Source organism: Listeria rocourtiae subsp. hofi, assembly GCF_963575615.1.
In the GTDB taxonomy this organism is placed as follows: domain Bacteria; phylum Bacillota; class Bacilli; order Lactobacillales; family Listeriaceae; genus Listeria_A; species Listeria_A hofi.
This window is the reverse complement of the sequence record NZ_CAUYTL010000002.1, coordinates 1-230,686: the sequence shown is the minus strand read 5'-3', so window position 1 is coordinate 230,686 and position 230,686 is coordinate 1. Positions and strand designations below refer to the sequence as shown.

The 230,686-nt window shown below is 40.8% G+C and carries 223 protein-coding genes, 1 other RNA gene, 3 pseudogenes, 1 riboswitch and 5 other annotated features (1 of these 233 cut by a window edge); of the genes and pseudogenes, 41 read left to right on the top strand and 186 right to left on the bottom strand.

Features of this window, described 5'->3' with window-relative positions; translation table 11 throughout:
• The 5 genes from R8925_RS02480 to thiT form a co-directional block, all read right to left on the bottom strand.
• A protein-coding gene (locus R8925_RS02480; protein ID WP_430539395.1) for an osmoprotectant ABC transporter substrate-binding protein crosses the window boundary here: on the bottom strand, positions 1-814 show its 5' portion. 104 nt of this gene lie to the left of the window's left edge; the window shows 814 of its 918 coding nt (coding positions 1-814); its start codon is at positions 812-814; its stop codon lies off the left edge, out of view.
• Between the two features lie 18 nt (positions 815-832).
• Complete coding sequence (locus R8925_RS02475; RefSeq protein WP_185342285.1) at positions 833-1,486, bottom strand: ABC transporter permease; 654 nt, start codon at positions 1,484-1,486, stop codon at positions 833-835.
• An 18-nt stretch (positions 1,487-1,504) separates the two neighbouring features.
• Entirely contained in the window at positions 1,505-2,689 is a 1,185-nt protein-coding gene (locus R8925_RS02470; RefSeq protein ID WP_430534333.1) for a betaine/proline/choline family ABC transporter ATP-binding protein, read from the bottom strand.
• 606 nt (positions 2,690-3,295) lie between these two features.
• On the bottom strand, positions 3,296-3,787 hold the full coding sequence (gene thiW / locus R8925_RS02465) for an energy coupling factor transporter S component ThiW (protein WP_430534332.1): 492 nt from the start codon (positions 3,785-3,787) through the stop codon (positions 3,296-3,298).
• Positions 3,788-3,789: 2 nt separating this feature from the next.
• Entirely contained in the window at positions 3,790-4,350 is a 561-nt protein-coding gene (gene thiT / locus R8925_RS02460) for an energy-coupled thiamine transporter ThiT (protein WP_430534331.1), read from the bottom strand.
• Between the two features lie 80 nt (positions 4,351-4,430).
• Positions 4,431-4,538: riboswitch (TPP riboswitch) on the bottom strand.
• 241 nt (positions 4,539-4,779) lie between these two features.
• On the opposite strand from thiT, the gene R8925_RS02455 reads away from it, so the two are divergent.
• On the top strand, positions 4,780-6,381 hold the full coding sequence (locus R8925_RS02455; protein ID WP_430534330.1) for an ABC-F family ATP-binding cassette domain-containing protein: 1,602 nt from the start codon (positions 4,780-4,782) through the stop codon (positions 6,379-6,381).
• Positions 6,382-6,640: 259 nt separating this feature from the next.
• On the opposite strand, the gene R8925_RS02450 is transcribed toward R8925_RS02455, so the two are convergent.
• The 4 genes from R8925_RS02450 to R8925_RS02435 form a co-directional block, all read right to left on the bottom strand.
• Positions 6,641-7,291, bottom strand: a complete 651-nt coding sequence (locus R8925_RS02450) for a DUF4352 domain-containing protein (RefSeq protein WP_430534329.1) — start codon at positions 7,289-7,291, stop codon at positions 6,641-6,643.
• A gap of 359 nt (positions 7,292-7,650) precedes the next feature.
• Positions 7,651-8,763, bottom strand: coding sequence for a Zn-dependent alcohol dehydrogenase (locus R8925_RS02445; protein ID WP_430534328.1), 1,113 nt, complete (start codon positions 8,761-8,763; stop codon positions 7,651-7,653).
• A gap of 59 nt (positions 8,764-8,822) precedes the next feature.
• The gene (locus tag R8925_RS02440) at positions 8,823-10,325 is read right to left on the bottom strand and encodes an aldehyde dehydrogenase family protein (RefSeq protein ID WP_430534327.1); all 1,503 of its coding nucleotides are present in this window, start codon (positions 10,323-10,325) and stop codon (positions 8,823-8,825) included.
• A complete protein-coding gene (locus R8925_RS02435) occupies positions 10,309-11,634 on the bottom strand; it encodes a lyase family protein (protein ID WP_430534326.1) in 1,326 nt (441 codons plus the stop codon). The genes R8925_RS02440 and R8925_RS02435 overlap by 17 nt, the downstream gene beginning before the upstream one ends.
• 323 nt (positions 11,635-11,957) lie before the next feature.
• Here R8925_RS02435 and R8925_RS02430 point away from each other — a divergent pair, with 323 nt between their 5' ends.
• The 3 genes from R8925_RS02430 to maeA all read left to right on the top strand — a co-directional run bounded on the left by R8925_RS02430 (position 11,958) and on the right by maeA (position 15,911).
• Positions 11,958-12,746, top strand: a complete 789-nt coding sequence (locus R8925_RS02430; protein WP_430534325.1) for an IclR family transcriptional regulator — start codon at positions 11,958-11,960, stop codon at positions 12,744-12,746.
• 269 nt (positions 12,747-13,015) lie between these two features.
• Positions 13,016-14,377, top strand: coding sequence for an MFS transporter (locus R8925_RS02425; protein ID WP_430534324.1), 1,362 nt, complete (start codon positions 13,016-13,018; stop codon positions 14,375-14,377).
• A gap of 1 nt (position 14,378) precedes the next feature.
• Positions 14,379-15,911, top strand: a complete 1,533-nt coding sequence (gene maeA / locus R8925_RS02420) for an oxaloacetate-decarboxylating malate dehydrogenase (RefSeq protein WP_430534323.1) — start codon at positions 14,379-14,381, stop codon at positions 15,909-15,911.
• 361 nt (positions 15,912-16,272) lie between these two features.
• Here the strand turns inward: maeA and R8925_RS02415 are convergent, their stop codons facing one another.
• Genes R8925_RS02415 through R8925_RS02400 form a run of 4 tightly spaced genes read right to left on the bottom strand, consistent with a single transcriptional unit; the run spans position 16,273 to position 21,140 of the window.
• Complete coding sequence (locus R8925_RS02415; RefSeq protein ID WP_430534322.1) at positions 16,273-17,943, bottom strand: ribonuclease J; 1,671 nt, start codon at positions 17,941-17,943, stop codon at positions 16,273-16,275.
• An 18-nt stretch (positions 17,944-17,961) separates the two neighbouring features.
• Positions 17,962-18,843, bottom strand: a complete 882-nt coding sequence (dapA, locus tag R8925_RS02410) for a 4-hydroxy-tetrahydrodipicolinate synthase (RefSeq protein WP_430534321.1) — start codon at positions 18,841-18,843, stop codon at positions 17,962-17,964.
• A 4-nt stretch (positions 18,844-18,847) separates the two neighbouring features.
• A complete protein-coding gene (dapG, locus tag R8925_RS02405) occupies positions 18,848-20,071 on the bottom strand; it encodes an aspartate kinase (RefSeq protein WP_430534320.1) in 1,224 nt (407 codons plus the stop codon).
• A 28-nt stretch (positions 20,072-20,099) separates the two neighbouring features.
• The gene (locus R8925_RS02400) at positions 20,100-21,140 is read right to left on the bottom strand and encodes an aspartate-semialdehyde dehydrogenase (protein WP_430534319.1); all 1,041 of its coding nucleotides are present in this window, start codon (positions 21,138-21,140) and stop codon (positions 20,100-20,102) included.
• A 261-nt stretch (positions 21,141-21,401) separates the two neighbouring features.
• On the opposite strand from R8925_RS02400, the gene R8925_RS02395 reads away from it, so the two are divergent.
• From R8925_RS02395 to R8925_RS02375, 5 genes are all read left to right on the top strand, one after another.
• Positions 21,402-23,624: a glycoside hydrolase domain-containing protein gene (locus tag R8925_RS02395; protein ID WP_430534318.1), complete on the top strand. Its 2,223-nt coding sequence runs from the start codon at positions 21,402-21,404 to the stop codon at positions 23,622-23,624.
• A 66-nt stretch (positions 23,625-23,690) separates the two neighbouring features.
• On the top strand, positions 23,691-24,179 hold the full coding sequence (locus R8925_RS02390) for a hypothetical protein (RefSeq protein WP_430534317.1): 489 nt from the start codon (positions 23,691-23,693) through the stop codon (positions 24,177-24,179).
• Positions 24,180-24,191: 12 nt separating this feature from the next.
• Positions 24,192-24,638 carry a hypothetical protein gene (locus R8925_RS02385; RefSeq protein WP_430534316.1) on the top strand — a complete coding sequence of 149 codons (447 nt, stop codon included), beginning with the start codon at positions 24,192-24,194 and terminating at the stop codon, positions 24,636-24,638.
• Between the two features lie 150 nt (positions 24,639-24,788).
• Complete coding sequence (locus R8925_RS02380; RefSeq protein WP_430534315.1) at positions 24,789-25,184, top strand: hypothetical protein; 396 nt, start codon at positions 24,789-24,791, stop codon at positions 25,182-25,184.
• A gap of 252 nt (positions 25,185-25,436) precedes the next feature.
• A complete protein-coding gene (locus tag R8925_RS02375) occupies positions 25,437-25,829 on the top strand; it encodes a hypothetical protein (protein ID WP_430534314.1) in 393 nt (130 codons plus the stop codon).
• A gap of 128 nt (positions 25,830-25,957) precedes the next feature.
• Here R8925_RS02375 and R8925_RS02370 read toward each other — a convergent pair whose 3' ends face one another.
• The 3 genes from R8925_RS02370 to R8925_RS02360 all read right to left on the bottom strand — a co-directional run bounded on the left by R8925_RS02370 (position 25,958) and on the right by R8925_RS02360 (position 29,496).
• Entirely contained in the window at positions 25,958-28,120 is a 2,163-nt protein-coding gene (locus R8925_RS02370) for a peptidoglycan D,D-transpeptidase FtsI family protein (protein WP_430534313.1), read from the bottom strand.
• A gap of 184 nt (positions 28,121-28,304) precedes the next feature.
• Positions 28,305-28,913 (bottom strand): superoxide dismutase, encoded by a 609-nt coding sequence (locus tag R8925_RS02365; RefSeq protein WP_430534312.1) that lies wholly within the window; start codon positions 28,911-28,913, stop codon positions 28,305-28,307.
• A gap of 166 nt (positions 28,914-29,079) precedes the next feature.
• On the bottom strand, positions 29,080-29,496 hold the full coding sequence (locus R8925_RS02360; protein ID WP_430534311.1) for an HTH domain-containing protein: 417 nt from the start codon (positions 29,494-29,496) through the stop codon (positions 29,080-29,082).
• Between the two features lie 91 nt (positions 29,497-29,587).
• On the opposite strand from R8925_RS02360, the gene R8925_RS02355 reads away from it, so the two are divergent.
• The 3 genes from R8925_RS02355 (at position 29,588) to ispG (ending at position 32,574) form a co-directional block, all read left to right on the top strand.
• Positions 29,588-30,091 (top strand): hypothetical protein, encoded by a 504-nt coding sequence (locus R8925_RS02355; protein ID WP_430534310.1) that lies wholly within the window; start codon positions 29,588-29,590, stop codon positions 30,089-30,091.
• 395 nt (positions 30,092-30,486) lie between these two features.
• Entirely contained in the window at positions 30,487-31,275 is a 789-nt protein-coding gene (locus R8925_RS02350; protein WP_430534309.1) for a DUF1189 domain-containing protein, read from the top strand.
• Between the two features lie 186 nt (positions 31,276-31,461).
• A complete protein-coding gene (gene ispG / locus R8925_RS02345) occupies positions 31,462-32,574 on the top strand; it encodes a flavodoxin-dependent (E)-4-hydroxy-3-methylbut-2-enyl-diphosphate synthase (RefSeq protein WP_430534308.1) in 1,113 nt (370 codons plus the stop codon).
• A 49-nt stretch (positions 32,575-32,623) separates the two neighbouring features.
• Here the strand turns inward: ispG and R8925_RS02340 are convergent, their stop codons facing one another.
• Positions 32,624-32,806 carry a hypothetical protein gene (locus R8925_RS02340; protein WP_430534307.1) on the bottom strand — a complete coding sequence of 61 codons (183 nt, stop codon included), beginning with the start codon at positions 32,804-32,806 and terminating at the stop codon, positions 32,624-32,626.
• A 204-nt stretch (positions 32,807-33,010) separates the two neighbouring features.
• On the opposite strand from R8925_RS02340, the gene R8925_RS02335 reads away from it, so the two are divergent.
• A complete protein-coding gene (locus tag R8925_RS02335; protein ID WP_430534306.1) occupies positions 33,011-34,552 on the top strand; it encodes a glycine betaine uptake BCCT transporter in 1,542 nt (513 codons plus the stop codon).
• A 31-nt stretch (positions 34,553-34,583) separates the two neighbouring features.
• On the top strand, positions 34,584-35,180 hold the full coding sequence (locus tag R8925_RS02330) for a 3'-5' exonuclease (protein ID WP_430534305.1): 597 nt from the start codon (positions 34,584-34,586) through the stop codon (positions 35,178-35,180).
• Between the two features lie 91 nt (positions 35,181-35,271).
• Here the strand turns inward: R8925_RS02330 and R8925_RS02325 are convergent, their stop codons facing one another.
• From R8925_RS02325 to R8925_RS02315, 3 genes are read right to left on the bottom strand one after another with little or no spacing between them, the layout of a single operon-like run.
• Complete coding sequence (locus tag R8925_RS02325) at positions 35,272-35,700, bottom strand: Fur family transcriptional regulator (protein WP_036069135.1); 429 nt, start codon at positions 35,698-35,700, stop codon at positions 35,272-35,274.
• Complete coding sequence (locus R8925_RS02320; protein ID WP_430534304.1) at positions 35,684-36,559, bottom strand: metal ABC transporter permease; 876 nt, start codon at positions 36,557-36,559, stop codon at positions 35,684-35,686. The genes R8925_RS02325 and R8925_RS02320 overlap by 17 nt, the downstream gene beginning before the upstream one ends.
• Positions 36,540-37,304, bottom strand: a complete 765-nt coding sequence (locus tag R8925_RS02315) for a metal ABC transporter ATP-binding protein (RefSeq protein ID WP_430534303.1) — start codon at positions 37,302-37,304, stop codon at positions 36,540-36,542. Before R8925_RS02315 ends, R8925_RS02320 begins: the two co-directional genes overlap by 20 nt.
• A gap of 155 nt (positions 37,305-37,459) precedes the next feature.
• Here R8925_RS02315 and R8925_RS02310 point away from each other — a divergent pair, with 155 nt between their 5' ends.
• Entirely contained in the window at positions 37,460-38,173 is a 714-nt protein-coding gene (locus R8925_RS02310) for a tryptophan-rich sensory protein (RefSeq protein ID WP_430534302.1), read from the top strand.
• Between the two features lie 119 nt (positions 38,174-38,292).
• Here the strand turns inward: R8925_RS02310 and R8925_RS02305 are convergent, their stop codons facing one another.
• The 5 genes from R8925_RS02305 to R8925_RS02285 form a co-directional block, all read right to left on the bottom strand.
• Positions 38,293-39,105: a GNAT family N-acetyltransferase gene (locus R8925_RS02305; RefSeq protein WP_430534301.1), complete on the bottom strand. Its 813-nt coding sequence runs from the start codon at positions 39,103-39,105 to the stop codon at positions 38,293-38,295.
• A gap of 63 nt (positions 39,106-39,168) precedes the next feature.
• The gene (locus R8925_RS02300) at positions 39,169-40,095 is read right to left on the bottom strand and encodes a manganese-dependent inorganic pyrophosphatase (protein ID WP_430534300.1); all 927 of its coding nucleotides are present in this window, start codon (positions 40,093-40,095) and stop codon (positions 39,169-39,171) included.
• Between the two features lie 24 nt (positions 40,096-40,119).
• Complete coding sequence (locus R8925_RS02295) at positions 40,120-41,016, bottom strand: deoxyribonuclease IV (protein ID WP_430534299.1); 897 nt, start codon at positions 41,014-41,016, stop codon at positions 40,120-40,122.
• Positions 41,017-41,020: 4 nt separating this feature from the next.
• A complete protein-coding gene (locus tag R8925_RS02290; RefSeq protein ID WP_430534298.1) occupies positions 41,021-42,340 on the bottom strand; it encodes a DEAD/DEAH box helicase in 1,320 nt (439 codons plus the stop codon).
• A gap of 72 nt (positions 42,341-42,412) precedes the next feature.
• Positions 42,413-42,676 (bottom strand): DUF3116 family protein, encoded by a 264-nt coding sequence (locus tag R8925_RS02285; protein WP_430539392.1) that lies wholly within the window; start codon positions 42,674-42,676, stop codon positions 42,413-42,415.
• A 227-nt stretch (positions 42,677-42,903) separates the two neighbouring features.
• On the opposite strand from R8925_RS02285, the gene R8925_RS02280 reads away from it, so the two are divergent.
• Positions 42,904-43,899: a 4-hydroxy-3-methylbut-2-enyl diphosphate reductase gene (locus tag R8925_RS02280; RefSeq protein WP_430534297.1), complete on the top strand. Its 996-nt coding sequence runs from the start codon at positions 42,904-42,906 to the stop codon at positions 43,897-43,899.
• A 41-nt stretch (positions 43,900-43,940) separates the two neighbouring features.
• Here the strand turns inward: R8925_RS02280 and R8925_RS02275 are convergent, their stop codons facing one another.
• From R8925_RS02275 to recO, 9 genes are all read right to left on the bottom strand, one after another.
• Positions 43,941-45,062, bottom strand: a complete 1,122-nt coding sequence (locus R8925_RS02275) for a Nif3-like dinuclear metal center hexameric protein (RefSeq protein ID WP_430534296.1) — start codon at positions 45,060-45,062, stop codon at positions 43,941-43,943.
• Positions 45,059-45,754: a tRNA (adenine(22)-N(1))-methyltransferase gene (locus R8925_RS02270; RefSeq protein ID WP_430534295.1), complete on the bottom strand. Its 696-nt coding sequence runs from the start codon at positions 45,752-45,754 to the stop codon at positions 45,059-45,061. Before R8925_RS02270 ends, R8925_RS02275 begins: the two co-directional genes overlap by 4 nt.
• Positions 45,755-45,815: 61 nt before the next feature.
• The gene (gene rpoD, locus R8925_RS02265) at positions 45,816-46,940 is read right to left on the bottom strand and encodes an RNA polymerase sigma factor RpoD (protein ID WP_430534294.1); all 1,125 of its coding nucleotides are present in this window, start codon (positions 46,938-46,940) and stop codon (positions 45,816-45,818) included.
• Positions 46,941-47,067: 127 nt separating this feature from the next.
• Positions 47,068-48,954, bottom strand: a complete 1,887-nt coding sequence (dnaG, locus tag R8925_RS02260; RefSeq protein WP_430534360.1) for a DNA primase — start codon at positions 48,952-48,954, stop codon at positions 47,068-47,070.
• 6 nt (positions 48,955-48,960) lie between these two features.
• Positions 48,961-49,404: a YaiI/YqxD family protein gene (locus R8925_RS02255; RefSeq protein WP_430534293.1), complete on the bottom strand. Its 444-nt coding sequence runs from the start codon at positions 49,402-49,404 to the stop codon at positions 48,961-48,963.
• Positions 49,405-49,542: 138 nt separating this feature from the next.
• Positions 49,543-50,367 (bottom strand): pyruvate, water dikinase regulatory protein, encoded by an 825-nt coding sequence (locus tag R8925_RS02250; protein WP_430534292.1) that lies wholly within the window; start codon positions 50,365-50,367, stop codon positions 49,543-49,545.
• A 14-nt stretch (positions 50,368-50,381) separates the two neighbouring features.
• On the bottom strand, positions 50,382-52,448 hold the full coding sequence (gene glyS / locus R8925_RS02245) for a glycine--tRNA ligase subunit beta (RefSeq protein ID WP_430534291.1): 2,067 nt from the start codon (positions 52,446-52,448) through the stop codon (positions 50,382-50,384).
• Complete coding sequence (glyQ, locus tag R8925_RS02240) at positions 52,441-53,331, bottom strand: glycine--tRNA ligase subunit alpha (protein ID WP_430534290.1); 891 nt, start codon at positions 53,329-53,331, stop codon at positions 52,441-52,443. Before glyQ ends, glyS begins: the two co-directional genes overlap by 8 nt.
• 340 nt (positions 53,332-53,671) lie before the next feature.
• A complete protein-coding gene (recO, locus tag R8925_RS02235) occupies positions 53,672-54,451 on the bottom strand; it encodes a DNA repair protein RecO (protein ID WP_430534289.1) in 780 nt (259 codons plus the stop codon).
• Positions 54,452-54,574: 123 nt separating this feature from the next.
• On the opposite strand from recO, the gene R8925_RS02230 reads away from it, so the two are divergent.
• Complete coding sequence (locus tag R8925_RS02230; RefSeq protein WP_430534288.1) at positions 54,575-55,276, top strand: DUF4352 domain-containing protein; 702 nt, start codon at positions 54,575-54,577, stop codon at positions 55,274-55,276.
• 52 nt (positions 55,277-55,328) lie between these two features.
• On the opposite strand, the gene era is transcribed toward R8925_RS02230, so the two are convergent.
• From era to lepA, 16 genes are all read right to left on the bottom strand, one after another.
• Positions 55,329-56,237: a GTPase Era gene (era, locus tag R8925_RS02225; RefSeq protein WP_430534287.1), complete on the bottom strand. Its 909-nt coding sequence runs from the start codon at positions 56,235-56,237 to the stop codon at positions 55,329-55,331.
• Complete coding sequence (locus R8925_RS02220; protein ID WP_430534286.1) at positions 56,234-56,632, bottom strand: cytidine deaminase; 399 nt, start codon at positions 56,630-56,632, stop codon at positions 56,234-56,236. Before R8925_RS02220 ends, era begins: the two co-directional genes overlap by 4 nt.
• 13 nt (positions 56,633-56,645) lie before the next feature.
• On the bottom strand, positions 56,646-57,026 hold the full coding sequence (locus R8925_RS02215) for a diacylglycerol kinase family protein (protein WP_430534285.1): 381 nt from the start codon (positions 57,024-57,026) through the stop codon (positions 56,646-56,648).
• Positions 57,010-57,489: an rRNA maturation RNase YbeY gene (gene ybeY / locus R8925_RS02210; protein WP_430534284.1), complete on the bottom strand. Its 480-nt coding sequence runs from the start codon at positions 57,487-57,489 to the stop codon at positions 57,010-57,012. The genes R8925_RS02215 and ybeY overlap by 17 nt, the downstream gene beginning before the upstream one ends.
• Before the next feature lie 13 nt (positions 57,490-57,502).
• Entirely contained in the window at positions 57,503-59,638 is a 2,136-nt protein-coding gene (locus R8925_RS02205; protein WP_430534283.1) for an HD family phosphohydrolase, read from the bottom strand.
• A gap of 32 nt (positions 59,639-59,670) precedes the next feature.
• Positions 59,671-60,606, bottom strand: a complete 936-nt coding sequence (locus R8925_RS02200) for a PhoH family protein (RefSeq protein WP_430539394.1) — start codon at positions 60,604-60,606, stop codon at positions 59,671-59,673.
• 261 nt (positions 60,607-60,867) lie between these two features.
• Positions 60,868-61,314, bottom strand: a complete 447-nt coding sequence (locus tag R8925_RS02195) for a GatB/YqeY domain-containing protein (RefSeq protein WP_430534281.1) — start codon at positions 61,312-61,314, stop codon at positions 60,868-60,870.
• A gap of 20 nt (positions 61,315-61,334) precedes the next feature.
• Entirely contained in the window at positions 61,335-61,508 is a 174-nt protein-coding gene (gene rpsU / locus R8925_RS02190; RefSeq protein WP_036061859.1) for a 30S ribosomal protein S21, read from the bottom strand.
• Positions 61,509-61,731: 223 nt separating this feature from the next.
• Positions 61,732-62,475 (bottom strand): 16S rRNA (uracil(1498)-N(3))-methyltransferase, encoded by a 744-nt coding sequence (locus tag R8925_RS02185; protein WP_430534280.1) that lies wholly within the window; start codon positions 62,473-62,475, stop codon positions 61,732-61,734.
• A 4-nt stretch (positions 62,476-62,479) separates the two neighbouring features.
• A complete protein-coding gene (gene prmA, locus R8925_RS02180; RefSeq protein WP_430534279.1) occupies positions 62,480-63,421 on the bottom strand; it encodes a 50S ribosomal protein L11 methyltransferase in 942 nt (313 codons plus the stop codon).
• Between the two features lie 73 nt (positions 63,422-63,494).
• On the bottom strand, positions 63,495-64,634 hold the full coding sequence (gene dnaJ / locus R8925_RS02175) for a molecular chaperone DnaJ (protein ID WP_430534278.1): 1,140 nt from the start codon (positions 64,632-64,634) through the stop codon (positions 63,495-63,497).
• Between the two features lie 145 nt (positions 64,635-64,779).
• Positions 64,780-66,621, bottom strand: a complete 1,842-nt coding sequence (gene dnaK, locus R8925_RS02170; RefSeq protein WP_430534277.1) for a molecular chaperone DnaK — start codon at positions 66,619-66,621, stop codon at positions 64,780-64,782.
• 53 nt (positions 66,622-66,674) lie between these two features.
• On the bottom strand, positions 66,675-67,256 hold the full coding sequence (gene grpE, locus R8925_RS02165) for a nucleotide exchange factor GrpE (protein ID WP_430534276.1): 582 nt from the start codon (positions 67,254-67,256) through the stop codon (positions 66,675-66,677).
• Between the two features lie 14 nt (positions 67,257-67,270).
• Complete coding sequence (gene hrcA, locus R8925_RS02160) at positions 67,271-68,308, bottom strand: heat-inducible transcriptional repressor HrcA (protein ID WP_430534275.1); 1,038 nt, start codon at positions 68,306-68,308, stop codon at positions 67,271-67,273.
• Between the two features lie 135 nt (positions 68,309-68,443).
• Positions 68,444-69,571, bottom strand: coding sequence for a radical SAM family heme chaperone HemW (hemW, locus tag R8925_RS02155; protein ID WP_430534274.1), 1,128 nt, complete (start codon positions 69,569-69,571; stop codon positions 68,444-68,446).
• A gap of 86 nt (positions 69,572-69,657) precedes the next feature.
• Positions 69,658-71,481 (bottom strand): translation elongation factor 4, encoded by a 1,824-nt coding sequence (gene lepA / locus R8925_RS02150; RefSeq protein ID WP_133620413.1) that lies wholly within the window; start codon positions 71,479-71,481, stop codon positions 69,658-69,660.
• A 243-nt stretch (positions 71,482-71,724) separates the two neighbouring features.
• On the opposite strand from lepA, the gene rpsT reads away from it, so the two are divergent.
• A complete protein-coding gene (rpsT, locus tag R8925_RS02145) occupies positions 71,725-71,979 on the top strand; it encodes a 30S ribosomal protein S20 (protein WP_133620411.1) in 255 nt (84 codons plus the stop codon).
• A 105-nt stretch (positions 71,980-72,084) separates the two neighbouring features.
• Here rpsT and holA read toward each other — a convergent pair whose 3' ends face one another.
• The 12 genes and pseudogenes from holA to R8925_RS02085 all read right to left on the bottom strand — a co-directional run bounded on the left by holA (position 72,085) and on the right by R8925_RS02085 (position 81,865).
• The gene (gene holA, locus R8925_RS02140; RefSeq protein WP_430534273.1) at positions 72,085-73,119 is read right to left on the bottom strand and encodes a DNA polymerase III subunit delta; all 1,035 of its coding nucleotides are present in this window, start codon (positions 73,117-73,119) and stop codon (positions 72,085-72,087) included.
• A 72-nt stretch (positions 73,120-73,191) separates the two neighbouring features.
• Entirely contained in the window at positions 73,192-75,396 is a 2,205-nt protein-coding gene (locus tag R8925_RS02135) for a DNA internalization-related competence protein ComEC/Rec2 (protein ID WP_430534359.1), read from the bottom strand.
• 188 nt (positions 75,397-75,584) lie between these two features.
• Positions 75,585-76,023, bottom strand: a pseudogene (locus R8925_RS02130) (ComE operon protein 2); the annotation flags it as partial.
• A gap of 69 nt (positions 76,024-76,092) precedes the next feature.
• Positions 76,093-76,707, bottom strand: a complete 615-nt coding sequence (locus R8925_RS02125) for a helix-hairpin-helix domain-containing protein (protein ID WP_430534271.1) — start codon at positions 76,705-76,707, stop codon at positions 76,093-76,095.
• 105 nt (positions 76,708-76,812) lie between these two features.
• Positions 76,813-77,544, bottom strand: coding sequence for a class I SAM-dependent DNA methyltransferase (locus tag R8925_RS02120; protein ID WP_430534270.1), 732 nt, complete (start codon positions 77,542-77,544; stop codon positions 76,813-76,815).
• Between the two features lie 58 nt (positions 77,545-77,602).
• Positions 77,603-77,959 carry a ribosome silencing factor gene (rsfS, locus tag R8925_RS02115; RefSeq protein ID WP_430534269.1) on the bottom strand — a complete coding sequence of 119 codons (357 nt, stop codon included), beginning with the start codon at positions 77,957-77,959 and terminating at the stop codon, positions 77,603-77,605.
• Positions 77,960-77,962: 3 nt separating this feature from the next.
• Positions 77,963-78,538 (bottom strand): bis(5'-nucleosyl)-tetraphosphatase (symmetrical) YqeK, encoded by a 576-nt coding sequence (yqeK, locus tag R8925_RS02110; RefSeq protein ID WP_430534268.1) that lies wholly within the window; start codon positions 78,536-78,538, stop codon positions 77,963-77,965.
• Positions 78,531-79,100, bottom strand: a complete 570-nt coding sequence (locus R8925_RS02105) for a nicotinate-nucleotide adenylyltransferase (RefSeq protein ID WP_430534267.1) — start codon at positions 79,098-79,100, stop codon at positions 78,531-78,533. Before R8925_RS02105 ends, yqeK begins: the two co-directional genes overlap by 8 nt.
• Positions 79,101-79,115: 15 nt before the next feature.
• Positions 79,116-79,406 carry a ribosome assembly RNA-binding protein YhbY gene (gene yhbY / locus R8925_RS02100; protein WP_430534266.1) on the bottom strand — a complete coding sequence of 97 codons (291 nt, stop codon included), beginning with the start codon at positions 79,404-79,406 and terminating at the stop codon, positions 79,116-79,118.
• Positions 79,406-80,227, bottom strand: a complete 822-nt coding sequence (gene aroE / locus R8925_RS02095; protein WP_430534265.1) for a shikimate dehydrogenase — start codon at positions 80,225-80,227, stop codon at positions 79,406-79,408. The genes yhbY and aroE overlap by 1 nt, the downstream gene beginning before the upstream one ends.
• Before the next feature lie 19 nt (positions 80,228-80,246).
• Entirely contained in the window at positions 80,247-81,347 is a 1,101-nt protein-coding gene (gene yqeH / locus R8925_RS02090; protein WP_430534264.1) for a ribosome biogenesis GTPase YqeH, read from the bottom strand.
• The gene (locus tag R8925_RS02085; RefSeq protein ID WP_430534263.1) at positions 81,344-81,865 is read right to left on the bottom strand and encodes a YqeG family HAD IIIA-type phosphatase; all 522 of its coding nucleotides are present in this window, start codon (positions 81,863-81,865) and stop codon (positions 81,344-81,346) included. Before R8925_RS02085 ends, yqeH begins: the two co-directional genes overlap by 4 nt.
• A 169-nt stretch (positions 81,866-82,034) precedes the next feature.
• Here R8925_RS02085 and R8925_RS02080 point away from each other — a divergent pair, with 169 nt between their 5' ends.
• Positions 82,035-83,840 carry a M3 family oligoendopeptidase gene (locus R8925_RS02080; RefSeq protein ID WP_430534262.1) on the top strand — a complete coding sequence of 602 codons (1,806 nt, stop codon included), beginning with the start codon at positions 82,035-82,037 and terminating at the stop codon, positions 83,838-83,840.
• 226 nt (positions 83,841-84,066) lie between these two features.
• Here the strand turns inward: R8925_RS02080 and mtnN are convergent, their stop codons facing one another.
• From mtnN to mltG, 6 genes are all read right to left on the bottom strand, one after another.
• On the bottom strand, positions 84,067-84,774 hold the full coding sequence (mtnN, locus tag R8925_RS02075; RefSeq protein ID WP_430539391.1) for a 5'-methylthioadenosine/S-adenosylhomocysteine nucleosidase: 708 nt from the start codon (positions 84,772-84,774) through the stop codon (positions 84,067-84,069).
• 67 nt (positions 84,775-84,841) lie between these two features.
• The gene (locus tag R8925_RS02070) at positions 84,842-85,477 is read right to left on the bottom strand and encodes a DUF1510 family protein (protein WP_430534261.1); all 636 of its coding nucleotides are present in this window, start codon (positions 85,475-85,477) and stop codon (positions 84,842-84,844) included.
• A gap of 469 nt (positions 85,478-85,946) precedes the next feature.
• On the bottom strand, positions 85,947-86,423 hold the full coding sequence (gene greA / locus R8925_RS02065; RefSeq protein ID WP_036069267.1) for a transcription elongation factor GreA: 477 nt from the start codon (positions 86,421-86,423) through the stop codon (positions 85,947-85,949).
• A 187-nt stretch (positions 86,424-86,610) separates the two neighbouring features.
• Complete coding sequence (udk, locus tag R8925_RS02060; RefSeq protein ID WP_430534357.1) at positions 86,611-87,240, bottom strand: uridine kinase; 630 nt, start codon at positions 87,238-87,240, stop codon at positions 86,611-86,613.
• Positions 87,240-87,890 (bottom strand): O-methyltransferase, encoded by a 651-nt coding sequence (locus tag R8925_RS02055; RefSeq protein WP_430534260.1) that lies wholly within the window; start codon positions 87,888-87,890, stop codon positions 87,240-87,242. The genes udk and R8925_RS02055 overlap by 1 nt, the downstream gene beginning before the upstream one ends.
• Positions 87,891-87,972: 82 nt before the next feature.
• Complete coding sequence (gene mltG / locus R8925_RS02050; protein ID WP_430534259.1) at positions 87,973-89,040, bottom strand: endolytic transglycosylase MltG; 1,068 nt, start codon at positions 89,038-89,040, stop codon at positions 87,973-87,975.
• 176 nt (positions 89,041-89,216) lie between these two features.
• Here mltG and R8925_RS02045 point away from each other — a divergent pair, with 176 nt between their 5' ends.
• Positions 89,217-89,840: a DedA family protein gene (locus R8925_RS02045; protein WP_430534258.1), complete on the top strand. Its 624-nt coding sequence runs from the start codon at positions 89,217-89,219 to the stop codon at positions 89,838-89,840.
• A gap of 366 nt (positions 89,841-90,206) precedes the next feature.
• Here the strand turns inward: R8925_RS02045 and R8925_RS02040 are convergent, their stop codons facing one another.
• The 4 genes from R8925_RS02040 to alaS all read right to left on the bottom strand — a co-directional run bounded on the left by R8925_RS02040 (position 90,207) and on the right by alaS (position 93,953).
• Positions 90,207-90,500 carry a DUF1292 domain-containing protein gene (locus R8925_RS02040; RefSeq protein WP_036069272.1) on the bottom strand — a complete coding sequence of 98 codons (294 nt, stop codon included), beginning with the start codon at positions 90,498-90,500 and terminating at the stop codon, positions 90,207-90,209.
• Between the two features lie 18 nt (positions 90,501-90,518).
• Positions 90,519-90,935 (bottom strand): Holliday junction resolvase RuvX, encoded by a 417-nt coding sequence (gene ruvX, locus R8925_RS02035; RefSeq protein ID WP_430534257.1) that lies wholly within the window; start codon positions 90,933-90,935, stop codon positions 90,519-90,521.
• Positions 90,932-91,201 carry an IreB family regulatory phosphoprotein gene (locus R8925_RS02030; protein ID WP_036069273.1) on the bottom strand — a complete coding sequence of 90 codons (270 nt, stop codon included), beginning with the start codon at positions 91,199-91,201 and terminating at the stop codon, positions 90,932-90,934. Before R8925_RS02030 ends, ruvX begins: the two co-directional genes overlap by 4 nt.
• A gap of 121 nt (positions 91,202-91,322) precedes the next feature.
• Positions 91,323-93,953: an alanine--tRNA ligase gene (gene alaS, locus R8925_RS02025; protein ID WP_430534256.1), complete on the bottom strand. Its 2,631-nt coding sequence runs from the start codon at positions 93,951-93,953 to the stop codon at positions 91,323-91,325.
• 392 nt (positions 93,954-94,345) lie between these two features.
• On the opposite strand from alaS, the gene R8925_RS02020 reads away from it, so the two are divergent.
• Entirely contained in the window at positions 94,346-94,780 is a 435-nt protein-coding gene (locus R8925_RS02020) for an EVE domain-containing protein (RefSeq protein WP_430534255.1), read from the top strand.
• Between the two features lie 14 nt (positions 94,781-94,794).
• A pseudogene (locus R8925_RS02015) lies at positions 94,795-95,288 on the top strand (cysteine hydrolase family protein).
• Positions 95,289-95,343: 55 nt separating this feature from the next.
• Here R8925_RS02015 and R8925_RS02010 read toward each other — a convergent pair.
• On the bottom strand, positions 95,344-96,030 hold the full coding sequence (locus R8925_RS02010; RefSeq protein WP_430534254.1) for an ABC transporter ATP-binding protein: 687 nt from the start codon (positions 96,028-96,030) through the stop codon (positions 95,344-95,346).
• A gap of 13 nt (positions 96,031-96,043) precedes the next feature.
• Positions 96,044-97,534 (bottom strand): ABC transporter permease, encoded by a 1,491-nt coding sequence (locus R8925_RS02005; protein ID WP_430534253.1) that lies wholly within the window; start codon positions 97,532-97,534, stop codon positions 96,044-96,046.
• Between the two features lie 177 nt (positions 97,535-97,711).
• On the opposite strand from R8925_RS02005, the gene pieR reads away from it, so the two are divergent.
• The gene (gene pieR / locus R8925_RS02000) at positions 97,712-98,407 is read left to right on the top strand and encodes a two component system response regulator PieR (RefSeq protein WP_430534252.1); all 696 of its coding nucleotides are present in this window, start codon (positions 97,712-97,714) and stop codon (positions 98,405-98,407) included.
• Positions 98,404-99,837 carry a two component system sensor histidine kinase PieS gene (pieS, locus tag R8925_RS01995; RefSeq protein ID WP_430534251.1) on the top strand — a complete coding sequence of 478 codons (1,434 nt, stop codon included), beginning with the start codon at positions 98,404-98,406 and terminating at the stop codon, positions 99,835-99,837. Before pieR ends, pieS begins: the two co-directional genes overlap by 4 nt.
• A 160-nt stretch (positions 99,838-99,997) precedes the next feature.
• Here the strand turns inward: pieS and R8925_RS01990 are convergent, their stop codons facing one another.
• From R8925_RS01990 to R8925_RS01955, 8 genes are all read right to left on the bottom strand, one after another.
• Positions 99,998-100,348, bottom strand: a complete 351-nt coding sequence (locus tag R8925_RS01990) for a DUF4180 domain-containing protein (RefSeq protein WP_430534250.1) — start codon at positions 100,346-100,348, stop codon at positions 99,998-100,000.
• A gap of 14 nt (positions 100,349-100,362) precedes the next feature.
• Positions 100,363-102,756, bottom strand: a complete 2,394-nt coding sequence (gene recD2, locus R8925_RS01985; protein ID WP_430534249.1) for an SF1B family DNA helicase RecD2 — start codon at positions 102,754-102,756, stop codon at positions 100,363-100,365.
• Between the two features lie 32 nt (positions 102,757-102,788).
• Complete coding sequence (locus R8925_RS01980) at positions 102,789-103,457, bottom strand: tetratricopeptide repeat protein (RefSeq protein ID WP_430534356.1); 669 nt, start codon at positions 103,455-103,457, stop codon at positions 102,789-102,791.
• 15 nt (positions 103,458-103,472) lie between these two features.
• Positions 103,473-104,198: an alpha/beta hydrolase gene (locus tag R8925_RS01975; protein ID WP_430534248.1), complete on the bottom strand. Its 726-nt coding sequence runs from the start codon at positions 104,196-104,198 to the stop codon at positions 103,473-103,475.
• A gap of 75 nt (positions 104,199-104,273) precedes the next feature.
• Entirely contained in the window at positions 104,274-105,383 is a 1,110-nt protein-coding gene (mnmA, locus tag R8925_RS01970; protein ID WP_430534247.1) for a tRNA 2-thiouridine(34) synthase MnmA, read from the bottom strand.
• Positions 105,384-105,398: 15 nt separating this feature from the next.
• Entirely contained in the window at positions 105,399-106,544 is a 1,146-nt protein-coding gene (locus R8925_RS01965; protein ID WP_430534246.1) for a cysteine desulfurase family protein, read from the bottom strand.
• A gap of 438 nt (positions 106,545-106,982) precedes the next feature.
• Positions 106,983-107,171: non-coding RNA, 6S RNA (gene ssrS / locus R8925_RS01960), on the bottom strand.
• A 126-nt stretch (positions 107,172-107,297) separates the two neighbouring features.
• Complete coding sequence (locus R8925_RS01955) at positions 107,298-108,572, bottom strand: replication-associated recombination protein A (RefSeq protein WP_430534245.1); 1,275 nt, start codon at positions 108,570-108,572, stop codon at positions 107,298-107,300.
• Positions 108,573-108,764: 192 nt separating this feature from the next.
• Here R8925_RS01955 and cymR point away from each other — a divergent pair, with 192 nt between their 5' ends.
• The 4 genes from cymR (at position 108,765) to R8925_RS01935 (ending at position 111,607) form a co-directional block, all read left to right on the top strand.
• Positions 108,765-109,184, top strand: a complete 420-nt coding sequence (gene cymR, locus R8925_RS01950; protein ID WP_036061761.1) for a cysteine metabolism transcriptional regulator CymR — start codon at positions 108,765-108,767, stop codon at positions 109,182-109,184.
• Between the two features lie 307 nt (positions 109,185-109,491).
• Complete coding sequence (locus tag R8925_RS01945) at positions 109,492-110,697, top strand: ammonium transporter (RefSeq protein ID WP_430534244.1); 1,206 nt, start codon at positions 109,492-109,494, stop codon at positions 110,695-110,697.
• Positions 110,698-110,709: 12 nt separating this feature from the next.
• The gene (locus R8925_RS01940; RefSeq protein ID WP_036069299.1) at positions 110,710-111,078 is read left to right on the top strand and encodes a P-II family nitrogen regulator; all 369 of its coding nucleotides are present in this window, start codon (positions 110,710-110,712) and stop codon (positions 111,076-111,078) included.
• 154 nt (positions 111,079-111,232) lie between these two features.
• Positions 111,233-111,607: a hypothetical protein gene (locus tag R8925_RS01935; RefSeq protein ID WP_430534243.1), complete on the top strand. Its 375-nt coding sequence runs from the start codon at positions 111,233-111,235 to the stop codon at positions 111,605-111,607.
• Positions 111,608-111,770: 163 nt separating this feature from the next.
• Here the strand turns inward: R8925_RS01935 and aspS are convergent, their stop codons facing one another.
• The gene (gene aspS / locus R8925_RS01930) at positions 111,771-113,540 is read right to left on the bottom strand and encodes an aspartate--tRNA ligase (protein WP_430534242.1); all 1,770 of its coding nucleotides are present in this window, start codon (positions 113,538-113,540) and stop codon (positions 111,771-111,773) included.
• Positions 113,537-114,826, bottom strand: coding sequence for a histidine--tRNA ligase (gene hisS, locus R8925_RS01925; RefSeq protein WP_430534241.1), 1,290 nt, complete (start codon positions 114,824-114,826; stop codon positions 113,537-113,539). Before hisS ends, aspS begins: the two co-directional genes overlap by 4 nt.
• Positions 114,827-115,058: 232 nt before the next feature.
• Positions 115,059-115,294: a binding site (T-box leader), on the bottom strand.
• Positions 115,295-115,450: 156 nt separating this feature from the next.
• On the opposite strand from hisS, the gene R8925_RS01920 reads away from it, so the two are divergent.
• Positions 115,451-116,737 (top strand): N-acetylmuramoyl-L-alanine amidase family protein, encoded by a 1,287-nt coding sequence (locus R8925_RS01920; RefSeq protein ID WP_430534240.1) that lies wholly within the window; start codon positions 115,451-115,453, stop codon positions 116,735-116,737.
• Positions 116,738-117,001: 264 nt separating this feature from the next.
• Here R8925_RS01920 and dtd read toward each other — a convergent pair whose 3' ends face one another.
• The 59 genes from dtd to R8925_RS01625 form a co-directional block, all read right to left on the bottom strand.
• The gene (gene dtd / locus R8925_RS01915) at positions 117,002-117,457 is read right to left on the bottom strand and encodes a D-aminoacyl-tRNA deacylase (protein WP_430534239.1); all 456 of its coding nucleotides are present in this window, start codon (positions 117,455-117,457) and stop codon (positions 117,002-117,004) included.
• 21 nt (positions 117,458-117,478) lie between these two features.
• A complete protein-coding gene (locus tag R8925_RS01910; RefSeq protein WP_185342469.1) occupies positions 117,479-119,698 on the bottom strand; it encodes a RelA/SpoT family protein in 2,220 nt (739 codons plus the stop codon).
• 162 nt (positions 119,699-119,860) lie between these two features.
• Positions 119,861-120,382 carry an adenine phosphoribosyltransferase gene (locus tag R8925_RS01905; RefSeq protein WP_430534238.1) on the bottom strand — a complete coding sequence of 174 codons (522 nt, stop codon included), beginning with the start codon at positions 120,380-120,382 and terminating at the stop codon, positions 119,861-119,863.
• Positions 120,379-122,742, bottom strand: a complete 2,364-nt coding sequence (gene recJ / locus R8925_RS01900; protein ID WP_430534237.1) for a single-stranded-DNA-specific exonuclease RecJ — start codon at positions 122,740-122,742, stop codon at positions 120,379-120,381. The genes R8925_RS01905 and recJ overlap by 4 nt, the downstream gene beginning before the upstream one ends.
• Before the next feature lie 272 nt (positions 122,743-123,014).
• On the bottom strand, positions 123,015-123,344 hold the full coding sequence (locus R8925_RS01895; RefSeq protein WP_430534236.1) for a LapA family protein: 330 nt from the start codon (positions 123,342-123,344) through the stop codon (positions 123,015-123,017).
• A gap of 49 nt (positions 123,345-123,393) precedes the next feature.
• Entirely contained in the window at positions 123,394-123,957 is a 564-nt protein-coding gene (locus R8925_RS01890) for a hypothetical protein (protein ID WP_430534235.1), read from the bottom strand.
• A gap of 87 nt (positions 123,958-124,044) precedes the next feature.
• Entirely contained in the window at positions 124,045-124,302 is a 258-nt protein-coding gene (locus R8925_RS01885; RefSeq protein WP_430534234.1) for a hypothetical protein, read from the bottom strand.
• 131 nt (positions 124,303-124,433) lie between these two features.
• Positions 124,434-126,695 (bottom strand): protein translocase subunit SecDF, encoded by a 2,262-nt coding sequence (gene secDF, locus R8925_RS01880; RefSeq protein WP_430534233.1) that lies wholly within the window; start codon positions 126,693-126,695, stop codon positions 124,434-124,436.
• 70 nt (positions 126,696-126,765) lie between these two features.
• On the bottom strand, positions 126,766-127,050 hold the full coding sequence (locus R8925_RS01875) for a post-transcriptional regulator (protein WP_430539393.1): 285 nt from the start codon (positions 127,048-127,050) through the stop codon (positions 126,766-126,768).
• A gap of 242 nt (positions 127,051-127,292) precedes the next feature.
• A complete protein-coding gene (gene yajC, locus R8925_RS01870) occupies positions 127,293-127,619 on the bottom strand; it encodes a preprotein translocase subunit YajC (RefSeq protein ID WP_430534231.1) in 327 nt (108 codons plus the stop codon).
• Positions 127,620-127,653: 34 nt separating this feature from the next.
• A complete protein-coding gene (gene tgt, locus R8925_RS01865; protein ID WP_430534230.1) occupies positions 127,654-128,793 on the bottom strand; it encodes a tRNA guanosine(34) transglycosylase Tgt in 1,140 nt (379 codons plus the stop codon).
• An 87-nt stretch (positions 128,794-128,880) separates the two neighbouring features.
• A complete protein-coding gene (queA, locus tag R8925_RS01860) occupies positions 128,881-129,912 on the bottom strand; it encodes a tRNA preQ1(34) S-adenosylmethionine ribosyltransferase-isomerase QueA (protein WP_430534229.1) in 1,032 nt (343 codons plus the stop codon).
• Between the two features lie 14 nt (positions 129,913-129,926).
• Positions 129,927-130,928: a Holliday junction branch migration DNA helicase RuvB gene (gene ruvB, locus R8925_RS01855; RefSeq protein WP_036069324.1), complete on the bottom strand. Its 1,002-nt coding sequence runs from the start codon at positions 130,926-130,928 to the stop codon at positions 129,927-129,929.
• Positions 130,929-130,944: 16 nt separating this feature from the next.
• Positions 130,945-131,547: a Holliday junction branch migration protein RuvA gene (gene ruvA, locus R8925_RS01850; RefSeq protein WP_036079740.1), complete on the bottom strand. Its 603-nt coding sequence runs from the start codon at positions 131,545-131,547 to the stop codon at positions 130,945-130,947.
• Positions 131,548-131,738: 191 nt separating this feature from the next.
• Complete coding sequence (locus tag R8925_RS01845) at positions 131,739-132,677, bottom strand: L-lactate dehydrogenase (RefSeq protein ID WP_430534355.1); 939 nt, start codon at positions 132,675-132,677, stop codon at positions 131,739-131,741.
• A gap of 77 nt (positions 132,678-132,754) precedes the next feature.
• On the bottom strand, positions 132,755-132,895 hold the full coding sequence (locus R8925_RS01840; protein ID WP_159101171.1) for a hypothetical protein: 141 nt from the start codon (positions 132,893-132,895) through the stop codon (positions 132,755-132,757).
• A 135-nt stretch (positions 132,896-133,030) separates the two neighbouring features.
• The gene (locus R8925_RS01835) at positions 133,031-133,399 is read right to left on the bottom strand and encodes a DUF4064 domain-containing protein (protein WP_430534228.1); all 369 of its coding nucleotides are present in this window, start codon (positions 133,397-133,399) and stop codon (positions 133,031-133,033) included.
• An 83-nt stretch (positions 133,400-133,482) separates the two neighbouring features.
• Positions 133,483-134,208 (bottom strand): YebC/PmpR family DNA-binding transcriptional regulator, encoded by a 726-nt coding sequence (locus tag R8925_RS01830; protein WP_430534227.1) that lies wholly within the window; start codon positions 134,206-134,208, stop codon positions 133,483-133,485.
• A gap of 126 nt (positions 134,209-134,334) precedes the next feature.
• Positions 134,335-135,192 carry a prephenate dehydratase gene (pheA, locus tag R8925_RS01825; RefSeq protein ID WP_430534226.1) on the bottom strand — a complete coding sequence of 286 codons (858 nt, stop codon included), beginning with the start codon at positions 135,190-135,192 and terminating at the stop codon, positions 134,335-134,337.
• 17 nt (positions 135,193-135,209) lie between these two features.
• Positions 135,210-136,499, bottom strand: a complete 1,290-nt coding sequence (gene obgE, locus R8925_RS01820; protein ID WP_430534225.1) for a GTPase ObgE — start codon at positions 136,497-136,499, stop codon at positions 135,210-135,212.
• A gap of 337 nt (positions 136,500-136,836) precedes the next feature.
• Positions 136,837-138,330, bottom strand: coding sequence for a glycerol kinase GlpK (gene glpK / locus R8925_RS01815; protein ID WP_036069328.1), 1,494 nt, complete (start codon positions 138,328-138,330; stop codon positions 136,837-136,839).
• A gap of 46 nt (positions 138,331-138,376) precedes the next feature.
• The gene (locus R8925_RS01810) at positions 138,377-139,189 is read right to left on the bottom strand and encodes an MIP/aquaporin family protein (RefSeq protein ID WP_430534224.1); all 813 of its coding nucleotides are present in this window, start codon (positions 139,187-139,189) and stop codon (positions 138,377-138,379) included.
• A gap of 409 nt (positions 139,190-139,598) precedes the next feature.
• Entirely contained in the window at positions 139,599-139,889 is a 291-nt protein-coding gene (gene rpmA, locus R8925_RS01805; protein WP_036066768.1) for a 50S ribosomal protein L27, read from the bottom strand.
• Between the two features lie 14 nt (positions 139,890-139,903).
• Positions 139,904-140,224 carry a ribosomal-processing cysteine protease Prp gene (locus tag R8925_RS01800; RefSeq protein ID WP_430534223.1) on the bottom strand — a complete coding sequence of 107 codons (321 nt, stop codon included), beginning with the start codon at positions 140,222-140,224 and terminating at the stop codon, positions 139,904-139,906.
• A gap of 21 nt (positions 140,225-140,245) precedes the next feature.
• Positions 140,246-140,554 (bottom strand): 50S ribosomal protein L21, encoded by a 309-nt coding sequence (rplU, locus tag R8925_RS01795; RefSeq protein WP_036069332.1) that lies wholly within the window; start codon positions 140,552-140,554, stop codon positions 140,246-140,248.
• 12 nt (positions 140,555-140,566) lie between these two features.
• Positions 140,567-140,644, bottom strand: a sequence feature (ribosomal protein L21 leader region).
• Between the two features lie 58 nt (positions 140,645-140,702).
• Entirely contained in the window at positions 140,703-142,058 is a 1,356-nt protein-coding gene (locus R8925_RS01790; RefSeq protein WP_430534222.1) for a ribonuclease E/G, read from the bottom strand.
• Complete coding sequence (locus tag R8925_RS01785) at positions 142,055-142,684, bottom strand: hypothetical protein (RefSeq protein ID WP_430534221.1); 630 nt, start codon at positions 142,682-142,684, stop codon at positions 142,055-142,057. Before R8925_RS01785 ends, R8925_RS01790 begins: the two co-directional genes overlap by 4 nt.
• Positions 142,685-142,773: 89 nt before the next feature.
• On the bottom strand, positions 142,774-143,574 hold the full coding sequence (minD, locus tag R8925_RS01780; protein ID WP_430534220.1) for a septum site-determining protein MinD: 801 nt from the start codon (positions 143,572-143,574) through the stop codon (positions 142,774-142,776).
• Positions 143,575-143,576: 2 nt separating this feature from the next.
• Positions 143,577-144,254, bottom strand: a complete 678-nt coding sequence (gene minC / locus R8925_RS01775) for a septum site-determining protein MinC (RefSeq protein ID WP_430534219.1) — start codon at positions 144,252-144,254, stop codon at positions 143,577-143,579.
• Between the two features lie 134 nt (positions 144,255-144,388).
• A complete protein-coding gene (mreD, locus tag R8925_RS01770) occupies positions 144,389-144,913 on the bottom strand; it encodes a rod shape-determining protein MreD (RefSeq protein ID WP_430534218.1) in 525 nt (174 codons plus the stop codon).
• Positions 144,913-145,776: a rod shape-determining protein MreC gene (gene mreC, locus R8925_RS01765; RefSeq protein ID WP_430534217.1), complete on the bottom strand. Its 864-nt coding sequence runs from the start codon at positions 145,774-145,776 to the stop codon at positions 144,913-144,915. The genes mreD and mreC overlap by 1 nt, the downstream gene beginning before the upstream one ends.
• Before the next feature lie 83 nt (positions 145,777-145,859).
• Complete coding sequence (locus R8925_RS01760; RefSeq protein WP_430534216.1) at positions 145,860-146,873, bottom strand: rod shape-determining protein; 1,014 nt, start codon at positions 146,871-146,873, stop codon at positions 145,860-145,862.
• Between the two features lie 240 nt (positions 146,874-147,113).
• Positions 147,114-147,788, bottom strand: coding sequence for a RadC family protein (gene radC / locus R8925_RS01755; RefSeq protein ID WP_430534215.1), 675 nt, complete (start codon positions 147,786-147,788; stop codon positions 147,114-147,116).
• Between the two features lie 15 nt (positions 147,789-147,803).
• Positions 147,804-148,547 carry a prepilin peptidase gene (locus R8925_RS01750; protein ID WP_430534214.1) on the bottom strand — a complete coding sequence of 248 codons (744 nt, stop codon included), beginning with the start codon at positions 148,545-148,547 and terminating at the stop codon, positions 147,804-147,806.
• A 236-nt stretch (positions 148,548-148,783) separates the two neighbouring features.
• A complete protein-coding gene (locus R8925_RS01745; protein ID WP_430534213.1) occupies positions 148,784-150,067 on the bottom strand; it encodes a bifunctional folylpolyglutamate synthase/dihydrofolate synthase in 1,284 nt (427 codons plus the stop codon).
• A gap of 73 nt (positions 150,068-150,140) precedes the next feature.
• Complete coding sequence (locus R8925_RS01740) at positions 150,141-152,783, bottom strand: valine--tRNA ligase (RefSeq protein ID WP_430534212.1); 2,643 nt, start codon at positions 152,781-152,783, stop codon at positions 150,141-150,143.
• Positions 152,784-152,840: 57 nt separating this feature from the next.
• Positions 152,841-153,061: a binding site (T-box leader), on the bottom strand.
• Positions 153,062-153,104: 43 nt separating this feature from the next.
• Positions 153,105-154,391 (bottom strand): glutamate-1-semialdehyde 2,1-aminomutase, encoded by a 1,287-nt coding sequence (hemL, locus tag R8925_RS01735; protein WP_430534211.1) that lies wholly within the window; start codon positions 154,389-154,391, stop codon positions 153,105-153,107.
• Entirely contained in the window at positions 154,392-155,372 is a 981-nt protein-coding gene (gene hemB / locus R8925_RS01730; RefSeq protein ID WP_430534210.1) for a porphobilinogen synthase, read from the bottom strand. It abuts the gene before it with no gap.
• 2 nt (positions 155,373-155,374) lie between these two features.
• Positions 155,375-156,082 (bottom strand): uroporphyrinogen-III synthase, encoded by a 708-nt coding sequence (locus R8925_RS01725; protein WP_430534209.1) that lies wholly within the window; start codon positions 156,080-156,082, stop codon positions 155,375-155,377.
• Positions 156,075-157,007, bottom strand: a complete 933-nt coding sequence (gene hemC / locus R8925_RS01720) for a hydroxymethylbilane synthase (protein WP_430534208.1) — start codon at positions 157,005-157,007, stop codon at positions 156,075-156,077. The genes R8925_RS01725 and hemC overlap by 8 nt, the downstream gene beginning before the upstream one ends.
• Positions 157,004-158,311, bottom strand: a complete 1,308-nt coding sequence (gene hemA, locus R8925_RS01715) for a glutamyl-tRNA reductase (RefSeq protein WP_430534207.1) — start codon at positions 158,309-158,311, stop codon at positions 157,004-157,006. The genes hemC and hemA overlap by 4 nt, the downstream gene beginning before the upstream one ends.
• A 93-nt stretch (positions 158,312-158,404) precedes the next feature.
• A complete protein-coding gene (gene yihA / locus R8925_RS01710) occupies positions 158,405-158,989 on the bottom strand; it encodes a ribosome biogenesis GTP-binding protein YihA/YsxC (RefSeq protein ID WP_430534206.1) in 585 nt (194 codons plus the stop codon).
• A 99-nt stretch (positions 158,990-159,088) separates the two neighbouring features.
• A complete protein-coding gene (gene thrS / locus R8925_RS01705; RefSeq protein WP_430534205.1) occupies positions 159,089-161,011 on the bottom strand; it encodes a threonine--tRNA ligase in 1,923 nt (640 codons plus the stop codon).
• Between the two features lie 98 nt (positions 161,012-161,109).
• Positions 161,110-161,344, bottom strand: a binding site (T-box leader).
• A gap of 141 nt (positions 161,345-161,485) precedes the next feature.
• Positions 161,486-162,412 (bottom strand): primosomal protein DnaI, encoded by a 927-nt coding sequence (gene dnaI, locus R8925_RS01700; RefSeq protein WP_430534204.1) that lies wholly within the window; start codon positions 162,410-162,412, stop codon positions 161,486-161,488.
• 9 nt (positions 162,413-162,421) lie between these two features.
• Positions 162,422-163,801, bottom strand: a complete 1,380-nt coding sequence (locus R8925_RS01695; protein ID WP_430534203.1) for a replication initiation and membrane attachment family protein — start codon at positions 163,799-163,801, stop codon at positions 162,422-162,424.
• Positions 163,802-163,816: 15 nt separating this feature from the next.
• Positions 163,817-164,281 carry a transcriptional regulator NrdR gene (nrdR, locus tag R8925_RS01690; protein WP_036072409.1) on the bottom strand — a complete coding sequence of 155 codons (465 nt, stop codon included), beginning with the start codon at positions 164,279-164,281 and terminating at the stop codon, positions 163,817-163,819.
• A 64-nt stretch (positions 164,282-164,345) separates the two neighbouring features.
• The gene (coaE, locus tag R8925_RS01685; protein ID WP_430534202.1) at positions 164,346-164,942 is read right to left on the bottom strand and encodes a dephospho-CoA kinase; all 597 of its coding nucleotides are present in this window, start codon (positions 164,940-164,942) and stop codon (positions 164,346-164,348) included.
• A gap of 9 nt (positions 164,943-164,951) precedes the next feature.
• Positions 164,952-165,773, bottom strand: coding sequence for a DNA-formamidopyrimidine glycosylase (gene mutM, locus R8925_RS01680; protein WP_430534201.1), 822 nt, complete (start codon positions 165,771-165,773; stop codon positions 164,952-164,954).
• A 21-nt stretch (positions 165,774-165,794) separates the two neighbouring features.
• Positions 165,795-168,422 (bottom strand): DNA polymerase I, encoded by a 2,628-nt coding sequence (polA, locus tag R8925_RS01675; RefSeq protein WP_430534200.1) that lies wholly within the window; start codon positions 168,420-168,422, stop codon positions 165,795-165,797.
• Between the two features lie 148 nt (positions 168,423-168,570).
• Complete coding sequence (gene icd, locus R8925_RS01670; RefSeq protein ID WP_430534199.1) at positions 168,571-169,839, bottom strand: NADP-dependent isocitrate dehydrogenase; 1,269 nt, start codon at positions 169,837-169,839, stop codon at positions 168,571-168,573.
• Between the two features lie 21 nt (positions 169,840-169,860).
• The gene (citZ, locus tag R8925_RS01665; RefSeq protein ID WP_430534198.1) at positions 169,861-170,982 is read right to left on the bottom strand and encodes a citrate synthase; all 1,122 of its coding nucleotides are present in this window, start codon (positions 170,980-170,982) and stop codon (positions 169,861-169,863) included.
• 64 nt (positions 170,983-171,046) lie between these two features.
• Positions 171,047-171,508: a DUF441 domain-containing protein gene (locus R8925_RS01660; RefSeq protein ID WP_430534197.1), complete on the bottom strand. Its 462-nt coding sequence runs from the start codon at positions 171,506-171,508 to the stop codon at positions 171,047-171,049.
• A gap of 123 nt (positions 171,509-171,631) precedes the next feature.
• The gene (locus R8925_RS01655) at positions 171,632-172,012 is read right to left on the bottom strand and encodes an FxsA family protein (RefSeq protein ID WP_430534196.1); all 381 of its coding nucleotides are present in this window, start codon (positions 172,010-172,012) and stop codon (positions 171,632-171,634) included.
• A 371-nt stretch (positions 172,013-172,383) separates the two neighbouring features.
• Positions 172,384-174,141, bottom strand: a complete 1,758-nt coding sequence (gene pyk, locus R8925_RS01650; RefSeq protein WP_430534195.1) for a pyruvate kinase — start codon at positions 174,139-174,141, stop codon at positions 172,384-172,386.
• A 245-nt stretch (positions 174,142-174,386) separates the two neighbouring features.
• Complete coding sequence (pfkA, locus tag R8925_RS01645) at positions 174,387-175,346, bottom strand: 6-phosphofructokinase (protein WP_430534194.1); 960 nt, start codon at positions 175,344-175,346, stop codon at positions 174,387-174,389.
• Between the two features lie 306 nt (positions 175,347-175,652).
• Positions 175,653-176,609: an acetyl-CoA carboxylase carboxyltransferase subunit alpha gene (locus R8925_RS01640; protein WP_430534193.1), complete on the bottom strand. Its 957-nt coding sequence runs from the start codon at positions 176,607-176,609 to the stop codon at positions 175,653-175,655.
• Entirely contained in the window at positions 176,599-177,540 is a 942-nt protein-coding gene (gene accD / locus R8925_RS01635) for an acetyl-CoA carboxylase, carboxyltransferase subunit beta (RefSeq protein ID WP_488192512.1), read from the bottom strand. The genes R8925_RS01640 and accD overlap by 11 nt, the downstream gene beginning before the upstream one ends.
• A 79-nt stretch (positions 177,541-177,619) precedes the next feature.
• Positions 177,620-180,943 carry a DNA polymerase III subunit alpha gene (gene dnaE / locus R8925_RS01630; protein WP_430534191.1) on the bottom strand — a complete coding sequence of 1,108 codons (3,324 nt, stop codon included), beginning with the start codon at positions 180,941-180,943 and terminating at the stop codon, positions 177,620-177,622.
• A 94-nt stretch (positions 180,944-181,037) separates the two neighbouring features.
• Positions 181,038-181,943 carry a helix-turn-helix transcriptional regulator gene (locus R8925_RS01625; RefSeq protein ID WP_430534190.1) on the bottom strand — a complete coding sequence of 302 codons (906 nt, stop codon included), beginning with the start codon at positions 181,941-181,943 and terminating at the stop codon, positions 181,038-181,040.
• Positions 181,944-182,037: 94 nt separating this feature from the next.
• Between R8925_RS01625 and R8925_RS01620 the strand changes: the two genes are divergently transcribed.
• Positions 182,038-182,418: a GyrI-like domain-containing protein gene (locus R8925_RS01620; RefSeq protein WP_430534189.1), complete on the top strand. Its 381-nt coding sequence runs from the start codon at positions 182,038-182,040 to the stop codon at positions 182,416-182,418.
• Between the two features lie 45 nt (positions 182,419-182,463).
• Here the strand turns inward: R8925_RS01620 and R8925_RS01615 are convergent, their stop codons facing one another.
• The 4 genes from R8925_RS01615 to R8925_RS01600 form a co-directional block, all read right to left on the bottom strand.
• Entirely contained in the window at positions 182,464-183,393 is a 930-nt protein-coding gene (locus R8925_RS01615; RefSeq protein WP_430534188.1) for a DHH family phosphoesterase, read from the bottom strand.
• Positions 183,394-183,410: 17 nt separating this feature from the next.
• Entirely contained in the window at positions 183,411-184,727 is a 1,317-nt protein-coding gene (gene ytoI, locus R8925_RS01610; RefSeq protein WP_430534354.1) for a CBS-HotDog domain-containing transcription factor YtoI, read from the bottom strand.
• An 18-nt stretch (positions 184,728-184,745) separates the two neighbouring features.
• Complete coding sequence (locus tag R8925_RS01605; protein WP_430534353.1) at positions 184,746-185,429, bottom strand: metal-dependent hydrolase; 684 nt, start codon at positions 185,427-185,429, stop codon at positions 184,746-184,748.
• Between the two features lie 149 nt (positions 185,430-185,578).
• On the bottom strand, positions 185,579-186,001 hold the full coding sequence (locus R8925_RS01600; protein ID WP_430534187.1) for a MarR family winged helix-turn-helix transcriptional regulator: 423 nt from the start codon (positions 185,999-186,001) through the stop codon (positions 185,579-185,581).
• 136 nt (positions 186,002-186,137) lie between these two features.
• Between R8925_RS01600 and R8925_RS01595 the strand changes: the two genes are divergently transcribed.
• The 3 genes and pseudogenes from R8925_RS01595 (at position 186,138) to R8925_RS01585 (ending at position 188,318) form a co-directional block, all read left to right on the top strand.
• A complete protein-coding gene (locus tag R8925_RS01595; RefSeq protein ID WP_430534186.1) occupies positions 186,138-186,449 on the top strand; it encodes a DUF2316 family protein in 312 nt (103 codons plus the stop codon).
• A gap of 12 nt (positions 186,450-186,461) precedes the next feature.
• A pseudogene (locus tag R8925_RS01590) lies at positions 186,462-187,154 on the top strand (SDR family NAD(P)-dependent oxidoreductase).
• A 66-nt stretch (positions 187,155-187,220) separates the two neighbouring features.
• A complete protein-coding gene (locus R8925_RS01585; protein WP_430534352.1) occupies positions 187,221-188,318 on the top strand; it encodes a M24 family metallopeptidase in 1,098 nt (365 codons plus the stop codon).
• A gap of 29 nt (positions 188,319-188,347) precedes the next feature.
• Here the strand turns inward: R8925_RS01585 and fosX are convergent, their stop codons facing one another.
• Positions 188,348-188,770 carry a FosX/FosE/FosI family fosfomycin resistance hydrolase gene (gene fosX / locus R8925_RS01580; protein WP_430539390.1) on the bottom strand — a complete coding sequence of 141 codons (423 nt, stop codon included), beginning with the start codon at positions 188,768-188,770 and terminating at the stop codon, positions 188,348-188,350.
• 85 nt (positions 188,771-188,855) lie between these two features.
• On the opposite strand from fosX, the gene R8925_RS01575 reads away from it, so the two are divergent.
• Complete coding sequence (locus tag R8925_RS01575) at positions 188,856-189,212, top strand: iron-sulfur cluster biosynthesis family protein (protein ID WP_430534184.1); 357 nt, start codon at positions 188,856-188,858, stop codon at positions 189,210-189,212.
• A 32-nt stretch (positions 189,213-189,244) separates the two neighbouring features.
• Here R8925_RS01575 and ald read toward each other — a convergent pair whose 3' ends face one another.
• Positions 189,245-190,360: an alanine dehydrogenase gene (gene ald, locus R8925_RS01570; protein WP_430534183.1), complete on the bottom strand. Its 1,116-nt coding sequence runs from the start codon at positions 190,358-190,360 to the stop codon at positions 189,245-189,247.
• A 350-nt stretch (positions 190,361-190,710) separates the two neighbouring features.
• Here ald and R8925_RS01565 point away from each other — a divergent pair, with 350 nt between their 5' ends.
• Positions 190,711-191,169: a universal stress protein gene (locus R8925_RS01565; protein ID WP_036066705.1), complete on the top strand. Its 459-nt coding sequence runs from the start codon at positions 190,711-190,713 to the stop codon at positions 191,167-191,169.
• A gap of 48 nt (positions 191,170-191,217) precedes the next feature.
• Here R8925_RS01565 and R8925_RS01560 read toward each other — a convergent pair whose 3' ends face one another.
• The 7 genes from R8925_RS01560 to sppA form a co-directional block, all read right to left on the bottom strand.
• Complete coding sequence (locus R8925_RS01560; protein ID WP_430534182.1) at positions 191,218-191,883, bottom strand: GTP pyrophosphokinase; 666 nt, start codon at positions 191,881-191,883, stop codon at positions 191,218-191,220.
• Between the two features lie 169 nt (positions 191,884-192,052).
• Complete coding sequence (locus R8925_RS01555) at positions 192,053-193,246, bottom strand: acetate kinase (protein ID WP_430534181.1); 1,194 nt, start codon at positions 193,244-193,246, stop codon at positions 192,053-192,055.
• A 24-nt stretch (positions 193,247-193,270) separates the two neighbouring features.
• Positions 193,271-194,263 (bottom strand): class I SAM-dependent methyltransferase, encoded by a 993-nt coding sequence (locus R8925_RS01550; protein WP_430534180.1) that lies wholly within the window; start codon positions 194,261-194,263, stop codon positions 193,271-193,273.
• 234 nt (positions 194,264-194,497) lie between these two features.
• Positions 194,498-194,998, bottom strand: coding sequence for a thiol peroxidase (gene tpx, locus R8925_RS01545; protein ID WP_430534179.1), 501 nt, complete (start codon positions 194,996-194,998; stop codon positions 194,498-194,500).
• Positions 194,999-195,033: 35 nt separating this feature from the next.
• A complete protein-coding gene (locus tag R8925_RS01540; protein ID WP_430534178.1) occupies positions 195,034-195,885 on the bottom strand; it encodes a phosphotransferase in 852 nt (283 codons plus the stop codon).
• Between the two features lie 59 nt (positions 195,886-195,944).
• Positions 195,945-196,463 carry an RDD family protein gene (locus R8925_RS01535; RefSeq protein WP_430534177.1) on the bottom strand — a complete coding sequence of 173 codons (519 nt, stop codon included), beginning with the start codon at positions 196,461-196,463 and terminating at the stop codon, positions 195,945-195,947.
• Positions 196,464-196,476: 13 nt separating this feature from the next.
• Positions 196,477-197,499 (bottom strand): signal peptide peptidase SppA, encoded by a 1,023-nt coding sequence (sppA, locus tag R8925_RS01530; protein ID WP_430534176.1) that lies wholly within the window; start codon positions 197,497-197,499, stop codon positions 196,477-196,479.
• A gap of 163 nt (positions 197,500-197,662) precedes the next feature.
• On the opposite strand from sppA, the gene R8925_RS01525 reads away from it, so the two are divergent.
• On the top strand, positions 197,663-198,463 hold the full coding sequence (locus R8925_RS01525; RefSeq protein ID WP_185342403.1) for an NAD kinase: 801 nt from the start codon (positions 197,663-197,665) through the stop codon (positions 198,461-198,463).
• A gap of 103 nt (positions 198,464-198,566) precedes the next feature.
• Here R8925_RS01525 and R8925_RS01520 read toward each other — a convergent pair whose 3' ends face one another.
• From R8925_RS01520 to R8925_RS01465, 12 genes are all read right to left on the bottom strand, one after another.
• A complete protein-coding gene (locus R8925_RS01520) occupies positions 198,567-198,908 on the bottom strand; it encodes a homing endonuclease associated repeat-containing protein (protein ID WP_430534175.1) in 342 nt (113 codons plus the stop codon).
• Positions 198,909-199,278: 370 nt separating this feature from the next.
• Positions 199,279-199,500, bottom strand: coding sequence for a hypothetical protein (locus tag R8925_RS01515; RefSeq protein WP_430534174.1), 222 nt, complete (start codon positions 199,498-199,500; stop codon positions 199,279-199,281).
• A 77-nt stretch (positions 199,501-199,577) separates the two neighbouring features.
• Complete coding sequence (locus tag R8925_RS01510; RefSeq protein WP_430534351.1) at positions 199,578-200,012, bottom strand: dUTP diphosphatase; 435 nt, start codon at positions 200,010-200,012, stop codon at positions 199,578-199,580.
• Between the two features lie 120 nt (positions 200,013-200,132).
• Positions 200,133-200,330 carry a hypothetical protein gene (locus R8925_RS01505; protein ID WP_430534173.1) on the bottom strand — a complete coding sequence of 66 codons (198 nt, stop codon included), beginning with the start codon at positions 200,328-200,330 and terminating at the stop codon, positions 200,133-200,135.
• 112 nt (positions 200,331-200,442) lie between these two features.
• Positions 200,443-201,384, bottom strand: a complete 942-nt coding sequence (gene argF / locus R8925_RS01500) for an ornithine carbamoyltransferase (RefSeq protein WP_430534350.1) — start codon at positions 201,382-201,384, stop codon at positions 200,443-200,445.
• Complete coding sequence (argD, locus tag R8925_RS01495) at positions 201,381-202,529, bottom strand: acetylornithine transaminase (protein WP_430534172.1); 1,149 nt, start codon at positions 202,527-202,529, stop codon at positions 201,381-201,383. Before argD ends, argF begins: the two co-directional genes overlap by 4 nt.
• Positions 202,526-203,278: an acetylglutamate kinase gene (gene argB, locus R8925_RS01490; protein WP_430534171.1), complete on the bottom strand. Its 753-nt coding sequence runs from the start codon at positions 203,276-203,278 to the stop codon at positions 202,526-202,528. The genes argD and argB overlap by 4 nt, the downstream gene beginning before the upstream one ends.
• A gap of 17 nt (positions 203,279-203,295) precedes the next feature.
• Positions 203,296-204,492 (bottom strand): bifunctional glutamate N-acetyltransferase/amino-acid acetyltransferase ArgJ, encoded by a 1,197-nt coding sequence (gene argJ, locus R8925_RS01485; RefSeq protein WP_430534349.1) that lies wholly within the window; start codon positions 204,490-204,492, stop codon positions 203,296-203,298.
• Between the two features lie 46 nt (positions 204,493-204,538).
• The gene (gene argC, locus R8925_RS01480; protein ID WP_430534170.1) at positions 204,539-205,567 is read right to left on the bottom strand and encodes an N-acetyl-gamma-glutamyl-phosphate reductase; all 1,029 of its coding nucleotides are present in this window, start codon (positions 205,565-205,567) and stop codon (positions 204,539-204,541) included.
• Between the two features lie 446 nt (positions 205,568-206,013).
• Positions 206,014-207,225, bottom strand: coding sequence for a tRNA uracil 4-sulfurtransferase ThiI (gene thiI / locus R8925_RS01475; protein WP_430534348.1), 1,212 nt, complete (start codon positions 207,223-207,225; stop codon positions 206,014-206,016).
• Complete coding sequence (locus R8925_RS01470; RefSeq protein ID WP_430534169.1) at positions 207,225-208,361, bottom strand: cysteine desulfurase family protein; 1,137 nt, start codon at positions 208,359-208,361, stop codon at positions 207,225-207,227. The genes thiI and R8925_RS01470 overlap by 1 nt, the downstream gene beginning before the upstream one ends.
• A gap of 103 nt (positions 208,362-208,464) precedes the next feature.
• Positions 208,465-210,192: a septation ring formation regulator EzrA gene (locus R8925_RS01465; protein ID WP_430534168.1), complete on the bottom strand. Its 1,728-nt coding sequence runs from the start codon at positions 210,190-210,192 to the stop codon at positions 208,465-208,467.
• Positions 210,193-210,359: 167 nt separating this feature from the next.
• Between R8925_RS01465 and R8925_RS01460 the strand changes: the two genes are divergently transcribed.
• Positions 210,360-210,848, top strand: a complete 489-nt coding sequence (locus tag R8925_RS01460) for a GAF domain-containing protein (RefSeq protein ID WP_430534167.1) — start codon at positions 210,360-210,362, stop codon at positions 210,846-210,848.
• A gap of 219 nt (positions 210,849-211,067) precedes the next feature.
• Positions 211,068-211,670, top strand: a complete 603-nt coding sequence (gene rpsD, locus R8925_RS01455) for a 30S ribosomal protein S4 (protein ID WP_036072475.1) — start codon at positions 211,068-211,070, stop codon at positions 211,668-211,670.
• 88 nt (positions 211,671-211,758) lie between these two features.
• On the opposite strand, the gene R8925_RS01450 is transcribed toward rpsD, so the two are convergent.
• The 6 genes from R8925_RS01450 to R8925_RS01425 form a co-directional block, all read right to left on the bottom strand.
• On the bottom strand, positions 211,759-212,220 hold the full coding sequence (locus tag R8925_RS01450; RefSeq protein ID WP_430534166.1) for a GNAT family N-acetyltransferase: 462 nt from the start codon (positions 212,218-212,220) through the stop codon (positions 211,759-211,761).
• A complete protein-coding gene (tyrS, locus tag R8925_RS01445; protein ID WP_430534165.1) occupies positions 212,213-213,472 on the bottom strand; it encodes a tyrosine--tRNA ligase in 1,260 nt (419 codons plus the stop codon). Before tyrS ends, R8925_RS01450 begins: the two co-directional genes overlap by 8 nt.
• 53 nt (positions 213,473-213,525) lie before the next feature.
• Positions 213,526-213,727: a binding site (T-box leader), on the bottom strand.
• A gap of 108 nt (positions 213,728-213,835) precedes the next feature.
• Entirely contained in the window at positions 213,836-214,834 is a 999-nt protein-coding gene (gene ccpA, locus R8925_RS01440) for a catabolite control protein A (RefSeq protein ID WP_036072480.1), read from the bottom strand.
• 431 nt (positions 214,835-215,265) lie between these two features.
• The gene (locus R8925_RS01435) at positions 215,266-216,351 is read right to left on the bottom strand and encodes a bifunctional 3-deoxy-7-phosphoheptulonate synthase/chorismate mutase (RefSeq protein WP_430534164.1); all 1,086 of its coding nucleotides are present in this window, start codon (positions 216,349-216,351) and stop codon (positions 215,266-215,268) included.
• Positions 216,352-216,598: 247 nt separating this feature from the next.
• A complete protein-coding gene (locus R8925_RS01430; protein WP_430534163.1) occupies positions 216,599-217,126 on the bottom strand; it encodes a YtxH domain-containing protein in 528 nt (175 codons plus the stop codon).
• 21 nt (positions 217,127-217,147) lie between these two features.
• Positions 217,148-217,606 (bottom strand): DUF948 domain-containing protein, encoded by a 459-nt coding sequence (locus R8925_RS01425; RefSeq protein WP_430534162.1) that lies wholly within the window; start codon positions 217,604-217,606, stop codon positions 217,148-217,150.
• A gap of 228 nt (positions 217,607-217,834) precedes the next feature.
• On the opposite strand from R8925_RS01425, the gene R8925_RS01420 reads away from it, so the two are divergent.
• On the top strand, positions 217,835-218,947 hold the full coding sequence (locus R8925_RS01420; RefSeq protein WP_430534161.1) for an aminopeptidase: 1,113 nt from the start codon (positions 217,835-217,837) through the stop codon (positions 218,945-218,947).
• Between the two features lie 53 nt (positions 218,948-219,000).
• Here R8925_RS01420 and murC read toward each other — a convergent pair whose 3' ends face one another.
• The 5 genes from murC to R8925_RS01395 form a co-directional block, all read right to left on the bottom strand.
• Positions 219,001-220,338 (bottom strand): UDP-N-acetylmuramate--L-alanine ligase, encoded by a 1,338-nt coding sequence (murC, locus tag R8925_RS01415; RefSeq protein ID WP_430534160.1) that lies wholly within the window; start codon positions 220,336-220,338, stop codon positions 219,001-219,003.
• Between the two features lie 294 nt (positions 220,339-220,632).
• Positions 220,633-222,894 carry a DNA translocase FtsK gene (locus tag R8925_RS01410; protein ID WP_430534159.1) on the bottom strand — a complete coding sequence of 754 codons (2,262 nt, stop codon included), beginning with the start codon at positions 222,892-222,894 and terminating at the stop codon, positions 220,633-220,635.
• A 326-nt stretch (positions 222,895-223,220) separates the two neighbouring features.
• Complete coding sequence (gene ytpR, locus R8925_RS01405; RefSeq protein WP_430534158.1) at positions 223,221-223,832, bottom strand: YtpR family tRNA-binding protein; 612 nt, start codon at positions 223,830-223,832, stop codon at positions 223,221-223,223.
• A gap of 5 nt (positions 223,833-223,837) precedes the next feature.
• A complete protein-coding gene (locus R8925_RS01400) occupies positions 223,838-224,638 on the bottom strand; it encodes a DUF1444 domain-containing protein (protein WP_430534157.1) in 801 nt (266 codons plus the stop codon).
• Positions 224,639-224,656: 18 nt separating this feature from the next.
• Positions 224,657-224,968, bottom strand: coding sequence for a thioredoxin family protein (locus tag R8925_RS01395; RefSeq protein WP_430534347.1), 312 nt, complete (start codon positions 224,966-224,968; stop codon positions 224,657-224,659).
• A 130-nt stretch (positions 224,969-225,098) separates the two neighbouring features.
• Here R8925_RS01395 and R8925_RS01390 point away from each other — a divergent pair, with 130 nt between their 5' ends.
• Positions 225,099-225,542, top strand: coding sequence for a YtoQ family protein (locus R8925_RS01390; protein ID WP_430534156.1), 444 nt, complete (start codon positions 225,099-225,101; stop codon positions 225,540-225,542).
• 20 nt (positions 225,543-225,562) lie between these two features.
• On the opposite strand, the gene R8925_RS01385 is transcribed toward R8925_RS01390, so the two are convergent.
• The gene (locus tag R8925_RS01385; RefSeq protein WP_430534155.1) at positions 225,563-225,733 is read right to left on the bottom strand and encodes a hypothetical protein; all 171 of its coding nucleotides are present in this window, start codon (positions 225,731-225,733) and stop codon (positions 225,563-225,565) included.
• Positions 225,734-225,779: 46 nt separating this feature from the next.
• Positions 225,780-226,853: a M42 family metallopeptidase gene (locus R8925_RS01380; protein WP_430534154.1), complete on the bottom strand. Its 1,074-nt coding sequence runs from the start codon at positions 226,851-226,853 to the stop codon at positions 225,780-225,782.
• A gap of 186 nt (positions 226,854-227,039) precedes the next feature.
• Between R8925_RS01380 and R8925_RS01375 the strand changes: the two genes are divergently transcribed.
• A complete protein-coding gene (locus R8925_RS01375) occupies positions 227,040-227,351 on the top strand; it encodes a hypothetical protein (protein WP_430534153.1) in 312 nt (103 codons plus the stop codon).
• 79 nt (positions 227,352-227,430) lie between these two features.
• Here the strand turns inward: R8925_RS01375 and R8925_RS01370 are convergent, their stop codons facing one another.
• The 5 genes from R8925_RS01370 to R8925_RS01350 all read right to left on the bottom strand — a co-directional run.
• Positions 227,431-227,664 carry a metal-sensing transcriptional repressor gene (locus R8925_RS01370; RefSeq protein ID WP_430534152.1) on the bottom strand — a complete coding sequence of 78 codons (234 nt, stop codon included), beginning with the start codon at positions 227,662-227,664 and terminating at the stop codon, positions 227,431-227,433.
• A 125-nt stretch (positions 227,665-227,789) separates the two neighbouring features.
• Complete coding sequence (locus R8925_RS01365; RefSeq protein WP_430534151.1) at positions 227,790-228,623, bottom strand: YtnP family quorum-quenching lactonase; 834 nt, start codon at positions 228,621-228,623, stop codon at positions 227,790-227,792.
• Positions 228,624-228,687: 64 nt separating this feature from the next.
• Positions 228,688-229,329 (bottom strand): tRNA (guanosine(46)-N7)-methyltransferase TrmB, encoded by a 642-nt coding sequence (gene trmB / locus R8925_RS01360; RefSeq protein ID WP_430534150.1) that lies wholly within the window; start codon positions 229,327-229,329, stop codon positions 228,688-228,690.
• A complete protein-coding gene (locus R8925_RS01355) occupies positions 229,320-230,132 on the bottom strand; it encodes a phosphotransferase (RefSeq protein ID WP_430534149.1) in 813 nt (270 codons plus the stop codon). The genes trmB and R8925_RS01355 overlap by 10 nt, the downstream gene beginning before the upstream one ends.
• Positions 230,133-230,347: 215 nt before the next feature.
• A partial coding sequence (locus R8925_RS01350) for a hypothetical protein (protein WP_430534148.1) occupies positions 230,348-230,686 on the bottom strand: 339 nt, incomplete at its 5' end.

Here is a 230,686-nt window from a genome sequence, read left to right as displayed (position 1 = left end):
CCGTTGAAATCGTGCCAACTAGTTTATTAATCGTTGTTTTTAGTTCTGGATGTTCTTTTAAAATAGCATTGGTAGCCATTGGGGATGCATCATATGGCGGGAAAAATTGCTTATCGTCTTTTAGGACAACAAGATCATACGTCGGAATCCGGCCATCTGTTGAGTAACCAAGCGCCACATCCATCTGATCGTTCTTAAGCGCCGTGTAAATTAAACCAATCTGCATCGGAAAAATTTTCTTGAATGTGATATCATATTCTTTGGAAAATGCCTTATATCCATCTCCAGCTCGCTCCATCCATGAATTATCAACCCCTGCAACAAGTTGATCTTCCACTGGACGCATATCGCTAATCGTCTTCAAATTGTATTTTTTAGCGGTATCTTGTCGTACCATAAAAGCATAGGTGTTCGCAAAACCATATGAGTCAAACCAATATTGATCAAAACGCTCCGAAAAGCCTTTTTGCACGGCTTCCATTGCTTTTTCAGGGTCTTTTATAGGTTCTTCACCAAGCGGTCCAACTAAATCGGTTCCTGTGTAACGCGTAGCTGAAATATCAATATCGCCATTCACCATCGCTTGGTGTTGCACAACAGACGAACCAAGATTATTCACCATTTCTACTTTTAAATCTGTATCATGTTCAATCATTTGCTTCACAATATTGCCTACAATCTGTGATTCCGTTGTTGACATCGTCCCAACTTTAATCGTGCCATCTGTGCTTCCGCCAAGTCCTGGAAGGGCACAAGCCGATAAGAGTGATACGCCAAGCAGGATGACAGCGGCAAGTTTGAGCGGTTTTTTCATCATTTTTACTGTCCCTCCTTACATATTCTCTTTTGCTGCACGAATCGCTTTTGGTGTAATTCGAACTTCTAATTTGCCTAGGAAAAATTCAACTAACAGCGCCAAAATTGTAACTGGAATCGCACCTCCGAGAATTAAATCTGGGCGATAAAGATTCAAGCCGTTAAAAATAAAATCACCGAGACCGCCCGCACCAATGTATGAGGCAAGCGTTGCCCATGCGATGATGTAAACGGCGGATAAACGAATACCTGCCATAATGACCGAAATTGAGTTAGGTAGTTCGACATTTTTGATTAGTTGCCAAGAAGTCATCCCCATGCCGCGCCCCGATTCAATGAGATTTTTATCCACACCACGAACGCCGATAAATGTGTTACGCATAATTGGTAGCACAGAGTAAATAAACAATGCTACAATCGCCGGTACTTTACCAACGCCAAGAATTGGAATAATAAAAGCTAAGATGGCAAGTGATGGTACTGTTTGTAACACACTAACTATACCGATTACAAAATTAGCGATTTTTGGCGAGCGTGTTAAAAGAATGCCCACCGGTACAGCCACGACAATCCCCAATATAACCGCAGAAAGCGAAATATAGAGATGTTCCCACGTTTTTACTAGCAGGTCATGGCCGTTGTCTTGAAAAAATTGTGTTATCGCGTCCATTAAAAATAACCTCCTACTTTACTCGTGTACTTCTTCTTTTTCAAGCTCTTGCGCAGATTCCGCATGTTCTGCCGCAGCTTCTTCTAAATCGCCCCAAATCGAATCATAAACAATATCAACAAGGCTTGCGCGCGTTACAATCCCTACCAAACGATTTTTCTCGTCGACAACTGGTACATACTTGAAGCCTCGTTTTAAAATCCGCTGCATTGTATCGCGTAGCAAGGCATCCTTCCGCACATAGAAAACATTTTTGTCCAAAATATCAACAACTGATGTCGCAATCCTGCGATTATGCTCGATTGCCTCCACATCAATAATTCCTTTCAACACATTTTGATCATCTGTCACCAGAAGCGTATCAACACGGCGCTCTTTCATTAATTGGATAGCCGCTTGCAGTGATTTATCCGCCGTAATCGAAACAGGTGCCTTATTCATGATTTGCTCTACATTCGTCACATTAGGTCGTGCCTCAATCAAGCGATCTTTCCCAATGAAATCTTCTACAAATTTATCAGCAGGATTACGCAAAATCTCATCCGGCGTGTCAAATTGTACAATCTCGCCACCTCGCATAATCACAATTCGATCCGCAAGTTTGATAGCCTCATCCATGTCATGCGTGACAAAAATAATCGTCTTTCCAAGCTCTCTCTGCAAATTCTTAAATTCCTCTTGCAGTGAATCACGCGTAATTGGATCAAGCGCACCAAAAGGCTCATCCATTAAAATCAAATTTTGTTCCGCAGCAAGCGCCCGAAGCACACCAATCCGCTGTTGCTGTCCACCACTTAGCTCATATGGATAACGATCTAAATATTCTTCCGGTAAATCGACCAATTTAATCAGCTCTGCCGCTCTCTCATTTTTCTTCTCTTCCGACCATTTCAAAAGTTTCGGAACGAGTACAATATTTTCGCGAATTGTCATATGTGGCATTAGCCCAATCTGCTGAATAACATACCCAATCGAACGACGCAATTTCACTGGATCTTCCTTCATGATATCCTTGTCGTTAATAAAAATTTGGCCATTCGTTGGCTCAATCAAGCGGTTAATCATTTTCATCGTTGTTGTCTTCCCGCAACCACTTGGCCCGATAAAACAAATAAATTCGCCACGTTCAATATCTAAGTTTAGATCATTGACGGCTGTTTTACCGCCCTTGTAAATTTTTGAAACATGCTCAAATCTTAGCAATCTAGACACCTCCGAGTTTAATTGACTAGCACAATGCTAGGTGAAAGCTGTGAATCAAATAACCCTTGACTCGCGATATATGTATTTCCATTCTGTTATAAAAAAGGAAAAACTTACCAATAAAAAGAAATAAAAGTTGGGAATAAACGCCTCTCAACTTTTAACTGGTTGTATAAATTAGAACACAGTTATAGCGAGTAAGAAATCAAAAAGTTGATTCTATTCCAAATAACACAGCCCTTTCTAATCCACATTATAACGTAACCAAAATTAAAAAGCGAATGAGCACGCCTCATATGTGCCTATTCCAATAGAAAAAAGCTCCATCAAATGCACTACTCATAGGCATTTAGGGAACTTTTGAAATTTCTTATAAAAAACAAGATTCACATGGAAAAATAGCGGTTTTTATTCAGATAAAGATATAGATTTGAATTGCCAAAATCGGAAAATAACACTTAAACCTCTATCAAGTAGGTGCAGAAATATTGTTATATATGGCCAATAAAGAAGCGCCTATCTCTAGCTAGGAGGCAGGCGCTTCGGTGTGCTATAAAAAATTTTTCTATCTACATTGTAGTACGTAAAGAAATCATCGTAAGCTATTTACAATAATCGATTTGTAAGTGTTAATCTGGTATCTATTTTTCTGAGAATAATATAGCCTATAAGCGCTCCAATGAGAGAACTCAAGAAGAACGAGGGAATAAACACCCACATTGTCATTTGTTGTGTTAAAAATAGGCGAGCAATAAGATAGCATATTAGAGCACCGAGAACCCCCGTTCCAACCATTTCGCCGACAGCTGCTAACCAGAGCTTTTTCGTATAGTTGTAGAGCAGCCCCGCGAACAACGCGCCAATCATACTCCCAGGAAATGCAAAAATCGTGCCTGTTCCAAAGAGATTCCGCAAAACAGAGGTTCCAAACGCTTGCGCTACAGCATATCCTGGCCCAAGCATCACAGCACTAATCAAGTTTACCAAATGTTGTACAGGAGCAATTTTTGCAAAACCGACTGGTACAGAGATAAAACTACTTCCTACAAAAGAAATTGCCATGAGCATTGCAGTATAAAGCCATTTTTTTAGCACCATAATTATTTAGGCAGAAAAAGCCTTGGTGAGATTTTCATCAAGATGGTAACAATGATTCCTGCCACGATAATCGTTGCGATACAACTCGCACCATTCATCACAATCGAAAACAATTGCGCGGACCAACCTTTAAAAGCATAAGCTCCCCAAAACAAGACGCCCGCAAGATAATGCCAGAAATACCGTGCCACGCCGCCAATAACCATCGTTCCCCAAGCCCAGCCAATCGCTTTGCCTAACTTCTCCTCTTTCAAATAACCACGAACTTGCACCGCAAACACGCCAGCAAAAGCAATAAATGCGAAGGCAACAATATACTCAATAAATCCTTGTAATGGGCTCAAAATATAAGCTTTCCCTGTCACAAAATGAAGCAATCCCCACAATAGTCCTGAAAAACCAGCAGCCCAAAAGCCACGTCTAATCGCAATAATGTACATCGGAATCATGCCTAAAGATACCGAAAATGACGATCCGAAATCAACGGGAATAAAGCTGAGAACCATTGCTAATGCAGCAAAAATAGCACATTCTAACATTGTTAACAATCGCGTATTACGCATAAAAATACCCCTTTCTTTTTTTGGTAAAAAACGTACCGCAGAAGAAAGGAGTCAAATCATCAAACTTATGTAATCAGATATAACTTCATTCGCCACAATCCCTACGCTCGTATTAACGAACAGGTTCAAAGGGTCAGATTCCTAAAAATCAGAAATCAATCTCAGCCAAGGCCCCCCCTGTGGTAACGTCTATTCATGAAGTGGATTCTATTTCAGTCCCAAATCATGGATGCCCAAACAATACACCAAGATTTGTAAGCTTTGGCGCCTTATTTGACTATCTGGTTCTCATTATAGCAGTATATTTTAGAAAGTCCAGTTCCCTGCTCTTTCATTGCATGAGTATTCGTGATAGAATAGGAGTAATTGCGTTTTTGGCATTCAATATGAAAATTTCAGTTGAGAACGCGCGAATTTGGGAGGACGAAAATGTTAACTGTAAATAATGTATCTTTACGTTTTGGCGATAAAAAATTGTTTGAAGATGTTTCCATTAAATTCACACCTGGAAATTGTTACGGCTTAATCGGTGCAAACGGTGCGGGGAAATCTACTTTCTTAAAGGTGCTTTCTGGTGAGCTTGATTCACAAAGTGGTAACGTGCATATTCCGGCTGGTGAACGTTTAACTGTTTTGAAACAAGATCATTTCCAATATGATGAAGAAGTTGTTTTGAAAACCGTTATTCGCGGACATGAGCAACTTTTCAAAATCATGGCAGAAAAAGACGCGATTTATTCAAAAGAAGATTTCAGCGATGAAGACGGTATTCGTGCTGCAGAGCTAGAAGGTGAATTTGCAGAACTGGATGGTTGGGATGCAGAACCTGACGCTGCTGTTTTGCTTAATGGACTGGGTATCACGACTGACTTGCACGATAAATTAATGAAAGACCTTACAGGTAGTGAAAAAGTCAAAGTTTTGCTAGCACAAGCACTATTCGGCAAGCCTGATATTTTACTTCTGGATGAGCCTACCAACCATTTGGACATTAAAGCGATTCATTGGTTAGAAGAATTTTTAATCAACTTTGAGAATACGGTTATCGTAGTTTCCCATGACCGTCATTTCCTTAATAAAGTATGTACGCATATTGCCGATCTTGATTTCAGCAAAATTAAGCTGTATGTCGGTAACTATGATTTCTGGTATGAATCTAGTCAATTGGCACAAACAATGATGGGCGATCGCAACAAGAAGAAAGAAGAAAAGATTAAAGAATTGGAAGCCTTTATCGCACGTTTCTCGGCTAACGCTTCGAAATCAAAACAAGCGACTAGCCGTAAGAAAATGCTTGATAAAATTACACTTGAGGATATTCAGCCTTCAAGTCGTCGCTACCCGTTCGTACAATTCAATCCTGACCGAGAAGTTGGGAATGATCTCCTTACTGTGACGAACCTTTCGAAAACAATTGATGGTGTGAAAGTACTTGATAACGTGAGCTTTATCATCAATCGTAATGACAAAGTTGCGCTTGTTGGTGACGATGAAGTTGCAAAAACAGTATTCTTCCAAATCCTTGCTGGTGAAATGGAACCTGATGAAGGTGAATATAAATGGGGTGTAACAACAACTCAAAGCTACTTCCCTAAAGACAACTCAGAGTTCTTCGAGGAGAACGACTTAAATCTTGTAGAATGGTTACGCCAATATTCGCCACAAGATGATAGCGAGGCTTTCCTTCGCGGTTTCCTGGGCCGCATGCTGTTTAGTGGCGACGAAGTATTGAAAAAAGTTCGCGTTCTTTCCGGTGGTGAAAAAGTTCGTTGTATGCTATCGAAAAACATGCTTTCTGGTGCCAATGTGCTGTTGATGGACGAACCTACCAACCATTTAGATTTGGAATCAATTACTGCGCTAAATAACGGGATGATTCAATTTAAAGGGGCGATGATTTTCGCATCACATGACCACCAGTTCTTGCAAAGTGTTGCGACACGTATCATCAACCTTTCAAAAGATCAGTTCTATAATAAAGAAATTTCATACGATGAGTATCTTGCTGAAGCATTGAATGTGACGGAGTAAGTTGAAAAAAGCAGTAGAGACGCCGTATTATGGCACGTCTACTGCTTTTTTATTTGTTGGGACTGTTCGAAATGCAATGAGTCACAGCCCCAATATACTTATGAGCATTGTGAATAGGCGTTCCTCTAAATTTTTTAGAATGCAGATACCATTCATCGCTATAATTCTGATAAAAAATCGGATTGTATACATAAAATGCTTATTTCCTAGTCAAAAATAGCACTTCCCACCGGGTTTCCCAGATAAGAAGCGCTATTTATCATTTTTTCAAATTAAGTCGTCCTGTATCGCTTTTGATCAGCTTGTCTTTATTATATGTCGACCATGAAAATTGGAACCACTGAATATCAGAAACCTTATCCAGTTTGTCAAGCGGAAAAACAATACGCCCCTTTATTGTAGCACCCGGCTTCATTTTGCCATCAATAATATCTGATAAAATAATATCAGCAGCTAATTGTTGTCCATTGATTGTTGTTAGCTCACCTTGTAACGGATAGGTAAGCAATTCATCTTTTGTGTTATTTTTAATTTCGATTGCAATCGTGAGTGTTCCTGGCATGTCTTTATCTTCCATTGTAGAATGTACAACCTTCTTCTCGACAGTAACGGTTGAAATTTTCTTATCCATTCCATCCGCATTATTATGCCAATTCACATTATATATTTCTATTCCTTCTGATTTCGTTTTACCAGTCTTGCTATCAGAGGAATAACTTGCAACTTGTTCTTGGAGCTTGCTGTAATTACCAAATGAAATAAATACGCCGATAATAGAAATGATGATAAGAATACTAGCCCCAGTTACGACGAAAATGCCGATTTTGCGTTGTGATTGGGCGAATAGCATGATAAGTCCGATGATGAACCCTAGAAATGAGACACCCATTAATGTTAACCAAATGGCCATGTTTTAACTCTCCTTGCCTGATTGTTATTATTGTACTATAACATATGTTGAAGCTCTTATAAAGCATCTTTTGCTGAATTAGAGCTTCAATATGCATGCGAGCTTCGCGAGCAGGTAATCCTTCAGCAGCTCTTATAAAGCATCTTTCACTGAATATTAGAGCTTCAATATGCATGCGAGCTTCGCGAGCAGGTAATCCTTCAGCAGCTCTTATAAAGCATCTTTCACTTAACATTAGAGCTTTCAATATGTACGCAAGTATTGCGAGCGTGTAGCCTTTTTCAGCAAATCTTATAAAATATCTCCCTCAAATAAGACAAAAAAAGACTAAAACATTACTGCTCTAGTCTACATTGTTTTTAAGCAAATTCAATAACCGTTCTTCCCACATTAACTGCACTAATATCGTAGAAGTCTGCAAAAGCTTCGTTGATTTGCTCTAGCTTAATTTTTCGCAAAACTAGGTGATCTAAATTAAGTTTTCCGTCTAAGTACAATTGCGCAAGTATTGGAAAATCACGAAATGGCTGAGAATCACCATAAAAACTACCGCGCAATGTTTTCGCAACTCGGTGGAAACCGCCTGCCGGTAACGCTACTTGTTTACTTGGATGAAACGCGCCGACTACAACTGTAGTTCCACCTTTTCGTGTAGCTTTCCATGCTGTTTCCGTCGCAATCGTATTCCCAGAACAATCAATAGCAAAATTAACACCAAGATTACCGCTAAGCGATTGGATCTGCTCAATCACATCTTTATCTAGCGAATTGACTGCATGCGTGGCGCCGAATTTCTTTGCAAGTTCTAAATTATCAGCTTTAATATCGCATGCAATGATTTTTTCTGCACCCGCAATTTTAGCACCTTGAATCGCATTTACGCCAACCCCACCAATACCGAAAATAGCAACAGTTGAACCTGGAGTAACGCCCGCAGCACGCACAGCAGCATTGTATCCCGTTGCTACACCACAACCAATAAGAGAAGCTTCTGCAAAAGGCATGTTTTTAGGGATTTTTACACATGATTTTTCAGGGACAACTGTATATTCCGCAAAAGTTGATAATAAGGAATAATGGTAAGCCTGCTCCCCATCAATAGAAAGCCTGGATGTCCCATCGAGTAAAGTCCCATCAAACATTGGTCCAAAAGCAGATTCACATAAATTCGGCGTACCTGCCGCACAGTAATCACACGTACCGCAAAATGGTACCCAGTTTAGCGCCACGTGATCACCAGGGTTCACACCAGTGACAGCGCTCCCAACTTTTTCAACAATACCCGCACCTTCATGCCCTAAAATGCTCGGTGTTGGCGTAGCTCCATCTTCAAAAGCATTTAAATCACTATGACACACACCTGTTGCTTTCATTTTTACAAGTACTTCTGTTTCTTTCGGATCGGCTAGGTCCACTGTTTTAATTTCTAACGGTTGCCCTAATTTAGTCATAACCGCTGCTTTCATTTTCATGATTTATCCCCCTAGAAAAGCGCCTTACTCCAATTCGGGTATCGACGCTCGTGTCAAATTTAATAAGCGAACCAGATTGCTTTTTGTTTCGTGTAAGCAGCAAGTGAATGTACCGCGAATTCCTTGCCCCAACCACTTTGTTTCCAGCCTCCGAACGGGCTTGCAAAATCGTAACAACCATATTTATTGACGAAAACCATCCCAGCCTCAAGTTGATTCGCCACACGGTGTGTGCGACTAGCATCATTCGTCCAAAAACCAGCAGCAAGGCCATATGTCGTATCATTCGCGATGCTTACAGCTTCTTCTTCCGTTTCAAATGGAATCACACAAAGAACCGGGCCAAAAATCTCCTCACGCACTGCTTTCATCGTGTTATTCATGTCAGATAGAATTGTCGGACGAACATAAAACCCGCGTGCATTATCTCCTGTCATATCTCGGAATCCTCCAGCTGCAACTGTCCCGCCCTCTTCTTTCGCACTCTCGATATAGCCAAGAATCTTCTCCATATGAGCCTCTGAAACCGACGCACCTTGCTGTACATCTGGATGAAATGGATTGCCTAATTTATAGCTATCTGCATATTCCGCCAGTTTTGCAACCACTTTATCGTATATTTCATTTTGGACAATTAACCTTGTTGGTGCCGAGCATTTCTCTCCTTTGTGTGTGAAAAGCCCATAAAAAGATGTTTCAATCGCTTTATCCAAATCCGGTGCATCTGCAAAAATAATATTTGGCGATTTGCCACCAAGCTCAAGTGATACTGCCTTCAAATTAGACTCAGCCGATGCACGCACTAAATCGCGCCCAATTTCAGTGCTTCCCGTAAATGCAACTTTATCAACATCATTGTGTCGTGCTAGTGCCTGACCAACAAGCCCATCTCCAAGTGCTAAATTAATCACGCCTGCTGGCAAAATGCGGGCCTCATCAATAATTTCAAATAAGCGAATAGCTGAAAAAGATGTTTTCTCAGACGGTTTTAAGATGACCGTATTTCCCATTGCAAGCGCCGGTGCCAATTTCCAAGCTGCCATATCGATTGGGAAATTAAACGGAACGATTTGCCCACAAACACCAATTGGATCGCGCGTCGTCACACTTAGAAAATCACCTTCAACAGGATTATTTTCGCCGTAATATTTATTCGTCCATCCTGCATAATAGTCAAATAAATCTGCTGCTTCCTGCACATCATCTTGATATGACTCGGTGTATAATTTTCCGTTATCAAGCGACTCAAGTGTTGCCAGTTCTGCTTGATGTTCTAAAATTAAACGCGCAATGTCACGCATCATTTTTGCCCGTTCCTTACGTGCCACCTTTTTCCAAGTCGTTTCGAAAGCTGCTTTAGCACTCGACACGGCCATCCCCACTTCTTTCTCACTGCCAGCATAGATTGAGCCAATCACCGTACCATCAATCGGACTAATCGACTCAATCGTCCGTGAAGTTTCGATCCACTGACCGCCAATGTACATTTTTTTCGGCCTATTTAACCACGATTTCGCCCACTCCAATTTTGGTTGCTCAATCCCCTTAAATTCTGCTATCATTTATCGCCACTCCTTCTAAAATTTCTAATAGTTCTTGTCTCGTCTTTTCAGCTAGTAAATTTTGCACTTCCCGATACGTAAAATGCTCTTTCAAATCCACAACGATTGGAATCAGTGCCTTGGCATACGCTGTACATCGCGATTCATTGACGTTCAATCCCTGCAAGCAGCGTTCGGCAAGCAACGTCACAATCTCACGGAGTTGTGTCACAATTTCCAACAATTGCATGCCCGCCATATGTTCAAACACATTGAGATCGGTATCGCTGTGCCGGTAGCAAAGATGTATTGTCTCCACCTTACCGATGATACTAAAAGCGCCCTGCATCACAGTTTCCGGAATAACAGGATTCACCTTTCCTGGGAAAAATGTAGAACCTGCCATTAAAACAGGCAACACAAGCTCGCCTATTCCCGTCTCCGGACCTGATGATAAAAACCGCAAATCCTGACAAATTTTTAGCAATGTTTCTGCATAAAGTTTCAAAATATCCGCTAGTTCTGTAATAGCATCAATATTTTGTGCAGTATCAAAACCATTTTTCGTCAAACAAAGCTCTAAGCCAGTCACATCGCGCAACTGGTTCATTATTTCTGCTTGGTATGCTTTACTAGCACCTGTCCCCGAGCCAATCACCGTTTTTCCAAGATTCACCGTCAACAAAGCCGGCATTGCATTTATCACTTTTTGCTGGCGACGCTCCAAAACCTCCTTATAACCGCTGAAACGCTCACCTTGCTTGAAGCGCATGCCATCTTGCATACAAGTTCGACTAATCGTATCGATTTCTGCAAAACTAGCCACCTTATCTGTCATTTCCAATTTCAAAATATCCATACTAGCCACCAACTGCTCAAAATCACGGTATAGCGCAATATATAGCGCCGTATGACACGCGTCAGCTGTCGATTGTGAACCGTTCACATCATTCGTTGCATCGACGCCCATTCCGGCAACGTGCGCCACCACCTCATTTACATTCACATTCGTCGCGATGCCACCACCCCCATGATAAGCATCAACAACAAAATCATCCCAATTAGCAGCTTCCATCAACGCATCGCACGCCGTCACAATTGCCCTTCCTTTTGCAACACTGAGCTCTGAGGTCGCCATATTAACTAAACTTGCAGCCTTCTTTACTTCTAGCATCGCCCGAATAAAAGTTGGTTTTCCAGATAGTAAAGTACCAGAAAAAGATAAATTAGTTACTGCGCGTGCCGTCAAAATACCGTATTGCCGATTTGCTGGAATTTCTACTTCACCAAGATAATCTCGTTCTATCCGTGATTCAACCGTCTCAGTCATTATTCCTGTCCGACCTTTCTTTAAATTTCTGCTTTTGATTGCGTTCAAATAAAGAAACCGCTTACGAAAAATGCAGTAAGCTACACTTTCACCTCTATAAAAGTCGCATTTTGAAAATAATCCCCCAACTATTTTGTTCACAATACGAATTTTATATTTCTTAATTTGAATTTAAAGTTATTATAAGACAGAAAAAAAGCAACGTCAACATTGTGTTTTTATGCACGTACTATTAGCAATAAAACCTGACTTGCCTCTGCCCCAACGACTCTAAATTGAAAAAATGTGCTTTTAAAGCTATAATAAATAGTATGAAAAAAATAATGGAAGACTCACCTAAAAAAAATATTTCTACTGTGCAATCCGTTGATAAAGCGCTTTTATTATTAAGAATGATCAGTGAAAGTAAGATTGGACTTTCGATTAATGATCTTATCGCCAAAACGGGATTTAACCGTACAACCATTTGGCGCTCACTTAATTCTCTCGCAGAGCAAAGCCTTATTGAACGCAATGCGCAAACAAAGCTTTATACAGTCGGTACATTTTTTTATTTGCTATCAAATAAGAATAATTACCATCAGTTTCTTATTCGCCGGACGCACCACTTGATGAAAGAACTGTGCGCCGAAGTTCATGAGAGCGTGCATCTAAGCCTGCCACTCACAACAACGACTTTAACCATCGAACAATTGGTGCCTAAAGATCAAGTAAAGCTCATTGATTATATCCATGTTGAGCTGCCACTTCACTCCACTTCAAGTGGCAAAATTGTTCTTAGTTTGCTGGAAAAGGATGACTTGGAGGCAATTCTCGCTGGGCATTTAACGAGTTATTCACCGAGTACAATTACTGATCCAGCCAAGCTCCGCGCCGAGATTGCTTTGATTCAAAAAAATGGTTATGCAACTGTATTTGGCGAGTTAGAAACGGCTGAAAATGGGCTTTCTCTTCCGATAATGGACCAAAATCAGCAGTTAATTGCTTTGCTGAGCGTTTCTGGACCAGGTTTTCGGTTCACTAAGGACAAGATGAACGAAGCATTACCGATTATTAGAAAATATCGTGATTTAATGACAACATCGATACTCCGTGAAACAAGTATGGAATAATTCAGTAGCAAGATTCGCGCCGTCCACTAAAAATGGGAGTTGCGTTATCTTGCTTTTTTGATATATTATTCACAAACTAATTTATCCCCTTCAATGCAACAATAGCCTATCTGATGCTTGCTAAAAATAAAGTATTGACAAAGTTTGTGATTTTGTCGTAGGATAGAGAGCGAATAGTGAAATTATTTTTTCGCTATCCGAACTTTTTTAATCCCCCAGCAAAAATGTTTTTGTAATCCCTTACATTTAGGAAATAGGAGGATTTACTTATGTCGACAAGTACGAACAATTTGATTCGATTAGATGACGCACCTTTAAATAAATTTCATATTAAAATCGCTGGTTTAACGTTTGGAGCCCATTTCACAGATGGCTATATTATCGGTGTTATCGGTTTTGCTTTAACACTCATTCAACCACAAATGGGACTCACGCATCTTTGGGTTGGTTTAATTGGTAGTTCGGCGCTAATTGGTCTATTTTTAGGAAGCTTGCTTTTAGGTTGGATTTCTGACTATATTGGCCGTCAAAAAATTTTTGTGACCAGTTTCATTATTATTACACTTGGTTCAGCGCTACAGTTTTTTGCGGATACGCCATTAGAATTGTTTTTATGTCGCGTGTTACTAGGAATTGGGCTTGGTGGGGACTATAGCGTCGGGCATACAATGCTTGCTGAATTTGCGCCGAGAAAACATCGTGGGGTTTTGCTTGGATCGTTTAGTGTGATATGGACATTTGGCTACGTTGCGGCGAGCTTTGTGGGCTTTTATATGCAATCAATAGGTCCTGATGCATGGCGAATTATGCTGGCTTCTTCTGCTTTGCCTGCTTTCTTAATTTTAATTTTACGAATTGGAACGCCGGAATCACCTCGTTGGCTAATCAGTAAAGGCCGTAAAGAGGAAGCACTTGCAATTGTGCAGAAACATGTTGGAGCAAATGTGATGTTGGATGATGAGATGGTGGAGTCCACTAAAAAACGTAGCTTCATGGCATTATTCAGTAAGGATATGAGAAAACGGACGGCTTTTAATAGTTTGTTTTTTGTTTGCCTTGTTATTCCCTACTTTGCAATTTATACTTTCTTGCCGTCGATTTTGAATTTGATGGGCCTTAGCGAGAATTTTGGAACTGATTTACTGCTTAATGTAATCCTAATCGTTGGGGCTGTACTTGGTATTTGGTTCACAATTATCTTCTCTAGACGCGGCTTCCTGATTTATTCTTTTATTTTTCTCAGTGTGATGTTGGTGCTTTTGAGCGTCTTGCCAACGAGCGCTAGTTTCTTGATGATCGTTGTTTTTGCCGGCTTTACACTGATTATGTCTGCAGTTAGTAACTTGGTTGGTGTCTTTCCTGCTGAGAGTTTCCCGACTGAGATTAGGTCGCTAGGTGTTGGTTTTGCAACATCAATGAGTAGATTAGGTTCGGCAATGGGTACTTTCTTGCTGCCAATTACAACGGCAAGTTTTGGTATTCAATTTTCAACAATGGGGCTTGCAGTTATTCTCATTATTGGAACGATTGTATCGATTGCTTGGGCGCCAGAAACGAAAAATTTGACGCTTTCCGAAGCCGCAAAAGATGTTGAACGCCTTAAAAAAGTAGCGCTTAAGGGAGAGAAATGACGTGAATATTTTGCAAAATAAAAATGGTTTGCTGACAAATCTTCAATGGTCAAAAGAGGCACGCGATAATCGTGGAATGACGCCTTTTTCACCGAGCCGAGTATTGAATTTAGAGCAGGAAATGGCGATGCAAATGGCGCGAGTTCAAGAATTACCGACAGCTTTTTTACAGTATTTGTTTTTGCGTACGCTTCGTGAGCAAAGGAAGGATCTGTATTATACACTGGTTAGGGCAAATCTTGATGTATTGTTGCCAATTGTTTATACACCAACGATTAGCGAGCCAATTAAGCGCTTTAGTCATTGTTATGATGGAACGGCTGGTATTTATTTTTCGATAGACCAGGTTTTAGAATTATCTAACTTGATGGCAATGGTGAAAGCGCAGCATCCACGAATTGATATCGTGATTGTAACAGATGGTGAAGGTATTCTAGGTATTGGCGACTGGGGTATTGGTGGTAGTGAAATTGTGGCTGGAAAAGGTGTTGTTTATACGGTGGCCACAGATATTCCAGCTGAGCGAATTTTGACTGTTATGCTTGATGTTGGGACAAATAATTCAGAATTATTAACGGATCCATACTATCTTGGATTACGTCAAAAACGCGCTTTTGGCGTGGAATATGATGATTTTATCGGAGCATTTATTCGCGAGATTCAGGATTTTTATCCAAATGCCCTACTTCACTGGGAAGATTTTGGGCAAAAAAATGCGAGCAGGTTATTGCAAAGATATGTAGACTTATTTTCGTTTAATGATGATATCCAAGGGACTGGGATTATTGTTTTAGCAGCGCTTAGTGCAGCATTTAAGCGGATCGAAGCCAATCTCCATGCGCAACGAATTTTTATTTTTGGGGCTGGAAGTGCTGGGCTTGGGATTGCGTCGCAGATAAAGGATTGGCTAATAGATCGAGGTTTGACAACTGATGAGGCGAATTCCAGTTTCTACTTCTTTGGAAAAGATGGACTGATTTCGGAGCAAAAGGACTTGGCTGGGCTTTCTTTGGCAGAGGCGGTTGCTACGCTTCATCCGACTGTTTTAATTGGGACATCGACTGCCACAGGTGCTTTTACGAAAGAAATTGTGACATCGATGGCAAGTTTTTGTGAAGTACCTATTATTTTTCCGATTTCAAATCCAACTACTTTGGCTGAAGCGCAACCTCAAGATTTATTTGATTGGACGGATGGTAAAGCTTTAGTTGCAACTGGAAGCCCTTTTGCAGACGTGATTTTTAAGGAGAAGCAACATCGGATTGCGCAGGCCAATAATGCGTTGGCTTATCCTGGGCTTGCTTTAGGTGCGATTTTAGGCGGTGCTACGCAGATTGATACAGGGATGCTTTCTGTTGCAGCGGAAGCAATTGGCTCTTTTGATACGCGTGACGATACACTGCTCCCTGCAGTTTCTGAATTATTTGATGTATCAATGGCAGTTGCAAAGGCTGTGGCGGAATATAGTTGTGGTGAGATTTGGAGTGATGCTAAGTTTGAGGAAAGGATGAAGCATTACTTGGAAAATGAGTAAAGAAAAAGGTATAAAATCCGATTTTGGATTTTATACCTTTTTGGTTTGGCGCCTCCGGATCCAGCTCCAACAGCCAGCCTCTCGGAAATTTCGTGGCCTCCGCAAAAACCAAAAGAGGGTTTTCACTGCGCCCCCTATGTTGTGGTTCTTAAGTAGCGTTTTTTGCTGATTTAGAACCTCAATATGCATGAGAACGAAGTGAGCATGTAATCCATGTTCTATGTCATGCTCAGCAACTCCGGATCCAACTTCAACAGCCAACTCCTCGAATACTTCACGCCCTCCGCAAAAAGCTAGGTCGGCTTTTTACTGCGGCCGCTCCAGTTTTTGTCGGAGCTGAACGGGCCGTTTCAGCACTTCCCTACACTTCCATTATTATCGGCAATATCATTGGCCTACGTTTCGTTTGTTCGAATAAATATCGGTTCAATTGGTCGCGGATGTCTTGTTTTAGTTTCGCCCACTCGAATTCTTTATCTTGTAAGTTCTTCTCGACAATCTTTGTTACGACTTCGGATGATTTTTCCAATAGATGCTCAGATTCACGAACGTAGATGAAACCTCTTGAAATGATTTCCGGTCCAGAGATGATCGCTTTGGACTTACGGTTCAATGTAACAACAACGATAAAAATACCATCTTCTGATAATAGTTTACGATCGCGCAGTACGATATTCCCAACATCTCCTACACCGAGTCCGTCAATCAATGTATTCCCTGCAAACACTCGGTTTCCAGCGCTCATGCGACCATTCTTATATTCGATAACTTCACCTTTTCCGGCTACGAATACGTTTGATTTCGGGATTCCGACTTGATATGCTAGTTTAGCGTGTGCAATCAGCATCCGATACTCACCGTGAACTGGGATGAAGTATTTTGGTTTCATTAAGTTTAACATTAATTTTAAATCGTCTTGACTGCCGTGACCGGATACAAATAAATCTCTGTTCATCGTTAATACAGTTGCATCTGCTTTGTATAGCATATCAATCGTTTTCGCTAAAATAGTTTCTGATGACGGGGATGGCGTCGATGTGATGTAGATTGTATCGCCTTTTTCGACATTTATTTTTGGATGCTTACCTTTTGTCATCAGTTGTAATGATTGAATTGGTTCACCAAGATTACCTGTTTCAATGATGACAAGTTTGTCTTTTGGTAGCTTTTTCGCTTCTTTTAATGGCACAACAAGTTCTTCGCTCTGCAACTGAATCTTGTTCAATTTTACCGAAATATCAAAAACGCGTTCCAATTCTTTCCCTACGATTGCAACTTTACGATTTGTCGCAAATGATGCGTCCAAAACTTGTTGTAAACGAACGAGATTAGAAGCCACACACGCTACAATAACACGCCCTGGTGCAGAATGAAAAGCGTGGCGAATTTCCTCATCTATAAGACTATCACTTGATGTAGCACCGGCATGTTCTGCCTCAGAGCTATCAGAAAGTAATGCAAGCACACCTTTTTCACCAATTTCAGCGATACGACCTAGGCTAGTTTCATATCCTGGTTTTGCGGATTGATCAAATTTGAAATCGCCTGTATAGACAATCGCGCCTTCACTTGTATTTAAAATAATACCGACAGAATCAGGAATTGAATGCGTTGTACGGAAGAATTCTACATCGATATTTGGGAATGATAATTTCGTTTTTCCATCAACAATATGGAAGTCGTTGAAGCGAACTTTTTTATGTTCTTTTAATGCTGCTTTAGCAAGTGCAATTGTCAATTCTGTTCCATAAACTGGCGCCTTAATTTTGGCCAAAACGTATGGTAAAGCTCCGATTGCATCTTCATGACCGTGCGTTAGAAAAATAGCCTCGATCCGGTCTTGATTATCCTCTAAGTATTTAATGTCTGGAATAACGACATCGATGCCCAACAATTCGTCTTCTGGGAACATCAAGCCTGTATCCATAATATAAAGAGATTCATCCACTTCAGCTACGTATAAATTCTTGCCACTTTCATCCACACCGCCAAGTGGGATAATCTTAATATGTTTTGCTTTTTTTATTGTCAAAGTTATTCCTCCTTCCTCTTATTTCAAATAATTTTTGTATGCTGCTTCAATTTTTGTAATTTCTGTGTCTGTTAATGGCGCGAGTGGTAATCGTAAGTGCCCAACATCAATGTCTAATTTATTAACCAGATGTTTCACCGGAGCTGGATTCGGAGCGATGAATAGCGTGTTCATTAACGGCACTAGCTTACCATGAATTTCTGCTGCTTTCTTCGTATCGCCTTCGTCAAAAGCGCGAAGCATCGTCTGCATTTCAGGCCCGATAATGTGGCTCGCAACTGAAATAACACCCGCTCCACCAAGTGCATAAATCGGCAATGTAAAACTATCATCACCACTGTAAACCGTAAAATCATCACTAGTTTCTGCAATAATTTTTGTGATGTTATCAAAATTACCGCTAGATTCTTTTACTGCGACAATGTTCTCAATTTTGGATAGTTCAATAATCGTTTCTGGTTCTATATTTACAATCGATCGACTCGGAATGTTATAAATGACTACTGGTAACGTCGTCGCCTCTGCAATTGCCGCAAAATGAGCGTACAGACCAGCTTGGTTTGGTTTATTATAGTACGGTGCCACGATTAGAACAGCATCAATACCGCCGATTTCTTCTACTTCTTTCGTAAAAGCGATTGTTTCCGCCGTATTATTCGAACCAGTTCCTGCAATGATTTTAGCGCGTCCTTGGTTTGTTTCCACGACCTGCTTGAACAACTTAATCTTTTCATCGTGCGAAATAGTTGGGGACTCACCCGTTGTACCTGCTACTACTAGCCCATCTGAACCATTTTCAATGAGGTGGTTGACTAAACGGTGAATTCTTTTTTTGCACACTTTATCTTTCTCAGAATTGTACGGCGTCACCATGGCTGTCACTACTTTTCCAAAATCCATTATGTTATTCCTCCTCCAATTCATTTTCAATGCAAAACTCGTCATGAAGTGCATTTACTGCGGCGATTAAATCCGTTTCTTCAACTAGAATCCAAACTGTGGTATGACTATCTGCTGACTGCAAAATAGCGATGTTTTCACTGGATAAAGCAGATACAATCTTAGCGGTAACTCCTGGTACACCTGCGATTCCCGCTCCAACGATGGAAACTTTCGCGCAATTCTCGGTCGTTTCGGCCACGTAAGATGCTTCCTTCAAGAGTGCCAACACGTGTTCACGCTTTTGTTCTGGTACGGTAAATACAATCTCGTTTGTCGATATATTAATAAAATCTAAACTAATACTTGCTTCCGCCAAAATTGCGAAGGCTTCCTGCTGGGTATGGACATGGTCTGTCTTAACACGAAGCTGCGTCAAATTCGTCACATGTGCAATCCCTGTAACAAGGCGCTCCTTCACATCAAAACGACCGCTAACATCGGTTTGCGACGTAACAAGTGTGCCCTCTCCCTTTAAATATGTCGAACGAATGCGCAACGGAATCTTGGCCTGCATCGCAATCTCAACAGCACGTGGATGAATCACTTTGGCACCTTGATAAGCCATGTTGCTAACTTCATTATAACTCACAGTCGGCAAAGAACGCGCATTTTTAACAATTCTCGGATCGGCTGTGTACATTCCATCAACATCCGTAAAAATATCAATCCTTTCGGCGGCAAGTGCTACGCCAAGCGCTGCAGCAGAAGTATCGCTTCCACCACGACCAAGCGTTGTGATATCACCATTTGGCGCACTACCTTGAAAACCTGCAACGACAACAATATCGACGGTTTCCAATGTCTGGCGCAATCGCGTCACATCCACCTCAGAAATTTTGCCCGCCGTGTATTCACCGGATGTCCTGATTCCAGCTTGAGCCCCTGAAAACGCCGTAGCCTTGATATCAGCCTCTAAAAGCATATTCGTGAAAACCGCTGTAGAAATCGTTTCACCAACAGAAAGCAGCATGTCTTGTTCACGTAATGACAACCGCGTTTCTTTCGCCCCAATGAGTTCCAGCAACGTATCCGTCGCGTAAGGATCACCTAATCGACCAATTGCCGAAACAACAACAACAACTTTATAGCCTTGATCGATTGAACTTTGTAAATGATTAAATGCAAGCTGGCGGGACTCCTCGTTTTGAACGGAAGTCCCACCAAATTTTTGCACGATAATTTTCATTCGTTACACCTCAATTATTTCGCGTTTTTCAGATGATTTTTTGCTCGATTAAAGATTCAGCAATTTGAATCGAATTCCACGCTGCGCCTTTTAGTAAATTATCCGATACAATCCACATGTGGAATCCTTTCGAATCGTCTAAATCATGACGAACCCGCCCAACGAAAACCTCTTTTTTACCAGCAGAACTCGCCGCATGCGGATATACTTGATTCGCCGTATCATCTTCCAAAACAACACCAGGCGCATTGCGCAGAAGTTCTTGAATCTCAGAAACTTTGACATTATCCTGATCCACTTCGATGTAAACCGACTCCGAATGTCCCGTGATAACTGGAATACGCACACACGTTGCCGCAACTTTCATTGACGCATCGCTCATGATTTTCTTCGTTTCATTGACCATCTTCATCTCTTCGTATGTATAGTCATTATCCGTGAAAACATCAATCTGTGGCAACGCATTAAACGCAATTTGGAAATGCTTTTTATCGCCTTTTACCGGCATCACAGCAGGCGTAAAATCTTCTCCATTCAAAATAGCTTGAGATTGCGTTTGCAACTCTTCAATTGCTTGAATACCAGAACCAGAGACAGCTTGGTATGTCGAGACGATAATCCGGTTTAAGCCGAAAGCTGCGCGAATCGGTTGTAATGCTGCGACCATTTGAATTGTCGAACAGTTCGGATTCGCAATAATGCCTTTGTGCTCACGCAACGCCTCAGGATTCACCTCAGGAACAACAAGCGGTACATCTGGATGCATCCGGAACGCACTCGTATTATCGACTACAATTGCGCCATGTGCCACTGCATCTTTTGCAAAACGTTCAGAAATCGAACCACCAGCACTGAACAAAGCAATATCCACACCCGCAAAACTTTCAGGCGTTGCTTCTTTAATTTCTACTTCTTCCCCGCGGAACATCAATTTCTTACCAGCTGAACGAGCCGAAGATAAAAATGAAACTTCTTTTATAGAAAACGTCACATCTTCCAGTAATTGAATCATTTGCGTCCCAACAGCACCAGTCGCGCCAACAACAGCCACGTGATAACTTTTTGTCATTCTATTTCCCCCTTGGATTTTATATATTTTGTCGAAAAAGGAAAACAGAGCTCCTTAATCGGACTTCGTTTTTTCACATTTAACTTATCATACCATAAAAGAAGCCATTTATCAGGTTTTTGCACGGGATTTTGAGGAGAAATTGAAAATTTTTATTTCGGCTGAAAACTTGTTTGCATTTTTTCTGCATTTTCCACGTGCTTTTTCATTGTAAGATAGTTCTTGTAAGACAGCATAAATAGAGAATTGGAGTTGACACAAATGGATGAAATGGTAAAAACAGTACAAAGTTGGTTGAACAAAACGTATCAAGGATATGTCGCGAAAGGCGATTATCAAACGATTCCTGAAAACGGAAAAACGGGCTGGACGACGGTGTATGCGTTGACGCGCGCCCTTCAAATTGAACTTGGCATCTCACCTACCGCGGATAATTTCGGGCCGGGAACGGAGAAAGCATTCAAACCGCTAACTATCGGAGCAAGCGACGCCAAACCGAGCAATATCAACTATATCCTGCAAGGCGCGTTTTACTGCAAAGGCTACAGCCCCGGCGGTTTCACAGGGGTATTCGGCGGACAAACGCAAATCGCCGTTAAAATGTTTCAAAAAGACGCTGGACTCTCGACGCAAGATGGTGTCGTATCGACGATTATTATGAAATCCTTGCTTAATATGAGCGCGTTTCAGACGGTAAGCGGTGGCATTTTCGCCGTTCGGACCGTTCAGCAGAATCTAAATCGAGATTACAGCGCTTGGATTGGCTCGCTCGTTCCATGTGACGGTTTATACGGTCGCGACACGAATACATCGCTCATTTACGCCCTGCAAAAAGAAGAAGGCATGGCGCGCACGACAGCGAACGGTAATTTTGGGCCAGGTACAACGACAAATCTGACCAACCTGATCCCCACTTTTACATCGAACAAGGCGCTCGTTCTACTTTTGCAATACAGCCTTGCGTGTAACGGCCTGCCTATTAATCAGTTTAGTGGAACATATGACGCTGAGACAACGAACCTCGTGAAGCGCTACCAAGAATTCATGAAAATGAGCATCACGACCGGTGCGATTAATATGGGCACGTTCAAAGCCCTCCTTTCCAGCGCCGGCGATCCGAACCGTGCCGCGACCGCCTGCGACACATCGTACGTTCTGAATACCGATCAAATTGACACCCTATGGAACGCTGGTTACCGCTACGTTGGCCGCTATTTAACAGGAAATGTCATCCGCGGCGGCACACGCGTTCCAAAAGCGATGAATCCGACCGAAATCGCAGCGATCCTGAAAAAAGGACTGAAAATCTTCCCAATCTATCAAGACGGAGGCTATGAAATTCCCTATTTCGAGGTACCACTTCAAGGCATTAGCGACGGATATAAAGCCATTGATGCCGCGTACACTCTCGGTTTCCCAGCAGGAACAACGATTTATTTTGCGGTCGATCTAGACGCTTACGACTATCAAATTACAGACCTGATCGTGCCCTACTTCCAAAACCTGCGCGCCGCATTCAAGCAAAATCAAGACCTGCACTCGTACCAAATTGGCGTTTACGGAGCCCGCAATGTGTGTAGTCGCCTGCAAAACGCAGGACTCGTCGATAACGTTTTCGTCGCCGATATGTCCACCGGATTCAGCGGCAACCTCGGCTTCCCGATGCCAGACAACTGGGCGTTCGATCAATATTTTGAAATGTCCATTGGCACAGGAAACGGAAAATTAGATATTGATAAAGTGACGTATTCCGGCGCAGATACAGCCGTTTCAGTCGTGACGCCACCACCAGTGAGTGATACACCGAGTTCCGCGGCGGTAAATCGTGCACGTTTGATGCGAGTTCGTGATGTGTTGTACGGAAACTCGAGTTTAGCCGCGTTGGTTGATGATAAGGTTACGTTTGAGTTAGAGATGGAGAAAACTAATGTACGAGTAATATCACCAAATTTAACCGTTGCATTTACTGCAAGTGCAAAATTAGTAAACTCAGGTAGTGGAGGAACTACCATCTCTGTAAAAGATGGTAAAGTCAACGCTTCATTTCAACAAGAATTAGCAAATTGGACCGGCTCCCTATCAACAGAAGATGCTGGAAATGCAAAAAAAGTTGTGGCTGATTTAGCGGCCAAAATAGTAGTAGGTGATATTACAGTAAAATGGATGCCAGCTAAAGATGTATTGACAGTTACAATTACAGCAAATGTTCCAGAAATTGAAGTCACGAATAACTATAAAACTAATGCCTCCATGAGCGTTTCGCTAATATTTGATAATAAAAACCGAGAACTTGACACACAAATGAACGCAGTGTCCGAAGCTGTACTCACCGGCTCATTAAAAACCTCTGTTGTAGGTGGCTTACTTTACTGTGCCTATGCTGTTTCTACAATAGGGACTGCCGTTGTTGCACCTTTAGCAGTATCAATAGCTGGATTAATATTACTTATTAAAGTGGTCTTAGATAATTCATCCAGTAAATAGTACTAATAAATCTACATTCGTTGTATAATGGATGTAGATTTATTTATTATACAAGGAGGTTCACCATTGAAAATACCAAAGATAGAACTTGAAAATTTTGCAAATCTTGTAACAGGGTTAATTGAGCAAGCCGATAATATCGAGTCACTTTGCTATGCTCTAAATAGGCTTCCTCTTGAAGAGCTAGAAAAAGTAAAAACATATTTTTCGGGTTCTGCCACACGCGTTGTAGCAATCAGACAACGAGAAATAATAATTGGTTCATTTCTTTCTGGAATGCTAATTTTCCTTTTCAGTACCTATCAGTCTAATTTAATTGTTTTCTTTTTTTGGGCACTATTTTCTGTTACCTGTGCTTTAGAGTTTCTTCGTTTGCTCCTTGCTAGAAAACCAATCCATAAACACATATCTCTTGCATTTAATAGAACTAAATATGATCGCATTATCGCAATCACGGATATTATTTTAAACAAGCGCTATGAAGATGAGTTAAAGAACACACTAGAAAAATTTTCTCCATCGGAAGACATTGAACCCCTAAAAGATAGTTTATAGGAGGAACATCCCTTGAAAATATCAAATTCAAACCGTAAAGAATTTGCTCAACTACTTTCTACTACAGTAGATGTTGCTGATGATGAAGCTACGCTAAATGAAACCTTAGACAAATTATCATTAAATGATTTAGAGCGTTTAAAAGCCTACCTTTCTGGAAATATGTCAATCAGCCTTTTTTTCATGCTTCGGTTTATCGTCATCTATTCTTTCTTGGGCGGTCTACTTGTGTACTTTGTTTATTCATACCAAGGCAACACTAAAATTATCGCGATTGCATTTGGCTTATTGTTAGGAATATTGATAGAGCGTATTTTGCTTATTGTGCAGGTACCACTCCTAACTCATTCAATACTAACTCACCGCAGACGAAAATACGACCGAATTGTCCAAGTCATCGAGACCATCCTAAAAAAACGATATCTCAAAGAATTACAAAATGCCATCATTGATTTCTAAATAAAAGCATCGATAAACGTTGATATAATAGCGTTTATCGATGCTTTTTTGTTGGCTCAAATAAAAATAAAGATGGGCGATTTCAGACAGGTTCAGACTTAAAATCCACTGTATAATAAACCTATATTAAAGATGAATGGAGGTCATATTATGACAACAGCAACCAAAACCATGCCGAAAGAAATCTATCGTTATATCGAGCATGAAATTATGAATTATCCTCGAATGATAGAACGAATCAAGGAATTAACACAATATTTAAAATGCGAAAAAAATCCGCAATCCCCACCCTACAATGCATTTCATCTGGATATCAGAATCGAGAGGCTTTCAACCATAGTTCAATCTATCGAGACCGTCATCCGTAACCTGAACTCACTAGGCGAACCCTATCAAGAATTCATCAAGCTACGATATTGGCGCACAAACTCTAACGCAACAATGGAAGGCATTGCACAAAAAATCCACGTGAGTCGCCGCACTGCATACAACATGCAAAATCGAATTATTCAGATGGTAGCGAGCGAATTGGGTGAGTGGAATTAAGTTTATGAAAAAAATTTTTAAATAGCAAATTAGCCAAGTACAGTTACTTTATATCAAAATTGAGAATACAGCTATTTCATTTATGCGATTATAACAAATTCACCCATATTATCCTTGGAAATAGTATAGGTTTAACATAGATTAAAGTTGTATATTCCACCAATTAACAGTATGATAAGTATAGTTCTATTTGCTATATACATATTGTTGATTAGGGAGTAGTTCAAAAAAAGAATGATGGGAGAGAATGTAATGAATTTTAGAAAAAGAATTTTACCATTTTTATTGATTGTAGGTTTGGTATTTGCGGGAGTATTAGGGGTTTCATCAACTGAGGCTTTTGCAATGGCGTCAAAAGGAGCTTCAAAAATTGCTTTTCACACCGATGCTAATAACTACTCAAAAACTGCAACAACTATCGATGTTATTGGTAAAAACCCGTTTGATGCTGTTGTAGTTGAATTATACAAAAAAGGAGATCCTAAATTTTACAAACGTATAGATGTGTATAAAGCTGGTACTTACAAAGTCTCATTTTCATTAAAAGGGCTTAAAGCTGGACAATATGATGTTCATGTAAATTCAGACTGGTCGTACCTTGCATTTCATGCAGAACTAACACATTATTTAAATGTGCAGAGATAGTCCATAAAGTTCTTTATCTAAAAATACAGATCAAAAATCCTATTTCAGATTTTTGATCTGTATTTTTGTGTTTGTCATAAAGACTTTTATTATAATATTTACTAATTTTAGCAAATAACTACTCTTACTTAATCATTTAATTTAGATTGGGCTGCAGCTGCTGCAGTCTTATTATTAATTGGCTGATCCACTTTTGATGAATCTTTACCAGCTTCTGCTCTTGCTTTTTTCAAATCATAGTAAGCTTCAAATATTTCCTCAGAAATTTTCATATTAACCTTAGGGTCTGTACTTCCGTTATCCCTATATCCCCAAGGAACTACAACTGCAATAGATATTTCTGGCTTCTCAACTGGAGCATACCCAACAAATGTTGTATTCCATACTTTTGCCATTGCATTATCTTTTTTAGGTCCATCATAAAATGCTTGTGCTGTACCTGTTTTACCCGCAACTTCAACGGGAACATCTTTAAAATATTTATTACCTGTACCATTTCCGCCATGAGTAACTTCATAAAACCCCTTTTGCACCTCTTTAATCGCTGAATCAGGGGCACCGATTTGATTTAAAATTTTGGGTTCAATTTCTGTTGCTACCTTCCCAACAGTATCTCCATTAGTACTTGGATCACGGATTTCTTTTAGCATTGTCGGCTCAACTCTAGAACCACCATTTGCAATTGTTGCTCCATACTGCGCTAATTGTAAAGGAGTGTAGGAATCATACTGACCAATGGAAAAATCGAGAATTTTACCCATTGTCTTATCATCTCCTTTAAAACCAATTTGCTCCCCTGGAAGGTCAATACCAGTTTTAACACCTAAACCAAACTGATTATAATAGTATCTCATTTTGTCGAAAGTTTCTGCCGAGGCACGTAATGGTCCATTATATACATATTTTGCTCCTGCCATTTTCATCGATGTTTGATACATATAAGAGTTGGATGAAATCTCTAAAGCTCCGACTGGGTCAAGCGATAATGAGCGTTCCCCATTACGGTTAAACCAAGAGCTCTTCTTGTCGGTACCTTTAAATTTAATAGGTTGATCTACAAAAACTGTATTCTCAGAGATAGCCCCATCCATTATTCCACCTAATACGGTCGCACCTTTTACAGCAGAACCCATATTGTAAGCTGAGGTAAAGTTGCCAAGCGAATAATCTTCATACTCACCCTTATCATTAATCAGTTGTCCAGCTAATGCTAGGACTTGTCCGGTATAAGGATCCATCGCTACCGCAAACGCTCGGTCAAACAAATCGGAACTTCCCGCAGCTTTACCAATCCTCATATTCTTCTTCAATATCTCCTCAATCTTCTTCTGGAACTCAACATCCACAGACAAGACCAAATCCTTACCTTTGGAGCCTTCATACTTCTCAACCGTCTCAATGATATTCCCATTACTATCCAGAACACTATTAGACTTTGATTTCTGACCTGCTAACACAGATTCGTACTGCGCTTCTAAATAACTCCGACCAACGCGGTCATTTCGGCTATAGCCTTGTGCTAAGTAATAATCCACTTTATCACTCGGAATACCTTGTTTCTCCGTCGACACGCTACCTAATATCGAACGCAATGTTTCATCATACGTATAAAAACGATTCCAGTCTGTCGTCGTATCTACACCAGGCAAACTTTCCAAATTCTCGCTTACCCTCGCGATTTCCTCATCTGTCACGCCTTTACTCTTAATCGCTACTTGAGATAGCGCATAGCCGGCTGTCATCTTCTTGTAAATTGTTGCGATACGTTTATCATCTTCGGTCAAACTATCCAAATCAGCTTGCGTCACGCCTGCAATCTGCTTTTTATACACTTTCCCACCATCTAAATTACGATCGGCTTTGCTAAGTCGCGCTAGTGATTCTTTCTCATGTATCAAAATCCAATAATCTTGCAAATCACGCTCGGTCAACTTCTCCGGCGTAATCGCGACTAATTTATCCAATTTCTTCGCAACCGCAATCATCTCTGTTGCCTGTGTTTTCTGACTACGTGCATATGTGATTGATTTTACTGCTGAATTACCTACTAATAAGTTATAGTTCCGGTCATAAATAACACCACGTGGCACGTTCTTCGTCACACTAACGTCATCCGTTTCTTCCAATTGTCGCTTATACGTTTCTCCTTGAACAATTTGAACCACACCAAGGCGCAAAATCAGAGCTGAGAATAATATAAAAATAACGAAAAATAGGATGTTCAAGCGTAGCGGAATTACTTGCCTTTTCTTCTTCGGTTTGTCAGTCTTTTTAATAAATCTATTTTTCACTTGTCACAATCCTTCCTTTTTCAGCACTCATCTAACTCTATTGTAGCTGAATTTTGGCGAGATTACCACTAGAGTTTGATTAGAAAATCATTAAGAAAAGTTAAAGGCCTCTTTAAAGTCTTCATACGCTCTGATTACACAAAAAAACCGCATGCATTTTCACGCACACGGCTCTCATTTTTAATTATTTAGCTGCGTCAAAATTTTCGCCAGCTTTATTCCAATCGACTACGTTCCAGAAAGTTTTGATATATTCTGGACGAACATTTTGGAATTTCAAATAGTAAGCGTGCTCCCAAACATCAAGACCGATAACTGGTGTGTAGCCATCTGTTAACGGTGAATCTTGGTTTGGAGTAGAAATGATAGACAATTTGCCATCTTTCACTACTAACCACGCCCAACCAGAACCGAAACGTGCAACGCCTGAATCAGCGAATTTCGTTTTGAATTCCTCGAAACTTCCGAATGTAGCATTGATTGCGTCTGCTAAAGCACCAGAGGGCTCGCCGCCACCTTGAGGGCTAAGGATTGTCCAGAAGAATTTATGGTTGGCATGTCCGCCACCATTATTACGAACAGCAGTACGAATGTTTTCAGGAACACTATTTAAATCAGCAACCAAGTCCTCGATAGATTTAGCAGCTAAATCGTCATGTCCTTTTAATGCATCATTTAGTTTCGTTACGTACGTTTGATGATGTTTTGAATAGTGAATCTCCATTGTTTCTTTATCAAAATTCGGCTCCAAAGCATCGTATGTGTAAGCTAATTTAGGTAATTCATATGTCATAATAAAAACTCCTCCTTGATTATCTTTATTCGAAAAAGCAAGCACTTCCAAATGAGATACTTAGTCCACTTTTCCCTACAACTACAAGGTTATCACTACGAGGCGACCGTTGCAATTTTAATGCTTAACTGAAAAGCTGAGCCTGATGCTTATCATGATTTTATCCCTAGTTATCAATTGCTACTCGGTAGGATTCTTTTAATACGAAATGAAGCAACATCATTCGCATTCCCATATGGTATTTCTTCTCTATAGACAAGGAGTTAGGGTCATCAGTAAAAGCTTTCATTTCAGTTGGAGTTATTCCTGCATATATTGCGAGCGTTTCAATGCTCAAATCGAAATAATATATTAATCCCTCTATAACCCCTGCTAACTTATCATCATCACTCGTTGCATCAAGTGACCCTACCAAAAAAGGTAATACATATTCTGCATGATTCGTTTGGTCCGTGTAGTTAGACATATAATCTTCATCCAAAGTGTTTGGATCCAAGCCTAGTAATTTGGAAATGGACTTCTCGTTAAGTTTATACTTATCCTTTAACATGATGACTCCTGTTTGAATGGTTCCATCGAACATTATACGCATCTCCTTTTTTAATCATTTGATTTTACCATAAACTAATGATACCATCAATGTGAATAAAACAACAAAGAAAAGAGGACACAAAATGAACAGAACAAGGAAAATGTCTCAATACTTAGTAGGTTTATTCTTAATCACCGGAGCTTTATTCCTTGTATCACCTAGTGATACATATGCAGAAATCACACCAGAAGAAGCCGCCGCAGCGTTTGAAGGGGTAAATTTGGGGCAATCTATAGCCACTATGAATATAATGGCGGAACCAAATTTACAAAGCCCCGAAAGAGCAGCACGTAGCCCTAAATTAGTCGGACAATTAAAACTTTGGGTTACGTTTAAGCCTAACTACATTAATTGGCGGACAATTATGTATGTATCTGCAAATTCATTTAAGGGAACAATACGCATAACCAACACAAGCTCGGGATTATTACACGGTAACATTCCTGTTAAAAAGTTTGCTGGTCATATATCACAGCCGTTGCTGAGAAATACTTTTCAAGCTCGATTAACAGGTACTGCATACTATGGTGGTGCCCCCGTTGGAAAAGCATTTGGTTCTGGAATTATTATGTGGCGAATTAAATAAAAAGATGGAAGCTGAAACATATGTTGATTAAAATTCATCGTTTCAGCTTCCATCTTTTTATTGTTGCAACATTAGAACTCCATGATTTTATTCATAGCGCTTGTCTTAGCCTTATATAGGAACGAGAGGATAGGATGAAAAACACTTCTAACTTGCACCAACAGTGATAATTTCACTAGTTTACAATTTCGTATTTTATTTCTTTTAAAATTAAGGTACGCCATATGCAACACAGAAGTTACCACTGTCTAAAGTCCATGCGCAGCACTTTAAGCCACTCTACCTATCCTTGCAATCCTTCCAGTTTCAAGCTATTATAAAGAAAGCTATTCCCAACTGAGATTTACATTCCTACTATTATATAAATAAACCAAGAATGAGGTGCATCACAACAAATGAATATTTTCAAACGTTTTGTAAAAAGTATCTACTCTCCTGAGGATATCGCGACTTTTCGAGCGGATAAAATATGGAAATCGATTCTGTACATAATTCTTATTTCGATTCTGATTTTTTTACCAATCGGCTTCCATACGGCCAATGCTGCCAATGATGCGTTAAAAGTTGGCGCGGATACGATCAAAAATGACATTCCTGATTTTACGGTTGAGGATGGAAAACTCGTTTCTGACGCAGATAAACCAATAACTATCGATCAAGGCAGTGTCTTTTTCTACTTTGACTCGACTAACAGCTTAACAACAGACCAAATCGACAATCAAATCGGTTCTGCTGACAGCGCGATTGCTTTCTTAGCGGACAAAATTTACATTAAAGCGCCTGGCGTAGAACAATCTGTAAGTTATGCAACTGCTGGAATCAAATCCAAAAATGACCTCGTAAGCTTTTATCAATCCATGGAAGATTTGTCAAAATACTTCATTCCAATTTTACTTGGCATCATTTTAATTGCGATGATTCTGATTTCATTCTTCAAAGTTGCGCTATATGCTCTATTCGGATTTATTATGAATGGCTTCGGTCGTATGGGCATCAGTTATTTCAACAACTGGAATATTGCAGCGTACAGTATGACGCTTGCAGCAGTGTTCACGATGGTGATGTACTGGCTCCAAATAACGGTTCCATATCTATCGACTATCAATATGGCAGTAAGTTTCTTTATTATTTTCTTAGTCATTCGGCAAATTCCACCGACAGACATGAAGCAACCTATAAAATAAGTTGTAAAAACTCCCAAGTCCTCCTCGAACCAAGGTGATTTTGGGAGTTTTCATTTGGGTAACAGCCCTATTCTCACTAAATTCTAATAAACAATATGGATGATTTTTCACACGAATAATGGTATGATTGGTAATGCATTAATAATAACAAATCCTGCAAATCGGGATTATAAGGAGCGAATCGCTTTGACAGAAAGAACACATAGATCAAATACCCGTCCTGTAAAGGTTGGTAATTTGACCATAGGCGGAAGTAATGAATTATTTATTCAAAGTATGGCCACAACAAAAACGCACGATGTAGAGGCAACTGTTGCTGAAATTCATCGTCTAGAAGAAGCTGGGTGCCAAATCGTTCGTGTCGCCGTCCCTGATGAGCGTGCAGCAGATGCCCTTGCTGAAATAAAAAGAAAGATTTCAATTCCACTCGTAGCCGATATTCATTTCGATTATCGCCTAGCTTTAAAAGCAATCGATGCTGGTGTTGACAAAATTCGTATTAATCCAGGTAACATCGGTCGTCGCGATCGTGTTGTTAAAGTCGTAAACGCGGCTAAGGCAAAAGGAATTCCGATTCGTATCGGGGTTAATGCTGGTAGCTTGGAGAAGAAATTCATCGAGAAGTATGGCTACCCTACCGCGGAAGGTATGGTCGAAAGTGCGCTAGATCATATCAAAATTCTAGAAGACCTCGATTTCCATGATATCATCGTGTCGCTAAAAGCATCCGATGTGAACTTGGCAATCGAAGCCTACGATTTAGCATCAAAAGCATTCAGTTACCCACTACATTTAGGAATAACTGAATCAGGAACACAGTTTGCTGGTGGTATCAAAAGCGCCGCCGGACTTGGTGCAATTCTCAGCAAAGGTATTGGAAATACGCTTCGTGTCTCCCTTTCTGCCGATCCTGTAGAGGAAATTAAAGTTGCCCGTGAAGTATTAAAGTCGTTCGGCCTATCATCCAATGCTGCAACACTTATCTCCTGTCCAACTTGCGGTCGTATCGAAATCGATCTTATCAGTATAGCTAATGAAGTGGAAGAATACATCTCCACCATCAAAGCTCCAATTAAAGTTGCAGTACTCGGCTGTGCTGTAAACGGCCCAGGCGAAGCTCGTGAAGCCGATATTGGAATCGCTGGTGCTCGTGGCGAAGGACTCCTTTTCCGTCATGGTAAAATTGTTCGCAAAGTACCCGAAGAAACAATGGTGGAGGAATTGAAGAAAGAAATCGATATCCTAGCCGAAGAATATTTCGCTAAAAAAGCAGCAGAGGAAGCAGAAGCTGCAAAATAAGCTTAAAAACGTCGATACGCATTTTTGCACATCGACGTTTTTAATTATGTTAAGCTCCTTTTTTCTTAGATTTTAATTTTTTAAAAATGAAATATTTCAACGTCCACGATGCTGCTACTAGCAGAACAAGGCATGCTAATTGCAATTCAAACGTGAATTTTATCCAAATCTTAAATGTTATTAAAACAACGACAATAATAAATCCTGCCAAAAAGCCATCCTCTTTTTTCATAGTAATTCCTCCTTGTATATGCGGTACTTTGTTATGTAACTTTATCCGCAAATAAGGAATTGAAACATGGGCTCTCATCGCTCATTTGCTTTCACTGCTAATCTTTGTTACCATAGTTAAGGTCAAGGGGCGATTCGTTATTTCGTTCCTATTAGTTTGCTAGATTCTACACAAAAACTTATCTAGCAATGAAAGTGAGGAATTATGGGAACAAAAAAAGAAACTTCGCACAAAATTACAAATGTATTTTGGATTACACTGGCTATCACGTTAGTCTTCGTTACGATTGGTATCTTGACACCAAAGGGACTTGCTAGCGTAACAGCGAACATTCAAAACTTTATTACGACAACATTTGGTTGGTATTACTTGATTTTTGTTTCAGTAATCGTAATCTTCTGCTTCTATTTGATCATTAGCCCGATTGGTTCGATTAAACTTGGAAAAGCTGGGGAAAAACCGAAATATTCAACTATTTCTTGGTTCGGCATGTTATTCAGCGCTGGAATGGGTGTTGGGCTTGTGTTTTGGGGGGCAACAGAGCCACTATCTCATTACGCGATTTCGAGTCCTGAAGCTGACCCTGGAACAAATCAAGCTTTAATGGATGCTTTTCGCTTCTCCTTTTTTCACTGGGGAATTCATGCTTGGGCGATTTATGCCTTTGTTGGATTGACGCTGGCTTATTTCCAATTTAGACAGGATAAGCCAGGTTTAATTAGTGCGACTCTTGATCCGCTCCTTGGGCGTTTTATGAAACCTGGTGTCCGTGTGACAATTGATGTTATTGCTGTATTCGCGACGATTGTCGGTGTAGCAACGACACTTGGCTTTGGTGCTACACAAATTAATGGTGGACTCTCCTTCTTATTCGACATTCCTGTTAGCTTTAAGATACAGATTGTTATTATTGCGATCGTAACAGTTCTGTTCTTAACTTCTGCCATGAGTGGACTTGGTCGCGGGATGAAATGGCTTAGTAATACGAACATGGTTTTAGCCGTTCTACTAATGATTATTGTTATTATCGTTGGTCCAACATTGCTAACACTAAATATGATGACAGATGCCACTGGTGCTTATATGCAAAATTTTATCGGCATGAGTTTCCGAACTTCTCCGGTGGACGCAGCTGGTCGTGAATGGATTAATAGCTGGACAATTTTTTACTGGGCTTGGTTTATTTCTTGGTCACCGTTCGTTGGTATTTTCATCGCAAGGGTCTCAAAGGGGCGCCGAATTCGTGAATTTTTAGCTGGTGTTATTTTGTTACCTACGTTGCTTAGTGTGGTCTGGTTCTCCGTTTTTGGAACAGCATCTACCTCCGTTCAGCGCGCTGGATTTGATTTAACCCAACTAAAAACCGAAGAAGTCTTGTTTGGTACGTTCAATCATATGCCACTTGGCTCATTACTTTCTGTTATTGCTATTTTCTTGATTGGCGTGTTCTTCATTACATCCGCTGATTCAGCCACTTATGTGTTAGGCATGCAAACGATGAATGGCGTAATGAATCCTGCTAACCGTGTCAAATTTATATGGGGCATCATCCAGTCGCTAATCGCTTCTATTCTCCTTTTCAGTGGTGGTTTAGAGGGCTTACAAAATATGCTCATCATCGTCGCTTTGCCGTTTTCGTTTATCATGCTCTTGATGATGATTTCGCTTTTCATCGCCTTACGAAAAGAACGACGCGATTTGGGACTTTACATCAAACCAAAATCCTTGCGTAAGCCAAATTTATAGAGGTATGATGGATGTGAAGGAGTGAAATAAGATGAACGATTTAAACTATGTTGTGCTTGATTTTGAGACCGCCAACGGATCACGAACAAGTCCTTGCTCCATTGGGATGGTCAAATATTTGAACGGCAACAAGCATTCTGAATACTATCAATTAATCGATCCTGAGGAGGATTTTTACGCTTCTAATATTCGTGTTCATGGTATTCATCCAGAAGACGTTTGGGACTCCCCGAATTGGCTGGAAGTCTATCCGAGTATTATTAATTTCATCGGTGATTTGCCCGTTGCTGCTCATTTTGCGACGTTTGATATTAATGTATTCCGCGCGACAACAACGAAATATGGTTTGCCATTGCCCGCGAATCTGTATTTCTGCTCTTGCATATTATCTCAAAAAATATTGCCGCTACGTTCGCATAAGTTAAACCTTGTTGCAGATTACTTCGGCATGCGCTTTGAACATCATCATGCTTTAGAAGATTCCGAAGTAGCCGCTGATATCGTGCGCGAATTGGCAAACATCCAGCAAGTAAATACGATTGCTGAATTAGTGGATTCGATTGGTTATCAGTTTGGACAAGTAAATGGCTCTAATTTTGTAACAAAGAAAAAAACGCGTTCCCGTTGATGGGGCGCGTTTTTTTACGATTTTCCAATGCCAGTGAGTCGCTTTGTGTTTCCTTTCTTCACGCATTGATTTTTACCAATAAGACTATTGGCTAGCCTACTTTGGCTAAACAATCTGGACATTTGCCATACACTTCGAACTTATGTCCTTCTACTTGATAACCTGGCAATGCTTCTTCCAAGAAATCCATCGGGCACATCCGAATTTCACGCGTTTTTCCACATTCCATACAAATAAAATGATGATGGTGTTCCTCATGAGCACATGATAATCGAAAATGCTTTTCACTAGAAAGTTCGGTTTCCTCAAACAATTCTAATTCGACAAATAGGGATAGATTCCTGTAGATTGTATCAAAACTAATTCCCGGAAAATCTTCTTTCATACTCTCTAAAACTTCTTTTGCCGTCATATAACGATTTTTCCGAGCAAAAAGATTGATTAGAAATTCGCGCTTATCCGTGTGTTTATAACCTTTTCGTTTCATCAATTGCAAAGCTTCGTTAGCTGTTAGAGACATTCGAATCACTTCTTTCGGCTATCGCCAGTTTTTGTTTCACTTTTTGAACACTAATCGTTAAGACTAAAATAAAGACAGAAATAATAACAATCGAACCACCTGGTGCAAGGTCGAGGTAAAAGGCGCTCACAAGGCCACCTATCACTGATATTTCGCCAAACAGAATCGCATAAGCAATCGTTTGTTTAAAGCCTTTAGCGATACGTATAGCCGCTGCCACAGGTAATGTCATCAATGACGATACGAGCAGAATACCAACAATGCGCATACTAGATGCAATGACAAGCGCTACTAATAGCATGAAAATCACATCTACTATTTTCGCGGGAATTCCAGATGCATTCGCATATTCTTCATCAAACGACAACAAAAATAGTTCTTTATAGAGAAAAAATACAGTTAGCAATACCACAAAAGCGATTGCCAAAATTGTCCACATATCCGACCTACTGACCGCGCTAACACTACCAAATAAATAGCTGAACAAGTCCGTATTAAAGCCATTAGCAAGCGAGATGAAAATAACACTGAACCCCATTCCCGCCGACATAATAATCGGAATTGCTAGTTCTTGAAATTGCTTGTAGACATTGCGCAGTTTTTCCATAAGTAAAGAGCCACCAACCGCAAAACCAAAGCCTAGATAAAGCGGGTTCAGCGCTACAAGAGGCATATACATTTTACTTAAGTATAAGCTCACCGCAATCCCTGCCAAACTAACATGACTGAGTGCATCAGCCATCAAAGAAAGGCGTCTCACAACGATAAAACTACCTAATAATGGCGCTACAATACCGATAACGATACCGACAATAAACGTATTTCTAATAAAATCATATTCAAACAGGTTCGCAATCACAATGTGTCACCCCCATCCTGCTCACTTCAAGGGCTTCTAACTCCCGTTCCTCTAAGTAAATCTGGTAATCCACAGCCGTCCCATCAAACAGCACCTTCGTATTCAGACTAACAATATGATCCACATACGAATTCACTGCCAAAATATCATGTGTCACAAGCAACATCGTAATCGCCTCTTTCGCGTTCAGTTCCTTCAATAACTCATAAAAAGACGTCACGTTCTGTGCATCAATCCCCACAGTCGGCTCATCCAGAATCAGTACCTCTGGCTTACTTACAAGCGCTCGTGCAATAAAAACACGTTGCTGTTGTCCACCAGAAAGCTCCCCAATATTCCGCCCAGCAAACCGCCTCATATCAACAATATCAAGCGCCTCATAGACTGCTTCAAAATCCCGACGATTCAACCGCCGAAACATTCCTTTTTTCTTCACCAAACCGCTAGAAACGACCTCCTTTACCGTGGCTGGAAATGCACCGTTAAAAGCGTTTGATTTTTGCGAGACGAAACCAATTTTTGACCAATCTTTAAATTCAGCATGCGGCTTACCAAACAAGGTAATTTCACCTCGCTGTATTTTCAAAAGCCCCAAAATTAATTTCAACAGCGTCGATTTCCCTGAACCATTAGGCCCAATAATTCCTGTGAAACTGCCTTTTTTGATTGTTAAGTTAATTCTTTGGAGTACTTCTTCTTTATCATAATGGTAGAAAACATTCGCTACCTTTAAAATTTCATCCATACAGCGGAAAAACTCCTTCTATGCTTAAAAATCATTACCTAACCTAGTATACATAAAAAAAGCAGTCGTGTAAATCGTAATGACTCTTATTTATCATTTATCAGATGATTAATAGATAGCTATAGAGGGAAAACAACCATATGGAGGTGTCTGAAATGAAATTAGTCTGGATGTACTTGTGCTTTATTTTGATGGTCGGCATGAATGCACTGGCCAATATTTTACCGCTAAACGGGATAACAACAGGAGAAATATCGAATCGGCTCGATGTTTTATTTACACCAGCAGGCTACGTTTTTATTATTTGGGGCGTTATTTATGTAGGCTTATTCCTATGGCTCATTGCATTGACATTTAACCGAAAGAATGTGACGAGAGCACTAGCATTTCTGTTCTCCATCACATCTTTATTAAATGGATTATGGATTGTATCTTGGCATTACGGCTATTTCTTAGGCTCCGTTATTATAATGTTGTTGCTGTTAATCGGGCTTATTGCATTGTATAACACACAGAAAAACGTAACAAAATCACTTGTTTGGCGGGCTCCAATCAGTCTCTACCTTGGTTGGGTCAGCGTAGCAACGATTGCAAACATTTGCTATTATCTCACTTGGAAAGAAGTTACCAGCTTATTAGGGCTAAATGCTACAGTTTGGACAGTCACATTGCTGATAATAGCCACCTTGATTGGCTATGCATTTCGTATTCGTGAAAACGACTGGATTGCGCCGCTTGTCTTTGTCTGGGCATTTGTTGGGATATACGTTCGCGTGATGGGCTGGAATACCGTTGTTTCTTATACAGCTTTAATACTAGCTATCGTCTTATTCTTTGCAAATTTCATTCCCGTTCGTCAAAAGACATGATCCATCTAAAAAAACTGAGCAAAGTATCACAATTCCTTTTTCGAGTAGGATGTAAATTTTGCTTGACGCAAAGCGAGCGCTTGTCGCCGATTTATTTGGGTAATGACCATCCAGGCCTTTTACTGGATTTCTTTACGCATCTGGATTTGTGTCGCTACTTTCTTGAATTCTTTATTCAATAAAATTGGAAGATAATCGCTCGTTGTGATTTCATTAAATACAGCGCATGAAATATTCCCATAAGTCTCATAGAATGCCTGGAGGACGCTAAGAATCTGAGTTGGTGCATGATTCAGACGTACTTGCAAAAGAATCAAGTTATCATCAGAAAGACTGTATACGATATACCCTAGCTGCTCTTGATCTTGCCAAATAGTCGCAATTTTATGATGCGTTGTTATTCTATTTTGCCACGGTAAATCTTCATTTTCTAAGGCTACATATTCATCCGTATTGCTCACTTCTTCTAACCGAAAACACACGACCCCATAATTCTGCAAATTCCCAGTAAGGTAAATAAGCTCATTAATCGGCTTATAACCTAGCTTCTCATAGAGCTGTAGCGCTGGCACATTTTCTGAAATAACCTCCAAACGCGACTCTTTCACGCCCTGCTCTTGATACCTCACAAATAACCGCTCTAAAAGTTGGCGGGATATTCCTTTCTTTCTAAATCTCGGTATAACAGCAAGGCCACCAATCCATGCCATTCTCCCTGTTTTGAAATCTCGTATTCCAGTCAATATAACAGCTGCAGCCTCGCCATCAACTTTTGCGATGAGTGATTCCTGCGCTGATTGCTGTAATTTTTCCATTCGTGCTACGAAACTCGCTTCGGTCATAGCGGCTGGCACGAGATAATCGGAAAATGCCTCATTCCAAAGCGCTACCTGCTGCCTTAACGATATGCTTTCCAATTGATATATTTCCAAATTAATCGCTCCCTTATAGAAAAAGAAACAGCGCTTGAATCAGCAACTGTCTCCCATCTCATACTATTTCGAAAAAACTTCCGTCAAAATTGGCACCACTTGCTTTTTACGCGACACAACACCAGCTAGTGGGGCTACATTTGCTGTAAAAGCAATGCCATATGCCGCTTCCACTTTATCTATTTTACTTCCCAAAGCAATGCCTACTGAGTCGTTCGTCAAAATATTTGTGATGACGAATAAGTATAAATCAAGATCTTTATCTGCAATACGCTTGCTCATTTCCGCTTCCACTTCTACTTTTCGAACCAAAATATCTTTTTCATCTACCACATTGATTTGCGCGATTTCGACTTTTGAACCGCCCATTTCAAATTCTTTTGCATCAAGTAGAAGCTCAGGAATTGTTTTAGTAGAAACATCTGCACCTGCTTTTAACATTTCCAAGCCGTACTCAGCTGTTTCAATCCCTGCAATTGCTGCTAATTTCTCTGCGATTTCTTTATCCTCCGTTGTACAAGTTGGTGATTGGTACAATAGCGTGTCAGAAATAATCGCTGAGAGCATCAAGCCCGCCGTCGTTTTCGAAATTTCAATGCCTTTTTCTTGGAACATTTTAAACAGAATTGTCGCTGTGCAACCAACTGGCTCTGCACGGTAATACAACGGATCTGCCGTCTCAAAATTAGCGATGCGATGATGATCAATGACTTCTACAACAGTAACATCATCAATATCAGTCACACTTTGTTGTTTTTCATTGTGATCAACTAAACTAACCGTTGATACTTCATTCGCAACTGTTTCAACAAAGCGTGGCGCTTTTGCTTTAAAATAATCCAATACAAAGGCCGTCTCGCTATTGATTTCACCAAGTCGAACTGCTTCGATATCTTGACCTTGTGCTTTCTTTAATTCTGCGTATGCAAGTGCAGAACAAATCGTGTCTGTATCTGGGTTTTTATGTCCAAAAACAAGTGATTTAGTCATTTTTTTATCTCCTTTATTGACGCTTTACTCAGCCGCCATGATTTTCGTTAATAAATCTGGGTCAAATGTTTGACTACGCAACATGGCAATTTCATGCTTATACGGTGGCTTTTTATTTTTCTTATCTTCACCAACATACGGCGTTTCCAAGATTTTAGAAATATCCTCTAGCTGCGGATGATGCACAATATAGTTCAGTGCATCAAACCCAATATGTCCAAAACCGATGTTCGCATGGCGATCTTTATGTGCACCCCGCTCATTCTTGCTATCATTGATGTGTAGCACTTTCAAACGATCCAAGCCAATAATTTTATCAAACTGGTTCAGAACACCATCAAAATCATTCACAATATCATAACCTGCATCATGCACATGACATGTATCAAACGTCACCGACAGCAACTCGTTATGCGTAACCCCATCCATAATTGCCGCGATTTCTTCAAAAGTTCTACCGATTTCTGTGCCTTTTCCAGCCATAGTTTCTAGCGCAACTTGCACATTTTGATCTGGTTTCAGCGATTCATTTAAACCTTTGATAATTTGCTTAATGCCCACTTCTGCGCCCTCACCAACGTGCGCACCGGGATGAAGCACAATTTGTTTCGCTCCCAACGCCGCCGTACGTTCCACCTCAGATTGCAAAAAAGTTACACCGATTTCAAACGTTTCTGGTTTCACAGCATTTCCAATATTAATAATGTACGGGGCATGCACTACAATATCCGTGATATCATGCTCTTTCATATGTGCAAGTCCTGCTTCGATATTCAAGTCTTCAATCGGTTTGCGACGCGTGTTTTGTGGCGCTCCTGTATAAATCATGAATGTATTCGATTCATAAGATGCTGCTTCCTGACTTGCAGCTAACATCATACTTTTGCCACTCATCGAAACATGTGAGCCTAATCTTAACATTTATTTACCTCCCACGTTTTTTCATTTTTCTCTCGCGACGTTTAATTTCATTCATTTTGTAATTCAGTTTCTTTTTATAGTTTGGTTTGCCTTTTTCTTTTGCTTTTTTACGCATACCTATTTCGCGCGGATCTGCAGCTTCGCGTTTTGCTTCCCGTTTTTTACGGCGATTACGATCATCTGCTTCGATAAACTCACCATTTTTAAGATCTACATGTTGAAACTCGATGTTCATTTTTTCAAGTTGATTTAGTGCATCCTCATCCGACGGTTCATAAATTGTCAGCGCCACACCAGAATGTCCCGCGCGACCTGTACGACCTGTTCTATGAATGTAGAAATCAAGGTCACTTGGCAACTCGTAGTTAATAATATGGCTAATCCCTTGAATATCAATGCCACGCGCTGCTAAATCAGTCGCTACAACGTATTGGTATTCCAAGCTTTCTAGTTGCTTCATCGTCCTCTTACGTTCACGAGATTCGACGCCACCATGAATTTTCGCCACTTTTAAGCCTCGCTCGGTCAAGCCTTTTGCCACTTCATCCGCCATTGCTTTCGTATTTGTGAAAACAACCGCTAAATATGGTTGGTAAGCTACGAGCGCATTTTTCAGAACATCAATTTTCTCCTTGCTACGACGCGCAATCAATTGATGCGTTACGTCCGTATTCGCAACGGCTTGGGGTTGAATATGCTCATAACGCGGGTTCTCCATATATTTTTTCAAGAAAGGTTTTAGTTTTTGCGGAATTGTTGCTGAGAAAACAAGCATTTGCAGACTCTCAGGCATTTTACTCGCGATTTGGTCGACATCCATCAAGAATCCCATATCAAGCGTCATATCGGCCTCATCGACCACAAAAACCTGCGTTGTATGGACAAGCAGCGCCGTTTCACGAATTAAATCATTGATTCGACCAGGTGTTCCGACAACAATATGAGGTTGTTGCTTCTTCAAGCGATCGATGGTTCTTTGCTTATCCGTTCCACCAATAACGAGTAACGAACGAATTTCATCATCACTATATTTGGTAATTTTCTTAATCTCGTTATGGATTTGTGTAGCAAGCTCGCGACTAGGTGCAGTAATAACAGCTTGCACGCTATCTTTATTCGCTTTAATTTTATGGATGATTGGTAGCAAGAAAGTATGCGTCTTCCCAGTTCCCGTCTGAGATTGCCCCACAACGCTTTCACCCTTCATAATTGCCGGAATTAACTTCTGTTGTACTTCTGTTGGCTCATAAAAACCTAATTTATCAATGGCAAGCTGAATAAAAGGTTGAAAATGAAATTGATCAAACCTTGTTTTTTTGTTCATTTTTTCACTCCGTTCTGTTCCTAACCGTTAGTATATCATATAAAACTATCTCTAGTCACTAGAAAAATTGGATTATGATTCCTTCATGATTGATCTATAGAAAACTTCACCTTGTGGAGTCGCATGGTATAATTTATTATTTGCAAATCTGATAGGTCCCCTCTTCACATATCCATGCAACTCTAGCCAATAGATTGTTCGCATGAGCGTGTTCTTATTCAAACTTTTCGAGTTTTCAAGGAATTCTCTGTGCTGTAATTTTAAGATCGTAAAACTCTCTTCGTACATGATTAGATGCAATGTTTCCTTTATGACTTCTGGGCTGGGATCAAGCATTTTGCAATGCACGCTCCTTTGTTGTATTTTTATAAATGAATGAAAATTTTTCGAATATATAGCATATTACAATGGTTCTGTATCTCAATGCAACTCTATTGCTTCACAATTTTAAAATTCAGCCAGTTGAAACCATACTGAATCTGGCTTATAATAGAAAAGTAGTTGGTGTTCCTGTTGTTCTGCCCAGCTATTGCTACACCTTGAGAAATATAGGAGGTTTAACATTGGAAATTATTAAGATTGCCCCTCGTGGTTACTGTTATGGCGTGGTGGATGCAATGGTGATTGCGCGTAATGCTTCGCTTGATCCAAATCTACCTCGCCCAATTCATATACTTGGCATGATTGTTCATAATCAACATGTCACAGAAGCATTTGAAGATGTTGGTATCGTCACACTAGATGGGCCAAATCGAGAAGCGATTTTAGACCAAATCGATAGTGGTACTGTCATTTTTACAGCACACGGTGTTTCGCCGGCCGTAAAGGAACGTGCGAAAGAAAAAGGCCTCACAACACTTGATGCAACGTGTCCGGATGTGACACGAACGTACGATTTAATTTTAGAAAAGAAGCACGAAGGTTTTCACGTTATTTATATTGGTAAAAAAGGCCACCCAGAGCCAGAAGGTGCCGTTGGTGTAGCGCCCGATATCGTGCACCTCGTTGAAACGATGGAAGATATTGATGCTCTGGCACTCACAGATGAGAAGATTTTTGTTACGAATCAAACAACAATGAGTCAGTGGGATGTGATGGACTTGATGGATTATATCCAGTCTGTTTATCCACAATCCGAACAACATCAAGAGATTTGTATGGCAACTCAAGTTCGTCAAGAAGCAGTTGCTACACAAGCGAAGGGTGCGGATGTTACTATTGTTGTCGGCGATCCTAGAAGTAACAACAGCAATCGTTTGGCGCAAGTATCCGAAGAAAAAGCCGGAGTTCCAGCACATAGAATCGCCAACATTGAAGAGCTGAATCTAGATTGGATTAAAGACGCAAAGAAGGTGGCTGTAACGGCTGGTGCAAGCACGCCAACTCAAATTATTCGAGAAGTACTTGTGTTCTTGGATTCCTATGACCCGGATGATGCAACCACATGGGAACGTAAGCATGATGTTGACCCAGTCAGCATTTTACCACGTGCCCGTAAGAAAAATATCGAAAAACAACGCGCTGCCCGTTTGGAACACCTAAAAAATGGCGGTAAGTAACCTAAAAAATTAGAGCGCAGCGATGTGCTCTAATTTTTTATTTAATAGAATGTAAAAGGGTTCGTATTTCTTTCTGATACAATCAGGTCAACTTCATAGCCATGCAACTGACTGGCCTCTTCAAATTGCTTCAAAAGGCTTGCTTTCATGACCTTCTCGATATAATGTCCAGCATCAATCGTTGGCAAATCAATCGCTAATAAATCGTGCCCCGTATGATAATAAATATCCCCAGTAATATACACATCTGCTCCTGCACGCTTCACATCATGAATAAACTTGTTACCGTCCCCACCTATAATTCCAACTTTACGCACAGGGCGATCTAAATCGCCAATAACACGCACATTATCAACGGAAATTTTTTCCTTAACAAAACCAATAAACGCTGTTAAATCAATGGTTTTGGGTAAATTTCCGATTCGACCAAGTCCCATTTCTGTTGCCACATTCTCAATCGGATAAATATCTATCGCTGGAACCTCATAAGGATGTGATAGCTTCACCGCCTTCACGATTTGATCCATTTTTGAACGTGGAAAAATCGCTTCAATTCTTATTTCCCGCACCGTTTCCAAATCTCCTGGATTGCCTATTGTCGGGTTTGCCTCAGCGTTAGGTAAGAAATGCCCAGTACCTTCCACCGAAAAAGTACATTCCGAATAACGATCAGAAAATTGTCCAGCCCCATTGTTTACCAATGCCAATCGAATCGATTCTTCCGCAAAATCAGGTGTGTAAACTACGATTTTACTATATTTTTCTGTGTATGTAGGCACAATAATTTCTGTATCCACCAAGCCTAGCAACTCACTGATCACATCGTTCACACCACCGTCCGCAATATCCAGATTCGTGTGTGCCGCATAAACGATAATATCATGCTTAATCAATTTTTTTACAATTCTGCCTTGAGGTGTTGCAAAATCTATCTTTTTAAGTGGTCTAAATAAAAGCGGATGATGCGCGATAATCATGTCGACACCCTTCTCAATCGCTTCGTCCACAACGTTTTCCAGTACATCAAGCGTGAACATAATTTTACGAACTTTACGGGCCAGATCACCAATTTGCAGCCCGATTGGATCACCTTCCATCGCGTATTTCTTCGGCGCAATTCCTTCTAAAACAGCAACGTACTCATAACCATTTGCTACTTTCATCGTAACACATCCTCAATTGTTCGTATTTTAGCGTCCAATTCTACTAATTTTGCTTTATTTTTTGCATTCCCCGCATCAATTTTAGCCCGAATTCCTTTCCAATTGCTCAACTCATGCTCCCATTTCGCCTGAAAAACTAACGACTTCTCTCGCATCAAAAATGGACCTAGCAAACGCTCCCCATCCGAATAAGGCACTGCTTCCTCGCTCGGCTCCAAAACCAATATCTCATATATCTTATTATCTTCACGCAAAATCGCTTCCGCCACAAGAGCCCATTGATTGATTTCTGCCCATTCGCGCAATTGATGTGCCGCAATATTCGGCTGCAAAATCAAGCGTTTAACGCCTACTAATCTTGCAGAGCCTGCTTCCAAAATCGAGCGGATTAGCGCTCCGCCCATACCAGCAATAACTATAACATCTATCGCATCTTCCAACTCGATAACCGCTAAACCATCGCCTTTACGAACAGCTATTTCTTTTGTTAATTCCAGACTTTCCACTTGCTTCGTCGCTGATTGAAGAGGTCCTTCCACTACTTCTCCTGCAATTGCAAACTCAACTTGTCCTTTTTGAACTGCGTAACACGGCAAATAAGCATGATCACTACCGATATCCGCAATTTTTGATCCTGTTGGAATATAAGATACTACCTTTTCTAATCGTTTTGACAATTGTTGTTCATTCAAAAAAATCATCCTTCTTTGTAAAAAAGAGAGCGCGCTTGTTACGCACTCTCCTCTGAAATTTTTATTCTAAGAAATCTTTTAGTTGCTTACTACGACTTGGGTGTCTGAGTTTCCGAAGTGCTTTCGCTTCAATCTGACGGATACGTTCGCGCGTCACACCGAATACACGGCCAACTTCTTCAAGCGTACGCGTACGGCCATCGTCTAAACCAAAACGCAAGCGTAGTACATTTTCTTCACGGTCTGTTAACGTGTCCAATACGTCCTCTAGTTGCTCTTTCAGCAATTCATATGCCGCATGATCCGATGGTGAAGTTGCTTCCTGGTCCTCAATGAAATCACCAAGGTGCGAATCATCTTCTTCACCAATTGGTGTTTCAAGTGACACAGGTTCTTGCGCGATTTTCAAAATTTCACGAACTTTTTCTGTTGGTAAATCCATCTCCTCACCGATTTCCTCCGGTGACGGATCACGTCCTAAATCTTGCAGTAAAGAACGTTGCACACGGATTAATTTGTTAATCGTTTCGACCATGTGAACTGGGATACGAATCGTACGCGCTTGATCGGCAATGGCACGTGTAATCGCTTGACGAATCCACCATGTTGCATACGTACTGAATTTGAATCCTTTGTTAAAGTCGAACTTCTCAACAGCTTTCATTAACCCCATGTTACCTTCTTGAATCAAATCAAGAAACAACATACCACGACCAACGTAGCGCTTTGCAATGCTGACAACAAGACGTAAGTTAGCTTCTGCCAATCGTCCTTTTGCTTCTACATCCCCTTGTTCGATACGTTTAGCCAAAGCAATTTCTTCGTCTGCAGAAAGTAGATTTACACGGCCTATTTCTTTCAAATACATCCGAACTGGATCATTGATTTTTACGCCTGGAGGAACACTTAAATCGTTTAAATCAATTTCTTCTGTCTCTTCCTTGATTAACTCTGCTTCGTTCGGATCATCGTCTTCGTCATCGTCATCCGAAACCTCAATTGTTAATACTGAAAGCAATTCTAAAAATTCATCCATTTGATCGCTATCTAAAGTAAATGGCGCAAGTTTGGCAGCGATCTCAGCATACGTCAAAGACCCCTTCTTCTTGCCATCTTCAATTAATAATTCTTTTGCTTTATCTAAGTTTAAATCTTCTGGTTTTGTTTCTTGCGGTTTTTTAGCCATAGTCTGCCACGTCCTCCTTCCAAAATAACCGTCAATGATATACCTTACCTCATTGCCCAGTTTCTAAACACCATGCATGCCACTGCACTTTGGCGCCTGTATCTTTTTGCTTTAAGTGAATTGCTTATTACAACAAGTTGTTCTTAAGATTAGCTCGCATTGTCATGATAGTTCTGGCAAGCTCCAACGCTACTTCTATCTCTCCTTGTTGTGATGCTATTTGTAATTGTTGTTCTTTTTCTTTAATGTCCCGTTCAATGCCGGCTTTTCTTAAGCTAAAAATGTAATCTTGGTACTCTTCATTCGTAACTTCGGTGTTTACAACCATCATTTCGAGTTCACTTACTAGATTACGCGATGCTTCATTAGGAAGCTGATCCATCAAAGCGAGCGGATTAGCGTCATTCCCAGAAGCATAAAATCCAATTAAATGCGTGTACAACGCTTGATAGTTATCATGATAAAATTCAATTTCCTGCTCCTGCATCATGCTCCGAATTTGAATAAAAGCATCGCGATCTTCTAACATGTATTTCAAAAGTCGCTTCTCAGAAATCAAGCCCGCAGATGGTGCTAAATTGGGCTGCTGAAAACTGAATTTCTCATAAACAGGTCCACCGCTACTGTCATATACCGGATACTCACCAAACTCTTCCGGTGGAGGGCCACCATAATCATGAATCTTCGGTTTCACAGTATTCGCTACAGATTGTTGCAACTGCTGCTTCAAAGCTTCCATCGACAGTTCAAATTCCGAGCCTAGCTGTTTTAAGTAAAGCTCTCGCTCCACAGCCTGATCTAGCTTCCCGATTTCAACCAACGCTTCGCCCAAGTAAGCAATTTTATCCGTTTCATTCTGAAGATTACGATTCCTCCTCAAAAATTGCAGCTTAAAAGCCGTCCAGCTTAGCCGTTGATGTGCATATATTTCAGCAAATTTCTCTGCGCCTTCTGAACGAATAAAATCATCCGGGTCCTTCCCGTTTGGCAACTGCAATACAAAGACTTCTAGCCGATGGTGTTCTGCTAGCAATGTCCCAGCCTTGAAGCTCGCCTCAATACCAGCACGGTCACTATCATAGCAAATAACCGCTCTATTAGTAACACGCCGAATCATCTGCACATGCTCCTCGGTAAGCGATGTCCCCATAGACGCTACACCATTGCTAAATTCAGCTGAAACTCCCGAAATAACATCCATATAACCTTCCAATAGCAAGATTTCCTCTTTTTTACGAATTTCTTGTCTCGCATCAGAAAAATGATATAAAATATTGCGCTTATTAAAAATTGGTGTCTCCGGACTGTTCAAATATTTCGGTCCATCCTCTTGATTAAAAAGACGTCCTGAAAAACCGACTAATTGTCCGCGGTCATTCTTAATCGGAAACATAATCCGATTGCGGAACCGGTCTACTATATTACCATCATCGCGTTCAGTAAGCAAGCCACATTCCACAGCAAGCGGTAAATCAACTTCTCGCTTCTTTAAAAATGTAGTCACCGTCAACGCATCAGCTGGTGCAAATCCAATTTCAAAATGGTCTAATTCTTGTTCTGACATCCCCCGATCAAGCAAGTATTGCAACGCCTCTTGCCCTTCCTCGGTCTCCATCAACAAATAATGGTATAACTTACTCGTCAATTGATGAATCTCTATCATTTTACCTTCTTGACTATCAGGCCTGTTAGTAGGCGCCCCATCCCCTCTAGCTATCTCAATGTCTAGCGGAATATGCGTCATATCAGCTACTTTTTTCACCGATTCGACAAAAGAAAGTCCATCAATCTGCATTAAAAAGGAAAAAACATTGCCTCCCTTTCCACACCCAAAACAATGAAAAATCTGTTTTTCAGGTGATACAGAAAAGGATGGTGTCTTCTCGCCATGAAAAGGACAAAGCCCCGTGTAATTACGTCCTTGCTTCTTAAGTTGAACATAATTTCCAACAACGTCTACAATATCTGCTTGGGAACGTATCTCATCAATTTTTTCTTCTGGAATCCGTTGCATCTTCAATTATAACCTCGCTTTTATAAACGTATCCAGTTTATGCAAGAAATTCTCATTGTCCGCAGAACTCATCGCTCGTGGACCTTTACTATATTTACCTTGTCTGCGTTCTTTTGCATGCAAATAACGCATATCAAGCATCATCGCCATCTCGCTTTCACGGTATTCTTCCCCGCGATTTGAAAAAGTAGCGACATCTTTAGCAATTAACATACTAGCCAGTCCAATGTCTTGTGTCACGACGATATCGCCAGACCTAGCTAAATTCAGTATACGCATGTCCGCAGATTCCTTATCCGTGTCGACAAAAATCCATACTTCACCCGCAGGTAAATGCACAGAATAATGATTATAAGACGCCACAAAAGTCATCGGCAAATCGTACTTCTTCGCCAAACCACGTATCTCATCCTTCACAGGACAAGCATCTGCATCGATAAAAATCTTCATGCTCTTCCCTCCTCATTTTCATGGTTGGAGAAAACGCATAACCCATACATAAAAATATATTATAGGCGATTAAAACCAGAATTTCCACCGTTTTAACCGCTATAATATATATATTCGCCATAAAATCTGATTTTCCTTCTATAATTCTAAATTTTCATCAACAATTTCGCCAATATGCATTAAAATATCGTTTGCCGTCTCTTCAATCGCTTTATTCGTAACATCTAATACATAACACCCTAGTTTGTTCGTAAGCTCTGTAAATATCTCAAGCTCTGCATCAATCCGGTCATGACTCGCATAATTACCAACACCGCTAAGGCCAATCGAAGCCAAACGTTTTTCACGAATCTGATTCAATTTTTCTTTGCTAATTTTTAAGCCGATAATTTTATTTGGATCAATCTCAAACAATTCTTCTGGAACTTGTGCTTCTGGAACGATTGGCACGTTCGCTACTTTCAATCCTTTTAGCGCCAAATATTGTGATAATGGTGTTTTAGATGTTCGAGAAATTCCAATCAACACATAATCAGCTTGCAAAAGCCCCCTCGGATTGCGACCATCATCGTTTTCCACGGCAAATTCAATCGCAGCAACTTTACGGAAATAAGCTTCATCAAGTGAACGAACCATTCCAGGCTCAGAAAGTGGCTTAATTTGATACGTTTCTTCCAATTGTGCCAAAAGTGGTCCAAAAATATCAATAATCGGCACTCCAAAGCTTTTTGCAGTTTTATTCAATTCCTCACGCACTTCCTCGACAACGATGGTATGCACGATAATCCCATTATTAACTGCTACTAGGTCCACAATTTCCTCAATCATATCAGGCGTATCTACATGATGAAAACGGTGAATAAACTGTTGGCTTTTACCAAATTGCATCAAAGCCGCGCGCGTTACTAGTTCTGCTGTTTCTCCCGTTGAATCTGAAACGACGTACACTGCTGGTTGCGTCATAATCATTAGCTCCTTTATTTCACGTTTATTTCTTCAATTTGGGCAAACTCCTTAATAAAACTTGCTAGTTCAAACAATAGCGCTAAACGGTTATTTCGAACAGCTTCATCATCACTCATGACAAGTGTATTTTCAAAATAAGCATCGATCGCTGTACGTAGCGCCGCAAATGCACGTAGCCGATCCACAATGATAAGCGTTGGGTAATCATGTTTTAATTTTTGAACCGCATCAAATAGTTGTTGCTCCGACTCATTTTCAAAAAGACCTGGATTAATGGTTACGTCACCTTGGTGCTTCTTGGAAATATTAATAACACGTGCAAGAGCTTCCATTGTTGGACGGAACCACTCGGCATCACGACTTTTATTTAGTAGCTCTGCTCGCTCAATCAGCTCCGGCACGACATTGCTTCCAGTGCTAACAACCGCATCGATAATGTCATGACGAATTTGCTGATCGGAAAGAATCGCACGCAATCGATTTTGCAAGAATAGCTCTACTTGTTCAAAAACTTCCTCACTCGGGAGTGTATTTAAGCCCTCTGCTCGCTCGATTTCTACAGTATCTGCTAAAACGCTAAGCAATCGAATATCCCAATTTTTCGCTTGAATAATGCGCATAATCCCTAGCGCACTACGACGTAAGCTAAACGGATCAGCCGAACCAGTTGGCACGATGTTCACACAGAAAAATCCAGTTAAAGTTTCCAGTTTGTCCGCAACCGCAAGCAAAGCACCGATATCGCTTTGTGGTAACTCACCGTCTGCTGAGGTTGGCATATAATGCTCTCGAATCGCAGTTGCCACTTCCGCATCTTCACCTTGTAATAATGCATATTTCTCGCCCATGATTCCTTGTAATTCAGGAAATTCACCGACTAAATTCGTCACCAAGTCAAATTTATAAATATCCGCAGCACGCGCGATTTTCACTTTTTGCGCCTCGGTCATCTGCAATTGTTCCGCGATGATTAGCGCTACTTTTTTCACGCGAATCATTTTCTCCGTCAGTGTTCCTAATTTTTCATGGAAAACGATATTATTCAGTTTCACAACGGCCTCATCGATCGTTATTTTCAAATCTTCTTGATAAAAGAAGTCCGCATCCGAAAGCCGTGCTCGAAGTACCTTTTCATTGCCTTTTGCCACAGTTTCTAAATTTTCATGGTTCCCATTTCGAACCGTGATAAAGTAAGGTCTCAACTTACCAGCATCGTCCACAACCGGGAAATAACGTTGGTGCTCCTTCATCGTCGTAACAAGCACTTCTTCTGGTAACTCCAAATAAGCCTCGTCAAACGTGCCATGAAGAACAGTCGGATACTCTACTAAATTATTAACCTCTTCTAAAAGATCCTCATCCACAGGAATCTGCCAATTTTCTACCGCTTCAATTTCTTCAATTTGAGTCAAAATCGCGGCTTTTCTTTTGGACGCATCCGCTACCACAAACTGGCTCAATAGCGCTTCCTCATAATTAGCAGGAGCTGAAACCGTCACAGAACTGCCCAAGAAGCGATGTCCTCGTGTTTCATTTCCGGTCGTTACATTCGTAATTTCAAAAGGAATCACTGTATCGCCAAATAACGCAATCAACCATTTAATCGGACGAATATATTTTAAATCATAAGCCGACCAGTGCATGCTTACAGGAAATGTCATTGAAGTCACAATTTGGCGCATTTGTGGTAATAACTCAACAGTCGCCGCACCTTGTACTTCTTTCGTCAAATAAATGTATTCCACACCATTAATTTCGCGGAATTCAAGTGTTTCAGGATCAACACCTTGTCCTCTAGCAAAACCTTGTGCCGCTTTCGACCAATTACCATCCGCATCTTTTGCAATTTTTTTAGCTGGACCTTTCGATTCTTCCACGCGATCTGCTTGTTTTTCAGCCAAATCTTTTACGATGACAGACAAACGGCGAGGACTTGAGTAAACTTCTGTTTCTGTGTACTCTAAATCATTTTCCGCAAGCCATTTTTCCACGCGTTCTTGTAACTGTCCCACAGACGCAGTAATATACTTCGCAGGCATTTCCTCTAAACCAATTTCTAACAGAAAATCTTTACTCATGATCTGCGCCCTCCTTTTCTTTCAACAGCGGGAATCCCAATTTTTCACGCTCATTATAAAATGTTTTGGCTATACGACGGGCTAAATTTCGAATCCTGGCAATATACTGCGCGCGTTCTGTCACCGAAACAACACCTTTTGCATCCAATAGATTAAACGTATGCGAACATTTCAACACATAATCATACGCCGGAAAGACGAGCCCTTCCTCCATTTGACGACCAGCCTCACGCTCATACGTATCAAAAAGCGATAACAGCATATCGCCACTTGATGTCTCAAATGCATATTTCGAATTCTCGTACTCCGCTTGATAAAAAATGTCACGATACGAAATTCCTTCTGTCCACTCCAAGTCAAATACATTCTCTTTTTCTTGAATATAGGAAGCCAAGCGCTCCAAGCCATACGTAATTTCCGACGTTACTGGTGAACACTCCAAACCACCAACTTGTTGGAAATAAGTAAATTGCGTAATTTCCATTCCATCCAGCCAAACTTCCCATCCAAGCCCAGCGCAACCAAGCGAGGGGTTTTCCCAGTTATCCTCAACAAAGCGAATATCATGCTCTAGCGCATTGATACCTAATTTCTCAAGTGACCCTAAATAGAGTTCTTGGATATTGTCTGGCGATGGCTTCATCACAACTTGAAATTGATGATGCTGGAATAAACGGTTTGGATTTTCCCCGTAACGACCATCAGCAGGACGACGTGAAGGCTCCACATAACCAGCTTTCCATGGCTCAGGCCCAATTGCTTTTAAAAATGTGTAAGGGCTCATCGTCCCTGCGCCTTTTTCTACATCATACGACTGCAACATAATACAACCTTGTTCAGACCAATAATCTTGCAATGTTCGAATCATTGTTTGTAAATTCATCCAATCCACCTCCATAAAATTAGGCATATAAAAACCCTCATCTCTATGCCTCTAAAAAGAAAAGCATAGGGACGAGAGTATCTCGCGGTTCCACCCTACTTGGACAGATTATACCAACGTAAAGCCATCCCTTAACTAAAAAATTGGTTTGACGTTACGACTAAAAAAGGTATTCTCATATCCCACCTTGATTTCGTTTGTGCTCAGGAAGGCCTTCTTAAAAAGATTCACGTTCGGCTCACACCATCTCCGAACTCGCTTAGAAAAGAGCTTTTTAATACTATTTTTCCGTCATCACACCTATTCATACATTAAAATTTACCGCATTTTAGGAAGAAAGTCAATCACCATCTTCTTTTTTAGGACGACCTTTTAAAACGTCATCCCAGTTCTTCATATTATTTAGGAATTTCTTGCTCTTCAAATAAAGCCCCGAATATTGCTCATAATACGTGTCAATCGCGCGCTGAATCTCATCTTTTGTCTCCTGCTTCACGTCGATACTACCCAGTCTGTCCAACTGAAAGATATAAAATAGGCGCAACAATTTCACCGATCTCTCTGTCAAATGTAGCCGGTATTTATCTCGCTCAAAACAACGATGACATACAATTCCATTCGCATAAGCCGAAAAATCAAAGCGCCCTTCTGGTTGACCACAAATAGCACACCGGTTCATCGTAGGATATAAGCCCAACACGGAGAGCATTTTCATCTCAAAAATCTGCGTTAATACTTGCGGATCGTATCCCTCATCGATATGATGAATAATTTGATAAAAAAGATTATACAGTGGCCCATTCGCCTGTTGTTCTTCGGTCGCCTTATCAAGCAATTCACACGCATACGTCGCATAAGCTGTTAGAAATATATCTGTTTGAATCGATGAAAAAGAGGCAATCGCTTCGCCCTGTTGCAACGTTCCTAAGCCACGATTCGGATAAAAAGTGAAAACGCCATTTGTAAAAAGTTGCGTCACAGCAGCTAGCCTGCTCTTTGTTTTTTTTGCGCCACGAGCGACTAGCCCAATTTTGCCATACTCTCTCGAATAAATGACAACAATTTTATCAGATTCCCGATAATTAGTCGTTCGAATGACGATTCCTTCACATTTTTCCATCTTGATTCACTCCTCATCATTCATTATACAACATCGATTTGAAAAAATGGCAGATTTTCATTTATTTAATCATCACACTGTTGTACAATGATAGTATTATGATATAAAGGGAGCGTTTCTCACATGGTGATAGCACTAGTTTTATTTTCCGTGTTTTTCTTGTTTCTATGTTTAATTGCCCTGATTGTTGGTATTATTCTACTAATAGTTAGAAAAAATAAGATGCTTGGGGCGATTATGACCTCTTCATCAGCTTTTCTCGGTATTATTTTTTGTGGGGTTTTAATTAGTAGTATGATTTTAAGCAGCGGCTTCCCTGGGATGTCCACGATGCGAGATCACCCTATGATGTATGACGACTTAATGGATGGCTCAACTTATGATGATACAGGTGGCGAAGACGATCCATATAACGATTACGATGAATATTATGATGAAGACGGGGGTTATGAATATTTTTCAGATGACTATACCCAATACAAAGTGGGGCAAGCTGCCGAGGTAGAAGATAATGTGTTCATCAACATCACAAAGATCGAGAAATGGGCTGGCGACAAAGAATTCAATAGTCCGATGGCTGGTTATTATGTGAAAGCGACCGTAACGATTGAAAACAAAGGCTCTCGCTCCACTACCTATTACGCCGATGATTTCCTAATTTATGATAATGATGGCTTAGAAGGTGATAATGCGTATAAAGAAGATTGGCGCGTTGTTGTGAAGCCAAATACTAAAGTGACAAAAGAGATTTATTTTGATGTATACGGTGATGGACCTTTCCATATAGCATGCTATGATGCCTCTTGGAGCGGTGATTTCAAATAAGCGATTGAAAAACAGAACGGACTTTTCTTAGTCCGTTCTGTTTTTGCGTCTATCAATATTCGTCGTGATCAAAGCCGTAATCATTCAAGAAATGTTCCTTATCACGCCAGCCTTTTTGTACTTTCACCCAAATTTCTAAATACACCTTTGAACCTAGCAAAAGTTCAATTTCCTTACGTGCACGCATGCCAATTTGTTTTAGCATTTGTCCCTGTTTACCAATCAGAATACCTTTTTGTGTGCTCCGTTCCACGATAATTTGGGCCATAATATGCAGTTTATGCGTCTCAGGATTCACTTCAATTCCTTCAATCACCACGGCAACAGAATGAGGTACTTCTTCATGCGTGAATTTCAATACTTGCTCACGAATCAATTCCGAAATGATGAACCGCTCTGGATGGTCTGTTACTTGGTCAGCGGGATAATACATCGGACCTTCATTCAAATGTTTCGTCGTCTCCTCAAGTAATGTCCCCAAATTATTTCCTTGAAGCGCCGAAATTGGAATAATTTCCTCAAAATCAAGCATTTCACTGTATTTTGCAATCAAATCAAGTAACGCCTCTGGTTCTACCAAATCAATTTTATTAATCAATAGGAAAACTGGTGTCTCCTCTACTCGCTTCAATTTCTCAATGATAAACTCATCACCACGACCATATCCCGCATCCGCATCAATCACAAAGAAAATCATGTCTACTTCACGGAACGTATTTAAAGCCACTTTTACCATAAAATCACCAAGTTTATGCTTTGGTTTGTGGATTCCTGGCGTATCAATGAACACCACTTGTGCATCATTCGTTGTATACACACCTTGAATTTTATTACGCGTTGTTTGAGCTTTATCACTCATAATCGCGACTTTTTGCCCAATGATTTGGTTTAATAAAGTCGATTTACCTACATTTGGACGACCGACAATCGCCACAAAACCTGATTTGAAAACATCACTCATTTTTTAAGATCCCCCGGTGTAAAGGCGCCTGGCAGTAATTCACCAACAGTTACTTCCACAGTGTCGCCTTTCATATTTGTTAAAACTACTGGCATTTCTGGTGCGCAGAATTCGCTAATTACTTGACGGCAAGCACCACATGGAGCTACTGGCCCTTCTGTATCCGCCACAATCACTAATTTTTTAAAGTCATGCTTTCCTTCTGAAACAGCTTTAAAAATTGCCGTTCTCTCTGCGCAATTCGTCAAACCGTAAGAAGCATTCTCGATATTACAGCCAAGCACGACCTCATCGTTAGTCGTCACCAAAGCAGCGCCTACTTTAAATTTGGAATATGGTACATAGGCATTTTCACGCGCCTGTTTCGCCAGGTCAATTAAGTTATTTTCTTTCATCTTAAAAACTCCTTTAAAATAATTTTGGTACAAAAATTAAAAGACCAATAATCGCTGAGCAAATCGAAGCCAATAAAACCGCTCCAGCTGCAACATCTTTCGCTTTTTTTGCATATGGATGAAAATCTTCTGTCGCGACATCCACCGCTCGCTCAATCGCTGTATTAATCATCTCAAATGTCAATACATTAAAAATAGAAAAAATCAAAAATAGCCACTCTATCTTTGTTACTCTAAAAAAAACACCACACATAATAACAATCATTCCAGCAGTAATGTGGACACGCATATGGCGTTCTTCTAAAATTGCTGTTTTAACACCCGTAACGGCATGGGTAAATGATTTTCTGAAGCGTCGGTTGCTCTTAACTTTGATTTTATCTTTCGAGTCCATAAGCCGTCAACACTTCTCTTTGTAATGAAAACATCACATCTTCATCCTCAGGCTCCACATGATCATAACCTAGAAGATGAAGCAGCCCATGTAACGCCAAAAAACCAAGTTCACGGTCGAATCCATGCCCGTACTCGTCCGCTTGCTCTAGCGCTCTCTCCGTGGAAATAATGATATCTCCCAAAATGCGTGGCGCCTCCATATCTTCATCCCAAGCAATCTCTGTTTCGCCATCGCCCATCTCTTCTAGCGCAAATGAAATCACGTCGGTCGGCTGGTCTTTATCGCGGTAATCACGATTAATCTCCCGAATCCGCGCGTTATCAACGAATGTAACTGCTAGCTCGCTACCTTCTTGAATATCAAGTTTTTCCGCAGCAAACTGTAGCAAACCTTCCACCAAATCAAGGGCAGCTTGCTCTAGCTTTTCTGTTTCATCTATTAAATCCAGCTCTAAAATCATTAACTTCCCCTCCTTACTTATCATCAGGATATTGAATGCGTTGATGATAAATACCATTAAGTGTTGCACAAAGCGTTGTACGAACCGTTTCTATCTCTTGAAACGTAATATCACACGCCACAAATTGCCTATCCTGCATCCTATCATCAATAATACTATCTACAATCGCTTTAATTTTTTCCTTCGTCGGCGCATCACAAGAACGAACAGCAGCTTCAACACTGTCAGAGATATTGATAATCGCAATTTCTTTTGTCTGCGGTTTCGGTCCTGGATAGCGGAAATCAGCTTCAGAAACATCTGGATTTTTCTCTTTTGCCTTGTAATAGAAATACTTTACAAGTGTTGTCCCGTGATGTTCCAGCGCAATGTCAATAATCGGCTGCGGAAAATGATTATCTCGTAAAATCGACGCGCCATCCGTCGTATGCGCAAGAATAATATCGCGACTCTGCTCTGGCGTCAATCGATCATGCGGATTAATCCCATGTAACTGATTCTCCACAAAGTATGGAGGCCTGATTGTCTTACCAATATCATGATAAAAACAACCTACCCGCACGAGTAAACTATTGCCACCAATCGCATCTGTACAAGCTTCCGCAAGATTAGCCACCATCAAGCTATGGTGATATGTTCCAGGCGCTTTCATCATAATTTTCTTTAATAATGGATGATTCGGATTCGCAAGCTCTACCAATCGGCTTGTCGTAAGTATTCCAAACACTGTCTCAAAAATTGGAATCACGCCAATTCCGAGCACAAATGATCCAATACCACCTAAAAAAGCGTAGCCAACCGGAATCCAAAATGCAAGCGTTAGTAGTCCTGTATTACTAATCAATAAAAGCAAGAAAACAAAAGCCATGTTTGCCAGTCCCACGATAAAGCCAGACAATAAAATTGCAGAGCGGCGACTATAATCCCGTAAAACCACAATACTCGCAAGCCCGCTAAGCAAAATAAACGTTGAAACCGTAACATTCACAGCAGCTGTCGCATCACTTTGGAAAACAAAGAAACTGGTTACCGAAGTAAAAATCGTCATCATAAAGGCAAATTTTTCATTGAGCAAAATCTTGATAATCATCGGCCCGAATGCAGCTGGAAATAAAAACGAAATATTACTAATATCAACGCCTTCTAGGAAACGAATAATCATCAACATCAGTAAAATGGCAATATACACTGACGAAAATACAAGGGAATATTGATTTTTCTGCGCCTTATCTAGATTTTTCTGCTTGTTTGTAAAGAAATAAAGCATGATACCTAGCGATAGCAGTAGTAGTCCAAATCCTGCGTACTGCTTAATCGGCATTTTTTGATCCAACAAATGCAGCAATGCCAATTGACGATAAATTTCTCGATCAATAATCTGTCCTTCTTGTACAATAACTTGACCTTGTAAAATTTTAACAGGAATTACGTTAGCAGAAGCTTCCTTACGACGATCTTCCGTCTGCGCAGCATTGTACACTTCATTGGGTACAATCGCATAAGAAAGAATTGTTTTAGCAACGCCTTTATAATTTACAGGAAGATTAGACAATTCAATCGTGTCACGCGCGCTAACTTTAATATCAGTCATATTGTCTTTACGCACGCTTTGTCCCATTGCTACATCAAGTGCAGCAACAACTTCCTTCTCAACCTGCTGTAAGTCCTTCGCGTTCATCTGGAGAAGTATTGTTAGCATTGCTGCATTAACACCTTCTGTTATATCCTCCGATACATTTTTTGATAACTTTCCCTTCAAAGAAGCCAATTTCTGATCAATCGAAGTCATTTTATCATTTTTGGCATCATTTAATGCCGCTTCTCGGTTCACCTCGGTAACGTAGGCAAATAGAGATCGAACGAGCGACTCCCTATTCTGCGCTGTTTCACGATTAAAAACATACACATCTTCCACATCAGCTGCAGCTTTCGCCTGCTCTTCAGCTGTTTTTTGCGTGTCCTCAATCGTTTGTGGCGAGCGAATCGTTTTCTGCGCCACTTCAAACAATTTCACATTATATGATTCCGGTTTCACCATTTGGCAAATAAGCACGAAGGCAACAATGAAAAAGACGATTAAAATAACTGGTGTTACATACTTTTTCCCCGTCTTGTAATACCAATCCATCCATTTTTTCGTAGGTTTCATATGTACCCTCATTTCCTCGTGGTCTTAGCCACTTACTTCAACTTACCTTCATATGCTTTAATAATTTCAGCAACGAGCGGATGACGCACTACATCAAAATGCTCAAAATAAACAAAACCAATATTCTTGACATCCCGTAAAACTGTCTCCGCGTTTACAAGTCCACTCGTTGCACCTTTTGGTAAATCTATTTGCGTTGTATCGCCATTTACAATCATCTTAGACTCAAAGCCAAGACGCGTTAAAAACATCTTCATTTGCGCCACTGTCGTATTTTGTGCCTCATCTAAAATAACAAACGCATTATCTAGCGTCCGACCACGCATATAGGCAAGCGGCGCAATCTCAATCACACCACGATCCATTAGCCTCGTCGTATGCTCCACACCGAAAATGTCATACAAAGCGTCGTACACTGGACGCAGATAAGGATCTACCTTCTCTTTCAAATCACCTGGTAAGAAACCCAAGCTTTCTCCGGCTTCTACAGCAGGACGCGTCAAAATAATCTTGTTGACTGTGCCTTTTTTCCAAGCTGCAACAGCCTTCACGACCGCCAAGTAGGTTTTTCCTGTACCGGCCGGCCCAATTCCAAATACAACATCATATTTATCAATCGTACGCACATATTTGCGCTGTCCAAATGTTTTTGGGCGAATCATCTTGCCTTTTGCATTCACCGTAATTTCTTCGTCATAGAGGCTAGCAAAGTATTCCACTGTCCCGTTTTGTTCCATTTTTATCGCTTGTGTAACGTCCCGTTCATCTACATGGATATCTTTCAAAATGACACTAATTAACGCTTTTAAAACCGCAGCCCCGTGTGCCTCATTTATCTCTGTTCCTTGCAACGTTATCGATTCCCCGCGAGTGATAATCTGCAATTCGAACGCATCTTCAATTAAAGTAATATGTGCATCGTTATTCCCAAACAGTTCTCTAGCGTCAAAACCTTCCGCTAAGTCCATTTTTATATTCTCATGATCTGCTGGCATCCAAATAACCCCTTCACTCTAAAATTAAGTTCGTGTGTCTATATTATACACGAAAGCACAGGATTTTGGTATTATTCAACGTGGTTATGTAGTTTCAAGTTTACGATATCAAGATCAGGCGGTTAAACCTACGCTCAATAGGGATTAACCGCTCTTTATACTGGGAGCGTAATTCACTTTGTTCAAACGCTACCAGCAAAAAAAGAGCCAGCGAGCTGACTCTTTTGATCTTGTTTATGAAAGATATTGTTTCACGAATTTGTTAACGACATTTCCGTCTGTTTTGCCTTTTAGTTTCGGCATCACAGCGGCCATCACCTTACCGAAATCAGCTTGGGATGTAGCACCAACTTCTTCGATCGTAACCTTTACAATTTCAGCGACTTCTTCCTCGGAAAGTTGCTTCGGCAAATAGCTTTGCACAATCACCATTTCATCTTCCAGCTTCTCAACAAGGTCAGCTCTATCTGCCTTCTTGAATTCAGCTAAAGAATCACGACGCTGCTTCATTTCACGGGAAAGAATGGTAACTTCGTCCTCAGGCGATATATCATCTGTGCCTAGGCGAATGGCTTCATTTTGCAAAGCCGCTTTTAACATGCGGATAACGGAAAGTTTTTCTTTCTCTTTCGCGCGCATCGCTTGTTTCATATCCTCATTCAGTTGGTCAAGGAGACTCATGCTTGATTTCGTCCCTTCGATTAGAATTTGCGTTTTCTAGCTGCTTCTGATTTCTTTTTACGTTTTACGCTTGGTTTTTCATAAAATTCGCGCTTTCTAACTTCTTGCATTGTACCTGTTTTGGAAACAGTACGTTTAAAGCGACGAAGAGCATCTTCAAGCGATTCGTTTTTACGAACTACTGTTTTTGACATCTCTCTTTCCCTCCCTCCGACACTTAAATGGACAAGGATGCCCTAAGCTATTTGGAAACCTCGCACAAGACTAGCCTGTGAATGATTCCAAAGTAATGCACATACTATTTGCATTCACTCACTAAAAATTATAAACTAATCCACTGGGCGAGTCAATATGAAATCGCTAACTTTCATGAATTTATTTTCAGAACAGTCGGCGATTTATTCTCCTATACCCATTTCAAGAAAGTTCAAACGCAAAAGAGGCCGCCGCCAGAAAATAAAATGGTGCTGTTTCTGTGCGCAGGATTCGCGGTCCTAGGCCTACTTTGACCGCCTTATTTGATTCCAATTGCTCAATCTCCTCCACCGAGAATCCACCCTCTGGACCAAATATAGCAAGCACCGATTCCCCTCGTCCCACCTGTTTAAAAAGTGTAGCTAAAGCAGTAGCCTCACCCTCTTTAGCGCTTTCCTCATAAGCAACGATGACATAATCATAATTGGGAATCGTCTGTATTAGCGCTTGAAAAGAATCCACATGTTGGAAATTCGGCACAAAACTACGATGCGATTGCTCGGCAGCTTCCAAAGCAATTTTATCCAAGCGCTCTACTTTTTTCTTCGCTTTTTTAGCGTCCCACTTGGAAATCGAACGTTTAGCAGGGAACGATAGAAAATGTTTCGCGCCGAGCTCTGTTCCTTTTTGGGTGATTAGCTCTAGTTTATCCCCTTTTGGTAGGCCACTCGCAATCGTGATATTGATAGGAAGTTCTGTAGACTCATTCTTCCATGATAAAATCGTCAAGCGAATAAAGTCCTCTCCAAGTTCACTAATACCAGCAATAGCCGTACGCTCATCTGGGGTCACAAGATACACTTGGTCATCCAGCTTCATGCGCATCACACGAACCATATGATGAAAATTATCGCCCGTTATAAGCACCGTTTCACCCTTTATTTCGTCAATAAAATATCGCTGCATCGTTTTATTCACCTCGCTTGGCGTAAATGGCTACCCAATCTGTAATTTGTTCTACATGATATACTGTCAATCCGGCTTCGATCAGCGCTTCTTTCACCATTTCTCGTTTTGGTTCAATAATTCCTGACGCGATAAAAATGCCATTTGGTTTGAGCGTAGCATACACATCTTTTGGAAACATCAAAATGACTTCCGCTAAAATATTGGCCACAACGATATCCGCTTTTTGATTAATGCCTGTTAGTAAGTCGTTTTGCTGAATTGTCACGATATCCTCACAATGATTTTGCGCAATATTTTCTCGAGCTGCGCGAACTGCCACTTCATCTAAATCTGTCGCCAAGACGCTTTTCGCACCAAGCTTTGCGCTGGCAATACTAAGCACCCCAGACCCTGTACCAACATCAATCACTTCATCGCCAGGCTTGACGATTTTTTCAAGCGCCTGTACGCACAGCTGTGTCGTTGGATGTGTCCCCGTTCCGAATGCCATCCCAGGATCAAGCTCAATAATCATTTCATCTTCGTTTTCAGGCGTGTAATCTTCCCAAGTGGGCACAACTGTAATTCGATCCGTTATTTTGACCGGGTGATAGTATTTCTTCCACGCAGTCGCCCACTCTTCATCATTCACCTCATTAACCTGAAAAGTCAAATCCCCTAACGGAATATCAAATTCCACCAAGCCACGAATCCGCGCTTCAATCGCTGGTACCATCTCTAAAAAATCATCTGTCGTTAAAAAATAGGCCTTAATAATAACGCCTTCTGCTGGATAATCTGCTGCTTGCAAATCATAAATTTCGCCAAAGCGATCTTCATGCTCGCGTGTTAAATCGGCCGAATCCTCAATCGATACACCGCTCGCTCCTGAATCGTTTAAAGCATATGTAATCGGCTCTACCGCCTCATTTATAGAATGAATCTCAATTTCTGACCACTTCATTTTTTCGCCTCATTTCAAGAAAGAAGGCTCAGTATGACTAGAAATGCAATACTTGAGCCCTTTCACTATTTTATTAACCTTTAAAAGCCCGCTTCATTTTATCGAAGAAACCTTCACTGTTTTCATCCACTTTATCACCAGTTGTTGTCGCGAATTCACGCAAGATATCTTTTTGTTTCTCATCCAATTTTTTCGGAACGATAACTTTAACAACAACGTGCTGATCACCTGTCCCACTACCACGAAGATGCGGAACACCCTTGTTGCGTAGGCGGAAAGTCGTGCCAGTTTGTGTACCAGCAGGGATTTTCAAACGAATTTTACCGTGAACTGTTGGAACATCAATTTCGTCCCCGAGAGCCGCCTGAACAAATGTTAATGGAACTTCGACGTAAATATCGGCACCTTCGCGCTCAAAGAATTCATCGCGTGCAACGACAAAGACAACATATAAATCACCGTTTGGACCACCGTTCACGCCGCCTTCACCTTCACCAGCAACGCGCATTTGTTGTCCATCATCGACACCAGCAGGTACTTTAAGCTTGATTTTTTTCGTTTTCGTTACACGGCCTGAACCATGACATGTGTCACATTTTTCTTTAATTTCTTTACCCGTTCCATTACAGTATTGACATGTACGCTTGTTTACAATACGACCAAATGGTGTGTTTTGCTCCACATTAATTGAGCCTTTACCACCACAATGCGAACATTTTTCTGGATGTGTTCCTGGTTTTGCACCACTTCCATCACACGTATCGCAACTTTCTTCACGCGGAATTTCGATTTCAGCTTCTTTACCAAAAATCGCTTCTTTGAATTTCAAACGCATCGTGTACTGCATATCACTGCCTTGACGCGGTGCATTAGGATCTTGACGAGACGAACCTCCGCCCCCAAAGAATGTATCAAAAATATCTTCAAATCCTCCAAAGCCTTGACCGCCAAAACCTTCGCCTCCGTATGAAGCGCCACCGCCAAAACCTTGATTTGGATCAACATGTCCGTATTGGTCATATTGTGCACGTTTTGATTCATCACTTAAAATCTCGTATGCCTCAGATATTTCTTTGAATTTCTCATCAGCGCCAGCATCTTTGTTAATATCAGGATGATATTGCTTCGATAGTTTACGATATGCTTTTTTTATCTCATCAGCCGAGGCGCCTTTGGAAACGCCAAGCACTTCATAATAATCACGTTTTGCCATTTTTTGCGTCTCACTCCTTGTTCTCTCGTATTTCTCTTAACGTATTGTAACACATGTTTTAGCGAAGTAAAACAATGATTTCTTGTAAAAACCGAGAAAAAGCCAAAGCCAGTTAGACTTTGACTCCCTTCCCGCAAGTAAATCTTTATTTTTTCTCTTGATCGTCATCTTTTACTTCTTCAAATTCTGCGTCTACAACATCGTCATTTGCTGCACCAGCTTCAGGATTTTCACCTTGAGCCGCTTGTTGTTCCGCCGCTGCTTGCTCGTACAATTTCACAGAAAGAGCTTGAACAATTTCGTTTAACGCTTCTGTTTTCTCTTTAATCACGTCAAAGTCTTCACCTTTAAGCGCTTCTGATAACTCATCACGAGCTGCTTCTGCTTTTTTCACTTCTTCTTCGTCTACTTTGCCTTCTAGCTCTTTCAATGTTTTGTCAACAGTAAATACTAATTGATCAGCATTGTTACGAAGTTCTGCGTTTTCTTTGTTTTTCTTATCTTCTTCCGCATTTAATTCTGCGTCTTTCACCATTTTCTCAATCTCTTCGTCTGTTAAACCTGATGAAGATTTGATAACGATGTTTTGCTCTTTACCAGTTCCAAGGTCTTTCGCGCGAACTGTTACGATACCATTTTTATCAATATCAAAAGAAACTTCGATTTGCGGAATTCCACGCGGTGCTGGTGGTAAGTCCGTTAATTGGAAACGACCAAGTGTTTTGTTATCTTTAGACATTGGACGCTCACCTTGCAATACGTGAATATCTACTGCTGGCTGGTTATCAGCCGCTGTCGAGAACGTTTGTGATTTCGAAGTTGGAATCGTTGTATTACGCTCGATAAGTGGAGTCATCACGCCACCCATCGTTTCAATTCCTAGTGAAAGTGGCGTTACGTCTAGAAGTACTACGTCTTTCACATCACCAGTGATTACGCCACCTTGAATTGCAGCACCCATCGCTACAACTTCATCTGGATTTACACCTTTATGTGGCTCTTTGCCTAATTCTTTTTTGATTGCTTCTTGTACTGCTGGAATACGAGTCGAGCCACCAACTAGAATAACTTCATCGATATCTTTAGCAGAGAGTCCCGCATCTTTCAAAGCTTGACGCGTTGGAGCGATAGTACGGTCTACTAGATCATGAGTTAATTCGTCAAATTTAGCACGAGTAAGCGTTACTTCTAAATGAAGCGGTCCAGCTTCGCCAGCCGTGATAAATGGTAGTGAGATTTGTGTACTAGTAACACCAGAAAGGTCTTTTTTCGCTTTTTCAGCAGCATCTTTCAAACGTTGTAACGCCATTTTATCTTGCGAAAGATCAATACCGTTGTCGCGTTTAAATTCAGCAACTAAGAAATCGATAATTTTTTGGTCAAAATCATCCCCACCAAGTAAGTTGTCACCAGCAGTAGAATGAACTTCAAATACGCCATCACCAAGCTCTAGAATAGAAACGTCAAATGTTCCGCCTCCTAAGTCAAAAACGAGGATTGTTTGGTCTTTTTCAATTTTATCCATACCATAAGCAAGTGCTGCTGCAGTAGGCTCGTTAATAATACGTTCTACTTCAAGACCAGCAATTTTACCAGCATCTTTTGTTGCTTGACGTTGTGCATCGTTGAAATAAGCTGGAACTGTGATAACCGCTTTATCAACTGTTTCGCCAAGATAGTCTTCTGCGTAACCTTTTAAGTATTGCAGAATGATAGCGCTGATTTCTTGTGGTGAGTAATCTTTGCCTTCTACTGATTCTTTGTAATCCGTACCCATGTGGCGTTTAATTGATGCTACTGTATTCGGGTTTGTAATTGCTGCACGTTTCGCAACTTCCCCAACTTGACGCTCACCATTTTTAAAGCCGACAACAGATGGCGTTGTACGCGCACCTTCTGGATTTGGAATAATTTTTGCTTCTCCACCTTCTAATACTGCTACTGCTGAGTTAGTAGTTCCTAAGTCGATACCGATAATTTTACTCATAATTTATTTCCTCCTATTGTTACCAGTCACGTGAAAACGTCTGGATTCTTGTTTTATTGGTTTACTTTTACCATCGATGGACGGATAACGCGGTCTTTCAACTTGTATCCTTTTTGCAATTCCATCGTGATTTCATTACTTTCTTTCGAGTCATCGCTGTCTTGCATCACTGCTTGATGGAAATTCGGGTCAAATTGCTCGCCCAATGCAGGAATTTCTTCAATGCCTTCCTTTTCTAGCGCTACTTTGATTTGACTATATACCATTTTCATGCCTGTCAAAAGTGCTTCCATTTGCTCTGAATCACTTTGTGTATCAAGCGCTTTTTGGAAAGCATCGAGTGCTGGCAAAAGCTCTTCCGCTATTGTTTGCGAACGATACTTTTGAGTCGCGGCACGTTCAGCGATATTGCGTTTTTTCACATTTTCAAAATCGGCTTGCAGACGCAAATAACGATCCTCAGATGTGGCTAATTTCTCTTCTAATTCAAGCAAACGCTTCTCATTTTCCGTTAACTCAATTTCTACTTGCTCATTGTGAGCTTCCATCTCATCTTCTACTATGTTCAATTCCTCAGCAGCTTCTTTTTCGATTTCTTGCTCTACTTTTTCTTTTTTGTTTTTTTGTTCAGACACGTTTGTCACCTCTTCTATTTTTGATTATCATGATAAAGCTTTGTTAATACAGTTGTTAAATCCCGACTTACTAAATCAACCAAGCCCATCATGCGGTCGTATTCCATCCGTGTCGGGCCAAGGAGGACAATACCTCCCACATGTTCATTGGCAATGCTGTATGTCGCAGTAATGATACTACAATCATCCATCAAATGGTTATTAATCTCTGTACCAATTTTAACATGAAGGCCTTGAGGGATATCAGAGAAAAGCTGGTAAACATCCTTCTCCTGGTCCATCAACCGTAGCAATTCGCGAACTTTGGCAAAATCATGAAATTCTGGCTGATTCAAAATGTTCGTTTTGCCACCAAAATACACTTTTTCCTTACTAATCTGTTGGAAGGAATCTTTCAAAATCGACAACATTAACTCGTGATTTGCCATATTGCTACGAAGTAAATCGGATACCTCTGCTGGGATCATCGCGTTCATTTGATCAATCGGAATGCCGACCAAGCGCTCATTTAAAATATTGACAACCCGCTCCATATCACTCGGCGTCATCGTTTCTGGAATCGTCACGACATGATTATCAATGTGACCTTGATCCGTAATCAGAATTAGCATCGCTTGGTTTCTATTAATTGGTACAAAGCGGAAACCACTCAATCGGTTTTGTTTAGAAGCCGGACCGAGTAAAATCGAAGTATAATTCGTCAAATCTGACAACATCAACGCAGATTTTTGAATAAGTTGCTCTACTTCAAAGTAAGTCTCGGAAAAAAGCGATTGAACAGACATAATATCCTGTTTCTTCAATTTCTGTGGCTCAAGTAAATAATCCACATAGAAACGGTAACCTTTCTCAGAAGGAATCCGTCCTGATGAAGAATGCGTCTTTTCAATAAATCCATATTCCTCTAGCACGCTCATCTCATTACGAATCGTGGCTGAGCTAAATGACAAGTTGTTCTCCTTTAGCAGATTCTTAGATCCAACTGGCTGCACAGTCTCGATGAAATGGTCGATAATGGCACGAAAGATTAGCAATTGCCTCTCGGTTAACATATCTATCACCTCTTTTTAGCACTCGATAGGTTTAAGTGCTAAATACAATTATAAATTTACCACTCTGACCGTCTGCTGTCAACAAAAAACACTCGATTTCAGACTAAAGTAGTAATTAGCTGAAATTGAGTGCTTTTATAAAAATTCCTGAAAAACATTATTCCCTAAAAAACGACCACGTCGCGTAAGCCGAACACTTTCTTGCGTAGATTCCAACCAACCTTTTTCAATTGTTTTCTCAATTGCACGTGCAAAAATCGTATCGAGGGGCTTTCCAAACTTAGCTTGAAATTGAGCTTTATCAACTCCTGCCACTTTTCTCAAACCAAGGAACATCTCTTCTTCCATCTTTTCCTTCAATGTCAGCTCTTTTTGCTGAAAAATCGGTAGCTCGTTCTTTTCAAGTGGCTGCATGTATTTTTTTAGCGGGCCATAATTGGCATAACGCGTTTCACCAACATAACCATGCGCCCCAGCGCCAAAGCCAAAATAATGCTCATTGCTCCAATAAACAATATTATGTCTGCTTTCAAAGCCTGGCTTAGCAAAATTGCTGATTTCATACTGCCTACGCCCATGCTTCTCCATCGTACTCATCAGCATTTCATACATGTTTGCCTCTGCATCTTCACCTGGAAGCAGCAATTTCCCTTTTTGCATTAAATTATAAAAAATTGTCTTCGGCTCAATGATAAGCGAATATGCAGAGTAATGTGGCAAATCAAGATTTAACGCTTTTGTTAATGTATCCTCAAAATCCGCCTCCATCTGGCCAGGTAAACTGAAAATAAGATCAATACTTACATTCTCAAAACCGACTTGTTTCGCATTATTTACAGACTGATAAACATCATCCACCGTATGAATGCGCCCAATTTTTTTCAACAACTCATTATTGAAGCTTTGGACCCCCATACTCAGACGGTTCACGCCATGATCTTTCATTACCTGCAACTTGCTTACTGACAAATCTCCAGGATTAGCCTCAAAACTGAATTCAGCCTCTTTAGCGATTGGAAACAGCCTCTGAACAGCCGAACAAAGCCTTGCCAACTGCGCTTCTGTCAAAGTCGTCGGTGTTCCTCCACCAACAAATATCGTCTCTACTGGCTCCATCACCTGCTTTTCAGTCACCATTTCCATCTCTTTAATCAACAAATCAACATACTTATCGACCGGTTGGCCTTCTAGAAAAACCTTATTAAAATCGCAGTAGTAACAAATATGTTCGCAAAATGGGATGTGAATATAAATCGCAGTCATCTCTCATACACTCATTTCCTTAAGGAGAAAAAGCGAACTTCTCCGTTCACCAAGAACAAGATAAAGTCGCTTTTTTCACCAATCCTTTATTTATCATCCATTTTTAAGATCGCCATGAAAGCTTCTTGTGGCACTTCAACAGAACCAATGGATTTCATACGTTTCTTACCTTCTTTTTGCTTCTCTAATAGCTTTCTTTTCCGCGATACGTCCCCACCATAACACTTAGCTAAAACATTTTTACGAAGTGCTTTGATTGTTGAGCGCGCAACAATTTTTGTGCTGATTGCCGCCTGAATCGGTACTTCAAATTGCTGTCTTGGAATCAATTCTTTTAGTTTTTCAACGATAATTTTTCCGCGTTCATACGAGAAGTCACGATGGACAATAAAGCTAAGCGCATCAACTTTCTCGTTATTCAACACTATATCCATTTTCACAAGTTTCGACTCACGGTAACCAATTAGTTCGTAATCAAATGAAGCATAGCCTTTTGTACCTGATTTCAACTGATCGAAAAAGTCATAAACAATTTCTGAAAGTGGCATTTCATAAATAACACTCACACGAATATCATCTAAATACTCCATCGTCATAAAGTTACCACGCTTATTTTGCGCAAGTTCCATAACTGCACCAACGTAATCGTTTGGCACCATAATTGTCGCTTTTACATACGGCTCTTCAACGGAATCAATCACACCCTGTTCGGGCATCTCAGCAGGGTTATCCACAACTACCATAGTACCATCTGTCAAATTCACGTGGTAAATAACACTCGGCGCTGTTGTGATTAAGTCAATATTAAATTCACGTTCGATTCGTTCTTGAATAATTTCCATGTGAAGCAAGCCAAGGAATCCGCAACGGAAGCCAAACCCAAGCGCTTGGGACGTCTCAGCCTCATATTGAAGCGCGGAATCATTTAACTCTAGCTTCTCAAGGGCATCACGCAAATCATTATATTTCGCGGAATCGATTGGATATAAACCACAATAAACCATTGGATTCAATTTACGATATCCAGGTAAAGCTTCTGCCGCCGGATTATTCGCAAGTGTAATAGTATCCCCGACACTCGTATCGCTTACGTTTTTAATTGCAGCGGTTAAATAGCCCACGTCTCCGACCATTAACTGATCGCGCGGTGTCGATTTCGGCGTAAATACACCGACCTCGGTCACTTCAAATTCACGACCATTAGCCATCATGCGAATCTTATCTCCCGCCTTCACCGTTCCTTCCATGATACGAATATTGGCAATAACACCACGATATGCATCAAAAACGGAGTCAAAGATGAGCGCCTTTAGCGGTGCATCCACATCACCAGTCGGCGCAGGAATTTTTGAAACTACTTGTTCTAGAATATCTTCAATCCCAATTCCAGATTTTGCAGAAGCAAGTACCGCATCCGACGCATCTAAGCCAATAACATCCTCAATCTCAGACCGAACGCGTTCCGGCTCTGCAGCTGGCAAATCGATTTTATTAATAACGGGCATGATTTCCAAATCATTATCTAGCGCCAAATAAACATTGGCAAGTGTTTGAGCTTCAATCCCTTGCGCTGCATCCACAACCAAAATCGCACCTTCACAAGCCGCCAAACTACGCGAAACCTCATACGTAAAATCGACATGCCCTGGCGTATCAATCAAGTGAAAAATATATGTTTCGCCATCTTTGGCAGTATACGATAATTCCACCGCATTCAATTTAATAGTAATGCCACGCTCACGCTCCAAATCCATCGAATCGAGCAATTGCGCCTTCATTTCACGATGCGTCAGTGCATTCGTCATTTCAAGAATACGATCGGCAAGCGTTGATTTACCATGGTCAATATGCGCTATTATCGAAAAATTTCTTATTTTCTTTTGTCTTTCTAGCATTTCTTCCTTCTTCATTTCTCCAGCTCCCGAATTCGAACTCATCTTATTAAAACGATGGTAAGCTAAGATAGATTATATCAGTAGAGCTCGCTATTTTCAATCACTTCCAACTTTTTTCGTTAAAAAATAAATAAATTAGTAAAGTAATATTGCAATATGCGCTGTGTTTAGGTATAATAGCATTTGTTCTAGTGTAAATTTGAAGGTATGGTATATATAATAGATACTACCTCATAATTTTGGGCGGAGGTGAATGAAATGCCAAATATTAAATCAGCAATCAAACGTGTAAAAACAACTGACACTCGCAATAGCCGTAACACATCTCAACGTACTGCAATGCGTACAGCTGTTAAAAAATTCGAACAAGCTGCAGAAAACAATGCAGACAACGCGAAAGAACTGTATGTTGAAGCTAGTAAAAAATTAGATAGCGCGGTAAGCAAAGGTCTAATTCATAAAAACAATGCAGCTCGCAATAAATCTCGCTTAGCTAAAAAATTAGCTAAATAATACGATTCTTAATCGCAAAACATCGCACGCAATGTGCGATGTTTTTTTGTTATAGCTGTTCGAACTTGAAGTCCAATCAGTAGTGATAACTATCTATCCAATCCCTTACAGCTTTTGCACCTTTCTCTGATCTTGCAAAGAGAATAAAAACCATTCCAATTTCTGCGCCTTATCCCCATAACCCGTCTTCATTTCAAAATCCATTTGCGCCAGCCTTTCCAGAATTGCGGTTAAATCATGATAAGCAAAACTTTTAGCTTGCCTCGCCCCTATCTTGACTCTGAATGGGTGTACTTTTAATTTCTGAGCTACTTGCTGTTGACTAAATCCTTGCTTTTCTAACAATTTAATCTGAGTCAACAATCGGAACTGGCTTGCAATAAGCGCCAAGATTTTTATCGGCTCTTCTTTTTGCTTCAACAAATCATAGTAAATACTTAACGCGCCGCTAACATCTAAAGCGATCATCTTGTCCAGCAGCAAGAAAATATTTTGCTCAAGCGACCTGACTACAAGACTTTCTATATCTGATGAAAGAATAACTCGCTCATCTAGTTTATAGAGCATTAATTTATCCAACTCATTCATAGCGGTCGTTAGTTGCCCACCCGTTAGCTCTATAAGCCTATCGGTCGCAGAATTATCCATTTTGAATTCGTTAAAATTGCTTACCCCTTGAAGCCACTTACGCATTTCTGCCTCATTTGGCCTTTTCGCGTCGATTATCGTTGCCTGTTTTTTTATCAATTTAGTCAATTTTTTGCGCTCATCTAATTTATCTACTCGAGCAATAAAAACTAAGATGGAATATTCCACCGGTTCCTGCAAATAATCTTCTAAACGCGCTGTTCTATGCTCAATTTTACTTTTTGTCTTCTCTGTTGTTAGAAAGGATGGATTGGAAGCGATGATTAAACGACGATCGCCGAAGAAAGGAATTGTTTCTGCTTCTTCCACAACTTGTTCAATTGCCGTTTCATCTAAATCAAAATTAGCATAATTGAAATCAGCATCTTCCTCACCTAAAATACCTGCAACTAGACGCTTCTTCGTCTCATTTATAATATAATCCTCTGTCCCTATAATTAGATAAATTGGTGCAAATTCTTTCTTCTCTATCTTTTCCCATTCTGAAATCATGAATCGTCCTCTCCTTTTCCACATCTCTCTCCTATCGTAAATCATGACAAGGCTTTGCGCAAGTGGAAAAGGTCATTCTAAACCAAAGGAAAACCCTTTTGAGAAAGTATAGATTATTTCGCCTCGCTGATCCGTGCGATAAATCTGGCTTCCTGCTGATTCAAGCGTATCTAGCGTCTCTTTTCGAGGATGTCCAAAACGATTGCCAACACCGCATGAAATAAGAGATATTACAGGTTTTACTTTATCAATAAAATCTGGGATGCTAGAGCTTTTGCTACCATGGTGTCCAACTTTTAAAATGTCTGCTTCTATAAGTGGATTTTCAAGTAAGGCTAGTTCCGTTTCTTTCTCCATATCCCCTGTAAATAGCCATCTTTTCCCGTCTAATAAAGCAGAGATGACAATAGAGTCGTTATTACGGCCCTCTCCCCTTTCAACTGGACTAATAACTCGAAAGATAGCATCGCCTTTCACCCAGCTGTACCCCGCTAGTACCGCTCTTGTTGGCACATTCGGAAGAGCTTGTAGTGTTTTTTTCATAATACTTTTTGTTTGGCCACCTTCTGCATAAATAAGTTCTTTAATGCGAATCATTTTATTTACACCAATAAGTCCCTCCATATGGTCTGCGTGACTATGTGTCACAATCAATTTATCTATTTGTGAAATCCCCTTAGCTTTCAAAACGGGTGTAACGATATTTTTGCCCACAGAAAATGGCTCCTTACGCTTTGCCCACTCCTCTTTTTCAAAAAACATTTGCCCACCTACATCAATCATATAGACACCCTTATTCCATGGTAGCTGAATAAGGATACTATCACCTTGCCCTACATCAATCATAGATACTTTCCCACTAAAGTTAACTGTCCCTATAAACAGACATAAACAGATTGGAATTAAATATCGACATACTTTTCCTGTTCTCTCCCAGTGATAGAAAAAATAGAGAACTAGTATCAGTAGAGTTATTAATAAAATGGGGCCAGGGCGACCAGTTACCCAGGTTGTAAACGGCATTTTTTGTAGCATGAGAGCCAGGGCTTCCGACATATTTACAGCCATTTTCATGATAATAGAAGGGATGGACAGCAAAGCGGGTAATAGATTCAAAAGAAGGATGTTTAAGAAGCTAAGCGGTAACATTATAAAAGTGAATAACGGTACATACATAATGTTTAAAAATACACCTACAACAGAAAATTCATAGAAGTGATAGCTCATGATAGCGATTCCCGAAACGGTGGAAATGAGAGAAATATAAAGAGCACTTAGCAGATTAGAAGAAACTTTCCGTAAAATTTTTCGACCAGATAAAATAATCGCGAATGAAACCGCATAGGATAGTTGAAAACCAATTTCTAGGATAGAATAAGGATTAAATACAAACACAACAATAAAACTAAAACATAGCGCTTGAAGGGATGTCACACGTATTGGTAATAGTTTTCCTCCCATCAAACATATTGCCATGATCGTAGCTCGAAGAACCGGCGCATTGGCTCCTGTCACTAAACAATACAACGGTAACATGGTTATCATGATTATTGCAGTCTTCTCAATTTGAAAGCCCAAGCGTCTAAACAATAATAAAAAACCGGCAATAATCAAATTTACGTGTAATCCTGAAATGGCCAGTAAATGAACGACTCCCAGACGCTGATAACTTTCGTAAACTGAGCTTTCTATAGTCGTTCGGTCTCCATAAATCAATGATGCCACATATGGCGCTATTTTAGAATCTAGTTCTGTATCTATTTTCTCTAATTGTGATTTCCGAAAATTCTTTATTCTATGCAACCACGAAGCATCGTTCTCAGATAGTGGCTCTATAGCACTCGCCTTTAACAGCCAATGTATTTGCTTCCGATATAGAAAATCTTGATAATTAAATTGATGTTTATTGCGATTTTTTTCAGGTATTTCTAATTCGCCATTTATATTTAATTTATCTCCATATTTTAATTGCATAAATTGTTTCTGCTCTTGTTCGCTAGTAAGCTTGTAACTCAGCTGGAACCGTTCTCCTTGATAAAGAACTTGCGCCCGAAAAGCGTCCCCATCAACAACAATTCCCTCGTTTAAAGTAACAGTTCCTGCTAAACCTCCTGCCTGAAACTGTGAGTGATTTTGATTATCAAAGAACCAGAAAAAACCTCCTGCTACAAGCGTCAGACTGAAAAATGCGATTGATTTCGTCGATTTAAACAGAAACGCAAGAACCAGTAGAACACCGAGTAACAGAAAGGTTTTCGTTGATATAAGGACACACATTACAGCGAGAATAATGGCTACAGCAGTCGTCAAAAATAGACGCTCTATAGTCCTCACCCCACTTTATTTTAAAAACTGTTGTCGCAATTTATCTTCTAAACGAGAAATGGTTTCTGCGGGTATTGTTTCTTGTTGCAACACTTCTTGCACAGTTTGGATAACTGTTTGCTCGATTTGGGCGGTATTGTTCAGAACATGCTCATCAAATGGTACCTTCTTGATAATAACATTAGCGCGTTCAAAAAGTTCAATGGCATACGGATGATTTTTATAATCTTTTGCATAATAAACTGCCTTAATACCTGCTTGAATAATCGATTTACAACATGCTATACACGGAAAATGCGTAACATACATTTCTGCATTATCCGTTGAGGCACCAAATTTTGCACATTGCAAAATAGCATTCATTTCAGCATGAATTGTACGTATGCAATGCCCTTCTACAACATAACATCCTTCCTCATCGCAATGGTCTCCACCAGCTATAGAGCCGTTATATCCGCCTGCAATAATACGTTTATCTCGAACAATTGTTGCCCCAACCATAAGTCGTGTACATGTACTCCTAGAAGATATTAGGTGGCTTTGCGCCAAAAAGAATTGATCCCAAGCTATTCTTTGCATATTTGTCGCTCCTTTATGAAATTGATGCTTTTAGTATATGCTTTTCGAATTCGCTTCGTCAATAGCTTATTACTCCACTGTAATATGTTCACTTAATCGCTCTACTGTTTTAGCTCCGATACCCGAGACTTTGGAAAGGTCAGCATTTGTTGTAAATAAGCCCTCTTTTTCACGATAGTCAATGATAGCTTGAGCCTTCGTAGCCCCAATTCCAGGAATAGCCTGTAAAGTTGCTACATCAGCCGTATTGATATTGACTTTGGCATTGTCTCCACTTGCAGTTTCTGAGCCATTTGTGACGACTGGTACAACCCCTTCTTCACCAGCCTTCCCAGCGTAAACAACCATTTCATCGGTGACTTTTTGCGCCATGTTCAGGAGTTTCGCGTCCGCCTCTGCGGTTAATCCACCTGCTTTTATAATCGCGTCTTTTACTCGGCTATCTGGTGCTAGTTCATACACGCCTGGTTTATTAACTGCACCTTTCACATCAACAATTAACATCTTTGTAGACACCACTTCTTGCTCTTTGGCATCGTTTTTTGTGGTTTCTTCTTTTGCAGCAACTGGTGTTGAGGGAACGACTTCTTCTTGATTTTGGGTGAAGAAAAAGAGGCTTATCGTCGCGATTATGACCGCTAAACCGATAATGTACTTCTTGTATGCTTGCCATTTGTCTAGCATTCTAATCACCTGCCTTTAGTATTTATATTCGACCTCCTCTTCATTTCTCCTTTATTCACTTAAGAGTCTCCAAAACATAAAAAAAGAGAAACGACTGCTAAAAAGTCATTTCTCACATATGAAAAAGATTCTTTCACTGGTTTCAGTGGGTTCAAAATCCGTAAAGTCAGCACAAATTTTTATTTTACGAAATCCTGCTGCGGTTATCGCTTTTTTGTACCAATCGACGGGGAAAGTACGTTCTTTATGTAGCTCATCATAGCGATTGTAACTGCCATCTTGGTCTTGCTTGAAGAAAGTTAGCTCATGCTCCACGGAATGCGGATACTCTCCTTCAAAGGAATTCCAAATACATGAAATTTCCTCATCGCTATCACCATAGCTATAATCTTTGAACAGCACATCGATTTTATATACAGAATGGACATCGAACAAAAAGACACCATCCGCTTTCAAATTGGAATAGATACTATGAAAGGCGCCGCAAACTTGTTCTTCTGTTTCTAAATAATTGAGCGAATCGCAAAAACAAGTGACTAAATCAAATGTACCTAACTGCTCCATTTGAGACATATCTTGTTGTAGCAATAGTAACGAAACTTCTTCTTGGAGTGCTTTTTCACTAGCCACACTCAGCATTTCTTCCGACAAATCGATGCCAGTAACCTCAAATCCTCGCTTAGCCAACCGAACAGCAAGCTCAGCGGTCCCACAAGCAACATCAAGCACTTTTCCACCAACCTCTGGCAAATAAGGCGTTGCGAACGAAAACCAGCTATCGTAAAGCTCCTCGTCCATGAGAGCATCATAGAAATTTGGGAAATATTCATAACTCATACCACTTCAACCTCTTTCCATAAAAAAAGGAGCCAATGAAAGCTCCTCTCTTTTTTTATTAGACAGTGAAAGCCGCGCGAACATCTTCAAGTGGCGCATCTCCCCAGAGTTTTTCAAGGTTATAGTAGCTACGTTCATCTTTATGGAAGACATGAACGATAACGTCTCCTAGATCGATTAAAATCCATTTGGCTGCATCAAAACCTTCTAAACGCTTCACTTCTACATCATTTTTATTAGCTTGTTCTTTAATTTCTTGTGCAATGGCTTGTACTTGTTTGTCAGAATTACCGTGGCAAATAACGAAGTAATCAGCAAATGCGGATAGCCCTTGCATATTCAGCGCTATAATATCCTCTGCTCGTTTATCGTCCGCTGCTTTTGCGGTTAACATTAATAAATCATGACTTTTCAATAGTTATACCTCACCTTCAATTTGTAAACGTGCAAAATAGTTGTAAGCTTCGAATGTATCGGGAAAAATAGGTTGTCTTTTCGTAATTAAAAACGTAATTGTGTTGGACAAAGCAAATAACATAGCCTTATCTAAAGAGTCAAAAGATAAACGACGAGCCTTGTAAACGCCTGGAAATGAGCGATTCGGTTCGGTGTAATCGGCAAGATAAATAACTTTATCCATCGTACTCATCGCAGCATTCCCGGTTGTGTGACAAGCAATGGCTTTTAAAACTGTTTCATCTTCTACGCCAAATCTTGTTTCTGCAAAATAGGCCCCAACAGGAGCGTGCCAAAGTTCTTCGTTGTATGTGAATAATTTGGGATCCATTTTTTGCTCAACCATAATCGCCATCATTGCTTCTTTATCCATATACTTCGCGTAATCATGCAACAAGGCAGCTAAGCTCACTTGCCCTCGGTCTAATTTATAATGATCGGCAAGTTCGAGTGCTGTTTTTTCAACGCCAAGTGTGTGAATAAAACGTTTTTCAGGCATCGCTTCTTTGACTGCTTCCAAGATTTCTTCTCTATTCATATAAATGATGCTCCTTTATATACTCGCTAACCTCGTTTGGAACATAATAATCGATTGGTAATCCTGTTGTCAAACGCTCTCTTAACATCGAAGACGAGATGTCCATGGCTGGAACTTCAATCGTGTCAATGTCGTAGGCTGTTTCGCCATCGTAATGCGGTCGATTAACGCCAACAAAGTTCACAAGTTTTATCAGTTCATTAATATGATACCACTTCGGCAAATATTCAACCATGTCTCCGCCAATTATAAAGGAAAAAGAGGCATTTGGAAACTCCTTTGTCATTTCAAGCATCGTATCATACGTGTAAGACTTGCCAGATCGATGCATTTCACGGTCATCTACCTCAAAAAAAGGGTTGTCCGAGATGGCAAGTTCAATCATTTTTAGACGGTCTGCATTGCTTGCTAGCCCACTTTCTTTTTTATGTGGTGGAATAGCATTAGGCAGGAAAATAATTTTTTCAAGCCCTAGCTTAATACGTACCTCATTGGCAATAATTAAATGCGCATGATGTGGCGGATCAAACGTACCACCTAAAATGCCGATTTTCGCTTTCAAATCAGATACACCTTCTTATGGTAATTGGATTTGCTTCTTGTTTTTCGATTCTTTGTAAAGGATAATTGTACGGCCAATAACTTGCACAAGCTCTGATCCTGAGCGCGAACTAATCATTTCTGCCACTTCTTCTTTTGGTTGCTCACAATTTTGTAAAATCGAAACCTTGATTAGCTCACGGACCTCAATAGCTTCAACGATGTGCTTAATCAAATGTGGAGATACCCCACCTTTTCCAACTTGAAAAATGGCATCGATATCATGAGCTTCTTTGCGTAAAAAACGCTTTTGAACATTTGTTAACATTATTTTCCTCCTAATTGTTTCAGTACAGTGTTTCGCATGAGTTCACGGTCCGCTTCTATTCCTGTCCATAATTGGAAAGCAATCGCTGCTTGGTTGACAAACATGGGTAAACCGTTTTGCGTAATGGCTCCATAAATTTTTGCCTCTTTTAAAAAAGGCGTTTCGGAGGGATTATAGATAATATCAGAAACAATGGTGCCCGCAGTTAAGTCATGCAATCTGATTGGTAATTCTGCATTTTCTTTCGTAAGTCCGACTGATGTTGTTTGGATAATGATGGTAAAATTAGCAATTTGTGATTCTGCTTCAACTAAACTCATAGCTTGGTGCCCTGGTCCTTCTACCATTTTCATAGCTTTTTCAAGCGTTCGGTTGGCGACAGTCAAGCTCGCATTCGTATGGTGCTTAAGGGCATGGTAAATCGCTTTACTTGCACCGCCCGCACCAAGAACTAAAATTTGGTCGTTTTCTGTGATAGGACGAATGTTTTGTAAACCCTGCAAGTAGCCAACACCATCTGTATTATAGCCTAGCCATCGTCCTTCTTTAACTACGACCGTATTCACAGCACCGCAAGCCGCAGCTTCTGAATCTAATTGATCTAAAAAAGGGAGAATGGCTTCTTTAAAAGGGCTCGTAACATTGAATCCACTAACCCCCAGAGCTTTGAGTCCTTCTACGGCGGGTGTGAAAGACGCTTTATTTAGCAAAAAAGGAACGTAGCTTGCGTCTAATTTATTCTGCTCTAATAACGCTGTATGCATTGCTGGAGACAACGAATGCGCGATTGGATTTCCGATAACACAGTACAATTTTTTCATTGGCAAAAGTGCCTCCTAACTATACAATCGAGCGACGAACTGTTACGCTCACGCCTTCTGGAACCCAAGCGGTCACTTTTGCGCCACCTTCTAAAACAGTAATCCAACCGAGTCCAGAGAATACAATATCTGCCTTTTCTTTAATCGCAAACTGGTACGGTACCAACTTAGGCAATGTTTCTATATCCACTTCATCAGGTGGTTGCAACAGCTTCCCAGCTTGTGTTGCATATAGGTTATCGGCTTTTTCAAGCTTCGTGCGATGAATCATCAAGTTATTTGACGTATAAACAACGAACGATCTTCTACCACCACTTGTATAATCAAATCGAGCTAGCGCGCCGAAAAATAAGGTCTGTTCCTCGTTCAGCTGGTAGGTTACTGGTTTGATTTCTTTTTTTGGTGATACGAGTTTTAGCGTTTTAGCGTCAATCACATGCGCGATTTGATGGTGATTGATAATCCCCGGCGTATCAACAAGAACGCTACCGTCTGAAAGCGGGATTTCGATTTTATCAAGCGTCGTACCTGGAAATTGGGATGTTGTAATAACATCATTTTCACCAGTCGCTACTTTAATAATCCGATTGATAAGTGTTGATTTCCCAACGTTTGTACAACCAACAACAAATACATCGCGACCAGCGCGTTCTTCTTCAATTTTTTCAAGCAAAGCATCAAAAGAATGACCTTTTTCAGCGCTGACTAAAACACAATCAGTCGGTGCTAGGCCAAGTTCACGAGCACGCCCCCGCATCCATTGCGTCAAGCGTTCGCGTTTTAATGATTTAGGTAGCAAATCGGCTTTGTTTCCGACAAGCAGTACTGGGTTATTTCCAACAAAACGATGCAGACCTGGTAACCAGCTACCGTCAAAATCGAAAATATCGACAACATAGACAATCAGCGCTTGCTTCGTACCAAGTTGATTCAAGATTTTTAAGAAATCATCATCGGTTAACGGTACATCTTGAATCTCGTTATAATGTTTCAATCGAAAACAACGCTGACAAATAATATCTTCTTTTTCTAAACTTGATTCTGGTGCGTATCCTGGTTGGGTTTTATCGGTAGTTTGAATAACGGCTCCACAGCCAATACATCTTAATTCTTCGGTCACAGAGAATCCTCCCATTTTAATTCTGATTTTTTAGCTAATTGCTTCAAAATAATGCGTTCCATAAATCGATTAAACTTCGTCGCAAAACCATCTGTATCCTTCACTGGGCGAACAAAGACAGTCGTCAATTTTTGGCGGTTCCCACCGAAAATATCGGTCATAATTTGGTCGCCAATCATTACTGTCTCTTCTGGCGTTGAACCAAGATCCGCGAGCGCTTTCTGGAATGAGGCTGCCAATGGCTTTTTCGCTTTCGCCAAGTATGGAATTTTTGTAGCCACAGCAACGCGCTTCACACGCTCTTCATTATTATTAGACACGATCATTACTTTGATACCTGCTTCTTCCAACACACGAAACCAGTTGTAAATCTCGTCGGTCGCGTCCAGTTGATCCCAAGCTAGTAACGTATTGTCTAAATCTGTTAATACCGTCGTTTTTCCCATTTTTCGCAATTGGTCCGCGGTGATACCAAAGGGCGTTGTTAACATTTTATCCGGTGAGAAATTTTTTAGCAAAATAGGCACCTCTTTATTTTTTTATTAGTTTATACGAGTTTTGGCATGCCAAACAATCACGCGTACATGTAATCCTTATAAATTTTAACATCTTTCCGCGTATTTTACAAAAAAATCTGAGATAAGTGCTATAATGAAATGGAAAATACGGAAATATAGGGGGATTATGATGTCAAAAAACTATGCATTAATTTGGGATTTAGATTCAATTTATTCAGGTGGCAGTGGCTCTGAAGAATTAGCTACAGCGCTTTCTGAAACAACGAAAGAAATTGCGTTATTTAAGCAAGCGGTTAACAATTGGCCGATTCCAGAGAGTAAAGAAGATGTCAGTGAATTTTTACTTTTAATTAACCAAAATGCAGATATTACAAAACAACTCATGAACGCGGCAGCTTTTCTAGAATGCCTATCCTCTGCTGACACGCGGGATTTGAAAGCGGTAGAGTTAACTGGCAGTGTCTATCAACAATTGTCAGAACTAGAAACAATCGAAAATGAATGGCATGAGAAATTCGCCCTAGTTCCTGATGCGCTATGGACTTCCCTCCTTACAGAAAACGGTTTGAGCGAAATCGCCTTTATGTTAAATGAAGCGCGCGACAATCGCAAGAAAAAAGGAACACGGGAAGAAGAAGCTGTTATCAATGCTTTAAGTGTCGACGGTTATCGTGGCTGGTCAGATCATTACGATACTGTTGTTGCAACAATCCGCATCCCTGTAGTAATAGATGGCGTAGAAAAGCAAGTATCTGCTGGCCAAGCCTTAAATTTACTGAGCCACCCAGACCGGACTGTTCGTGTCGCAGTCTTTGAAGCCTACGGAAAAGCGTGGCAAGAGCAATCGCAATTGTTCAGTGATACATTAAACCATTTAGCTGGTTTCCGCCTTGCCGTTTACCGGGCTCGTAAGTGGGATGACGTTCTTGCCGAACCACTTGCAATCAATCGTTTAGATGAAAAAACCTTAGCAACGATGTGGGAAGTAATCGAAAAACATAAAACAACATTCGTTGCGTTTCTAAATCGCAAAGCACAACTATTCGGCATAGAAAAATTAAGCTTCCATGATGTTTTCGCCCCATTAACACTTGATTCTGAACCGAAAAAATACACGTATCAAGAAGGTGCTGATTTTATTCTAACGCAATTCGCGAAGTTCAGTCCAAAAATGGCTAGTTTTGCAAAGCATGCATTTGAGCAACAATGGATTGAAGCTGAAGATCGTGATAACAAGCGTCCTGGTGGCTTTTGTACTGATATTCCAATAGAGAAAGAAAGCCGAATTTTTATGACATATGATGGCGCTCCTGGAACCGTCGCAACACTTGCACACGAATTAGGACACGCCTTTCACTCTCACGTCATCCGCGAAGAGCCATTCGAAAATACGAATTATGCGATGAATGTAGCTGAAACTGCATCAACATTCGCCGAAATGATTATCGCAGACGCCTCCGTCAAAGAAGCCGCTACAAAAGAAGAGAAAATCATCTTATTGGAAGATAAAATTGGTCGTAGCATCGCATTCTTTATGGACATTCGAGCTCGCTTCCTGTTTGAAACCCGTTTTTATGAAGCACGCAAGGAAGGAATTGTTTCCGCCGACCGCCTTAATGAAATAATGAAGGAAGCACAACAAGAAGCGTACCAAAATGCATTATCTGAATATCATCCGCAATTCTGGTCTTCAAAATTACATTTCTACATTGCCGATGTTCCATTTTATAACTTCCCTTACACCTTTGGTTACCTCTTCTCATTAGGAATTTATCACCAAGCTATCGCAGAAGGAAGTGGCTATGAAGACAAATACATCGCCTTACTACAAGATACAGGCGCCATGACAACCGAACAACTCGCACAAAAGCATCTAAACATTGACTTAACAAAACCAGATTTCTGGGAAAGCGCACTGGAAATTGCAGTCGGTGATGTAGAAGAGTTCCTAGATTTAACAAATGATTTAGTATAATAGCAACGCCCGCATCTTTATAAGCGGACGCCAGCGTGTCGACAAACGCTCATTTTCGTTGTTAAAAACTCCGTTCCAGTGCTCATGTACCCTAGTACACTCCGCTCTGGTACTCGCTTTTGCCTAGAAACTAAGCATTTGTCGACACCCTGAGGTCTGGCGATAGATTTATGTGAGGTAGTTTTTCTACAGTCTGACGCCCGCATCTTTATAAGCGGGCGCTTTTTCAATACGATAACTGTTCAATCAGCTTCACAACACACGCTGACGAATTCTTTGCAGCCGTCACCAAAAATTCATCAAAAGAAACACTTGCTTCACTGTCGGCAACATCAGAAAGTGCTCGAATAATTAAAAATGGTACTTCAAATTGGTGCGCCACTTGAGCAATAGCGCAAGCTTCCATTTCCACTGCTTTGACCTCTGGAAAGAAAGTTGTAATCAATTCCCGCTGATCTGGTCGGTGAATAAAAGAATCTGTCGTCACGACAAGCCCGTAAACCGCCTTATTCCCTTCCGAAAAGCTATCCTGATAGATTTGCTGTGCCAAGAGCATTGCTTCCTCATCGCCCTGATAAAGCGCAGGCATTTGCGGCACTTGACCATATGTGTAGCCAAAAGCTGTCGCATCAACATCCCCATACGCCAAATGGTCTGAAATAATGACGTCCCCCACTTCTAACTCCGCGCCAATTCCACCCGCAGAACCAGTATTTATTATCAATGAAATATCATAATGATCGCATAGCAATGTCGTTGATAACGCTGCATTTACCTTTCCAATACCAGATTTCAACAAAACAATCTCTCTACCGCCCAATTTACCTGTATAAAAAACGGCTCCCGCTATCGTCGTTTCCTCCATGCCAACCATTTGTTCCCGTAAAATTGTCACTTCTTCTTCCATTGCACCAATAATTGCGATTTTCTCCACCGTTCATCGTCCTTCCCTTTAAAAAAACTGTGTTCGAAAGGGATAATCCAATCGAAACACAGTCTTATCAGTTTTTCTTATCATTTGTTTTCAATACTTCTACTTTTATTGGTTGCCATCCTGATCCGTCAACCCAAGTAATATATACTCGGAAAGCGTTGTCTGGCTCTGATTTTGATGTAACCGTACCGATAGATTGCGTTGCCGGGTCTTCCCCACGACCAACATACCAGATGGTCATGTCACCATTATCAATACCTGTCGCCTCAGAAAATGCGTTCACTTTCTCTTCCCAATCCTGGCTCCCCATTTCATAGGAATTCACATGATCACCTTTTTGTTCTGTTCCGACTGGTTTCCAATCTTTCGTAATCACTTTCGACACATTAGGATCATCGCTGGTTTCCGTTGTTTGCTCTTTCGGTTTCTCGGTGTCCTTTGCTTTAGAGTCATCCTTTTTCGTATCATCTGCTTTTTGCGTTTGCTCCGTTTTTGGCTCTTTTTCCACTTTATCTGCCGAATCCTCAGCCGTTAAAAAAAAAACAAGCCATAAAACAGCAACAATTGCTAAACTCATAATTATGATTAATACGTTTAAAGTGATACTCGTTCTTTTATGTTTACTATTTTGTTCAGAGCGAGATGCTTCCACTTGGTTCTGGGCACTGCGTCGCTGCTCTTCTTTTTGTGTTTTCTTGTCCATATATGCCACCACCTTACCTAGCTCAGCGAAGCAAGAATAGCTTATCTTCGTCGTTAAAGATTCCGTTCCAGTGCTCTTCTACACTGCGTTTCGCATAACTTCTCACATGGTCGGGGATAAGACTCCCTCTCTGTTTTCAGTCAACGTACGCAAGTACGCTCCGCACCTGGTACTCATCTTTGCCTAGAATATAAACTATTCTCGCTTCGCTGAGGTTTTGCTTTATTTTCTTAGTTCTGTAGTTGTTCAAATTCTCTAGTTTGGCTTATCTTCGTCATTAAAGGCTCCGTTCCAGTGCTCTTCTACATTGCGTTTCGCATAACTTCTCACATGGTCGGGGATATTACTTCCTACCTGTTTTCAGTCAACGTACACAAGTACACTTTCCGCACCTGGTACTCCCCTTTGCCTAGAATATAAACCTTTTTTGCTTCGTTGAGGTTTTGCTTTATTTTCTTCAAATTATTTATTACGCGCTGATTTTCGTAATTTTGACGTTCATTTCGCCACCTGGGGTTTGAATCGATACCTCATCGCCTTCTTTGCAGCCTAACAAAGCTTTCGCGATTGGTGAATCATTGGAAATTAAACCTTCGAATGGATCTGCTTCAGCGCTCCCTACAATCGTATAACTTTCTTCATCACCATTTGGCAGTTCTATGAAAGTCACCGTATTTCCAAGCGCAACTTCACCGCTCATTGCGCTAGCATCGATGATTTGTGCGTTGCGAATCATGTTCTCAAGAGTTGTAATGCGTCCCTCGACAAAAGCTTGCTCATCTTTAGCAGAATCGTACTCGGAGTTTTCCGAAAGATCACCGAAACTACGAGCAATTTTAATACGTTCTACGACTTCCTTACGCTTTACAGTTTTTAGTTCATTTAGTTCATTTTCTAGTTTTGCTTTACCTTCTAGTGTCATTGGGAATACTTTTTCTGTAGCCAAATTCTTTCTCTCCTTCATCGTTATGTTATTTGAAAAGCACGGAAGTTTGTTTCCTTTTCCGCGCCTCAACATGTATTTACTTTACGCCTGAAAGATTACCACGATTCTCAGGGAATGTCCAGCAAATTTTTGTCCAGTAGTGAAATTTTATCTTAATTTGCGCGTAATTACAAGTCGTAGCGTTACCTTATCGGTTCATTTCGAGTATTGTCGCTACTTTTGTCGTCATTAGATCGATTGCAACCTTGTTTTCGCCACCTTCTGGGATGATAATATCGGCATATTTTTTCGTTGGTTCAATAAATTTCTGATACATCGGCTTCACCACATTCAAATACTGATCAATTACCGACTCCATCGTCCGCCCGCGCTCATTCACATCACGAACCATCCGCCGTAAAATTCGAATATCATCATCCGTATCGACATATACCTTAATATCCATAAGATCGCGCAATTTCGGATTTTCTAAGATTAAAATACCTTCTAATATGATGACCTCTCGCGGTTCTTGATGGATAATCTCGGTTGAACGCGTGTAAAGCTCATAATCATAAACCGGCTTATCAATTGGCTCGTAACGCAATAATTGCTTAAGATGACGAATCAATAGCTCCGTATCAAACGCCAAAGGATGGTCATAATTCGTTTTTAGTCGTTCCTGAAAGGCCATCTCAGCTTGATCTTTATAATAGAAATCCTGCTCTAACATCAAAATTGAATGTCCTGTGAAATGTTCATAAATCGCCTTGCTCACACTTGTTTTCCCAGAACCACTACCGCCTGTCACGCCTACTACTATCGGCTTTTTCTTCATCACTTTGTGCCTTCCTTTCTGCGACTAATCGCAAGGCCATCCCCTAAAGGAACAGTCGTCGTAATGAAATTTGGATTTTGCAAAAGCCAATCATTGAATTCGCGCATTTTTCTAGAAACGCGTTGTTTTTGTTGTGCACGCGGCGTATCATGTAATGCCAATCCCTTGAAAAGGACATTATCACTGTAAATAACGCCACCTGGAGCCAATTTATCAATATACATATCAAAAAATTTGGCATACTGTGCTTTTGCAGCATCAATGAAAATAACATCAAAATTCTCTTTTTCAAGCACAATAGAGCTGTCTTCTAAAGCGTCCATCAACAATACTTCCACCCGGTCTTCCACACCAAAGGCATGGACATTATGCCAAGCACGGTCATAGCGCGTTTGATCACGCTCCATTGTGACAATATGTACATCTGGCAACGCGTCCGCCATCCGCAACGCCGAGTAACCGATTGCTGTTCCAATTTCTAAGATTCGCTTCGGCTGTTGAATTTGCATAATTTGTAACATAAAATGCATCGAATCTACTTCCATAATTGGTACTTCGTGTTCTGCTGCATAAGCTTCCAATTCCATAAAAAACGGCTTGCGTTCCGGAATATGTGAAAGCAAATAACTATGAATTAATGTATCGTTCACTGCTCTAAATCCCCTTTAAAGACCAATGATAAGCGCTTGTTTCTGCCCAATAAAGAGCAAAACAAACGCTTATCGTGTCCATTTATTGATTATTTGTAATGTGTTCTTCTTTTAATCTATTATGTTCTTCTAGTGTCTTAGAAAAATAAACTTGCCCCGTTTTCGTATTCGCTAAAAAGTATAGATAGTCCGTTTTTTCCGGGTTCAACGCGGCTTCCATTGATGTCTTTCCACTGTTGGAAATCGGACCAGGTGGCAAACCTTTGTTTTTGTATGTGTTGTATGGCGAATCCACTTGTAGGTCTTCATACATCGTGCGTGATTTATGTTTGCCGAGTGCGTAAAGCACTGTTGGGTCTGTCTGTAACGGCATGCCTGCTTTTAAACGATTATAAAAAACACTCGAAATTTTGCTACGATCAACATTCGCCGTAGCTTCTTTTTCAATCAGCGACGACATTGTTAAGAAATGGTGCACGGACATTTTTTGCTTTGTGAGTTCTGGCTTGTATTTCGCGATATTAGCGTCTGTTGCCTTGACCATGTCGCTTATCATCGCTTTAATATCCGTTTTTCCAGTAAATTCGTATGTTGCAGGATACAAGTAACCTTCTAACGGGTGCTTGATTTTAGGTGCCAGAACGTCTTTTGTCACCGTATCAGGATATGCCGCCATCAATTCATTCACAAACGCCTTATCATCCATCACTCTCAAAATATCCGCTTTCTGAAGCTCCGGCTTGTAAACAACCATGCGATCCGCGATTTGATCCAACGAATATCCTTCTGGTATTACAAGTCTAGATGGCGCAATTACTTCCCCTCGCTTCAATTCATTGACTACTTGTTCGACAGTCATCGATGGGCTCAGTTTATATTTTCCAGCTTTTAAGTTCGTTTCATTTTTATATTTCACATAGTACGTAAAAATCATACTGCTGTTAATCACATTATTTTCTTGCAAAATATCACCAATTTCCGACACTTTAGAGCCTTTCGGAATATCTACAATAATGGTTTCCTTGCTCGATGCATTGACAGCTTGAAGTTGCGAATCAACGTAAAAATAGCCCCCAACAGTTAACGCAACCAAAACTAAAGCAATACTCGAAATTATAATCGTGATCATTTTGCTCTTAGATTTTTTCATCTCTAAACCTCTTTCATTCTTCTATGCAAAACTTTTCTCCATCTATTATAACGGTAATCACTACTATAGTTCAACTACATTCGATAAAAAATATAAATTCGTGACGTTTTCGACAAATTTAGGTATAATGAGGACGCATCATTCAACGGCTCAATCAAAATGAAAGAAGGCTTTCCATGTTACATTCTATTATTGAAGCACTGCAAAATTTCGTCATGAGCTTAATTGACTTATTTGGCCACTGGGGTATTTTCTGGGCAATGGTCATCGAGAGCATCTGCATCCCACTCCCAAGCGAAGTTGTCATGCTATTTGGCGGCTTTATGGCTGAAACAGGTGATTTAAATTTCTGGCTTGTCGTCTTTGCTGGCATCGCAGGTAACCTCGTTGGTTCACTAATCGCCTATTACATCGGGAAATTCGGCGGTCGAGCACTCGTTTTAAAATTCGGAAAATACATCTTTCTAAACGTCGGACACCTTGACCTAGCTGAACACTGGTTTCAGAAATATGGCACATCGGCAGTGTTTTTCGGACGTATTCTACCAGTCATTCGAACTTTTATATCACTCCCAGCAGGAATTGCAAATATGAACATTTGGAAATTTGTCATTTACACTGTATTAGGTTGCATTCCTTGGAACATTTTTCTAACTTACTTAGGTTACAAACTGGGCGCTAATTGGAGCGTAGTTGAGCAATATGTTCGTCCAATAAGCTATACGATGCTAGCATTATTAGTTGTGATTGTAGTATACCTAATCGTGAAGATTATTAAGAAACGTAAAATAAACGCATAAAAAGAAAAAGCTGAGAAGTTAGCACTTAAATTGCGCTAATTTCCCAGCTTCTTTTTGTGTACCCGAAAAAATTGTACTTTGAATGAAATCGCCAAACCTCCGAGAGCCGACAAATGCGTAGATCCTAGGCAAAGTCCTAATTTAAGGACTACAGCCTCACTTCGCTCCACTGCATATTGAGGCTCTAATTCGCTTTGCTTCAAAGTGCCTCAACAAAGCGGAGCGTATATTTATATGTTGACTGAAAACTGGGAGGGAGTAGCACACCCCCGACCATGTGAGAAGTTATGCGAAACATTGTGTAGAAGAGCATCGGAGCACAGACTTTAACGACGCAGATGCGCGTTTGTCGTCCCTTTGAAAGATTTATTCGGCGTCTTCGTCTTCCAAGAACGTTGCTAAGACTTCTTCAATCATATCCCATTCTTCTTCTGTTTCTACAGGTTTTAGCTCACCTTGAGTACCATCTTCATTTTCAATGAAAGAAGATGCTTGTAATTCGATTTCTTCTTCGTCTTCTGCACTTTCTGGATAATACAGAACGTAAGATTTCTCAAACTCATCGGAATTGAACGAGAAAAGAACCGCGTACAGCTCCTCGTTACCATTTTCGTCTACTACTGTGATATGTTCGTGATCATGTTCATGATTTTCTGTCATAATGGACACCTCTTTTAATTAATTATTTGCATCTAGATAAGATTGCAATATCATTACCGCTGCAAGCTTATCAATGACTTTCTTACGTTTCTTACGGCTAACATCTGCTTCTAGCAATGTACGTTCTGCGGCCGCAGTAGTTAATCGTTCATCCCACAGCATAACAGGGATTCCAGTGCGATTCTCCAACACTTCTGCATACTTTTCGGATGCTTCTGCTCGTTCACCAACCGTATTATTCATATTTTTGGGCCAGCCTACTACAATTTTTTGGACATTGTACTCGGCTGCAAGTTCTTTTACGCGATCATAGCCAAATTGCTTTGCGCGTTCGTTTATTGTGATTGTCTCAATGCCTTGTGCAGTCCAACCTAGCTCATCACTAATAGCTACACCAACAGTCACTGATCCAACATCTAACCCCATTATTCTCATTTTTCACCAATCTTATTGTTTTTTAGGTAAGACTTTACTAATTCTTCGATAATCTCATCACGCTCTAGACGGCGGATCAAATTTCGAGCATCATTATGGCGCGGAATATAAGCTGGATCACCAGAAAGCAAATAACCAACAATTTGATTAATCGGATTATATCCTTTTTCTTCTAGGGCAACATACACTTTACCCATCAGAATTTTGACATCTTCCTCAATCGAATCATCGCCAAAACTATAGAACATTGTTTTATCAGAAGCCATTTTGATCAGCACCTCTTTCTATTGTTATCGCTATTGTCCACATTTCATTTTACACTAAGTCGCAATAAATAACAAAGAAGATGCTAACAAAAAAGATTGCAGAGCCTAATTCGCGACTAAATTACTGTTGGGAAGATACCCATTCTGAGACGTAAGCTAATGCACCAGCTAATTTTTCTGGGTCTTTACCGCCTGCTTGTGCTGTGTCTGGTCGTCCGCCACCGTTCCCACCACAACGAGTCGCGATTTCTTTTAATAGTTTACCTGCGTGATAGCCTTCTTTAATAAGGTCTTCGGAAACTGCGGAAATAAGGCTTACTTTATCGTCATGAGCTGCACCGAGAACGAGGATTCCACTCGCTTTCGTTTCTTTCCAGTTATCCATATATTGACGCAACTGATTCATGTCCTTCGCGTTTACTTGTTTTGCAATGACTGCCACGCCACCAACATCTTCTGGATTGCTGAAAATATCCGCACTTGCTGCATTTGCAAGTTTGGATAGCAGTGATTCGTTTTCGCGTTTTAATTCGCGCATTTCTTGATGTAATTGTTCTACTTTTTGTGGTGCTTCTTTTGGCGTTGTTTTAAGTAGGTGCGCCGTTTCTTTTAAATAATGTTCTTGTTGGTTTAAGAAACGATATGCAGATTCACCAGTGACTGCTTCTATTCGACGAGTCCCTGCTCCGATTCCGCTCTCAGAAATAATGTTGAAAAGTCCGATTTCGGATGTATTTTTCACATGTAAACCGCCGCAAAGCTCGATGCTGTAATCACCTATGCGGACAACGCGAACAACATCACCATATTTTTCGCCAAACAGTGCCATTGCTCCAAGTTCTTTTGCTTCTTTGATCGGCATTTCTTTAATATCGACTGCGAGTTGTTCCCAAATTTTGCGATTGACGATGTGTTCCATTTTTTGTAATTCTTCGTCTGTGATTTGACCAAAATGGGAGAAGTCAAAACGTAGACGGTTCGGTTCTACAAGTGATCCAGCTTGGTTGACATGATCTCCTAAAACATCTTTTAGCGCGCGATGCAATAAGTGAGTTGCTGTATGATTCTTCACGATGCCGTGACGAGAAGCTATATCTACGTCCAATGTCACATGGTCCCCTTTGTTCAAAATCCCTTCTTCAACGCGTACTTCATGGATGTTTTGCTTGTTTGGTGTTTTTTGGACGTTTAGAACAGCCGCAGTAAATCCGGATTTCTTAATCGTTCCTTGATCCGCGATTTGGCCACCACTTTCTGCATAAAATGGTGTTTCTTTAAAAATAATTTGGACTTTGTCGCCGCGTGATGCGCTTTCTGCTAAGCCACCAGATTTGATAATGTAGAGCACTTCTGTTGTAACTGATGTTGTTTCATAGCCAACAAATGCGCTTTTTTCTGTTAGACTTGTCAAAAGTTCTGTTTGCACGCTCATTGATTTGACGTCAGCGCGGGCGTTACGTGCACGATCTCGTTGTTTGTCCATCTCTGCTTCAAAACCTGCGTGGTCAACTGTTAGGCCATTATCTTCTGCATATTCCTCTGTCAACTCAACTGGGAATCCAAATGTATCGTATAGTTTGAAAATGTCAGCACCATTCATTTGACCAGAATCTTTTGCAGCTACCATCATTTCTTCTAAAATAGCCAAACCTTCATTTAGCGTCTCGTGGAAACGTTCTTCTTCCGTACGTACAATTTTTTGGATAAAATCAGTTTGTTTTTCTACTTCTGGATAATAGCTATTCATGATTTTGCCTACTACTGGCACTAATTTATACATGAATGGCTCGTTTATGTTCAAATTTTTAGCGTAACGAACGGCACGGCGCAACAAGCGACGCAAGACATAGCCACGTCCTTCGTTAGATGGCAAGGCACTGTCACCAATCGCAAAAGCTACGGTGCGCACATGGTCAGCAATCACTTTGAACGCTGTATCTATTGCTGGATCTTGCCCATATTTTTCACCAGAAATTGCTTCTACTTCACGAATAATAGGCATGAATAGGTCTGTTTCAAAGTTTGTTGGTGCGTCTTGAATAATCGAAACCATACGTTCTAAGCCCATCCCGGTATCGATGTTTTTCTTTGGAAGTGGTGTATACGTACCATCTGCATTGTGATTGAATTGGGAAAATACTAAGTTCCAGATTTCCAAATAGCGCTCATTTTCGCCACCTGGATATAGTTCTGGATCTGTCGTATCGTTTCCATAAGCCTCACCACGATCGTAAAAAATCTCACTATCCGGACCACTTGGACCTTCGCCGATATCCCAGAAATTGTCTTCAATCGGCACAATATGATCGTCTGTTAAGCCAACTTTTTCTTTCCAAATTGCTTTTGCTTCTTCGTCTTCTGGATAGACCGTCACGTATAATTTATCAGGATCAAAGCCAATCCATTGCGGACTCGTCAAAAATTCCCATGCCCAAACAATTGCTTCTTCTTTGAAATATTCACCAATTGAAAAGTTACCTAACATTTCGAAAAATGTGTGATGGCGCGCTGTTTTACCAACATTCTCAATATCGTTTGTGCGGATAGATTTTTGTGCATTTGTAATCCGCGGGTTATCTGGAATCACACTGCCATCGAAGTATTTTTTTAGCGTTGCGACCCCGCTATTAATCCATAATAAAGACGCATCGTTAATTGGTACAAGTGGCGCACTTGGCTCCACTTTATGGCTCTTTTCCTTGAAAAAGTCTAGGAACATTTGTCTCACTTCAGCACTAGTTAATTGTTTCATTTTATTTCCTCCTTTTTAATTGGCGCGCGAGTATGAATACAAAACAAAAAGCCTCATATCATCTCGCAATACAGGGACGAATATGTTCGCGGTACCACCCTGTTTGCAATGATATAAGACTTGATCATTACCTCTTTAGTATCCTTAACGCGGAATAAGACGAAAAATAGTCGTAACGTGAGGTAGCACAGAAATAGCTGTTTCGTTTATGTTCTTCCAGCCAAGGAACATTTCTCTTGCAAACGGGCATATCTCTTTAGTCTCACACTATTTTTAAATGTATGATACTTGAAATTATAAAGGATATGGCTAGGTATTGTCAAACTTTATTGAATAGACTTATGCATGTTTGAGTATTATAATGATTTTATGAAAAAAATGAACGCAGGAAGGTGATTCGGATAACAAAATATTGGATTGGCGTAGCTTCATTAGATCATGTCAGATCAGGTGTTGCAGGTGGTTTTTCGCAGTTATGTCATGGCAAGGAGGCACCTCTGAAAAGGATGAAACCAGGGGATTGGTTGGGTTATTACAGCCCAAAACAGGCGCTGAATACAGATGAGAAGTGTCAACGTTTTACTGCAATTGGGCGGGTGAAAGGTTCTGAAATTTATCCGTTTGCGATGAGCGAGACGTTTGTGCCTTATCGTAAAGATATTGACTTTTTTCCTGATGCAAAACAAGTGCCGTTGCATGCGATTTCGCAACTGGAGGCTTGGCAGAAATACCGCTCTTCCTTGCGTTATGGGCATTTTGAGATTGACAAGGATTTCTTTTTGGTGCTTGCAAAGAGAATGGGATTACCTATGAAATATGAATCTTGAAGGGATGTTTTAATATGACAAGCGATGTTTTAGTTGTGATTGATTTGCAAAATGGGGTAAATTCAGTGGATTTCCCGTTAGCTAATCTGGATAATGTGTTGAACGGGGTGAATCAGAGAATTGCAAGCTATCGAAATGCAAGAAAACCTGTGATTTTTGTGCAGCATGTGGATGAGGAATTGGTTATTGGCAGTGATTCATGGTCGTTGATGACTGCGTTAGATAGCCTGCCTGATGATATTTATGTAAACAAGACGCATGCGAATTCCTTTTATAAGACGGGATTACAGGGTATTCTTGATAAATTAGATGTATCCAAAATCGAGTTTTGTGGGGCCCAAACGGAATACTGCGTTGACACAACGATTCGATTTGCGCATGGCTTGGGATATGATTGTTACATGATGCAAGGCCTGCACACAACGACAAATAACGATTTAATAGATGCAAAACGATTATGGCGCATCATGAGTCGCTTTGGAATCTACGCTTCTTAACATTTCTATAAGATTAAAATAAGCCGAATCAGACTGGTAGCTAAAGCGCTGATTCGGCTTATTTATTTATGCTGTAATTACTACTTGCTCTTTTACATCAAAACTACCATTTTTCATCGTGATTTTAACGTCAGATACTTTAGCGATTTCTGGGTCATGTGTTACCATGATGACACATTTACCTTCTTTGTGAGCCAAATCTTGGAATAGCGTCACAACTTCTTTACTCGTGCGCTCATCCAAATTTCCAGTCGGTTCATCTGCTACAATTAAATCGGTTTCGCAACATAGCGCACGAGCAATAGAAACACGTTGTTGCTGTCCCCCACTCAATGTTAGCACTTTTTGTCGCGCCATTTTTTCGCCAATACCAACTTTTGCCAACATGTCCAGTGCGAATTGTTTCTGATCTTGTTGATTTACATGCGTGATTTCCATTGCAGTGGTTACGTTTTGAAGTGCCGTCATATAGGTTAACAAATTATAACTTTGGAATACGATTGAAACGTACTGATTACGATATTTGTTGAGCCCGATTTTTTTCAAAGATAGTCCTTTATAGAAAATATCGCCATCTTGTGGGGCATCAAGGCCACCAGCTAAAGATAAAAATGTGGTTTTCCCTGATCCTGAGCTACCAACAACCGTATAGAAAACACCTGTTGCGAAAGTGTAGTTTATTTTATCCAAAATCGGGTTATCGTTCTGCTTATATGCATAGCTTACATCTTGAAATTCTAGAATTTTTGTCATAAAAATCACGCTCCTATTCTTGTTTCGTTAAGATTGTTTTTGGGTTCATGCGAAGAACTAGAATTGACGGTAATAATACAGAAATAAAGGCTATGCCAACACCAATCCCGCCCATTTTCAACATGTCTTCTAAGCTTACTTGGATGTCGAGTGCTTTTATTTCAGCTGTATTCGCTGTGAGCGATGAACCAAAGCCTGGGCCTCCGCCACCCGGTCCGCCACCCGGTCCGCCTGGACCTCTTTGGTTTGTTGAAGATGTTGATTCGGATGCAGTTGCGTTTTGTTGCGTCAATAATTGATTTCCAACGACTTGCGCTACATAATGGCTACTCACCGCGGCAATTCCGAACGATAAAACGGCTACTACTAAAATTTCAACGAGGAACTGGCCGACGAGTTTGGAGCGCTTTTCACCGATAGCCAGTAGGACTCCCATTTCGTATTTGCGTTCGCGAATTTGCATCATTACAAGTAGCCCTAAGATTAAAGCCCCAGCAATCGATACGATGTAGACGACATTTTTAGAAAAAGCAGCTACGTTGTTGATTGGTCCAATCATTTGTTGGTATGTCGCGTCATTGGCATCTAATTTGAACGTGTCCCAATCCACCGCTGTAACTTTTTTCGCTGCTTTTTCGAAAGCGCTGATGTTTGCAGCGTCATCCATGAAGTAAATTGCGGAATCGACAGTGTCTTTTGCATCGCTGCCTTTGATGGTGTTAGCAACGGTGTATGGCACGTAAATCGTGTTGTACGGGTTTAGAAATGAGAAGTTTGCTGCTGCATCACTTCCTGAATCCGTTGTTTCGTAAATGCCTTGGATTGTTAATTCTACGGTTGTTGCTTCGTCGCTGGATTGGATTTTGATTTTATCGCCAACTTTGAGATCATTTTCTTCGGCTAATGTTTTTTCAATCATTACGACATTTTTACCAACATCGCTTGCTGTAATTGCTTTTCCGGATACGAGTTTGTCGGTTCCTGCTTTAAATTTTGTTGCGGTTGCGGAATCTAGCACGCCAGATACGCTCAAATCGGCTTGGACCATTTGCGGACGGTTGGAATCATTGCCGCCTTGGCCTTGCTGTGTAGAGGAATCATCGGACTGGGATGTGTCGTTTGATGAGGCAATCGGCTCGAAACCGGATGCCATGGCTTGTGTATTGGAATAGAGATTGTAACCCGCTACGTGGTCGAGTTCTGCGAGTTTTTTCGCTGCGGCAACGGCTACTGGTGTGGATTGGAACATGCGGCGCTCAGGAGTACCGCCTGAACTCGATGTTGATTCTTTTTGCTGCGCCTCCATTTGTTTTTCACGGTCAACACTAAGCGTTACGTCTCCACCCAATTCCTGTCTTGCTAGCTCGCTTGCTTTATTTGCCGCGGATTGAATCGTGAATCCGGATAGAATAAGTACGCATACGATTGTAAAAATGAATAATTGCAAAATTGTTCTTCCTTTTCTTGCTTTCATGCTGAGTAATGCTCGTTTGATAAAATTCATATCGTTTCCTCCATTTCGTCTTGCTCTTTCTATAGATTAGACGCTAGGTGTGAAAAAAATATGAACAAATTGTGTGCGGGATTTTAAACTTTTGCGAAAAACATTATTTAGCTTGATTTCATGGTGAATATAGTCTAATTTTAAGGGAGAGCTTTAATGAGAGAGAGGCAAAAAACGATGAAATTATTAATGATTGAAGATAATGTCAGTGTTTGTACGATGATTGAAATGTTTTTTATGAAGGAAAAGATAGACGCTACATTTGTACATGATGGTTTGGAAGGATTCGAGACGTTTGGCAAGGAGAATTGGGACATCGTCATTATCGATTTAATGCTGCCAGGAATGGACGGAATGACAATTTGCCACAAAATTCGTGAGACGAGTGATGTCCCAATTATTATTTTGACAGCGAAAGAGTCCGAGTCAGATCAAGTACTAGGCCTGGAAATTGGAGCAGATGATTACGTGACAAAGCCGTTTAGCCCGCTAACATTGATGGCGCGAATTAAAGCTGTGACGCGTCGTAAAGGCCAAACCGTTGATACATCAGCAAAACCTGCCGATAATGATATTTTAGAAACGAACTATTTCAAAATTAGTAAAAAGACGCGGGAAATTTATTTTGAGGGGCGATTACTGGAAGCATTAACACCGAAAGAATTTGATTTGTTATACTTTTTGATGCAGCATCCACGCCAGGTCTTCTCTCGGGAGCAACTGTTAGAACATGTTTGGGGTTACCAGTTTTATGGGGATGAGCGCACAGTGGACGTTCACATTAAACGATTGCGACAGAAAATCGCGACGGATACACATCCGTTTCTTCATACAATATGGGGCGTTGGTTATAAATTCGATGAAACGGAATGATTCGCATGAAATTTAAATACTTTTACCAGCTTTTTTTGACACAGTTTATTATTTTGTTCGTCGCTTGCTTGATGATTGGCCTACTCATTTCACATTTTATGAAGGATTATTTGTATCAAACGCAAGTGGCTGATTTGACGGCGTATGGGGAAGAAATTGCGAACGGTGTCCAAAATATGTCAGACCGGGAAACGGGAAATCCGATTTTACAGACGTATCAGCAAATTTTAGGCGTAAAAAACATTCATTATGTGATTTTTGATAACACCGCTGCGATTGTTTATCCACAAACCAATCGCCCGCTTCCTGCTGATTTCCATTTAAAGACTGATGAGTGGAAAGAATTGCAAGAAGGTAAAACAGTTTCGACGCTCATGGACACACGATTTAACGAGCAGTTGACGCGCGTGAGCATTCCAATTGAGCAAAATGGCGTATTTGCCGGTGGAATCATGCTCACATCGCCAATTAGCGGTACTGAGAAAGTCATTGGCAAAATTAATTGGTACGTTTTCTATACGATTCTTATTTCGATTACGATTGCTCTTATTTTGAGCGCGATTATTGCGAAACTACAAGTGAATCGTTTCCGTAAACTGAGCTCTGCGACGAAAGAAGTCATTAAAGGTAATTACAGTGTGCGCTTGAAGGAAAGTTCAATTGATGAGATTGGCGCGCTCGCTGGTGATTTTAATAAGATGACGCAAACGCTGGAAGAATCCGCGATTGAGATTGAGCGCCAAGAAAAGCGTCGCCGCCAGTTTATCGCCGATGTTTCCCATGAAATGCGCACACCACTCACAACAATCAGTGGCTTGACAGAAGGCTTAGTAAACGATATTATCCCGAAAAGTGAAACGGATCGCTGTATCGCGTTGATTGATACCGAAGCTCGGCGTCTAGCGCGGCTGGTGAATGAGAACCTCGATTATGAGCGCATTCGTTCGAATCAGATTCAACTTCAAAAGACGACATTTGAAGCACATGAATTTTTAGCAATTATCAAGGACCAACTACAACTAACTGCTGAAAATAAAGGCAATCAGATTATAGTGGATACACGAGAGTCCGTCCAAGTTTTTGCAGATTACGACCGATTGATGCAAGTTTTCATTAATATTGTGAAAAACAGCATCCAATTTACCGAAAACGGCACGATTACTCTATCAGCGAGGCAGGAATATAAAGAAACGATTTTTGAGATTAGCGACACAGGAATTGGCATGGATGAATCCGAAGTTGAGCAGATTTGGGATCGCTTCTATAAAGCCGATATGTCACGGACGAGCACGAAGTTCGGCGAATCCGGCATTGGGCTGTCAATTGTGAAGCAATTGATTAGTTATCATGATGGTGAGGTTAGCGTGCATAGCGTGGCCGGTGAAGGGACGACATTTACGATTAAATTGCCGTTTTTTGTGGATAATTGAAAAAACAACCAAACCTGGTAGCTCAAAATCTAGTTAGGTTTGGTTGTTTTAATTAGTATTTTATACTCCTTTATTGGCCTTTACAAAAAAACATTATATCACAAATTATGCATAAAAACGCCTCACCCATTTTCCAGGCAAGACGTAATTCCACTGTTTCTCATCTCAATTTCTCAACCGCACCTTCCACAGTCGCGACAAAATAAACATGACTCCCCTTATTACTCTCATACATGTAATCTTTAAAATTCTCACTATACATCGAAAAATCGCCAACTATCGCCATTTTCAGCTGGTATGTTACCAATTTTTGAAATGCGTCGCCTAATAATCCTGTCTTGAGATCAAAAAAATCCTCCAAAATTATCTGCTTATCAATAACAATTTTACGATACGTCGTCTCATACAGCACACTCATCACAAAATCCAACATCGACGCCGCATCTCTTATTATAACCTCATCGTTCTTAACCTGAGCAATGCCATCACTTTCTAATTTCTGAATTTCCATTTTCATGCCCCTCCCTAAGCGCGCATAAACTGGTAAGGTGTGATACTCTCCATCCCAATCATCGGATCAATCGTCATCCAATTCTCCTCCGTCAACAACTTCCGATTGCTCACTGTTGTCAATATATCTTCCTCACTCAGCAACCGTTCATACAGCGTCGTATTCCGCTTCTCCTCATCAATCCGCTCGACGCCCATCCGAAACGCATCCTCTTCCCCGCAAATAATCAAAAACTGCTTGCTCCGAGTCACCGCTGTATACAAAATATCGCGTCGCAACATCCGGTAATAACTACGCACCACCGGCATAATCACAATCGGAAACTCACTCCCCTGCGCCTTATGAATCGAACAACAATACGCGTGCGTCAATTGGCCAAACTCCTGCCTAAAATACTCGACCTCCGTCTGATCAAACTGCACAACAACCATATCCTGTTTCTCCGTGTTCTCCTTCGCATAAATAATCGAGACAATCTCACCAAAATCTCCATTAAAAACGTTCTTCTCCGGCTGATTCACCAGTTGCAATACCCGATCTCCAATCCGAAAAACAATATCGCCAAATTTCACTTCTTTACGTTTTCCATCCGGGTTCGCATTAAAAATTTCCTGCATTTTGCGATTTAAAATATCAATTCCGGCAGGTCCACGATACATCGGCGCCAAAACTTGGATATCTTTCGCGCGAAATCCTTTTTTCTTCGCGTTCTCTACAACTTTTTCCACGACTTCGGCAATCTGATTCACCGTACAGTGGAAAAACGACCGATCCGTGCTATTTTTCGTGAATGTCGCTGGCAAAAACCCTTGGCGAATATCATGCGCAAGCTCAATAATCGATGAACCGTCTTCCTGCCGATAAATATCTGTTAACTCAACGGTAGGAATCTCGTTTGATCGCAACATATCTTTCAAAACTTGCCCCGGCCCAACAGATGGCAATTGATCCTGATCTCCTACCAAAATCACTTGCATGTGCGCTGGCAAAGCCCGAAAAAGCTGATTCGCAAGCCAAATATCAACCATTGACATCTCATCAATAATCAGTAATTTCCCTTCAATCGAACGCTCATTATCATCGTCCAACTGCTCCTGCCCGTTCATTCCTAGCAGTCGGTGGATCGTCATCGCAGGCAATCCAGTCGATTCCGTCATTCGTTTCGCCGCACGTCCCGTCGGTGCTGCCAACAAAATCGGCAATTTCTGCCCATCCTTATACGACATCGGATCCAAATTAACACCATTTAACTCGGCATAAAGCTCCACAATCCCTTTAATAACAGTCGTTTTCCCGGTACCAGGCCCACCAGTCAAAATAAGCATCGGCGACATCAATGCTTGCTCAAGCGCCACCTTCTGGGTTTCCCCGTAAGACACACCAATCCGATCCTCCAATTCACCGAGCGCGATATAAAACTCTGATTTTGGAAAAAGTTCCTCGTACTCCTTTTGCCGCATCATTCTTTTCACGTGCGCCGCAAACCCAGCCTCCGCAAAATAAAGCGATGGCACATACACCCGCGTGTTCTCCGTCATCACCTTCATATCTTCCTCAAGAGCCAGCAACTGCTTCGTCAATTGTTCTTGCTCAATCCGAACTGGTTCACTACTCTCAAGTAGTTGCGTTACCGTCTCCAGCAAAACTTCCCGCTCCATAAATACGTTACCTTGCTGCAATGACTCCTGCTCCAACATGTACAAAATCGCTGCCTGCAAACGCGAATAATGATTTCCACCAAGTCCAAGTTTGCGTCCCAACTCATCCGCACGATTAAACCCAATTCCCTTCACATCTTCAATTAGCTTATAAGGATTATTTTCTAAAACATTCAGCGTATCTTGCTTATACGCCTGAAAAATTTTCATCGAGAGTTGCGGCCCAAACCCATACTCATTCAAACTCACCATAATATGTTCCAACCCTTGATTCTCACGCAACGATTCCAGCAAACTCTCCGCCGTCGCAAGTGGCAAACGTGGCACCTCTTGAAGTAGCGACGGATCAGACAAAATCCGGCTAATAGCATCCTCGCCAAGCGTTTCCACGACACGTTCCGCTGTCTTTTTACCGATTCCTTTAAAAAGTTCTCCCGATAAATACTGCACCAACCCTTGCTTCGTCTGTGGCATCTCTTTTCTGAATCGGTCCGCCTTAAACTGCTGACCAAATTTGGCATGATCCATTAATTTACCGTGAAATATGTACGCCTCTTGCTCATGAAGGGCAGGAAAAAAGCCCGTCACAACAATATCCTTCTCGTCCCATGTCGTATTCGTATCCTGCACCTGAATCCTTATCACTGAAAACAAGTTGTCGCTATTATGAAAAATTGTCGACATCACAAGTCCTTTCATATACAGTTCCTCGTTCTCACCGAGCAATCCCAACGTTTCTTGCGTGTCCATTTTCCCACCTCCTTCGCAATCCTATGTCTATCTTATTTGCCGCTTGCCTCTAAATCTTGAATGGCCGCCAGCGCATTTGCTGCTAACTCATGATTCTCATCGCTCGCCACAGCTTTCTCAAAGTAACTTTTTCCAATCACTAAATCGCCTTGCCAAGCTAAGTAAGCAGCACCGATATTGTAAAGCGCATCGGCATCATCTGGTTTCAACATCAATACACGCTCAAGCGCCCCAATCGCATCCTCAAACAAGTCCGATTTCGCCAAGGCAATCCCATACTGGAAAGCAGCCTCCACCTCATCAGGCGCCAATTCCACTGAACGCATCAAATAAGGAATCGCCAACAAATTTTCATCCATCTGCGTGAAACTCATCCCAATCATGAAATAAACATCCGCCGAATCCAGTCCAGCAGCAATCGCTTGTTCAAATTGCTTTGCTGCGTCTTTGTAGCGTTCCAGCACATAATACAAATTTCCTAAACTATAATAAGCCGCCGAAGCTTTATTATCCAACTCAATTCCCCGCTCAAAAAAACGCTCGGCACGCTCAAAATCATCCATCGAAAGCAACACATTTCCGAAATTAATGAACCCAACCGGATCATTCGGGTGCTCCTCAATAACCTCCGTAAAAAGACGCACTGCCGTCTCTAAATCATTCTTTTGCATCGCTTCGATACCTTGTGCATTTTTATCCATCATGCTTTTTTCCTCCTATTTTACCGCAACAGCCAACCACGTTTTTAGCGCCGCCACGGTTTCGTTTGTCTGCTCCTCGACACTAATTGAGGCATTACCATCACCATGCTGTTTTCCATAAGCCCCAAATTGCGCATGGTTTCCGCCTTTTATTGATACAAAAGTCGTTTTCTCTGGCAAATATCGCTTGTTCTTTTCGTATGTATCCCAATTAAGCACGCCATCCTTCGTCGCAGTAATCGACAATGCCGAAAACGGAGCTTTTGCAAGCGTTCCCTTCTCGTCTGAATAACTTGCTAAAAAGAAAATACCGTCCAATTCATCCATATTGTCATGAGCAAACCGCGCCGCCATCGCACCGCCCAGCGAATGACCACCAATCACAAAATGCTCATCTTCATGACTATCAATAATATCTGCTGCCTTATTTTTCCCAAAAACAGCTAAATCAAGCGGCATTTCAGCAATGTACACCTTATAACCTGCATTCGCAAGCCCTTTTGCCATTGGAGCATAACTGAGCGCATCAATGAACGCACCAGGATAAAAAATCACGCTTTCCTTCACATCCTGATTCATTGGAGCAAACATCAAAAAGCCACTATCATCTACGACATCCACTTTTTTCGTGGAATTCCCAGCATCTTCTGCAAACTGACTCGGCGATGTATTAAAGTAAAAATAAGCACCACCAATAATCAAAACAAGAACAGCCAATACAATCCATAACGTCTTTTTCATCCGAATCCTCTTTTCATCCTTTATCAAAAAAAGAGTTCAGGGAATAATCCCATCCCAAACTCTTTTTCAAATTTCTTATCCAACATATTGCAATGGCACATCTTGTCTATAAATCTCGTCAATCGTTCCCCCGCCTAAACAAACATCTCCATCGTAAAGAACGAGCGCTTGACCTGGCGTCACCGCGCGAGCTGGCTCATCAAACACAACATGCGCCTTATTCCCATCCAACAAATGCACCGTTACACCAACATCTTCCTGACGATAACGGAATTTTGCCGTACAATGGAACACTGCATCCACAGGCCGATCCGAAACGAAGCTCATATCCGTTGCTACAAGTGAATCCGAATATAGGCTATCATGATGGAAACCTTGTTCCACGAATAACACATTATTCGCTAAATCCTTCCCAACTACAAACCACGGATCACCGTCTCCACCAATACCCAAGCCATGACGTTGTCCAATCGTATGATACATCAACCCATCATGTTTACCCATTAATTTCCCATCAAGCGTCTTCATATCACCAGGTTGTGCCGGCAAATACTCACTCAAAAATTGCTTGAAATTACGTTCTCCAATGAAACAAATCCCTGTACTATCCTTCTTGCCGGCTGTTGCAAGCTCTGCCTCTTCCGCAATCCGACGCACTTCCGGCTTTTCCATCCCACCAAGCGGGAACATCACCTTTGAAATTTGTGCTTGCGATAGCTGGTTCAAGAAGTATGTCTGATCTTTATTCCGGTCCACACCACGTAACATTTTAACCTCATTATCAATCGTTTCCACACGCGCATAATGTCCCGTCGCCACAAAATCAGCACCTAAACTCTCCGCGTGTTCCAAAAACGCCTTAAATTTAATTTCTTTATTACACATGACGTCTGGATTTGGCGTTCGACCCAATTTATACTCATCCAAGAAATACGTGAACACTTTATCCCAATATTCCTTTTCAAAATTAACAGCATAATACGGAATCCCAATTTGGTTCGCCACACGAATTACATCCTCGTAATCCTCCGTTGCCGTGCACATTCCAAACTCATCCGTATCATCCCAATTCTTCATAAAGATTCCGATGACATCATAGCCTTGCCTTTTCAGCAAATAAGCTGTTACCGACGAGTCCACGCCGCCAGACATGCCAACAACTACTCGCGTCTTACTATTATCCATTTTAACTACTCCTCTTCACTTACAAAGTCGCTGTACCACTTTTACAATCTCACTTGCCGCCTTCTCCATTTCCTCGTAAGAATTACCAAGGCCAAAACTAATCCGAATCGACTCGCGTACACCTGCATGATCCGCCCCAAAAAGCGCCACCAAGACGTGCGACGGATCCACCGTACCAGCCGTACAAGCTGAACCACTAGAAACCGCGATTCCAGCCATATCCAAATTCATCAACAACTGCTCCACCGAAACGCCTGGGAAGCGCACATTCAGAACTTGCGGCAATCCCTTCTCAAGCGAACCATTAACCTCAAAAAGAATCCCACTCTCCGCAAAGGTATCCACGAACACCTGCTTATAATCCTTAAAATCAGAGCGTTTCTGCTTCCTCGATTCCAAAGAAATGCGCACAGCCTCAGCCATACCACAAATCCCTGGCAAATTTTCCGTACCAGCCCGACGCTTGCGCTCCTGCTCCCCGCCATGAAAAGGATACACTAAATTCGTCCCGTTTTTAACATACAAAAAACCAATTCCGCGCGGACCATTAATCTTGTGCGCCGTCACTGTCAACATATCCACACCAAGCTCCGCAACCTCCATATCAAACATTCCAAAAGCCTGCACCGCATCCGTATGAAATAGCGCCTGGTGTTTCTCCAACCGCTCACCAATCGCCCGAATCGGCTGAACCGAACCAACCTCGTTATTCCCATACATCACAGAAACTAGAATCGTCTCACTTGTAAGCGCGGCATCAAAGTTCGCAAGAGAAATAATACCATCCTTATCCACCGGTAAATACGTCACATCAAACCCTTGCGTCTCCAAAAAGCGACACGTCTCTAGAACCGCTGGATGCTCGATTTCAGTCGTAATAATATGTCTACCACGATCACGATTCGCATACGCCGATCCAATTAGCGCGACATTATCCCCCTCGGTACCGCCACTCGTAAACACAATCTCACGCTCATCCGCTCCAATGCTCTGCGCCACAATCGCGCGTGCCTCATCAAGCGCCTTCCTAGCATCTCTCCCTGCATAGTGAATACTAGAAGGATTGCCATAATTATTCGTAAAACTAGCCAGCATCGCCTGCACAACCTCAGGATGAATAGGGCTAGTCGCTGCATGATCTAAATACACACGTTCTATCATAAAATCGCTTCTTTCTATATTAAAAACTATCAACTAGCCTTTAAAAAATGTTTTTATAATCTATCCTATTTTAGCAAGAAACGATACCAAAAGCAAAAAACCAAGATATCCACTATCTAAAATACAATAAGAATTTTGTTTAATTAAAATTGGGATTATTTAAGGGTGAAAATATTGTGGTTTAATTTGCATTTAAAAGTTGATTACTTTACATTCTAATTTTCGATTTTGGAGCGAGGGCTTATCTTTGTTTTGAATTTATTCCTAGCTTTGCGTTCTAAGAGCCGCTGGTGGATTACATGCTCACTTTGTTCGCATGCATATTGTGGCTCTAATTCAGCAAGGGATGCTTCATAAGAGCCACAACAAAATCACCCCACTCATGAAACGATAGAATCCCTTCAAAAATGGAGTGCTCAAATTGTATTTTAATAATAAAGAAACCCCAATCGTACCGTCTTAATACCATTGTTTGAACCCGCTATTAACAGCAGGTGGGTGCTCTGTCTGACGGTTTACAAGTCCTCGTGAAAAGGCATGTGCGCTGCGCCCGAACTTGGGCTCCCTAGGTAAATCAAATTGTTCGGTTCAATAATATAGGCACCATAACGAATACATTAGGGTTTTCTTTATTGAACTAAGAATACCACATAAGTATGGATATTTCAATTTGGAACACTTATTTCAACAAAAAAGATGTATTTTTTTGTACTAAATTAACATCTAGAATGTAAGCGCTAATCGTTACACCGGTTATTTCTTATTTTGATTTATTTTCTCATAAACCCCAGCAATCGTCTGCTCATACTTTGAGGTCAATTTCGGCTCATAGTACTTCGCTTTCAAAAGTCGATCTGGTAAATACTGTTGATCTACCCAAGCATTCTCATAACTATGCGGATATTTATAATCTAAGGCTCGACCAAGTTCTTTCGCTCCAGAATAATGTCCATCACGCAAATGGTCTGGCACCTCTCCGCTTTTCCCAGCACGAATGTCTGCGAGTGCACTATCAATCGCCATAATAGCAGAATTCGATTTTGGAGATAAGCAAAGTTCAATAACAGCATTTGCAAGCGGAATCCGAGCCTCAGGAAAGCCAATTTTCTCAGCGGTCTGTATCGCGGATAAAGTATGTGTCGCAGCCTGCGGGTTCGCAAGTCCAACATCCTCATATGCCATTACGAGTAAGCGCCGACTAATACTTACCAAATCCCCCGCCTCAATCAATCTTCCCATATAATGAAGCGCGGCATTCACATCACTGCCTCGTACCGATTTCTGAAATGCGCTCAAAACATCATAGTGTGCATCGCCATCTTTATCATGTGCCAAGCTCTTACGTTGCAAACACTCCTCGGCTACTTCTAGCGTCACATGTACTCGTCCTGTATCATCGGGTTCTGAAGAAATAACCGCCAACTCCAATGCATTAAGCGCACTCCGAACATCACCATTACTCGCCGTCGCCAAGTGTGTCTTAGCATTCCCATCTAAAACCACCTCATATGCCCCTAAACCGCGCTCCAAATCCACAAGCGCTCGGTCCATCGTCACCTCGATATCCGCTACTGACAAAGGCTTCAATTCAAAAATTTGCGTCCGACTCCGAATCGCTGGATTAATCGCAATGTACGGATTGCTAGTCGTTGCCCCAATCAAAATAATCTGACCACTCTCTAAATGGGGTAACAGAAAATCTTGTTTCGGCTTGTCCAAACGGTGTACCTCATCCAAAAGTAAAATAACCGTACCACTCATCTTCGCTTCTGCAGCAACAATTTCTAAATCCTTCTTATTATTCGTCACGGCATTTAACATCCGAAATGCGTATTTTGTACTACCAGCAATCGCACTTGCAATCGACGTTTTACCAATTCCAGGCGGCCCATACAAAATCATGGAAGATAGCTGTTTTGCCTTTACCATCCGATAAATCACTTTATCCTTACCGACAAGATGCTTCTGTCCAACAATATCGTCCAGTGACTTCGGCCTCATTCGGTAAGCAAGCGGTTGAATAGCCATACCTTTCCCCCTCCAATCATTTATCCCAATTATAACATAAGAGCATATGTTCCGTTACCGATTTTCATCTATTTCATTAGCTTCTTGGCGCTTTTTACTATATAATTATCCTGATATCGAAATTAGCTGATGATACATAGGCGATTCTTCTCAATTATAACAGAAAATCGCAACATTCATTTGGAGGTTATTATGAAAATCACAACAAAAGGCCGCTATGGCTTAACTATTGTACTAGAATTAACGCGATGTTTTGGACAAGGCCCCATTTCATTACGTTCCATCGCCGAAAAAAAAGGCTTATCAGAACATTACTTAGAACAACTCATCGGTCCATTGCGCAACGCAGGTATTGTAAAAAGTATCCGTGGCGCACATGGGGGCTATATCCTAGGCGATGAGCCCGCAAAAATTACAGCCGGAGACATTATCCGTACGTTAGAAGGTCCCATCGTGCTCGTAGAAAGTATCGAAGACGAAGAGGCAGCACAGCGCGAACTCTGGTTACGCATTCGTAATGCCGTCAAAGAAGTTCTAGACAGCACGACATTAGAAGACTTAGCCAGCCATGGAGATGATCCTCTATTAGATGGCTACATGTTTTATATCTAAAAATAAAGCGGTTCACATCAAAATGTGAGCGGCTTTTTTTGTTTATCTACCTCTTTACTGTGCGAAACTATTTTTACATCTTTATGTCACCTATTTTCCCACCAAAAATTAACCTCGAATAAAAAGAAAATTGCAATTAAAACTCTAAATGAGAATCAAAAAATATAAAAAAAACGATTGATGTTATATTATCTAACAAAATTTAAGTTTTCAGATAAAATCTCTTGCATTATTTTCAGTTTGAAGTATTATTATCACATAAGAAAAATTAAAATGTTAGATTACCTAACAAAAAGGAGAGTGCCACATGGAAGCAGTATTTATGTTTTTTTGTACCTTGTTAGTTTGGCTGATGACACCAGGAATCGCTTTATTCTATGGAGGGATGGTTCGTCGTAAAAACGTACTTAGCACAGCAATGTATAGTTTTAGCTCGATGGCTATTATCTCTATCTTATGGGTTTTCGTTGGTTATTCTCTTGCGTTCGCACCAGGAAACGCTTTTATAGGAAGTTTTGATTGGACTTTCCTGCACAGCGTTGGTTTTGATGCTAATGCGACGTATTCTGAAACGATTCCACATACTTTATTCATGATGTTCCAAATGACATTCGCGATTTTGACTGTTGCTATTATTTCTGGCGCTTTTGCAGAACGAATGAATTTTGCGGCATACTTAATCTTCATTATATTATGGTCATTACTTGTTTATTCCCCTGTTGCCCATTGGGTTTGGGGTGATGGAGGCTGGTTGCGTGAACTTGGTGCGCTTGATTTTGCTGGCGGAAATGTCGTTCATATTAGTTCTGGTATTACTGGACTCGTACTCGCAATCATACTTGGACGTCGCAAAGAAGCCGAGAACTCCTCCCCACATAATTTGCCACTCGCGTTAATTGGTGGTATATTAGTTTGGTTCGGTTGGTATGGATTTAATGTTGGTAGCGCACTAACGATTGATAATGTTGCGATGGCTGCATTCGTTAACACCAATTCAGCAGCTGCTGCCGGGATTATCGGATGGGTCGCTGTCGAATGGATGATTAACAAAAAACCGACGATGCTTGGCACAATTTCCGGCGCGATTGCTGGTCTCGTCTCCATTACGCCCGCTGCTGGTTTTGTTACAGTCGGTAGCGCCTTATTGATTGGTTTCCTTGGCGGTGCAATTTGCTTCTGGGCAGTCTTTTGGTTGAAGGGCAAATTGAAATACGATGATGCACTTGATGCTTTCGGTTTACATGGCATTGGCGGTATTTGGGGCGGTATTGCTACAGGGCTTTTCGCCACTACTAAAATTAACGAACTCGGCGCAGATGGTCTTTTTTATGGAAATGCCAGCTTACTTGGAAAACAACTCATCGCAATCGGTTCCACGGTCGTTTTCGTTGCAGTTGCCACCATCATTATTATCTATGTTATCAAAATATTCTTACCTATCAGAGTGGATGAAGATCAAGAATACAAAGGGCTGGATTTAACGCTTCACGGCGAAAAAGCCTATCATGATTAAGGGGTGGTTCTATTGTCAAACTTAACAAAAATCGAAATTATTACACGTCCAAATCGTTTTTACGAATTCCAAAAAGCGCTCGCAGAAATCGGTGTTAGTGGCTTAACTGTCACAAAGGCACTAGGAACCGGTCTTGAAAAAGGCTTAATCGAGCTGTACCGCGGGAAAAAGAAGGAAAATAACGTCCACGAACGCATGAAAATCGAGATTGTCGTTAGTACCGTGCCCGTAGAAGCTGTGCTAGAAGTCGTGAAAAACACTTTGCGAACCGGCGAACCAGGCGATGGCAAAGTTTTTATTTATCCCGTTGCGGAGGTCATCAAAATAAGCACTGGTGAACGCGGCGTTGATGCTTTACAAGATCATCCGAAAGAAAACTAGTTAGTCAGATGAGACAAGAATAAAGAAATAGGAACTAATTCTAAAAATACAATGAGAAATCGCATTTTCCCCTTCCCGAAATGAAAAACAGAGCTTATAATGAAGAAGTAGCTAAATTGGATGTTTTTTATATATGAAGGAGAGATAGACAAAGATGCGAAAGATCCCCTTTTTCACAATTATCGCGATTGTTTTTTTAGCAGGAGGTTACTATTTTCTGCAAAACACCGCTTCCCCGATAGATGTTTCTTTTAATTTTCTAGTTACGCAGAAGAACAAGGACAATTCTGTTTCAGGAAATATTGAAGGAGCCGGTAGCAAACAAATAACGCTAGACCTTGATGAATCACAATGGGATTCGGTGAAAGTCGGCAGTCGCTATGCTGTAGAAGCTAGATTTTACGACAAGCATGAAGTGAGCAACAAGGAAAAGAAAACATTAGAAGGTCCATTTTGGTCGAATGAAGCCAATACCGGAATCTTAGCAAACGATGTTGAAGTCACGATGATCGACACATCCTCAAATTAAAAAGATGCTAGATGACATCTCAGACTGCAGAAAAACTACCCCACATGATTTTCCGCAAAACCTCAGCACTGTAGGCAACACGCTAAAATAGTGATGCCTACGGTTTTTTTGTATGAAAAAATAGGATTTCCCACACAAAATCCAAGTGAGAAATCCTATTTTCTTATTCTGCTTTCTTTGCCTCAACTGCAAGTGCCAACTCAGCCAACTGCGCCTCGCTTACCTCACTCGGAGCATTAGTCAACGGATCTGCCGCGCTTCCTGTTTTAGGGAAGGCAATCGTATCGCGCAAGTTGTTCCTGCCCGCAAGAATCATGATAATCCGATCCAAACCAAGTGCAATTCCACCATGTGGTGGCGTTCCAAATTCCAATGCTTCTAGTAAGAAACCGAATTGTTCTGCCGCTTCTTCATCTGTGAATCCGAGCGCACGGAACATTTGTTGTTGCATTTCTTTTTTATAAATACGTAGAGAACCTCCACCAATTTCATAGCCATTCAGAACGATATCATATGCTTCTGCCATCGCTTTTTCTGGCGCTGTCTCAAGCAATGACGCGTCTTGCGGCATCGTGAATGGATGATGGGCAGAAACAAAACGTCCTGCTTCTTCGTCATATTCAAACAACGGCCAATCTGTCACCCATAAAAATGCCAGTTCGCTCTGGTCGATTAAATCGAGGTCTTGGCCTAGTTTCGAACGCAATGCACCCAGAGATGCCGCAACTACTTCTGCTTTATCAGCAACAAATAGTAACAAATCACCGACTTCTGCATCTAAAACATTAGCAACCGCCGCCTGATTTTCAGATGTGAAGAATTTAGCAATAGGCCCTTTGAAACCATCCTCTTCTACTTTCATCCACGCAAGACCTTTCGCGCCATATCTCCCAACAAACTCTCCAAGCGCATCAATATCTTTACGCGAATAGTTTGCTGCCGCAGCTTTTGCATTGATAGCCTTTACTTCACCGCCGCTTTCAATCGCATTCGTAAAGACTTTGAATTCAACATCCGCTACTGCTTCTGCCACGTTTTTCAGCTCTAGGCCGAAACGTACATCGGGCTTATCACTACCGAAACGATCCATCGCCTCTGCATACGTCATGTGCGGAAACGGTTTATCGATTTTAATGCCTTTTGTCGCCTCCACTACTGCTACTAACATTTCTTCGGTAATCTCTTGAATCTCCTCTTTAGTCAAGAAACTCGTCTCTAAATCGATTTGTGTAAATTCTGGTTGGCGATCCCCACGCAAATCTTCATCGCGGAAACAACGTACAATTTGGTAATATTTATCAAAACCAGAAGACATCAATAACTGCTTCAAAATTTGTGGTGATTGCGGCAATGCATAAAAATTGCCCGGATATACACGACTTGGCACCAAATAATCACGGGCACCTTCTGGCGTACTCTTCGTCAAATACGGTGTTTCGATATCAAAAAAGCCCATTTGATCTAATTTTTGCCGGAATGTTTTCGTTGCTGTATGACGCATCTGAAAAATCTGGTTCATTTCTGGGCGACGCAAGTCTAAATAGCGATACTTCAAACGCAATTCATCCGACACATTCACACCGTCTTCAATGTAAAACGGCGGTGTTTTCGAAGCATTCAACACTTCCAATTCCTCCGCTAAAACCTCAATCCGGCCCGTCACCAATTTTTCATTTATTGCACCCTCACTTCTCGCCGCAACCGTTCCAACAACTGTCACTACAAACTCATTACGAACCGTTTCTGCAATTGCTAAAGCATCCGCTGAAAAATCTGGATTGAAAACCACTTGGACTATTCCTTCACGATCACGCAAATCGATAAAAATAAGTCCGCCTAAGTCACGACGTTTTTGTACCCAACCATGTAATGTTACTTTTTCTCCGATATGTTTTTCCGTTACGTCGCCACAATATAATGTTCTTTTCTTCATTTGTTTTCCCCCTCTAATTCACGCACTGCCCGTAAACCAGCCACAACAGCAACTAATTCAATTTCTGTTTGCTCGCCTGTTTGCATATTTTTTAGCTTGCCTTTACCGTTCTCAAGCTCTGTGCCTCCTAAAACTATCGTGAATCGCGCTTTTTTACGATCAGCATCTTTTAACTGACCTTTCATTTTGCGACCCATATAATCTTTTTCTGCACTAAAACCACTTAATCGCAACTCATTGACCATTGTTACAGCTTTGATTTCAGCACTTTCCGTCGCTGTAATCACATAACAATCCAGATCGCGCGTAACAGGAAGCTCAATCCCTTCAACATCAAGTGCCGCAAATAAGCGCTCCACACCTAATCCAAAGCCAACACCCGGCGTTTCTGGCCCATCAAATTCTTGCACTAAACCATGATAACGACCACCACCACAAAGTGTGGATTTCGCACCAAAGCCTTCTGCCGTACTCATAATTTCAAACGTAGTATGATTGTAGTAATCCAAACCACGAACGAGCGTTGGATCAACCGTATAAACTATACCTAACGCACCCAAATACGTTTTCACCTTCGCAAAATATGCAGTCGATTCTTCGTTTAAAAATTCCAAAATCGACGGTGCTTTCGCGATGAGCGGATGTGCATGATCCACTTTACAATCTAAAATACGTAATGGATTTTTATGCAAACGTACTTGACAATCTGCGCAAAATTCATCGATTTGTGGCTCAAAATGCGCCACGAGAGCATCTTTATGTTTTAAGCGACTTTCTTTATCACCTAAACTGTTGATAACCAGTTCAATATTTCGCAATCCTAGCTCTTTATAGAACGACATCGCCAAAGAAATAATTTCTGCATCGATTGCTGGGTCATTACTTCCAAGCGCCTCGAGTCCCATTTGTGTAAACTGTCGCTGCCTCGCACCTTGTGGACGTTCATATCGAAACATCGGACCTGAATAATAGAGTTTCACGGGTTGGTTCACTTGGCCAAATAGCTTATGCTCGACAAAGGCGCGAACTACGGATGCTGTACCTTCTGGACGCAATGTCAAACTTCTGTTTTTCTTATCTTGAAACGTGTACATCTCTTTCGAAACGATATCCGTTGTGTCTCCCACGCCACGTTGGAATAATTCTGTATGCTCAAAAATTGGTGTCCGAATTTCTTCATATTGAAATTTCTCACATATCGATTGGAAAACGCGTTCTACATAATGCCACTTTTCTACTTCTCCTGGTAAAATATCGCGTGTTCCTCTTGGCAATTTCATTTGCATGCCTTATCCCCCCTAAAAATTTGCGAATAGTTGCGTTGGGGTTGGACTGGTTTTGAGCGGAAAATTTTGGTATTCTGGACCCTTTTGTGTGGTGGTTGTTTTTAGTAAGAGCCACTGATGGATTACATGCTCACTTTGTTCGCATGCATATTGCGGCTCTAACTCAGCATAAGACGCTTCGTAAAAGTCGCAACAACAAAATAACCCCCATCCCTCGTCTTAACTAAATAAAACAAGGGACGAGAGTTAACCCGTGGTACCACCCTAAATTGAGGACAATTATACTCCTCCACTCAAAACAGTTAACGCCTGTCAACGTTCTTACTTACTAAGCGCCAGAACGCCGTTTAGCAAGAAGCCTCTGGAGTGTCTTTTCGACATTTTAACTGCAATCGGTCTCCCAGCCTAAGGACCCATCTCTCTTTACCAGCAAATGCATGTCGTACTTCTCTCCGTCATCGGTCATCTATTAATTACCCTTAAGACTACTAGAATTTGCCTCAAAAGTCAACAATGTTTTGAAAAATAATCACGAAAATATAGGTTTAATGTTTCATAATGGCTTGTTTTATGATAATCTTTTTATAGGTAGATATTTTTTAGGGGTATAGGTGGTGCACATTGATGAGAAATAAGTTCCTGTTTATAACCGTGCTCTCGTTCTTGCTTATCGGAGCCGGCATTTTGTCTACAATTGCAATGGCAAATGCGAACACGGTACAAGTAAAAGCGGAAGTTTTAAACGTCAGAAGCGGACCAGGACTCGCATTCGACGTCACGTCTCAAGTAAGAAAAAACGAAATTCTAAACGTTATTAATGAAGAAAATAAGTGGTATAAAGTTCGCCTTGAAAACGGGCAGAGTGGTTACGTTGCAAGTTGGCTCGTGCAAAATGTCGATGTCAGTGCATCTAGTAATAGTCTCGCTACCGTCACAAGCGACGGTGGCTTAAATGTGCGGAGTAAACCGTCCATAAATGCCACTGTCCTCGGAACTCTAAAAGGCGGCGATCAAATTACTGTCACAAGTCAATCAAATGGCTGGACGCAAATCCAATATCAAGGCCAAACTGCATGGGTTAATTCATCCTATATTAAGATGCAGGAATCTGCGACAAAAGAATCCAAAAGCCATCTACAAACCGTTACAATACGGTCTAATGGCACAAATATCCGTTCTGGCCCTGGTCGAAATAACGAGACGATTGAAACCGCTGATTCTGGAACCGTCTATAATATCGATGGCGTTCAAGGCGATTGGTATCAAGTCACAACCTCATCCGGTAAGCAAGGTTATGTAGCCAACTGGGTTGTCGATGTCTCCACTTCCAAAACCAAAAGCGCACCAAAATCTAAAACAACGTCACTGGCCGAAGCAACAATTGTTATTGACCCTGGTCACGGAGGTAACGATCCCGGCGCTCAAGGGCAGAACGGTACCGTTGAAAAGAAAGCAACATTGAAAACAGCCAAAGCCGTAGCAGCACGTTTAGAGCAAAGCGGTGCGAAAGTGATTTTAACGAGAGATAGTGATGAATACGTGTCTCTAAAAGATCGCGCCAGAAAAGCAGAGAAACATAATGCAGATGCCTTCATCTCGCTTCATTTTGACTCCGTAGAAGATGCAAGCGATGCAAGTGTAAATGGACAAACAACCTATTACTACAAAGGCAAAGATCAAAGCTTGGCAGAAAGCATTAACGAAAGCCTAGCAAGCAACTTAACGAGCAAGAACCGCGGTACACGCTCAGGTGATTTCTACGTACTACGCGAAAACACACAACCATCCGTATTACTGGAACTAGGATATTTAAGCTCAAGCATTGACGAACAGAAACTGAACTCCAGCAGCTTCCGAGACGATGTGGCCAACGCAATATTCGATGGACTAAGTGGATATTTTAAAAACTAGGTACTAAAACGCAAAAAAGAGTACGGGACAAAACTCATTTTCATACAAAATAAGCAAGATATCACAAATCCTTTTTTTCGAGTAGGATGTGAATCTTGCTTGACACAAATCGAGCGAAAGCGTTTGTATTCAGGGGATTTTGTGGAAGCCGGAAGCGGAGTGTACGACTGTACATGAGAACCGGAAGTCCGCCAAATTCCTGAATGCGAGCGCTTGTCGCCGGTTTATTTTAGGTTATGTCTCAGACCCATTTTTTAATACTTACTATTTTCCTAATAACTCCTGCGAATCTAAAATAATCGTCACCGGGCCATGATTCACAATACTAACATCCATCATTGCCCCAAAAACCCCAGTCTCGACAACGATTCCCTCAGCCGCAAGCAATGTATTAAACAAGTCATACAAATCTGATGCTACATCAGGAGACGCTGAATTCGTAAAACTCGGTCGCCGTCCCTTCTTCACGTCTGCATATAGCGTGAATTGCGAAACACTAAGAATTGCACCACCAAAATCTTGAATCGATAAATTCATTTTGTCTGCATCATCTTCAAAAATACGCAGTCCAAGAATTTTCTTCACAACGTACTTCACGTCTTCTTCCGTATCATCATGTGTGAAACCAACCAGCAGACAAAGCCCACCAGCGATTTCCCCTACATTTTCATTATCAATCGTTACACTTGCTTCATAGCAACGTTGCGCCACAACCCGCATTCTAAAATCCCCCAGTCAGTCTTAATTCATTAAACGTCTAACTGTATAGACATCAGGAACTTGCTTGATTTTGTCGACAACCCGTTGCAAATGATTAATATTATGAATTTGAAGCGTTAATACGAGCGTCGCCATTTTGTTATTATCTACTTTCGCGTTAACACCATTAATATTGCTTGTCAGGCTGTTTACGACTTGTAAAATATCATTTAGCATACCATTGCGATTATAGCCAAACACCTCGATATCAACGTTGTAATCGGTTTTAGCAGTCATATCCGCGTCTTCCCACTCAACATCAATCAATCGTTCAGTATCTGGGCCTGTCACATTCGGGCAATCTTTGCGATGAATTGAAATGCCGCGCCCCTTCGTGATGTAGCCAACAATTTCATCTCCTGGTACCGGATTACAACAGCGTGATAAACGAATGAGCAGATTGCCAACGCCTTGCACAACAACACCAGCGTTATGCTTAATTTTAAGTCTCTCATTATTACTGTCCGCCGGGTTTTTCGCTTTCGCTTCCACTTTATTTAATAACTTCTCCGTTTGCTCCTCAAGTTCCCGCTCACGACGTTCCTTCTCTGTTAAACGGTTCGCCACCTGAAGCGCCGTAATTCCGTTATAACCAACCGCTGCAAATAAATCATCTTCATGACTAAAGTTCAAACGTTCGGCAAGTTTATTAATATTCTCTGTCGTCATCACTTTCTTAGGTTCAAAATCAAGCTGACGTAGTTCCTTCTCTACCATATCGCGACCTTTTTCAACGTTTTCTTCCTTCGCTTGACGTTTGAAGAACTGACGAATCTTGTTTTTCGCTTGCGATGTCTGCACCAGCTTCAACCAATCACGACTTGGCCCATACGAATGTTTCGATGTCAAAATTTCAATGATATCGCCTGTTTTTAATTTATAATCCAGCGTAACAATTTTGCCGTTGATTTTGGCGCCAATCGTCTTGTTACCAATCTCGGTATGGATTCGGTAAGCAAAGTCAAGTGGTACAGAACCATTTGGTAGCTCGAAAACGTCTCCTTTTGGAGTAAAGACATAGACAACATCGGTAAATAAATCAAGTTTTAACGATTCCATGAATTCTTCAGCATTCTCTGACTCATTCTGGTATTCAATGATTTCACGGAACCAGCTCATTTTATTGTCAAAGGACGTTTTCGAATTAATGACTTTTCCTTCTTTGTAAGCCCAGTGTGCCGCGACTCCATATTCCGCGATTTGGTGCATTTCAAGTGTCCTAATTTGTACTTCTAACGGTTCGCCTTGCGGGCCAATCACCGTCGTATGAAGCGACTGATACATATTTGACTTCGGCATTGCAATATAGTCTTTAAAACGTCCTGGCATCGGTTTCCAACGTGTATGAATAACACCTAAAACAGCATAACAATCCTTTATGCTATCAACCAAAATCCGAACCGCTAGCAAATCATAAATTTCGTTAAATTGCTTGTGTTGCTCTGACATTTTGCGATAAATGGAATAAATATGTTTCGGACGACCAGTAATATCTGCCTTAATATGCAATTCATCCAGATTCTCATTCACGCCATCAATCACATCACGCAAATAACGCTCACGCTCTTCCCGCTTCTGCTTCATCAAATGTACAATACGATAATATTGTTGCGGATTCAAATAACGTAAAGCCGTGTCTTCCAATTCCCATTTCACGCGAGAAATCCCCAAACGATGAGCAATCGGCGCAAAAATTTCTAACGTCTCATTGGCAATACGGCGCTGTTTCTCGACAGGAAGATGCTTTAGCGTGCGCATATTATGCAATCGATCTGCCAATTTCACGAGCATCACGCGAATATCTTGTGCCATAGCGATAAACATTTTGCGGTGATTCTCTGCCTGTTGCTCCTCATGCGATTTGTATTTAATTTTCCCGAGCTTCGTTACACCATCCACAATCATTGCAACTTCTGGGCTAAACGCCTCTTCTAAATCTTGTAAAGTAATCGATGTATCCTCAACAACATCATGCAAAAAGCCAGAAGCAACGGTAGCTGGATCCATCTCTAGCTCCACTAATATTCCTGCGACCTGAATAGGATGAATAATATAAGGTTCTCCCGATTTGCGGAATTGATCCTTGTGCGCCTCACGCGCATAGTCACAAGCTTTTTTGACAAGTGCAAGATGCTCCTCATTCATATAATGAGAAGCCATTTCAATTACTTGATCCGCTGTTAAATTTTGTTCTTTAGCCATAGTCCCCACACCCTTTTCATCCACGCTAGCTATAAGTATGTAAAAGCACTCACGAATGAGTGCTTTTTAAAATTATTCTTATTTGATATTATATCATGTTTTGCACGACTCATAAAGTAATTTTGTTGCTAGAATCGGAAAAAACGTTTTTCGACAAACATTTTAGAAATTCATCAAAATGAGGCGGTCGTAACCTTCTAATTTTTTATGACCTTCAAGCTCTGTTAATTCAATGAGAAAGGCACAACCAGCTACAATGCCACCAAGTTCTTCAACAAGCTTAATTGTTGCTTCAATCGTGCCACCTGTCGCCAACAAATCATCAGTGATAAGAACGCGTTGTCCAGGCTTGATTGCATCTTTATGCATCGACAGCTTATTCGTGCCATACTCCAAATCGTACTCCATATCAACCGTTTCACGAGGTAGCTTATTCGGTTTGCGAACTGGCGCAAAACCAATTCCTAACGAATACGCAACGGGACATCCGATAATAAAACCACGCGCTTCGGGTCCAACAATAACATCCACATTCATTTTTTTTGCATATTCAACAATTTGATCCGTCGCAAACTTATACGCCTCACCATGACTCATCAACGGTGTGATATCTTTAAAAACAATACCTTCTTTTGGCCAATCGTTTACTATCGCTACATAACTTCTTAATTCTTCTAAGTTCATTTTATTGTTTCCTCCAAAATTGAATTCCCCTTCGAATTCATCAGCTTCTCTATCCAATCATACAGTTCGTTATAATTGGAGTAGAGTAATTTCTGTTCCAGCGCCATTTGGGATACCCGAGCTTTGTAAACTTCCGAGTCCTCCAAATTACGTTTTTCTCCAACTTCCGTCAATCTAATCACGCCATCTTCCATTGTAGCAAAATTTAGATCAAAAAACACGCGCGACATAAAATTAACTTGATCATCTGTCCAACTAAACTGCTTACAAAGGCGTGACATGTTTTGGGCAAGCGGGAAAGGCTGATGCTTCTTAAGCACCGCATATAGTTGTGCAAAATGTTGACGGCTAGGCATTGAAACAATCGCATTTCCATTTTTAGCCTCCACATGCAAGTAAATCCGATCTGCCTCCGTTTTCGTCACTAAGTTTTCCAATAACCCTACATCATCCGGCATATCCGCAAAAATCAAATCCTTTGCCGCCACATCTATACAATCATCTATTGACTGAATTTGCGTGCAAACAAGATTCGCATTTGTCGCCAGTAATTTCTCACGCGTTCCGTTTTGAAAGCATACAAACACCTTGTCCGTCATACCATTCGTTTGTAATAATCTATCCCATTCTGCGCGGCCTCTGACATCGAACAACTGCCAATGTCCTATTTTTAAATCAACAATCCGAAGTTGCGGTTTACGCATATTATTCCATTCATTAATCGATAATTCGCCAACCACATCCACTTTTGCCATTGGAGAAATTTTCTCGACAAGCTCACCAGTCCCAAACCCAATCGCATCAATCGAAGCACCAGAATCCGACGTAATAGCTGTTTTCAAATGATTCTTATCTGCACCAATGCGCTTCGTGCCATTCAAATGAACACTTTTTAATGAAAAAACTGGTTTTGGATTATCCGTACCAAACGGCGCCAATTTGTTCAACTGCGCGATGAAATCAATCGTTACCATCTCAACTGGAATCGCCTCTTCCACACGCAAAATAGATACAAAATCATCTGGTGACAACGTTTCACGAGCCAAACGCGATAAATTCGAACGTAAGGCCGCAACATCCGCAACATCGAGTGTCATACCAGCTGCCATAGGATGACCACCAAACGCCTTTAAAAGCTCCTGATTCGCATCTAGCGCTTGATATAAATGAAACGCATCAATACTCCTTCCAGAGCCTTTTGCAATACCAGTCACGTCATCAATGCCTAGCACAATCACCGGTCGTGCATAACGATCCACTAATCGCGAAGCCACAATCCCAACAACGCCAGGATTCCAGCCCGCCTTTCCAATAACGAGTACTTCATGTCCCTCACCAAGAAATTCTGCCTCAATCATCGCAATCGCTTCTTCTGAAATCTTTGCCACAATCGCCTGCCGCTCCTTATTGGCATCATCAATTTCCTCTGCTAGAAATGCTGCCTCTTCGGAATCTTCGGTTAGCAACAAATCCGCCGCCGGGTCAGCAGGCCCCAAACGTCCAACTGCATTCAGACGTGGTGCAACTATGAAACCAATGGTCTCCTCATTCGCCTCAGAAAGTTTCACATTAGCTAACTTTGCTAAAGCAGCCACACCTAAATTCGCATTTTCACGCAAAATACGCAGTCCTTTTTGCACAAATAATCGATTTTCATCCGTCAACGAAACTAAATCTGCAACCGTCCCAATCGCTACTAAATCTAGCAAGTCTGCTGGCTCCTCACCTAACAACGCGTGAGCAAGCTTATACGCGACCCCAACCCCCGCTAAATCAGGGAAAGGATAATTGGACTCTGGATGACGCGGATGAATCACAGCAACCGCCTCAGGCATCGTTTCTTTCACTTCATGGTGATCGGTTACAATTACATCCAGTCCAATTTCCTTCGCATGCGCCATCACATCCAGCGCCGAAATCCCATTATCCACCGTAATCAGCAAGTCAACACCTGAATCTTTTGCCTGCGTAAAAGCATCCTTATTCGGGCCATAGCCTTCCGAAAACCTATTTGGAATATAGAAATCAACATTCCCGCCAAGTCGACGTAGCGTTTTCAACAAGACAGTCACACTCGTCACGCCATCCGCATCATAGTCCCCGTAAATAAGAATCTGTTCCTGCGCATCGATTGCCTGTTTAATACGGTCTACTGCAAGGTCCATCTCCGCAAACAAAAACGGATCATATGCCTCATACTTATGCGGATTTAAAAATTTATCTAATTGACCAGCAGTCGTGACTTTGCGGCGCGCAAACAACTCTGCCATCGGTAACGAACATTTCAGCTCATCAGCCACTTGTTGCATTGCCACATTATCCGCTGTCTCCATCTGCCATTTATATTTAGAATGAATCATGATTTACCACCCCTCAACCTAACTCATTATACCCAAAAAACATAAAAAAAACCACCCAAGATTAGGTGGTCTCAGAATGTAGAAAAACTACTTCACATGATTCCCTGCTAAACTCCAGCGTGTCGACAAATGCTTAGTTTCTAGGCAAAAGTGAGTACCAGCGCGGAGCGTACTAGAGTACGTGAGCACTGGAACGGAGTTTTTAACGACGAAAATGAGCGCTTGTCGGCACGCTGAAACCACCCAAGATTAGGTGGTCTTCTTAATATACATTAAACAGTCGGTTTTGGCGCGCTCTCCGGAACTTCAACCTCCGAAACTTTCACTTTACGCGATTTTTCCGCAGCCAGTTTACGCTCTAATTCTTTTTTATCATTCTCTAGCGTTTTAATCTGTTTTTTCATCGCATTCACTCGAACGATATTTAAACAGAAGAAAATCAGTCCGCCAAACAAAACAGAACCTAAAATAACTAAAATAAGTGGCCACTCGACTTTTGCAAACAAGAAACTTACCTGTACAGAATCTACATTCACAACCGCAAAAATTGCAATAATAATTGCCAATACAATCCCAACAATCACTTGCCATTGTCCTTTCATCCTAAAAACCTCCTCTATTCTCTATCAAAATACCCGCAAAATAACGAGTTTAATCCCATTTAGGCTGTTCATAAAGCAGTGCCAAGTTCCGCAAATCACGCGAATCAAACTTAATATCTATCACCGCTGGCAGCTCAAAATGAACCTCACCGTAAGACTCCGCGTTATCATCCAAATCATCCATTACGATATGCTCATTCGCAATATGGCGCACATAGCCATTCAACAGCTCGCGCTCATCATCCTGATCCAAATACACTGAAATCGCCAATTTTTGATGCATCGCTAACGTCAGCACATTTACTAGCAAACTCCCAAACGTACTTACCGCAAAATCACCATGCTGCTCCTGATTTAGTTGATACAACCGCTCCGCTCGACTAGCACTCTGTCCACCGTTATCGACACGAAAAATCAAATCGAGCCTAGCAACCAAATAACCCGAAGCTCTAGCCTGCAAAGAAACTATTCGCATAATGACATAATCCTTCGTCACCAAGTGTACAAATCCACCATAACGCTCATCTTTATTCGTCGCATCATTATAAATATACAAAATCGTCTGTGCTTTCATTGCGTTTTTCAACACTCGACATAAAATCTCTCTGTCCATCAAAATCTCCTCATTTCTTTCAAATCATCTGAGGACGAGCGATCTTCCTATTTCTTCACGTGCCTTTTTGTATGCATAAAAATCCTCCTAAAATGAAAATACCCAAATCGCGCAGTAAATCAGCGTCAAACCACCGGTAATCAAAATCGATTTCATGACATACCACGGTAAAAGTCCTAAAACAAGAATCACAGCACCAAAAACAATGGAGATAAAAAATGAGTCCCAACCATCAAAATCAGGCCCACTACCGTCTTGCCAATTATTATGCCACCTCTTCGAATAAAACAATCCGAGCACAACTAGGCCAACACCGATTGCTATTAAAACTATCTGCCAAATCATGTTCCCATCGTACTCCTTATATTACATAAAAAAACCGAATGCCTACCTCACCTGAATTTTACTTCTCAGATAAGATACACATTCGGCATTAGACATGTTATAGGTCTTGCCGAAAATCCGCTTATCACAGATTATACGACTGGCTGGTCCGTTCTTGAACGTTTTTTCTTCTTCTGTGTTTGGATAACCCCTTTTTTCTTCAACTCACGTTTCTTGAATACATACCACAATTGCATAGCCATGAAGATGGATGAGAACACACTAGATACTAATCCAACTAATAGCGCAATTGAGAAGTTCAAGATAGATTCATTACCAAAGATAATCAAAGCAATAACTGTGAACAACACTGTCAAAATAGTATTGATTGAACGGATAAACGTTTGACGTAAACCATGATTAACCGCAAATGCAATATCCTCTGGTTTTTTGAAACGTCCCATTTTGTAGGAAACATCCCGAATCCTGTCTGCTGTGACGATTGTATCATTGATGGAATAACCAATAACGGTCAACACTGCCGCAATAAATGTCAAATCAACTTCAAGTCGGAAAATACTAAAGAAGATGAAAATCATAAAAGCGTCAAACAGTAACGAAAGGATTGTCGCGACACCCATCGATAATTCGAATCGGAAGGCAATGTAAACAACGATTAATAATGATGCAATAGCAAGCGCCCACAGACCGTCTTTCGCAAGTTCCTGTCCAACAGTTGGCGTTACTGTACTAATATTAGGTTCTTCGCCGTACGCTTTCGTGAAGTGCGTTTTAAACTTAGCAACCTCATCTTGCGTTAGTGCACCTTTATAGCTAATAACCGCCGTCTTATTATTATTCTGGAACGTGATATCATCAGACGGCATATCAATTTCATTCAAGTCTTTACTAATTTGCTGCTCCGTAAGCGCACTTGTCGAACTTACCTCTGCGCGCGTACCACTTGCAAAATCGATACCTAGATTCATCTTGAATACTGATAAAATGACGATACCAACAACAACAATAGCAGCAAAGGTCGTCAAGAAAGCACGATGATGTTTTACAAAATCATATCTATCAAAATGCGTTTTCAAGTCGAACGTTTGTTTACCTTCATGTAAATCATGAATATCTTTACGACGAACTGCAAACAAACCTGGTTTATTATTCAACGCGTTGCTACTTACTAGAAGTCCCATAAGTGCTCTTGAACCCCAAACAGCAGTCAAGAAACTTACCAAGATACTTATAATCAAAACTGTTGCGAAACCTTTAATAGAGCTTGTTCCAAAGTAGAAAAGAACTCCAGCAACAATCAGTGTTGAAATATTCCCATCAAAAATCGCTCGGAAGGACTCTTTCCCACCTGTATCGAATGCTGTTTTTGTTGATTTACCAACCTTGAGTTCTTCCTTTATCCGCTCGTAGGTAATAACATTCGCATCCACTGCCATACCGATACCGAGAATTAATCCAGCGATACCTGGTAAAGTAAGCGTTGCATTCAATAATCCTAAAACTAGTAATACAATATACGTATATGCTACAAGCGTAATAGAAGCGATAATACCTGGCAAACGGTATACAGCCATCATAAAGATAAAGATTGCAGCAACACCAATTATACCGGCTAAGATTGTTTCTGCTAGTGCATCTTGGCCAAACTGCGCCCCAACAGATGTAGAATAAACTTCTGTTAATTTAACTGGAAGAGCACCAGAGTTCAATAGATTTGCTAATTCTTTCGCAGACTCCATTGTAAAGCTACCAGAGATTTCAACTTTCTTCGTATCCAACTCACGATCTACGTTCGGAGCAGATAAGAATGCCGGCTTTTCTTTCACACGCTCTGTCTTATACTTCAAGCCCTCTTTCCAGTCCAGCCAAATAACTAATTGATTGTCTGGCGCTTTGGCAGCAATTGTTTTTGTTACGTTAGCAAATTTATTCTTATCTTTAAGCTCTAGTGTAACAATTGCTTGATTTTTATCATTTGTGACAGCTTTAGCGCTGCCTGGTACAAGGTCACTACCATCCATCATCAGCTTATCGTTAGCATCACGGAACGACAAAACTGCTTGTGTGGAAAGGATTTTACGTGCCTCATTTTGATCAGTGACACCAGCGAGCTGTACACGAATACGGTGACCACTCTCGATAGTAATTATTGGCTCATTAACACCTAATGCATTAATACGCTGATCAAGTGTTGCCACAGTTTCTTTCATGACGTCATCTGTTACTTTGCTTTTCCCGTCAGCAGGTTTAACTTGGTATAAAACCTCGAAGCCACCTTGCAAATCTAGACCGAGATTAATTTTATCAAGAACAGGTTTCATAGTTAAAATAACTGTTCCAAAAATAATTGCTACGATCAGGAAAAATGTAATTATCTTACTTTTCTTTATCATTTCTTTCTAATTCCTCCCTCATCTACTAACAACAGACACCTTTGTAGGCGCCATTACGCTATGTAGAATGCTACTCTTGACCATCATCTGTTAGTTGCGATAAAATTTCTTCCTTCGCAGCTTCCTCTGGTGGTCCCAATGTTATAAAGTCCATTAATGATGCTATCTTCATTTGTAAAATGTCGTGAATGCGTTGATGCAAACGCGGGTCGTCTTGATCCTTCCAAACAACTTCAACCAAGAAAGACCAAATATGTTCTGCCTCAATTTCGCGGTAACCCATAAGTTTAAAGTCTTCCACACGAATTAAAATTGCCGTTTCCAACTGGTCATACCATTCTTTGTCGGATCCCATTCTCATTCTCACACCTTCTTTTTCAAACAACATAGATTCATTTTATCTAATTATGAAGTAAATGGGAAGCATAATCTTCGAAAAAGATAATCTTTCTTTTCAACTGGTTCAAAAAAACACGTATTTTTAGTGAAAAATCATTTCTGCATTTGACGATATTCCTATATACCCACTTATCTAAAAGAAAAAACAAGCCACTGCAAGGACTCTCATCCACGGCTTGTTTTTTCAAAAAAGAAAACTTATTTTTTTTCAGCTTCTACGTCCGTTGTTGCTACTTCTTCAACTTCTGCTTCCACTACTTCTTCCTCAACTGCATCTGATTTCGCTAAAACAGTACGAACTGCATTACGATCAAAAGTTAGTTGGCTACCCGCACAATCAAGTACAACATTACCATCTTCAATTGCTACAACTGTTCCGTGCAATCCTCCGATAGTAATGATTTTATCACCTTTAGATAGACCGCTTTGCATTGCATTCACTTCTTTTTGACGCTTTTGTTGTGGACGAATAAGCAAGAAGTAGAACAATACAATCATTAATAATAACGGTATTAACATTGCCATATCTTTATTCAGCTCCTTTCATTTTTATTCTATATTAGAAATTTTTCGCATTCGGACCATTGAGGCCATACTGCTCAAAAAATTCTTCCCGGAAATCAGCAAGTCGATCATTCATAATAGCACCACGAACTTGCTCCATTAAGTGTAACAGAAAATGTAGATTATGATAAGTAGTTAATCTAATTCCAAATGTTTCATCACAACGAATTAAGTGACGAATATAGGCACGCGAGTAATTTTTACATGTGTAACAATCACAATTCTCATCAATTGGGCGGAAATCTCGCGCAAACTTGGCATTTCGAACGACCAAACGCCCTTTGCTTGTCATACAAGTCCCATTTCTCGCAATACGCGTTGGAAGTACGCAATCAAACATGTCAACACCACGAATGACCCCATCAATGAGTGCATCAGGTGACCCAACTCCCATTAAATAACGTGGTTTATTCGCTGGTAAAAGAGGCGTTGTGTACTCCAATACTTCATTCATAATATCTTTTGGCTCACCAACCGACAATCCACCTATCGAATAACCTGGAAAATCCATCGAAACCAAATCACGTGCACTTTGCTCACGTAAATCTTTATACGAACCACCTTGCACAATTCCAAAAAGGCCTTGGTCATGAGGACGCGCATGCGCTTTTAAACCACGTTCGGCCCAACGAGACGTTCGCTCGATTGATTTTTTCATATAGTCATGCGTCGCCGGATATGGTGGGCACTCATCAAACGACATCATAATATCTGCTCCAAGCGAGTTTTGAACTTGAATCGCTTTTTCAGGAGAAAGGAACAATTTATCACCATTTAAATGATTGCGAAAGTGCACGCCTTCTTCCTTGATATCACGCATATCGCTCAAGCTAAACACTTGATAACCACCTGAGTCCGTCAAAATCGCCTGATCCCAGTTCATAAATTTATGAAGACCACCAGCTTCTTCAATCAAATCCTCACCCGGACGTAACCACAAATGATACGTATTGCTCAAAATAATACCCGAACCCATCGCTTTTAGTTCTTCTGGAGACATTGTCTTAACCGTTGCGAGCGTCCCCACTGGCATAAACATAGGCGTATCAAAAGAACCGTGCGGCGTATGAATTTTGCCTAGACGGGCACCGGTTTGCTTATCTGTTTTTATTAGTTCATAGGTAATCGCAGCCATTTTCTACCTCTTTCTATTTGTTATATCCAAACCTTAGCATATCTAAAAAAGCACCGAAAAACAAGCCTTTTCTAACAAAAAGTTAAATTAAGCATAAATAAACATCGCATCGCCAAAACTAAAGAAACGATATTCCTGCGCAACCGCATGTTCATAGGCGGCCATAATTTTTCCCCGATCCGAAAGCGCACTTACAAGCATAATCAGTGTTGATTTCGGCAAATGAAAATTCGTAATCAACGCATCGACCGCCTTAAATGTGTAGCCCGGGGATATAAATATTTCCGTCCAGCCACTGTCTTCTTGCAATTTCCCATCAAATTTCGTCGCAATCGTTTCCAGCGTTCGAATCGAAGTTGTCCCAACCGCGACAATTTTTCCACCAGATGCTTTGACGTCTTGTAATTCCTTTGCCGCCTCCGCTGTCAGACGGTAAAATTCCGAGTGCATTTTATGATTCGCTGTATCCTCAACATCTACAGGTCGGAACGTACCCAATCCAACATGGAGCGTCAAAAAGACAACTTTCACGCCTTTTTTACGAACCTGTTCCAGCAAATCTTGTGTGAAGTGCAATCCAGCTGTTGGCGCTGCTGCTGAGCCATTTTCACGTGCAAAAACAGTCTGATACCTGTCTTGATCCGCTAACTGCTCTTTAATATATGGTGGCAAAGGCATTTCGCCCAAACGCTCCAATATTTCATAGAAAATACCGCTATATTCAAACTGCAAAATACGACCGCCATGCTCTAGTTCTTCCAAGCAGACCGCCGAAAGCTCACCATCACCAAACTGAATACGCATCCCTTTTCTAATTCGTTTTGCTGGCTTCACAAGCGTTTCCCACGCATCGCTTTCTGTCTGTTTTAACAACAAAACTTCAATATGTGCACCAGTTTCCGCTTTTTCCCCGTGAAGTCTTGCTGGTAGTACACGTGTATCGTTCAAAACTAGCGCATCACCCGCATGCAAATGCTCCAAAATAGCTGGAAAATGTTTATCCTCTATTGCTCCTGTTTCCTTATTCAATAACATCAAGCGACTTGACGTCCGATCAAGCAATGGCGTCTGCGCGATTAATTCCTCTGGTAATTCAAAATCAAAATCTTCTACTCTCATTACGACACACCTTTTCATTCACTTTTCGTTAAACCTAAATGCTCGTAAGCGGCGTCCGTCACAAGCCTCCCCCGTGGCGTACGCTGCAAAAAGCCAATCTGCAACAAATATGGTTCCTGCATATCCTCAATTGTTTCACGCTCTTCACCAATGCTCGCTGCAATGGTATCCAAACCAACCGGCCCGCCACGAAACGATCCAATAATCGTTGCAAGCAGCCGCTGATCAATTGTATCCAAGCCTCGCGGATCTACTTGCAAAAGCGTCAATGCTTCGCGCGCCAAACTTTCCGTCACCAAACCATCACTACGAACTTGTGCAAAATCACGCACCCGTTTCAATAGCCTATTTGCAATCCGAGGTGTTCCCCGTGAACGCCTTGCAATCTCGACCGCGCCATATTTCTCCACTTCCGTATCCAGAATATCCGCCGTCCGCGTCACAATCTCCGTCAACTGCTCTTCCGAATAAAATTCCAAATGATCAATCACGCCAAAACGATCACGTAAAGGTGCCGATAATTGCCCCGCACGCGTAGTCGCCCCAATCAACGTAAACGGTGGTAAATCCAGACGCACCGAACGCGCCGTAGGACCAGTTCCAATCACAATATCCAAACAATAATCTTCCATCGCCGGATACAAAATTTCTTCAATCGAACGGTTCAATCGATGAATCTCATCAATAAACAACACATCTCCTGGCTCAAGCGTTGTCAAAATTGTCGCCAAGTCACCAGGTCGCTCAATCGCAGGTCCGCTCGTCGTCCGCATTGCCGTTCCCATTTCATTTGCAATCACCATCGCTAACGTCGTCTTGCCGAGCCCTGGTGGCCCATACAAAAGCACATGATCCAGCGCCTCTTCCCGTTGTTTCGCGGCCTCAATAAAAACCGCTAAATTATGCTTCACTTTTTCTTGCCCAATATATTGCGCCAAGGTCTGTGGGCGGAGACTTTTCTCGAAGGAAATTTCCTCTTGACTTACATTCTCACCAGAAATGATGCGGTCTTCCATATCACATTCCCCTTCCTTACTTCGTCATGAGCTGTAGCGCCAATTTAATGTAATCATTGCTCGTCAACACTTCTTTTTCCAATTTCGGCAGCACTTTTTTCAACTCGCGCGTACTGTAACCAAGTGCTTCAAGTGCCAAAACAGCCTCCTCAAGCGCTGGCGGCAATCCGTCAGAAATATCTTTCGTCGCCTTCTGAACCGTAATTTGATCTGCTGCTACATCGGCAAGCTTCCCTTTTAAATCCAGAATAATTTGACGCGCCGTCTTCTTCCCAACACTAGGAAACTTCGTCAAATAAACATCATCTTCCGCCTCAATCGCCGAAATAAGTGGCACAGGGTCGCCGGCAGCAATAATCGCCAACGCACTTTTGGGACCAATTCCAGACACGCCAAGCAATTTTTTAAATAAATAGCGCTCTTCTGACGTCTGAAAACCAAACAAGGAAATATTATCCTCACGCACATGCTGATATAAATAAACCTTTGTTTCCTTCCCTTCCAAACTCGAGAAAGAAAAAGGATTCCCAGTAATAATTTGATAGCCAATGTGACCCGTCTCAATCACAATATACTCCGGAGAAATATCCGTCACTGTACCTTTTATATATTCATACAAAGAAAATGCCCCTCCATCTAAAAATAAATTCACTCCCTCCATGATAGCATAAAAAAGAACATTTGTACTATAAAAAACAGCTTTCCTGATTTTTTGAGTTGCCCAAAAGCTAAAGTAATTACAAGAAGACAAATAAAAAAGCTTATACGATCTCTCCCAAGTTTCAGAAAAAGATACATATAAGCCATTTTTCATCCTAAATGCGTAATATTCTCCGCAATCAATGTAGCGGATGCGTCAAATTGTCCTTGTTCTAGCTCATTTAATGACAATTCAATAATTTCCTTCACGCCATCCTGCGCCAAAACTGCTGGAACACCGATTGCAATACCATGTTTACCATATTCCCCATCTAAAACGCAAGAAACCGCTAAAGCGCGATGACTTCCGCTAAAAATATTGCGACAAATTTCCACAATTGTTCCTGCAATACCATATTCCGTGCATCCTTTTTGATGGTATATTTCAAAACCAGTGTCTCTTGCCCGATTACCGATTTCTTTCAAATTAAATTCCGTGCCAAATTTCTCTTTGCTATAGGCGTTAATTGACTTGCCGTAAACTGACGAATGTGACCAAACCGGAAACTGCGAATCGCCATGTTCCCCGAGCACAAAAGCATCAATACTTTGCGGTGCTACATCCAACTGCTCTGATAGCAACCGTCGCAACCTCGTCGTATCGAGCCAAACACCTGTACCAATCACCCGATGACGCGGCAGCCCAGACAGTTGCCACACTTGATACGTAATAATATCAACTGGATTCGCTGCTACTAAGAAAATCCCCTCAAAACCGTTCGCCATCATTTCTGGAACAATATTCGCGATAATACGTGAGGTACTTTTTAGCTCATCCAAACGCGTTTGACCTTCTTTCAATGCCCCAGCTGTCACCGTTATCACCGCAATATCAATATCCTGACACTCTTTTGCCTCACGAACACTAATCTTCATCATACCATGTGTAAAAGCCGCCGCATCCGCTAAATCCTTGCGATGGCCCTCAACACGCTCCGTATTTAAGTCAACAAGCACCAATTCCTCACAAATATTTTGATTCACAAAAGCGTGTGCCGCAGCCGAGCCAACATTACCAGCACCAATGATCATTACTTTTCTTGGCTTCATCACAATCATTCCTTCCTAACCCAATTCTTGCTCCCATTTTACACAGAAACAAGGCGAAATGAAAGTAATTAATTCCACTATTTTTGCACAGCTTGCAACATATCCACTTGCGTTGCGCCCGCTCCAATAACCACATCCTGCAATTGATACACGAAATAACCACTCAAACCTAATAATAATGATCCCAATACCGCACCCGTAACAACTAATTTTTTCATCTTCACTCGCTCCATTCATCTAATTTATAAAACTATTCTACCAACAAAATAAAGGATTTTCCTGCGATTCAGATGACATCTAGCTTACAATTTTGACACAAAAAAACTTGCCTACCAAGTAAGCAAGTCATCCAATTAAAAATCTTCATATGGTGATTTACGCGATACGCACATAATACCTGAAATTAGTAGTAACACGCCTGGAACAATCCACAGCAATTGAATGAGTATAAAGCCCACGCCACCAATAATAATTAACATAATACCCCAAAGTTTAGGGTTAGCTTTAATCAAACACGCTGCAACAATCGCAAATACAGATATGAAAAACACGAGCACACCAACTGCCATCATACCAACACTGAAAAGTCCTTGGAAAGTGTCTTCTGGCACAATAGCCGCAATCCCAACCATAAAAAATCCAAATATAACTGTTGTAATCGACGCAATCACACCAGTAATTCCACCGATTAGTCCTAACACAAATTCTGCTGTTCTATTCATTAAGTTCTCCTTCTTATTTACAAATTTAAAACGTTATACCTCTAAAATAAGGTTACACTAATATTCTAACTCTGTAAAGCCACTCAAAATCCATCTGCATTCGTGTAAACTTCCTGTACATCATCATCGTCCTCTAGCGCATCAATCATTCGCTCAAACTGCTCTTTTTTATCATCCGGCAACTCATTCACTACTTGAGGAATCATCGACAACTCAGCCGTCACAAACTCATAGCCCGCGACACTGAGCGCATCTTTGACACCAGTAAAAGCCGCAGATTCCGTATAAATCTCAAAAGCTTCGTCACTGACAATCACGTCATCCGCACCAGCCTCTATTGCCTCCAGCATAAACGTGTCTTCATCTACCTCCAAACCTTCACGCTCGATTACAATATACCCTTTGCGATCAAACATATAGGCAACACTTCCCGTCTCACCAAGGCTACCACCATTCTTATTAAACGCCACACGCACATTCGCCCAGGTACGATTCCGGTTATCCGTTAACACATGTACCAGCACTGCAATGCCACCGGGTCCATAGCCCTCATAAGTAATCTCATCATAATGCTCGCCACTTGTATTCCCTGCTGCTTTATCAATCGCCCGTTTAATGTTATCATTCGGCATATTCACAGCCTTAGCCTTATCAACCACAAGCCGCAACGACGCATTCGTACCTACATCTGTACCACCCTTCGCCGCCACAAAAATTTCCTTTGCCAGCTTCTGAAAAACTTTGGCTCGTTTGGAATCTTGTGCATTTTTTCGTCCCTGAATATTTTTCCACTTTGAATGTCCTGCCATGCACCATTACACTCCCTTAAACATATTACTTAAAAGTCTAGCCTAGTTCGCACGAAACTTCAATGAAAACGATATACACAAAAATCACGCCAAGCCCATTCTTCAAGTCTGACGTGATTCTAATTTTTATTTTACTTTTACAGGTAGCCTGTATACATGGTATGTTCCCAATGTCCGCGTCTTTCCACCAAGTAAAGCAATTTCCTCCAACGCATTTTGGACTAGTTTCGCCTCACCATCAGAAAGTAAATCAATTAAGAAGAAATACTCACCAAGCGATGTTTTTAACGGTCGGGATTCAATTTTACTCATATCAATGTTGCGCCAAGCGAATGTTGCCAACACTTTATGAAGCGCTCCCGGCATATTATTTGGTAGAATAACGCTGACCGAAGTTTTCTCTTCTTCACGATCCGGCAAAGCAATACTCACTGGATTTCGACTTAAAACAACGAATCGCGTTTGATTCAACTCGATATCTTGCGCATTTTCCTGAACAATTGTAAGCCCATATTGATTAGCAGCCATGTAAGGCGCGATAGCAGCTACAAGTTCATCTGGATGCTTGCTCACCCATTCCGCCGCATAAGCCGTAGAAGGGGTCGTCTCGCGCTCCACTCCGTACAATTCGGTTTGTAAAAAGGTATGGCATTGCGCAATCGCTTGAGGATGTGACATCACTTTTTGCACAGAATGCCAGGTTTCTTTATTATTTGGGTGGACCATGAGATGTTGCGCAATCGGAACGACAATCTCCGCTACAATTGGCACGCTCGAAATATGGAATAAATAATCTAGCGTAATATTAACCGTTCCCTCGAGCGTATTTTCAATCGGAACAACTGCTACATCCACTTGTCCCTTTTCAATCGCCATGATACAGTCCGGAATCGTTGCATACGCGACTGCCTCTCCATTAGGGAAAGCACTGACCGCAGCAGAATGCGTAAACGTCGCAACCGGCCCCAAATAACCAACCTTCATAAAAATGCCTCCCTTTATTAATCGATGAATTCAAATTCGAAGTCGAACAGACGAACCGTATCGCCGTCTTTCGCACCACGTTTACGAAGCGCATCATCGACACCCATCGCACGTAGCTGACGAGAGAATCGTTGAATCGAAGCATCGCGCTCAAAATTCGTCATGGCAAATAACCGTTCTAGCTTCTCACCACTTAGCACATAAACCCCATCTGGATCACGCGTAATTTCAAAATCAGGCGCCTCCGCTTGATATTTATAAAGGACTGTTTCCTCTTCTTCCTTCTCAAGCAATTCATCAAGTGGAAATTCTGCTGTTGTTTCCAGTTTATCTGCAATTGTAAGCAATAATGGATTCAAACCAGATTTTGTCACCGCAGAAATCGGGAAGATTGGAACCTCTTCTTTCAATTTTCCTTTAAAAATTTCTAACTGTTCATCAGCGCCTTCCACATCCATCTTATTCGCAACAATGATTTGTGGCCGCTCCATCAAACGCAAATTATACTGTTCTAATTCGCTATTAATCGCCAAATAATCCTCGTACGGATCACGACCTTCAGAAGCTGACATATCAATCACGTGAACAATAACACGCGTTCGCTCAATGTGACGCAAGAACTGATGACCGAGTCCAACGCCTTGGCTAGCCCCCTCAATCAAACCAGGTAAATCTGCCATAACAAAACTACGACCATCACCGGTATCCACCATTCCTAAATTCGGCACAATCGTTGTAAAATGATATGCCGCTATTTTCGGACGAGCGGCAGAAACGACAGATAACAACGTCGATTTGCCCACACTTGGGAAGCCGACTAAACCAACATCTGCCAACACTTTCAATTCCAACTGAATCGACCGCTCTTGCCCTGGCTCACCATTTTCTGATAACTCCGGCGCCGGGTTAGCCGAAGTCGCAAAACGTTTATTCCCACGTCCGCCACGCCCAGCTTTTGCAATAACAGCTTGTTGACCGTGTGCAACTAAATCCGCGATAACCTCACCAGTGTCAATATCCGATACGACCGTTCCTTGTGGAACTTTAATAATTAAATCATCCGCGCCGCGTCCGTGCATACTTTTGCTCATGCCATGCTCACCACGCTCCGCTTTAAAACGGCGCTGGTAACGAAAGTCAATCAACGTACGTAAGCCCTCGTCTACTTCAAAAACAACATCGCCACCATTACCACCGTCACCACCAGCTGGTCCACCATTTGGAACAAACTTTTCCCGACGAAATGCAACCATTCCATCGCCACCATCACCGGCTCTTACATATATCTTAACCTGATCTATAAACATAATCATTCTCCCGTCCAATTTTATATCATCTGTTCATTATAACTAACTTTACTTGTATAGTCATCCTTTTTCGAAAAAATTTTGCATTGGCGGGATTTTCAAATGCTAAAAAGAGTCTAAACCAGTTCTAAGGTTTAGACTCTTTTTCAGTTTTATTGAGGTTCTATATGAAGCATCCTGCCAATTTAGAACCTGTGAACGCAGTGAGCATATAATCGATGTACTGCATCATGCGAAGCGCCTCGAAATTTTCGTGGCCTCCGAAAAATCCAAGAACGGGATTTATCTGCGCCCCCTAACAAATTTTTTCGGGTCTAACGGGCCGTTTCAGCTTTTCTTATTTAAACGCTTGTGCTGCTTTCACAGCTTTCTTCCAACCGCCGTATAATGTAGTACGCTCTTCTTCTTTCATCTTCACTTCAAATTCCTTATCTAGCTTCCAATGTTTTTTAATCTCAGTCTTGTCTTTCCAAACGCCTACAGCGAGTCCTGCCAAGAACGCGGCACCAAGCACAGTTGTTTCGCGATTTTCTGGACGCTCCACTGGTACATCCAAAATATCTGCTTGGAATTGCATCAAGAAATCATTAGCACAAGCTCCGCCATCCACGTGCAGTACTTTCAACTCAATGCCAGAATCTTTTTCCATCGCATCTAGCACGTCTTTTGTTTGGTACGCCAATGATTCCAATGTCGCGCGGATGAATTGCTCTTTTTCTGTTCCACGGGTCAAACCAAACACCGCACCACGAACGTCAGAATCCCAATATGGCGCACCCAAACCAACGAATGCAGGCACTACATAAACACCGTCAGATGACTCAATTCGCGATGCGTAATTTTCCGAATCGCCTGAATGACGCAACATTCGCATGCCATCACGTAGCCATTGAATGGCCGAACCCGCAACGAAAATACTACCTTCTAATGCATATTCTACTTTTCCATCAAGCCCCCACGCAAGCGTTGTCAACAAACCAGTATCCGATTTAACTGCTTTGTCACCCGTGTTCATTAACAAGAAGCAACCCGTACCATACGTATTTTTAGCCTCGCCTTTTTCAAAGCAACCTTGTCCAAATAATGCCGCCTGTTGGTCACCAGCAATTCCTGCAACAGGAACCTCTTCACCAAAGAAGTGATAAGGTACAGTCGTGCCATAAACTTCCGAAGATTGACGAACTTCTGGGAGCATAGCTTTTGGAATGTTCAACATCTTAAGCAACTCATCGTCCCACTGCAAATCATAAATATTATACAGCAAAGTCCGCGAAGCATTCGAATAATCCGTCACATGCGCATTCCCGCCAGTTAATTTCCAAACCAACCACGTATCAATCGTTCCGAATAATAGCTCACCATTCTCCGCGCGCTCCTGCGCACCATCCACATGGTCCAAAATCCAACGAGCTTTCGTCCCTGCAAAATAAGCATCAATCAACAATCCTGTTTTGTCGCGAACGATATCATTGTAACCGTCCTCTTTTAGTTGATTACAAATATCTGCCGTTTGACGAGACTGCCAAACAATCGCATTATAAACCGGATTTCCTGTTTCCTTATCCCAAACAACCGTCGTTTCACGCTGATTAGTAATCCCGATACCAGCGATTTCCTTCGATGAAATATTTGTTTTCAATAACACACCCGCGATAACTGCTAAAATCGATGCCCAAATTTCGTTTGCATTATGCTCCACCCAACCTGGCTTTGGAAATATCTGCTCAAATTCTTTCTGCTCCACACCGATAATTTCGCCCGTCTCATCCACTATCATCGCTCTTGAACTCGTAGTACCTTGATCTAATGCTAAAATATATTTTTTCTCCATCTAAAATTCCCCCTTCAAAATAAGTATGTCATTTTTTCTAATTTTGTCACGCTTTTTGCTTTTTATCAAGTTGCATAGTGAAAAGTAAAATAACAAGGAAAACTGCTACAAATACCCATAGCCAAATCCCAAAGTCGTCATTAACAATCGCATTATAACCAAGTCCACCGAGCGCGCCACCAACAACCGGACCTAACACAGGAACCCAGGAATACTTCCAATCAGAATCACCTTTTCCAGCAATAGGCCAAACAAAATGTGCAATCCGAGGTCCAAGATCACGGGCTGGATTAATCGCATACCCCGTTGTTCCACCAAGCGACATCCCAATCACCACGATAAGCCCACCAACAACTAGCGGATTCAAGCCATCAGAGAAACTATTAGCACCAATCGAAAGCAATCCAAAAATCAAAATGAACGTCCCTAACGCCTCACCGAAAAAATTTGATGTATAATGACGTATTGCTGGTGCCGTAGAGAACACTCCTAATTTTGTAGGTTTATCCTCTGTTTTTGCCCAATGTGGATAATAATGAAGCCAAACAAGCGTTGCACCAATAAACGCACCAATAAATTGCGCAGATATGTATGGAATAACATCTGCCCAAGGAAATTTACCTGCTAGAGCCATTGCAACTGTAACCGCTGGATTCAAATGCGCCAAACTCATGTAACCAGACACATAGACACCCATTGTAACCGCTAATCCCCACGCTAAAGTGATGACAACCCAACCACCAGCCTCAGCCTTTGATCCTTTCAATGAAACGCCAGCAACTACGCCTCCGCCAAATAAGACGAGGATCATTGTACCCAATAACTCTCCTAAAAACTGTGTCCCAATATTTGTATCCATTTATTCCCACTCCTTTTGATTTTTTAGTCTAGACACCGCAACATAACACGCCCCTTGTCACTTATCGCCCGCAAACCTATCTGCATTTATTTCAAAAAAAGAATGACAACCAAAACTAAGCACCGCATAAAAGCAGACTTATAGACGTTTTGATTGTCATCTCTTCTCCTGACAAAATATTAACTTAAAGCCATTAAACCATATCAAGAAAACGCTGTCAACACATTCGCCCCGTAAGATTGTTTGTGTTGTATTGCACTTGTTTATAGACTATACCCTAAGAAGTTGGAGACATAAACATAGTTTTTCAAAAAGATAGTAAAAATATCGTTTTAACAACTAAGTTTACTCTTTATATCAATAGCTACAAATAAAAAACTCCCTCAAAAAAGGGAGCTCTTAAAAAATCTTATGCTTCTTGTGCTACTGGATAAACACTAACTTTTTTCTTGTCGCGACCCATACGCTCAAAACGTACAATGCCGTCTGCTTTAGCGAAAAGAGTATCATCGCCACCGCGCCCAACGTTAGTTCCAGGATAAATTTTTGTTCCACGTTGACGGTAAAGGATAGACCCACCAGTCACGAATTGGCCATCAGCGCGTTTAGCACCTAAGCGTTTCGACTCGGAGTCACGTCCATTGGATGTAGAACCACCGCCTTTTTTATGGGCAAAATGTTGAATATCAAATTTTAACATGAAAATTCCACCTCCTACTTTTTGGAGTTAATCGTAATATAATCAGGATAGCTATACGCTAAAGATATCAATTGATGTTCCATGCCTTCCAGCAATATTTGAACAGCATCATCAGCTTCTATGTCCTCAGGAACGGAATAATAAAGATAACCATCATCTTCTTCCATTACAGGTTCGACTCCCATTCTTTCACTAATCGCATTTACCATGCCAAAAGCAATCGATGTAGCCCCTGCACATACCAAATCTGCACCTTGTTCGGCGAAATTAGCATGTCCATCCATCTCAAAAGCAACGACCCGCTCCTCATGCCGAATAAAATCTACATGAATCATACGTATCATCCCCTTTACAAATTAAGCGTTGATTGCATCAATCGTTAATTTCGTATAAGGTTGACGATGACCTTGTTTTTTGTGATAGTTCTTTTTAGGCTTATATTTGAAAACAGTCAATTTCTTAGCGCGACCTTGTTTTTCAACTTTTGCTGTAACTGTTGCACCGTCCACGAATGGAGCTCCAACTTTAACAGCGTCACCACCAACAAAAATAACTTTGTCAAATGTCACCACATCACCAACTTCACCTGCTAATTTCTCAACATAGATTTCTTGGCCTGCTTCAACTTTAACTTGTTTTCCACCTGTTTCAATAATTGCGTACATACTTGCACCTCCTCATATACTTAGACTCGCCATCATGAGGGGATTGTCAAAAACAATACTTAGCCCTATTCTGAGCGGTTGTAGCATGGTGCGCTACAAACATAACATTAGAATGATACCATAGATAGAAAGACTATGTCAATAACTATTATTCATGTTCGACTTGTGAAATTCGATAAAACGGGCGTACTTCATCCGTAATCATCCAATCGATATCACCATCAAACGTAATTTCATCCAAAAAGGCATCCATCACATCCATTGTTACAGTCACAGCAACATAAGACGGGTCACTGGCAAAAACGCCCCTAAGTTCCCGTTCCATTTGATAAATAAGAGTCTGAGCAGAAGAAACATATCCGCTCCCATCACATGTTGGACAAGCACATTGCATCTCCTCAAGAAGCGATTTCTGCCGTTTGCGTCGCGTCAACTGCATCAAACCATTCTCTGAAAGTCCTTCTACCCGAACAGTCGTCACATCCTTCTTCGCTACTTCCAGCATTTGTTCTCGCAACTTATCCAGATGCGCTCGGTTCATGCCCCCGATAAAATCAATTAAAATGAAACCGCTCATATTTCGCAACTTCATTTGGCGACCAATTTCTTCAATCACAGATGAATTGATTTCAAACGCCACCTCATTCATGCTTTTTTTCGATTTGTAATTGGCAGAATTAACATCAATTACCCACATAGCTTCTGTTTTTTCAACCACAATAGAAGCACCATTCTTTAAAAAAACCGTTGGACGAAACAATCGATTAACAGCAACCTCTAAATTATACTCCGAGAAAACTCCTCCTTTTCCACGAAAATGGACTACGCTAGAAAAAGTTTCTCCTAATTCTTGATAAAGCCTTACATCGTCGCAAATAATTTCTGTACCTGCATCTACAAAAGGCTTGTTTCGCAATATCGAAGGAATACTGACCGTTACTTCATGAATTTTACGATTTTTCCCCTTAGCTCGTGCTTTGATTGCTTCCATTTCACGCCTAGATTTCAAAATATCCTCTTTAATCTGATCAACCTTTGTATCGGCCGCAACTGAACGCAGAATTATTCCCTCATTATCTAGTAACAATGGTGATATATACTGTTGCAGTCGGGCCTTATCACCTTCTTTTATCTTTTTAGAGATGGCTAAGAAAGCTCGTCCATAGCTATATACAACTGATCCAGAAGATATTTCAATCACTCCAGTCAGCAGCGGGGCTTTTGTGGCATTTCCTTCTCGTTTCACCTGAACCATCAATTTTAGCCCCTCATGTATTTGGTAACTATCTGGAATATCTTGAAGATGAATAAAAGCATTTTCCTTGGTACCAATATTCACAAATGCAGCATTAATTTTCCTATTTATTTTCGTAATTGTGCCTAAATAGATATCCGAAACTTGTGGCTCAGCAGATGGTCTAATAATATCTAATCCCACCAACAACTTCTCCTCCAAAAAGGCGATTCTTTTTTCTTTGCCCACAGCGTTTATAATAATTTTCAATGCCATGCCTCCCAGGCGCAATATTTTTTTATGTTCCGATACCATACTGCTATGGATGTCCTAGATACATCATATTTGTCTGCTAGCGTCTGTTGATCAAAATTCTTTAACTCTACATATTTATTTACAATAATTGCATATTCTGCGGCACCAACAATTGATCTATAATTGATATTTCTTTTGAATGTATTTGGAAACGTTGCAAAAAAGTTTTGTAATAAAGCCTGTATTTCGGTAGCAATTTTAGTCTCATAGCTCACCATTGCTAATCGGGTGTATGTGAGGACCTCTGACTCATCAAATGGCAGTTGCTTACTACTTAACAAAGGTTCTTCCATCGAAGTACTAATTGCTTTCTCCCAAGCTAATATTTCACTTTTCTTAACACGATAGGAAGTTGCCAAAGTCTCTATGAACTGTTGCCTGTCCACCGGCGTTAGAAACATGTAATTGGCGGTTGCTACAACAGCTCTTATCTCATCCTCTGATAGCGATTCAGCATAAGCAAATACATGGCTAATAATTTCAAAACTTGCCTTTTTCTCTTGTTTTTCAGCCGGTAGCGGATTACTATCACTATACTTTTCCATAATATAATTCACATTCGTAGTCTTCCGTCTATCCATAAAATTTCCTCCTGTAGAAAAAAAGCTGGTTATTAAGTGAGATACGTTAGCACCTTCATTAATAAATCCAACTTTTATTTACTGCCTCATCAATTATTTCCAAATAAAGTCTTTAATCGACTAAAAAAGCCTTGTTTTTGTTCATCAATGGACATCAACGGAATAGACTCACCCAATAATCTACGTGCAATATTCCGATATCCAATACTCGCCTTATTACTTGCCTGCATCGACACAGGTTCACCACTATTAGAAGAGCGAATAACCTCATCATCGTCTATGATAATCCCAATTAACTCAATAGACAAATGCGTGGTAATCTCATCAATATCCATCACATCACCATTTCGCATCATCTGTGTTCTGATACGATTAATAATCAATTTAGGAGCTTCAATATCTTCTTGCTCCAGCAAACCAATGATTCTATCTGCATCACGAACCGCTGATATCTCTGGTGTCGTTACCACTAGCGCTCGATCTGCACCTGCAACAGCATTCTTATACCCTTGTTCAATCCCCGCTGGACAATCAATAAGAATAAAATCATAATCTGGTTTCATCTGAGCAACCAGCTCTTTCATTTGTTGACCGGTTACCGCACTTTTATCTGTGGTTTGTGCTGCTGGTAACAGAAATAGCAAATCTTCAAATCGCTTATCTTTAATGACTGCTTGGTGTAATTTGCAGCGCCCTTCCACTACATCTACAAGATCATAAATAATCCGATTTTCCAATCCTAAAACAACATCTAGATTTCGAAGTCCGATATCCATATCGACTAAGCACACTTTCTTTCCTTGCAATGCAAGTGCTGTCCCAAGGTTAGCTGTCGTAGTCGTCTTACCAACGCCGCCTTTGCCCGAAGTTATAACTATAGCCTCACCCATGATTATTGTCCTCCTTGAAAATTAGAAATTTCTGGTCTAATTTTTCTTAAAATATGCAAGCTATCAATCGCCAGCTTACCTTTATCATCAATATACGCGGTAAGAATATTCTCTTCCACTCGGTCTTTGTTCTCTTCACTGTCAAATCCATAAATCTCACTAGCAATTCTAATTTGCGATGGATACTGAAACTTTCCAGTTACCACTGCCTTAGAATTGCCCTCAAAACCTGCATGAATAATTCCCTTTACATTTCCAAGAATAAAAATATTACCTGTCGCACGGATAGAACCACCTGGATTAACATCACCAACAAGTAATAAATCGCCAGGAACATTAATTATTTGACCAGAGCGAACGACTGTCGCGAGTGAAAAAATCTGTTCTTCCTCTTTCCATTTTTTCGCATCTTGCTTACTCATCACATTACTAGTAAATCCGCTAACTTCCATGGCGCTATTTTCTTCAATAATAGCCATTATACTTCTTTCTTCATCTTCTGTAAAAAGGCGATTCCCTATATGTACTTGAACAGCCAACTTCTGGTCCTGAGATACTATTTTCTGCTGTTCTTTAAGGTGTTGCGTTAATCCTTCTTCCAGTTCGACAATGCTTGCTGTATCGCTTAAAAAAATGCTAATACCGTCTTTCGTCCCTTTTATTCGGACATATTTTTTCAACTTACCTTCACCTCACAGCTCCTATAATTTAGTATACATCCAGATTCAAAAGATATCCCCTTATAGCAATAAAACTATATCAATCTGTAAGCTTATTAAAAAGCATACAGATTGATATAGGTTTCCATTCTAACCTATCTCCCACCATTTCTCTCTAGCTTAAACAGGAAATTTCTAAACGGGAAATATATAACCAGAAAGAATGCCAGGTTTAATAAAATCGTAGTCCACAGACGTTGATCAACAAAGGTAGCAAAAACCATATCAGTTCCACCAATAAGAACGTAGAAACCGTATACTAGACACTCGGTTAGTATCACATTAAATACTGCAACCAAACCTACTAACATGATGTTGCTTTGCAAGACCTTCATAAATTTATCCGTCAGATATACAATTAAGGGGAAAATAGCAAAATAAATACCTAAAATTCCCGTATAATAAATGTCAAATACAATTCCAAGTATAAATGCGTATATTAATGTAACATTTCTGTTATAAAATGTCGTCATCAAAACGAGCATTACTATAAGAAAGTGCGGGATGAAAACTCGTTGCTCGCCAAAGAACGACTGGCTGAACAACATACTAGATACGCCTTCTAAAATAAAAATCGCGATTGCAATAAGTGGCATTACAACTACTTTTCTCATATTCATCAGGACCCAGTTCCTTCCGAATCATCACCATCCAATGTACGTTTCAATACAATGACATGACTTAAATCGTATAAGTCAGCACCCGGCTTCACCAGCGCAGTCTGAGATAATCCCATCTTATCAGTTTCCACTTTTTCAATTGTTCCAATAAAAATATCTGATGGGAAAATTCCACCTAAGCCAGACGTAACTACCTTCTCACCTTTAGTGAACTTCTGATCTACTGGTAATTGCTTCATTTCTAATAACCGTTGCTCTGTATCATAACCATTAATAATTCCATACGCCGATGATTTTCCTTGTACTATAGCAGAAATTCTGTTTCTATCATCTGTAGAACTAAGTAATTTCACAGTGGAAGACTTCGCACCAGTCTTTGTGACTTTCCCAATCATCCCCTCAGGAGTACGGACTGCCATATTAGGTTTCACGCCATCAACAGAACCCTTATCAATCTGAACTTGTGTATTCCAGTTATCGGGATTCCTAGAAATGACCGTAGCGTTGATTGGTTCATAATCACTAAGATCAGCTTCAATATCCAGTGATTTTTTTAACGCTGCATTTTCTTTCGTTAAATCTGATACTTTACTTTCAAGTTGCGCCAATTCTTCTAAACGTTTTTTTAGGTGCTCATTTTCTGTATATGTGTTCTTTAAGTCTTTTGCACCATCAAAAAAACTTGCAACAAAGCCAACTGGTTTAGAGACAATATTCTCTCCAAACCCCGCAACATCTTTCACAAATTGCTCTGGCCAAGAAGCTTTACTTTTTCCACTCAGTGAATATCCTACCAAAGCCACTAAAACAATAATGGATATCAACAAGATAATTAAACGTTTATTTAAGAAAAACTGTGGCATAATGAACACCTCGTCTCGTCAATCCTCTTCTTTTACAACTATGCAATAGGCTCCACAAATCCACTAAAAATCGCCAAGCTATATCAGCCCATTTTTTTCTTTTTGTATAAATCCATATTTTCTAGTGATTTTCCTGTTCCAATTGCCACACAATCAAGTGGATTTTCAGCAATAATAACTGGCATTTTCGTCTCCTCAGCAATCACCGAATCTAAATTACGAAGAAGTGCGCCACCACCAGTTAAAACAATCCCTTTATCCATAATATCCGCGGAAAGTTCAGGGGGAGTGTTCTCCAATGTGCTCTTAACAGCATCGATGATAGAAGCTACTGTATCTGCTAATGCTTCACTTATTTCCTCCGGCGAGATTTCAATTGTTTTTGGTAGACCAGTCACTAAATCACGACCGCGAATACTAAACGATTCTAGGCCTAAGTTAAGTGGATCAGCCGAGCCAATCTCCATTTTTATTGTTTCGGCAGTACGATCGCCAATTAATAAATTATATTTTTTACGTATAAAATTAATAATGGCATCATCCATATCATCTCCTGCAGTCCGCTCTGAACGGCTAGTCACGATACCACCAAGTGAAATAACAGCAACCTCTGTAGTGCCGCCGCCGATATCTACAACCATACTACCAGTTGGATCCCACACAGGAAGACCAGCACCAATCGCAGCTGCAAATGGCTCTTCAATTGTGTATGCTTCTTTAGCACCAGCTTGACGTGTAGCATCAGTAACAGCACGTTTTTCAACACCAGTGATGCCTGATGGAACACAAATCATAACACGTGGTTTACTAGCACTTGCACCTTTACTAGCTTTTTGAATGTAGTATTTCATCATCGCTGCTGTTGTATCATAATCAGCAATAACACCATCTTTCATTGGTCGAATTGCCACAATATTCCCCGGTGTTCTACCAATCATATTCTTCGCTTCGCTACCAACTGCAACAATTTCTTGCGTATCTTTCTTCATTGCCACAACAGATGGCTCTCTTAAAACAATACTTTTACCTTTCATGTATACTAAAGTGTTTGCAGTCCCTAAGTCGATTCCAATATCTTTATTTCCAAATCCAAACATTTATTAATCTCCTTTTCTCTTCTTAATTATCACTTTGTTCATGATTGCTGTCTCTCTATTAACTTTAAATAGTTCTTAAATTCCCAGCCCCAAAGTATTGTCTTTTAATAATCAGGTATGCTGATATCCCTTGATGTTTTATGTAAAAACAGATACACATAAACAACCATCTTATTATAACATAACTAAGAAGAACAGACATTAATTTTTAATGAGATACTTGAAATATTTATCTTTTCTTTAAAAATAGCCCTCTTGCTTTAGACTTGTGAATGTATTATTACCAATAATGATATGGTCTATTAGCGGAATTCCAAGCAAGTCCCCCGCTTTTTTTAGCCGTTTTGTCACAGTAATATCTTGTGTTGAAGGGGTCGCGTCTCCTGATGGATGATTATGAAAACACATGACACTTGCAGAAGAATATTTCATCGCTTGTTTGAAAATTTCTCTTGGGTGAACAACACTACTATTCAAACTACCAATAAATATAGTTTCTCGGTGAACTAATTTATTTCTCGTACTTAAAAAAACACAATGAAAGTGCTCTTGTGATAATAAGCTCATTTCTTGCATAACTAAATCTGCTCCATCCTGTGGTCCTCGGATGACAGGGCAAGGATTTACCTTCTGCGTATCTAGACGTTTGCTAATCTCAATTGCTGCTAACACTTTTGCAGCTTTTGCAAGGCCTATTCCATTAATTTCTGTTAGTTCTTGCAATGTGACTTCTCTCATATCTGCTATTTCAGAATACTTCGCTACTACTCTATTAGCCAAGTCTACAACCGACTCCTTTCTACTACCAGTTTCAAGAATGATTGCAAACAACTCAATATTAGATAGACTTGATACTCCTTTTTTTTGGAGTCGTTCTCTTGGCTTCTCAGTGTTAGACATTTCTTTTATAAACATTTGCGTTTCCACCTTTCATTGACGTAGAAAAAAATTCCAGAAAAAATCATTCGCTATTGGACAACATAGAAAACCAAATAGTATAAATGGAACAAAAGGAATTCGATTTATCATTATTTCCCTTTTAAAAATAGATACTGCACTCATTGATAATGCTCCTGAGAATACTGCAACAATAAATATAAATATCACCTCTTTCAAACTTAGAAAAAAACAAAGTAATATTAATAATTTTATATCACCGAAACCAAATCCTTTTCTAACGCACAAGTAAAGACCTATAAATACGACTGCCCCAACCATTAATTGATACATTTGTTGCAAAAGAGTGGAAACATCTGTATATCCATAGTACACGGTGAAAACAATAAGATATAGGGACAGTATTGAATTGGGTATATGGAGATAAAGCATATCACTTACGAACAGAATTAGTAACAATGAAAATATAAACATGTATAGATAAAAAGGAGCTTCGAAATTATATAGCTTATACAAAATACATACAAATAATGGTGCTAATACTTCCACAGCCAGGTAACTCCAACTCATAGGTTTATTACAGCAACTTGTTCTACCTTTAAGAAAAATAAATGAGACAACAGGTAGCATGTGTGCTCCTGACAATTTTTCACCACAATAATCACACCTTGAAGAAGCTCTGAGTAAAAATGGCTTCCGAGGAGGGTAATTTACTCCTATTACGTGTAAAAAAGATGCAAATACTGTGCTATACACAGATAAAATAATGTAAATCATGATACACCTCCAACTTCTTAGATATAAATGTAGCACGATAATATTTTACTGTCATATTGTCAAAAAATTTTTTCTAATAACAAAAAGCCTCTAAAAAGTAAATTACTCCTAGAGAAAAATAAATTACTACAAGAAAAAAGTATCTCAAAATACTTATCTATATATTTTACTTTTAGTATAAATAAATTTAAACTAACAAAAAAAGCCCCCTTCGAGCAGAGCCTTTTTTCCAAAGTTTAGTGTTTTAATAATTTTTTTCTAACCTCTGAAATAAAATAAAGTGAACCAGTGACAAGAATAATCTCCTCACCCCCGCCTTTAATCCAGCTTTTTAATGTATCTTCCCAATTTTCAACAGAAGCAATGTTATTCGTATTTGCAATTTGATTTATTTCATCTACGGTTAGAGATCTGGGGTAATCAAAAGTAGTTAGAACAATCTCTACATCTTCTATTCGTTTTAATAAGTCAATCATCTCTACAAAAGCTTTATCTCTCATTGCTGTAAAAAGTATTTTTACAGGAGATCCTCTGAACTTTATAGCCGAATTCACCAGCACCTGCATTCCTTCCAGATTGTGGGCACCGTCTAAAAAAACTAATGGTGAATTATTTACCTGCTCCATACGTCCAGGCCACTTAGCTAACTTCACTCCCTGTTTTACGGCATCTTCTGTAATTGCAAATCCGCTTGCCTGCAAAAGTTCTGATGTTTTTATTGCAACCGCAGCATTATCCAACTGATGGTCACCTATCAACCCAACCTCTATATCTCTTATTTCTTGATTCGACGTTCGATAGTTAAACATTTCATCCGCTTGTTTCTTCACAAAGAAATTAGTACTCAACTGATATAAATCCGACTGGTAAGACACAGATTTTTCCTTATACATCGCACGAATCTCGGGCTGTAGCACACCACTAACAATCGGAACGTGCTTTTTAAAAATACCCGCCTTTTCTTTGGCTATGCTTTGAAGTGAATCGCCTAAAAATTCCATATGATCCATACCTATAGTGGTCACTACAGAAATCAGAGGAGTAATGACATTAGTTGAATCAAGCCTCCCGCCAAGGCCAACTTCCACAAGTCCAATATCAATGTTGTCATATTCAGCAAAATATAGGAACATCATTACCGTAATTATTTCAAACTCAGAAGGATGCCCAAATTCTGTTTTATCAAGTTCATCGGCCAAAGGTTTTATTCTATTGCAAAGCCTGACAATCATTTCATCAACAATCGGAATGCCATTGACACTAATCCGCTCATTAAATATTTCAATGTATGGTGAAGTGAATGTTCCAACCCTGTATCCAGATTGTTCTAAAATATTACGCAGGAAAGTTAATGTCGATCCCTTCCCATTTGTTCCAGCAATATGTACCCATTTATTTTTGTTTTCAGGGTGATCTAGTTTGGCCAACATCCATTCCATCCTCATGAGACCAGGTTTTATTCCCATGCGCAAAGTTCCATGAATCCATTGCAGTGCATCAGTATAGTTATGAAAACTCATACGTATCCTCCTTATTTAATAAAAATCAGACCCTCCGCTTGCTTTGTTGCACAGAAGGTCTGAAATAGTTCATTTAGTTGTTTTTTAATGAGTTAATTCTTTCTTCGACCAATAGTCTTTTCTCCATGTAGTCTTTTTCCTTTGCTCTCTCTTCTTCAATGATATTTTCGGGCGCTTTTGCCATGAATTTTTCATTAGATAATTTACCTTGCACTCGCGATACTTCTTTTTTCCATTTCGATAATTCTTTTTCTAGACGCGCAATTTCTTCCTCAATATTGATAAGACCTTCTAGTGGCAAATATATTTCAGCTCCAGAAACAACGGCTGTCATCGCTGTTTTTGATGGTTCTATATCAAAAGAAATTGTTGTAATTTCAGGATTACAGAAGCGTTCAATATAAGAGATATTCCTCTCTAAGATAGCTTTATGTTCATCTGTTTTTGGTTTTAATTGTAGCTTGATTTGTTTGCTTAGCGGTGTATTAACCTCTGCTCGAATATTACGAACAGCTCGAATCACTTCTACTAGCAACTTCATCGAATCCGAAGCATCCTTATCAACTTGCTCTTTATTTACTTTTGGCCAAGAAGCAATGGTAATAGATGTCCCTTCATGAGGTAGGTTTTGCCAAATTTCCTCAGTTACAAATGGCATAAATGGATGTAGCAATCGCATCGTATTATCTAAAACATAAGCTAGAACAGATTTTGTAGTATGCTTCGCTTTTAAGTCATCTCCATATAAGGATATTTTGGCAATTTCAATATACCAATCACAAAATTCATCCCAAATGAAGTTATAAAGTGTGCGACCCACTTCGCCAAATTCATATTTTTCAGCTAGATTTGTTACCGTTTCAATTGTCTCATTAAGTCGAGTTAAGATCCATTTATCACTTACTTCTGTCACATTAGCTAAATCGATGGCTTCATATTTCATACCTTCCATGTTCATCAATGCAAAACGTGAAGCATTCCAAATCTTATTAATAAAGTTCCATGTAGACTCTACTTTTTCAAAACTAAACTTTAAATCTTGTCCTGGTGCAGTTCCAGTAGATAGGGTATAACGTAGTGAATCAGCGCCGTATTTCTCAACTACCTCTATTGGATCGACACCATTTCCAAGTGATTTAGACATTTTCTTGCCGTCAGCATCTCTGACTAAGCCATGTATTAAGGTATCTTTAAACGGTCTCGTGTCTACAAATTCTACTGATTGAAAAATCATTCGAGATACCCAGAAAAAGATAATATCATAACCTGTTACAAGCGTGCTTGTTGGGAAAAACTTCTGAAAATCAATATTTTCCTCATTCGGCCATCCCATTGTAGAAAAAGGCCATAACGCAGAGCTAAACCATGTATCAAGTACATCTTCATCTTGTCTCCAATTCTCGATATCCGTAGGTGCTTCTTCACCGACATAAAGTTCGCCTGTTTCATTGTGATACCATGCTGGGATTCTATGTCCCCACCATAATTGACGAGAAATACACCAATCATGAATATTTTCCATCCATGACAAGTATGTTTTCTCAAAGCGATCAGGGATGAAGTTTACCTTTGAATCAGGGTTTTCCTGTAATTTAACAGCTTGTTCCGCTAATGGTTGCATTTTTACAAACCATTGCATTGATAAATATGGTTCAACAACAGCTCCCGTACGCTCTGAATGACCAACAGAATGCAGGTGTGGCTCTTGTTTTATGAACAAACCTAGTTCTTTAAAATCTTCCACAATCGCTTTTCTTGCTTCGAAACGATCCATTCCATTATATTTGCCAGATGCTTCATTCATCGTTGCATCTTCATTCATTACAATAACTCGCGGTAAGTCATGGCGATTACCAACTTCGAAATCATTAGGGTCATGGGCAGGTGTGATTTTTACAACGCCTGAACCGAACTCACGCTCCACATAATCATCTGCAACAATCGGGATTTCTCTTCCAATAATAGGTAGTGTAATTGTTTTTCCAATAAACGCTTGATAACGCTCATCCTTAGGGTGAACAGCAACAGCTGTATCTCCTGGAATCGTTTCAGGTCTTGTCGTCGCAACCTCAAGAAAACCTGAGCCATCTGTTAGCGGATATTTCAAATGATAAAATTGGCCTTCTACATCTTGATGAATAACTTCAATATCTGATAATGCCGTCTTAGCAACTGGATCCCAATTGATAATGTACTGTCCGCGATAAATCAGGTTTTTTTCATACAACGACACAAATACCTTCTTTACAGCGTCGGATAAGCCTTCGTCAAGAGTGAAACGTTCTCTGGAATAGTCTAACCCCAAACCAATCTTTTTCCATTGTTCTCTAATAAAACCTGCATACTCTTCTTTCCAATCCCACGCTTTGGAAATGAATTTTTCACGACCTAAATCATAACGTGAGATATCACTTTCACGTAGCTTAGCTTCTACCTTAGCTTGAGTAGCTATGCCTGCGTGATCCATTCCTGGTAAATAAAGCGTGTCAAAACCTTGCATTCGCTTCATGCGAGTTAAGATATCTTGTAGCGTAGTATCCCAAGCGTGTCCTAAATGCAACTTTCCCGTTACATTTGGTGGTGGAATGACAACTGAATACGCTGGCTTGTCATTTTTTCCATCTGCTTTAAAAAATTCTTGCTCAATCCACCAGTCGTATCTGTTTTTTTCAATGTCTTGCGGGTTATACTTTGTTGGCATATTTAATTCAGTCATTGCTTTTCCTCCTACAGTTTAAATTCTTTTTTAGCACAAAAAAAACTCCTCTCATCCATAAAGGACGAAAAGAGTATTTTCCGCGGTACCACCTTTTTACCGTACGAAAAGACGGCACTTCATTCATTTAACGAGAGAAAGTTTCCCGATATCCCTTACTACCTTTTCAGGAATACTGCTCAGAGGCTACGTTCAAATACTTTTCTTAGAGACTTGCACCAACCGTCTCCTCTCTTCAAAAGAAAAAATAATTTACTCTTCCTCATCCTTGCATTTACGAATATTAGATTGGAATCATTGTAACAAATAAAGCATGAATCGTCAACGTAATGCTTTCATAGATGCCTCTATTGCTTCTAATGTTTTTGCAATTTCTACATCCGTATGTTCGGTGGAAATGAATAGCCCTTCATACTGAGATGGAGGTAGAAAAATGCCATTGTTGAGCATTTCTCGATAGTAGTTAGAGAAATAAGTTAAATTTGATGTTTTTGCTGTATCATAATTAATGACTTTCTGATCTGTGAAGAAGAAGCCAAACATCGAACCAGCCCGGTTAACAGCAATCGGAACTTCGTATTGCTCAGATAACACAACCAAGCCTTCTTCAAGCTTGTCAATCAATGTTCTAAAATAGTCATAGTGGTGTGGTGTTAATTGTTTCAGCGTTGCATAGCCAGCATTCATCGCTACGGGATTTCCAGATAACGTTCCCGCTTGATAGATAGAACCTGCCGGAGCAATGTGTTCCATAATTTCTTTTTTTCCACCGTAAGCGCCAACTGGAAGCCCGCCACCAATCACTTTTCCAAGACATGTGATATCTGGTGTGACAACATATAGACCTTGAGCACTATAAAAATCGACTCGGAATCCCGTCATGACTTCATCGAAAATAAGTAAACTTTCATATTTGCTTGTTACATCACGCAAACCTTCTAGGAAACCCTCGATTGGCGGTACGACACCCATATTACCTGCTACAGGCTCAACAATAACAGCAGCAATTTCTGCACCGTATTTTTCAAAAACGAATTTTACGCTTTCTAAATCATTATACGGAACAGCAATCGTGTCCGCAGCAAGTCCCGGAGTTACACCTGGTGAATCTGGCAAGCCAAGTGTTGCGACACCTGAGCCGGCTTTTATTAGCAATGAATCCCCATGACCATGATAACTTCCTTCGAATTTAACAATTTTATTTCTCTTGGTGTATCCTCTTGCTAATCGAATAGCACTCATGGTTGCTTCTGTGCCTGAGGATACCATGCGTACCATTTCAACAGATGGAACGCGCTCCACAACAAGTTTTGCGAGCTCTGTTTCAATTTCTGTTGGTGTTCCAAAACTTGTTCCCTTCAACACAGCATCTGTAACTGCTTTGACGACATGATCATTTGCGTGGCCCAATATTAATGGTCCCCATGATAGTACGTAGTCAATGTATTTGTTGCCATCAATATCTGTTAAGTAAGCACCTTTTCCATGCTCCATAAAAACAGGATTAGCATTTACCGATTTAAAAGCACGAACTGGACTATTAACACCGCCAGGCAAAACTTTTTCAGCTTCTTTAAAGGCTTTAACTGAGTTTGTATACTGATTCATTTAAGCATCTCCTTTTAAATAACGGGCAACATCTTTAGCAAAATAAGTGATAATCAGACTTACACCAGCACGCTTCATACTTAATAGCATTTCCATAACGATTCGCTGTTCATCGATCCAACCATTCGCACTTGCTGCCTTTACCATTGCATACTCACCACTTACATTATAGGCTACAACGGGAAGGTTTGTCCGATTTCGTACATCTCGAACAATATCCAAATAAGAAAGCGCTGGCTTGACAATTAAGAAATCAGCCCCCTCTTGCTCGTCACTTTGAGCCTCACGTAGCGCCTCAAGCCTGTTTGCTGGATCCATCTGGTACGTTTTACGGTCGCCAAATTGAGGAGCACTATTAGCTGCATCGCGAAACGGCCCATAAAAAGCAGAAGCATACTTCACTGCATACGACATGATTGGAATATGTTGATAGCCAGCTTCATCTAGGCCTTCACGAATAACTTTTACAAATCCGTCCATCATATTAGATGGTGCAATGATATCAGCTCCCGCCCCCGCTTGACTAAGTGCTGTTTTTTTGAGCAATGCTAGTGATTTATCGTTTTCTACTTCTCCATTTTCAATAACGCCACAATGTCCATGATCTGTGAATTCGCAAAGACACGTATCCGCAATAACAAGCATTTCAGGAGCTATTTTTTTCACTAGTCTGGTGGCTTCTTGGACGATACCATGCGAATGATATGCACCTGTGCCAACATCGTCTTTGTCATTTGGAAGACCGAATAAAATAATTGCCTTGATACCAAGCGTTATGAGTTCAGCAACTTCTTCTTCCAATTCATGTAAAGGAAATTGAAAAACACCTGGCATAGAGGTCACTTCTGTTTTCGTATTATTACCTTCCTTTACAAAAATAGGATAAATTAAGTCATCGGTATGTAGCACTGTTTCGCGAACAAGGTCACGCATTGCGGCACTGCTCCTTAACCGACGATGTCTATCAAAGCTTTGGTTCATAGTTATTGCTCTCCTTTAATTAGAATTTCGCATACTTGGCGCATCGTGTAGTTTGTTGGTGCGTATGTCACTGCAAAGCCAGACAACTCGATTGCCCTTGTTGTAACAGGACCGATAGATGCGATTTTTAGTTTAGCGACATCGTCTGTGTAACTTTTCAAAAAATGGTGCCATGCAGAAGGACTTGCAAATACTGCTATATCAATCGGGCTAGACTTCGTAACACTTTGCAATTGTTCCCTGGCCCTTTCTGGGGAAACTGTCTCGTAAATGGCACGCGATGTCACTAAGTGCCCAGCATTCTTAAATTGTCGCTCTATTTCATCTCGCGCAATATTACTTTTCGGGATAAAGATTTGTTGCTGATTTAAATCGAGCGCTAACCACTCATCGATAAAAATATCTGTTGTAAATCGTGTAGGCAGAAAATCTGGATTATATTGGTTTGACGCAAGCATTTCAGCGGTTTTCTCACCAATGACCGCTATTTTAACATGACTAGGAATAGCCGCCTGTTGCTCAAAGAAATAGCGCACCGTATTCGCACTCGTGAACACAATCCAATCATAGTCTCCTAGAGCCATTTGGCACTTACATGGCCTTGTCTCAATCATCGGAACAATAGAGACTTGAAACCCCGCACGCTCTAAAGAAAGCTGTGATGTTTCATTTTTCCCAACCTCACGTGTTAATAAAATATGTTTAGACATTATCTCTTAATTCCTGAATAATCTCTTTGGCACCTAATTTGATGAGTTTCTCTGCCACGCTTAAACCTAGCGCTTTTGGGTCTTCGCCTTGTTCAGTGATTTGATAAAAAGTTTTGCCATTAGCGGAGCTTACAAGGCCTTTCAATTCTATACATCCATCTTTCGTAGTCGCATATCCAGCGATTGGGATTTCACATCCTCCATCTAATGCTTTTAGAAGTGTGCGTTCCGCTTCAACTGCTTGACTCGTTTCGATATGTTGTAGTAGCGATAACATGTCTCTTACAAGCGAATCATCTTCCCGACATTCAATTGCAAGCGCCCCTTGTCCAACAGCAGGAAGGCACACGGATACATCTAGGAACGTATTCTCTTGCTCCAATTTATCAAGCCAGTCCATGCGTTTCAAACCTGCGACAGCTAAAACAATAGCATCAAAGTCTTCTTCTTGTAATTTTCTAAGTCTAGTATCGATATTTCCTCGAATGGGCTTAATCGTTAAATCTGGGCGAATGTGGAGTAATTGAGCAGCTCGTCGCAAACTGCTCGTCCCAACAACTGCTCCCTCTGCTAGCTCGTCCAAACTTCTTCGTTCTTTAAAAATAAGGCAGTCTAACGGGTTCTCACGTTTAGGAATCGCTCCAATCACGAGACCTTCCGCCAAAGTTGATGGGACATCCTTCATGCTATGTACAGCGAAATCAATCCGCTTTTCGCTCAATGCATCCTCTACTTCCGATACAAAAAGGCCTTTGCCACCTACTTTGCTTAATGTGACATCCAGTATTCGGTCTCCTTTTGTCACAATTTCCTCAATTTCAAAGCTTACATCAGGAAATTCTTTTTGAAGTTTGGCAATTACCCATTTTGTCTGTGTTAAAGCAAGCTGGCTCCGCCTTGAACCAACAATAATTTTTCGAGTCATGCTCTTTCACCCACTTTTTCTTTTGTTATTTCTTTATTCTCTGTTTTTTGAAGGTCAAATATATGTTGAAAAACCTCAATATCATGAGCCGCATCAGGGGTTGTAGCCATCTCTTTTAGCTCTGAAATTGGATGTTTCAGTAACTGATTAATAATGCTCTTCATATGCTTACCAATGATAACTTGTTCACGCTCCGTTAAATTCGGCAATTTGTTGGAAAGGCTTTGCATTGTTTCTGCCTGTAATTCCAATGCTTTTTCACGCAAGTCTTTAATAATCGGAACAACACCAAGCTGCTTTTGCCATTCGTAAAATTGAATACAGGCCTCTTCAATCTGTTTTTCAATTTGTATTACCATCGCTTGTCGTTGCTGTGTATTTTCTTGAATAACATCACCTAAGTCATCGATGTCAAACAACGTCACATTGGGAACGTCTGCACATGTTGCTTCAACGTTACGCGGCAAAGCAATATCAACAATGATGAGCGGATTTTCGCGTTCTGCCATAGCATCAGATACCATATTTTTCGTGATAATTGGTGTCGTTGCTGAGGTGGACGTAATCAAGATCTCCGTGCGTTTCAAATGTTGATCCAAGGACTCAAAACCGCACCACTGCACGCCCAACTTTTCTGCTATATTTTTAGCTCGTTCACTCGTTCTGTTTAATAACGTCATATTCGAAATTTTGGCTCCAAGCATATTTTGAATAGCTAGTACGCCCATTTTTCCAGCACCAACAATAACTGTTTTTTTATCCGCCACAGTTGGAGATACTTTTTTTAAGACTTCCACCGCCGCGTAGCTAATCGATACAGCATTTTCATTGATTTTCATTGTATGATGGATATTTTTTGCAAAATGAACAGACTCTCGGAATAGCTGGTTTAAAATAGTTCCAGTCGTTCTATTATTTTGTGCGCTAGTAAAGGCTTCCTTCACTTGACCAAGAATCTGTGTCTCACCAAGAATCAAAGAATCTAAGCCACTTGTCACACGATACAGGTGCTTCACAGCTTCTTCCTCTTCAAAAAACAACAAATAAGGCTCCAAAATTTGCATATCCATTTGGAACCAATTCGCCAAAAATCGTTTCATATAGTATCTGCCTGTATGGATTTGATCCACGACAGCAAAAATTTCTGTACGATTACATGTTGAAATAATAACATTTTCTAAAATGCTTTTTTCTCGTTGCAAGGAAACCAATGCCATCTCCTCTTCTTCTGGATTGAAAGCTAACCGTTCTCGTATTTCAATCGGCGCGCTTGTATGATTTAGACCGACAGAGAGAATGTACATCAATAAGCCCCCTTTTATATTAGTAAATTCAAGCTTCATTCTAACACTTTTTAAAATAGCCGCCAACTTGTGCGCTTGTGAATAATCAAAAAATTACTTCATAAATCCTTCTATTAACTCCCAAGCCTCTTCTTTGCCCATTTTTGTTTCAGATGAAAACATCACGAAACCGTCTTCTGGATCAAAATCCAACGTTTCCTTGACAATTTTCATATTTTTATGCCATTTGCTGCGCGGAATTTTATCTGCTTTTGTCGCGATGACGATAGCAGGTATCTGATAATACTTCAAAAATTCATACATGTTTCGATCATCTTCGGTCGGCTTATGACGCAAATCAACAATCTGAATAACAGCTTTTAATGCCGTTCTACTCGTCATGTATGTCTCAATCATCTCGCCCCACTTTTGGCGTTCTTTTTTAGAAACTTTCGCGAAACCGTAGCCTGGAACATCAACAAAGAAAAACGAATCCTCAATTTTATAAAAGTTCAATGTTTGCGTTTTTCCAGGTTTTTGTGAGATGCGAGCCATGCTTTTACGACGAATCATCGTATTGATGAAAGAGGACTTCCCAACATTTGAACGACCCGCGAGCGCAAACTCTGGCAAGCCACCTTCTGGGTACTGCTCTTTCCAAACAGCGCTTATTACAAGTTCTACATTATTTATATTCATAATTTCCACCTTTATCTAAAATGATCTTTTTTAAGTATAACGGAATTACGTCAATTAAGCAAAAAGGCTCTCCATCGACGGGAGAACCTTGCTTAGAAATTATAATTGTGATACTTCTGCTTGTACGCGTGCGATGAATTCATCTAGTGGTAAATTCTCTGAGTCTTTCTCACCATATTTACGTACATTGACTGCGTTGCTTTCTACTTCTTGATCTCCAATAACAAGTGCATACGGAATTTTCTTTGTTTGGGCTTCACGTATCTTGTATCCTAGTTTTTCATTGCGCTCGTCTACCTCTACACGGAAACCAGCATACATGAGCTTGTCTTTAAGCGCTTTGCTGTAATCCATATGTGCATCGACGCTGACTGGGATAATTTCCATTTGAATTGGAGCTAACCATGTTGGGAATGCACCTTTATATTCTTCAATCAGGTAAGCTACGAAACGTTCCATTGTGGATACGACACCACGGTGAATAACGACTGGACGGTGTTTTTCGCCGTCTTCGCCAATGTAAGTTAGGTCAAAGCGTTCTGGAAGTAGGAAATCGAGTTGAACAGTAGACAATGTTTCATCTTTGCCAATCGCAGTTTTGACCATAACATCAAGCTTTGGACCATAAAATGCTGCTTCACCATCTGCTTCATAGTATTCTAAGTTCATGTCATCCATTGCATCTTTTAACATACCTTGCGCTTTTTCCCACATAGCATCGTCATCGAAATATTTCTCAGTGTTTTCTGGATCACGATAGCTTAGGCGGAAACTGTAATCTGTGATGGCAAAATCTTTATATACAGCTAAAATTAGCTCAACTACGCGTTTGAATTCATCTTGTATTTGGTCTGGGCGAACAAATACGTGCGCATCATTTAGTGTCATCCCACGAACGCGTTGAAGGCCAGATAGCGCACCACTCATTTCATAACGGTGCATCATGCCAAGTTCCGCAATACGGATTGGTAATTCGCGATAACTATGAATATCGTTTTTATAAATCATCATGTGATGCGGGCAGTTCATTGGTCGCAGTACGAGTTCTTCGTTATCCATTTTCATTGTTGGGAACATATCTTCATGATAGTGATCCCAGTGACCGCTTGTTTTGTAAAGCTCCACATTCGCCATGATTGGAGTATACACATGGTTATATCCTAGACGCTCCTCTTTGTCAACGATGTAACGTTCGATAACGCGACGGATTGTTGCACCTTTTGGAAGCCATAGCGGTAACCCTTGACCAACTTCTTGGCTGTTTGCAAATAACTCGAGCTCTTTACCCAATTTGCGATGATCGCGCTCTTTCGCCTCTTGTTGCATACGTAAAAATTCTTTCAAGCCGTTTTTATCGAAAAAGGCAGTACCGTATATACGCTGTAACATCTTGTTATTACTATCGCCACGCCAGTAAGCTCCGGCTACACTTAGCAATTGGAACACTTGAATTTTACCAGTAGATGGAACATGGACGCCACGACATAAGTCAAAAAATTCGCCTTGTGTATAGATAGTAACTGTTTCATCTGCTGGAATTGCTTCAATAAGCTCTAACTTATAATTATCGCCGATTGCTTTGAAACGTTTGATAGCTTCTTCACGAGAAACTTCTTCGCGCGTAATCGGTAAATTTTCACGAATGATATTCTGCATTTCTTTTTCGATTGCTGGGAAAGTTTCTTCACTGATCGCTACTTCTGTATCAACATCATAGTAGAAACCTGAATCGATTGCTGGGCCTACTCCGAAAGTAATACCTGGATACAAACGTTTAAGTGCTTGAGCCAGCAAGTGAGCCGAACTATGTCGCAAAATTTGTAGCGCATCTTCATGATCTGGAGTCACGATTTCGATTTTTGAATCCTCAAGAATCGGTGTCACTAGGTCAACCAATGTTCCGTTCACTTTACCTGCTAACGCCTTTTTCTTAAGGCCTGGGCTAATAGATGCTGCGATATCTGCTGTAGAAACGCCAGCCTCAAATTCTTTTACTGCACCATCTGGAAATGTAATTCTCATTTTCTTCGACTCCTTCTTCAAATTTTTAGACGAAACGCGGACTTTTATACGCACATTCTAACTTTTAGGGAACAAAAAAAGACCCATCCCAAGCTTGTGCAAGGGACGAGTCTTTCAACACGTGGTTCCACCCAAGATTCAAGAATTCCGAAAAATTCTTCTCTTGTCACAGTTAACGGTGTGCTCCGTCTCAAACTACTCTCAAAGACAACTTGATTTCGAATGAAAAGTTCAAAGGGGGTCACTTTATTGGCTAATTAGGAGGATCTCAGCAATACCTCCTTCTCTGTGAATCAGACGTTAATAAAATGTTGTCCTTATCAATACTTGTTTCATCATTACCTGTATAATAAATCGGATTGAACGAAATGTCAAGCTTTACCCTGAAAAATAATAAGGCTTATCACTGCGATAACTAATCATTTAGTCGCTATTCGTGAGTGCAACTATAACACCTAATATACAAATGAATATTTAATGTCGACGATTTCTACCATTCAATTCTACTTCTTTGGATAAGTATCTGACCCTTTCCATAAGACGACGAGCTTTCATCCGCTCTTCACTTCCATTTTTAGTAAACATTAATTCCGTTTCTAAATAATCCATACTAAAGTTAGAAGAAAAGAAAGTTGGTAATTCCTCTTGCATCCTAAATTGCAAAATTGCTCCTAGAACTTCATCTCGTGTCCAAGCTGTCATTGATTCTGCACCAATGTCATCTAACATTAATATATCGGTCTCTTTGGCGAATTGAATCTTATCACCCACAGTGTTGTCAGCTATAGATTGCTTAATTTCACGCATAAATTCAGGCAAATATACTAGCGTCGAGGTAACCCCAAATTCTGCAAGATTTTTGGCAATCGCTCCTAGTAAATAGGATTTCCCAGTTCCAAATTCGCCATGAATATATAGTCCTTTTAACATTTTTACTGATTTTGAATCTTTATAGGCACTCAAAAATTCTTCAGCAGCAATAAAAGCTGCATTCCTCGAAGCATTGTCTAGATCGAAATCATTTAAATTAGCTTCTAATATCTGCTTTGGCATATATAGCGAACGAATCCTTTTTTCAAAGGCCTTTTTACGATCTGCCTGCTTTTTTTCTTCTGTAGCATAATAAACTACACTTATATAGCTACCTTCTAAACTAAGTTTTGGGGCATATCCTGGCATTAATGTCTCTTCTTTGTTTTGATTTTTTTTGTGTTCTAGCATAAATTCATATAATTTAGAGAGGTTTTGATTAACGGTTTGTTCGTTCAATAATTCTTTATTCTCATTCAGAAAAGATATGATTGGAGGATATGAAAGAACTTTTTGTTTTAACATCTCATATTCTTTTTCAAAATCGCGCCCTTTAAAAAGCTGACCTAATGTTTGCTCAATTTTATCCATTATTCTCACCTACTTCTTGTTTAATCGCTTTTTAGCCTCTGCTACTTTGCGCTCAAGTTCTTCTTGTTCTTGATTACTTAATGGCTTTTCACTATAGTCCCCATCTTTCTTATCGAACCAATCTGGCAAATTTTCTTTTTTCACAACTTTGCTCCTGTTATTTCCAGATGCTTTTTTAACCTCTCTTTTATCTTTTAGTTTCTGATATTTTTCATGTTCATACCTCGCAAGGTTCATCGCTTCCAGCGCAGTCTGAATATTTTTCCTCTTCCAGTGTGCTGCAATTGTTAGCATATAGTTCTTAGCAATTTTTCCTTCTGATTGTAATAAAACATACTCAATCAAAACATTCATTACTGACGAAGACAAATCCTGAGTCGTCATCACCTCATCAATAACTTTAAGATCAGTTTCCGCAGGCACAGCACCATTACTAATGTTAATTAAAAGTTGGTATGGTGTTAATCCCTCTAAATATTTCGCGTGTTCCTCGATAGATGCACCTTTGCCATACTCCAGGTCCTGTTTGGGAACAAGTTTTGTTTCCGTTTTCGCCCTCAGTTCCGGCAATCGATTATTCTGTAATTGGTAACCATCTCGCACAATTTTTCGTAAATAATCCAAATCTAGCGAACCATCCGCTTGCACCGAGCGATATAAATAATGTACCATATCAAGCTCTTCTACAGCATAAATCGCGTGTAATTTCAGAATACAGGCACGCACTTCTTCTGTAACTGCATTTCGCGATAACATGGTTGGCGATAAACTTTGCAACATCACCGCAAAATCAAACCCCTTATCATCCAGTGTCACACCTCGAGATGTCGCCCGCCCCATCGGTTCGCCATTTTCAACTGTACTAATTGGCAATTCACTCCCGCTAAACGTCTCAAATACGTCTTGAAACGAGCGCGTCACTTCATCAAAACCGTTCTCTAGCATTGGCTCATCAGAAAAAAAGCGGCGCAATCGCTGGTACTGTGCGTTGCCGATTTTACTATATAAATAAATATTTAGAAGTCCGTCGGAAAAAAATTGTTCTGGAGAAAGTGGTGCTGCCATTTCATATATGTAATGCCGGGATTCACCTGTCGTTCGTACGAAACTACGCAGCAAACCGAGTCCTTCGAGCTTCAATCGCGCTTGGAAAAGACTAGATAAACCAATGCCAAGTAAATTTAATAGTTGCGTATGGCTATGATTCTCCGACCAAAGGCGATTTTCTTCTACCTCTGTGACAAGCGTGTCGTAGAGAGCCAAACATTCCGCGCCCATTAATGGCTGATATAAAAAAGTCATAATCTTGCGGTCCTTTTCTGATAACACGCCATTCGCTTTCACTTCGTAGCTATCGACCGGCTGTAACTCCATCCAAAATTCTGCCACTCTACTTCACCTTTCTTACTCCTGTTTTGTCTTATTCATTAAATCTTTGAGCTCTTCTACAAAAACGCTGATATCTTTGAATTGGCGATATACGGAGGCAAAACGCACGTAAGCAACCTCATCTAAGACAGCTAATTTATCCATTAATTTTTCACCAATCAAATGGGAGGATACTTCACTTTCACCGATGCTACGAAGTTCACGCTCAACCGCATTTACCACATCTTCTAACTGTTCCACGGAAACTGGTCGTTTTTCACAAGCTCGAATGAGTCCGCGCAATATTTTCTCTCTAGCAAATTCTTCACGCACGCCATCTTTTTTGACGACAATTAGTGGACTTTCCTCGACTTTTTCGAATGTTGTGAAGCGAAAACCACACGATTCACATTCTCTGCGACGCCGAATGGAATTTCCATCATCCGCAGGTCTTGAATCCACAACGCGCGAGCTATTACCTTTACAAGATGGACATTTCATTGTCATCCACTCCTATTTTATGTTATTACTTTTTACCAGTATACCATGACTGACGCCTATGCTTCTACTTTAAAAAGGTCTGGATTAATTCGTTTACTTGTTGTTTCGTCTCGTCTAACGTATGCGAATTATCGATCACGATATCCGCGTAGCTAATTTTATCCATTAACGGCATTTGACTCGCAATTCTGGCTTTGGCTTCATTTTTTGAAAAATTGTTTCGTTCCATCAATCGTTCCAATTGCGTTTTTGCATCCACATAAACTACGATGATTGTGTCTACCATTTCTTGCAACTTGCTTTCTATCAAAAGTGGGATATCGAAAACGATTACCGCATGACCACTCGCTATCAACCGGTCACGCTCGCTCAACATCCATTGCCTCACAAGCGGGTGTACAACAGCATTCAGAGCCTCACGCTTTTCAGAATCATGAAAAATAATTCCTCCCAATTTCTGCCGATTGAGTTCCCCGTCCTCTTGAAAAATTTCTACACCAAAAATAGCTCGGAGTTGGCGCGCTCCTTCTGTACCTTTTTCAACAACTTTTCTTGCCGCAATATCTGCATCGACGATCGGAAAACCAGCCTCGTGAAACATCCTACTAACTGTACTTTTTCCGCTCGCGATTCCACCTGTTAAACCGATAATATAAGCCATTTTCGCCACCTACTTCTGGCATTTCGGGCAAAAGTGCGTACCCCTGCCGTTCAGTTTGATTTTCACAATCGGCGTGCCACACACAGGGCATGGATTTCCTTTTTCTCCATATACTTGAAGTTTATCTTGGTAACCGCCAATCTTTCCTTGTGAGTTCACATATGTGCGGATAGTGGAGCCGCCGAGTGCAACTGCTTCTGCCATGATTGTTTTTGTACTTTCATAAAGCCTTGTGATTTCTGCTGGTTTAAGCGTATTTGCTGGGCGTTCCGGAAGCACTTTTGCCTGAAAACAAATTTCGTCTGCATAAATATTGCCAATACCTGCAACAAGACTTTGATCTAGTAATACAGTTTTGACAGCGCGTCCGGTTTTTTTTAGTTTAGCCGCAAAGATACTTTTTTCAAAGTCTGAAGAAAGCGGTTCTGGGCCCAACTTTTGAATCGATTTTGTAAGCTCTTCTTGGCCTTTTAAGACGAGTTCCATCGTGCCAAATTTACGAACATCAAGATAGCGCAATTCGGTATCGTCTGTGAAATGAAACGTCACATGTGTATGTTTGTCTACTGGATCTGTCGCATTATTGAGACGATATTTCCCTTCCATTCGCAGATGCGATAAAAGCGTGCCATCTGTCGTATCTATAAGCAAAAATTTACCACGGCGGCGAACAGCTTCAATCTTTTGTCCAATCATATTTCCTACAAATTGCTCAGCAGGCATCCCAACAATCATTTTTGGAGCACCGATAATCACTTGATCTATTTCTTTACCTATCACAAGTTCGGCGAGTGTTGCACGAACATTTTCTACTTCTGGTAATTCTGGCATGATTTTAACCCCTTACTTATGTTATTTAGCATCGTACCATGTGTCGCCAAAAGAACTATCCACTTTGAGTGGCACGGAAAGTTCAACCGCATTCTCCATTACATCCGGAACGATTTCCTCGAGTTTCGCGATTTCGCTTTCAGGTGCTTCAAAAATAAGCTCATCGTGCACTTGGAGCAGAAGACGCGCTTCTAGTTTTTCTGAAATCAAACGGTCATTCATGAGAATCATCGCTTTTTTGATAATATCGGCGGCACTTCCTTGAATTGGTGTATTCATCGCTGTTCTTTCAGCAAATCCGCGAACGTTGAAATTTCGACTTGTGATTTCTGGAATGTAACGACGGCGATGTAAAATGGTCTCCACATAGCCTTTCTCTTTTGCAGAGCGCACAATGTTTTCCATATATTCCTTCACTGCAGGATAACTCACGAAATAACGATCGATAAAATCGCGTGCTTCTTTTCGCGTAATACCCAGATTTTGAGATAGACCGTAATCACTAATGCCGTATACGATACCAAAATTAACTGCTTTGGCTTGGCGGCGCATCAACGAGTCCACTTCATCCTGCTCCACATGAAAAACGTCCATCGCTGTTTTTGTGTGGATATCATAGTCGTGTTTGAACGCATATTGCAAGTTCTCATCCTCCGAAATATGAGCCAAAACACGTAATTCAACTTGTGAGTAATCGGCTGAAAAAATCTTCCAATCTGGCTCTGACGGAACAAAGACTTGGCGGATTTTACGTCCTTCTTCAAGGCGAATTGGGATGTTTTGCAGGTTTGGGTCAACGGAACTAAGACGCCCAGTTTGTGCCAAAGTTTGATTGAAGCGCGTGTACACTTTTTGCGTATCTTGATGTGTCACTTTTAGCAAACCTTCGATATAAGTTGATTGGAGTTTACCAAGTTGGCGGTACATTAAGATACTTTCAATAATTGGATGTGAACCTGCGAGTTTCTCAAGGACGTCCGCGGATGTGGAATAGCCCGTTTTAGTCTTCTTTTCAGCTGGTAATCCTAGATTTTCAAATAAAACAACCCCTAATTGCTTCGGTGAATTAATGTTAAACTCAGAACCTGCATATTCGTGAATCGTTTTCTCCAACTCACTTAGTCGTCCTGCAAGCTCCACTTTCATATCTTCTAAACGTGCGGTATCAACTTTAACGCCATACATTTCCATTTTCGCAAGCACTTTAGAAAGCGGCAACTCAAGGTCTTCAAACAAGCCTAACTGCTCATTATTTTCGAGTTCTGTACGCATCTTTCTTTCTAATTCAGAAACTGCAACTACTTTTCGTGCTAAATGCTCTGCTACGATGGCTTCTTCTGGAATCGCTCGTTTAGCCCCTTTTCCGTAGACAAGCTCATCGGTTTTCACCGCATCGAAATCGTGACTGACTGCTACACTCGCAAAATCGTCAATTGTATCAGATGGATTGAGCAAATAGGACGCTAGCATAATGTCAAATTCGATGCCATCAACCGCTATATCAAATTTGGAGAATCCAACAATCGTTTTCTTTGCATCATATACAACTTTTTCTTTCTTCGGGTTTTCTAGCCACGATTTCAGTTCTGGTGACTTTGCTAGTACATCTGCATTGGCAAAAAATGTCCCCGCTTCCGAATGAAAAGTAATTCCAATAAAAGGCGCCGTGTGGTAGTTATCGTTATCCAACTCGACATAAATCGCAGCTTTATCGCTTAAATGTGCAGTCGTAATCTCGTCTACCATTTCAAAAGTAATAGCTTCCATCTCTTTTTCCGGTTCACTAGACTCCCCTTGAATATTTTTCAAAAGCGTCGCAAAACCGAGTTCTTTTAGCAATGGCACAACTTTTTCCGTATCATACCCGTTATATTTCAAATCAGAAACTTTGATTTCTAGTGGCGAATCCGTGTTAATTGTCGCCAATTCTTTACTCATAATTGCAGATTCCTTATTATCTATCACTTTTTCCTGTAGCTTCTTACCAGAAATTTGATCAGCGTTAGCTAATACTTCCTCTACTGTTCCAAATTGATGTAGTAGTTTCAGCGCAGTCTTTTCGCCAACGCCAGGAATTCCCGGAATATTATCTGAAGCATCACCCATCAAGCCTTTCATATCAATAATTTGCTCAGGGGCGAGATTATATTTTTCTTTTAAACTAGTTGGCGTATTTTGCTCCATATCAGTGATGCCTTTTTTAGTAATATACACCGTTGTTTTGTCACTTGCAAGTTGTGTTAAATCGCGATCTCCCGTTATAACAACGACCTCTAAACCATCTTTTTCGGCGTGTTTTGTTACTGTGCCAATGATATCGTCCGCCTCATAGTTCGGCAGTTCGTAGCGTGGAATCGAATAAGCATCCAATAACTCCCGAATGAATGGAAACTGCTCAGATAACTCACTAGGCGTTTTTTGGCGTCCGCCCTTATACTCCTTAAACTGGCTATGTCTAAAAGTCGTTTTTCCCGCATCAAAAGCCACCAATACATGATTTGGCTGCTCCTTTTCCAGCACATTCATTATCATCATTGCAAAGCCATACACCGCATTCGTATAGACACCTTTATCATTACTCAAAAGTGGCAATGCGTAGAAAGCACGATTCGCAATACTATTTCCATCAATTAGTACGATTTTATTCACAGGGATTCCTCCTCAAAATTTAACGCTGATTATGTCCATTTTACCATAGAAACACTTATTACGCCTTTATTCGCACGCATAAAAAAACCATGTTTCAAAATAGGGGTCAGAAGCTCACTCCTATTTCAAAACACGGTCTTGTCTTAAATTAAAAATTGCGAATCAATGCATCTGCAAACTCGGAACATTTTACTTCTGTCGCACCGTCCATTAAACGTGCAAAGTCGTAAGTAACCGTTTTGGCAGCGATTGTTTTTTCCATCGATCTAATAATCAAGTTCGCCGCCTCACCCCAGCCAATATGTTCAAGCAACAATGTTCCAGAGAGAATCACGGATGATGGATTCACTTTATCAAGGTTTGCATATTTCGGAGCCGTGCCATGTGTCGCCTCAAAAATCGCATGTCCCGTCAAGTAGTTAATGTTTGCGCCTGGAGCGATACCAATTCCGCCAACTTGAGCCGCAAGCGCATCAGAAATATAATCCCCATTCAAGTTCATCGTCGCCACGACATCAAATTCTGCTGGACGTGTCAAAATTTGCTGTAAGAAAATATCTGCAATGGAGTCTTTAACTAAAATCTTGCCTGCCGCAAGCGCCGCGTCCTGCTTTGCATTGGCCGCGTCGACACCCTCTGCTTCCACAATCCGGTCATATTCAGACCACGTGAAAACTTTATCGCCAAATTCACGCTCTGCAAGGTCGTACCCCCATGTTTTGAAGGCTCCTTCTGTGAATTTCATGATATTTCCTTTATGAACAAGCGTTAATGATTTGCGTTTTTCTTTAATCGCATACTCAATCGCCGCACGTACCAAGCGCTCTGTTCCTTCTTTGGAAACAGGTTTCACGCCAATTCCCGATGTTTCGGGGAACCGAATTTTATTTACACCGAATTCATCACGTAGGAAATCAATTAACTTCTTCGCTTCTTTACTTCCCTCTTTGAATTCAATGCCTGCATAAATATCTTCCGTATTTTCACGGAAAATGACCATATCAGTATCCTCAGGTCGCTTTACAGGAGAAGGAACCCCTGTGAAATAACGAACTGGGCGTAAACACACATACAAATCCAACTCTTGACGGAGCGCTACGTTTAGCGAGCGGATACCGCCACCAATCGGCGTTGTAAGAGGCCCTTTAATCGCAATTAAATACTCATCAATTGTATCTAGTGTCGCTTGCGGTAGCCATTCACCTGTTTGATTAAACGCTTTTTCACCTGCTAAAACTTCACGCCAATCGATTTTCTTTTCACCATTATATGCTTTTTCAACAGCTGCATCTAGCACGCGTTTAGAAGCGCGCCAAATATCCGGGCCTGTGCCATCGCCTTCAATAAATGGAATCACTGGATTATTTGGCGTTTTTAAAACACCATCTACTACTTGGATTTTTTCACCTTGTGTCAAATTAATTCCCCCTTGTAATTATTAGTCCCGTTCATTGACAGGAATATATTCTCTTGATTCTGGTCCTACGTAAATCGCACGCGGTCGAATCAAGCGGTTATCACGGTATTGTTCAAAAATATGCGCCAACCATCCTGATACACGGCTCATCGCAAAAACAAGCGTAAACAAGTCATGATCGATGTTTAGTGCGTGATACACAGATGCTGAATAGAAATCGACATTCGGTTTCAAATGCTTAAATTCCCAAACTGCCTCTTCAACCTCAGCTGAAATATCGTAGTATTCTGGCTCGCCTTTTTTCTCAGTAAGCTTCCGAGCCATTTCTTTCAAATGATACGCACGTGGATCGCCACCTTGATAAACACGATGACCAAAGCCCATAATTTTCTCTTTGTTATCAATTTTATTTTGAATGTATTCGCGCACATGCCCTTTTTCTTTCATTTCCTCAATCATGTCAATAACGCGCTCATTCGCACCACCATGAAGCGGTCCTTTGAGTGCCCCAATTGCTGCCGTAACACCAGAGTAAACATCGGATAATGTAGCAACACAAACACGCGCAGTAAACGTGGAAGCATTAAATTCATGATCAGCATGTAACACTAGCGCCTTATTCATTGCATCCACTTCCAAATAACTAGGATCTTCGCCGGTTAGCATGTATAAAAAGTTCGCTGCCATACTCAAATCATTGCGCGGTGGAATTGGGTCCAAACCACGACGAATCCGTGAAAATGCGGCAACAATCGTAGGCATCTTCGCTTGCAGACGAATTCCTTTTCGGTACACAGCTTCCCCATCATCCATCTCCGCTTCCGTATCGAACACACCAAGCATCGAAACTGTTGTACGAAGAACACTCATCGGATGCAAGTTTTGGTGGTGTTGCAAACGCAGACTCGTAATAATAGATTCAGAAACTGCCATATTCTCATGTATTTCGCCCTTAAATTTTGCCAAGTCTTCTTCATTCGGCAAACGTAAATGCCACAATAAATAAATAACCTCTTCAAATGTTGCATTACTTTCCATTAGATTGTCAATGCCGTATCCAACATACGTTAACATGTCATCTATAATCGAGCTAATTGACGTTTCCGCCACATATACATTCTCTAAACCTTTTGAAACCGTCATTATTTTTCCCCCTAACAATATCAAATTTAGCGTCTTATGCTATGTAATTGTTTTGAATAATAATTTACTTGAATAAGGCGACACCTTGCATCAGGACATACGCAATCCCAGCTGCGATGACTGGTCCAGCTGCAATGCCACGAAATAGCACCACTGCTAAAATCGTACCAAAAACAAGTGAAACCGTCACTTGTGGGTCAACCGCCATATAACCGACACCTTTTTTCGCCAAAATGGATACGGCAATCCCCGCCAACAAAGCAATCCAGCCCGCTACTGATTTAAAGGAATCCACTAAATCCTTAAAACCAATTTGTCCCGTCGCAATCGGAATTAGGATGGCAATTGTAATTATCGTCACACCCCAATTTATTCCTCGCGATTGAATCATCTCCATAACTCTTCCATCCACATGAAAAAGTTTCAACAGAATCACCACAGCAACCGCAATAATCAGTGAATTATTTTTTGCTAATAGTCCAAGTCCTAGAAATAAAAGTAAAAATAACATGCTTTCTGTAAACAAGAAGAACAAACCTTTCCTTCTGAGAAAATGTCAGATTAATTGTATTATAACACACCTGTACCCCTTGATGTAAAGCGATACTTATCGTATATCTGAAAATAGATAAGAAAAGTCAATCGCCTTCTATTTCATATCAAAATAGGTAAAGTTGCCTTGATTCATGCGATGTTCTATCCAGCGATTGATGCGCGGTTTCATCCATGAACGGATAAATGGCAGGAATAGAAGAAGGCCGCATAGAGATGTAATAATACCTGGAATGACGAGTAGGAACCCTGCTAGGATGAGGCAAATTGTGTCGAGTAAATATGGAGAAATGCTTTTTCCTTCACGCATGTTTTGGGTAATGACCCGCCATAAGCGTTTGATGATGAAAATGCCAAATGCTGTGGAGGCGATTTGGATGAAGAGAAGTGGCCAGAAGCCGATCCATTGGAATAGGAGGATGTAGATGAGTAGTTCGATTACGCCATATGCGGCCCAGTAGTAGATTATTTTTTTCATAGTGGTTGTGCCTCCTTTGTGGTTTGATTTTATTATAGCGTAGTTTTGGTGAAATGAGAAAGATTAGAAAAACCAGATCAGTATCCGTGTTAGGGATGTGATCTGGTTTTGAGTTTCTTCTTGTTTGGAACCTTCGGATCCAGCTTTGTTGTGATTCTTATGAAGCGTCGTTTGCTGAGTTAGAACCTCAATATGCAGTGGAATGTAATGAAACTGCCTTCCATGTTTTGTGTCGTGGTTCGCGCCTCCGGATCCAGCTTCAACAGCCAACTCCTCGAAAACTTCACGCCCTCCGCAAAAAGCAAGAACAGCTTTTTACTACGGCCGCTCCAGTTTTTTTCGGAGCTGAACGGGCTGTTTCAGCACTTCTATTAATGCGTCGCTGTTTTCCCATTATATACATTACCTTGGCGTGCGTCGACTGTTACTGTTTCGCCGTCTTTGACAAGGTCTGTTGCGTTTGTTGCGCCAACGATTACTGGAATGCCTAGTGTGATTCCAACAACGGCTGCATGGCTTGTCAGGCCGCCTTCTTCTACAACTACCGCTGCGCTCTTCTCGAATGCTGGCAACATTTCTTTGTCTGTTGTTTTAACGACAAGGATACCGCCTTCTACTGCTTTTTCTAATGCTTCTTTGTTCGATTTAGCAATGACTGCTTGACCGATAACAGAAGTAGAGCCAATTCCATGACCAGATACTGCTTTGTCACCAATTAATTGGATTTTCATTAGGTTGGTTGTACCAGATTCTGTAACTGGAACACCTGCAGTGATGATGATTAGATCGCCTTGTTTTGCAAGACCAGATGCTAAAGATTCTTTTACCGCAAGATCAAACATGTCATCTGTGTTGGCAATCGGTGCTGCTAGACGAGGATATACGCCCCATACTAGAGATAATCCGCGACATACACGCTCGTTAAAAGTAACCGCTAAAATATGTGATTTTGGACGGTATTTTGAAATCATGCGTGCTGTATGACCACTTTGTGTCGTTGCAACAATTGTCTGTACGCCTAGATTACGCGCTGTGTGACCAACTGCTTGGCCAATCGCTTCTGTCATGTCTGAATTTTGGTGTGCTTTTAGGGCGAATTTATCTTGAGCAACGAGTGCTTCTTCCGCACGTAGCGCGATTTTATGCATCATTTGTACGGACTCTACCGGATAATCCCCAGCTGCTGTTTCACCGGAAAGCATGATTGCATCTGTACCATCGAAAATGGCGTTAGCTACGTCACTTGCTTCTGCGCGAGTTGGGCGCGGGTTACGTTGCATAGAGTCTAACATTTGTGTTGCTGTAATAACTGGTTTTGCAAGTTTGTTACATTTTTTAATCAATTGTTTTTGAACAATCGGAACTTCTTCGGCAGGAATTTCGACGCCTAGGTCACCACGAGCAACCATTAGACCTTGAGACACTTGGAGGATTTCATCAATATTGTCAACGCCCTCTTGATTCTCGATTTTAGGAATGATTTGCACGTGTGTTGCGTTGTGCTCTTCTAGAATTTTTGTAATTTCAAGAACGTCTGTTGCACGACGAACAAATGATGCCGCGATAAAGTCAATGCCTTGCTCTAGACCAAAACGGATGTCATTTGCATCTTTTTCTGTGATACCAGGTAAGTTAATCGATACGTTTGGCACGTTCACGCCTTTTTTGTTTTTAAGTACGCCTGGGTTTTGAACTGTTGTTACGAGCTCGCGGTTAGCAGTATCTTTTTCGATAACTTCAAGACCGATTAATCCGTCATCTAAAAGAATTGTAGAACCGATTTCCACATCGTCAAATAGTTCTGTGTATGTTACGGAGAATTTCTCTTTCTTTCCAAGGACTTCTTCCATTGCAACACGAACAGTGTCCCCTTTTGAAAATTCTAATTTACCGTTTTCCATATCGTTTGTACGGATTTCAGGACCTTTTGTATCAAGCAAAATTGCTACTTCTGTTCCTGTAATCTTAACGGCTTCACGGATATTTTTAATACGTGCGCCATGCTCTTCATAATCACCATGTGAAAAATTAAGACGACATACGTTCATACCTGATTCGATTAATTGTACTAATGTTTCCACCGTTTCACTTGCAGGACCTATCGTACAAACAATTTTAGTTTTTTTCATCTTTTATACTCCTCCTAAGAATACCTATTCATTCATTCCTTATTATAAACGCATCGGCTTCATTTTACCAGTAACTTCACTAGTGCTCAAGGACTTTGTGAATCCATGTGCATGTTGCCCAAAATTTCTAGTTCTTTTTAGGCACTATTTTATGTAGCCTGTTTTCATACTTTTTTCATTTTAATCCGTAGGAAAAGGCTTCTAAGTTATGAAAAAACTAGAAACCTCAACCAGTAATATTAATATTAAATAGATAGGATTGTTGCCAAATCGAACATTTCTTTATCAATCACATGTTTTTCTTTCAAAACGGCTGTGATATCATTCTCAACGATTTTATTATTTTGAATCCCGACAGCTAGACCACCGCGGTTCTCCATCAATAAATCGACAGCACGCGCACCTAAACGGCTCGCTAATACACGGTCAAAAGCAGTTGGACTACCACCGCGTTGTACGTGTCCTAAAACCGTTACGCGAGCATGGTAATCGCCAAACTCAGCTAACTGATTCGCGAATTCGTTACCAGAAATAACACCCTCTGCAACAACGATAATACTATGTTTTTTACCACGAGCCAGTCCTTTATTCAGGCGCTCTACAACATCTTCCATCACAAAATTATGCTCAGGAACGATAATAGCTTCAGCGCCACCTGCTAGCCCAGACCAAAGTGCGATATCACCAGCATCACGACCCATTACCTCAATGATAAAAGTACGTTCATGACTTGTCGCTGTATCACGAATTTTATCCAATGCATCGAGTACCGTGTTTAATGCCGTATCAAAACCGATTGTAAAATCAGTACCAGAAATATCATTATCGATTGTTCCTGGAATACCAACTGTTGGGAAACCACGTTTTGTTAAAGCTTCGGCCCCGTGATAAGAACCGTCTCCACCAATAACAACAAGGCCTTCAATACCGAATTTCTTCAATTGCTCGATACCTTTTAGTTGGCCTTCCTCTGTCGCAAATTCAGGATAACGCGCCGAGTAAAGGAACGTTCCTCCGCGATGTAGAAGATCGCCAACAGAACCTAAGTCCAGCTTATGAATATCTCCATTCACAAGACCTAAAAAGCCATAATCGATACCATAAACTTCTAGTCCTTCATAAATACCTTTACGAACGACGGCACGAGCCGCAGCGTTCATTCCTGGTGCATCTCCACCACTTGTTAAAACTGCAATACGTTTCATCAAAATCCCACCTCAAACAATGAATATTATTTTTCATCACATGTTTACATTCTACATCACTTTTCTTAAAAATGAAAGCATGAATCTAGTTCTTTTTTCATATTTTGTGAAACCTTTCATTAATTCCACCCGCGCATGGTGTGTACCAATTGCTTTCTATTAAGAATTGGTATAGGTTTATTACCCGTTGCTAGAGTGGGCCAAACATAGTATAGTATGTAACAAAACGCCATTTTTCAAGTGGCTAAAAAGCCATTAAAATACGCACCAACATGCTTGGCGCGTACTTTAATGGCTTTTTGATACTTATAACTCTTCATAGACACCGATTTTCTTAAATTTCTCATACCGCTGATTTGCTAGTTGTTCACCGTCAAGTGCTGATAAGGAATTCAAACTTTTTCGTATTACTGCCGAGATAAGTGCCGCTTGTTCTTCCACGTTACGATGAGCTCCACCGCGTATTTCTGGGATGATGCCGTCTGTAATACCTAGATCAAATAAATCAGTAGCCGTTATTTTCATGGATTCTGCTGCTTGTTTAGCAAGCCCCGCATCTTTCCATAGAATTGCTGCTGCACCCTCTGGCGAAATAACGGAGAATACAGCATTTTCTAGCATGTAAATTTGGTTTCCCACGCCAAGGGCTAAAGCACCACCACTACCGCCTTCTCCAATAACTATCGAAATAATTGGGACAGTCATATCACTCATTTCATAAAGATTACGGGCGATTGCTTCGCTTTGTCCTCGTTCTTCTGCTGCACGACCAGGATAGGCGCCTTTCGTATCAATAAAACAAATAATTGGGCGCCCAAATTTATTGGCTTGTTTCATTAATCTTAAGGCTTTACGAAAACCTTCTGGATGTGGCATTCCGAAATTACGGTGCAGATTATCTTTCGTATCTTTTCCGCGTTGATGTCCTATAACCGTCACTGGTGTGCCATTAAATGTTGCAACTCCAGCTACAATTGCGGCATCATCACCAAAGTAGCGATCACCATGTAGTTCCATAAACTGGTCGAATACGAACGGAATATAGTCTAGCGTCGTTGGCCGTTCGGGATGGCGTGCGACTTGGAATTTATCCCATGCAGACATGTTGCCATAAATCGCATCTTCTAGTTTGCCAAGGCGAATCTCCAATTTCACGATTTCTTTTGTCAAATCAACATCGGATTTTTCATTATATTCTTTGAGATCGGCAATTTTTGTTTGTAATTCTAAAATTGGTTTTTCAAATTCTAGCTCATTTGCCATTTGCCGAATCCTCCTTTTTCGTATGGATATCTAAGAGGAATCGTAATGTTTCCCGCATATCAAGGCGCGAAATAACCTCATCAAGCTGACCATGCTTCAATAAGAACTCCGCTGTTTGGAAGTCCTCTGGTAATTCTTCGCGAACTGTTTGTTCAATAACACGACGTCCGGCAAAACCAATCATCGCTCCCGGTTCTGCAAAATTATAATCTCCAAGTGAGGCAAAGCTCGCAGAAACACCACCTGTCGTTGGGTGAGTCATGATTGAAATCGCAAGTCCCCCATGGTTGCTAAAACGCTTAAAGGCAGCGGATGTTTTTGCCATTTGCATCAATGACACCATGCCTTCTTGCATTCTGGCACCACCTGACGCCGTAAAAATCACAAAAGGTACGCCTAACTCGTCTGCTTTTTCTACGCCTCGCAATATTTTTTCTCCGACAACCGAGCCCATACTGGCCATCCGGAATCTAGAATCCATCACCGCCACCACAAATGGCAATCCCACAATCGTTGCCGTCCCCGTTAAAATGGCTTCGTTCAAGTCGGTTTTCTTCTTATCTTTTGCAATTCTATCCATATAGTCTTCAAACCCTAGCGGATTTGCAGTTGTTAAATTACCGTCTAGCTCCATAAATGAGTCTTCATCAACCAGATACGAAATTCGCTCCTGTGCTCCGAGGGAATGATGGTACCCACAATAATTACAAACCTTCAAGTTCTTCTGTAATTCTTTGGAGTACATAATTTTCTTACATGAAGGACATTTCGTCATGATACCTTCTGGCACATCAGGCTTTGAGCCGTCTGAAGGAATCGTCGCATATTTTCTTTTCTTTGGTTTTGTAAATAAATCTCCTAACAAAGGATGACCCCCTTTTTGAAACAATCTCTTTTCTAGTTTAACTTTTGATTTTCGTCCACTTTCCATAGTAGCATTTTTCAGCGCATTTGTCTTATCTAATATTCAGTCTTACTACTATACCATAATTTTTTTATTTTTAAAAAGGCTAACGAATGATAAAATTACCTTCGCCGAGAAGTTCTACGATTGCCCTAGCCGTTTCAGGGCTCCCATTAATACTGAATTTCGGCTGCAATTGGGTGGTTTTCTTTGTTGTTTCATCGTGTAAAATAACGCTTATATCTCCGCGATTAGCTAGCAAAATTGGTTTTAGCTGTTCCAACTGATTTATATCTTTAATCCGTAAAAAGGCACGTTTTGGAACTTCAATATCCTTCACGTTTTCTGCCTTGTTAACGACAAGTTGTAGTTCGCCATTCCGCTGATCTACTTTTGCTTGGAGGAGTACAATAATCCCTTTTTCAGCTAGTTCCGTGTATTTTCGGTAGGCTTCAGGAAACATGACAGCGCTGATTTCGCGACTATCATCACTGATTGTTAGGAAGCACATAGACTCTCCTTTTTTAGTGCGAATTGTTTTGATATCATGAATATAGGCTGCAATTTTATAGATTTTACCAACTTGGATTTGTGATAAAGATGTTATATCGAGCAATTTTAATTTATCGTGATAAAACGTAACAGGATGCGCCGAGACATATTGCCCAACGTATTCTTTTTCTTTTTCTAGTTTTTCGTCGATTGGAAGCGGACTTGCCTCTCTGTATTTCGGTTTCATTTTGCGGAACAATTCATCATCGGTTGTGAAAAGATTAATTCCTTTTTCGTCATCACCGAGCAGGCTTACATATTGTAATGCAGCATCCATGGAGGCAATATACGTGGCGCGATCTTTGCCAAATTCATCAAAACAGCCTGCGTAAATCAATGCTTCTAAGACTTGTTTCGTTAATTGCTTTTGAGGCATCCGTTCACAAAAGTCAAAGAAATCTTTAAACGGTGCACCTTTTCGTTCGTTCACAATAGCTAATACGAACTTACTCGGAACTTTTCGAACCATGCGCAAACTGTACCTAATCGCATTGTTCTCTACTTGAAAATGATAGTAACTGTGATTGATGGATGGGCCGCTCATTTTGATACCATAATTTTTGGCTTCGGTAATATATTGACTGATTTTATCATCGTTTCCAATAACTGCGCTCAGAAGTGAGGCCATAAATGCTGCCGGATAGTTAGCTTTTAAGTAAGCTAGTTGAAATGCGATTTTGGAATAAGCGACTGCATGACTTCTATTGAAACCATAATTGGCAAAACGGACAATTAAATCGTATACTTCATTAGCGCTTGCTTGCGTATAGCCTTTTTTGACCGCACCTGAAATGAAGTGAATCCTTTCTTCTTCTAGAACATCAGCTTTCTTCTTACTAACAGCGCGGCGTAGTAGATCTGCCTCTCCAAGCGAGAATCCAGCCATTGAAGAGGCCACTTGAATAATTTGCTCTTGATATACTATAATCCCATAAGTAACACCCAAAATCGGCTCTAAATCTGGATGCGGATAGATGATATCTTGTTTACCATGTTTCCGCGCGATAAAGGTATCGATTTGTTCCATTGGACCTGGGCGATAAAGCGCATTCGTTGCGACAATATCCTCAAAAGAAGTTGGCCGTAGATGCTTCAGAACACGCCGAATACCATCCGATTCAAACTGAAAAATTCCCGTCGTATCGCCTTTTTGGAAAATTTGAAGCGTTTTCGCATCGTCAAGCGGAATATCCTGTAAGGTCAATGCTGTATCACGAATATGATTCACATTTTTTAACGTTCTATCCAATAATGTTAAATTTCGAAGGCCCAGGAAATCCATTTTTAACAACCCTATTTTTTCAAGATCCCCCATCGCAAATTGAGTCAAAAGCGCGTCCCCGCTCCCTTTTTGTAAAGCAATTTGGTCAACAAGCGGTTCGTCGCTAATAACAACTCCGGCAGCATGTGTGGAAATATGGCGTGGAAGCCCTTCGATTTCAGTGGCAATTTGCCAGATGAGCTGGTTTTGTTCAGAACTGATGATATGGCGTTGGAGTGCAGCTGATTGTTCGTAAGCTTTTGTGAGTGTCATGCCCAGCTCGCGTGAAATAAGCTTTGACCAATCGGATAATTGGACACAATTCAAGCCGAAAGTTCGTGCTGTATCTCGCACCGCTGCTTTTGCGGCTAATGTTCCAAACGTTCCGATTTGAGCCACGTGCTGCATGCCATACTTTGCAACAACGTAAGAAATGACTTCATCACGCCGATTATCCGGGAAATCCAAATCGATATCTGGCATGCTGATTCGCTCTGGGTTTAGAAATCGTTCAAATAATAAATGATATTGAATCGGATCCACATCTGTAATTTGTAGCACGTAAGAAACAAGCGAGCCAGCCGCCGAACCCCGACCAGGTCCTGTTAAAATCCCATTTTCTCGGGAATATTTCATAACATCCCATACGATTAGAAAGTAATCCGAAAAACCCATCTCCTGAATGACTTTCAGCTCATAATCCAAACGTTCCCAGTAAACATTATCAGGATTCATGATACGTTTTTTTAACGCTTCATAACATAAATCTTTCAAAACCGGCCCTGCTTCAAATCCGTTTGCTAATGGGAATTTAGGCAATAAATGCTGATCCATCGCGATTTCCACATGGCACATATCCGCGATTTTAGTCGTTAGCTCCAACGCTTCTTTTTCAAATGGTGTTGTAAATAAGTTCTCCATCTCCTCAGGGGTTGCGAAATAAGCTCCTCCTGTAAGCGGTAAGTTATGCCATGCTACCGTTTCATTATCACGAATCGCGCGTAAAATTTCCGTGCTTCTGACACCACTCGGCTCCAAATACTGGACATTTTTCGTTGCTACAGCTGGGATCCGATTCCCTTCACAAAAATTAAGAATCGCTTCGTAATGAGGATTCTCCTTTTGTAATGTCATATAAAACGCAGACTCTCCTGCAATTTCTCGCCATTTCGCAACGACTAACTGCGCGTCTTCATGCATCCCTTGGCGAATGAGCCGCTCTATTTCACCAGCTTCCCCTGGCGAAAATAACAACAAGCCCTCACAATAAGATTCAAGCCATTTTAAGGGTAATTTCTGCTCCTCACGCGTTTCAATCGCGCTCGAAATTTTGAGGAGGTTTCTGTAACCTTGCGTTGTTTTAGCGAGCAGGAGTAGTTCATAAGTCTCAAGCGGTTGCATAACGCCTTCCACAGAAATCGTCATCCCAACCAGAGGCTTAATCCCTGCAGCACGGCATTTTTGATAAAATTCAATAACGCCATACATCACATTATGGTCAGTTATCGCAACAGCAGGATAATGAAATTGTTGCGCTTTTTCAATAATCCCATCAATAGCCGCCGTACTTGATAACAAATCATACGCACTGGCTACTTGTAAATGAACGAATCCCATTAGCCACATCTCCTCTCTACCCACAGTCTCATCTATATTATATCGGTTATCCCCAAAAAAAGAAACCATATGTTCGCTTTTTATTTACGCAAGATTAGTCATAATGTTGCATTGCTTTTTTTAAATTCGCTTGTATTTCTAGACGCAACGATTCAGGCTCGATAATTTGCACATCTGATCCGAAAGAAAGTAAGAAAGAGTAAAGCCAATCCGTTTTCGGCATTTCTGTCTTCACCACAATTTTGTCATAGGATTGTTGCATCATTTCAGCTGGAAAAATAGCTAATAAGCGATAATATACAGCTACCTCAAACACCAGATGCACAACTAATTTAGGTGCTGGCGTCACCGCTGCCTCTCGAAATATTTCAAATGCAGACTCATCGTAGTCAGGCCGGAAATAATCCATCTCAGCCATATCGACCATGCGATGAATATGAAATAAACGATACGCCTCTCGCAAATAACAATAGCCCCATAAATACCATGCACTTCCACGGTACCAGAGTTTAAGTGGCGCTACTTCTCTCCTCGTTTTTTGCCGATTACTATTATAATAGATAAAAGAAACTTTGCGATTCTCCAAAATACAGCGCTTCATCATCTCAAAAATCTCATTCCGTTCTGGTGGAGCGCCGTATTCAGCAGGATCAATGACAATCCACTCTTTTTGAGATGTATGCGACAGTGCTTGAAGTTTCTCAATCAATGTTGCTAATTCGGGAAAATTAGTTGTAGAAAGATTTTGAAGTGCCATTTGCAAAACATCTTTTTCCTTCTCAGTAATAGGAATTCTGGACAAACTAAACCCTTTCATCAGACTAATTCCACCAGCTCTGCCTCGTGTCATCTCAATCGGAATCCCCGCAAGTGAGAGCGTTTCGACGTCCCGATAGATTGTTCGGACAGATACCTCAAAATAGGCTGCTAATTCTTTCGCCTGTACTTGTTTACGATTCATTAACAAAATTAAAATTTCTAATAAACGATCAATTTTCACGACAGCTCACCTCTTTTATTTTTATCGTAACATATAATATGACAATATGCTGTCAATCGAATAGATTATCATAGAAGAAAAGGAGGTTTAAATAATGCAAACTATTTATGTAATAAAGAAAACACGAACGAATAATTTCAATGACCCTGATGTGGCTGACAAAATTGGAATGATGTGGACGGAAGTTCAGAATTTGCAACAAACAAATGCTACTTTTTATGGTGTTTATGAGGAGTATGAAAGTGATTACCAAGGCGATTATACCGTGAGTGTGGCCACAAGCATCCGCCCTACTGAAACCGCTAAGGAAATCATGATTCCAGATCAGAGATATCAAGTGTTCGACGTTGAAACAGATGTTTTTGAGACGTGGCAGCAAATTTGGAATACTCCACTTGATCGAAGTTACCTTTTTGACTATGAAATGTATTTACCAGATGGCACGATTCAAATTTATATTGGTCTGAACGCATAGAAAAGGAGCGGTACATCCCGAAAAATTAGATGTACTGCTCCTTTCTCAATTACATAATGCTTCCAATTTCGCAACCATTTCTGGAATTTCTGACTCCGATTCAAGCGTCGCCCCTGATGCTAATGGATGTCCGCCACCACGATATTGTTTTGCCAAACCATTGATAACTGGTCCTTTTGAGCGCAGTCGGGCTCGAATAATAGCGCCATCTTCTATAAATAAAATCCACGCCTTAATCCCAATCACACTATCAATCCGGTTTACCAATTGCGCTGCATCACGCGCCGTGACATCGAATTGCTCCAATAGATCGCGATTAATATAAATATGGGCCGCACCATTTGCCGACATCTGGAAATTTTGTAAAATATAGCCTGACAGCTTAACAGCATTCAATGGCGTTTCGTACATTTTCGTAAAGATTTCCGTCCGATTAAACGGGAATGTAACGAGGTCTGCCGCATACCGCAACGTTTCTGGTGTCGTATTCGGGAACAAGAATCGCCCTGTGTCGCCAACTATACCTGCATATAACAACCGTGCTGCCTTCTCGTTTAGCGTCAAATTTTCGGGAAATGTTTCCACAAACGCAGTAATCATCTCACTACAAGAAGAAGCTGTTGTGTCGACCCAACTGTAATCTCCGTATGCATCGTCATTCGGGTGATGATCAATCTTCACAAGCTCTTTACCAGCCGAAAAACGCGCATCATCAATCCGCTCCGTGTTCGCCGTATCACAAACAATCACAAGCGCATTTTCGTAAACCGAATTAGCAATGACATCCACTTCTCCAAGAAAATTAAGCGACGGCTCGCCTTCTCCCACACAATAAATCAACTTATCAGGAAAACTCGCTTCTAAAACTGCCGCCAATCCCATTTGCGAACCATATGCATCTGGATCAGGTCGTACATGCCGATGAATAATAATTGTTTCATATTTCTTAATAACGTCTAAAATTGCCTTTTTCATCCTCGTATGATCACTCCTTATCGTTCCATCATTTGGCAAGCAACAAGCGCTTTACCGACTAAAATACCTTCCAAATACAGCTCGATATCAATTTTCCCCGCCTTACGCCCAATTTCCAAAATCCGCGGTTTAATAACAATTGTTGCATCCATTTGTATCGGTTTTAAAAAATAAATGGAGATATTTTCAATCGCCACATTCCGTTTCTTCAAAGAAAACAGTTTTTGCTGTACCACATCACATACAATTTGTGTAAAAACCCCGTAGGAAAGCGTTCCAATATTGTTCGTCATCTGTGGCGTCACCGTGAACTGAAAATCAAGTTCCGATGTATCATCATTAGGTTTCTCAATCAACTGATTCGTAATCGTATCATCAATCGTCTCACCAATTTGAGGTTGACGCTGAATCATTTGTAATGACTTCAAAATATCCTGACGACTCACAATTCCAATCAACGTCAAATCATCCTTCACAACCGGGATAACCTCAATACCTTCCCAAATCATCATGTGCGAAACCGAAGCTACGCTCATTTTGGGGCCAACCGTCAACGGATTTTTTGTCATCGCACGTTCAATTGAAATCGATAAATTTTTATCGATCACGTCTTTGCTCGTAATCATTCCTGATAGTCGCATTGCCTTGTTCACCACCGGAAAACGGCTGTGCCCCGTTGATGTTTCCTTCTTATACCAATCTTCCACCCGATCCGACGTATTCAAATAAGCCGTCTTCTCAAGTGGCGTCAAAATATCCTCTACAAACACGACTTCCTTCTTGATTAGCTGGTCAAAAATCGCCCTATTAATCATCGTTGCCACCGTAAACGTGTCGTATGTTGTTGATAAAATTGGCAGTTCCTTCTCATCCGCCAATTTCTTCACCGAATCCATCGTATCAAATCCGCCCGTGATCAGCACCGCAGCGCCACGTTCCAAGGCTAACTCCTGTGCGTCAACCCTATTTCCAACAATCACCAAATTACCCGCATCCGTATAGCGCTCCATCGCCTCAACAGTCATTGCACCAATCACAAACTTATTCAATGATTTATGAAGCCCCGCACGGCCACCTAAGACTTGACCATCAATCATATTCACAATCTCAGCATATGTCAGCTTCTCAATACTATCTTTTTGCTTCCGCTCAATCCGAATTGTTCCGACACGCTTAATCGTACTAACAAAGCCCACAATCTCCGCGTCCTTGATCGCCCTGTAAGCCGTTCCCTCACTAACCTGCAAGTTTTTCGCGATTTTTCGCACTGAAATTTTCTCACCAACCGCAAGCTCTTCAATATATTTCAAAATCTGCTCATGCTTTGTCGCCAAGCCACTCACCCATTCCCTCTAAATTGTCATCGACTCGCCAATCTCCAACACTTTCCCGCGCAATTCCACGTTCAAACTCGCCACAAACGCATGCGGGTCCTGCGCAATCAATGGAAACGTATTATAATGCATCGGCACAACCACTTTCGCCTGCAAAAATTCCGCCGCAATCGCCGCATCTTCCGGCCCCATTGTAAAATTATCCCCAATCGGCAAAAATGCTGCGTCAAGCTCGTTCAACTGTCCAATCAATTTCATATCCGAGAACAATCCCGTGTCGCCCGCATGGTAAATCGATTTCTCACCAATCGTCAACACAAATCCCGTCGGCAAGCCTAAATTAATAATTTTGCCATCCTTCACTGTTGAGGAACCATGAAACGCCTGCGTCAGCTTCACCGTTCCAAAATCAAACGACCGTTTCCCACCAATATGTAGCGGCGCCAAATTTTTCACACCCTCCATACTCAAAAACGTCGCCAACTCCACATTCGCAATCACCGTCGCGCCCGAATTCGCTGCAATCGCAACCGTATCCCCAACGTGATCATCATGCCCGTGCGTCACAATAATATAATCCGGTTTCTCATCCTCAACGACTAAATCACACTGCGGATTCCCCGAAATAAACGGATCGACTAAAATCGTTACACCCTCCGCTACTACTTTAATACAAGATTGCCCATGAAATGAAATTTGCATCATCTAACTTCCCTTCTGTACTACTAATTGTATCTACTACATAAACTATACCATAAAACGATTACAAAGTGTTGCAATAACACTGTTCCGTGATAACCCGCGCACCTTCAAAACACCGCTATACTAGTACAGAAAACACGCCCTGATATCTAATCAAAATCCGCAATTAATTTTTCTAACCCAGCCACCAGATGTTTCCGTTCTCTCCCCGAAAGAATCTGCTCCATCCCTTCATTCAAATCGTGAAACGCCTGCTGCACATAGCCAACCAACTTTTCGCCTTCTACCGTTAGAAAAATTTGCTTTTGCCGCTCATTATCACTAGGAATTTCTCGATAAATAAGCCCCTTCTTCTCCAGTTCCTTTAAAATATTCGTAATTGTCGCATTCTGTTTTCCTAAATAATTCGCTAGTTCCTTCTGAATCGTTCCCAAATGAGTCGCTACATAATTCAAGCTTTTTGCCTGTAAAAGATTCAAATGAACCCCTTTCAAACGTTTTGAAATATACTCCTGTTGAAGCAAACTCAACTGATAAATTTTCTCGGAAAGCTCATGTTCACCTGAAATCATATGCCTCTCCTCCTTCTTAAATAGTTTAATCCATAACAATTAAATTGACAACTGTTTAAGAAAGTCGTATAATCAGTTATGGCAAATAGTTTTAATTACAACTGTATTGAAAACAACTATCAAGGAGGAAGCCATTATGTCATTAACACCACAACAAATGCAAAATACCAAGCAAGAATTTCAACAAAACTTAGAACTATCAAGGTTAACCATCGAACAAATCGCGTCAGAACTACAAACAAGCCCTGAAAAAATCGAGTGCATTCTAAGATTACAGCAGAAATCCATCGAAGACCCGTGGATACTGAAAGGATTTTTAGAACAATACATTGTGAAGTCCGGCAAAAAGCCCGTCGAATTTAGCGCGCTACAAGGCGATTATCACCAATACTGGTTTTTAAGAACGAAAAAAATCGATAACATGCAACTAAGCAAAGGAAATCGTTGAGGAGGAAAGAAAATGACAACAACATTAATCACAGGTGGAAACGCAGGAATAGGATTCGAAACAGCGCGGCGTTTGAAAGAACTCAGACACAACGTTTACATCGGTTCGCGCGATGTGACTCGTGGCCAAGAAGCTGCCGCAGAATTAGGCGTCCATTTTGTACAGTTAGACGTGACGAATGAAGCATCGGTCGCACAAGCTGTAGCCGAAATCGAACAACAGGAATCCCACTTAGACGTCCTAATCAACAACGCCGGCATTTCCGGGCCATTCGCTTCCCCGCAAGATATTACCGCCGAAATGATGGAATAAGTTTACCAAGTCAACGTTTACGGCGTCGTGCGCGTAACCAATAACTTTTTACCACTTTTGCAAAAATCCACGCAACCCATTATCGTCAATGTTAGCAGCGGCCTAGGTTCGTTCGGTCAAGTTCTGAATCCTGAACAAATCGAGTCCAAACTAAATCCACTTGCCTACAGCTCCTCCAAGTCCGCCGTTTCCATGCTGACTGTACAATACGCCAAAAGTTTTCCAAATATGCAAATTAACGCCGTTGACCCAGGTCCAACCAAAACCGGCTTAACCGGACAAGGCCACCAAACCGTTCAAGAAGGCACCGATGCAATCGTACAAATGGCAACCATTGACAAAGATGGCTCCACCGATATTTTTATGAGCCGCGATGGCATTATTCCATGGTAAACATTTAAGTTCTGCGCAGTTTCGTGGTATGATAAAGCGAACGAAACAAGGAAAGAAGGATGAATGATGGAAAAAAATATCGATATTTTGCAAAACTGGCTGAAAGAACAAGGAGCTGAGGTTGCGTTCATCACCGACCCTGAAAACATCGCCTATTTCACCGGTTATCACAGCGATCCGCATGAACGTGTACTAGGCCTCGCTGTGTTTCCCGAAGTAGCGCCATTTCTTTTCACGCCAGGTTTGGAAGTAGAAGATGTAAAAAACAGCGACTGGTCTCACGATGCATACGGTTACAGCGACATCGAAAATCCATGGGAAATTATCGTAACCGAGATTACCAAACGCGTACCAAACGTGAAAAAATTCGCCATCGAGAAATCCCATATGAGCGTGGACCGTTTCGAAATTTTATCCAAATACTTAACCGATGCAACATTCATTTCTATTGAAGAAAAAATTCAGATGATCCGCCTTATCAAGACGCCAGAAGAACTCGCAATTCTAAAAGAAGCCGCACTTCTCGCCGATTATGCCATCCAAGTAGGCGTTGATGAAATCGCAGAAGGCAAAACCGAAGCCGAAATCGTCGCGAAAATCGAATATGAAATGAAGAAAAAAGGCGTGTCCGCGATGTCCTTCTCAACGATGGTCCTTACCGGTACAAATGCTGCCCTACCACACGGCACACCGGGCGATACGAAAATCCAAAAAGGCGACCTCGTTTTATTTGACCTAGGTGTTGTCCATAAAGGCTACTGCTCCGACATTACGCGCACCGTGGCATACGGCAAAATTAGCGCAGAACAAGAGAAAATCTACAACACCGTGCTAAAAGCCCAACTTGCAGCCATTGAAAAAGTAAAAGCAGGCGTTCCTGCAAAAAAAATTGACCTGACCGCCCGCAATATTATCAAAGATGCAGGTTACGGCGACTATTTCCCACATCGACTCGGTCACGGTCTAGGAGCAAGCGTCCATGAATTCCCATCCATCACAGAAACAAACGACATGGCGCTACAAGAAAATATGGTCTTCACTATTGAACCCGGCATTTACGTCCCAGGCGTTGCAGGCGTAAGAATAGAAGACGATATTGTGGTGACAGAAAATGGATATGAAGTTTTGACTGAGTTTCCGAAAGAATTGGCCTATGTGAAATAAATCAAAGAAGTAGTTCAGCCTCATCCGAACTACTTCTTTTTGTATTGACACAACCTCTCCGCAAGCGTCCCCGTATGCAACTCAAACAAATGATTATCAAAATCGTAAAAATAAATCGAATTCGCCTCGCCGATAACTCTTGGCCGCCCCGCTTTCATCTCCAATCCCAATGCCTCAATCCGTCCTAAATAATCCTCATACTCCGCATCCTCAATCTTAAAGGCGATATGATTATACGTCCTGCTTGGCAAACTCTCCCCTTCCATAATCGCAATCCATAAACCTCCTAGCAAGAAAAATTTTTCCCGTGACATGGAATATGTATCATCACCACTTGCATAAACCTCTTCCGCATCAAAAACCTTTTCAAAAAACTCGCTCGCTTTTTCCAAATCTTCGACAATAAACGTCATATGGCTCAAACCTTCCATGACAATCACCTCCTTCTCCATACTACAAAACGTATCCACTTTGAGCAACTAATTTCCCAATCTCACTCAATCGCCGTACAATAAAATAAAAACGAGGTGATTCCAAATGAACTTAACCTTCACACCAGAAGCGATTTCACGTGTCAACGCCTTACGTGGTAATCTTCCCGGCAAACTATACCTTTATTATTTAACAGAAGGCTGTGGCTGCGAAAACAGTGGTATTTTCACATTAAAACTAGCCACAGAAACAACACCAGAAGACATAGAGTTCTCATCCAACTTAGGCCCGATACTCATTGCACGCTGGACAACTGTTTTCCTAGAAAAACAACTAAAAATAGACTACGATACCAAATCCAACGCTCTCATCTTAAAAAGCGACGGACAATTCTACAATCGTAACCTCCTACTCATGGATGCTGACAATAATTATATTTACACACCAAAAAATGAGCAGTAACCTCAACAAGAGATTTCTGCTCATTTATCTACTTAAGCCAACGCTTCTTCCACTGCTTTATACTCATATCCCAAATCATCCGCAACCGCTTTATACGTCACGTAACCACCAACCGTATTCACACCTTTATACAGCGATAAATTCCCAAGAACTGCATCAGCAAGCCCTTTATTGGCGAGTGTCAATCCGAATTGCAATGTCGCATTGGTAAGCGCAATTGTCGAAGTACGTGGTACAGCACCTGGCATATTCGCCACTGCATAATGCACCACGCCATGTTTTTCATAGGTTGGGTCATCATGTGTCGTCACACGATCCGTCGTTTCAAAAATACCACCTTGATCAATCGCAATATCCACAATTACAGCGCCTGGTTTCATTTGCTTCACAAGATCCTCTTTCACCAGTTTAGGAGCACGCGCACCTGGAATCAATACCGCGCCAACGACTAAATCAGCCTTCTTTACAGCAGTTTCGATATTAAATGCATTACTCATCAATGTCGTAATTTGGTTACCAAAAATGTCGTCCAACTCACGTAAACGGTGCAAATTCAAATCAAGAATCGTTACATTCGCTCCAAGTCCAATCGCCACTTTTGCTGCGTTTGTTCCCGCCATTCCGCCGCCAATGATAACTACTTCTCCGCGCTCCACACCCGGCACACCACTAAGCAAAATACCGCGACCGCCATTATTTCGTTGCAAAAATTGCGTCCCAATCTGCGCTGCCATACGACCAGCAACCTCACTCATCGGGCTAAGTAATGGTAATGTACGATCATCTAGTTCTACTGTTTCGTAAGCGACACTGTTTACCTTATTCTCTGTAAGTGCCTTCGCAAGTTCTGGCTCATTCGCCAAATGTAAGTACGTGAATAATAACAATCCTTCACGGAAATAGCCGTATTCCGATGCAATCGGTTCCTTCACCTTCACAACCATGTCCGCTGCCCAAGCCTCTGTTGCTGTTTCCACAATCGTCGCGCCTGCCGCAACGTAATCCTCATCGTGAAAAGCTGAACCTAGACCGGCATTAGTTTCCACTAGTACTTTGTGACCTGACTGCACATAAGATAAAACACTGGCCGGTGTCATTGCTACCCGATTTTCATTATTCTTAATTTCTTTTGGAACACCGATTAACATAAGAATCTCCCCTTTTAAGTAAATTAGCCCATTAAGTATGCGCTTACAAAACAAGAATAACACAGATGACCCGAATTGTAAAAAAATACGGGTTAAAAAATTTTGCAATGCTTTTAATGGTTGTTTTCACAAAAAAAGGGTACAATACAAGTATAAAAAGATTTTCCAAAGTGTCGCAAAAATTGTCTCCCGTGAAAGTCCCGCCAAACCCCAGCGTGTCGACAAATGCTTAGACTCTAGGCAAAGTCGAGCACTGGAGCGGAATGTACGACCTGTACATGAGCACCGGCGCACAGACTTTAACGATGAAGATAAGTGTTTGTCGACACGCTGGGCAGGAGGGATTTAGAATGTTACAACAATACAGTAGAGTTTTAGTTGCAGTCGACGGATCAAAAGAAGCAGAAAGCGCATTCCAAAAAGCAATTCAAGTTGCAAAAAGAAATGAAGGATCACTTGGACTTGTCCACGTTATTGATACGCGTGCATTCTCATCCGTTGCGAATTACGATACTTCAATGGCTGACAAAGCTACAGAATATGCAGATGAATTATTAAATGGATATAAAGATGATGCGCTAAAACAAGGTGTTACCAATGTCGAAACATATATCGAATATGGTTCACCAAAAACTGCCATCACAAAAGAAGCTGCCAAAGCCTTTAAAGCCGACCTTATCATGTGTGGTGCGACTGGTCTAAACGCGGTAGAACGTTTACTTATCGGTAGTGTTTCTGAATACATTATCCGCCACTCTCCTTGCGATGTACTTGTCGTAAGAAATGAAGACCCTGTGTACAAAGATTAAAAGTTATAAATAAGCGATTTCCCATCAAATTTCGGGAAATCGCTTATTTTATTGATTAATTTTTTCACGAATCGCCAACATTCTATCTTCAAGCGTGGCTAGTTCATGTGCACAGTTTTCAAGTTCGATACCAAGCTCGGTATCGCCGAATTCTTTTTTATACCGCAAGGAATGTTCTAGGCTTGCCCAATAATCCATCGCGATGGTACGGATTTGCACTTCAATTCGGTAAGCTTCCTTACGATCCGATAAGAAGATAGGCACTTCCAAGATTAAATGCAAGCTACGATATCCATTTTCCTTTGGGGTTTTGATATAATCTTTTGTCTCGATCAGATAAACATCATCTTGCTTTGTCAGCATTTCAGCTAACCAATATATGTCATCCGTGTACGAGCAAATAACGCGAATTCCTGCTACATCATTTAGCGTATCTCGAATATTATCTACTGTAATTTCTTTTTCTTTTTTCAGCAGTTTTGTACCGATACTAGCTGGCTTTTTAATTCTAGACGTAATAAATTGAATCGGATTGCGGTCTTCCTTCAGAGCCATCTCATCATTTAAAATATCCAGTTTTGTTCTGACCTCACGAATAACAGATTGGTAACACGTCATTAGACTTCTGAACTCGTCCAAATGCTGCATACCTTCATTTAATTTAGGATCATTCCCCATCCATACTTTAAAATCTTCTAAAAGAGCACTGTTCATCTCATTGCCGCCTTTACAGTTTTTATATTTACTTAATGTATCGTAACATAACACTAGGTAGATATCTAATCATAGCGCTAACTCTTCCTATATTCTCATTTTTCAAATTCACAATTACGCCATAAAAAAAGAAAGCAACTGCCATCAGAGGTAGCTACTTTCTTTAACTTTAGCGTTGTGCGCGAATAACTTCCACGTCGCGTGCAATCATTAATTCTTCATTTGTCGGAATAATGATGACCTTGACTGGTGAATGCGGGTAGTTAAGGAATGCTTCTACGCCACGAACTTGATTAAGCGCTGGATCCCAGTAAACGCCCATGAACTCAAGGCCACGAAGTACGCGTTCACGAATGTATGAGCTGTTTTCGCCGATTCCAGCCGTGAAGATAATCGCATCGACACCGTTCATACGCGCTGCATACGAGCCGATATATTTATGGATACCATCAACAAAAACGTCAAGCGCTAATTCCGCACGATCATTTCCTTTTGCCGCTTCACTTTCAAGATCACGAAGATCACTTGAAATACCTGATACACCAAGCATACCTGATTCTTTATTCAAAACATCAAGCACTTGTTCTGCTGACTTTCCTGTCTTTTCCATAATAAATGGAACAAGCGCAGGATCAATATTACCAGAACGAGTTCCCATCGAAACACCAGCAAGCGGTGTGAAGCCCATTGATGTATCCATCGATTTCCCGCCTTCGATAGCAGCAATACTTGCACCATTTCCTAAGTGACACGTGATTAGACGTAACTCTTCTTGTGGACGGCCAAGTAAATCAGACGCGCGTTCTGTCACGTATTTATGGCTTGTTCCATGGAAGCCATATTTACGAATGCCATAATCTTCGTAGTAATTGTACGGCAAGCTGTAAAGGTAGCTTGATGGTGGCATTGTTTGATGGAAGGCTGTATCAAAAACAGCTACTGCCACAATATCAGGCAAGACTTTACGGAAAGCTCGGATTCCAGTGACATTCGCCGGGTTGTGAAGTGGCGCAAGCTCAGATAGCGCTTCGATGTCTGCAATAACTTGATTGGTGATGTAAACTGATTCTGTAAATTTTTCACCACCATGGACGACACGATGACCAACACCCGTAATTTCGTCATATGAACTAATAATATTATGCGAAATTAGTTTGTCTAGCAACATTTGAACCGCGACTTCATGATCCGGAATGTCCGTTACTTCTTTAATTTTTTCATCATCGACTGAAATTGTAAAAATCGAATCTTTCAAACCAATACGCTCGACGATTCCCGCCGTAATAACAGTTTCTGATGGCATATCATATAGTTGGAATTTTAGTGAGGAGCTCCCAGCATTAATTGCAATTGTTTTTTCCATGTTTATTTGATCCATTCCCTTCAACTACTTGTTTTCGTTAAACCAGTTTTCAATTTTAGCTAATATGTTTGCCGTCGCTTTTGGATCGGTCAAACTCGGCAGGTTAGCGAGCAATACCTCTTTTGGTGGCTCTATATCATCTGCCCCTTTTTGCAGTATAAGAATACTTTTCCGAGCGTTCTCAGATGCAAAAAGTGTCTCAGGCAATTGTAGAATCCCTTGAATGTGTCCATGTTTTTTGATAAACCTGTCCACTTTCGCGAAATCTGCCGTTCCAAACATTGCACTTGGCACGAGGAAAAATAAATACCCTCCCGCTTTCGTGTACCGCATACCTTGTTCAATAAATAAGAAATGGGCAAAAGAATGACCATCATCACGGCTAAGTTCAAATGTCTTAGCACGCGTATCGTCCGGATAATACCCTACCGGCAAGTCACTGACAACAACATCAACCGGATCAACAAGCAAATTACCTAGACCATCTTGATGTAAAAGTTGAATTGGTTGACGCTCCAAATCAGCACCGACGTAAGCAAGCGAAATGAGCAAATCATCAACATCAACACCAGTAGCATCGAGTTCTAATTTACCTTCCAATTGATTGACAATCGTTGCGATTAAGTTACCTGTCCCACACGCGGGATCAAGCAAACGGATTTGTTTCTTGCCAGCAAAAGCTTTATCCACTAAATAACCCATAATGAACCCAATTGAGTCCGGCGTCATTTGATGGTTCACTTGAATGCCGTGCTTCATACCTTTTAAGAGTGCAAGTTGATAACTCTTACGGATATCTTCTTTTGCAAACTCCTCCAACTGAACAGAACTATACCACTCTTCCAGATTCAGTGTCGCCTCAGCAGAAAGTTCATCCTTTTGAAGTACCTCTTTCTGAAATAAATTCTCTCCTGTCTCATAAACAGCCTCCAGATAACTCATTTCGAGCTCGTTCTGAATAATGATTGCTGTATCATCAAGAACACGGAATAATTCCTCAACTGTTGCATTTGTCAAAAGTGAACACCTCGAATTCCTTCATTTCTAACACCAATTAAACATTATACAGCATTTCTAGTCAAGATGACAGCATTTTATACTATCAAAAAACAAGATTTGTAATAAAATGAGCAAGCACTTTATTTTTGTCGATTTTCTTGCTAAATAACTTGTTGTTATAGTATACAGTTCAATTATGACTATAACAGAAAAAACTAGCGATCCAAATATGGAATCACTAGTTTTTAGTCATTATTTCGCTTCTTTTGCCTTTGAAATGGCTGTTTCGTAATCCGGATGATTAGTTCCTTCACCTACGTATTCTGCATGAACCACTTTATTGTTACTATCAAGCACAAATACAGAACGGGCAAGCAAGCGTAATTCCTTCATTACAACACCATATGCCTCACCAAATGAAAGATCGCGATGATCAGAAAGTGTAATCACATTTGGAAGTCCTTCTGCTGCACACCATTTCTTTTGTGCAAATGGTAAATCGACTGAAATTGTAAGTATCGCTGTATTTTCAAGACCTGAAGCTTCTTCATTGAACTTACGTGTTTGTTGCGAGCATACACCTGTATCAATTGACGGAATCACACTAATTATCTTCACTTTGCCATCATAATCACCTAATGTTACTGGTTCTAAGCCTTGATTTAAAACCGTGAAATCTGGCGCCGTATCACCAACTTTTACTTCTTTACCAATCAACGTCATTGGATTTCCCTTAAATGTAACTTCTGCCATTCTGAATTGCCTCCTTTGATTTATATCTACGCCTTCTATTTTACCGAACTGTTTGGTGTTGTACTATTTTTTTGCCTATAGTAGAGCAATTTCCAATATTCCCAAGCCTCTAAATACCGCTTTAAATCTTCTGGATGATGTAAAAGACAACGTGCAATTCGAATGTAAAGACCTACCAAAACAGAGCCATACAGCTCACCCGCAAAGCTTTTATCAAAAAATGAAAGGCCATACTGTAGCGTCTCCTCATCTAAACTATCCGGTGACGAACAAAACGCAAAAATAAAATCGTACATTGGGGGGCCAAACAGATGAAGTGGGTCAATAACACCGCAAAGTGCCCCTTCCTGAAAGAGAAAATTATGTACGCCGCAATCACCATGAAGTAAGTATAAATCCTCTCGTGGCTGGCTCCGAACAACTTGCATAATGAGCGTCGCATCTTCATCCGATAAATGTGACCCAATAATCGCCTCTGCCCCCATTACTTCCTGCTGCAAAAATTTCTTCCAGCTAAACTGCTCTTGCCACTCCTGCACAATCGGTTTATAGTTGTTGATTAATCCTAGCGTCAAATCCTGTAACATCTTCCTTTTTTCCGGTCGTGCAATCAATGTATCCCCTTTCAAAAAAGCATATACGACATACTCTTTTGCAGCATACACTAACCTCGGCAAAAGAGTGCTATCTTCGTAAAATTGTAGAAATACCGCTTCCCAATAAATGAGGTTCGGAGTATTTCCTTTCACAACATAGGATTGGCCATTCTTACATTGTATTTTAGCAACAACACTTGATGTCCCACCACTCAAATAGTCCCATGCGATAATATCTGAGCCAAGCGTACCCTTTCGCAATAATTCATCGACAATCGATTCCATGTTCATGATACCGACTCCTTTCAAAAAGAACTCACAAGCCAAGCCCGTAAGTCCCTTTTCGAATGCTATTTCCACTCTTTATCCAATTTCAAATACCCTTCATGTACAACTGCTGTTCCTTCTAACAAATCTGCAATACCTTGCTTTTTCGGCGTAAACGCACAGACGACGTATAATCCCCAAACAACTGAGGTGACGAACCGCAGAGCACCTTCGCGAAATAATACCGTTCCCCACGTCAACTTCTCTGTTTTCAGTGAAATAACACGAATGCCGAAAATCATTTTTCCAAGCGTCTGCCCCCAAACTTTTGTCATCACGATAAAATAGGCAAGAAAAGCGACTGTCACGAGCGCACCATAAATCGCGAAAAACGAGCCATCCATTTTCCAATCTGCTAGCCGAAAAACTGGGCTAATTAAGATTGCAGTAACTGCCGTTGTTGCGAGCAAATCAACCAAATAAGCCATAAAACGAATCCAAAATCCTGCGTAATATTGCGATGGGAAGCCAATTTTTTCATCTTTTGGAGGCTCATATTTAAAAACTGGACGCTCCGTATGTTGCAACGTTTCCTGTTCCATTTGAACTCCTCCTTTATTTACCATATAAATACATCAAACGTGGTGCTTCCATCATATTCATCAATTGTAGCGCTTGATGTGCCTCACTTTTTTGACCAACAATTTGGCTGACCGATGTAGAGAATAGTGAAGCAAAACCGCCACCACTCGAATCATATTCGAATACTTCTGCACCTTTTAAGTTTTTGTCTTTCTTCAGTGCATCCAGCGTTTGTTCTTCATAGCCGAATGCATCGATCAAACCATTTGCCTTCGCTTGACGACCATCATAAATCCGACCATCTGCAATTTTGCGGACTTCGGCTTCTGTCATGCCACGACCTTGCGCCACGACTTTCACAAATTCACCGTAAGAATCATCAATCATCGACTGCATAATCGCTTTTTCTTCCGCTGTCATTGGTCGTGAGGAACTCATAATGTCTTTGAATTCGCCACTTTTGATCGTATTATCGGAAATCCCAACTTTTTTCATCAACTCACTGAAATCATATCCTTGCATAATAACACCAATGGAGCCTGTTAGCGTTTCTGGACTCGCAAAAATCTTGTCGGCTGGCGCGGAGACGTAATAACCGCCTGAGGCCGCCATGCTACCAAATGAAGCATAAACTGGCAACTTCTTCTCTTTTTTTATCTGTAAAATTTTATCGCGAATTTGGGCCGATTCCACAACGCCACCACCTGGTGAATTCACGTTTAAAACAACGCCGGCAACTGTACCATCTTCACGAATTTGCTCCAATTGATCCATGAAATCTGAATGATTATAACCTTCACTACCTCCAAAAAGCGAATCACTCGAACCGGTGTCTTGAATAGCACCATCAATATGAAGCACCGCAATCCGTTTATCTGTATTACCATCCTCAAGTACTAGTTCAGTCATTTCTGAGTCCATCGCCGCTAATGATTCTGCCCACGACATTGTATACTCGTCATCGCTTGCTAAGAGCGTACTCGTAATCTTTGTAATCCCGCTTACTACTAATAACGCTGCGACAATACCAATCGCAATCCATCTTTTTGCATTCACAATTTTTCCCCCTTTTTTATTACCATAGCACTATCATAACGGAAAATGAACACTTTTTACAGCGAAACTTGAAAAATTCTTATTTTTTACAAGATTAGTAGTGAGCATTCGTGTTATAATGAGATGGAGATTGAATTAATTAAGAACTCTGGAGGTTTTTAGTATGGCTGAAACAATTTTTTACTTTTCTTATCGTAAAACAGAAGAATTACAGAAACATGCTGATGAACTAAAAAAAGTAACCAAAGAATATGGTTTTGAAGTGACTGATGATTTCGAAGTAGCAACGGCGATTATTAGTATCGGTGGCGATGGGGCCTTCTTGAAATCCGTGCGCGAAACTGGTTTCCGTTCCGATTGTTTATATGCAGGTATCGCCTTGACAGAACAACTTGGACAATATTGCGATTTTCACGTACACCAAATTGATGAAATTATTAAAGCTGCAGCAGAAGATCGCTGGCTTGTTCGCCGTTACCCAACCATTTACGGCACGGTGAACAATTCAAAAGCTTTTTATGTTCTAAATGAGTTCAATATCCGCTCCTCGATTATTCGTACGCTACAAATTGATGTATATATTAATGATAGTCTGTTTGAAACGTTCCGTGGCGATGGCATGGTCATTTCAACACCAACTGGAAGTACGGCTTATAACAAATCAATTAATGGCTCGATTGTCGATCCATTACTGCCATCGATGCAAGTTAGTGAGCTCGCTTCCATTAATAATAACCGCTTCCGTACTCTTGGCTCTTCATTTATTTTGAGCCCAAAACGTAAATTGCGTCTTGATATGCGAGCGAATGGCGTGAATGACTTCCCGATTATGGGCATGGATTCCGAAGCACTTAGCATTCAACATGTAGAGGAAATTAAGTTAGAAGTTGGCGATCGATTTGTCAACATTATCAAATTGCACAATAATTCATTCTGGGATAAAGTAAAGCGTAATTTCCTGTAACATCTAAAAATATAAGCTTGTTCGCCGATTCATACAATGGCAAACAAGCTTATATTTTTATCAAAAAGCACGATTCCAAATGTCTGAAATCGCGCCCGTTTGTTTATTTTTCCCACGCATCTTTAAAATCTTGCCAACTACCAAAATAATACTTAACTATACGATAATCGTCAAAATCCGTCATTTTTGGTGTTCTACCTAGGATTCTGATAATTTCTTTTGCCTCTTTAATGTAACGCTCTTTAATCTCCTGTCCTTCGCCTTCAGGAGCTACTAACGATAAACCTGCCGCATTCAAAAATTCTTCCCATGAACCGAAGCTTTTTGTCGCTGCTCCAACGCCTGGGAATTCTGATGCTGCTCCGATTGGTGGCCTGCCAAGTACTTTTGTAATCCGATTCACTTCTTCTATCAAATATTCATCCGTATATCTTTTTGCCGCCAATTTAATCAACCTCTCGATATTAAATATTTCACTTTATGTCGCATTCGCTAGTATGATTCTAGATTCTCGCAAAACTTCTCTGCTTCAAAACGCATCTATCTGGATACTTATGCCCACGTTAAGAATAGCTGATAACTCGTCTGGGCTGAGCAATCCTCCGCGCCTCCTAATCATACCATTAACAATAACGATAGGCAAAACCTTTAATCCAGCGTGTCAACAAACACTCATTTTCGTCGTTAAAAACTCCGTTCCAGTGCTCACGTACTCTAGTACGCTCCGCGCTTGTACTCATTTTTGCCTAGAAACTAAGCATTTGTTGACACGCTGAAGTTTGGTGGGACATCATGTGAAGTAGTTTTTCTACAGTCTAAACCTTTAATCCTTTTGCTTCAAGTTCTGCATGCACAAGTTTATTTTCTAAAAACGGGATTTCCGAGTCTGATTTTATGTACAACTGAGTCTCAACTTCCACATTACTATAATCGAGATGCTCCTTTTTAAGCATGTTTTGATGGAAACATTTAAAAATTTCGAGCTCGATATTTTCGTCATCGCACAAGCAATAATAACTGATTTCTACTTTTTGCATGGCCTGATTACTCCCCTAACTAGTCAGAAATAAAGATGCGATACCTATATATCACTCTAAAAGTTCTCTCTGTTCGTTTATTTTTTCCCAGTTGAGCCAATACCACCACGATCCGCATTTCCAAGAGTTGTAACTTCAGCGATGCGAACTTCTGGCATCTTGGCCATAATTCTAAACTGACAAATTCGGTCACCTTTTTCGATAACGGTGTCGCGCATTGCGATTGCCGGGAATTTCCAGAAATCATTCTCACCACAGTAGCTTTCATCAATAACTCCCATACTATTGGTTTGAATAATACCAAAATGCTTATACGTACTAGAACGTGGTACAACATGCGCTTCATGCCCTTCTGGTAACTCCATTGCAACACCAAGATCGATTAATTTGTAATCACCAGCTGCTAGATGCACCTCCTCATTCGCGTATAAATCAATCCAATCTCCTTGTTCGATTTTATTTAGCCTTGCTTCTTGATTTGATGCATATTTCACTTTGATTTCCAATTTTATCACTCCACTACTTTAATTCTATTATTCGTCTATCCTACCATACATCCACCACTTAAGAAAAGCACCTTCCCCATAAAAAATAACCTCAGAATATCTCCAAGGTTATCTTTTTCTATCATTTTAGGTTCTTGTTATCTCCACATAATCCGCTGATGGGCTGAGAGCCGCTCGAAAATCCGTTTCTGTGTTTATAGTATGAATAAATCTAGGTATCTTGTCATCTTGTACTTTGAGTTTGATACTTCCAATTTCATTCAGAATAGTAAAATAGTTTGTGTTTATTTGGAAGCGCTTGAAAACCGCTATCATACGCTCCATTCCTAACCATCCTCCCATTAATATTTTAAACGTTCCCATACATTTCCATTCTATCGTTCTGTATAGGAACTGTCAAATAAAATACAACGAGTTTATTTAGAACTTCCTCAACTTATCCTAAAATCATCACCAATAAAGCTTTTTGCGCATGAAGTCTATTTCCAGCTTGTTGGTAGACAAGGGAGTGTTTCCCATCGATAACCTCAGAGGAAACTTCTTCCTCACGATGCGCCGGCAAGCAGTGGAGAAAGTGATAATCTGCTTTTGCATGCACTACTAGTCCTTTTGTCACAGCATAACCTTCAAAATCAGCCAAACGTTTTGCATTTTCTTGTTCTTGTCCCATGCTCGTCCAGACGTCTGTATATACAAAGTCAGCATCAGTAACCGCAACAACTGGATCGGTTGTGATTTGTATTTTTGCACCTGTTTTAGTAGCAAGCTGTAGCGCTTGATCTAGAACTTGCGGATTCGGCTCATATCCTGCAGGCATTGCACACGAAATATCTAATCCAACCATAGCTGCGGCAAGTAATAAGGAATGGCAAACGTTATTTCCATCTCCAATATACGCAAGCTTTACCCCATCAAATGTATGTTTCACTTCTAAAATTGTCAGCAAGTCGGCAAGTGCTTGACATGGATGGTGCAAATCTGTCAGCCCATTAATAATTGGAATCGATGCGTGCTCAGCAAGCTCCTCTACACCTTCATGGCTAAACGTGCGAATCATTACGGCATTGATATACTCGCTCAAAACGTGCGCTGTATCTTTAATCGGCTCACCACGCCCAATCTGCAATTCCTTTGAGGACATTACAATCGCCTGTCCACCTAATTGCAACATCCCTGCTTCAAAAGAAACCCTCGTCCGCGTCGATGACTTATCAAAAATCATTCCTAAAATCTGACCACTTAAAGTATGGCTATAATGCGCCGGATTTGTCTTAATCGCCAGCGCTAACTGCACCAATTCTTCAATCTCTTCGTTGCTCCATTCCAACAAGCTCAACATATCTTTTCCTTTAGTTGCTTCTTTAGGATATACCATTATTGCATCCCTACTTCCTGTTTTATTAAAACGGATTCTATCAAATTCGCTGCATGTAATAGTTCTTCTTTCGTCACCGTTAATGGTGGTAGAATTCGCAATACATTCAACCCAGCCGTTAATGTCAGCAATCCTTGTTCTTGTAGCGCCTTGACAGCAGATCCTGCCTCTGTTTCTAATTCAATCCCGATCATCAATCCATTTCCACGAATTCCAACGACATGCGTGGCCAGTTTTTCGGCAAGAAGCTGTTGAAAAAAAACTCCTTTTTCGGCTACATCAGCCAGGAATGCCTCATCAAAAATAATATCAATCACCGCATCCGCCGCCGCCATCGCGATTTTATTCCCACCAAATGTCGAGCCGTGAACGCCAGGTCCAAATGTTGCAGCCAGCTCGGATGATCCAACCATTGCGCCTACAGGCAAGCCGTTACCAAGCCCTTTTGCCAGTGTAAAAATGTCTGGTTCAATGCCTGCATGCTCAAATGCAAAACGTTTTCCAGTACGGCCCATTCCAGTTTGAACTTCATCGATAATAAGTAAGGCACCATGTTTTTGGCATAGTTCGGATGCTCCAGCTAGAAATTCTCGTGTTGCCGGAAGAACTCCGCCTTCGCCTTGAATAACTTCTAGCATAACCGCTGCTGTTTTTGCCGAAATCGTATTCTTTAGCATATCTAAATCATTGTATGGTAAGTATGTAAAACCTGGGAGAAGTGCACCAAAACCATCATGTATTTTCCCTTGCCCCGTCGCTGTCATCGTTGCGATTGTTCGGCCGTGAAACGACTGCTGAAATGTGATAATTTCATCGCGACCTGTATGTTTTTTAGCTAATTTTAACGCAGCTTCATTAGCCTCAGCCCCACTATTACAGAAAAACACGACACGCTCACTATTTGCCGTTAGCTTTGTCGCTACTTGCTCTTGAATATTACTTTCAAATAGGTTCGATGTATGCCAAATTTGGCTAAGCTGTTTTTGCACAGCGTCTAGAACTATTTCGTGACAATGCCCCAAATTACATACAGCAATGCCTGATGTAAAGTCCAGATACGTCTTCCCATTTGCGTCTTTCACAACGGTTCCCTTTCCTTCTACAATTTCGATAGGAAATTTAGCGTACGTTGGAAATAAATTACTCATCCTATCTTCACTCCTTCGCTTATTATTGTCCCCTTTTTTGTGATTTCATTCGTAATAGCTACTTGCCCAACGCCTTGTATGACAGCATTTTTCGCACTTTTAAGCTTTGGAATCATCCCGCCTGTGATAACGTCTGTTGCGAATAAATCATCCAAGTCCGTAACGTCAATATGTTCCATCATTTCTCCCGCATCAAGAACACCAGCAACATCCGTCAGTAAAATTAATTGTTCTGCTTGAAGTGCTACTGCTACCGCACATGCAGCTAAATCTGCGTTGACATTTAGCCATTGTGTTGCCGTTGCTAAGCCAAGAGGAGCAATGACTGGAACGATTTTTTTCGCAGTTAAGCTTTGAATTAAATCCGTCTCTACATGTGTGATTTCACCAACAAATCCAAGGTCGCCATCTGATAATTGCTCTGCTTGCATCAAGCCTGTATCACCCGCGTGTAAACCAATCGCCGAGATGTGTTGCTCTAAAAGTGCCGTTACAATTTCCGGTTGCACTTGTCCAATCAAGACCATTTTCGTTACCGCGAGCGTCTCTTTCGTTGTAACTCGCAATCCCGCCTTTGTTTCAACTGGAATCTGCAGAGCCTCCATCATTCTATTAATCTGCACACCGCCCCCATGAACAAGAACGACCTGCTTACCATTCTTTTGCCACGTTTTAATCTGATTGAAAAAACCTTCATGTAGATGACTTCCCGCGATGCCACCAATTTTCACAACAATAATGCCACTCATCTCATTCACCCCTTATATCATGTCCGATAACACGCATTTATTTTGACATAATCATAGCTCAAGTCGCATCCCCAAGCCACCCCGTCTTCCAAGCCACTATGCAGATTGACCTCGATTAAAATATTTTCCGTTTGCAAATAACTTGCAAGTAAATCTGGCGCATAATTCGCCGTCTCACTTTTTTCTAGAATAACTGTATCGCCAATTTTAATCGTAATATTATCTGGTGAAAAACGTCCCCCACTGTAGCCAATTGCGCAAATAATCCGACCCCAATTTGCATCCTCACCAAACATTGCGGTTTTCACAAGGCTAGAAGATACAATCTGCTTCGCAATCATTCGAGCGTCTTCTTTTGATGTTGCCCCTTTGACTCGTGCTTCGATGAGTTTCGTAGCACCTTCTCCATCTCTTGCAATACTTTTCGCTAAATGCTGACAAACTGCATAAAACATTTTTGCAAATGCGATAAATTCTGGCGTGCCATCAGAAAAGGCTGTATTTCCAGCGCAACCATTAGCCATCACGATGACCATATCATTCGTTGACGTATCACCATCCACCGTTATTTGATTGAAAGTTTGGTCTACTTTTTGTTTTAGTAATTTTTGCAATAATTCAGCCGAGACAGCTGCATCTGTCGTGATGAACGAAAGCATCGTTGCCATATTCGGATGAATCATTCCAGAACCTTTTGCCACGCCCGATATCGTAATGACCTTACCGCCGATTTCTGCTTGTAGTGTAAGTTCTTTTTGTACTGTATCCGTTGTTAATATTGCTTCATGAAAATCACTGCTAATGCCTGATTTCAACTCTAACGCTGCGATTCCCGTCGCCAATTTTTCCATTGGCAAATAGTCACCGATTACGCCGGTTGAGGCTACTGCAACACTCGTTTCTTCAACCCCTAGATGTTTTGCTGCCATCGCTCGCATTGCAAAACCATCTTCCAAACCTCGTTTCCCTGTACATGCGTTCGCAACACCACTATTCACAACAATTGCCTGCAATGTCTGATTCGCCGCCAAGCTATCCTTTGTTATAAAAATCGGCGCTGCTTGCATTTGGTTCATCGTATAAACCGCCGCTGACTCTGCTGGTGTTTCCGAAAAAATAATGCCGATATCTTTCTTTTTACGCTTTAACCCACAATGCTTGCCGTCTGCATAAAACCCTAGTGGAGTTGCGATTGTACCATTTTCCACCGTTATCCAATCCTCTTTTTCCAATAATTTCTCCATCACATTTCCCCCTAAATCAAGGATAAACCGGTATAAAATCAAGCCCGGCCGTCTCATCAAACCCAGCCATCAAATTCAAATTCTGAATCGCTTGTCCCGCAGCCCCCTTAACCAAATTATCAATCACTACAACAATCGTAATCATATTCGTCCGCTCATTATAACAAAGCCCAATATCACAGAAATTCGAAGCCGTCACCTGCTTAAGCGTTGGATAAACATCTCGGTCCTGAATACGCACAAATGGCTTTCCTTCATAACTTTCTCGGTATAACGCCAGTAGCTCATCTGTCGACGTTACTCCTTTTGCTCGCACATAAATGGTTGCAAAAATGCCTCGTGTCACTGGAATAAGCGACGTTGAGAATGTAATCGCGTCAATCCCCGCATCCCATACTCGCAGTTGCCTAATAATTTCTGGGATATGCTGATGTTGATTCATCCGATACAGTGTCATGTTCTCATTCGTCTCTGGAAAATGCGTGTTCGCACTTGGCGTCTTACCTGCCCCAGAAATACCCGATTTCGCATCAACAATAATTGAATCCGCCTCCACCTTACCGTGTATCACAAGTGGGGCCAAACCGAGTAAAGTTGCTGTCGCATAGCACCCCGGATTCGAAATAAACGTCGTATCCACGTTTTCTCGCCATTCCGCTAAACCATATTCTGCTTGATTCAAGTAAGCAATCGGTGCAGCATCCTTATTATACCACTTCTCATATTTCTCCTTCGATAATCTAAAATCCCCAGATAAATCAATTACCTTCATCCCGGCATCGATAAACGGTTGTGCTGCCTCCTTCGCAACCCCGCTAGGCGTAGCAAGAAAAACCGCATCACTCTCCTCTGCAATTTTGGCTGCATCAATCTCAGCTAACTCGTGATGATACACCGTATGTAAATGCGGATAAAAACTTGAAATATCTTCCGTCTGAGTGGAGAAACTATGCAAGGATACAATCTCCACATGCGGATGTTGATACAACAGTCGAAGTAATTCAAGCCCTCCATAACCCGTTGCTCCAATAATCGATACTTTCATGATTTTCCCACCCTTCTTATTTTTTTATGATAAAACTTATTATAGACTTGTATATTTATAATGTCAAATGGTTTTTTATAAAAAAATAAAACTATTTTATGCATGAATAATGTATATTTACATCATTTTATATGCAAAACCATATTCACAAATACGAATCAAAATACATTGAAAAAGCCGCTCCTAGGAACGGCCTTATACATTGTTTTTATTTATCCGATTTCTTTTTAGCAGCATCCTTCAAATTTTCTGTTGCTTCTTTGACATCAGAAGCTGCTAGCTGATCTTTCTTGCCTTTATTATCCACCATTTTCTAACCTCCTTGTATACTCAAACCAATGATGCATTAGCAAAAACGTTTCCTCACCTCTATATAAACCTTACCCTGTTAGTTATATATAAAACATAATCACGAAAAACGATGCCACACTTGACATCGTCTCTTTTTAAAACAGATCTGAAAATTCATCCTGTACTTTATTTAAATTCGCAACTTCCACCGAAAAAGTTTCCGTTGCAGTTACGGCTTCTCGAATCATCGCCTCAAAATCAATAAAACTCTCATAACGCTCTACTTTCTCTAATTTCGGACGTGTTTTTGGAGAAGGTGGTGTAAAAATCGTACAACAATCTTCAAACGGTTGTACCGAAATATCATACGTATCAATCGCTTGAGCAATAGTAATAATTTCATTTTTATCCATCGATACAACTGGGCGAATAATCGGCGTTGTCGTCACATCATTAATCGCTAACATGCTCTCAAGTGTCTGACTCGCGACCTGCCCCAAACTCTCACCATTCACAATCGCTAAACCTTCGTGGCGTCGACGTAATGCATCTGTAATCCTAAGCATCATGCGCCGAGTCACCGTCATCGTATAGCCTTCTGGAATCTGCTTTTTAATCATTTCTTGAATCGCAGTAAATGGTACAACATGCATCTGTACCTGGCCACTATACTGCGCTAATTTCCCAGCCAAATCAACGGCTTTCTGCTTCGCGCGCTCACTTGTATACGGTGGGCTATGAAAATGCACCGCCTCCACTTCCACACCACGCTTCATTGCCAAATAGCCAGCAACAGGACTATCGATTCCACCAGAAAGCATTAACATCGCGCGACCTGAAGAACTCACTGGTAAGCCACCAGCGCCCTGAATCGTCTGACACGACAAGAAAATCCCCTCACTTCGGACATCCACAAGCAGCTTCACATCTGGATTTCTCACATCAACACGTAAATCATCGATATGTTGCAAAATAAATCCGCCAAGCTCATGGTTAATCCCATTCGTATCCAACTCAAACGAACGATCTGCACGCCGCGCATTGACCTTGAAAGTTCCGCCCGTCTGATGCATCGCACGAACAAGTGACAATCCAGCCTGCTTCATCTCTTCTAAATCTTGAGGTACTCGAACCGCCGGACTAAAAGACTGAATGCCAAAAATCGGCCTTAGCCGCTCCAAAACAACTTGATCGTCGGCACCATTCAATAATAAATACATCCGGTCGCGTTCACCAAAGACTTTCACTTCTGGAAAATCTGCAATCGCTCGTTTCACATTATGCGCTAATTTCTTAATAAACTGTTTCCGATTTCGGCCTTTTGTTGACAATTCTCCGTACCGAACAACTATACGATCATACTCCATCATTTCACCACTTCGTTTAAATTTTTGATAATTGTTTGTATTGCTACTATAAAACGCTCTGCCTCAGCCAGCGTATTTTGGTAAGATAAACTCACACGAACAGCGCCAACAGCCTCTTCATCTGTCACTCGCATTGCCTTCAATGTACTACTAGCAAGTTTGGCACGCGATGAACACGCACTTGTTGTCGAAACATACACCTCATATTCCTCCAACGCATGAACGAGAACTTCCCCTCGATGCCCGACAACTGAAAAACAACAAATATGCGGTGCCGCTTGTTTTTTATCCGTATGAATCGATACTTCTGGAATTTCAGCAAGCGAATCCAACAAATAATCTCGAATCGCTTCCAAGTCTATTAGATGTGCTTCCTGGTTTTCCAGCCCAATCCGCAGAGCCTTTGCAAAAGCGACCACCCCAGCTGTATTCTCCGTCCCATTACGCAAGCCAAATTCCTGTCCACCACCATCTAAAAGCGGCAACAACGAAACGTGCTTCTTCTTTATTAAAACACCTGTACCATTCAAACCATGTATCTTATGGCCAGAAATACTAACTAAATCTACCCCAGCAACATCCAGCGCCACCTTCGTTAATCCCTGCACATGGTCTACATGGAAAAATGTCTGTGCACGTGTCTTCAAAAAATCTGCAATCGCTTGAATCGGTTGTATAGAACCAACTTCATTGTTCACATGCATCACCGAAACTAAAATCGTATCATCACGAAGCGCCATTTTTAAGTCCTCTACCGATATAACCCCAGTAGCAGTAACTGGTAATCGCGTTATTTCAAAGCCTTGTCCTTCTAAATGTTGCATCGCATTTTGAATAGACGGATGCTCAATAGCAGTCGTAATAATGTGTTTTCCACGACCACGATAAAAATCCGCAACCCCTTTTAGCGCCATATTGTTGCTTTCCGTTCCACCAGAAGTAAAAATAATCTCTTCCGGCAATACCCCAAGCATTCCCGCTACAAGAACCCGCGCCTGTTCATGCAACTCGCTAACCTTTGCCCCATAACCATGTAACGAAGACGGATTCCCAAAATAATTCGTCGCTACTTTTGTATAGGTCTCCACACAAGCATCAAGTGGCTTCGTTGTCGCGCTATTATCAAAATAAATCATCCAAAAGCCTCCATGCATTAATATTCATTCATTATTTTATCATACGACTTCCCAAAAGAAAAACGCCCCATCCTTCTTCCACGGATTAAGACGTAAATTCTCACTACTCGATTTCCTCTACTTCATCCACATTTATCTTCATTTCATACGCTTTCTCAATTTTCTTAAAGGCATTTGGTTCTACTTTCTCCAATGCTGTCACCGCAAGCTCCAGCGCTTTCTTATATTGATAATCATCGTAAAAATGGTCTTCGGCTTGACGCAACGCAACCGCAAGTTCCGGTGTTTGCAAACGATATCGGTTCGCATACTGGATGACATGTTCCACGATATGTGCATTATCAATCATTTCATCCGCTTTTTCAGTCAAGTGATCTAGATCTTCTCGCGCAACTTGCCACTCATGGTTTACTGATTTCATATTTAACGGCTTCTCTTCCAGTTTCTCTTCCAACTTCGAAATCGACTGTTCCATGTGCGCACAGAGCGCTAAATAATCCTCTGGCTTACCAGGAAGTCGCTCACGATCTAATTTGCGGTTCAAATTCAAAATCGCCCGACGCATTCTATCCGCATCTTCTCGCGCCTCCAACTCATCTTTTCGCAATGAGCGCAGTTCTTCTGAAAATGCATCTTGCCCCAAAGAAACACTGGATACAACTGCATCGATTTCCTTTAAAGCATCTTCTGCCGCCGAGTATGCGATTTTCACCTCCGAAAGCCGCTCCGTGACAGCTGCCAACTGCTCTTTCTGTGACTCTAACTGACTGGCAATTTTTAAATAACTCGCCAAGTCCTCTTCGGTCATATGATACGTCTGCTTTACTTCTTTAATCTGTTCTGCTAACGCGTCCGAAACATCCAGCTGCTTCTCCAACTTCGCTTCCACAACAATACGGTTTTCCTTCACAAAATGGCGCGCTTCAACTTCATGCTCGAGCGTATCATAAAACAAATTGATTTCTGTATGCAATTCTGCCACACCAGCTTCCACAGCTTCAAGCTCTCCTGCCACAATTTTTTCTTTCAAATCAGATACGCGATCGCTCATTCGTCCTAATTCCGCGGCTAGTTGTAACTGCTCCAAAAAATAGCCTTGTTGAACCATTTCATCATAACCGGCTTGTAATTTGCCCATCTCCTCTGGCAAAATAACATCACTCTCACGAAGCAACACCGGGATTTTCTCCAATCTTGTCCCCAACTTCTCGAGGTCATGCTGCACATTGAGCACCGTTTCGCGCGCTTCCAAATAGTCCCCTTGATCTGTCAACATATCGAATCGATTCAAATTCTCCGCAATCGTATCTAACTCGCCTTCCACGCCATGTAGCGCATCACCCAGTTTATAACCATTACTCAAAACTTCGCGTCGCAATGTCGTAAACTTATCTTTTGCCATCCGAATATCCTGCGCATTGCGTTCCTCACTAGCTAGCAATTCCTTCAAACCTCGCAAAATTTGCTTCATTTGCGTATCAATTTCATGAATTACCTGTTCCACCTGGTTTTCCATCTGCGTTGCTTGGCGGAACTGATAACGATCCGTATGTTGCTCCGCGCCAAGAATATATTCCTCTAAGTTAGGAAATAACTTCGTCGCAATGTCATCCCACGAGTCACGCCAAGACTCAAACAAGTCCTCCGTTTGTCCAGTAAGCCTCAGCTTCTTCACCTTCGTCAGTTCATCAATAACAGGACGCTCCATCAATTCTATTTTTTGCGCTTCAAGCTCATTGATTCGTTGATAATGCTTTTTCTTCATTATGTATCCAACTGCAAAAACAACGGCCACAATAACTACAAAGCCGACTAAATACCAAACAAACATGTCTTTTCCTCCTATTATTCCATTATCTCTATTTTTTAAATCGATTCATTAAGTACAAATAACAAATCCATGCTATACTGATTCATTATACACATACACTATTCTAACACGATTCCGCTGTATTTGCCTTATTTAAAACCAAAAATAATGAAAAAGTGGTGAAAAAAATGATCGAAATTCCAAAATTCACTGGAACTAAAGCAGAAAATTATCAATTATGCGTCAAACAAGTCGAAGCAATGATCGCTGGAGAACCAAATTTCATTGCCAATATAAGCAACGTGTCGGCGCTCCTAAACCAAGCATTAACCGACATTAACTGGGTAGGGTTCTATTTGTATGAAGAAGCAAGCAACCAGCTCGTTCTCGGACCATTTCAAGGTCTACCTGCATGTATCCGTATTCCGCTAGGCCGTGGCGTTTGCGGAAGTGCTGCCTCGGAGCAAAAAACCTATATTGTTCAAAATGTTCATGATTTCCCAGGACATATTGCCTGTGACGCCGCATCCAACTCAGAGATTGTCATTCCCATTGTCCACGATGGAAAATTGCTCGGTGTTTTAGATGTCGATAGCCCCTCTTTAAATCGATTTGGCGAAACCGACCAGCAATACTTAGAGCAAATAGTCAACATTTTAAAAGCATCCATACAATAAAGTTTGACAAGCATATGCAAAATGTACTATACTAGAAAGCGTGTAAAATGCAGCTTGAGTGATGATGAATATGACCGTTGTTTATCCCCGATTTTTTTCGTGGTGTATCCTGTAACCTGCTGCTGCAAGGGCGAAGATACATGAAGATAAACTGCACGTATTTGGTTGGTCACACTTGTTTGTTTTATGCTAAAACAAATTTAAAGGAGGAGTCAATCAATGGCTCGTTATACAGGTCCAAGCTGGAAGATTTCCCGTCGTTTGGGATTATCACTTTCAGGAACAGGTAAAGAATTAGAACGTCGTCCGTATGCTCCAGGGCAACATGGTCCGACACAACGTAAAAAAATCTCTGAGTACGGTTTACAACAAGCAGAGAAACAAAAATTACGTCACATGTACGGTTTAACAGAACGTCAATTCAAAAATACGTTCGTAAAAGCTGGCAAATTACAAGGTAAACACGGTGAGAACTTCATGATCTTACTTGAACAACGCCTTGACAACGTGGTATATCGTTTAGGTCTTGCTCGCACTCGTCGTGCAGCACGTCAATTAGTAAACCACGGTCACATTTTAGTAGATTCAAAACGCGTAGACATCCCATCTTACCAAGTTTCACCTGGTCAAGTAATCAGTGTTCGCGAAAAATCTCTTAAATTATCAGCAATCGCTGAGAGCTTAGATGTTGCGGCATTCGTGCCTGAATACCTAACTTTCGATGCTGAGAAATTGACAGGTACATTAAGTCGCCTGCCAGAACGCTCAGAATTACATGCTGAAATCAACGAAGCATTTATCGTAGAATTCTATTCACGTTAATCATTCGAAAACATCTGGCGCCTCTTGCATCAGATGTTTTTTTGTTACAAAAAAACCCTGACATAACAATATGCCAGAGTTCTCTCTTCTATATATATTTTCTCATCGTAATATCGACTATTTCAAACCCCATTTTCTTATACACATGGACTGCCCGCTTATTATGTGCAAAGGCATGCAAAGAAATCTCGGTAATGCCTCGTTCTCTTGCCTGCTCTTCTAACAAGTCCAGCAACGCACTTCCAAGGCCTTTGTTCTGAAACGCTTCAAAAATTAGGATATCGTAAATAAAATAAGTTTTTTCCTCTTGAAAAACCCATAGTGTTCCGATACATTCCTCTCCTTGCATTACTTCCCACAGAAAATGATTCTTGGTCCGAACACCATCTGGAAGTAGCTCCATCGTTGTCATTCTCGCTTTAAATAACGCTTCTTCGCGTGCCCATATCCCAGCATCCGCTTGATCCTTCGCATAACCAACACTAAGCGACTCAGCAAAATCAGCAAAACGCTCTTTTGCCATGGGAGTTAAGCGTAACTTCTCAGACATAACGCACCAAAAAATATTTTTTCTTACCACGACGAACAATAGTAAAGCGATTTTCCACACGATCTGCTTTCGTCACAACTTTTTCAAGATCTTGTACACGTTCACCATTAATGTAAATTGCGCCGTTTCCAATATCTTCACGTGATTGACGCTTCGAAGGCTCAATACCTAGCTCCACTAACCAATCAACAAGCAGTTTCTCCTCTTGCCCCGCTTCAAATGTCGGAACGTCCTTAAATCCTTGCTCAATCTCATCAGCCGTTAACACTTTTACATCCCCACTAAATAACGCTTCTGAAATCTTAATCGCCTGATCTAGCGCGGCTTGCCCATGAATAAAACGTGTCATTTCAGCCGCTAAAGAGCGTTGCGCTGCACGGCGATGTGGCTCCAATTTCACAGCTGATTCTAAATCGCTAATTTCTCCTTGATCTAGGAACGTGAAGTATTTCAAGTATTTCACAACATCACGATCATCTGTATTAATCCAGAACTGATAAAACTCGTATGGCGTTGTTTTTTCTGGGTTCAGCCAAATCGCGCCACCCTCTGTTTTACCAAATTTCGTGCCATCTGCTTTCGTTAACAATGGAATCGTTAGACCGAACGCTTTTGAGCCCTCGCCCTGTTTTTTACGAATTAAATCAAGTCCAGCTGTAATATTTCCCCATTGATCGCTACCACCAATTTGCAAGCGACAATTGTGATTTTCATATAGCTCATTGTAATCCATTGCCTGTAAAATTTGGTACGAAAATTCCGTGAACGAAATCCCTACTTCTAAACGATTAGCCACAATATCTTTCGCTAACATCGTATTGACATTGAAATTTTTACCAAAATCCCGCAAAAAGTCTAGCACTGTCAAATCTTTTGTCCAGTCATAGTTATTCACCATAATTGCACCATTGTCACCAGAAAAATCAAAAATCGTTTCAAGCTGACTACGTAGGCTCTCTACGTTCTTATTTACTTGTTCAATCGATTGTAATTGACGTTCTTCTTTCTTACCACTTGGGTCACCAATCGATCCCGTCGCTCCACCAACTAAAATAATTGGACGATGCCCCTTGTTTTGGAAACGACGCAAAATCATGAATGGAATTAAATGCCCAATATGCATCGAATCGCCGGTTGGGTCAATACCACAGTACAAAGAAATAGATTCCTTTTCCGTTAATTCGCGAAGTCCCTCTTCATCTGTTTGCTGGTAAATAGCACCGCGCCACTCTAGTTCATCAATAATATTCATCTCAAACTCACTCCTTCTCATGATTAAAACAAAAAAGCCCCTTCGTCAATTGACGAAGGGACGCAAAATATACGTGGTACCACCCAACTTAGGAAAAAATCTTCCTCACTTCATTAAGATAACGGCAAAAACCGTTTGCAAATGCAAATATGCTCCAGGATGTAATTCGTCCAACTCATTTGTACTGGTTTACAGCGACCACCAGCTCTCTTGTAACAGGGATAAGCGACTACTTCGTCCGTTCATAGCTTTTCGATATAATATTGTACTTCTATTTTTAACATAGCCCGAAACAGATGTCAAGATGCACATCTGAAAAAACCGAGCAAATCTATTACCGATCTACTCGACTTTTCTTGAATTTTAACGTGTTGTTCCGCGCATTTTTTCACTATGAGGTAAAATAACCGTTTTTTCTTCTACTTCTTCATTGGCCATCAGTTTCGTCAATAAACGCATGGCTACAGCACCAATATCATAGAGCGGTTGAACCACTGTAGATAACTGTGGGCGCGCCATCAATGTCAATTTTGTATTATTTGATGTCACGATTTCAAGCTCTTCTGGTACTTTCACACCAGCATCAAGTGCAGCATTCAAAACACCCATCGCCAGTTCGTCATCCGCCACATAAATCGCGTCAGGAGTTGCTTTCAAGCTACTTAATTGTGCCCAAGCTTTCACGCCAGCTTCATAGTTATAAGCCGCTTCTAACACATAATCCTCATTAAATTTAATTTTAGCCTCTTTCAGTGCTTCACGATACCCGCCCAATTTTAACTCACTATTTACCGGCTCATCCAAAGAGCCACTGATGAATGCTACTTTTTTATGACCGTTCTTTGTAAAGCGGGAAACAGCCTCATAACTCGCTTGTTTATAATCAATATTAACCGATGCAATTTTATTCGCTGCATCCACAGAACCCGCCAAAACAACAGGCGCAGGTGAACGATCAAATTCTTCTTGTAATTGCTCCGATATACGCTCTCCCATATAAATAATACCATCCACTTGCTTGCCAAGTAACGTATTCAATACTTGCAATTCCTTATCTTCATTTTCATCAGAATTGCTAAGAATAATATTATATTTATACATCGTTGCGATATCTTCAATTCCACGCGCCAACTCTGCATAAAATACATTTGAAATATCAGGAATCATCACACCAACCGTCGTTGTCTTCTTACTCGCTAAGCCTCTAGCCACAGCATTTGGGCGGTATCCCAATTGTTTAATAACATCCAGCACTTTCTTTCTAGTCACAGGCTTCACATTGGGGTTTCCATTAACAACACGAGAAACAGTTGCCATCGAAACATTCGCCTCACGTGCCACATCGTAAATTGTTATATTCATTCATTTCACTCTCCACATTCATTTATTTTAACAGTTAGCCATATGTAACTATTGTAAACGTAAACAACCTTGCCTACACTTAATAATACGATAGTTTTTTTCGTTATGCAATTGTTTTCACTTATTATTTACATTACTAAAAATTCAGAAGAAAGCGTTTTATTTAATTACTTCGCTATAAAACCAAGGAAATCCCTTCTCATAGCAATCGTACTCTCTTACTCTTAACCACACAAAAAAACAGTCAGGAAATCATTTCCTAACTGCTTTTTAATTTCAAAACTCCAAATCTCCCGCCAAACCTCAGCGGGCCGACAAATGATTAGATCCTAGGCAAAAGCGAGCACCGAAGCGGAGCATACTGGTGTATGTGAGCATCGGAGCACAGCTTTTAACGACGGAGATAAGCGTTTGTCGGCCCGCTGAACGACTTATTGGATGTTGGAAGGGACTAACTTCGATTTTAAAATCTCTTCCCAGAATGCGTCAAATTCTTTCAAGTCCATTTGTTGCGCTGAATCAGATAGTGCAACTGCTGGATCTGGATGCACTTCTGCCATCACACCGTCTGCTCCAATTGCAAGAGCTGCTTTGGCACATGGAAGCAATAAATCCTTACGCCCAGTGGAATGCGTTACATCGACCATCACTGGTAAATGCGTTTCTTGCTTCAGAATTGGAACAGAAGAAATATCTAATGTATTACGTGTTGCCTTTTCGTACGTGCGAATACCACGTTCACAAAGAATAATTTGATCGTTACCTTGTGCCATAATGTACTCGGCAGCACCAACAAACTCTTCAATCGTTGCAGATAGACCGCGTTTTAGTAGAACTGGCTTGTCTACTTGTCCCACTGCTTTTAGGAGTTCAAAGTTTTGCATGTTCCGAGCGCCAATTTGAATCACGTCAATATGATCTAACGCTACTTCAATATCACGCGGTGTCACGATCTCACTAATAACGCCAAGACCAAACTCATCAGCTACACGTTTTAAGATTTGTAACCCTTCCACACCAAGTCCTTGGAAATCATACGGACTTGTACGCGGCTTAAACGCACCACCTCTAAGTAATTTCAGTCCTTTATCACGAACAGCTCCAGCTACAGTTGCTACTTGTTCATAAGATTCAACCGAACAAGGGCCAAATACGAAGGTCGGCGTGCCATTCCCAATCGGTACACCATTCACATTGACAATTGTATCTTCTTTTTTGTTTTTACGCGAAACAAGCAATGCTTTGGAGTTATCATCTTCTTGTAACTCTAAACCAGCCTTGAAAATTTCTTTAAATAGTTTCTCAATCGTGCTATCTTCAAAAGGACCTTTATTTGCGTCTGTAATTGCATTTAACATCTGGCGTTCACGAACTGGATCAAAACGAATAACACCTTGCATCCCTTTAATTTTACCAATTTCTTGTACTAAATTCGCTCGTTTGTTGATAGCCTCCAAAACCTCTATGTTTAAGCTATCTACTTGTGCGCGCAACTCTTCCAAATTCGGATTTCCCATGATTTTGCCACCTCTCCAATTTCCCTGTACATCTTTTTACAGTATATTTTATCATTATAGATGAAAATGATTCATTTGTCACCATATCGCTTTCCTACTTAAGCGCTTTTAAGTGTTAAAGCGAACAATATAGATTAATACTAACATCCTGTGCTTATAATTGCAAGTTAATTTTTCATAAAATAAAGCTAGGTAAGAAAAAAGGCTATAGACAAAGTGTTATTGCACCTCATCTATAACCAGGATTCTATTTTTTAAATTCTTTTTTCGCGTCATGTACAATTTTTTCGGTTTTATTTTTTGCTGTTTCAGAAGCTTCTTTCACTTCTTCTTTTGATTTATCAGCAGCTTGTTTCACATCATCGCCAGCATCTTTAGCTTCAGATTTGAACGTTTCACCAGCTTTTTGCGCAGCTTGTTTCGTTGCTTCAAAACCTGCTGATGCTGTTTCTTTCACCGATTTTGTTTGCTTTGAAACCGTTTCGTAGAGCTGACCTGATTTATCTTTTACTACTCCAACAAATTCAGATGCTGAGTCAACAAGAGCCGCTTTTTTATCTTTAGCTACATTGCCGATTTCAATACCTTTTTCATAGGCAACATCTTTCCATTGTGCACCTTTTTCTTTCATCACATCTACTTGATCATGTAAATCCCCACGTAGTTCTTTACCTGATTTTGGTGCTAAAAGAAGTGCTGTTACTGAACCTACGATACCCCCGATTAAACCACCAATTAGAAAATCTTTTACGTTAATTCCATCTTTTCCAGACATATATTTTCCCTCCGCCTTCTTTTATAAATTTATCGTTTCTTCTTTTGCTTCTGCTGCAGCTTGTTTCGCAGCTTTATTTGCCTTCATTTTATCACGGAATGACAAAATAGAGTTACTAAAAGATACGGCTTGTACGATTTTCGCCTCATTTGTGTGGACTTTATTCGTTGCAAGCGTCGCTAGTTCACGAACGGATTGGCTTAATCCTAGAAGTGACACACCAATGTCTCCAACAGCATCAAATACTGGATCAACTTTTGCCACTTTGCCGTTGATATCTTCGAGAAGATCATTCGTTTTGCTCATTAATTTCTCAGCTTGGTCAGTGATCCCCTTCACTTCACCAGTCATTTCCTCAAGCGATTTCGCTACTTCGTCCATTGTTTTCGAGGTTGATTTAAGCGTCATGCCTAGATAAACAGCAATGACAAGTAACGCGATTGCAGCAATCAAAGCCGCAATGTATAAAATTATTTCCACCTTTTCCACACCTCCACATGTATCTAACTACTGTACCCCTAATGTGTCTATGTAAACCGACCATTTTGAAGAATGGGTTGTCTTCATTTTAGCAATATTATACGAAAAAAGAAAGCGAAATAATATACAGTAAGAAGATAAATTCTTTTTGAAAGCATATTTAAGCGAATTGGAGTAAACTATAAAGGTACCGCAAAACGGTGGAAAAAATGAAATGGAGTGATTTTCTTGAAAGATCCACGTATTGAAAAATTAGCGTATAACTTAATCAACTATTCTGTGAGCCTACAACCAGGAGAAAAAGTACTTATCGAAAACTTTGGCGTACAAAAAGAATTGGTGACCTCACTCGTTGCCGAAGCTTACAAAGCTGGCGGATTCCCGTTTGTATCCTTGAAAGAACCGCAAATCGACCGCGAAATGATGCTTGGAGCAAATCCAGAACAGTATGCGAAGATTGCTGAGTTTGAAGGCAATGTGATGAAGGAAATGGACGCTTATATCGGCTTACGCGCTGGTGATAACATCAATGAATTATCAGATGTTCCTGCTGAGAAATTGAAAATAAATGGTGAAACGGTCGGAAAAATGCATACAAATATTCGTGTGAAGCAAACGAAATGGGTTGTCTTGCGTTATCCAAGCTCTTCTATGGCGCAACTTTCTAAAATGAGCACAGTTGGTTTTGAAGACTTTTATTTCCAAGTTTGCACGCTTGATTATAGCAAAATGGGTGAAGCGATGGAGAGTCTCGTGACGTTGATGAACCAAACAGACCGCGTCCGCCTCGTTGGAGAAGGCACAGACTTGCGTTTTTCAATAAAAGATATCCCTGCCATCAAATGTGCTGGCCAGCTAAATATTCCTGATGGTGAGGTTTATACGGCTCCTGTGCGCGATTCAATTAACGGCACTATCACATACAACACACCATCTCCTTATCAAGGCTTTGTCTTTGAAAATGTCTCTTTCACATTCGAGAATGGAAAAATTGTAAAAGCGACTGCAAATGATACTGAACGTATTAACAAAATATTGGATACAGATGAAGGCGCTCGTTTTATTGGCGAATTCGCAATCGGTGTCAATCCTTTCATCCATGAACCAATGCAAGATATTCTATTCGATGAAAAAATTGAAGGTAGTTTCCACTTCACGCCTGGTCAATGTTACGATGAAGCACCAAATGGCAATAACTCAGCTATCCACTGGGATCTCGTGAACATTCAACGTCCAGAATACGGTGGTGGCGAAATTTACTTTGATGATATTCTAATTCGCAAAGATGGTCGTTTCGTCATTCCAGAACTTGAAAAATTGAATCCAGAAAACTTAATATAACCACAAAAAAGGAATCCCATCATCTGGGACTCCTTTTTTAGTTTTAATACTTATTAATTTATCGCTCGTTTCTCTTCTACCAATTCCACGCCGATATCAAGAACGCGTTCATATGCTGCTTGGAATTTCTGAACATCTCCTGCTCCCATAAATAGGATTACTGCATCAGGAAACGCTAGCAACCCTTCTGTATGCTGTTCTTGAATTACGTGATTACCTTTAGTTTTAGCCGCTAAATCTTGAATTGTTAATGTACCACGGTTCTCACGGGCGGAACCGAAAATATCACATAAATACACTTCGTCTGCTAAATTTAAACTATCCGCAAAACCTTGTAAAAAAGCTTGTGTACGCGTAAATGTATGTGGTTGGAATACAGCAACTACTTTGCGATTTGGATATTTTTGGCGTGCGGCGTTTACTGTCGCACGAATTTCAGAAGGATGGTGAGCGTAATCATCCACTAATACTTGATTCTTTTTCTCTGTAATGCTGAAACGGCGCTTTACACCTTCAAAAGTTCGTAATTCTCTCGCTACGTCAGCCGCTGAAATATTCTCAAAGGCACTAACTGCTATCACACTAAGCGCATTGAGTACGTTATGATCACCATAAGTCGGGATTACGAAATTACCGTACATTTCGCCGTTGCGATACACATCAAATGTTGATCCTGTCGTTTCTTTTACAATATTTTTAGCTTGGAATTCGTTACCCTCTCCAAAGCCGAAATAAATGACTGGTATGTCCAATTTCAAACGACGCAATTGCTTGTCATCGCCTAAGGCAAAAACAGCTTTCTTCACTTGTTTTCCGAAAGATTCGAACGCACTAAAAACATCGTCCTCACTCTTGAAATAATCAGGATGATCCCAATCAATATTCGTCATAATCGCATAAGTTGGGGAGTAAGCTAAGAAATGACGTTGATATTCGCACGCCTCTAAAGCAAAATACTTCGCATCAGGATTTCCTTTTCCAGTTCCGTCGCCAATTAAATAAGATGTCGGGCGTAACTCTTCCAAGACATGCGAAAGAAGACCTGTCGTCGATGTTTTCCCATGCGACCCAGTAATAGCAATGCTCGTATAACCGTCAATTAATTGTCCTAAAAACTTATGGTAACGAATCACTGGCAAATTCATGTCCATCGCTTTTTTAATTTCCGGATGCTCGTCTTTAAACGCATTTCCAGCAATGATTGTTAAACCTTCATGAATGTTGTTTTCAGAAAACGGTAAAATCTCAATACCATCTTCTTCTAGCGCCTTTTGTGTAAAGAAATATTTCTCAACATCGCTTCCTTGCACGGTGAAGCCTTTATCAAACATAATTTGAGCCAGCGCACTCATACCTGACCCTTTAATCCCAACAAAATGATACGTCGTCATTAATTGAACCCCCAGAATTTTAATCTTTGAAGAGGTAGCCTAAAAAATAGTGTGGTGCTCGTAAAAAAAGCATTTTCATTATTTTTATCATTTCTAGACATCTTCTTGTGTTACAGTTTAAACGTGTGTTTGATGTTCATCTACGTTGTTAACCGAAAAATCTCACTAGGTAATTATAGCACTTTATTCCCCATTAAGAAATCCTTGTAGAAAATTTATATCTAAGGACTTATATTTTTGCCGTTTTAAACGAAATAAAGTATTTATTTATACGCTAATAGAACTAGTGATGTATTAATTATCACGTATTTTTTCTAGTTGTTCTCGAGTGATAATAACATCACGCGGTTTGGAGCCATTTGTTTCCGAAACAATGCTATGCTTTTCAAGTGCCTCCATCAGTCTCGCCGCTCGATTGTAGCCAATGCGAAAATGACGTTGTAAAAGCGATGTAGAGGCACCATTTTGTGCCAATACAAAATCACACGCCTCATCAAACAAGTCATCCTCTTCCTCTTTGGCAATTTCGCGTTCTAAAAGTTCCTCTTGTTTGAACAGGTAATTTGGCTCTACTTGATTGCGTACGTGAGCGATGACAGCATCAATTTCCTGATCACCAACATATGTGCCTTGCAAACGAACTGGCTTAGACGACCCACTTGGCAAAAAGAGCATGTCCCCTTTTCCAAGCAGTTTCTCGGCACCGCCCGTATCGATAATCGTTCTTGAGTCAATTTGCGAAGACACAGAGAACGAAACACGAGTCGGGATATTCGCTTTAATCAACCCTGTTATAACATCTACAGAAGGCCGCTGCGTCGCGACAATCATATGAATCCCACAAGCTCTTGCTTTTTGAGCAATGCGGCTAATCGCTTCTTCTACGTCATTTGGCGCTACCATCATTAAATCAGCCAGTTCATCGATAATAATCAAAATGTACGGTAATTTCTCACCAGAATGTTCTGGATGGGAAGAATATTCATTAAATTTCTCCATATTACGAACACCCGCATGTGAAAATAGCTGATACCTGCGCTCCATCTCTTCCACTGCCCATTTGAGAGCCGCTGTTGCAGCTTTGGCATCTGTAATAACTGGACTCACAAGATGCGGAATGCGATTATAAGGAGCAAGCTCAACCATTTTAGGATCAATGAGCAATAGCTTCAACTCGTCTGGCGTTGCTTTATAGAGCAAACTAATAAGCAATGAATTGATGCACACACTCTTACCAGAGCCCGTTGCACCAGCAATTAGCCCATGAGGCATCGTTTGCAAATCAGTCACAATTGGCATGCCCGAAATATCAAGCCCTAACGCCGCTGTTAAAGGGGATTTACTCGCTTGAAACGCCTGACTATTCATAATTTCTGATAGCATCACAGGACGGCTCGTTTCATTGGGAATTTCAATACCAATCGTACTTTTACCTGGAATCGGCGCCTCTATCCGAATATCTTTTGCAGCTAAATTCAATTTAATGTCATCCGTCAAATTCGTGATTTTACTAACTTTCACGCCTTTTTCCGGCTGTACTTCAAATCTAGTTACTGCTGGGCCTTGTGTCACATTCACAACTTTTGCAGATACATTAAAATTCTCAAGCGTCTCATTTAAAAGTTCTTCTTGGAAATCTAACCATTCCTCATCTGCACTTTCAAAGACTGGCGGTTTTAGTAAATCAAGTGATGGGAAGTAATAGCCAGCTGCATCTTCTCGTGGATGTTGCTCCACAGGAAAGATAGGTTCTGGAGCTATCGCTGGCTTTTCTGCCTCCACAATCATATCTGGCTCTTTTTTAACGGCTTCTTTTTTCTGCTCAACGTGTTGTTTGTCTTGATTCACCATCATAACGTTAAAAGGAATTCTAGTTTTCGGTGGTGCTTGCTCCGCCTTTTTTGGTTTCGGCGCTTCATGGATAAGGTCGATACGTTGTGGTGCCATAATTTCTTCCTGTATAGCCTCAATCTGAGGTTCCTCTGTAGCTGGCAAAACAGCTTCCTGTTCTATTACATCTTCTAAAATGGCTACTTCTTCGATAACAGACGCTTCTACAATCGGCCCAGCCTCCACGACAAGTTGCTCCACTATGTCAGGAATCGCCTCACTCTTCTCCACCTCTTGCGTAATATCAAACTCAAAACGGCTTGGTCGTTTTTGAAAAGCGAAGACTGGCGAAGGAACATCAGTTGGTCTAAATGGCCTTTTCTTCTCGAACTTAGGTATTTCATTGCTTGTTTTTGAACGAGGTGCTTGATTCGGTATCGGTATCTTATGTAAAACCGGTTTACTGTCTATTTTCTGTCCATCAGGAATAAGCGGAAAACGGAACTCACCTTTTGGATATTGATACATCACTTTGGCATGAACTTCGCGTTTTTGCTTCATTGCTTGCGTATTTTCACGAGAAATATCTACTTTTTTTTCGACTTTATTTACTGCCGCTAATTGGGGCGTTGGTGCTGACTGTGCCTTTTTTTTCGGCTTAGCTACTTCCATTTCCTCATACTCCGCATCGCGATCAGCGAAGAAAAAATCTTTGAACCATCCCATTACTTATCACTACCTAATTTATTTTTTATCCGTTTCTTAAACTGATTCTAACAGAGAAAATCAGATAAAGCTACGATGAATGTACTGTAAAAATAATACATGTTCAGCAAATGGCCTGCAACGGCTATGCACAAGTATTCCATCGTATATAATTTAAACTTATACGTCCTTCACCCACTAAAAAAAGAACAATACAAATGTATATTGTATACAATTAATCAAAAAAGCTCAGAAATTAGGGTCTGGGTCATAACCCAAATAAATCGGCGAGGCGATTTTTTCTTATTGGGGTTTCGTCCCAGACTCCACATTCTTATTTCGATGATTTAGAAAGTAACTGGAAATTCGGCTCCGATTTCATAGCTATCATCGAGCACCATTATTCCTTTTTCCTCAGGAGCATCCGGAATTGCCAATTCACGCGCGGCGCAAATCATGCCAAATGAATCCTCTCCACGAAGGTTGGACGGTTTGATAATTAAGCCACTTGGCATTACAGCACCAATTTTAGCAACTACTACTTTTTGACCCGCTTCAACATTTGGCGCGCCACATACGATTTGAACTGTTTTATCTCCCAAATCCACTTGGCAAACATTCAACTTATCCGCATTTGGATGTTTTTCCTTTGACTTTACATAACCAACAACGAATTTTGGCGAAAGATCTGCTTCTATAACAAAATCAAAACCGTTATCCGCCAATTCCTTGTTAATAAAATTCATATCTTCCAACGTCAAATTTACTTTGCCATTCGCATCAAATGCACGTCTTTTCGATACATCAAAAATGTTGATTGCAACAGTTTCGCCAGTCTCCACGTCAAAAATCCGCGTTACATGGCCTTTTGATTCAAAATCAGTCTTTTCTACATCGCTTAGGTGGACTAAAAGCGTGTCCCCTACTCCTTGTTCATTATAAAATGCATTTACAATCACGTTAACTACTCCTTTGGTCTGTTTTTTGCCATAATAAAGATCGGTTCTAGTTTACCATCATTATACACGAGAGGTAAAGAGGTAATTGGAGCGAGACCATCTGCAAAAAATTGCATCGTCATATGCGCCAATACGTCATAACCCGTATTATTTCTGATATCCGCAATAATCAATACGTCTTGATGTGGCACCGCAAGCACCATTTCCCCCTCTATCTGTTCCCGCATCTCTGCTAAAAATGACTCATTTAAAATCCGACTTGCATCATATCCATCATTTGTTCGCACAAAATAATAGTCGTTACCACTGACAGAGTCTTTCTTCATCGTCGTTGCTCGTTTGCGCAGATTAGCGAATGCAGCCATGCGAACATCGTCTATCGTCACATCCGTACCTTCCAAACTAACTTCCTCAATAAAGCGATAGGACGAACCAACATCCACCACGTAAAAAATAGCCGTTTCTGCCGTGTGTTTTTCCGTTAAAAGCCTTTTGCCATCTTTAGTTTTCTGAGGGAAAGATGTTGCTCGAATAACAGGATAAACGTTCGGCAAGCTTTCAGAAATATCAATCGTTTGTTGCGATGCCCTCAGACCTTCTTCCACATAATAAACGATTTTTTCAACCGCCACGTTTGCTTGTTCTTCCCAATTTGCAATAATTTGCGGGATAGATAGCGTAATCGAATTGCCAGCTTCTATCACTTTCAGCGTATCTTTCTCGCGATCATAATTAAATGTCCGGTTCGCGCTGGCAAGCTCTTTTTCAAGTCGCTCCTTCATTTTCATCGTTGTCATCTTCATCACAACGCCCTCCCCTCTTCCTTATAACGAATCAATAAAATCTGTAATTTCCTCTTTTGTTTTGCGATCCTTACTCACAAATCGACCAATTTCTTCGCCGTCTTCAAAAGCTAAGAAACTCGGGATTCCGAAAATCGCCAAATCAGCACAAAGATTGATAAATTGATCCCGATCCACATGTGAAAAAGTAAAATCTGCATGTTCCGCCTCAATTTCAGGCATCACCGGCTCGATAAATTTACAATCACCACACCAATCCGCACTGAACATAAATATTGTTTTCCCTGTATCTTTTAGTTCATTAAATTCTTCTACTGTTTCTAAATGTTTCATCATTAATCGACTCCTTCTTATTCCTATTCATAATCCTAAAGCCCCCACCAGCATTAGTAAAGAATTTCGCTCATAAAAGTTGCTATCGGATGCATTTTCTTCTATCATTGCAAGCAAGGAGGCGTTTTTGATGGACTACCATATTTATTTAGCAGGTGAAATTCATTCAGATTGGCGCGATCAACTGCGAGCAAATGTGAAAGAGCAACGAGGTGTTCAGTTTTACTTTTGGGGACCACAAGAAAATCACGATTTATCGGACGCAATCGGCGAGCAAGTTCTTGGAAAACAACCAAGCGCGATTTATAAAGATTTACAATCATCGAAAATAAACAATCTGCGCACCGAACTGCATTTGAAAAAAGCCGATTTAGTGATCGCTTTATTCGGCGAAAAGTTTAAACAATGGAACACTGCCACAGATGCCGCTACAGCAATCGCACTCGGAAAACCAACGATTATCATTCGACCAGAATCGTTACATCATCCGTTAAAAGAACTATCTGAAAAAGCAAATGTCACTGTGGACACTATCGAACAAGCCGCACAAATTATTGATTACATTTTTGCATAATACGTTCATGAAAAAGCACCTCAATCACGGAGGCGCTTTTTCGCGTTTACTCGGTCTTTCCAGCTCCACACAAAACCAAATATTAAAACAAGAACGCCACCAATAAACGTTGTCAAAATCCAGCCTAGCTCGGTTTCTTTGAAGTATGGAATATGCAGTAAGTAACCAAATAAGAATACTAGTGCTGACACAAGCATAATACTCCCCATCAGAATTACTGGGTGGCGCCATATTCTTTTAAGCATTATTACGAATCGTTTCCCATGTCGTTTTGTCGAGATTGCGGATGATTGTTGTAATCATCTCTTTTGCCGCCGCATAATCATCCACATGCAGAATTGAGTTAGATGAATGGATATAACGTGCAGGAACACCGATTACAGCACTCGGAATTCCACTGTTAGACGTATGCACTTTCCCTGCATCTGTTCCACCTGGCGAAATGAAATATTGATATGGAATCTGGTTCGATTCAGCTGTATCTAACAAAAACTCGCGCATGCCGCGATGCATAATCATCGTACGATCAAAAATTCGCATCAAAAACCCTTCTCCAATTCGGCCAAATTGCGACTTATCACCCGTTGTATCGTTCGCCGGACTTGCATCAAGCGCAAAGAAAATGTCTGGTTGAATCATGTGTGCGCTAACACCAGCACCACGTAGGCCAACTTCTTCTTGCACATTCGCTCCCGCAAACAATGTATTCGGTAGTTTATCATCTTTCACTGCTTTTAAAAGTTCGATAGCAAGTCCGACTCCATAACGATTATCCCAAGCTTTCGCCATAATTTTTTTCGGATTAGCAAGCGGTGTAAATTCAGAAACTGGAACAATTTGTTGTCCTGGCTTCACACCAATAGCAATCGCATCGTCTCGGTCATCTGCCCCAATATCAATCAAAAGATTTTTGGGATCTGTTGGTTTGCTCCGTTCAGCATCTGTTAGCAAATGCGGCGGAACAGAGGCGACAACTCCAATAACCGGCCCGTTCGCCGTTATCAATTGTACACGTTGCGCTTGCAGAACTTGCGGATTCCAACCACCAAGTGTTTGAAAGGCAATCATCCCACTTTCCGTGATTCTTGTAACCATGAAACCTACCTCATCTAAATGGCCTGCCACAAGGATTCTAGGTCCACCTTCTGCGCCATGCCGCACACCAAAAATACCGCCTAGTCCATCTTGAATAACTTCATCCGAAACTGGCGTAATTTCTTTCCTGACAAAGTCCCTGATAAACTGCTCGTTCCCAGAAGTACCTGGCAACTCCGTTAACGTTTTAAATAACTCCAATGTTTCTTTTTCCACTAATAATCAGTCCTTTTCAGTGATATCTCTAGCATTATACCACTTTTAGAAACGTTACGTCTAAAATTGCGACCAAACAAATCGGGGCACTTCGATGTAAAGGCTTTTATATTTTTAGTTTAGAGGGTATAATAAAAAACAGTAGAACTACACAAGAGAAAAAAAGTAAGATTAGGGAGGCAAACAATGAACTGGAAAGTATTTATCGCAGGTGTTGCGACAGGGGCCGCAGCAGGTCATCTTATCAACCACTACCTACTAGAGCCAAAGACCATTTCGGGTGACGTTATTCTTGAGAACGTCAAAGAAGCATTCAAAGCAGAGGGGCCAATAGAAGGCTCGTGGATTCAATTGAAAAAGCAGCATTACAAAAAGTTCGCAATGGATACATTTGTATATCATGGCGGCATCACAGCGATTCGTGATGGCGAAAAGAAACAATTCGAATTTATTGCAGATGCTACTACCGGAACCGTGATTGATGTTTATTTAACTTAATACTATGCAAAACTGCAAGCCATGTGCGCTTGCAGTTTTTTCTATTAATCTGTATTTTTCTCTCCGTTTCAAAGTTGACCTATTTAATAAAACTATCTACACGCTTCTGATCATATTCTCCCTTTTCAACCATTTCTCTCATTTGCTCGCTGAAAATGACTTTTTCGGCACTTTGTAACGCCTTTTTTACAGCAGCAACTTGCAACATAATATCTTCGTAAGAGCGTTCCTCATCGGTCATTTTCTTGATAGATTTTACGTGACCTTCAATTTTTGCAAAACGATTGGAAATAGATTTTCTCATTTCCGACATCTATATACCCCCCCTTATTTTAATTTGAGAAAATATTTAAATCTCGTATATCGACTGATAAAAATGACTTTCAATAACCCCTTACCAGGGATATAAAAACAAATACCTTATGGTGGTATACGAAATTATCGTTTCACCATCACCTTACCTACTACATTACCATCCTCATCAAACTGTAAGGCACGATAGAAATAATCATGATAAAAAAGCAACCACTTCCCCGTTCCCTCCAACTCAACTCGAAGCCGTTCTTTTGCAAAAATCGAATCCATTGGATAATCATCATATGCCGTCACCCATAATACATTTTGGTGCGCATGCGTCGGGAAAATATCCGCCATATGAATAGCCGATTCCCCTTGACTCTCCATTCGAATTATCGCATGTCCATTACTATGACCACCAGTTTTCTCCAACTGAATGGCATCATTTAATCGTAAACTATTCGAATACGTCTGAATCTGGTTTGCAATACCCTGCCAATTTTCAGTCCAATATGTCGCCTTAGAGCGAATGTTGGGCTTACAAATTTCTTGCCATTCCGTTTCAGTTGTATAAATCGTGGCATTCTCAAAAATACTTTGTCCATCCGTATTCGTTAAACCTACGATATGATCAAAGTGTAGATGCGTCATCAAGATCACATCAATGTCCTCAGGTTGTATACCAAGCAATGCTAAATCTTCCAAAATAAAGGACTCTTCCACAACACCAAAATTCCGTTTTTGCTTCTCGGTCAGACGACCAACACCAATGCCTGCATCAATTAAATAATGCTTACCTTGATATTCAAAGTACATCGGATCTGTGACACACCGAATCTGATTTTTTTCATTTGGCTGATATTTTTTGCTCCATAGCGCTTTTGGAACAACGCCAAACATTGCGCCGCCATCAAAATGAGTCACGCCACCACGTAACCAGTGAATTTTTATCTCCCCTACTCGCAAGGTATCCATTTTGCATCCTCCTTCATACTAAAAAGCTAGAGCAACCATACTTTCTGGGGACTCTAGCCTTTGTTCACGATTTAAACATTGCTTCTAAACGGTAAATAGGAAAACCTTTTGCCGAAAACTTCTCTTCATACTCCGTCATGATATTGCCTTCAAACTCGCTATTATGCAAATCTAGCGACAGGTAAGTTAACAGAACGCCATATTCCGAAAACGCCACCAACGAATATTCAAACAAACTGCGATTATCCGTTTTAAAATGAATCTCGCCATCTACCGGTAGCAGTGCTTTATAAATATCCAAGAAACTCGGATGCGTCAAGCGACGTTTCGCATGCCGCTTCTTCGGCCAGGGATCGGAAAAGTTCAAATAAATCCTTGCAACTTCCCCAGCTTCAAAATAGTCCAGCAAATCCGCACCGTCTACAGAAAGTAAACGTAAATTCGGAATTCCCGCAGCGAGTGCCTTATCGAGTGCTGTTATTAAAACACTTTCTACAACTTCAATACCAATATAATTAACATCTGGATTCGCCTCGGCCATTCCAGTAACAAATTGCCCTTTTCCCGTCCCAATTTCAATATGAATCGGGTTCTCATTTCCAAATAGATGGTGCCACTTTCCTTTTAATTCTCCAGGATTCCCCACACACACTTCCGGGTGAGCCAGAATCTTCTCACGCGCCCACGGTTTATGTTTTACTCGCATAACTTCACGTACACCTCATCATCCTCAATTATTTTCTTCAAAAGCAAATCTAAACGAGCAAGCTCTGCCTTTCGATCATGCTCAAACTGCCAATTCATCGCCATCAAAACCTGGCAAATAGAAAACCATTTTATTCGTGTATAAAATTCTCGCGTTAAGGTCTGACCGTACTCCTCAAGCCATTCCTCCCACTCAGAATAAGGAACATATTGATACAGCAAAACACCTAAATCATTCGCCGGATCAGCAAGCATCGCGCCATCCCAATCAACAAGATAAAGCTCATCCCCCTCCGAAACCAGCCAATTATTATGGTTAACATCACCGTGACAAACAACATGACGCTCTTCCTTCAAGCCCTCTACATTCGCTAGTAAATATCGATAGGCTTCCGCAACTTTCGTATCCACTCGGTTCAAACGACCGATATTCTCCGTTACTGAGTCTAGTAAATGAAAACACGAGTAATCTTTTTTCTCAATACGCTGCAACATATCACGCAACGCCTCCGATTGATGAATTTTACCGAGTAACTTAGCTACACGCGGTTCTCTCATCTCTCTAGCCGTAAGCGTTTGCCCATTATCCACCCATTTCTGAGCCGTGATAACATCTCCATTTTCAATTCGTCTCGTCCAGATTAGTTTAGGCACAATTTTTTCAACAGAAAGCGCAGCTAAAAAAGGCGAGGAATTCTTTTTTAAAAAGAATTTTTCGTCTTCATGAATCGCAACAAAGGCCTTTCCTGTTTCTCCGCCCGCTGGCTCTATTTCCCAATCTTGACCAAACAAATTATCTTCCATTCCACATTCACCTTCACTTACGTCGTTGTCTTTCTATATGTTATTATTAACGACGAATCTAGCTCTTACGCAACACTTATTGGTGCGTTAAAGTTTCGAGATATAATAAAATTTCAGCATAAAATTATGTATTTTAGAAAGCCGAATAAAAAAAGCTATCCCAATCATTAATAGCTACCCTTTGAATTTTACTTCTCTTCATCCCTCCCGTCAAGTCAACATACGTTCGTATTGTTGGGGCTCTTCGAATAAAATGAGTTAGAGCACCAATATACATGCGAGCTAGGCTCGCATGTAATCCTTCCTGGCTCTTCGAATACAATCAGCCAGAACCCCAATATACATGCGGGCTTCGCTCGCATGTAATCCTTCCCGGCTCTTCGAATACAATCAGCCAGAGCACCAATATACATGCGCGCCGTGCTCACATCTAACCATTCCACCACTTCAAAATGAAATATCCAATAAATAGCAACAAATCGAGTAGGAGGAGCCGTTAGGCTCCGACCTCTCACACCACCGTACGTACCGTTCGGTATACGGCGGTTCAATAG

Bases quoted from the DNA above. Each gene is read 5' to 3' on its own strand.
- R8925_RS02430 (WP_430534325.1), top strand. From the start codon at position 11,958: ATGGAAGACTCACCTAAAAAAAATATTTCTACTGTGCAATCCGTTGAT.
- R8925_RS02250 (WP_430534292.1), bottom strand. From the start codon at position 50,367: ATGACGCAACCAGCAGTGTACGTCGTTTCAGATTCAACGGGAGAAACA.
- yihA (WP_430534206.1), bottom strand. From the start codon at position 158,989: ATGAATATAAATAATGTAGAACTTGTAATAAGCGCTGTTTGGAAAGAG.
- R8925_RS02310 (WP_430534302.1), top strand. From the start codon at position 37,460: ATGAAATTAGTCTGGATGTACTTGTGCTTTATTTTGATGGTCGGCATG.
- R8925_RS01845 (WP_430534355.1), bottom strand. From the start codon at position 132,677: ATGAAGCCAAGAAAAGTAATGATCATTGGTGCTGGTAATGTTGGCTCG.
- R8925_RS02080 (WP_430534262.1), top strand. From the start codon at position 82,035: ATGTCAAAAAACTATGCATTAATTTGGGATTTAGATTCAATTTATTCA.
- R8925_RS02220 (WP_430534286.1), bottom strand. From the start codon at position 56,632: ATGAAAGAAAATAACTTAATTGACCTGGCGAAACAGGCGCGTGAAAAT.
- rpsD (WP_036072475.1), top strand. From the start codon at position 211,068: ATGGCTCGTTATACAGGTCCAAGCTGGAAGATTTCCCGTCGTTTGGGA.
- dapG (WP_430534320.1), bottom strand. From the start codon at position 20,071: ATGAAAATTATCGTGCAAAAATTTGGTGGGACTTCCGTTCAAAACGAG.
- hemA (WP_430534207.1), bottom strand. From the start codon at position 158,311: ATGTACATTCTCTCTGTCGGTCTAAATCATACAAGCGCGCCGATTGAA.
- yhbY (WP_430534266.1), bottom strand. From the start codon at position 79,406: ATGTTAACAAATGTTCAAAAGCGTTTTTTACGCAAAGAAGCTCATGAT.
- yajC (WP_430534231.1), bottom strand. From the start codon at position 127,619: ATGGCAATGTTAATACCGTTATTATTAATGATTGTATTGTTCTACTTC.
- R8925_RS01515 (WP_430534174.1), bottom strand. From the start codon at position 199,500: ATGCAAAAAGTAGAAATCAGTTATTATTGCTTGTGCGATGACGAAAAT.
- R8925_RS02475 (WP_185342285.1), bottom strand. From the start codon at position 1,486: ATGGACGCGATAACACAATTTTTTCAAGACAACGGCCATGACCTGCTA.
- R8925_RS02455 (WP_430534330.1), top strand. From the start codon at position 4,780: ATGTTAACTGTAAATAATGTATCTTTACGTTTTGGCGATAAAAAATTG.
- R8925_RS01435 (WP_430534164.1), bottom strand. From the start codon at position 216,351: ATGGGAAATCCGAATTTGGAAGAGTTGCGCGCACAAGTAGATAGCTTA.
- R8925_RS02195 (WP_430534281.1), bottom strand. From the start codon at position 61,314: ATGAGTCTCCTTGACCAACTGAATGAGGATATGAAACAAGCGATGCGC.
- dnaI (WP_430534204.1), bottom strand. From the start codon at position 162,412: ATGGATAAAATTGAGCAAACATTAGGTCAGCTTTTTAAAGGGCGCGAT.
- pyk (WP_430534195.1), bottom strand. From the start codon at position 174,141: ATGAAAAAAACTAAAATTGTTTGTACGATAGGTCCTGCAAGTGAAACG.
- R8925_RS02340 (WP_430534307.1), bottom strand. From the start codon at position 32,806: ATGAAAAAAGAGGATGGCTTTTTGGCAGGATTTATTATTGTCGTTGTT.
- mltG (WP_430534259.1), bottom strand. From the start codon at position 89,040: ATGAAAAAATCTAAGAGCAAAATGATCACGATTATAATTTCGAGTATT.
- R8925_RS01355 (WP_430534149.1), bottom strand. From the start codon at position 230,132: ATGGAAGATAATTTGTTTGGTCAAGATTGGGAAATAGAGCCAGCGGGC.
- cymR (WP_036061761.1), top strand. From the start codon at position 108,765: ATGAAAATCACAACAAAAGGCCGCTATGGCTTAACTATTGTACTAGAA.
- R8925_RS01470 (WP_430534169.1), bottom strand. From the start codon at position 208,361: ATGATTTATTTTGATAATAGCGCGACAACGAAGCCACTTGATGCTTGT.
- rpsT (WP_133620411.1), top strand. From the start codon at position 71,725: ATGCCAAATATTAAATCAGCAATCAAACGTGTAAAAACAACTGACACT.
- R8925_RS01750 (WP_430534214.1), bottom strand. From the start codon at position 148,547: ATGATTTACATTATTTTATCTGTGTATAGCACAGTATTTGCATCTTTT.
- recO (WP_430534289.1), bottom strand. From the start codon at position 54,451: ATGGAAAAATGTGAAGGAATCGTCATTCGAACGACTAATTATCGGGAA.
- rpmA (WP_036066768.1), bottom strand. From the start codon at position 139,889: ATGTTAAAATTTGATATTCAACATTTTGCCCATAAAAAAGGCGGTGGT.
- R8925_RS02005 (WP_430534253.1), bottom strand. From the start codon at position 97,534: ATGAATTTTATCAAACGAGCATTACTCAGCATGAAAGCAAGAAAAGGA.
- R8925_RS01560 (WP_430534182.1), bottom strand. From the start codon at position 191,883: ATGAACAGTGCTCTTTTAGAAGATTTTAAAGTATGGATGGGGAATGAT.
- rpsU (WP_036061859.1), bottom strand. From the start codon at position 61,508: ATGTCAAAAACAGTAGTTCGTAAAAACGAATCGCTTGAAGATGCTCTT.
- R8925_RS02120 (WP_430534270.1), bottom strand. From the start codon at position 77,544: ATGAGTTATGAATATTTCCCAAATTTCTATGATGCTCTCATGGACGAG.
- R8925_RS01525 (WP_185342403.1), top strand. From the start codon at position 197,663: ATGGCTGAAACAATTTTTTACTTTTCTTATCGTAAAACAGAAGAATTA.
- trmB (WP_430534150.1), bottom strand. From the start codon at position 229,329: ATGCGAGTAAAACATAAACCGTGGGCGCGTGAGAAGATTCTGGCTCAC.
- aroE (WP_430534265.1), bottom strand. From the start codon at position 80,227: ATGAAAAAATTGTACTGTGTTATCGGAAATCCAATCGCGCATTCGTTG.
- R8925_RS01465 (WP_430534168.1), bottom strand. From the start codon at position 210,192: ATGTTTGTTTGGTATTTAGTCGGCTTTGTAGTTATTGTGGCCGTTGTT.
- R8925_RS02435 (WP_430534326.1), bottom strand. From the start codon at position 11,634: ATGACTGAGACGGTTGAATCACGGATAGAACGAGATTATCTTGGTGAA.
- R8925_RS01760 (WP_430534216.1), bottom strand. From the start codon at position 146,873: ATGTTTGGATTTGGAAATAAAGATATTGGAATCGACTTAGGGACTGCA.
- R8925_RS02300 (WP_430534300.1), bottom strand. From the start codon at position 40,095: ATGACTAAATCACTTGTTTTTGGACATAAAAACCCAGATACAGACACG.
- R8925_RS02285 (WP_430539392.1), bottom strand. From the start codon at position 42,676: ATGCTTGATCCCAGCCCAGAAGTCATAAAGGAAACATTGCATCTAATC.
- R8925_RS02325 (WP_036069135.1), bottom strand. From the start codon at position 35,700: ATGTCTCTAACAGCTAACGAAGCTTTGCAATTGATGAAACGAAAAGGT.
- argD (WP_430534172.1), bottom strand. From the start codon at position 202,529: ATGAGTAATTTATTTCCAACGTACGCTAAATTTCCTATCGAAATTGTA.
- R8925_RS01585 (WP_430534352.1), top strand. From the start codon at position 187,221: ATGGAAAAAAATATCGATATTTTGCAAAACTGGCTGAAAGAACAAGGA.
- dtd (WP_430534239.1), bottom strand. From the start codon at position 117,457: ATGCGGGTTGTGGCGCAACGTTGCTATGAAGCAAGTGTAACGATTGAT.
- R8925_RS01540 (WP_430534178.1), bottom strand. From the start codon at position 195,885: ATGAACATGGAATCGATTGTCGATGAATTATTGCGAAAGGGTACGCTT.
- R8925_RS02255 (WP_430534293.1), bottom strand. From the start codon at position 49,404: ATGAAGATTTTTATCGATGCAGATGCTTGTCCTGTGAAGGATGAGATA.
- hemW (WP_430534274.1), bottom strand. From the start codon at position 69,571: ATGACTGCGATTTATATTCACATCCCATTTTGCGAACATATTTGTTAC.
- hrcA (WP_430534275.1), bottom strand. From the start codon at position 68,308: ATGTTAACCGAGAGGCAATTGCTAATCTTTCGTGCCATTATCGACCAT.
- dnaK (WP_430534277.1), bottom strand. From the start codon at position 66,621: ATGAGTAAAATTATCGGTATCGACTTAGGAACTACTAACTCAGCAGTA.
- R8925_RS02230 (WP_430534288.1), top strand. From the start codon at position 54,575: ATGGTGATAGCACTAGTTTTATTTTCCGTGTTTTTCTTGTTTCTATGT.
- R8925_RS01810 (WP_430534224.1), bottom strand. From the start codon at position 139,189: ATGGATACAAATATTGGGACACAGTTTTTAGGAGAGTTATTGGGTACA.
- R8925_RS02040 (WP_036069272.1), bottom strand. From the start codon at position 90,500: ATGACAGAAAATCATGAACATGATCACGAACATATCACAGTAGTAGAC.
- glyQ (WP_430534290.1), bottom strand. From the start codon at position 53,331: ATGAATTTACAAACAATGATTCGAACATTGCAAGATTATTGGTCTGAA.
- R8925_RS01785 (WP_430534221.1), bottom strand. From the start codon at position 142,684: ATGGATAGACGGAAGACTACGAATGTGAATTATATTATGGAAAAGTAT.
- tyrS (WP_430534165.1), bottom strand. From the start codon at position 213,472: ATGAATATTATTGATGAACTAGAGTGGCGCGGTGCTATTTACCAGCAA.
- R8925_RS01910 (WP_185342469.1), bottom strand. From the start codon at position 119,698: ATGGCTAAAGAACAAAATTTAACAGCGGATCAAGTAATTGAAATGGCT.
- dapA (WP_430534321.1), bottom strand. From the start codon at position 18,843: ATGGATTTTGGAAAAGTAGTGACAGCCATGGTGACGCCGTACAATTCT.
- pieR (WP_430534252.1), top strand. From the start codon at position 97,712: ATGAAATTATTAATGATTGAAGATAATGTCAGTGTTTGTACGATGATT.
- glyS (WP_430534291.1), bottom strand. From the start codon at position 52,448: ATGAGTAAAGATTTTCTGTTAGAAATTGGTTTAGAGGAAATGCCTGCG.
- accD (WP_488192512.1), bottom strand. From the start codon at position 177,540: ATGGAAAGTGGACGAAAATCAAAAGTTAAACTAGAAAAGAGATTGTTT.
- R8925_RS02425 (WP_430534324.1), top strand. From the start codon at position 13,016: ATGTCGACAAGTACGAACAATTTGATTCGATTAGATGACGCACCTTTA.
- R8925_RS01505 (WP_430534173.1), bottom strand. From the start codon at position 200,330: ATGGAGCGTATGATAGCGGTTTTCAAGCGCTTCCAAATAAACACAAAC.
- minD (WP_430534220.1), bottom strand. From the start codon at position 143,574: ATGGGTGAGGCTATAGTTATAACTTCGGGCAAAGGCGGCGTTGGTAAG.
- R8925_RS01605 (WP_430534353.1), bottom strand. From the start codon at position 185,429: ATGCAAATTTCATTTCATGGGCAATCTTGTATTAAAGTAGTAGCGGAG.
- R8925_RS01835 (WP_430534228.1), bottom strand. From the start codon at position 133,399: ATGAATAGAACAGCAGAATTTGTGTTAGGACTAATCGGTGGAATTACT.
- pheA (WP_430534226.1), bottom strand. From the start codon at position 135,192: ATGAAGGTTGGTTATTTGGGGCCGGTTGCGACGTTTACGCATTCTGCT.
- R8925_RS01365 (WP_430534151.1), bottom strand. From the start codon at position 228,623: ATGGATACCTTGCGAGTAGGGGAGATAAAAATTCACTGGTTACGTGGT.
- murC (WP_430534160.1), bottom strand. From the start codon at position 220,338: ATGACGACGTATCATTTTGTTGGGATTAAAGGGTCAGGTATGAGTGCG.
- R8925_RS02290 (WP_430534298.1), bottom strand. From the start codon at position 42,340: ATGAACAAAAAAACAAGGTTTGATCAATTTCATTTTCAACCTTTTATT.
- glpK (WP_036069328.1), bottom strand. From the start codon at position 138,330: ATGGAGAAAAAATATATTTTAGCATTAGATCAAGGTACTACGAGTTCA.
- R8925_RS01875 (WP_430539393.1), bottom strand. From the start codon at position 127,050: ATGGGATCCGACAAAGAATGGTATGACCAGTTGGAAACGGCAATTTTA.
- mutM (WP_430534201.1), bottom strand. From the start codon at position 165,773: ATGCCAGAATTACCAGAAGTAGAAAATGTTCGTGCAACACTCGCCGAA.
- radC (WP_430534215.1), bottom strand. From the start codon at position 147,788: ATGTTTATAAAAGAAATGTCTAACACTGAGAAGCCAAGAGAACGACTC.
- ruvX (WP_430534257.1), bottom strand. From the start codon at position 90,935: ATGAGAATAATGGGGTTAGATGTTGGATCAGTGACTGTTGGTGTAGCT.
- R8925_RS02375 (WP_430534314.1), top strand. From the start codon at position 25,437: ATGAATTTTAGAAAAAGAATTTTACCATTTTTATTGATTGTAGGTTTG.
- R8925_RS02070 (WP_430534261.1), bottom strand. From the start codon at position 85,477: ATGGACAAGAAAACACAAAAAGAAGAGCAGCGACGCAGTGCCCAGAAC.
- R8925_RS01975 (WP_430534248.1), bottom strand. From the start codon at position 104,198: ATGAAAAAGACGTTATGGATTGTATTGGCTGTTCTTGTTTTGATTATT.
- rplU (WP_036069332.1), bottom strand. From the start codon at position 140,554: ATGTACGCAATTATTGAAACAGGTGGAAAACAAGTTAAAGTTGAAGCA.
- nrdR (WP_036072409.1), bottom strand. From the start codon at position 164,281: ATGAAATGTCCATCTTGTAAAGGTAATAGCTCGCGCGTTGTGGATTCA.
- R8925_RS01395 (WP_430534347.1), bottom strand. From the start codon at position 224,968: ATGAAACATTTAGAAACAGTAGAAGAATTTAATGAACTAAAAGATACA.
- ybeY (WP_430534284.1), bottom strand. From the start codon at position 57,489: ATGATTTTAGAGCTGGATTTAATAGATGAAACAGAAAAGCTAGAGCAA.
- R8925_RS01725 (WP_430534209.1), bottom strand. From the start codon at position 156,082: ATGTCTAAACATATTTTATTAACACGTGAGGTTGGGAAAAATGAAACA.
- R8925_RS02215 (WP_430534285.1), bottom strand. From the start codon at position 57,026: ATGGACTCGAAAGATAAAATCAAAGTTAAGAGCAACCGACGCTTCAGA.
- R8925_RS02395 (WP_430534318.1), top strand. From the start codon at position 21,402: ATGGATGAAATGGTAAAAACAGTACAAAGTTGGTTGAACAAAACGTAT.
- R8925_RS01640 (WP_430534193.1), bottom strand. From the start codon at position 176,609: ATGGCAAATGAGCTAGAATTTGAAAAACCAATTTTAGAATTACAAACA.
- aspS (WP_430534242.1), bottom strand. From the start codon at position 113,540: ATGAAGAAAAGAACATTATATTGTGGCGACGTAACGGAAAAACATATC.
- secDF (WP_430534233.1), bottom strand. From the start codon at position 126,695: ATGATAAAGAAAAGTAAGATAATTACATTTTTCCTGATCGTAGCAATT.
- R8925_RS01655 (WP_430534196.1), bottom strand. From the start codon at position 172,012: ATGAAAAAAATAATCTACTACTGGGCCGCATATGGCGTAATCGAACTA.
- yqeK (WP_430534268.1), bottom strand. From the start codon at position 78,538: ATGAATAGAGAAGAAATCTTGGAAGCAGTCAAAGAAGCGATGCCTGAA.
- R8925_RS02365 (WP_430534312.1), bottom strand. From the start codon at position 28,913: ATGACATATGAATTACCTAAATTAGCTTACACATACGATGCTTTGGAG.
- citZ (WP_430534198.1), bottom strand. From the start codon at position 170,982: ATGACGGTTTCAAAAGGTTTAGAGAATGTATATGTGGCGGAAACGTCA.
- R8925_RS01895 (WP_430534236.1), bottom strand. From the start codon at position 123,344: ATGAAAGGACAATGGCAAGTGATTGTTGGGATTGTATTGGCAATTATT.
- thrS (WP_430534205.1), bottom strand. From the start codon at position 161,011: ATGAGAATTACATTTCCAGATGGTGCAGTAAAAGAATTTGAGGCTGGC.
- R8925_RS01615 (WP_430534188.1), bottom strand. From the start codon at position 183,393: ATGAAAAAGGCAATTTTAGACGTTATTAAGAAATATGAAACAATTATT.
- R8925_RS01905 (WP_430534238.1), bottom strand. From the start codon at position 120,382: ATGAACTTAGAAGAATTAAGAAGTTATGTAGCGATAGTAAACGATTGG.
- prmA (WP_430534279.1), bottom strand. From the start codon at position 63,421: ATGAAGTGGTCAGAAATTGAGATTCATTCTATAAATGAGGCGGTAGAG.
- argB (WP_430534171.1), bottom strand. From the start codon at position 203,278: ATGAGTGGCATTATTGTTGTGAAAATTGGTGGCATCGCGGGAAGTCAT.
- R8925_RS01620 (WP_430534189.1), top strand. From the start codon at position 182,038: ATGCAAACTATTTATGTAATAAAGAAAACACGAACGAATAATTTCAAT.
- dnaG (WP_430534360.1), bottom strand. From the start codon at position 48,954: ATGCAACGGATTCCAGAAGAAAAAATTGATGAGATACGTTCCCAAGCA.
- R8925_RS01800 (WP_430534223.1), bottom strand. From the start codon at position 140,224: ATGATTCATGTAGATTTTATTCGGCATGAGGAGCGGGTCGTTGCTTTT.
- pfkA (WP_430534194.1), bottom strand. From the start codon at position 175,346: ATGAAACGTATTGCAGTTTTAACAAGTGGTGGAGATGCACCAGGAATG.
- tpx (WP_430534179.1), bottom strand. From the start codon at position 194,998: ATGGCAGAAGTTACATTTAAGGGAAATCCAATGACGTTGATTGGTAAA.
- R8925_RS01965 (WP_430534246.1), bottom strand. From the start codon at position 106,544: ATGATAGAACGTGTGTATTTAGATCATGCAGCGACTAGCCCTATTCAT.
- R8925_RS02185 (WP_430534280.1), bottom strand. From the start codon at position 62,475: ATGCAGCGATATTTTATTGACGAAATAAAGGGTGAAACGGTGCTTATA.
- R8925_RS01390 (WP_430534156.1), top strand. From the start codon at position 225,099: ATGGACTACCATATTTATTTAGCAGGTGAAATTCATTCAGATTGGCGC.
- R8925_RS01410 (WP_430534159.1), bottom strand. From the start codon at position 222,894: ATGGGATGGTTCAAAGATTTTTTCTTCGCTGATCGCGATGCGGAGTAT.
- R8925_RS01740 (WP_430534212.1), bottom strand. From the start codon at position 152,783: ATGACTGAATTAAATATGCCAACAAAGTATAACCCGCAAGACATTGAA.
- alaS (WP_430534256.1), bottom strand. From the start codon at position 93,953: ATGAAACAATTAACTAGTGCTGAAGTGAGACAAATGTTCCTAGACTTT.
- R8925_RS02335 (WP_430534306.1), top strand. From the start codon at position 33,011: ATGGGAACAAAAAAAGAAACTTCGCACAAAATTACAAATGTATTTTGG.
- R8925_RS02315 (WP_430534303.1), bottom strand. From the start codon at position 37,304: ATGGATGAAATTTTAAAGGTAGCGAATGTTTTCTACCATTATGATAAA.
- R8925_RS01920 (WP_430534240.1), top strand. From the start codon at position 115,451: ATGAGAAATAAGTTCCTGTTTATAACCGTGCTCTCGTTCTTGCTTATC.
- R8925_RS02355 (WP_430534310.1), top strand. From the start codon at position 29,588: ATGAACAGAACAAGGAAAATGTCTCAATACTTAGTAGGTTTATTCTTA.
- coaE (WP_430534202.1), bottom strand. From the start codon at position 164,942: ATGGCTTATATTATCGGTTTAACAGGTGGAATCGCGAGCGGAAAAAGT.
- recD2 (WP_430534249.1), bottom strand. From the start codon at position 102,756: ATGGACACGCAAGAAACGTTGGGATTGCTCGGTGAGAACGAGGAACTG.
- mreD (WP_430534218.1), bottom strand. From the start codon at position 144,913: ATGAATATGAGAAAAGTAGTTGTAATGCCACTTATTGCAATCGCGATT.
- R8925_RS02030 (WP_036069273.1), bottom strand. From the start codon at position 91,201: ATGGCTTCTGATAAAACAATGTTCTATAGTTTTGGCGATGATTCGATT.
- R8925_RS01460 (WP_430534167.1), top strand. From the start codon at position 210,360: ATGATCGAAATTCCAAAATTCACTGGAACTAAAGCAGAAAATTATCAA.
- hisS (WP_430534241.1), bottom strand. From the start codon at position 114,826: ATGCAAATGAAATTGCCAAGAGGAACACGCGATATTTTACCAGGAGAA.
- tgt (WP_430534230.1), bottom strand. From the start codon at position 128,793: ATGGCTGCGATTACCTATGAACTAATAAAAACAGATAAGCAAACCGGT.
- R8925_RS01935 (WP_430534243.1), top strand. From the start codon at position 111,233: ATGCGAAAGATCCCCTTTTTCACAATTATCGCGATTGTTTTTTTAGCA.
- R8925_RS01535 (WP_430534177.1), bottom strand. From the start codon at position 196,463: ATGGAACAGGAAACGTTGCAACATACGGAGCGTCCAGTTTTTAAATAT.
- argC (WP_430534170.1), bottom strand. From the start codon at position 205,567: ATGAAAGTATCGATTATTGGAGCAACGGGTTATGGAGGGCTTGAATTA.
- thiT (WP_430534331.1), bottom strand. From the start codon at position 4,350: ATGCGTAATACGCGATTGTTAACAATGTTAGAATGTGCTATTTTTGCT.
- R8925_RS02450 (WP_430534329.1), bottom strand. From the start codon at position 7,291: ATGGCCATTTGGTTAACATTAATGGGTGTCTCATTTCTAGGGTTCATC.
- recJ (WP_430534237.1), bottom strand. From the start codon at position 122,742: ATGATTCATTCTAAATATAAATGGCAGATGGAGACAGCGGATAATGTG.
- R8925_RS01600 (WP_430534187.1), bottom strand. From the start codon at position 186,001: ATGATTTCAGGTGAACATGAGCTTTCCGAGAAAATTTATCAGTTGAGT.
- R8925_RS01375 (WP_430534153.1), top strand. From the start codon at position 227,040: ATGAACTGGAAAGTATTTATCGCAGGTGTTGCGACAGGGGCCGCAGCA.
- R8925_RS01555 (WP_430534181.1), bottom strand. From the start codon at position 193,246: ATGGAAAAAACAATTGCAATTAATGCTGGGAGCTCCTCACTAAAATTC.
- R8925_RS02445 (WP_430534328.1), bottom strand. From the start codon at position 8,763: ATGAAAATGAAAGCAGCGGTTATGACTAAATTAGGGCAACCGTTAGAA.
- hemB (WP_430534210.1), bottom strand. From the start codon at position 155,372: ATGAACCAAAGCTTTGATAGACATCGTCGGTTAAGGAGCAGTGCCGCA.
- R8925_RS01890 (WP_430534235.1), bottom strand. From the start codon at position 123,957: ATGGACAGAGAGATTTTATGTCGAGTGTTGAAAAACGCAATGAAAGCA.
- R8925_RS02135 (WP_430534359.1), bottom strand. From the start codon at position 75,396: ATGTGTGTCCTTATATCAACGAAAACCTTTCTGTTACTCGGTGTTCTA.
- R8925_RS02400 (WP_430534319.1), bottom strand. From the start codon at position 21,140: ATGACAAAAAGTTATCACGTGGCTGTTGTTGGCGCGACTGGTGCTGTT.
- rpoD (WP_430534294.1), bottom strand. From the start codon at position 46,940: ATGGCTAAAAAACCGCAAGAAACAAAACCAGAAGATTTAAACTTAGAT.
- dnaE (WP_430534191.1), bottom strand. From the start codon at position 180,943: ATGGGATTCGTTCATTTACAAGTAGCCAGTGCGTATGATTTGTTATCA.
- R8925_RS01990 (WP_430534250.1), bottom strand. From the start codon at position 100,348: ATGGAAATTCAGAAATTAGAAAGTGATGGCATTGCTCAGGTTAAGAAC.
- fosX (WP_430539390.1), bottom strand. From the start codon at position 188,770: ATGGAGAAGGAGGTGATTGTCATGGAAGGTTTGAGCCATATGACGTTT.
- era (WP_430534287.1), bottom strand. From the start codon at position 56,237: ATGAGTGATGTTTTCAAATCAGGTTTTGTGGCGATTGTCGGTCGTCCA.
- R8925_RS01830 (WP_430534227.1), bottom strand. From the start codon at position 134,208: ATGGCAGGACATTCAAAGTGGAAAAATATTCAGGGACGAAAAAATGCA.
- thiW (WP_430534332.1), bottom strand. From the start codon at position 3,787: ATGGTGCTAAAAAAATGGCTTTATACTGCAATGCTCATGGCAATTTCT.
- R8925_RS01885 (WP_430534234.1), bottom strand. From the start codon at position 124,302: ATGATTTGGCAGATAGTTTTAATAGCAATCGGTGTTGGCCTAGTTGTG.
- R8925_RS02205 (WP_430534283.1), bottom strand. From the start codon at position 59,638: ATGAAACCTACGAAAAAATGGATGGATTGGTATTACAAGACGGGGAAA.
- R8925_RS02010 (WP_430534254.1), bottom strand. From the start codon at position 96,030: ATGACAAAAATTCTAGAATTTCAAGATGTAAGCTATGCATATAAGCAG.
- queA (WP_430534229.1), bottom strand. From the start codon at position 129,912: ATGAGAGTAGAAGATTTTGATTTTGAATTACCAGAGGAATTAATCGCG.
- R8925_RS02295 (WP_430534299.1), bottom strand. From the start codon at position 41,016: ATGTTAAGATTAGGCTCACATGTTTCGATGAGTGGCAAAAGTATGATG.
- ccpA (WP_036072480.1), bottom strand. From the start codon at position 214,834: ATGAATATAACAATTTACGATGTGGCACGTGAGGCGAATGTTTCGATG.
- ruvB (WP_036069324.1), bottom strand. From the start codon at position 130,928: ATGGAAGACCGCATCATTTCTGGTGAGAATGTAAGTCAAGAGGAAATT.
- dnaJ (WP_430534278.1), bottom strand. From the start codon at position 64,634: ATGGCAAAACGTGATTATTATGAAGTGCTTGGCGTTTCCAAAGGCGCC.
- R8925_RS01430 (WP_430534163.1), bottom strand. From the start codon at position 217,126: ATGTCTGGAAAAGATGGAATTAACGTAAAAGATTTTCTAATTGGTGGT.
- R8925_RS02200 (WP_430539394.1), bottom strand. From the start codon at position 60,606: ATGGACTTAGCGGAAGGTTTTGACGCTAGAGAACTGTTTGGGAATAAC.
- R8925_RS01595 (WP_430534186.1), top strand. From the start codon at position 186,138: ATGTCATTAACACCACAACAAATGCAAAATACCAAGCAAGAATTTCAA.
- R8925_RS02045 (WP_430534258.1), top strand. From the start codon at position 89,217: ATGTTACATTCTATTATTGAAGCACTGCAAAATTTCGTCATGAGCTTA.
- mnmA (WP_430534247.1), bottom strand. From the start codon at position 105,383: ATGGATAATAGTAAGACGCGAGTAGTTGTTGGCATGTCTGGCGGCGTG.
- udk (WP_430534357.1), bottom strand. From the start codon at position 87,240: ATGAAGAAAAAGCCGATAGTAGTAGGCGTGACAGGCGGTAGTGGTTCT.
- R8925_RS02125 (WP_430534271.1), bottom strand. From the start codon at position 76,707: ATGCTAGACAAATGGCAAGCATACAAGAAGTACATTATCGGTTTAGCG.
- R8925_RS01945 (WP_430534244.1), top strand. From the start codon at position 109,492: ATGGAAGCAGTATTTATGTTTTTTTGTACCTTGTTAGTTTGGCTGATG.
- thiI (WP_430534348.1), bottom strand. From the start codon at position 207,225: ATGGAGTATGATCGTATAGTTGTTCGGTACGGAGAATTGTCAACAAAA.
- hemC (WP_430534208.1), bottom strand. From the start codon at position 157,007: ATGACTCGAAAAATTATTGTTGGTTCAAGGCGGAGCCAGCTTGCTTTA.
- R8925_RS01980 (WP_430534356.1), bottom strand. From the start codon at position 103,457: ATGGATAAAAATGCACAAGGTATCGAAGCGATGCAAAAGAATGATTTA.
- R8925_RS01575 (WP_430534184.1), top strand. From the start codon at position 188,856: ATGAACTTAACCTTCACACCAGAAGCGATTTCACGTGTCAACGCCTTA.
- lepA (WP_133620413.1), bottom strand. From the start codon at position 71,481: ATGAAGAAGGAAGAAATGCTAGAAAGACAAAAGAAAATAAGAAATTTT.
- obgE (WP_430534225.1), bottom strand. From the start codon at position 136,499: ATGTTTATAGATCAGGTTAAGATATATGTAAGAGCCGGTGATGGTGGC.
- R8925_RS02380 (WP_430534315.1), top strand. From the start codon at position 24,789: ATGACAACAGCAACCAAAACCATGCCGAAAGAAATCTATCGTTATATC.
- hemL (WP_430534211.1), bottom strand. From the start codon at position 154,391: ATGAATCAGTATACAAACTCAGTTAAAGCCTTTAAAGAAGCTGAAAAA.
- R8925_RS01565 (WP_036066705.1), top strand. From the start codon at position 190,711: ATGTTACAACAATACAGTAGAGTTTTAGTTGCAGTCGACGGATCAAAA.
- holA (WP_430534273.1), bottom strand. From the start codon at position 73,119: ATGATTTCAGAATGGGAAAAGATAGAGAAGAAAGAATTTGCACCAATT.
- R8925_RS02440 (WP_430534327.1), bottom strand. From the start codon at position 10,325: ATGATAGCAGAATTTAAGGGGATTGAGCAACCAAAATTGGAGTGGGCG.
- R8925_RS02350 (WP_430534309.1), top strand. From the start codon at position 30,487: ATGAATATTTTCAAACGTTTTGTAAAAAGTATCTACTCTCCTGAGGAT.
- pieS (WP_430534251.1), top strand. From the start codon at position 98,404: ATGATTCGCATGAAATTTAAATACTTTTACCAGCTTTTTTTGACACAG.
- ald (WP_430534183.1), bottom strand. From the start codon at position 190,360: ATGTTAATCGGTGTTCCAAAAGAAATTAAGAATAATGAAAATCGGGTA.
- R8925_RS01370 (WP_430534152.1), bottom strand. From the start codon at position 227,664: ATGTCGGAAATGAGAAAATCTATTTCCAATCGTTTTGCAAAAATTGAA.
- mreC (WP_430534217.1), bottom strand. From the start codon at position 145,776: ATGCCACAGTTTTTCTTAAATAAACGTTTAATTATCTTGTTGATATCC.
- R8925_RS01450 (WP_430534166.1), bottom strand. From the start codon at position 212,220: ATGTCTGAGAAGTTACGCTTAACTCCCATGGCAAAAGAGCGTTTTGCT.
- R8925_RS02360 (WP_430534311.1), bottom strand. From the start codon at position 29,496: ATGTTCGATGGAACCATTCAAACAGGAGTCATCATGTTAAAGGATAAG.
- R8925_RS01840 (WP_159101171.1), bottom strand. From the start codon at position 132,895: ATGAAAAAATTAGTTGTTACGGGTGCGGTATTGGGATCATTATTATTA.
- R8925_RS01955 (WP_430534245.1), bottom strand. From the start codon at position 108,572: ATGGCTATTCAACCGCTTGCTTACCGAATGAGGCCGAAGTCACTGGAC.
- R8925_RS02275 (WP_430534296.1), bottom strand. From the start codon at position 45,062: ATGAAAGTAGCAAATGGTTATGAGTACGTTGCTGTTTTAGAAGGAATT.
- R8925_RS01745 (WP_430534213.1), bottom strand. From the start codon at position 150,067: ATGAGTTTTCATAACTATACTGATGCACTGCAATGGATTCATGGAACT.
- R8925_RS02330 (WP_430534305.1), top strand. From the start codon at position 34,584: ATGAACGATTTAAACTATGTTGTGCTTGATTTTGAGACCGCCAACGGA.